Annotated in this window: 215 protein-coding genes, 1 tRNA gene and 1 riboswitch (2 of these 217 cut by a window edge); of the genes, 79 read left to right on the top strand and 137 right to left on the bottom strand. The window is 66.7% G+C overall.

Translation table 11 applies throughout. From position 1 onward, the window contains the following. On the bottom strand, nt 1-491 hold the 5' portion of the coding sequence (locus tag G6N27_RS03320; protein ID WP_163775065.1) for a lysophospholipid acyltransferase family protein. It extends 313 nt beyond the left edge of the window; the window shows 491 of its 804 coding nt (coding positions 1-491); its start codon is at nt 489-491; the stop codon falls past the left edge of the window. A 169-nt stretch (nt 492-660) separates the two neighbouring features. Between G6N27_RS03320 and G6N27_RS03315 the strand changes: the two genes are divergently transcribed. After that, on the top strand, nt 661-2,163 hold the full coding sequence (locus G6N27_RS03315; protein WP_163775064.1) for an Hsp70 family protein: 1,503 nt from the start codon (nt 661-663) through the stop codon (nt 2,161-2,163). A 1-nt stretch (nt 2,164) separates the two neighbouring features. Here G6N27_RS03315 and G6N27_RS03310 read toward each other — a convergent pair whose 3' ends face one another. From G6N27_RS03310 to G6N27_RS03295, 4 genes are read right to left on the bottom strand one after another with little or no spacing between them, the layout of a single operon-like run. Further along, a complete protein-coding gene (locus G6N27_RS03310; protein ID WP_163775063.1) occupies nt 2,165-2,938 on the bottom strand; it encodes an SDR family NAD(P)-dependent oxidoreductase in 774 nt (257 codons plus the stop codon). Continuing rightward, nucleotides 2,935-3,429, bottom strand: coding sequence for a nuclear transport factor 2 family protein (locus G6N27_RS03305; protein WP_163775062.1), 495 nt, complete (start codon nt 3,427-3,429; stop codon nt 2,935-2,937). The genes G6N27_RS03310 and G6N27_RS03305 overlap by 4 nt, the downstream gene beginning before the upstream one ends. Beyond that, entirely contained in the window at nt 3,377-4,228 is an 852-nt protein-coding gene (locus G6N27_RS03300; RefSeq protein ID WP_163775061.1) for an SDR family NAD(P)-dependent oxidoreductase, read from the bottom strand. Before G6N27_RS03300 ends, G6N27_RS03305 begins: the two co-directional genes overlap by 53 nt. A gap of 24 nt (nt 4,229-4,252) precedes the next feature. Then, nucleotides 4,253-4,696 carry a universal stress protein gene (locus G6N27_RS03295; protein ID WP_163775060.1) on the bottom strand — a complete coding sequence of 148 codons (444 nt, stop codon included), beginning with the start codon at nt 4,694-4,696 and terminating at the stop codon, nt 4,253-4,255. Between the two features lie 322 nt (nt 4,697-5,018). On the opposite strand from G6N27_RS03295, the gene G6N27_RS03290 reads away from it, so the two are divergent. After that, complete coding sequence (locus tag G6N27_RS03290) at nt 5,019-6,581, top strand: mannosyltransferase (protein WP_163775059.1); 1,563 nt, start codon at nt 5,019-5,021, stop codon at nt 6,579-6,581. A 15-nt stretch (nt 6,582-6,596) separates the two neighbouring features. Here the strand turns inward: G6N27_RS03290 and G6N27_RS03285 are convergent, their stop codons facing one another. From G6N27_RS03285 to G6N27_RS03275, 3 genes are read right to left on the bottom strand one after another with little or no spacing between them, the layout of a single operon-like run. After that, the gene (locus tag G6N27_RS03285) at nt 6,597-7,997 is read right to left on the bottom strand and encodes an MFS transporter (RefSeq protein ID WP_179963339.1); all 1,401 of its coding nucleotides are present in this window, start codon (nt 7,995-7,997) and stop codon (nt 6,597-6,599) included. Further along, complete coding sequence (uvrB, locus tag G6N27_RS03280) at nt 7,994-10,153, bottom strand: excinuclease ABC subunit UvrB (protein WP_179963338.1); 2,160 nt, start codon at nt 10,151-10,153, stop codon at nt 7,994-7,996. Before uvrB ends, G6N27_RS03285 begins: the two co-directional genes overlap by 4 nt. A 50-nt stretch (nt 10,154-10,203) precedes the next feature. Continuing rightward, entirely contained in the window at nt 10,204-12,120 is a 1,917-nt protein-coding gene (locus G6N27_RS03275) for a serine/threonine-protein kinase (protein ID WP_163781267.1), read from the bottom strand. A gap of 343 nt (nt 12,121-12,463) precedes the next feature. On the opposite strand from G6N27_RS03275, the gene G6N27_RS03270 reads away from it, so the two are divergent. Then, nucleotides 12,464-15,028: an ATP-binding cassette domain-containing protein gene (locus tag G6N27_RS03270; RefSeq protein WP_163775058.1), complete on the top strand. Its 2,565-nt coding sequence runs from the start codon at nt 12,464-12,466 to the stop codon at nt 15,026-15,028. Nucleotides 15,029-15,098: 70 nt separating this feature from the next. After that, a complete protein-coding gene (locus G6N27_RS03265; RefSeq protein ID WP_163781265.1) occupies nt 15,099-15,533 on the top strand; it encodes a DUF402 domain-containing protein in 435 nt (144 codons plus the stop codon). A gap of 25 nt (nt 15,534-15,558) precedes the next feature. Here G6N27_RS03265 and G6N27_RS03260 read toward each other — a convergent pair whose 3' ends face one another. From G6N27_RS03260 to G6N27_RS25045, 3 genes are all read right to left on the bottom strand, one after another. Continuing rightward, nucleotides 15,559-15,948: a hypothetical protein gene (locus G6N27_RS03260; RefSeq protein WP_163775057.1), complete on the bottom strand. Its 390-nt coding sequence runs from the start codon at nt 15,946-15,948 to the stop codon at nt 15,559-15,561. Continuing rightward, a complete protein-coding gene (locus G6N27_RS03255) occupies nt 15,945-16,514 on the bottom strand; it encodes a hypothetical protein (protein WP_163775056.1) in 570 nt (189 codons plus the stop codon). Before G6N27_RS03255 ends, G6N27_RS03260 begins: the two co-directional genes overlap by 4 nt. 94 nt (nt 16,515-16,608) lie before the next feature. After that, nucleotides 16,609-16,764, bottom strand: coding sequence for a DUF6131 family protein (locus G6N27_RS25045; RefSeq protein ID WP_170308157.1), 156 nt, complete (start codon nt 16,762-16,764; stop codon nt 16,609-16,611). A 116-nt stretch (nt 16,765-16,880) separates the two neighbouring features. Between G6N27_RS25045 and G6N27_RS03250 the strand changes: the two genes are divergently transcribed. Continuing rightward, the gene (locus tag G6N27_RS03250) at nt 16,881-17,549 is read left to right on the top strand and encodes a LuxR C-terminal-related transcriptional regulator (protein WP_163775055.1); all 669 of its coding nucleotides are present in this window, start codon (nt 16,881-16,883) and stop codon (nt 17,547-17,549) included. 7 nt (nt 17,550-17,556) lie between these two features. Here G6N27_RS03250 and G6N27_RS03245 read toward each other — a convergent pair whose 3' ends face one another. Then, a complete protein-coding gene (locus G6N27_RS03245) occupies nt 17,557-18,378 on the bottom strand; it encodes a class I SAM-dependent methyltransferase (protein ID WP_163775054.1) in 822 nt (273 codons plus the stop codon). Nucleotides 18,379-18,511: 133 nt separating this feature from the next. Between G6N27_RS03245 and G6N27_RS03240 the strand changes: the two genes are divergently transcribed. Beyond that, nucleotides 18,512-19,186 (top strand): winged helix-turn-helix transcriptional regulator, encoded by a 675-nt coding sequence (locus G6N27_RS03240; protein ID WP_163775053.1) that lies wholly within the window; start codon nt 18,512-18,514, stop codon nt 19,184-19,186. On the opposite strand, the gene coaE is transcribed toward G6N27_RS03240, so the two are convergent. The 4 genes from coaE to polA form a co-directional block, all read right to left on the bottom strand. Beyond that, the gene (gene coaE / locus G6N27_RS03235) at nt 19,183-20,370 is read right to left on the bottom strand and encodes a dephospho-CoA kinase (protein WP_163775052.1); all 1,188 of its coding nucleotides are present in this window, start codon (nt 20,368-20,370) and stop codon (nt 19,183-19,185) included. The genes G6N27_RS03240 and coaE overlap by 4 nt on opposite strands. Nucleotides 20,371-20,450: 80 nt before the next feature. Next, nucleotides 20,451-21,896: a 30S ribosomal protein S1 gene (rpsA, locus tag G6N27_RS03230; protein WP_163775051.1), complete on the bottom strand. Its 1,446-nt coding sequence runs from the start codon at nt 21,894-21,896 to the stop codon at nt 20,451-20,453. Between the two features lie 143 nt (nt 21,897-22,039). Then, entirely contained in the window at nt 22,040-22,486 is a 447-nt protein-coding gene (locus G6N27_RS03225) for a DMT family transporter (protein WP_163775050.1), read from the bottom strand. Nucleotides 22,487-22,562: 76 nt separating this feature from the next. Beyond that, nucleotides 22,563-25,226, bottom strand: coding sequence for a DNA polymerase I (gene polA, locus G6N27_RS03220; protein WP_163781262.1), 2,664 nt, complete (start codon nt 25,224-25,226; stop codon nt 22,563-22,565). A 175-nt stretch (nt 25,227-25,401) separates the two neighbouring features. Here polA and G6N27_RS03215 point away from each other — a divergent pair, with 175 nt between their 5' ends. Together G6N27_RS03215 and G6N27_RS03210 are read left to right on the top strand one after the other, a co-directional pair. Then, entirely contained in the window at nt 25,402-25,845 is a 444-nt protein-coding gene (locus tag G6N27_RS03215; RefSeq protein ID WP_163775049.1) for a Zn-ribbon domain-containing OB-fold protein, read from the top strand. Further along, on the top strand, nt 25,842-27,041 hold the full coding sequence (locus G6N27_RS03210) for a lipid-transfer protein (protein WP_163775048.1): 1,200 nt from the start codon (nt 25,842-25,844) through the stop codon (nt 27,039-27,041). The genes G6N27_RS03215 and G6N27_RS03210 overlap by 4 nt, the downstream gene beginning before the upstream one ends. Here the strand turns inward: G6N27_RS03210 and G6N27_RS03205 are convergent. Next, entirely contained in the window at nt 27,038-27,649 is a 612-nt protein-coding gene (locus tag G6N27_RS03205) for an ANTAR domain-containing response regulator (RefSeq protein ID WP_232064848.1), read from the bottom strand. The two genes, G6N27_RS03210 and G6N27_RS03205, sit on opposite strands and share 4 nt — an antisense overlap. A 100-nt stretch (nt 27,650-27,749) precedes the next feature. On the opposite strand from G6N27_RS03205, the gene G6N27_RS03200 reads away from it, so the two are divergent. The 9 genes from G6N27_RS03200 to G6N27_RS03160 all read left to right on the top strand — a co-directional run bounded on the left by G6N27_RS03200 (nt 27,750) and on the right by G6N27_RS03160 (nt 36,921). Next, nucleotides 27,750-27,823, top strand: a tRNA-Leu gene (locus G6N27_RS03200). Between the two features lie 64 nt (nt 27,824-27,887). Next, entirely contained in the window at nt 27,888-28,319 is a 432-nt protein-coding gene (locus G6N27_RS03195; RefSeq protein WP_163775046.1) for a DUF732 domain-containing protein, read from the top strand. A 128-nt stretch (nt 28,320-28,447) separates the two neighbouring features. Beyond that, complete coding sequence (locus G6N27_RS03190; protein WP_163775045.1) at nt 28,448-29,773, top strand: adenylate/guanylate cyclase domain-containing protein; 1,326 nt, start codon at nt 28,448-28,450, stop codon at nt 29,771-29,773. A gap of 50 nt (nt 29,774-29,823) precedes the next feature. Then, nucleotides 29,824-30,402: an HdeD family acid-resistance protein gene (locus tag G6N27_RS03185; protein ID WP_163775044.1), complete on the top strand. Its 579-nt coding sequence runs from the start codon at nt 29,824-29,826 to the stop codon at nt 30,400-30,402. 102 nt (nt 30,403-30,504) lie between these two features. After that, a complete protein-coding gene (locus G6N27_RS03180) occupies nt 30,505-31,962 on the top strand; it encodes a cytochrome ubiquinol oxidase subunit I (protein ID WP_163775043.1) in 1,458 nt (485 codons plus the stop codon). A 31-nt stretch (nt 31,963-31,993) separates the two neighbouring features. Beyond that, complete coding sequence (gene cydB / locus G6N27_RS03175) at nt 31,994-33,034, top strand: cytochrome d ubiquinol oxidase subunit II (protein WP_163775042.1); 1,041 nt, start codon at nt 31,994-31,996, stop codon at nt 33,032-33,034. A 71-nt stretch (nt 33,035-33,105) separates the two neighbouring features. Then, the gene (gene cydD / locus G6N27_RS03170; protein WP_232064847.1) at nt 33,106-34,695 is read left to right on the top strand and encodes a thiol reductant ABC exporter subunit CydD; all 1,590 of its coding nucleotides are present in this window, start codon (nt 33,106-33,108) and stop codon (nt 34,693-34,695) included. Further along, on the top strand, nt 34,682-36,373 hold the full coding sequence (gene cydC, locus G6N27_RS03165; RefSeq protein ID WP_163775041.1) for a thiol reductant ABC exporter subunit CydC: 1,692 nt from the start codon (nt 34,682-34,684) through the stop codon (nt 36,371-36,373). The genes cydD and cydC overlap by 14 nt, the downstream gene beginning before the upstream one ends. Continuing rightward, nucleotides 36,370-36,921, top strand: coding sequence for a DUF4190 domain-containing protein (locus tag G6N27_RS03160; RefSeq protein WP_170308156.1), 552 nt, complete (start codon nt 36,370-36,372; stop codon nt 36,919-36,921). The genes cydC and G6N27_RS03160 overlap by 4 nt, the downstream gene beginning before the upstream one ends. A gap of 38 nt (nt 36,922-36,959) precedes the next feature. On the opposite strand, the gene G6N27_RS03155 is transcribed toward G6N27_RS03160, so the two are convergent. The 9 genes from G6N27_RS03155 to G6N27_RS03115 form a co-directional block, all read right to left on the bottom strand. Then, nucleotides 36,960-37,790: an acyl-CoA thioesterase II gene (locus G6N27_RS03155; protein ID WP_163781256.1), complete on the bottom strand. Its 831-nt coding sequence runs from the start codon at nt 37,788-37,790 to the stop codon at nt 36,960-36,962. A gap of 98 nt (nt 37,791-37,888) precedes the next feature. After that, a complete protein-coding gene (pyk, locus tag G6N27_RS03150) occupies nt 37,889-39,307 on the bottom strand; it encodes a pyruvate kinase (RefSeq protein WP_163775040.1) in 1,419 nt (472 codons plus the stop codon). Nucleotides 39,308-39,368: 61 nt separating this feature from the next. Continuing rightward, on the bottom strand, nt 39,369-39,794 hold the full coding sequence (locus G6N27_RS03145) for a DUF2752 domain-containing protein (protein ID WP_163775039.1): 426 nt from the start codon (nt 39,792-39,794) through the stop codon (nt 39,369-39,371). Next, nucleotides 39,791-40,951: a prolipoprotein diacylglyceryl transferase gene (gene lgt, locus G6N27_RS03140; protein ID WP_163775038.1), complete on the bottom strand. Its 1,161-nt coding sequence runs from the start codon at nt 40,949-40,951 to the stop codon at nt 39,791-39,793. Before lgt ends, G6N27_RS03145 begins: the two co-directional genes overlap by 4 nt. Continuing rightward, nucleotides 40,948-41,763, bottom strand: a complete 816-nt coding sequence (gene trpA / locus G6N27_RS03135; RefSeq protein WP_163781255.1) for a tryptophan synthase subunit alpha — start codon at nt 41,761-41,763, stop codon at nt 40,948-40,950. The genes lgt and trpA overlap by 4 nt, the downstream gene beginning before the upstream one ends. Then, the gene (trpB, locus tag G6N27_RS03130; protein ID WP_163775037.1) at nt 41,760-43,025 is read right to left on the bottom strand and encodes a tryptophan synthase subunit beta; all 1,266 of its coding nucleotides are present in this window, start codon (nt 43,023-43,025) and stop codon (nt 41,760-41,762) included. Before trpB ends, trpA begins: the two co-directional genes overlap by 4 nt. Nucleotides 43,026-43,082: 57 nt before the next feature. Next, the gene (trpC, locus tag G6N27_RS03125) at nt 43,083-43,901 is read right to left on the bottom strand and encodes an indole-3-glycerol phosphate synthase TrpC (RefSeq protein ID WP_163775036.1); all 819 of its coding nucleotides are present in this window, start codon (nt 43,899-43,901) and stop codon (nt 43,083-43,085) included. An 81-nt stretch (nt 43,902-43,982) separates the two neighbouring features. Further along, complete coding sequence (locus G6N27_RS03120; RefSeq protein ID WP_163775035.1) at nt 43,983-44,654, bottom strand: TIGR02234 family membrane protein; 672 nt, start codon at nt 44,652-44,654, stop codon at nt 43,983-43,985. Beyond that, complete coding sequence (locus G6N27_RS03115) at nt 44,647-46,176, bottom strand: anthranilate synthase component I (RefSeq protein WP_163775034.1); 1,530 nt, start codon at nt 46,174-46,176, stop codon at nt 44,647-44,649. Before G6N27_RS03115 ends, G6N27_RS03120 begins: the two co-directional genes overlap by 8 nt. A 60-nt stretch (nt 46,177-46,236) precedes the next feature. Here G6N27_RS03115 and G6N27_RS03110 point away from each other — a divergent pair, with 60 nt between their 5' ends. Continuing rightward, nucleotides 46,237-46,695, top strand: coding sequence for a peroxiredoxin (locus G6N27_RS03110; protein ID WP_163775033.1), 459 nt, complete (start codon nt 46,237-46,239; stop codon nt 46,693-46,695). Nucleotides 46,696-46,708: 13 nt separating this feature from the next. Then, the gene (locus G6N27_RS03105; protein ID WP_163775032.1) at nt 46,709-48,205 is read left to right on the top strand and encodes a serine/threonine-protein kinase; all 1,497 of its coding nucleotides are present in this window, start codon (nt 46,709-46,711) and stop codon (nt 48,203-48,205) included. 1 nt (nt 48,206) lies between these two features. On the opposite strand, the gene G6N27_RS03100 is transcribed toward G6N27_RS03105, so the two are convergent. The 9 genes from G6N27_RS03100 to hisD all read right to left on the bottom strand — a co-directional run bounded on the left by G6N27_RS03100 (nt 48,207) and on the right by hisD (nt 57,215). Then, nucleotides 48,207-50,552 (bottom strand): putative bifunctional diguanylate cyclase/phosphodiesterase, encoded by a 2,346-nt coding sequence (locus G6N27_RS03100; RefSeq protein WP_163775031.1) that lies wholly within the window; start codon nt 50,550-50,552, stop codon nt 48,207-48,209. A 307-nt stretch (nt 50,553-50,859) separates the two neighbouring features. Next, a complete protein-coding gene (gene hisI / locus G6N27_RS03095) occupies nt 50,860-51,207 on the bottom strand; it encodes a phosphoribosyl-AMP cyclohydrolase (protein ID WP_163775030.1) in 348 nt (115 codons plus the stop codon). Further along, nucleotides 51,204-52,007, bottom strand: coding sequence for an imidazole glycerol phosphate synthase subunit HisF (gene hisF / locus G6N27_RS03090; RefSeq protein ID WP_163775029.1), 804 nt, complete (start codon nt 52,005-52,007; stop codon nt 51,204-51,206). The genes hisI and hisF overlap by 4 nt, the downstream gene beginning before the upstream one ends. Further along, on the bottom strand, nt 51,997-52,797 hold the full coding sequence (locus G6N27_RS03085) for an inositol monophosphatase family protein (protein WP_163775028.1): 801 nt from the start codon (nt 52,795-52,797) through the stop codon (nt 51,997-51,999). The genes hisF and G6N27_RS03085 overlap by 11 nt, the downstream gene beginning before the upstream one ends. Nucleotides 52,798-52,804: 7 nt before the next feature. Continuing rightward, nucleotides 52,805-53,539 carry a bifunctional 1-(5-phosphoribosyl)-5-((5-phosphoribosylamino)methylideneamino)imidazole-4-carboxamide isomerase/phosphoribosylanthranilate isomerase PriA gene (priA, locus tag G6N27_RS03080; protein ID WP_163775027.1) on the bottom strand — a complete coding sequence of 245 codons (735 nt, stop codon included), beginning with the start codon at nt 53,537-53,539 and terminating at the stop codon, nt 52,805-52,807. A 1-nt stretch (nt 53,540) separates the two neighbouring features. Next, nucleotides 53,541-54,161, bottom strand: coding sequence for an imidazole glycerol phosphate synthase subunit HisH (gene hisH / locus G6N27_RS03075; protein ID WP_163775026.1), 621 nt, complete (start codon nt 54,159-54,161; stop codon nt 53,541-53,543). Beyond that, nucleotides 54,158-54,769, bottom strand: coding sequence for an imidazoleglycerol-phosphate dehydratase HisB (gene hisB, locus G6N27_RS03070; protein WP_163775025.1), 612 nt, complete (start codon nt 54,767-54,769; stop codon nt 54,158-54,160). The genes hisH and hisB overlap by 4 nt, the downstream gene beginning before the upstream one ends. Then, nucleotides 54,766-55,890, bottom strand: a complete 1,125-nt coding sequence (locus G6N27_RS03065) for a histidinol-phosphate transaminase (protein ID WP_163775024.1) — start codon at nt 55,888-55,890, stop codon at nt 54,766-54,768. The genes hisB and G6N27_RS03065 overlap by 4 nt, the downstream gene beginning before the upstream one ends. Further along, a complete protein-coding gene (gene hisD / locus G6N27_RS03060) occupies nt 55,887-57,215 on the bottom strand; it encodes a histidinol dehydrogenase (RefSeq protein ID WP_163781253.1) in 1,329 nt (442 codons plus the stop codon). Before hisD ends, G6N27_RS03065 begins: the two co-directional genes overlap by 4 nt. A gap of 83 nt (nt 57,216-57,298) precedes the next feature. Here hisD and G6N27_RS03055 point away from each other — a divergent pair, with 83 nt between their 5' ends. Further along, the gene (locus tag G6N27_RS03055) at nt 57,299-57,709 is read left to right on the top strand and encodes a nitroreductase family deazaflavin-dependent oxidoreductase (RefSeq protein WP_163775023.1); all 411 of its coding nucleotides are present in this window, start codon (nt 57,299-57,301) and stop codon (nt 57,707-57,709) included. Nucleotides 57,710-57,794: 85 nt separating this feature from the next. Here G6N27_RS03055 and G6N27_RS03050 read toward each other — a convergent pair whose 3' ends face one another. Beyond that, nucleotides 57,795-58,823, bottom strand: a complete 1,029-nt coding sequence (locus G6N27_RS03050) for an alcohol dehydrogenase catalytic domain-containing protein (RefSeq protein ID WP_163775022.1) — start codon at nt 58,821-58,823, stop codon at nt 57,795-57,797. Nucleotides 58,824-58,863: 40 nt separating this feature from the next. On the opposite strand from G6N27_RS03050, the gene G6N27_RS03045 reads away from it, so the two are divergent. After that, the gene (locus G6N27_RS03045; protein ID WP_163775021.1) at nt 58,864-59,430 is read left to right on the top strand and encodes a TetR/AcrR family transcriptional regulator; all 567 of its coding nucleotides are present in this window, start codon (nt 58,864-58,866) and stop codon (nt 59,428-59,430) included. An 88-nt stretch (nt 59,431-59,518) separates the two neighbouring features. Here the strand turns inward: G6N27_RS03045 and nadC are convergent, their stop codons facing one another. Genes nadC through nadA form a run of 3 tightly spaced genes read right to left on the bottom strand, consistent with a single transcriptional unit; the run spans nt 59,519 to nt 63,020 of the window. Then, nucleotides 59,519-60,376, bottom strand: a complete 858-nt coding sequence (gene nadC / locus G6N27_RS03040; protein ID WP_163775020.1) for a carboxylating nicotinate-nucleotide diphosphorylase — start codon at nt 60,374-60,376, stop codon at nt 59,519-59,521. Next, nucleotides 60,376-61,950, bottom strand: a complete 1,575-nt coding sequence (locus tag G6N27_RS03035; protein WP_163775019.1) for an L-aspartate oxidase — start codon at nt 61,948-61,950, stop codon at nt 60,376-60,378. The genes nadC and G6N27_RS03035 overlap by 1 nt, the downstream gene beginning before the upstream one ends. Then, complete coding sequence (gene nadA / locus G6N27_RS03030) at nt 61,947-63,020, bottom strand: quinolinate synthase NadA (RefSeq protein ID WP_163775018.1); 1,074 nt, start codon at nt 63,018-63,020, stop codon at nt 61,947-61,949. Before nadA ends, G6N27_RS03035 begins: the two co-directional genes overlap by 4 nt. 48 nt (nt 63,021-63,068) lie before the next feature. Here nadA and G6N27_RS03025 point away from each other — a divergent pair, with 48 nt between their 5' ends. Continuing rightward, on the top strand, nt 63,069-63,779 hold the full coding sequence (locus G6N27_RS03025; protein WP_163775017.1) for an NUDIX hydrolase: 711 nt from the start codon (nt 63,069-63,071) through the stop codon (nt 63,777-63,779). 62 nt (nt 63,780-63,841) lie between these two features. Beyond that, entirely contained in the window at nt 63,842-65,179 is a 1,338-nt protein-coding gene (locus G6N27_RS03020; protein ID WP_163775016.1) for a lipase family protein, read from the top strand. On the opposite strand, the gene G6N27_RS03015 is transcribed toward G6N27_RS03020, so the two are convergent. The 3 genes from G6N27_RS03015 to bioB are packed head-to-tail and all read right to left on the bottom strand — an operon-like array spanning nt 65,174 to nt 67,059. Then, on the bottom strand, nt 65,174-65,788 hold the full coding sequence (locus tag G6N27_RS03015; RefSeq protein ID WP_163775015.1) for a DUF2567 domain-containing protein: 615 nt from the start codon (nt 65,786-65,788) through the stop codon (nt 65,174-65,176). The two genes, G6N27_RS03020 and G6N27_RS03015, sit on opposite strands and share 6 nt — an antisense overlap. After that, a complete protein-coding gene (gene bsaP, locus G6N27_RS03010; RefSeq protein WP_163775014.1) occupies nt 65,785-66,012 on the bottom strand; it encodes a biotin synthase auxiliary protein BsaP in 228 nt (75 codons plus the stop codon). The genes G6N27_RS03015 and bsaP overlap by 4 nt, the downstream gene beginning before the upstream one ends. 12 nt (nt 66,013-66,024) lie before the next feature. Continuing rightward, nucleotides 66,025-67,059, bottom strand: coding sequence for a biotin synthase BioB (bioB, locus tag G6N27_RS03005; RefSeq protein ID WP_163775013.1), 1,035 nt, complete (start codon nt 67,057-67,059; stop codon nt 66,025-66,027). Between the two features lie 189 nt (nt 67,060-67,248). On the opposite strand from bioB, the gene G6N27_RS03000 reads away from it, so the two are divergent. From G6N27_RS03000 to G6N27_RS02985, 4 genes are all read left to right on the top strand, one after another. Then, complete coding sequence (locus G6N27_RS03000; protein WP_163775012.1) at nt 67,249-67,428, top strand: hypothetical protein; 180 nt, start codon at nt 67,249-67,251, stop codon at nt 67,426-67,428. Between the two features lie 166 nt (nt 67,429-67,594). Then, nucleotides 67,595-69,400 carry a hypothetical protein gene (locus G6N27_RS02995; RefSeq protein ID WP_163781251.1) on the top strand — a complete coding sequence of 602 codons (1,806 nt, stop codon included), beginning with the start codon at nt 67,595-67,597 and terminating at the stop codon, nt 69,398-69,400. A 5-nt stretch (nt 69,401-69,405) separates the two neighbouring features. Further along, nucleotides 69,406-69,759: a hypothetical protein gene (locus G6N27_RS02990; protein ID WP_163781248.1), complete on the top strand. Its 354-nt coding sequence runs from the start codon at nt 69,406-69,408 to the stop codon at nt 69,757-69,759. Next, nucleotides 69,756-71,111, top strand: coding sequence for a hypothetical protein (locus G6N27_RS02985; protein ID WP_163775011.1), 1,356 nt, complete (start codon nt 69,756-69,758; stop codon nt 71,109-71,111). The genes G6N27_RS02990 and G6N27_RS02985 overlap by 4 nt, the downstream gene beginning before the upstream one ends. Before the next feature lie 3 nt (nt 71,112-71,114). On the opposite strand, the gene alsS is transcribed toward G6N27_RS02985, so the two are convergent. Continuing rightward, nucleotides 71,115-72,785 (bottom strand): acetolactate synthase AlsS, encoded by a 1,671-nt coding sequence (alsS, locus tag G6N27_RS02980; protein WP_163775010.1) that lies wholly within the window; start codon nt 72,783-72,785, stop codon nt 71,115-71,117. Next, complete coding sequence (gene budA, locus G6N27_RS02975; protein ID WP_163775009.1) at nt 72,782-73,564, bottom strand: acetolactate decarboxylase; 783 nt, start codon at nt 73,562-73,564, stop codon at nt 72,782-72,784. Before budA ends, alsS begins: the two co-directional genes overlap by 4 nt. Nucleotides 73,565-73,661: 97 nt before the next feature. On the opposite strand from budA, the gene G6N27_RS02970 reads away from it, so the two are divergent. Next, nucleotides 73,662-74,849 (top strand): NAD-dependent formate dehydrogenase, encoded by a 1,188-nt coding sequence (locus tag G6N27_RS02970; protein WP_163775008.1) that lies wholly within the window; start codon nt 73,662-73,664, stop codon nt 74,847-74,849. 1 nt (nt 74,850) lies between these two features. Here the strand turns inward: G6N27_RS02970 and G6N27_RS02965 are convergent, their stop codons facing one another. From G6N27_RS02965 to G6N27_RS02950, 4 genes are read right to left on the bottom strand one after another with little or no spacing between them, the layout of a single operon-like run. Next, nucleotides 74,851-75,360, bottom strand: coding sequence for a 2'-5' RNA ligase family protein (locus G6N27_RS02965; protein ID WP_163775007.1), 510 nt, complete (start codon nt 75,358-75,360; stop codon nt 74,851-74,853). After that, on the bottom strand, nt 75,360-76,052 hold the full coding sequence (gene bioD, locus G6N27_RS02960) for a dethiobiotin synthase (RefSeq protein ID WP_163775006.1): 693 nt from the start codon (nt 76,050-76,052) through the stop codon (nt 75,360-75,362). Before bioD ends, G6N27_RS02965 begins: the two co-directional genes overlap by 1 nt. After that, nucleotides 76,049-77,194, bottom strand: a complete 1,146-nt coding sequence (locus G6N27_RS02955; RefSeq protein ID WP_163775005.1) for an 8-amino-7-oxononanoate synthase — start codon at nt 77,192-77,194, stop codon at nt 76,049-76,051. Before G6N27_RS02955 ends, bioD begins: the two co-directional genes overlap by 4 nt. A gap of 4 nt (nt 77,195-77,198) precedes the next feature. Then, entirely contained in the window at nt 77,199-78,515 is a 1,317-nt protein-coding gene (locus G6N27_RS02950) for an adenosylmethionine--8-amino-7-oxononanoate transaminase (protein WP_163775004.1), read from the bottom strand. An 88-nt stretch (nt 78,516-78,603) separates the two neighbouring features. Between G6N27_RS02950 and G6N27_RS02945 the strand changes: the two genes are divergently transcribed. The 8 genes from G6N27_RS02945 (at nt 78,604) to G6N27_RS02910 (ending at nt 89,719) form a co-directional block, all read left to right on the top strand. Beyond that, on the top strand, nt 78,604-79,011 hold the full coding sequence (locus G6N27_RS02945; protein ID WP_179963337.1) for a hypothetical protein: 408 nt from the start codon (nt 78,604-78,606) through the stop codon (nt 79,009-79,011). Nucleotides 79,012-79,315: 304 nt separating this feature from the next. Then, the gene (gene ripD, locus G6N27_RS02940) at nt 79,316-79,822 is read left to right on the top strand and encodes an NlpC/P60 family peptidoglycan-binding protein RipD (RefSeq protein ID WP_163775003.1); all 507 of its coding nucleotides are present in this window, start codon (nt 79,316-79,318) and stop codon (nt 79,820-79,822) included. A gap of 56 nt (nt 79,823-79,878) precedes the next feature. After that, nucleotides 79,879-82,032, top strand: a complete 2,154-nt coding sequence (locus G6N27_RS02935; protein WP_163775002.1) for an acyltransferase family protein — start codon at nt 79,879-79,881, stop codon at nt 82,030-82,032. Nucleotides 82,033-82,086: 54 nt separating this feature from the next. Next, nucleotides 82,087-84,267 carry a glycogen debranching protein GlgX gene (gene glgX / locus G6N27_RS02930; RefSeq protein ID WP_163775001.1) on the top strand — a complete coding sequence of 727 codons (2,181 nt, stop codon included), beginning with the start codon at nt 82,087-82,089 and terminating at the stop codon, nt 84,265-84,267. 3 nt (nt 84,268-84,270) lie between these two features. Continuing rightward, on the top strand, nt 84,271-86,568 hold the full coding sequence (gene treY / locus G6N27_RS02925; RefSeq protein WP_163775000.1) for a malto-oligosyltrehalose synthase: 2,298 nt from the start codon (nt 84,271-84,273) through the stop codon (nt 86,566-86,568). Next, nucleotides 86,561-88,291 (top strand): malto-oligosyltrehalose trehalohydrolase, encoded by a 1,731-nt coding sequence (gene treZ, locus G6N27_RS02920; RefSeq protein WP_163774999.1) that lies wholly within the window; start codon nt 86,561-86,563, stop codon nt 88,289-88,291. Before treY ends, treZ begins: the two co-directional genes overlap by 8 nt. Nucleotides 88,292-88,327: 36 nt before the next feature. Continuing rightward, nucleotides 88,328-88,753: a hypothetical protein gene (locus G6N27_RS02915; RefSeq protein WP_163774998.1), complete on the top strand. Its 426-nt coding sequence runs from the start codon at nt 88,328-88,330 to the stop codon at nt 88,751-88,753. Between the two features lie 228 nt (nt 88,754-88,981). Continuing rightward, a complete protein-coding gene (locus G6N27_RS02910; protein WP_163774997.1) occupies nt 88,982-89,719 on the top strand; it encodes a hypothetical protein in 738 nt (245 codons plus the stop codon). 52 nt (nt 89,720-89,771) lie between these two features. Here G6N27_RS02910 and ilvA read toward each other — a convergent pair whose 3' ends face one another. Together ilvA and G6N27_RS02900 are read right to left on the bottom strand one after the other, a co-directional pair. Then, entirely contained in the window at nt 89,772-91,061 is a 1,290-nt protein-coding gene (gene ilvA, locus G6N27_RS02905) for a threonine ammonia-lyase (RefSeq protein ID WP_163774996.1), read from the bottom strand. Nucleotides 91,062-91,089: 28 nt separating this feature from the next. Beyond that, complete coding sequence (locus tag G6N27_RS02900; protein ID WP_163774995.1) at nt 91,090-91,527, bottom strand: nitroreductase family deazaflavin-dependent oxidoreductase; 438 nt, start codon at nt 91,525-91,527, stop codon at nt 91,090-91,092. A gap of 227 nt (nt 91,528-91,754) precedes the next feature. Here G6N27_RS02900 and G6N27_RS02895 point away from each other — a divergent pair, with 227 nt between their 5' ends. After that, nucleotides 91,755-92,981 (top strand): fatty acid desaturase family protein, encoded by a 1,227-nt coding sequence (locus G6N27_RS02895; protein WP_163774994.1) that lies wholly within the window; start codon nt 91,755-91,757, stop codon nt 92,979-92,981. 2 nt (nt 92,982-92,983) lie between these two features. Here the strand turns inward: G6N27_RS02895 and fadD11 are convergent, their stop codons facing one another. Continuing rightward, a complete protein-coding gene (gene fadD11 / locus G6N27_RS02890) occupies nt 92,984-94,801 on the bottom strand; it encodes a fatty acid--CoA ligase FadD11 (RefSeq protein ID WP_163781247.1) in 1,818 nt (605 codons plus the stop codon). 50 nt (nt 94,802-94,851) lie between these two features. Between fadD11 and G6N27_RS02885 the strand changes: the two genes are divergently transcribed. Further along, the gene (locus G6N27_RS02885; protein WP_163774993.1) at nt 94,852-95,673 is read left to right on the top strand and encodes a class I SAM-dependent methyltransferase; all 822 of its coding nucleotides are present in this window, start codon (nt 94,852-94,854) and stop codon (nt 95,671-95,673) included. 9 nt (nt 95,674-95,682) lie between these two features. Here G6N27_RS02885 and dnaE read toward each other — a convergent pair whose 3' ends face one another. Genes dnaE through G6N27_RS02860 form a run of 5 tightly spaced genes read right to left on the bottom strand, consistent with a single transcriptional unit; the run spans nt 95,683 to nt 104,444 of the window. Beyond that, complete coding sequence (dnaE, locus tag G6N27_RS02880; protein WP_163774992.1) at nt 95,683-99,225, bottom strand: DNA polymerase III subunit alpha; 3,543 nt, start codon at nt 99,223-99,225, stop codon at nt 95,683-95,685. A 12-nt stretch (nt 99,226-99,237) separates the two neighbouring features. Then, the gene (locus G6N27_RS02875) at nt 99,238-102,129 is read right to left on the bottom strand and encodes an MMPL/RND family transporter (protein ID WP_163774991.1); all 2,892 of its coding nucleotides are present in this window, start codon (nt 102,127-102,129) and stop codon (nt 99,238-99,240) included. Nucleotides 102,130-102,185: 56 nt separating this feature from the next. Continuing rightward, complete coding sequence (locus G6N27_RS02870) at nt 102,186-102,617, bottom strand: type II toxin-antitoxin system Rv0910 family toxin (RefSeq protein ID WP_163774990.1); 432 nt, start codon at nt 102,615-102,617, stop codon at nt 102,186-102,188. Then, on the bottom strand, nt 102,617-103,420 hold the full coding sequence (locus tag G6N27_RS02865) for an SDR family NAD(P)-dependent oxidoreductase (protein ID WP_163774989.1): 804 nt from the start codon (nt 103,418-103,420) through the stop codon (nt 102,617-102,619). Before G6N27_RS02865 ends, G6N27_RS02870 begins: the two co-directional genes overlap by 1 nt. Before the next feature lie 7 nt (nt 103,421-103,427). After that, entirely contained in the window at nt 103,428-104,444 is a 1,017-nt protein-coding gene (locus G6N27_RS02860) for an SDR family NAD(P)-dependent oxidoreductase (protein WP_163774988.1), read from the bottom strand. 158 nt (nt 104,445-104,602) lie between these two features. Between G6N27_RS02860 and G6N27_RS02855 the strand changes: the two genes are divergently transcribed. The 4 genes from G6N27_RS02855 (at nt 104,603) to G6N27_RS02840 (ending at nt 107,245) form a co-directional block, all read left to right on the top strand. Further along, nucleotides 104,603-105,010: a group I truncated hemoglobin gene (locus G6N27_RS02855; RefSeq protein ID WP_163774987.1), complete on the top strand. Its 408-nt coding sequence runs from the start codon at nt 104,603-104,605 to the stop codon at nt 105,008-105,010. Nucleotides 105,011-105,178: 168 nt separating this feature from the next. Continuing rightward, complete coding sequence (locus G6N27_RS02850; protein ID WP_163774986.1) at nt 105,179-105,997, top strand: DUF732 domain-containing protein; 819 nt, start codon at nt 105,179-105,181, stop codon at nt 105,995-105,997. 13 nt (nt 105,998-106,010) lie between these two features. After that, nucleotides 106,011-106,766 carry a class I SAM-dependent methyltransferase gene (locus G6N27_RS02845; protein WP_163774985.1) on the top strand — a complete coding sequence of 252 codons (756 nt, stop codon included), beginning with the start codon at nt 106,011-106,013 and terminating at the stop codon, nt 106,764-106,766. A 32-nt stretch (nt 106,767-106,798) separates the two neighbouring features. Then, the gene (locus tag G6N27_RS02840) at nt 106,799-107,245 is read left to right on the top strand and encodes a hypothetical protein (RefSeq protein ID WP_232064846.1); all 447 of its coding nucleotides are present in this window, start codon (nt 106,799-106,801) and stop codon (nt 107,243-107,245) included. A 2-nt stretch (nt 107,246-107,247) separates the two neighbouring features. On the opposite strand, the gene G6N27_RS02835 is transcribed toward G6N27_RS02840, so the two are convergent. Together G6N27_RS02835 and lspA are read right to left on the bottom strand one after the other, a co-directional pair. Next, on the bottom strand, nt 107,248-108,174 hold the full coding sequence (locus tag G6N27_RS02835; RefSeq protein WP_163774984.1) for an RluA family pseudouridine synthase: 927 nt from the start codon (nt 108,172-108,174) through the stop codon (nt 107,248-107,250). After that, nucleotides 108,171-108,872, bottom strand: coding sequence for a signal peptidase II (gene lspA / locus G6N27_RS02830; RefSeq protein ID WP_163774983.1), 702 nt, complete (start codon nt 108,870-108,872; stop codon nt 108,171-108,173). Before lspA ends, G6N27_RS02835 begins: the two co-directional genes overlap by 4 nt. 67 nt (nt 108,873-108,939) lie before the next feature. On the opposite strand from lspA, the gene G6N27_RS02825 reads away from it, so the two are divergent. Beyond that, nucleotides 108,940-109,860 carry an asparaginase gene (locus tag G6N27_RS02825; protein ID WP_163774982.1) on the top strand — a complete coding sequence of 307 codons (921 nt, stop codon included), beginning with the start codon at nt 108,940-108,942 and terminating at the stop codon, nt 109,858-109,860. Here G6N27_RS02825 and G6N27_RS02820 read toward each other — a convergent pair. Then, on the bottom strand, nt 109,825-111,228 hold the full coding sequence (locus G6N27_RS02820; protein WP_443677586.1) for a DNA polymerase IV: 1,404 nt from the start codon (nt 111,226-111,228) through the stop codon (nt 109,825-109,827). The genes G6N27_RS02825 and G6N27_RS02820 overlap by 36 nt on opposite strands. Before the next feature lie 39 nt (nt 111,229-111,267). Between G6N27_RS02820 and G6N27_RS02815 the strand changes: the two genes are divergently transcribed. Next, complete coding sequence (locus G6N27_RS02815; protein WP_163781241.1) at nt 111,268-111,780, top strand: hypothetical protein; 513 nt, start codon at nt 111,268-111,270, stop codon at nt 111,778-111,780. Nucleotides 111,781-111,792: 12 nt separating this feature from the next. On the opposite strand, the gene ileS is transcribed toward G6N27_RS02815, so the two are convergent. The 3 genes from ileS to G6N27_RS02800 form a co-directional block, all read right to left on the bottom strand. Beyond that, nucleotides 111,793-114,909, bottom strand: a complete 3,117-nt coding sequence (gene ileS / locus G6N27_RS02810; RefSeq protein WP_163774981.1) for an isoleucine--tRNA ligase — start codon at nt 114,907-114,909, stop codon at nt 111,793-111,795. 262 nt (nt 114,910-115,171) lie between these two features. Next, entirely contained in the window at nt 115,172-115,978 is an 807-nt protein-coding gene (locus G6N27_RS02805) for an acyl-CoA thioesterase (RefSeq protein ID WP_163774980.1), read from the bottom strand. Between the two features lie 99 nt (nt 115,979-116,077). Continuing rightward, entirely contained in the window at nt 116,078-116,452 is a 375-nt protein-coding gene (locus G6N27_RS02800) for an amino acid-binding protein (RefSeq protein WP_163774979.1), read from the bottom strand. Nucleotides 116,453-116,523: 71 nt separating this feature from the next. Here G6N27_RS02800 and G6N27_RS02795 point away from each other — a divergent pair, with 71 nt between their 5' ends. Next, nucleotides 116,524-117,285: a lipase family protein gene (locus G6N27_RS02795; protein ID WP_163774978.1), complete on the top strand. Its 762-nt coding sequence runs from the start codon at nt 116,524-116,526 to the stop codon at nt 117,283-117,285. Nucleotides 117,286-117,327: 42 nt separating this feature from the next. Here G6N27_RS02795 and G6N27_RS02790 read toward each other — a convergent pair whose 3' ends face one another. The 8 genes from G6N27_RS02790 to mutA all read right to left on the bottom strand — a co-directional run bounded on the left by G6N27_RS02790 (nt 117,328) and on the right by mutA (nt 126,954). Next, nucleotides 117,328-117,561: an Rv1535 family protein gene (locus G6N27_RS02790; protein ID WP_163774977.1), complete on the bottom strand. Its 234-nt coding sequence runs from the start codon at nt 117,559-117,561 to the stop codon at nt 117,328-117,330. A gap of 248 nt (nt 117,562-117,809) precedes the next feature. Continuing rightward, nucleotides 117,810-117,996: riboswitch (M-box (ykoK) riboswitch) on the bottom strand. Nucleotides 117,997-118,083: 87 nt separating this feature from the next. Then, a complete protein-coding gene (locus G6N27_RS02785; protein ID WP_232064844.1) occupies nt 118,084-118,737 on the bottom strand; it encodes a TetR/AcrR family transcriptional regulator in 654 nt (217 codons plus the stop codon). After that, nucleotides 118,734-119,858, bottom strand: coding sequence for a nitronate monooxygenase (locus tag G6N27_RS02780; protein WP_163774976.1), 1,125 nt, complete (start codon nt 119,856-119,858; stop codon nt 118,734-118,736). Before G6N27_RS02780 ends, G6N27_RS02785 begins: the two co-directional genes overlap by 4 nt. Nucleotides 119,859-119,882: 24 nt before the next feature. Then, on the bottom strand, nt 119,883-120,491 hold the full coding sequence (locus G6N27_RS02775) for a carboxymuconolactone decarboxylase family protein (RefSeq protein ID WP_232064843.1): 609 nt from the start codon (nt 120,489-120,491) through the stop codon (nt 119,883-119,885). 19 nt (nt 120,492-120,510) lie between these two features. After that, a complete protein-coding gene (lipL, locus tag G6N27_RS02770) occupies nt 120,511-121,776 on the bottom strand; it encodes an esterase/beta-lactamase LipL (RefSeq protein WP_163774975.1) in 1,266 nt (421 codons plus the stop codon). 41 nt (nt 121,777-121,817) lie between these two features. Continuing rightward, nucleotides 121,818-122,816 carry a methylmalonyl Co-A mutase-associated GTPase MeaB gene (gene meaB / locus G6N27_RS02765; protein WP_163774974.1) on the bottom strand — a complete coding sequence of 333 codons (999 nt, stop codon included), beginning with the start codon at nt 122,814-122,816 and terminating at the stop codon, nt 121,818-121,820. A gap of 4 nt (nt 122,817-122,820) precedes the next feature. Continuing rightward, a complete protein-coding gene (scpA, locus tag G6N27_RS02760) occupies nt 122,821-125,070 on the bottom strand; it encodes a methylmalonyl-CoA mutase (protein ID WP_163774973.1) in 2,250 nt (749 codons plus the stop codon). Between the two features lie 3 nt (nt 125,071-125,073). Further along, nucleotides 125,074-126,954 carry a methylmalonyl-CoA mutase small subunit gene (mutA, locus tag G6N27_RS02755; protein ID WP_163774972.1) on the bottom strand — a complete coding sequence of 627 codons (1,881 nt, stop codon included), beginning with the start codon at nt 126,952-126,954 and terminating at the stop codon, nt 125,074-125,076. 194 nt (nt 126,955-127,148) lie between these two features. Here mutA and G6N27_RS02750 point away from each other — a divergent pair, with 194 nt between their 5' ends. From G6N27_RS02750 to G6N27_RS02730, 5 genes are all read left to right on the top strand, one after another. After that, nucleotides 127,149-127,433, top strand: coding sequence for a FeoA family protein (locus G6N27_RS02750; RefSeq protein WP_163774971.1), 285 nt, complete (start codon nt 127,149-127,151; stop codon nt 127,431-127,433). After that, nucleotides 127,430-129,343, top strand: coding sequence for a ferrous iron transporter B (gene feoB, locus G6N27_RS02745; protein WP_163774970.1), 1,914 nt, complete (start codon nt 127,430-127,432; stop codon nt 129,341-129,343). The genes G6N27_RS02750 and feoB overlap by 4 nt, the downstream gene beginning before the upstream one ends. Further along, nucleotides 129,340-129,909: a NifU family protein gene (locus G6N27_RS02740; protein ID WP_163774969.1), complete on the top strand. Its 570-nt coding sequence runs from the start codon at nt 129,340-129,342 to the stop codon at nt 129,907-129,909. The genes feoB and G6N27_RS02740 overlap by 4 nt, the downstream gene beginning before the upstream one ends. Nucleotides 129,910-129,932: 23 nt before the next feature. Then, nucleotides 129,933-130,685: a TVP38/TMEM64 family protein gene (locus tag G6N27_RS02735; protein WP_232064842.1), complete on the top strand. Its 753-nt coding sequence runs from the start codon at nt 129,933-129,935 to the stop codon at nt 130,683-130,685. Nucleotides 130,686-130,842: 157 nt separating this feature from the next. Beyond that, complete coding sequence (locus tag G6N27_RS02730) at nt 130,843-131,085, top strand: hypothetical protein (RefSeq protein WP_163774968.1); 243 nt, start codon at nt 130,843-130,845, stop codon at nt 131,083-131,085. Nucleotides 131,086-131,089: 4 nt separating this feature from the next. Here the strand turns inward: G6N27_RS02730 and G6N27_RS02725 are convergent, their stop codons facing one another. The 4 genes from G6N27_RS02725 to G6N27_RS02710 form a co-directional block, all read right to left on the bottom strand. Then, nucleotides 131,090-132,421, bottom strand: a complete 1,332-nt coding sequence (locus G6N27_RS02725; protein WP_163781233.1) for an MFS transporter — start codon at nt 132,419-132,421, stop codon at nt 131,090-131,092. Nucleotides 132,422-132,574: 153 nt separating this feature from the next. Continuing rightward, on the bottom strand, nt 132,575-132,931 hold the full coding sequence (locus G6N27_RS02720; protein ID WP_163774967.1) for a DoxX family protein: 357 nt from the start codon (nt 132,929-132,931) through the stop codon (nt 132,575-132,577). A gap of 1 nt (nt 132,932) precedes the next feature. Continuing rightward, nucleotides 132,933-134,069, bottom strand: a complete 1,137-nt coding sequence (locus G6N27_RS02715; protein WP_163774966.1) for an SPFH domain-containing protein — start codon at nt 134,067-134,069, stop codon at nt 132,933-132,935. 29 nt (nt 134,070-134,098) lie between these two features. Further along, nucleotides 134,099-134,530 carry an NfeD family protein gene (locus G6N27_RS02710; protein ID WP_163774965.1) on the bottom strand — a complete coding sequence of 144 codons (432 nt, stop codon included), beginning with the start codon at nt 134,528-134,530 and terminating at the stop codon, nt 134,099-134,101. A gap of 58 nt (nt 134,531-134,588) precedes the next feature. Between G6N27_RS02710 and G6N27_RS02705 the strand changes: the two genes are divergently transcribed. Next, nucleotides 134,589-135,446: a hypothetical protein gene (locus G6N27_RS02705; RefSeq protein WP_163774964.1), complete on the top strand. Its 858-nt coding sequence runs from the start codon at nt 134,589-134,591 to the stop codon at nt 135,444-135,446. Nucleotides 135,447-135,453: 7 nt separating this feature from the next. Here the strand turns inward: G6N27_RS02705 and G6N27_RS02700 are convergent, their stop codons facing one another. From G6N27_RS02700 to G6N27_RS02655, 10 genes are all read right to left on the bottom strand, one after another. Continuing rightward, nucleotides 135,454-136,491, bottom strand: coding sequence for a ferrochelatase (locus G6N27_RS02700; RefSeq protein ID WP_163781231.1), 1,038 nt, complete (start codon nt 136,489-136,491; stop codon nt 135,454-135,456). 6 nt (nt 136,492-136,497) lie between these two features. Continuing rightward, entirely contained in the window at nt 136,498-137,307 is an 810-nt protein-coding gene (gene inhA / locus G6N27_RS02695; RefSeq protein WP_163774963.1) for an NADH-dependent enoyl-ACP reductase InhA, read from the bottom strand. Nucleotides 137,308-137,331: 24 nt separating this feature from the next. Further along, nucleotides 137,332-138,087, bottom strand: coding sequence for a 3-oxoacyl-ACP reductase FabG1 (gene fabG1, locus G6N27_RS02690; protein WP_163774962.1), 756 nt, complete (start codon nt 138,085-138,087; stop codon nt 137,332-137,334). A gap of 62 nt (nt 138,088-138,149) precedes the next feature. Further along, nucleotides 138,150-139,157 (bottom strand): VWA domain-containing protein, encoded by a 1,008-nt coding sequence (locus G6N27_RS02685; RefSeq protein WP_163774961.1) that lies wholly within the window; start codon nt 139,155-139,157, stop codon nt 138,150-138,152. Between the two features lie 46 nt (nt 139,158-139,203). Next, a complete protein-coding gene (locus G6N27_RS02680; protein WP_163781230.1) occupies nt 139,204-140,115 on the bottom strand; it encodes a DUF58 domain-containing protein in 912 nt (303 codons plus the stop codon). Nucleotides 140,116-140,165: 50 nt separating this feature from the next. Continuing rightward, nucleotides 140,166-141,287, bottom strand: coding sequence for a chaperone MoxR1 (moxR1, locus tag G6N27_RS02675; RefSeq protein ID WP_163774960.1), 1,122 nt, complete (start codon nt 141,285-141,287; stop codon nt 140,166-140,168). Between the two features lie 92 nt (nt 141,288-141,379). Then, a complete protein-coding gene (locus G6N27_RS02670; protein WP_163774959.1) occupies nt 141,380-141,526 on the bottom strand; it encodes a hypothetical protein in 147 nt (48 codons plus the stop codon). A 44-nt stretch (nt 141,527-141,570) separates the two neighbouring features. Next, nucleotides 141,571-142,266 (bottom strand): NlpC/P60 family peptidoglycan endopeptidase RipB, encoded by a 696-nt coding sequence (gene ripB / locus G6N27_RS02665; RefSeq protein ID WP_163774958.1) that lies wholly within the window; start codon nt 142,264-142,266, stop codon nt 141,571-141,573. Between the two features lie 45 nt (nt 142,267-142,311). Continuing rightward, nucleotides 142,312-143,742, bottom strand: coding sequence for an NlpC/P60 family peptidoglycan endopeptidase RipA (gene ripA, locus G6N27_RS02660; protein ID WP_163774957.1), 1,431 nt, complete (start codon nt 143,740-143,742; stop codon nt 142,312-142,314). A 238-nt stretch (nt 143,743-143,980) separates the two neighbouring features. Next, entirely contained in the window at nt 143,981-144,562 is a 582-nt protein-coding gene (locus G6N27_RS02655; RefSeq protein WP_372513041.1) for an Rv1476 family membrane protein, read from the bottom strand. Nucleotides 144,563-144,730: 168 nt separating this feature from the next. Here G6N27_RS02655 and G6N27_RS02650 point away from each other — a divergent pair, with 168 nt between their 5' ends. After that, complete coding sequence (locus G6N27_RS02650; RefSeq protein WP_163774956.1) at nt 144,731-147,556, top strand: aconitate hydratase; 2,826 nt, start codon at nt 144,731-144,733, stop codon at nt 147,554-147,556. A gap of 19 nt (nt 147,557-147,575) precedes the next feature. After that, on the top strand, nt 147,576-148,139 hold the full coding sequence (locus G6N27_RS02645) for a TetR/AcrR family transcriptional regulator (protein ID WP_163774955.1): 564 nt from the start codon (nt 147,576-147,578) through the stop codon (nt 148,137-148,139). Nucleotides 148,140-148,150: 11 nt separating this feature from the next. On the opposite strand, the gene G6N27_RS02640 is transcribed toward G6N27_RS02645, so the two are convergent. The 5 genes from G6N27_RS02640 to G6N27_RS02620 all read right to left on the bottom strand — a co-directional run bounded on the left by G6N27_RS02640 (nt 148,151) and on the right by G6N27_RS02620 (nt 152,164). Then, on the bottom strand, nt 148,151-148,342 hold the full coding sequence (locus G6N27_RS02640; RefSeq protein ID WP_163774954.1) for a helix-turn-helix domain-containing protein: 192 nt from the start codon (nt 148,340-148,342) through the stop codon (nt 148,151-148,153). 118 nt (nt 148,343-148,460) lie between these two features. After that, nucleotides 148,461-150,089: an ABC-F family ATP-binding cassette domain-containing protein gene (locus G6N27_RS02635; protein WP_163774953.1), complete on the bottom strand. Its 1,629-nt coding sequence runs from the start codon at nt 150,087-150,089 to the stop codon at nt 148,461-148,463. Nucleotides 150,090-150,111: 22 nt separating this feature from the next. Further along, nucleotides 150,112-150,921: an enoyl-CoA hydratase gene (locus tag G6N27_RS02630; RefSeq protein WP_163774952.1), complete on the bottom strand. Its 810-nt coding sequence runs from the start codon at nt 150,919-150,921 to the stop codon at nt 150,112-150,114. A 28-nt stretch (nt 150,922-150,949) separates the two neighbouring features. Continuing rightward, nucleotides 150,950-151,312 carry a thioredoxin gene (gene trxA / locus G6N27_RS02625; RefSeq protein ID WP_163774951.1) on the bottom strand — a complete coding sequence of 121 codons (363 nt, stop codon included), beginning with the start codon at nt 151,310-151,312 and terminating at the stop codon, nt 150,950-150,952. A 39-nt stretch (nt 151,313-151,351) separates the two neighbouring features. Then, nucleotides 151,352-152,164, bottom strand: coding sequence for an MBL fold metallo-hydrolase (locus G6N27_RS02620; RefSeq protein ID WP_163774950.1), 813 nt, complete (start codon nt 152,162-152,164; stop codon nt 151,352-151,354). A gap of 72 nt (nt 152,165-152,236) precedes the next feature. Between G6N27_RS02620 and G6N27_RS02615 the strand changes: the two genes are divergently transcribed. Next, on the top strand, nt 152,237-152,977 hold the full coding sequence (locus tag G6N27_RS02615; RefSeq protein ID WP_232064841.1) for a hypothetical protein: 741 nt from the start codon (nt 152,237-152,239) through the stop codon (nt 152,975-152,977). 140 nt (nt 152,978-153,117) lie between these two features. After that, entirely contained in the window at nt 153,118-153,873 is a 756-nt protein-coding gene (locus G6N27_RS02610; RefSeq protein WP_163774949.1) for a DUF5666 domain-containing protein, read from the top strand. Between the two features lie 7 nt (nt 153,874-153,880). On the opposite strand, the gene zwf (G6N27_RS02605) is transcribed toward G6N27_RS02610, so the two are convergent. The 9 genes from zwf (G6N27_RS02605) to G6N27_RS02565 form a co-directional block, all read right to left on the bottom strand. After that, nucleotides 153,881-155,281: a glucose-6-phosphate dehydrogenase gene (gene zwf / locus G6N27_RS02605; protein WP_163781224.1), complete on the bottom strand. Its 1,401-nt coding sequence runs from the start codon at nt 155,279-155,281 to the stop codon at nt 153,881-153,883. 186 nt (nt 155,282-155,467) lie between these two features. Then, the gene (locus G6N27_RS02600) at nt 155,468-155,680 is read right to left on the bottom strand and encodes a hypothetical protein (protein ID WP_163774948.1); all 213 of its coding nucleotides are present in this window, start codon (nt 155,678-155,680) and stop codon (nt 155,468-155,470) included. A 74-nt stretch (nt 155,681-155,754) separates the two neighbouring features. Further along, nucleotides 155,755-156,102: a metal-sulfur cluster assembly factor gene (locus tag G6N27_RS02595; RefSeq protein WP_163774947.1), complete on the bottom strand. Its 348-nt coding sequence runs from the start codon at nt 156,100-156,102 to the stop codon at nt 155,755-155,757. After that, nucleotides 156,099-156,545 carry a Fe-S cluster assembly sulfur transfer protein SufU gene (gene sufU / locus G6N27_RS02590; protein WP_163781222.1) on the bottom strand — a complete coding sequence of 149 codons (447 nt, stop codon included), beginning with the start codon at nt 156,543-156,545 and terminating at the stop codon, nt 156,099-156,101. Before sufU ends, G6N27_RS02595 begins: the two co-directional genes overlap by 4 nt. A 21-nt stretch (nt 156,546-156,566) precedes the next feature. Further along, nucleotides 156,567-157,820 carry a cysteine desulfurase gene (locus G6N27_RS02585; RefSeq protein WP_163774946.1) on the bottom strand — a complete coding sequence of 418 codons (1,254 nt, stop codon included), beginning with the start codon at nt 157,818-157,820 and terminating at the stop codon, nt 156,567-156,569. A gap of 2 nt (nt 157,821-157,822) precedes the next feature. Next, nucleotides 157,823-158,596 (bottom strand): Fe-S cluster assembly ATPase SufC, encoded by a 774-nt coding sequence (sufC, locus tag G6N27_RS02580; RefSeq protein ID WP_163774945.1) that lies wholly within the window; start codon nt 158,594-158,596, stop codon nt 157,823-157,825. Beyond that, nucleotides 158,593-159,783 carry a Fe-S cluster assembly protein SufD gene (gene sufD / locus G6N27_RS02575; RefSeq protein ID WP_163774944.1) on the bottom strand — a complete coding sequence of 397 codons (1,191 nt, stop codon included), beginning with the start codon at nt 159,781-159,783 and terminating at the stop codon, nt 158,593-158,595. The genes sufC and sufD overlap by 4 nt, the downstream gene beginning before the upstream one ends. Beyond that, nucleotides 159,783-161,237, bottom strand: a complete 1,455-nt coding sequence (sufB, locus tag G6N27_RS02570; RefSeq protein WP_163774943.1) for a Fe-S cluster assembly protein SufB — start codon at nt 161,235-161,237, stop codon at nt 159,783-159,785. Before sufB ends, sufD begins: the two co-directional genes overlap by 1 nt. After that, a complete protein-coding gene (locus G6N27_RS02565) occupies nt 161,234-162,004 on the bottom strand; it encodes a helix-turn-helix transcriptional regulator (protein ID WP_372513042.1) in 771 nt (256 codons plus the stop codon). Before G6N27_RS02565 ends, sufB begins: the two co-directional genes overlap by 4 nt. Before the next feature lie 284 nt (nt 162,005-162,288). Between G6N27_RS02565 and mptB the strand changes: the two genes are divergently transcribed. The 4 genes from mptB to G6N27_RS02540 all read left to right on the top strand — a co-directional run bounded on the left by mptB (nt 162,289) and on the right by G6N27_RS02540 (nt 166,701). Beyond that, entirely contained in the window at nt 162,289-163,995 is a 1,707-nt protein-coding gene (gene mptB / locus G6N27_RS02555; RefSeq protein WP_163774941.1) for a polyprenol phosphomannose-dependent alpha 1,6 mannosyltransferase MptB, read from the top strand. Further along, a complete protein-coding gene (locus G6N27_RS02550; RefSeq protein ID WP_232064840.1) occupies nt 163,992-164,924 on the top strand; it encodes an ABC transporter ATP-binding protein in 933 nt (310 codons plus the stop codon). The genes mptB and G6N27_RS02550 overlap by 4 nt, the downstream gene beginning before the upstream one ends. Continuing rightward, entirely contained in the window at nt 164,921-165,697 is a 777-nt protein-coding gene (locus G6N27_RS02545; RefSeq protein ID WP_163774940.1) for an ABC transporter permease, read from the top strand. Before G6N27_RS02550 ends, G6N27_RS02545 begins: the two co-directional genes overlap by 4 nt. A gap of 68 nt (nt 165,698-165,765) precedes the next feature. Next, nucleotides 165,766-166,701, top strand: a complete 936-nt coding sequence (locus G6N27_RS02540; protein WP_232065216.1) for a COX15/CtaA family protein — start codon at nt 165,766-165,768, stop codon at nt 166,699-166,701. Here the strand turns inward: G6N27_RS02540 and G6N27_RS02535 are convergent. Continuing rightward, complete coding sequence (locus G6N27_RS02535; protein WP_163774938.1) at nt 166,651-167,325, bottom strand: hypothetical protein; 675 nt, start codon at nt 167,323-167,325, stop codon at nt 166,651-166,653. The two genes, G6N27_RS02540 and G6N27_RS02535, sit on opposite strands and share 51 nt — an antisense overlap. 31 nt (nt 167,326-167,356) lie before the next feature. Between G6N27_RS02535 and G6N27_RS02530 the strand changes: the two genes are divergently transcribed. Then, nucleotides 167,357-168,337, top strand: coding sequence for a quinone oxidoreductase family protein (locus tag G6N27_RS02530; RefSeq protein ID WP_163774937.1), 981 nt, complete (start codon nt 167,357-167,359; stop codon nt 168,335-168,337). 3 nt (nt 168,338-168,340) lie between these two features. On the opposite strand, the gene G6N27_RS02525 is transcribed toward G6N27_RS02530, so the two are convergent. The 9 genes from G6N27_RS02525 to G6N27_RS02485 form a co-directional block, all read right to left on the bottom strand. Further along, nucleotides 168,341-169,969 carry a PPE family protein gene (locus G6N27_RS02525; RefSeq protein WP_163774936.1) on the bottom strand — a complete coding sequence of 543 codons (1,629 nt, stop codon included), beginning with the start codon at nt 169,967-169,969 and terminating at the stop codon, nt 168,341-168,343. A 253-nt stretch (nt 169,970-170,222) separates the two neighbouring features. After that, a complete protein-coding gene (locus G6N27_RS02520) occupies nt 170,223-170,513 on the bottom strand; it encodes a WXG100 family type VII secretion target (RefSeq protein WP_163774935.1) in 291 nt (96 codons plus the stop codon). Nucleotides 170,514-170,536: 23 nt separating this feature from the next. Further along, on the bottom strand, nt 170,537-170,830 hold the full coding sequence (locus G6N27_RS02515; protein WP_163774934.1) for a WXG100 family type VII secretion target: 294 nt from the start codon (nt 170,828-170,830) through the stop codon (nt 170,537-170,539). 16 nt (nt 170,831-170,846) lie between these two features. Continuing rightward, entirely contained in the window at nt 170,847-172,499 is a 1,653-nt protein-coding gene (locus tag G6N27_RS02510) for a PPE family protein (protein ID WP_163774933.1), read from the bottom strand. Between the two features lie 2 nt (nt 172,500-172,501). Then, nucleotides 172,502-172,810 carry a PE family protein gene (locus G6N27_RS02505; protein WP_163774932.1) on the bottom strand — a complete coding sequence of 103 codons (309 nt, stop codon included), beginning with the start codon at nt 172,808-172,810 and terminating at the stop codon, nt 172,502-172,504. A gap of 98 nt (nt 172,811-172,908) precedes the next feature. After that, the gene (locus G6N27_RS02500; protein WP_163774931.1) at nt 172,909-173,871 is read right to left on the bottom strand and encodes a sulfotransferase family protein; all 963 of its coding nucleotides are present in this window, start codon (nt 173,869-173,871) and stop codon (nt 172,909-172,911) included. Continuing rightward, nucleotides 173,871-175,055 carry a cupin domain-containing protein gene (locus G6N27_RS02495; protein WP_163774930.1) on the bottom strand — a complete coding sequence of 395 codons (1,185 nt, stop codon included), beginning with the start codon at nt 175,053-175,055 and terminating at the stop codon, nt 173,871-173,873. The genes G6N27_RS02500 and G6N27_RS02495 overlap by 1 nt, the downstream gene beginning before the upstream one ends. A 74-nt stretch (nt 175,056-175,129) precedes the next feature. Then, nucleotides 175,130-176,593, bottom strand: a complete 1,464-nt coding sequence (locus G6N27_RS02490; RefSeq protein WP_163774929.1) for a PPE family protein — start codon at nt 176,591-176,593, stop codon at nt 175,130-175,132. A gap of 295 nt (nt 176,594-176,888) precedes the next feature. Next, complete coding sequence (locus tag G6N27_RS02485) at nt 176,889-177,809, bottom strand: heme o synthase (protein WP_163774928.1); 921 nt, start codon at nt 177,807-177,809, stop codon at nt 176,889-176,891. 237 nt (nt 177,810-178,046) lie between these two features. Between G6N27_RS02485 and tkt the strand changes: the two genes are divergently transcribed. From tkt to G6N27_RS02450, 7 genes are all read left to right on the top strand, one after another. Beyond that, a complete protein-coding gene (gene tkt / locus G6N27_RS02480; protein ID WP_163774927.1) occupies nt 178,047-180,137 on the top strand; it encodes a transketolase in 2,091 nt (696 codons plus the stop codon). A 15-nt stretch (nt 180,138-180,152) separates the two neighbouring features. Next, complete coding sequence (gene tal / locus G6N27_RS02475) at nt 180,153-181,271, top strand: transaldolase (RefSeq protein ID WP_163774926.1); 1,119 nt, start codon at nt 180,153-180,155, stop codon at nt 181,269-181,271. Next, nucleotides 181,268-182,818, top strand: a complete 1,551-nt coding sequence (zwf, locus tag G6N27_RS02470; RefSeq protein WP_163774925.1) for a glucose-6-phosphate dehydrogenase — start codon at nt 181,268-181,270, stop codon at nt 182,816-182,818. Before tal ends, zwf (G6N27_RS02470) begins: the two co-directional genes overlap by 4 nt. Continuing rightward, nucleotides 182,815-183,726 (top strand): glucose-6-phosphate dehydrogenase assembly protein OpcA, encoded by a 912-nt coding sequence (gene opcA / locus G6N27_RS02465; protein ID WP_163774924.1) that lies wholly within the window; start codon nt 182,815-182,817, stop codon nt 183,724-183,726. The genes zwf (G6N27_RS02470) and opcA overlap by 4 nt, the downstream gene beginning before the upstream one ends. Next, nucleotides 183,723-184,472 carry a 6-phosphogluconolactonase gene (gene pgl / locus G6N27_RS02460; RefSeq protein WP_163774923.1) on the top strand — a complete coding sequence of 250 codons (750 nt, stop codon included), beginning with the start codon at nt 183,723-183,725 and terminating at the stop codon, nt 184,470-184,472. The genes opcA and pgl overlap by 4 nt, the downstream gene beginning before the upstream one ends. Before the next feature lie 172 nt (nt 184,473-184,644). Next, nucleotides 184,645-185,043, top strand: a complete 399-nt coding sequence (locus tag G6N27_RS02455) for an ATPase (RefSeq protein WP_163774922.1) — start codon at nt 184,645-184,647, stop codon at nt 185,041-185,043. A 10-nt stretch (nt 185,044-185,053) separates the two neighbouring features. Then, nucleotides 185,054-186,337: a cytochrome P450 gene (locus tag G6N27_RS02450; protein WP_163774921.1), complete on the top strand. Its 1,284-nt coding sequence runs from the start codon at nt 185,054-185,056 to the stop codon at nt 186,335-186,337. On the opposite strand, the gene ppc is transcribed toward G6N27_RS02450, so the two are convergent. The 16 genes from ppc to G6N27_RS02370 all read right to left on the bottom strand — a co-directional run bounded on the left by ppc (nt 186,334) and on the right by G6N27_RS02370 (nt 205,075). Further along, a complete protein-coding gene (ppc, locus tag G6N27_RS02445) occupies nt 186,334-189,126 on the bottom strand; it encodes a phosphoenolpyruvate carboxylase (protein WP_163774920.1) in 2,793 nt (930 codons plus the stop codon). The genes G6N27_RS02450 and ppc overlap by 4 nt on opposite strands. A gap of 45 nt (nt 189,127-189,171) precedes the next feature. Then, nucleotides 189,172-189,408 carry a preprotein translocase subunit SecG gene (gene secG, locus G6N27_RS02440; protein ID WP_163774919.1) on the bottom strand — a complete coding sequence of 79 codons (237 nt, stop codon included), beginning with the start codon at nt 189,406-189,408 and terminating at the stop codon, nt 189,172-189,174. A gap of 43 nt (nt 189,409-189,451) precedes the next feature. Further along, complete coding sequence (locus tag G6N27_RS02435; protein WP_163774918.1) at nt 189,452-190,651, bottom strand: PecA family PE domain-processing aspartic protease; 1,200 nt, start codon at nt 190,649-190,651, stop codon at nt 189,452-189,454. 131 nt (nt 190,652-190,782) lie between these two features. Beyond that, complete coding sequence (locus G6N27_RS02430) at nt 190,783-191,292, bottom strand: hypothetical protein (RefSeq protein ID WP_163774917.1); 510 nt, start codon at nt 191,290-191,292, stop codon at nt 190,783-190,785. A gap of 184 nt (nt 191,293-191,476) precedes the next feature. After that, entirely contained in the window at nt 191,477-192,262 is a 786-nt protein-coding gene (gene tpiA, locus G6N27_RS02425) for a triose-phosphate isomerase (RefSeq protein WP_163774916.1), read from the bottom strand. A 13-nt stretch (nt 192,263-192,275) separates the two neighbouring features. Beyond that, complete coding sequence (locus G6N27_RS02420; RefSeq protein ID WP_163774915.1) at nt 192,276-193,493, bottom strand: phosphoglycerate kinase; 1,218 nt, start codon at nt 193,491-193,493, stop codon at nt 192,276-192,278. A 2-nt stretch (nt 193,494-193,495) separates the two neighbouring features. After that, nucleotides 193,496-194,518, bottom strand: a complete 1,023-nt coding sequence (gene gap, locus G6N27_RS02415) for a type I glyceraldehyde-3-phosphate dehydrogenase (RefSeq protein ID WP_163774914.1) — start codon at nt 194,516-194,518, stop codon at nt 193,496-193,498. Nucleotides 194,519-194,605: 87 nt separating this feature from the next. Next, complete coding sequence (locus tag G6N27_RS02410) at nt 194,606-196,348, bottom strand: DUF3556 domain-containing protein (RefSeq protein WP_163774913.1); 1,743 nt, start codon at nt 196,346-196,348, stop codon at nt 194,606-194,608. 72 nt (nt 196,349-196,420) lie between these two features. Then, nucleotides 196,421-197,398 carry a DNA-binding protein WhiA gene (gene whiA / locus G6N27_RS02405; RefSeq protein ID WP_163781219.1) on the bottom strand — a complete coding sequence of 326 codons (978 nt, stop codon included), beginning with the start codon at nt 197,396-197,398 and terminating at the stop codon, nt 196,421-196,423. Further along, on the bottom strand, nt 197,395-198,423 hold the full coding sequence (yvcK, locus tag G6N27_RS02400; RefSeq protein WP_163774912.1) for a uridine diphosphate-N-acetylglucosamine-binding protein YvcK: 1,029 nt from the start codon (nt 198,421-198,423) through the stop codon (nt 197,395-197,397). The genes whiA and yvcK overlap by 4 nt, the downstream gene beginning before the upstream one ends. Next, the gene (gene rapZ / locus G6N27_RS02395) at nt 198,420-199,334 is read right to left on the bottom strand and encodes an RNase adapter RapZ (RefSeq protein ID WP_163774911.1); all 915 of its coding nucleotides are present in this window, start codon (nt 199,332-199,334) and stop codon (nt 198,420-198,422) included. The genes yvcK and rapZ overlap by 4 nt, the downstream gene beginning before the upstream one ends. Beyond that, on the bottom strand, nt 199,331-201,310 hold the full coding sequence (gene uvrC, locus G6N27_RS02390) for an excinuclease ABC subunit UvrC (RefSeq protein ID WP_163774910.1): 1,980 nt from the start codon (nt 201,308-201,310) through the stop codon (nt 199,331-199,333). Before uvrC ends, rapZ begins: the two co-directional genes overlap by 4 nt. Before the next feature lie 21 nt (nt 201,311-201,331). Further along, on the bottom strand, nt 201,332-202,765 hold the full coding sequence (locus G6N27_RS02385) for an HNH endonuclease signature motif containing protein (RefSeq protein ID WP_163781217.1): 1,434 nt from the start codon (nt 202,763-202,765) through the stop codon (nt 201,332-201,334). A gap of 72 nt (nt 202,766-202,837) precedes the next feature. Further along, the gene (locus tag G6N27_RS02380) at nt 202,838-203,305 is read right to left on the bottom strand and encodes a PH domain-containing protein (RefSeq protein ID WP_163774909.1); all 468 of its coding nucleotides are present in this window, start codon (nt 203,303-203,305) and stop codon (nt 202,838-202,840) included. After that, entirely contained in the window at nt 203,302-203,781 is a 480-nt protein-coding gene (gene ribH / locus G6N27_RS02375; protein WP_163774908.1) for a 6,7-dimethyl-8-ribityllumazine synthase, read from the bottom strand. Before ribH ends, G6N27_RS02380 begins: the two co-directional genes overlap by 4 nt. A 16-nt stretch (nt 203,782-203,797) precedes the next feature. Further along, on the bottom strand, nt 203,798-205,075 hold the full coding sequence (locus G6N27_RS02370) for a bifunctional 3,4-dihydroxy-2-butanone-4-phosphate synthase/GTP cyclohydrolase II (protein WP_163774907.1): 1,278 nt from the start codon (nt 205,073-205,075) through the stop codon (nt 203,798-203,800). Nucleotides 205,076-205,321: 246 nt separating this feature from the next. Here G6N27_RS02370 and G6N27_RS02365 point away from each other — a divergent pair, with 246 nt between their 5' ends. Next, the gene (locus G6N27_RS02365; RefSeq protein ID WP_163774906.1) at nt 205,322-205,900 is read left to right on the top strand and encodes a chitin-binding protein; all 579 of its coding nucleotides are present in this window, start codon (nt 205,322-205,324) and stop codon (nt 205,898-205,900) included. Between the two features lie 114 nt (nt 205,901-206,014). Continuing rightward, nucleotides 206,015-206,239 carry a hypothetical protein gene (locus G6N27_RS02360; protein ID WP_163774905.1) on the top strand — a complete coding sequence of 75 codons (225 nt, stop codon included), beginning with the start codon at nt 206,015-206,017 and terminating at the stop codon, nt 206,237-206,239. 58 nt (nt 206,240-206,297) lie between these two features. On the opposite strand, the gene G6N27_RS02355 is transcribed toward G6N27_RS02360, so the two are convergent. Both G6N27_RS02355 and G6N27_RS02350 read right to left on the bottom strand, forming a co-directional pair. After that, a complete protein-coding gene (locus G6N27_RS02355) occupies nt 206,298-206,741 on the bottom strand; it encodes a hypothetical protein (protein WP_163774904.1) in 444 nt (147 codons plus the stop codon). Nucleotides 206,742-206,949: 208 nt separating this feature from the next. Next, nucleotides 206,950-207,558 carry a riboflavin synthase gene (locus tag G6N27_RS02350; RefSeq protein WP_163774903.1) on the bottom strand — a complete coding sequence of 203 codons (609 nt, stop codon included), beginning with the start codon at nt 207,556-207,558 and terminating at the stop codon, nt 206,950-206,952. A gap of 93 nt (nt 207,559-207,651) precedes the next feature. Here G6N27_RS02350 and G6N27_RS02345 point away from each other — a divergent pair, with 93 nt between their 5' ends. The 6 genes from G6N27_RS02345 to G6N27_RS02320 all read left to right on the top strand — a co-directional run bounded on the left by G6N27_RS02345 (nt 207,652) and on the right by G6N27_RS02320 (nt 212,723). Further along, the gene (locus G6N27_RS02345) at nt 207,652-208,365 is read left to right on the top strand and encodes an LppX_LprAFG lipoprotein (protein WP_163774902.1); all 714 of its coding nucleotides are present in this window, start codon (nt 207,652-207,654) and stop codon (nt 208,363-208,365) included. Continuing rightward, on the top strand, nt 208,365-209,912 hold the full coding sequence (locus G6N27_RS02340) for an MFS transporter (RefSeq protein ID WP_163774901.1): 1,548 nt from the start codon (nt 208,365-208,367) through the stop codon (nt 209,910-209,912). The genes G6N27_RS02345 and G6N27_RS02340 overlap by 1 nt, the downstream gene beginning before the upstream one ends. Nucleotides 209,913-210,092: 180 nt before the next feature. Beyond that, nucleotides 210,093-210,446: a hypothetical protein gene (locus tag G6N27_RS02335; RefSeq protein WP_163774900.1), complete on the top strand. Its 354-nt coding sequence runs from the start codon at nt 210,093-210,095 to the stop codon at nt 210,444-210,446. Between the two features lie 92 nt (nt 210,447-210,538). After that, nucleotides 210,539-211,360, top strand: a complete 822-nt coding sequence (locus G6N27_RS02330) for a vacuolar protein sorting-associated family 26 protein (protein ID WP_163774899.1) — start codon at nt 210,539-210,541, stop codon at nt 211,358-211,360. 216 nt (nt 211,361-211,576) lie between these two features. Beyond that, complete coding sequence (locus G6N27_RS02325) at nt 211,577-211,963, top strand: hypothetical protein (RefSeq protein WP_163774898.1); 387 nt, start codon at nt 211,577-211,579, stop codon at nt 211,961-211,963. Between the two features lie 169 nt (nt 211,964-212,132). After that, the gene (locus G6N27_RS02320) at nt 212,133-212,723 is read left to right on the top strand and encodes an RDD family protein (protein WP_163774897.1); all 591 of its coding nucleotides are present in this window, start codon (nt 212,133-212,135) and stop codon (nt 212,721-212,723) included. Nucleotides 212,724-212,771: 48 nt separating this feature from the next. Here G6N27_RS02320 and G6N27_RS02315 read toward each other — a convergent pair whose 3' ends face one another. Continuing rightward, a complete protein-coding gene (locus tag G6N27_RS02315) occupies nt 212,772-213,275 on the bottom strand; it encodes a neutral zinc metallopeptidase (protein ID WP_163774896.1) in 504 nt (167 codons plus the stop codon). 7 nt (nt 213,276-213,282) lie between these two features. Between G6N27_RS02315 and mddA the strand changes: the two genes are divergently transcribed. Further along, nucleotides 213,283-214,068, top strand: coding sequence for a methanethiol S-methyltransferase (mddA, locus tag G6N27_RS02310; RefSeq protein ID WP_232064836.1), 786 nt, complete (start codon nt 213,283-213,285; stop codon nt 214,066-214,068). Here mddA and ribD read toward each other — a convergent pair. The 4 genes from ribD to fmt all read right to left on the bottom strand — a co-directional run bounded on the left by ribD (nt 214,040) and on the right by fmt (nt 218,193). Beyond that, complete coding sequence (ribD, locus tag G6N27_RS02305) at nt 214,040-215,104, bottom strand: bifunctional diaminohydroxyphosphoribosylaminopyrimidine deaminase/5-amino-6-(5-phosphoribosylamino)uracil reductase RibD (RefSeq protein ID WP_163774895.1); 1,065 nt, start codon at nt 215,102-215,104, stop codon at nt 214,040-214,042. The two genes, mddA and ribD, sit on opposite strands and share 29 nt — an antisense overlap. Continuing rightward, complete coding sequence (gene rpe / locus G6N27_RS02300; RefSeq protein ID WP_372513040.1) at nt 215,101-215,790, bottom strand: ribulose-phosphate 3-epimerase; 690 nt, start codon at nt 215,788-215,790, stop codon at nt 215,101-215,103. Before rpe ends, ribD begins: the two co-directional genes overlap by 4 nt. Before the next feature lie 91 nt (nt 215,791-215,881). After that, complete coding sequence (locus G6N27_RS02295) at nt 215,882-217,255, bottom strand: RsmB/NOP family class I SAM-dependent RNA methyltransferase (RefSeq protein ID WP_163774894.1); 1,374 nt, start codon at nt 217,253-217,255, stop codon at nt 215,882-215,884. Further along, nucleotides 217,252-218,193, bottom strand: coding sequence for a methionyl-tRNA formyltransferase (fmt, locus tag G6N27_RS02290; RefSeq protein ID WP_163774893.1), 942 nt, complete (start codon nt 218,191-218,193; stop codon nt 217,252-217,254). Before fmt ends, G6N27_RS02295 begins: the two co-directional genes overlap by 4 nt. Nucleotides 218,194-218,244: 51 nt before the next feature. Between fmt and G6N27_RS02285 the strand changes: the two genes are divergently transcribed. Next, nucleotides 218,245-218,730, top strand: coding sequence for a DUF2231 domain-containing protein (locus G6N27_RS02285; RefSeq protein WP_308207594.1), 486 nt, complete (start codon nt 218,245-218,247; stop codon nt 218,728-218,730). On the opposite strand, the gene G6N27_RS02280 is transcribed toward G6N27_RS02285, so the two are convergent. The 3 genes from G6N27_RS02280 to G6N27_RS02270 all read right to left on the bottom strand — a co-directional run bounded on the left by G6N27_RS02280 (nt 218,727) and on the right by G6N27_RS02270 (nt 221,783). Beyond that, nucleotides 218,727-219,434 (bottom strand): hemerythrin domain-containing protein, encoded by a 708-nt coding sequence (locus G6N27_RS02280; protein WP_163774892.1) that lies wholly within the window; start codon nt 219,432-219,434, stop codon nt 218,727-218,729. The genes G6N27_RS02285 and G6N27_RS02280 overlap by 4 nt on opposite strands. Before the next feature lie 55 nt (nt 219,435-219,489). Then, entirely contained in the window at nt 219,490-220,194 is a 705-nt protein-coding gene (gene lpqN, locus G6N27_RS02275; protein ID WP_163774891.1) for an envelope biogenesis lipoprotein LpqN, read from the bottom strand. Nucleotides 220,195-220,298: 104 nt separating this feature from the next. Beyond that, the gene (locus tag G6N27_RS02270; RefSeq protein WP_163774890.1) at nt 220,299-221,783 is read right to left on the bottom strand and encodes a cytochrome P450; all 1,485 of its coding nucleotides are present in this window, start codon (nt 221,781-221,783) and stop codon (nt 220,299-220,301) included. A 191-nt stretch (nt 221,784-221,974) separates the two neighbouring features. On the opposite strand from G6N27_RS02270, the gene G6N27_RS02265 reads away from it, so the two are divergent. Then, complete coding sequence (locus G6N27_RS02265) at nt 221,975-225,292, top strand: helix-turn-helix transcriptional regulator (RefSeq protein WP_163774889.1); 3,318 nt, start codon at nt 221,975-221,977, stop codon at nt 225,290-225,292. 103 nt (nt 225,293-225,395) lie between these two features. Continuing rightward, nucleotides 225,396-228,629: a LuxR family transcriptional regulator gene (locus G6N27_RS02260; RefSeq protein ID WP_232065215.1), complete on the top strand. Its 3,234-nt coding sequence runs from the start codon at nt 225,396-225,398 to the stop codon at nt 228,627-228,629. Here the strand turns inward: G6N27_RS02260 and G6N27_RS02255 are convergent. The 3 genes from G6N27_RS02255 to G6N27_RS02245 form a co-directional block, all read right to left on the bottom strand. Next, the gene (locus G6N27_RS02255; RefSeq protein WP_163774887.1) at nt 228,626-228,880 is read right to left on the bottom strand and encodes a hypothetical protein; all 255 of its coding nucleotides are present in this window, start codon (nt 228,878-228,880) and stop codon (nt 228,626-228,628) included. The genes G6N27_RS02260 and G6N27_RS02255 overlap by 4 nt on opposite strands. Nucleotides 228,881-228,887: 7 nt before the next feature. Continuing rightward, nucleotides 228,888-229,043, bottom strand: coding sequence for a hypothetical protein (locus tag G6N27_RS02250; protein WP_163774886.1), 156 nt, complete (start codon nt 229,041-229,043; stop codon nt 228,888-228,890). A gap of 113 nt (nt 229,044-229,156) precedes the next feature. Continuing rightward, nucleotides 229,157-229,477, bottom strand: the 3' portion of a protein-coding gene (locus tag G6N27_RS02245) for a primosomal protein N' (protein WP_163781209.1). It continues 1,626 nt past the right edge of the window; 321 of the gene's 1,947 nt are visible here — the last part of the coding sequence; its start codon lies beyond the right edge, outside the window; it ends in the stop codon at nt 229,157-229,159.

Raw genomic sequence — 229,477 nt, 5'->3', positions numbered from 1 at the left:
TGAGCGCCGATCGACACCGAGGGGACGATCGGCACCCCGGCCTCGATCGCCGTGCTGACGTAGCCGGTCCGGCCGCCGAACCCGACGATGTTCTCCGAAGCCGTCGGCCGATAGGCGTCGTAGTCGCCGCCCGGGAAGACCAAGACGACCCCGCCGGCCGCCAAGGCTTCCGCGGCGTTGTCGCGCGTCGCGCGAATCACGCCGGTGCGCTTGAGCAGTTCGGCGGCGGGACTGCGGAACAACACGTCATGACCGAGCGCGAAAAGCGGCCGCTCGTAACCGTATGTGTCGTAATAGTCGACCGCGAACACCGACATGTCGGGAGTGACGACGCCACCCGAATGATTCGACACCACAAGGCAAGCGCCCGCGGGGATGTTCTCCATACCCCTGACATCAGAGCGGAAGTACCGCTTGACGATAGGCCGGGTCAGCCCGACGATGTGTTCGGTCAGGTCGGCGTCCCACTTTTCGACGTCCGTAGCGCTCACGGCTGCTCCTCGCGGCGTGTCAACGGTGCAGACTCTGTCGTACCGCACGCTCCGGTCCGCCCGGCAGGGCCGAACAGCAGCAATACCGAGGACCTTGTGCCCCTCATGCACCGGAGCCGAGTCGGTGATTCGCAGCCGCGAAACGCGGTGCAGCACCTACGCTTAGCCGATGAAAGTGGGCATCGACTTCGGCACAACGCACACCGTCGCCGCGGTCGTCGATCGCGGCAACTATCCGGTGGTGTCATTCGACGGGCTCGACACCTGGCCGTCGATCATCGCCGCCAACGAAGCCGGCGAGTTGCGCTTCGGCTTGGACGCCGCCGCAGTCCGTCACGATCCGGGCTGGTGTGCGCTGCGCTCGTTCAAACGTCTGCTCAACGACGCCGGGCCCCGGTCCACGGTCGAGCTCGCCGGCCGCAGCTACCGGCTGGCCGAGCTGTTCGCGGGCTTCCTCGCCCAGCTGAAAAGCGACCTGCAGCACCGGTCGAACATCGAACTGCCCGCCGGTGAGCCGGTCGAAGCCGCGATCAGCGTTCCGGCCAACGCGTCCAGCGCGCAGCGGTTTATGACACTGGATGCCTTCACGCAGGCCGGCTTCGAGGTGGCCGCGCTGCTCAACGAGCCGTCGGCGGCGGGCTTCGAGTACGCCCACCGCTATCGCTCGACCATCACCGCCAAGCGGGAGTACGTGCTGATCTACGACCTCGGTGGCGGGACGTTCGATGCGTCGCTGCTGAAGATGACGGGCCGGCTGAACGAGGTCGTCTTCAGCGAAGGTATCCAGCGCCTCGGCGGCGACGACTTCGACGAAGCGATCCTCAAACTGGTCCGCAACGGCACCGGGCTGCGCAAGCTGCCCGCCGGAACACGCGATCTGCTGCTCGAGGAGTGCGCAGTTCGCAAGGAAGCGGTCGGCCCGAACACCCGTCGCTTTCTGGTCGACCTCGCCGCAGTCGGCAAGGAGCCGTTCTCCTGCCCCATCGACGATGTCTACGCGGCCTGTGTTCCGTTGGTGGACAAGACAATCAACGCACTATCCGGTGTGCTGCACGGCGACGTCGACTGGTCGGATATCGCGGGCATCTACGTGGTAGGCGGGGCGGGGAGTTTTCCGCTGGTGGCCCGGACACTGCGCACGACGTTCGACGAGAAGCGCGTCAAGCGCTCACTGCACCCCTTCGCGGCGACCGCGATCGGCCTTGCGGTGTTCCTGGATCGCGAAGCGGGATTTGTTCTGTCCGAACGTCTTTCACGACACTTCGGCGTCTTCCGCGAGGCTTGCGCCGGCGAGGACGTGTGCTTCGACCCAATAGTCCCCAAAGGATCGGCGTTGCCGACCGCCGGCCAGCCGCCGTTCGTCGTCACCCGGACCTACCGCGCGGCGCACAACATCGGACACTTCCGCTTCGTGGAGTGCAGCCGGTTACGTGACGGCCATCCCGACGGCGACGTCACGCCGTACGAACCGGTGTTCTTCGCGTTCGATCCCGACCTCAGCGACGACCAGGACCTGCCGCGGCGTGCGGTGCGGCGGCGCGACGACGGCCCTGACGTCGAAGAGCGTTATGTGATCACGTCTGGCGGCGCCGTCGAGGTGACGCTGACGACCCGGCCGGATCGGCTGAGCAGGACGTTCCGGCTGGAACGCCACGATCTCGCCAGCGCGTGACCTAGCCGTCGAGCTCCGGCGTCCAGGCCACCCCGTTGATGTGGCTGCCGCCGTCGACGAACAGTGTGTTGCCGGTGAGGTAGCGGCTGCCTTCGCCGGCCAGGAACACCGCGACGGGCGCGATGTCGAGGTAGGGATCCCCGATCCGGCCCATCGGGTTCATCGAATCCGCGAACGCTGCGACGTCCGGGTTGTTGCCGAGCGCACGCATGAACGCCGCGCTCTTGGCCGCCGGGCAGATGGCGTTGACGGTCACGCCGTAGGGCGCCCACTCCCGGGCGGCGGTGCGAGTCAGCGCGCGCAGCGCCTCTTTGGCGGCGTTGTATTCCAGGGTGCCCATGTGTGCGTTGACGCCGTTAAGGCTGCACATGTTGATGACCCGACCCCAGCCGCTTTTCCGCATGTGCGGCAGGGCGGCCCGCATCGCCCAGAACGGTCCGTAGTACGCGACTGCGATGCCGTCGCTGAGTTGCCCGTCGGTCTTGTTCTCCACCCGGCCCATCGATCCGCCGCCCCAGGCGTTGTTGACCACGACGTCGAGTGACCCGTACGCCGAAACAGCCTGCGCGACGGCGGTTTCCACCTGCTCTCGCACCGCGACGTCGACCGGCACAAACAATCCACCTATCGCCTCGGCGACGGCCTGACCCGAAGTCGTATCCCGTTCAGCCACAACCACTTTGGCACCCTCTTCGGCGAACCGGCGGGCGATCGCCTCGCCGATGCCCGCTCCCCCGCCGGTGACGAGCGCGACCTTGCCCTCGAGTTCGCTCATACCGAGCGCCCGTGGACGCCGGCGGCGAGCAGGTCGCGCGCCTCGGCGGAGCCGTTCAACACGCGGGTGGTGCGTTTGACGATCCGCCAGCCGTCGGCCGTCCGCCGCAGCACGATGTGGTTGGCTCCCGCCCGCCATACCCGGTAGCCGTCGCCGTCGTCGTTGCGCCGGACCAGGATCGACTCGCACACCGCGACGGCGTCGTCACCGTCGACGTCGACACATACCGGGCCCAGGAAGTGGGCCGAACCGCCGCCGATCAGCCCCTGGTGCGCCGGCGAGCGCACCATGTCGGCCACGTCGGCCCGGCTCTGCATGTGCCAGCCCTCGACGTCGTATTCGCCGTCGGGCGCCCACAGGTCGGCAACCGCGTCGGCATCGCCTGCGTCGACCAGCGGTCCATAGGAGGCCAGCAGGCGGCCGATGGCCAGCTCGTCCTCAGCCCGGCGCAGTCGCTGTTCCAGCGCCGCGATCCGCTCCTCCACCGTCATCGGTGATTCCTTTCGACTGCAACAGCCTCTGCATCGCGTGGTGAGCGCCCAGAACGGCCTTGCCCCGGTCGGGAGCGCTGCGCAGGGACACCGTCACTTCGTTGCCGCTGACGATGTGCACCGGACCGCGGCCCAGCCACTCCAGGCCCTCGCGTGCCACATCGGCGGGCTCGGCGACGACAAAGCCCGGCGCGTCGAAGTTCAGGCCGACCCGCTCCATCGCCGGCGTGCGGGTCACCCCCAGCACGAGTTGCAGCACGTCGACGCCGTGTTGGCGCAGTTCCAGCCAGAGACCCTCGGCGAAGATCCTGGTGAACGCCTTGACGCCGCCGTAGACGGTGTGCCGAGCCGATCCGAGGTAACCCGCCAGCGAGCCGAGCAACACGATGCCGCCGCGGCGCCGCGAGCGCATCGCCTGCCCGTAGTGCTGCACCAACGCCAGCGGCGTCGACACATTGAGGTCGATGACCCGCTGGAATTCGGCTAGATCCCCGTCCAGGAATTCGTAGCTGTGCGTGTTCGCGCCCGCAACCAGGATCAACAGGCCGATCTGGAGCTCAGCTGTCGCCGCGGTAATCCGCGCGCAGGCGTCGGCGGCGCTCAGGTCGGCTTGGACGGTGCGGACGACGACGCCGTGCTGTCGGCACTGGTCGGCGGCCTGTTGCAGTGCATCCGCCGTGCGGGCGACCAGCATCAGGTTCAGGCCTGCCTCGGCGATAAGCCGGGCGAATTCGGCGCCGACCCCTTCCGAGCCGCCCGCTATCAGCGCCCACGGCCCGTACTTCGCCCTGTCGATCACCGGGTTGACGAGCGGATATGTCGGCTACGTGGTGGTGTGCACGATCAGCACGTCGACCTTGGCACGACGTGACACGTTGGCCGGCACCGATCCCAGCAACCGACCGGCGATCGTGCTGAGGCCGACGTTGCCGACGACCAGCAGATCAGCGCCGACCTCCTCGGCGAGTCCGACCAGCGCGTCGACCGGGGCGCCGACGATCGAACGCTCTTCGATGTTCTTGGCGCCCGCCGCGCTGGCCCGATCCTTGGCCTCGCGCAGGATCGCGTAAATCGGGGCGCTGCCCGACACCTTGTAGCTCTCGTCTTTGAGGGCGTCGGCGGCCCGCGGGTCTTCGTGCTGCGGCAGGTACGCCGTCGCGACGATCAGCTTCGCGTCCGCCCCGGCGATGCTGCCTGCCTTCTCCACCGCGCGTAGCGACGAATCCGAGCCGTCGGTTCCTACCACCACGGTTCGATAGGCGCTCATTTACCCTCCCAGGTGTCGGTTGCTTCGCCAACCCAAGACAGTAACGCTTTGCCGCAGATAGATGGATGCATTTGGACCATGCCGACATGGTTGGCGAGACCCCGCTCACGGTGCGGGCAACGCACTCTCGGACGTTAGCTGCATCGACTGGCCGACCGGGCAAGCTCCTATTTAGGCGAAACCCGTTGGGCTGCAGGGTGTTCAGGCTGTCGACAGAGCAATCTGCCCACGCCCCGGATCCGGTCTAGGCCGCGGAAACGGTACGTGAGCAGGCCGGACGGGTAAGCATGTTCACCGAAAGGCCCTTACAGTGACTCACATCATGGTTGCTACGACACTCGCTGAACCCAGCACCGCGGTCGTCGCGGAGGACCCGCCGACCCGGCGACCCGGCCGACTGCTGGACCCGTTCGTGGTCGCTATGCTGACCGCTGCCGTCGGCGCCGCCGGCGCCAGCCACCCGTCGCTGTGGTTCGACGAGAGCGCGACGATCTCGGTCTCCGCGAGCCGGTCCATTCCCGAGCTCTGGCGCATGCTGGGGCACATCGACGCCGTGCACGGCCTGTACTACCTGATGATGCATGGCTGGTTCGCCATCTTCCCGCCGACGGAGTTCTGGTCGCGAGTACCCAGCTGCCTGGCGGCGGGCATCGCCGCCGCCGGGGTCGTGGTCTTCGGCAAACAGTTCCTGCCGCGAACCACCGCGGTGTGCGCGGGCCTGGTGTTCGCGATACTGCCGCGCGTCACGTGGGCGGCCGCCGAGGCACGGTCGTATGCGTTCACCGCTCTGGCCGCGGTCTGGCTGACGGTGTTGCTGGTCACCGCGATACGGCGGAACCGGTGGTGGCTGTGGCTGCTCTACGCGCTGGCGCTGACGGTGTCGGTCGTGCTGAACATCTACCTGATCTTGCTGGTGCCGGCCTACGCGGTCGTCGCGCCGGTGCTGCGGCGGCAGAAGCCGGTGCTGCTGTGGTGGGCGATCACCTCGGCGGTCGCGGTCGGCGCCGTGACACCGCTGCTGCTCTTCGCGCACGGTCAGAGCTTTCAGGTCGCCTGGATCTATCCCCTGAACTGGCACAACGTCCTCGACGTCGTACAACACCAGTACTTCGACAACAGTGTGCCGTTCGCGATCGGGGCGGCGATGATCTTCGTTGCCGCCCTGACGATTCGGTTGACGGGTCGATGGGAGGTGACCGGTGACATCCGACGGATGCTGATCATCTGCGCGGCGTGGATGGTGGTGCCCACCGCGATCGCCCTGATCTACTCGGCGATCAGCGATCCGTTCTACTACCCGCGGTACCTGTTCTTCACCACGCCGGCGATGGCCATCGTGCTGGCCGTCTGCATCGTGGCCGTCGTAACCAAGCCGCGGTGGATCGCCCTCGTACTGATCGCGCTCACCGCGGCGGCGGCGCCAAATTATGTTCTCTCGCAACGGCAGCGGTACGCCAAAGAAGGCTGGGATTACAGCGACGTCGCCGACCTCATTGCCACCCACGCGGCACCCGGGGACTGTCTCCTGGTCGACAACACCGTCCGCTGGCTGCCGGGGCCGGTCCGCGCGCTGCTCGCCGCACGACCCGCGGCCTTCCGCCCGCTGGTCGACGTCGGGCGCGGCGTCCCCGCGCCCAAGCGGGAAACGCTCTGGGATGGCCACGTGGCGGCCTGGCTGACCACGGGTCGGCTCTACAAGTGCACCACGCTGTGGACGATCACCACGCACAACACCACGCAGCCGAATCACCAGGTCGGCTCATCGCTGGCGCCGGGATGGAAATTCGGACGCGCACCCGCCTACCAGATTCCGGATTTGGTCGGGTTCCACATCGTCGAGCGCTGGCAGTTCCATCGAACCCAGGTGGTCAAATCGATCCGCTGACTTCAGCGTGGTCGGTCAGCGCATCGTCCGGATGACGCGAACGCCCGCCAGCGCACCCAGCAAGCCCACCGCGGCGAACACCGCGAACAGCGCCCGAGCGGCCACCACGATGCCGCCCTGAGCGCTGTTGACCACGACGCCGGCCAGGCCGGCACCGAACGCACCGGCGATAACCTCGATGATGTTGATCGTCGCGGCTGCCACCGCACCTTCTTTTTCGTCGTCGACGCAGTGCATTGCCCACGCCGACAGATGCGGCCAGGCCGCGCCGATACCGACCCCGGTGATCGTCAGCGCGACTGCCCACGTGACGACGACGGCCGCCGACGCATTCGCGACCTGGGTGACAGCGGCAAGGATCAGGCCCGCCGCGATAATCAGCGGCGCGGTCACAACCACGCGATTGACAATTTTCTTGCTGCGCAGCGACGCGCTGAGGATCTCGCTGACGGCCCAGCCGACTGCCAGCGCGGCGCCCAGGAACCCGGCGGTGACAGGAACAAGGTGCGCCAGCCGTTGACCGAACAACGGCACATACATGTCGACCATCGCCGCGGCCATCAGAACCGTCAGGGTCAGATAGATCCATTTCAGCGGGCCGGGGCCAAAGACGCTGGGCGGCAACACTTTGACCGTTGCCCGCCGGTCGACGAGAACGAACGCGACGACCAGACCCACGCTGACCACGAGCAACCCCGCCGTCGCGGCGACGTGCGTCGGAACCTGGGCGATGCTGACGACCAGCGCCGCCGCTCCGAGCAGCAGCACCGACCACACCGGCACCTTCAGCGACGGCTCGGCGTCTGGATCGACCCGGCCGGCCGGCAACACCAGCGGAACCAGCACCGCCATCGCCAGGGCGAGCATCGCCATCACGCCGAAAGCCCAGCGCCACAAACCGAATTGCGCGAAAAGGCCGCCCGCCGCCGGGCCCACCACCGTTGCGACGCCCCACATCGCCGACACCAATGCCGATGCCCTGGTCCACAACGATCGCGGCAGTGCAGTGTTGATCAGCGCATAACCCAGACCGGCCAACAGCCCGCCGGCCGCCCCTTGCAACGTGCGGCCCGCCAGCAGTACCTGCATGCCGGGAGCGACCGCACAGACGACGCTGCCGATGCCGAAGACGGCCAGCCCCAACAGGAATGACATCCGCGGGCCCGCCCGCAGCAACATCGCGTTGACCGTCGAGGCCGCGACCACCGAACCCACCAGATAAAGCGTGGTCACCCAGGCATACAGCCGCTCACCGCCGATGTCGGCGATCGCGCTGGGCAACAGGCTGACGGTCAGGAACTCGTTGGTGGCGTACAACGCCACCCCGCCGGCGAGCAGCGTCGACGTGCCCAGAAACCGCGGACCCAGCAGTGCACGCCAGCCGTCGATGGCAGGCGATTCGCGGGATGAGCTCACTTCAGACCGGCGGCATCCATCCCGCGCAGTTCCTTTTTGAGATCGGCGATCTCGTCGCGGAACCGGGCGGCCAATTCGAACTGCAGGTCGCGCGCCGCGGCCATCATCTGCGCGGTCAGATCTTTGATCAGGTCGGCCAGCTCGGCCCGCGGCATGTTGGCGGTGTCCCGCCCCTCGTACACCCCGGCACTGACTGCCCGTCCGGGCTCGCCCTGAGCCCGGCGGCCTCGCGACGAGTTACGCCCGGAACCGCCGATCGCGACGGCCTCGGTGTCGTCCGCCTCGCGGTAGACCTGGTCGAGGATGTCGGCGATCTTCTTGCGCAGCGGTTGCGGGTCGATGCCGTTGGCCTCGTTGTAGGCGACCTGCTTGGCGCGGCGGCGCTCGGTCTCGTCGATCGCCTCTTTCATCGAGTCGGTGATCTTGTCCGCGTACATGTGGACCTCGCCGGACACGTTGCGGGCGGCGCGGCCGATGGTCTGGATCAGGCTGCGCGACGAGCGGAGAAAGCCCTCCTTGTCGGCGTCCAGAATCGCGACCAGCGACACCTCCGGTAGGTCCAGACCCTCACGCAGCAGGTTGATGCCGACCAGCACGTCGTAATCACCCAGCCGCAGTTGGCGCAGCAGCTCGACCCGGCGCAGCGTGTCGACTTCGGAGTGCAGATAGCGGACCCGGATACCGGTCTCGAGCAGGTAGTCGGTGAGGTCCTCGGCCATCTTCTTGGTCAGCGTCGTCACCAGCACCCGCTGGTCGGCCGCGGTGCGTTTGCGGATTTCGCCGATCAGGTCGTCGATCTGACCTTTGGTCGGCTTGACCACGACCTTCGGGTCGACCAGCCCGGTCGGGCGGATCACCTGCTCGACGAACTCGCCGGCGGCCTGACTCAGCTCGTAGGGCCCGGGCGTGGCCGACAAGTAGACCGTCTGACCGATCCGGTCGGCGAATTCCTCCCAGGTCAGCGGCCGGTTGTCACAGGCCGAGGGCAGCCGGAAGCCGTATTCGACGAGATTGCGCTTGCGCGACATGTCGCCCTCATACATGCCGCCGATCTGCGGCACCGTGACGTGCGACTCGTCGATGACCATCAGGAAGTCTTCGGGGAAATAGTCCAGCAAGGTCGCGGGCGGGGTGCCGGGCCCGCGAGCGTCGATGTGCCGCGAGTAGTTCTCGATCCCGGAACAGAACCCGACCTGGCGCATCATCTCGACGTCGTAGTTGGTCCGCATCCGGAGGCGCTGGGCCTCCAGCAGTTTGCCCTGGCCCTCGAGTTCGGCGAGCCGCTCCTCGAGTTCCTGCTCGATGGTCGAGATGGCGTGGGCCATCCGCTCCGGTCCGGCCACGTAGTGCGTGGCCGGGAAGACGCGCAGCGAGTCCACCTGGCGCACAACGTCGCCGGTCAGCGGATGCATGTAGTAGAGCGCTTCGATTTCGTCGCCGAAGTATTCGATGCGTAACGCAAGTTCCTCGTAGGACGGAATGATCTCGACGGTGTCGCCGCGTACCCGGAACGTGCCGCGGGTGAACGACATGTCGTTGCGGGTGTACTGCACGTCGACCAACAGCCGCAGGAGCGCGTCACGGGGCACCTCGGTGCCCACCTGCAACTCGACCGAGCGGTCCAAGTAGGACTGCGGGGTGCCCAGGCCGTAGATGCAGGACACCGACGCCACCACCACCACATCGCGACGCGACAGCAGCGACGACGTCGCGGAGTGCCGCAGCCGCTCCACGTCGTCGTTGATCGAGCTGTCCTTCTCGATGTAGGTGTCGGTCTGCGCGATGTACGCCTCGGGCTGGTAGTAGTCGTAGTACGAGACGAAGTACTCAACTGCGTTGTGCGGCAACATCTCTCGCAGCTCGTTGGCCAGCTGCGCGGCGAGTGTCTTGTTCGGTGCCATCACCAGCGTCGGCCGCTGCAGTCGCTCGATGAGCCACGCGGTGGTCGCCGACTTGCCGGTGCCGGTGGCGCCCAGCAGCACCACGTCGCGCTCCCCTGCCCGAATCCGGCGTTCCAGCTCCTCGATGGCGGCCGGCTGGTCGCCCGCGGGTGCGTGCGGGCTGACCACTTCAAAAGTGCCGCCGGCCCGCACCATGTCTTCGACAGGGCGGTATTCGGAGTGTGCGACCACTGGATGTTCGGTGGCAAAAGCCATGGCACCAGAGTAGAGCGCACCACCGACAACGTCCGTCCGCTCAGCTCAGCTCAGCTGTGCTGGCTGCTCCACACCCGGCTGCCGGGGTCGCATTCGATGAGGTGACCGTCTTCGGACTTCGACATGGTGAACACCGGGGTGTCGGAGCACGAGGTGCCGACCGGATGCACGCCGGTGGTCGTCGGCGCCTTGTCCCAGGTGTTGGTCTCGCAGACGACCTGCTCGTTGGCCGTCGAGTCAAAGCCGAGTTTGTCGATGTCGGTGCACGGCCCGCCCAGCACCGCGCGTGACGGGGTTCCCACCGGCGCCGCCGTGGTGTTGGCCACCTGCGCCGGGTCGGCCATCGTCAATGCCGGCGGGACATCACCGGTGCGCGACGCCACCACCGGGACCCGCAGCGTCGCTCCCTGCGATCCGCATTCGTTGCTCTGCACGGTCTGGGTCTGCACGCCGCGCAGGGTGCCGTCCGGTTCCGGTGTCAACGACCACACCACGGTCTCGGACTGGCTGACCGTCGGCGCGCCACGCGTCTTCTGGCACTGCGCCTGCAACTGTCGGGGCTCGGACTGCCAATGGCCGTCGACGAAGTGCAGCACGCCGGTGTTGGCGCTGCCGGTCGTCTTCGCCGCCTGATGGCCGGCGTCATCCAGCCTGGTGCCGGTCGCCGCGCAGCCTGCCGCGGTGCACGCGGAAGAGAACGCCCACCACGTGGTGTCGCCGCCGTTGTTGCGAATCACCCCGTTGGACGTCTGCTTCGCGCGGTCGTAATCGAGCCGATAACTGCCGTTGAGCGGCGGCACCGCGAGTGCCGAGCCCGCCGACGATGTCGGGTGTACCCGCGGCGGCGACGCGAGATTCGCTTGCGGCAGGTCGTCCCAGGAGAAGAACGAGACCGCCCAGGTGACGGTCAGCGCCAGCAGCGCCAGCACCATCGCGACGGCGACCCCCGTCTTCCAGGTCAGCTTCCCCGTGCCGGTCTTGCGGAACAGCGATCGCGCGCGGCCGGCCGGGGCAGCGCCGGCGACGCGGTCGTTGAACGCCGCCGCGAAGTGTCGGCATCGGTCGAACCGATCCGCGGGGTCCTTGGCGAGGGCCTTGAAGAACACCTCGTCCAGGTCGGCCAGATCGGGGCGGTAGTCGCTGAGCCTGGGCAGCTCGGCGTGCAGGTGCTGCCCGATCACCGCCACCGGGTTGGAGTTCCGGTACGGCGGGGCGCCGGTGAGCAAGTGGAACGCCGACGCGGCGAGCGCGTACTGGTCGGCGCGGCCGTCCATGTTCGATCCGACGAGCTGCTCGGGCGCGGCGTAGGCGACGGTGCCCACCGCGACGTTGGTCTCGGTGATACCGCTGATGTCGGCGAGCTGTCGCGCTACACCGAAGTCCGCCAACAGGATTCGACGGTCATCCTCGTAGGGATGGGTGAGCAGGATGTTGGCGGGCTTGACGTCCCGGTGCAGCAGCCCGCGGGCGTGGGCGTAGTCGAGCGCGCCCGCGACCGCGGTGACGATCGCCGAAACGTCCTGCCCGGACATGCCGCCACGGAAGCGCTCGCGCATGAGTCGGGCCGCGTCGGTGCCCTCGACGTAGTCCATCGCGATCCAGAGGTGACCGTCGAACTCGCCGCGATCGTGCACCGCGACGATGTGTGGGTGCCACAACGTGGCCGCGAGGTCGGCCTCGCGGTTGAACCGCTCGCGGAACTCCGGGTCGGCGGTGGTCCCTTCGGTCAGCACCTTGAGCGCGTCGCGGCGCGGCAGCCGGGGATGCTTGGCGAGGTAGACGTCGGCCATCCCGCCGGAGCCGAGCGGTCGCAGAATCGTGTAGCCGGCGAAGACGGTCGGCGAGCTCAGTGCACCGCCGGACTCCTCGACAGGCTCCCGGCCGGGCCGCGATCTGATCAGTGGCACCCGAGTCAGCAGTCGGGTGATCGCCAGGTGCGGAAGCGATTCGTAGCCGCGCTGCAGCATGCTTCGCGAGCGGTAGGGCTGCGCAGGCGCGACCGGCGGCCCTGATTGGGCGTCCCAGCGCTGTGTCGCTCTGGTCGCCTCATCCACGAGTACATCCCCCTGACATCACATCGTCGCCGACTAGACTCGTTGAATTGGTTGCGGGCAAGGCGATTTCGCGACTCCGACCCGGCCGAAGTCCACCAGATGCCCCACCCTTTCGCAATCATGCCGTCCGATGCGGTGATCTCCAGTGGTGCGGCTTATGAATGACCTATGAATTGGTGATCCGCCGCCACAAGACATAGCCAAATCACAGTGCGCTACCAGCAAAGCCTGTCACCGTCGCGTCAATACTGGAGCGGTGAGCCGATCAGCCCCGCCCCTCTTGACCATTTGGCACGACAGTTCGGAACGAACCTTCGCGCCAGGTCACGATGTCGTCGTGGGGCGCGATCTGCGTGCTGACATCCGGATCGCCGATCCCCGGATCTCCCGGGCGCACCTGATCTTGCGCTTCGACCAAGGCAAGTGGGTTGCCATCGACAACGGCTCGGTGAACGGGACTTTCGTCAACGGCTACCGCAGGCCGGTGGTCGACATACACGACGGGCAGAGCATCAATGTCGGCAACGCCGGCGGACCGCGCCTGACGTTCGAGGTCGGGCCCCGCCGCGGAAAGGGCGGTCAGCCGCCCGAACGCGCGCCGGATACGCAATCGACGATGTCCTGGTCGACAACAGGGCCGCCCCGCGCGAGTGCTGCGCCGCAGGTCCTGCGACCGCGGTCACCGTCGGAGTATCCGACCAACGTGCAGAACCCCCCGCCGCCGGCCGGACCGCCTTCGGTCCAGAGCACCGTCGTCAACGCCCGGTCCGCGCCACCGCTGGGCCACGTCACGCCGACCGAAGCCACCCGGCTCGATATCCGTGCGGGAGATGCGGCGAACTTCGCGACGAGATTCGTCAAACGGCTGTCTCCGCGGTCGACGCCGGCCGCGAAACCGGCCGGCACCGTGACCATCGGCCGCGCGACCGACAACGACATCGTGATCCCCGACGTGCTGGCCTCCAGGTATCACGCAGCGCTGACGCTGACGCCGCTGGGCACCGAGATCCGCGACACCAGCGTCAACGGGACGTTCGTCAACGGCACCCGGGTCGGGTCGGCGATTTTGAGCGACGGCGACGTGGTGACCATCGGCAACATCGACCTGGTCAACAACGGCGGGCTGCTGGTCCGCCGCAGCGAGACCGAGGCCGCGACGCGCACCGGCGGCCTGGAAGCCCGTGGCGTCCAATACGTCGTCGACGGTGGCAAACAGCTGCTCACCGACATCTCCTTGACCGCGCGTCCCGGCACCCTGACCGCCGTCATCGGGGGATCAGGCGCGGGAAAGAGCACGTTGGCGCGGCTGATCGCGGGTTACACCACCCCGACGGCGGGTTCGGTGACGTTCGAGGGGCACGACATCCACGCCGAGTACGCGTCGCTACGCAGCCGGATCGGGATGGTTCCCCAGGACGACGTGGTGCATCGGCGGCTGACGGTGAACCAGGCGCTGAGCTACGCCGCCGAACTGCGCCTGCCGCCGGACACCAGCAAGGGCGACCGCACCAAAGTCGTCAACCAAGTTCTCGAAGAACTTGATCTGACCAAGCACGCCGACACCCGCGTCGACAAGCTCTCCGGCGGGCAGCGCAAGCGCGCATCGGTCGCTCTGGAGCTGCTGACCGGGCCGTCGTTGCTGATCCTCGACGAACCCACGTCAGGCCTGGACCCAGCCCTGGACCTGCAGGTGATGTCGATGCTGCGGCAGCTGGCCGACGCCGGTCGGGTGGTTCTGGTCGTCACCCACTCGCTGTCCTACCTCGACGTCTGCGACCAGGTTCTACTCGTCGCGCCGGGCGGCAAGACCGCCTACTGCGGCCCGCCCGACGGCATCGGCGACGTCATGGGCACCACCAACTGGGCCAAGATCTTCAGTCAGGTGGGCGCCGACCCGGAAGCGGCCAACCGACGGTTCCGGGAACGCGAACAGCAGCAACCTCCCCCGCCGGCGGGTAAGCCGGCCGACCTGGGCGAACCCGTACACACCAGCGTGCGCCGCCAGATCTCGACGATCGCCCGCCGGCAGGTTCGCCTCGTCGTCGCCGACCGTGCGTATTTCATCTTCCTGGCGCTGCTGCCGTTCATCTTGGGCGCGCTATCGCTGACGGTGCCGGGTAGCACCGGATTCCGGACTCCCGGCCCGCACGCCGGCACCCCCGACGAGGCCGCACAGATCCTGGCGCTGCTGTTGCCCGCGGCGGCCTTCATGGGCACCGCGCTGACCATTCGCGACCTCGTCGGCGAACGACCGATCTTTCAGCGCGAGCAGGCGGTGGGCTTGTCGACCACGGCCTATCTGCTGGCCAAGACGCTGGTGTTCTGCGGGTTCGCGATTGTGCAGGCGGCGCTGATCACCGCGATCGTGGTGGGCGGCAAGGGCGCACCCGCCCACGGCGCGGTGCTGCTGGGGCACTCGACGCTGGCGGCCACCGCTGAACTGTTGATCACCGTGGCCGCGACCTGCGTCGCCTCGGCGGTGCTCGGGCTGGCCATCTCGTCGCTGGTCCGGTCCGGTGAGCAGATCATGCCGTTGTTCGTGGTCGCGGTGATGGCGCAGTTGGTGCTGTGCGGAGGCATGGTGCCAGTGACCGGACGGCTCGGCCTGGATCAGTTGTCCTGGGTGATGCCCGCGCGGTGGGGTTACGCGGCGGCGGCGTCGACGGTTGACGTCCGGCACCTGGTTCCGCCGACGATGCTCCCCCAGGACCAGTTCTGGCAGCACACCCGGCATTTCTGGCTGCTCGACATGGGCATGCTGGCCGGGCTGACGGTGTTCTACGCCTGCTTCGTCCGCTGGAAGATCCGGCTCGGACGCTGACGTCATGCACCCGCCCAAGCACGAGACGTTCGACCTGAGCGCCCGCACGAACACCGACCCGAAGGGCATCGTGCGGGCCGTCGATGAGTACGTCGTCCGGCCGTGGGGTCTTTACGTGGCCCGACCGACTCCCGGCCGTCCGCAGTTTCACTACCTGGAATCGTGGCTGCTGCCATCGCTGGGATTGCGGGCGACGGTCTTTCATTTCAACCCCGGTCACGAGCGCGACCAGGATTACTACCTCGACGTCGGCGAGTACACACCCGGACCGGACGTCTGGACCTCCGAGGATCACTACCTCGACCTTGTGGTCCGTACGGGCCGCGACGTGGTCTTCGCCGATATCGACGAGCTATTGGAAGCAACGCGGCACGGCCTGCTGGCGCCGGGGATCGCCGAGCAGGCCGTGCAGCGGGCTGTGCATGCCGTCGACGGTTTGGCCCGCAACGGCTACGACCTGAATGCCTGGCTCGCCGGCGAGGGCATCCAGCTCGTTTGGCGCTAACGAATTCTGCTGCAGGACAACGTGTTCAGACGGTGAGCAAGCGGTCGAAGAATTCGCGGTAATGCATCAGGGCCACCCGCAGGTCTTCGGTGGAGGCGTCCTGGCCTCGCGACCATTGTTCTTCCAGACGCGAGCGCGCCTCGGCGAATCCCGTCGTGAGTTGCTCCACCACATCGGAAACCAGGTGGTCTGCTTTCTGGACGCATTCCTTCGGATTGTCAACGAACGCGGCCTGAACGCCGGCCCATCGCGCACGCAGATCCGCAACGTCGTCGCCGGCAAAAAGCGTTTCGCCGGTTGACGTTTCGTGCTGCGGTGGCTCCGCCCTGACGTCGTCCATCCGCGACTCCTCGGCCGCGGGCATTGCGACCGCATCGGGCGAATCGGTCAGGTCGTGTTGTTCGTGGGTGGTCATGCGCGTGCCTCCTGTGATGCTTCGTTGTCGGTCGGCGTTTCCAGCAGCTGCTCAAACAGCGCCCGGTAGTGCACGAACGCCTCGCGTTGCTGCTCAGTGTCGGCTTGTTGCTCCGAGGTGTGGATTCCGTGCGCGGCGCGGTAGTCGTCGACGATGTGCGGGTGGTCAACGGAGATGTCCGCGGCCCGCCGGTCGAAATCATCGACGGGATAACCCCGTTCGCGCATCACTTCGGTCACCAAATGATCGGCGACACCGACGGCGGTCGCGGGGTTGTCCACGAATCCGGCTTGTACCTCGTGCCACCGGGCGGTGAATTCCGACAGCGCCGACGGCGTCAGGGGGACGATGTCGAGCTTGTCTCGCTTGCGCTCCCGGGTGGTGAGTTCACGCACGGCACCCTTCTCGCTGCCGGTCTCGGAGACCACCCGCTCGTACTCGGTGCCGTAGTGCTGTTTGAGCCGCTTCGTCTTGAAACGAAAGCTCACCATGCTCGCTGCCACTATTACCGCGACGAGCGCCACAACGGCGCCGACCGCGATCGCTATCCATATCCATGTAGGCATCGGTTAATTCCTTTCAGACATACGTCTAATAACCCCTCGGGCGGTGCCGCAAACGTCATCGAGTGACCTGCGGCACAACCCGCGGGTGACCGCGTCAGAAATAGTGGCGGCGGCCGCCGATGGCGCGTCCGGTGGCGCCCAAGATGGCGAGGATCACGCCGACGACAAGCGCGAGGATGCCGAGGGTCCACAGGATGGAGATCTTGAGCAGAAATCCCGCGATCAGCAGGATGATGCCGAGAGTGATCATGATCGAGTCCTTTCATTGAGGTGATGGTTGGCCGATGTGGGGACGGCCGACCTGAAGCAAGTCGACCACCCGCAGGGGGGGTACAAATACACCCCTAGGGAGGTAATGTCCCCCGCATGCCACACCCATCACGCGCGCCGATCACCGTCGCGCTCGTCGACGACTACGACGTCGTGGTCAAGGGCGTGGCCAACATGCTGGAGCCTTATCGCGACCGGGTCGTCGTCGCCGAACTCGACTCGACGATGGCGGTCAAAGACCCGGTCGACGTTGTGCTGTACGACTCGTTCGCCCAGCCCGAATCCGATCACGAAGAGATCGGGGTCCTGGTCGCCAACCCTCGCGCACACCGAGTTGTGGTGTACACCTGGAACTTTCATCCTGAACTCGTCGAGAGCGCGCGGAAACACGGCGCCCACGGATATCTGTCGAAGACACTTCCCGCACGTGAACTCGTGGCCGCGCTGGAGGCCGTGCACGCCGGTGAAGTGATCGTCAGCGAACCCGGACCGCGGCCACGCAGCGCGCCCGGACAGGATTGGCCAGGCCGGGGCGAGGGACTCAGCGAGCGCGAAGCGGAGATCCTGGCGCTGATCACCCAGGGCAAGAGCAACGCCGACGTCGCGCGGCTGACGTACCTGAGCCCTAACACCGTCAAGTCGTACATCCGCACGATCTATCGCAAGTTGGGTGTCGGCAGTCGCACTCAGGCCGTCCTGTGGGGTGTCGACCACGGGTTCACACCCGACCACCACCGCATCGAGCACTGGCGGGGCGGTCCGTAGCGCGTCTCTACTTCTTGCGCGCGGTGACGAGCAGGTATTCCCACTGCATCGTCGACGATCCGGTCAGAAACCGCCGGCCCAGCTCCGCCAATGCATCATCAAGCGCGGCAACGCGATCGGCGTCTGTTTCGATGCTGCGGTAGCTGGTGATCGTCGGGCCGTAGTTGGCCTTGAAGAAGTCGCGAAACTCCTCCCCGGTGCCGAAGAGGTCGACAGTCAACGTGCGTCGCTGCAACGCGAGGTCGGCGACCCGGTCGCCCAGCAGCGCTGTGACGTGATCTTCGTTGCCCCACAACGGCGGTGCCTGCACACCGGCCGGTGGTGCCGGCATGAATCGCTTCATCGTCACGAACATCTGACCGATGAACCCTTCGGGTGTCCAATTGATCATCGCGAGCGTCCCGCCGGGACGGCACACCCGGACCATTTCATCGGCGGACCGTTGATGATGTGGTGCGAACATCACGCCGACACACGATATGACGGCGTCAAATTCGTTGTCGACGAAGGGTAATGCCTCCGCATCGGCCTGCGCCCATTCGATCTCGAGACCGTGTTCGGCGGCGGTCGCGCGTCCGACCTCCAACAGTTCAGGGGTCAGGTCGCTGGCAAGCACGCGGGCTCCCGCCGCCGCAGCCGGAATCGCGGCATTGCCGGTTCCCGCGGCCACGTCGAGCACCCGGTCGCCCGGGCCGATGGCGCTGGCTTCCACCAGCACCCGTCCGAGTGGCGAAACCACGTCGCTGGCCACCGTGGGGTAGTCACCGGTTGCCCAGATCGCCCGTTGTCTGGCGGCCATCTCACGATCGGCGGCGGTGGCAGTCGTCATGTCGATCTCCTCGTTCAAGCGTTCGTTACCAGGCCAGCGTCCGTCGCGAGGAGTGCAGATTCCAGTATCAGATCTGAACCAGTCGTGGTTCTTAATCTGTACCACTACGGGGCGCTGGGGGTACCGTCGAACCATGCCGTCCTATGGCCAGTTCTGCCCGGTCGCCAAAGCGATGGAGCTGCTCGACGAGCGCTGGACGATGCTCGTGATACGCGAATTGCTCGACGGCAGTAGGCACTTCAACGACCTGCGCCGTGGTGTGCCCAAGATGTCGCCGGCCCTGCTGTCCAAGCGGCTGCAGACCCTGGCTCGGGCCGGTCTGGTCGAACGGTCTGAGGCCGACGGGCGGGTGTCGTACACGCTGACGCCCAGCGGCGCCGAGCTGCACGACGTGGTGCAGGCGATCGGTGTCTGGGGGGTGCGCTGGATCCCCGAAATCGGCGACCACGACCTCGACCCGCACCTGCTGATGTGGGACATCCATCGCAAAATGCCGATCGAGGAATGGCCACGTGAGCGCACGGTCCTGGCGTTCAGGTTGTCGAGCGTCGCGCCGTCGAAGTCGTCATCGTGGTGGCTGGTGGTCGCCGACGGCAAAGCCGATGTGTGCGATTTCGACCCCGGCTACGACATCACCGCGACGGTGTCGTGCACGCTACGGGCGCTGACCGAGATCTGGCGGGGCGACGCGTCGTGGTCGCGTGCGCTCCGGCAGGGCTCGGTATCCATTGACGCGCCGTCCCAGGTGCGCCGAGCGGTGCCGACCTGGCTCGGTCAGTCGCAGATGGCCGGCGTCCCGCGCCCCTAATCGCCAGGGCGCCAACCCGATGCATCGGCCCAGTCCCACGCCCGACGGTAGGCCTCGGCGAACCACGGTTCCTTTGCGGCGACGTAGGCCTCGACGCTTCCGCCGGCGCCCTGTTCGGCTTGCCGTTTCACGGCCAGATACTCCTGTTGCACAGCGGGATTGGCCGCCAGCCAGTCGACGAAGAGCAGCGCGAACAGCTGATTGGGCCAGCCGTCGACACGCAGATGCACATTGGTCGGCCGGCCCGGGTCGGCCGAGCAGTGAAGTCGCTTGTGCCACAACGACTCGTCACCGGTGTTCGGCTTGCTCACGTCAGCGGTGATCGGCATGTGCACATATCCAGCGCTCGTCAACGCTCCGGCCAGCTCGTCGGCGACATCGAGCGAAGCGACCGTGACTTGCACATCGATGACGTCTTTGGCGTCCATCCCCGGCACGGCGGTCGATCCGACGTGGTCGATGCGGACGGCTCGGTGCCCGCAGGCCGTGTTGAGTCGCGCCACGATGCGGCGCGCCTGATCCGGCCAGGACGGGTCGTACGGCACCAGCGCAAGGGGTGCGCGGGCCGGCTCCCCGGCATCGAGATTGTGCTCGAACGGCACGATGCGCTGGTGCCACAGCACGCGCGCCTTCTCCACCAATTCGTCTGCGCTGCCGGCGTTGTCGAGCCACACATCGGCGACCGCACGCCGCTGTTCTTCGGTGGCCTGCGCTGCGATTCTCGCCCGTGCGTCCTCTTCGGTGAAGCCACGGTGCTCGATCAGCCGCTTCACCCGGAGGTCTTCGTCGGCGTTCACGATCACCACCAACGGGAACATCGGCGCCATACCGGATTCCACCAGAAGCGGGATGTCCTCCACGATCACGGCATCATCGCCCGCCGCAGCGATCAGCTCCGCCCGCCGCTGCCCGACCAACGGATGCACGATGCCGTTCAGCGTCTGACGCTTCTCGTCGTCGCTGAAGGCGATCGCGGCCAATGCGGGCCGGTTCAGCGTTCCGTCCGGCGACAGAATCTTCTCGCCGAACGCCTCGACGAGCTTGGTCAGTCCCTCGGTTCCCGGTTCGACGACTTCACGGGAGATCACGTCGCCGTCGACGACGATTCCGCCGAGTTCGCTGAATGTCGAGGACACGGTCGACTTTCCGGCGCCGATACCGCCGGACAGGCCAATGCGCAGCACCGCACCAGTCTGTCAGGGCACTCGAACGACGAACGCCCCGGACTCTTCTGAGCCGGGGCGTTCGTTCGTAGATCTGATCGCTAGGCGCTGCCCGCGAGCTTCTCCCGCAGAGCGGCGAGCTGAGCATCGCTGGCCAGCGAGCCGCCGCTGGGCTGGTCGTCACCCGACGACGACGAGCCGTTGGCTTGCGGACGCTGAGCAGCCTCGGCCTCGGCCTCGGCGAACCGCTCCATCTGAGCGGTGTGCATCTTGTGCCGACGCTCGGCCTCCGCGTAACGGGCCTCCCACTCGGTGCGCTGGCTGTCGAAACCGTCGAGCCACTCGTTGGTTTCGGCGTCGAAGCCCTCGGGGAAGATGTAGTTGCCCTGGTCGTCGTAGCTGTCGGCCATGCCGTATTTGGCGGGGTCGAACTCTTCGGTGTAGTCCTCGTTGGCCTGCTTGAGGCTCAACGAGATACGACGACGCTCGAGGTCGATGTCGATGACCTTGACCATCGCGTCGTCGCCGACGGCGACCACCTGGTCGGGCACCTCGACGTGGCGCTCGGCCAACTCGGAGATGTGCACCAGACCTTCGATGCCCTCTTCGACGCGGACGAACGCACCGAAGGGCACCAGCTTGGTGACCTTGCCCGGCACGATCTGGCCGATGGCGTGGGTGCGGGCGAAGTGGCGCCACGGGTCTTCCTGAGTCGCCTTGAGCGACAACGAAACCCGCTCGCGGTCCATGTCGACGTCGAGCACCTCGACGGTGACCTCGTCGCCCACCTGCACGACCTCGGACGGATGGTCGATGTGCTTCCAGGACAGCTCGGAGACGTGCACCAGGCCGTCCACCCCGCCCAGGTCGACGAACGCGCCGAAGTTGACGATCGAGGACACCACACCCTTGCGGATGGCGCCCTTCTGCAGCTGATTGAGGAACTCGCTGCGCACCTCGGACTGGGTCTGCTCGAGCCAGGCGCGACGCGACAGCACCACGTTGTTGCGGTTCTTGTCGAGCTCGATGATCTTGGCTTCGATCTCCTTGCCGATGTACGGCTGCAGATCGCGGACGCGGCGCATCTCGACCAGCGAGGCGGGTAGGAAGCCGCGCAGCCCGATGTCGAGGATCAGACCACCCTTGACGACCTCGATGACGGTGCCCTTGACGGCCTCGTCCTTCTCCTTGAGTGCCTCGATGGTGCCCCAGGCGCGCTCGTATTGAGCACGCTTCTTGGACAGGATCAGACGGCCTTCTTTGTCCTCTTTGGTGAGAACCAGGGCTTCAACTTCATCGCCCACGGAAACGACCTCGTTGGGGTCGACATCGTGCTTGATGGACAGTTCGCGGGAGGGGATGACGCCTTCGGTCTTGTAACCGATGTCGAGCAGGACCTCGTCCCGGTCAACTTTGACGATGGTCCCCTCGACGATGTCGCCATCGTTGAAGTACTTGATTGTTTTGTCGATGGCGGCGAGAAAATCCTCGCTCGAGCCTATGTCGTTGACGGCTACTTGCGGCGAGGTGACGGTGGGACTCGGCATATTGTTGGGTTGCTCCGGACAGGTTGGGGTCGTAGGGACACTGATCGTGCTGAACACACGTACCTGTCGAGGCTACTCGACTAGGTACACGCAGGCCAAACTCGCTCTGGCGAGTTGTCGAAAACGCGCCGGGGCTCGCACCGTCAGAACGCGGTGATCAGGGTGACTCCGCCGACCATGAGCACGCCACCCAGCACCCTGCCCAGGCTGATCGGATGGGGATCCACCCGGAGCCAGCCGAAATGGTCGATCAGCAGCGACATGATGAGCGCCGCGGTCACCGTGAGCCCCATGAAGGTGCCGGCGCCGACCTTGTGCACCAAGGTCAGGCCCGCGTAGACCTGCACGGCGCCGACCAGACCGCCGACGACTGCCCACCACGGCATCGACATCGCGTCCTGCACGCTGGGCAGCGGTTTCGACCTCACGACGAATATCGCGACGAAGAAAATCGCGACCAACGCGGCCGAGATCGCCGACGCCAGCCACGGGTTGAGCATGTGCTTGTAGAGCTGACTGTTCATGGCGGCCCCGCAGGTCTGAAGGGCACCGCCGAGGATGATGAAGGGGATCATCCAGGTTGCGTTCATGACACGCCTTCCTCGATACCGTCTGCGCTTACCCGCCGACGCGGGCACTCAGACAGGAATCTGAGGACGCAATGCCTCAGTGCGCGGCGGTGTCCCAGCTCGGGCCGTAGCCCACCGAGACCTCCAGCGGAACGTCGAGCGGGTACGCGCCGCCCATCTTGTCGCGCACCAACTCCTCGAGTTGCGCACGCTCGCCGGACGCGACCTCGAACAACAGCTCGTCGTGCACCTGTAACACCATCCGCGACGACAACCCCGACGCCGTCAGAGCCTTGTCGACCTCGATCATCGCCACCTTGATGATGTCGGCCGCGCTGCCCTGGATCGGCGCGTTGAGCGCCGCGCGCTCGGCGGCCTCGCGCACCTGCCGGTTCGTACTGTCCAGCTCGGGCAGGTAGCGGCGGCGGCCCAGCACCGTCGAGGTGTAGCCGTCTTTGCGGGCCTGCTCGACGACGTCCAGCAGGTAATCGCGCACTCCGCCGAACCGGGCGAAGTAGGCATCCATCTGGACCTTGGCCTCTTCGGTGGAGATTTTCAGCTGAGCCGCCAGCCCATAGGCGCTCAGCCCGTAGGCCAGCCCGTAGGACATCGCCTTGACCCGGCGCCGCAGCTCGCCGGTCACCTCGTCGATCGGGACGCCGAAGGCTCGCGCGGCGACGAACGAGTGCAGGTCTTCGCCGGTGTTGAAGGCCTCGATGAGGCCGTCGTCGCGAGACAGATGCGCCATGATCCGCATCTCGATCTGGCTGTAGTCGGCGGTCATCAGCTCGGTGTAGCCGCTGCCCACGACGAAGGCGTCGCGGATCTGTCGGCCGGCGTCGGTGCGAATCGGGATGTTCTGCAGGTTGGGCTCGGTGGACGACAGCCGGCCGGTCGCGGCGATGGTCTGGTTGAACGTGGTGTGGATACGGCCATCGCCGGCAACCGAATTCAGCAGCCCGTCGACGGTCACCTTCAGCCGGGTGACGTCGCGGTGTGCGAGCAGATGCTGCAGGAACGGGTGACCGGTTTTGTCGAACAGTGATTGCAGCGCATCCGCGTCGGTGGTGTAGCCCGTCTTCGTCCGCTTCGTTTTCGGCATCTCGAGTTCGTCGAACAGCACAACCTGCAACTGTTTGGGCGAGCCGAGGTTGATCTGCTTGCCGATGACGGCGTACGCCGCCTCGGCCGCATCACGGATCTGATCGGCGAATTGGCTTTGCAGTTCGGTCAATTGGTCCAGGTTGACCGCGATGCCCGCGGACTCCATGTTTGCGAGCACCCGCTGCACCGGTAGCTCCATCTCGCCCAACAGCGACGTGGAGTCGATGCGGGTCAGCTCGGCGTCCAAGGCGTCGGCCAGGTCTACGACCGCACGGGCCCGCAACACCGTGGTCTGCACGGCTTGCTCGTCGACGCCTTCATCGTCGTCGAGAAGCGAAAGTTGTTGCTGCTCAGATGTTTCCGCGCGTAGCTCGCGACGCAGGTAACGCAGCGACAAATCGTCGAGGGTGAAGCTGCGTTGCCCGGGGCGGACCAGGTAAGCGGCCAGCGCGGTGTCGGAGCTGATCCCGTCCAGCATCCAGCCGCGCCCGGTGAGGTCGTGGATGGCCAGCTTCGCCTCGTGCAGCGCCTTGGGCTGCTCGGGATCGGCCAGCCACGACGCCAGCGCCGCATCGTCTTCGGGCGTCAACGTGGTGGTGTCGATGAAGGCGCCGTCGCCGTCGGCCGCGGCGATCGCCAGCGCGGTCGCATCGCCGCCGTAGGGCAGATGCGTCCCGACCACCGCCAGCCCTGCGCGGCGCCCGTCGGCGACGTGGTCGGCCAGCCACTGCCCGACCGTGCCGGGCTCCAGCGCTCCCCCGCGGACGTCGAAGCCCTCGTCGACCTCGGGCTCGACGGCGGCGAGGGTGTCGAACAGGCGATCACGCAGGACTCGGAACTCCAGCTGGTCGAACAGCTGGTGAATCTGGTCACGATTCCACGGCTGCATCCGCAGCGTGTCCGGCGTCTGCGCCAAGGGCACGTCACGGACCAGCTCGGTGAGCTCACGGTTGCGGATCACCCCGGCAAGGTTGGCCCGCAGCGCGTCACCGACCTTGCCTCGCACCGAGTCGACACCGTCGACCAGCGCCTGCAGCGAGCCGTACTCGCTAATCCACTTCGTAGCCGTCTTCTCGCCGACGCCGGGGATACCGGGCAAGTTGTCACTCGGGTCGCCGCGCAGCGCGGCGAAGTCGGGGTACTGCTCGGGTGTCAGGCCGTACTTCTCCGCGACGGCGTCCGGAGTGAATCGGGTCAGTTCGCTGACACCTTTGCGCGGATACAGCACGGTCACGTCGTCGTTGACCAGCTGCAGCGAATCACGGTCGCCGGTGACCACCAGCACCCGGTAGCCCTCTTTGTCGGCCTGGGTGGCCAACGTCGCGATCAGGTCGTCGGCTTCGAAGCCCGGCTCGGCAAGCACCGTAATGCCCAGTGCCGCAAGCACTTCCTTGGTGACGTCGATCTGACCGCGGAATTCGTCCGGGGTGGTTGTCCGGTTGGCTTTGTACTCCGGATAACGCTCGGCGCGGAATGTCTGCCGCGACACGTCGAAGGCCGCCGCGATGTGGGTCGGCGACTCGTCGCGCAGCAGGTTGATCAGCATGGCGGTGAAGCCGTACACCGCGTTGGTGGTCAGACCACCCTGCGTCTTGAAGTTCTCCGCCGGCAGCGCATAAAACGCGCGGTACGCCAGCGAATTGCCGTCCAGCAGCATCAGCGTCGGCTTCTCGTCGCCGGCCTTAACACCTTGCGTCTTCGTGCTTGCCGTCTTCGCTGGGCTCACGGCTCCAACTCTAGGCACTGGGTCCGACCCCGAGGAACCGCCGCGTCCCCTGCCGACAAACTGCAACACGTTTCAGTTTCGTGCCTGCGCTGGGTACGCTGGCCCGGTGCCAGAGGTCACCAGCCCAGAACCGGCTATCGACGGGTGGTTCACCACCGACGACGCCGAAAATCCCCACCTGATCGGCAGTAAGTGCCCGAAGTGCGGCACCTACGTCTTCCCGCCGCGGGAGAACAACTGCCCCAATCCGGCCTGCGACAGCGACACGCTAGAGGCCGTCGCCTTGTCGCGCCGCGGAACATTGTGGAGCTACACCGAGAACCGCTATCCACCGCCGGCGCCCTACCCTGCCGCGGATCCGTTCGAGCCGTTCGCCATCGCCGCGGTCGAACTGGCCGACGAGGGAATCATCGTGCTGGGCAAGGTCGTCGACGGCACTTTGGCGGCCGACCTGAAGGTCGGCATGGAGATGGAGTTGGCCACCATGACCTTGTTCACCGACGCCGACGGCGTCGAACGCATCGTGCACGCCTGGAAGGTGGCGCCATGAGTCCTGAACCGCTGTACATTCTCGGCGCCGGCATGCACCCGTGGGGCAAATGGGGTCGTGACTTCACCGAATACGGCGTGGTCGCGGCCCGTGCCGCGCTGGCTGAAGCCGGATTGGACTGGCGGCAGATCCAGTTGGTGGCCGGCGCCGACACCATCCGTAACGGCTACCCGGGCTTCATCGCCGGGTCGACATTCGCGCAGAAGCTCGGCTGGAACGGCGTCCCGGTCAGCTCCAGCTACGCGGCGTGCGCCAGCGGATCGCAGGCGCTGCAGAGCGCCCGGGCCCACATTCTGGCCGGGTTCTGTGACGTCGCGCTGGTCATCGGCGCGGACACCACGCCGAAGGGCGCGTTCGCCCCGGTCGGCGGCGAGCGCAAGAACGACCCGGACTGGCAACGGTTCCATCTGATCGGCGCGATGAACCCGGTCTACTTCGCGTTGCTCGCGCGACGGCGAATGGACCTCCACGGGGCGACATCCGAAGACTTCGCGCAGGTGAAGGTCAAGAACTCCCGGCACGGCCTGCAGAACCCGAATGCCCGCTACCGCAAGGAATCCTCGGTCGAGGACGTGCTGGCCAGCCCGGTGGTCAGCGATCCGCTGCGGCAACTCGACATCTGCGCGACCTCCGACGGCGCGGCGGCGCTGATCGTGGCCAGCGCGGACTTCGCCCGCAAGCACCTCGGCTCGCTGGACGGCGTGCCGTCGGTCCGCGCGGTGAGCACAGTGACTCCGCAGTACCCGCAGCATCTCCCCGAATTACCGGATATCGCAACGGATTCCACCGCTGTCGTACCCGCGCCGGATCGGGTGTTCAAGGATCAGATCCTCGACGCCGCGTATGCCGAAGCCGGTATCGGGCCCGAGGATGTGAGCCTGGCCGAGGTCTATGACCTGTCCACCGCGCTGGAGCTCGACTGGTACGAGCACCTCGGGCTGTGCCCGAAGGGTGACGCTGAGGCGCTGCTGCGTAGCGGTGCGACCGCCATCGGCGGCAAGGTGCCGGTCAATCCCTCGGGCGGGCTGGCCTGCTTCGGCGAAGCCATCCCGGCCCAGGCGATCGCGCAGGTCTGCGAGCTGACCTGGCAGCTGCGCGGTCAGGCGACCGGTCGGCAGGTCGAGAACGCCACGGTCGGCGTCACCGCGAATCAGGGCCTGTTCGGCCACGGCTCATCGGTGATCGTCGCGCGCTAGCCGTTGGCGTCCTTCGCGCCGTCCAGCGTTTCCAGGACGACTTCGGCGACGTGCTTCATGGTGGTCCGCCGGTCCATCGCCGCACGCTGAATCCACTTGAACGCTTCGGGCTCGGTCATGCCCTGGTTGGCCTGCAGCAGGCCCTTGGCCCGTTCGACGAGCTTGCGCGTCTCCAGCCGGTCGGACAGTGTCTCGACTTCGCGCTCCAGCGCCCGGATTTCGCTGAAACGGCTGAGCGCCACCTCAATTGCGGGGATCAAGTCGGAGATGGTGAATGGCTTGACCAGATACGCCATCGCGCCGGCGTCGCGGGCTTTCTCGACGAGGTCGCGTTGGCTGAACGCGGTCAGCACCACAATCGGGGCGATTCGCTTGCTGGCGATCTCCGACGCGGCGTCGATGCCGTCGCGGCGTGGCATCTTGACGTCCATGATCACCAGGTCGGGGTTCAGCTGCTCGGCCAGCTCGACGGCTTCCTGGCCGTCGCCGGCTTCGCCGACGATGTCATAGCCCTCTTCGCGCAGCATCTCGGCCAAGTCGAGCCGGATCAGCGCCTCGTCCTCGGCGATCAGAACGCGGTGCGGGGTCTGAGCGTCACCATCGGTCATGACCAACATTCTGTCGTGAACCGCGCTGATCATCGACTGCGGGGCTGTGGGTCGGCGCGTCGGAGCCGATCCTCTATGGTGGGAGGCCGTAATACAGCGAGCCCTCGTATCCCAACTGGCAGAGGAAACGGATTCAAAACCCGTGCAGTGTGAGTTCGAATCTCACCGAGGGCACCGATCAAATGCAGTCGATAACGCAGTCGAAGGCGTTTCGGTGCAATGGAAAGGTGTAACCGAGATGCGCGTTTGGAGCACCCACACCCCACGGCCACGGTCCGCCTGGATACTCGACGGCGCGACCGTGTTCGCCGGCGCGTTGGTTGGCGCGTCGCTAATCCTGACCGCCGCAACCTCATGCGCCGGCGCGGCGGGCGCCGATCCAAGCCAACAGGATCAATTTCTGGCGCTGCTCGGACAAGAACAGATTCCGCCCACTGGTGACGGCGAAGTGCCCGGCGTCGTCGCCCGAGCCCACCAGCTTTGCGCCGCAGCCAATGGCGGTACCCCGATTAACGCCCTGGTGGACGAAGAGATGAACCGCGGATACGCGGAGAACCCGGCATTGCGCCTATATGCCGATCGAGTGCGAAGAACCGCCGTCAGATTTATCACCGCGTCGGTGGACATCTACTGCCCGAACCACAAAGGCGAGCTCCCGCCGTACGAGTAGTAATACATCCGAAGAATCGGATCTCGAATCCAATAAGTCAGAGCGGCGCTGGTTCCAAGGCCGTGCGACCGCCGGCGCGGGCGCTGCGAAGGCTCCCGGGTGTTCGGCCCAGCCGTTAGGCTTTAGCTGTGGTGGCTAAGCGGTGCGCTGCCCAACAACCAGCAGGTTCGCGGCGAACACCGGACTGCGTAGGGGCAGTTCGGTCACAACCGCGCGCTCGCAACCAGGTGTACGTCGAACGGATCGCCCGCAGTAGCCGCATTCTCAATCTCACCGCGTCGATGGCGGTCTTCGTCAGCGCCGGTTTCGGATTGGTCCAGATTCTCGCCGCACCCGCCCTGTGGTGGACCGGCGTCATCAACATCGCCGCAGCCTTGATCTACGCCTTTGTCCCGGTGCTGCATCGCTTCGGTGAGCTCGTCTCGCCGTTGACGTTCATCGGGACGGCCTACGTGTCCATCTTCACGATCTGCTGGTTCGTCGGCACCGGCTCCGGATTGCAGTTCTACTTCCTCGTCGCGGCCTGCCTGGTCGTGCTACAGCTGGGCGTCGACCGCATCTTTCTCGCGTCCGGCCTGGCCGCGATCGCCGCAGGCATGGTGATCATTCTCCAGTTCCTGGTTCCGCGCGATACCGGCGCGCAACCGCCGTGGGCGTTGTCGCTGAGCTTCGTCGTCACCACCATCTCCGCGTGCGTGATGGTGGTGGCGACCGTGTGGTACGCGGTGCGCGAGATCGTCCGGGCCGAAGCGGCCATGGAACTCGAGTACGAACGCTCCGAGGCATTGCTGGCCAACATCCTGCCGGCCAGTGTGGCCGAACGGCTAAAAGACCCGGCGCGCAACGTGATTGCCGACAAATACAACGACGCCTCGGTCTTGTTCGCCGACATCGCCGGCTTCACCGAGCGGGCCAGCGACATGCCGCCCGAGCAACTGATCCGCTTCCTGGACCGGCTCTACGGCGACTTCGATGCGTTGGTGGACAGGCACGGACTGGAGAAAATCAAAGTCAGCGGCGACTCGTACATGGTTGTCAGCGGTGTCCCCCAGCCGCGGGCGGATCACGTCGAGGCGCTGGCATCCCTCGCGCTCGACATGGCCGACGCCGCAAGCCGACTCAAGGATTTGCAGGGTAATCCGCTACCGCTGCGCATCGGGCTGGCCAGCGGGCCCGTGGTCGCCGGAGTGGTGGGTTCGCGCCGGTTTTTCTACGACGTGTGGGGCGACGCGGTCAACGTCGCATCCCGCATGGAATCCACTGACTCTGTGGGCCGAATTCAAGTGCCCGAAGACGTCTATCAGCGACTCCGCGACGACTTCGTGCTGCAGGAACGCGGGCGCGTCGACGTCAAGGGCAAAGGCGTCATGCGCACCTGGTATCTGGTCGGGCGCCGACCCGACACTGACGCCGAAAATCTGCGCGCCGGAACACCGGAGACGGCCCGGGTCTGACTGTCCCGCAAACGTCCCATCGCGGTCGCCGTTTGTGGGACCATTTGGGAATGGAAACCACCGCTGTGCCAAAGTTATTGCCGCATTTGTGGAAGTCGACCCTGGTATCCGGAATCCTGGCGCTCACACTGGGAATCCTGGTGCTGCTGTTGCCCGGACATTCCATTGTCATCGCGGCCGTGCTGTTCGGCCTCTACCTTCTGGTCACGGGTGCCGCGCAGGTCATATTCGCTTTCAGCTTGCATGTCTCCGCCGGCGGGCGGGTGCTGCTATTCATCAGCGGCGCGGCCTCACTGGTGCTGGCCATGCTGTGCTTCCGCCACTTCGGCGAAGGCTACGCAATTCTCCTGCTGGCCATCTGGATTGGAGTGGGTTTCATCTTTCGCGGTGTGGCAACGTCGATCTCGGCGATCAGCGATCCCCACCTTCCCGGGCGGCCCTGGCAGATATTCCTCGGCCTGATCAGCCTCCTCGCGGGCATCGTGATGATCGGGTCGCCGCTGGAAAGCATCGAGATCCTCACCGAGATCGTCGGCATCTGGCTGATCGTCCTCGGCGTGTTCGAAGTCGTGTCGTCGTTCGGCATCCGCAGTGCCTCCAAGAAGGGAGCAGAGGCCCTAAGGCCCTAACAGCGGCGCGATCCGAACGATTGGATGGTCACCGGCAGTGACCAAATCGCCCTACTACTACACTGCGTAGTAGTATTGGAAGCTTCTGGCGGGAGATGACAGATGAACGTCGTCGACGTATCGCGATGGCAGTTCGGTATCACCACCGTCTACCACTTCATCTTCGTGCCGCTCACGATCGGTCTGGCGCCGCTGATCGCCGTCATGCAGACGCTCTGGGTGGTCACCGACAACGTTGCGTGGTACCGGCTTACCAAGTTCTTTGGGAAGCTGTTTTTGATCAACTTCGCGATCGGCGTGGCGACCGGGATCGTGCAGGAATTTCAGTTCGGGATGAACTGGAGCGAGTACTCGCGCTTCGTCGGCGACGTGTTCGGCGCACCACTGGCCATGGAAGGCCTGGCCGCGTTCTTCTTCGAGTCCACCTTCCTCGGCCTGTGGATCTTCGGCTGGAGCCGACTCCCCCGCCTGATCCACCTCGCATGCATCTGGATCGTCGCCGGCGCGGTGAACTTGTCCGCGTTCTTCATCATCGCGGCGAACTCCTTCATGCAGCACCCGGTCGGCGCGCACTACAACCCCGCAACCAAACGCGCTGAGCTGCATAGTATTTCGACGCTGTTCACCAACAACACCGGCCTGGCGGCGTTCGGGCACACAGTGACCGCCTCGTTGCTGACCGCGGGCACTTTCATCGCGGCGGTGAGCGCCTGGTGGATGGTTCGCTCGCACAGCCAGACAGCGGACGGCGATGCCCGCAGCATGTACCGGCCGGCCACCGTCCTGGGATGCTGGGTCGCGCTGGCCGCAACTGTTGCGCTGTTCTTCAGCGGAGATGCCCAGGGCAAGCTGATGTTCCACCAGCAGCCGATGAAAATGGCTTCCGCCGAATCGCTGTGCGACACCCAGACGGATCCCGAATTCTCCATCTTGACCATCGGACGGCAGAACAACTGCGACAGCCTGACCCGCGTCATCGAAGTTCCTTACGTCCTATCGTTTTTAGCGAAGGGCCGATTCCATGACGTCACGCTGCAAGGCGTGCGCGACATTCAGCGCGATGACCAACAACGTTTCGGCGCCGGAGACTACCGCCCGAACCTTTTCGTCACCTACTGGTCCTTCCGCGCGATGATCGGCTTCCTGCTGTTCCCGGTGTTGTTCGCGCTCATCGCGCTGTGGCTGACGCGTGGGGGGCGAATTCCCAACGGGCGGTGGTTCTCCCGCCTGGCCCTGGTGACGTTGCCCACCCCGCTTCTGGCCAGCAGTGCCGGCTGGATCTTCACCGAGATGGGTCGTCAGCCATGGATCGTCGCGCCTAACCCGACGGGCGACCCGAAGGTGCACTTGGCCGTCGACGATGGCGTGTCCCACCATGCGCCCGCATTGGTGGTCATCTCCCTTGCGACGTTCACTCTGATATATGCGGTTCTGGCGGTCATCTGGTTCTGGCTGTTGAAACGCTATGTCTTTGAAGGACCACAAGAACACGACGCCGAGCCTGCCGCGCCCGCACCGCCGGGTGCCGACGAGGTCGCTCCGTTGTCATTTGCCTATTGACAGCTGCCTGTTCGGCAGAGAGGGGTTTTTCGTGGCGCTTCACAACGTCTGGTTCGGTCTTCTTGCGGTGCTGTTTCTCGGGTTTCTCATTCTCGAGGGTTTCGATTTCGGCGTAGGCATGCTGATGGAGCCGATAGCCCGGATGGGCAGCGGCGACCGCGAACCGCGCCGCCGGGCGGTGCTGAACACCATCGGCCCGGTCTGGGACGGAAACGAGGTCTGGCTGCTCACCGCCGGCGGGGCGATGTTCGCCGCTTTCCCGGGGATGTATGCCACGGTGTTCTCGTCGCTGTACCTGCCGTTGCTGGCGATCTTGTTCGGCATGATCGTTCGGGCGGTATCCATCGAGTGGCGCGGCAAGGTCGACGACCCAAAGTGGCGGCGCTGGGCCGATTTCGGGATCGCGGCAGGCTCATGGTTGCCGGCGGTGCTGTGGGGGGTGGCCTTCGCCATCCTGGTCCGCGGACTCCCGGTCGACGCCGATCACCAAGTGAACCTGTCGATCACCGACGTGCTGAGCGCCTACACACTGCTGGGCGGCCTGGCCACCTGCGGACTGTTTCTGCTCTACGGCGCAATCTTCGTCGTGCTCAAGACGTCTGGCTCGGTGCGTGACGACGCGTTGCGGGTCGCGGTTCGGCTATCGCTACCGGTGACCGCACTGGTGGCCGGTTTCGGGATATGGACCCAACTGGCGCATGGCAAGCCATGGACCTGGCTGGTGCTGGCCGTCGCCGTCGTCGCGCAATTGGCCACCGTCGCACTGGTGTTCAGTCGCAAGCACGAGGGATGGGCATTCCTGTGCAGTGCCGTGGTGATCACCGCCGTCGTCGCGTTGCTGTTCGGCGCGATGTATCCCAACCTGGTTCCCTCCACGCTGGATCCGCGGTGGAGTCTGACCGTCAGCAACGCGTCCTCGAGCGGCTACACGCTGAAGATCATGACGTGGGCCGCAGCCATCTTCGCGCCACTGGTGGTCGCGTACCAAAGTTGGACGTATTGGGTTTTCCGTCAGCGCATTTCGGCTGACCACATACCGCCATCGATCGGCCTGGCAAGGCGAACACCCTGAGCAGTCGAGGCCCGCTGGATCCACGATTCGTCCGGACGTCTGCGGCCCTGCGCCGTTTCCTGGCTGCGACGGTGGTGTGCGGTGTGGTGATCTCCGGTTGCGCGATCGCGACGGCGATTCTGCTGGCGCACATCGCCTCCCACGTCATCGCCGACCCGTCGGCACGCAGCCTGGCGCAGTGGATGCCGGCGCTGGTGGCTCTGCTGTCGCTGTGGGTGATGCGTGCTGTTGCGCACTGGCTTCAAACCCGGCTGGGCCAACGCGGCGCCAGTGCGGCGATCGCCGAGCTCAGCACGCAAGTCCTGGCGGCAGTCACAGCCCGGCAACCCAACGACCTTGCGGCACTGCGCGACGACGCGGCCGTGGTGGTGACCCGCGGACTCGACGCGCTGCGGCCATATTTCACCGCATACCTGCCGGCATTGTTTCTCGCGGCGATCCTCACGCCGATCAGCGTCGTGGTGCTCGGCCTCTACGACGTCACCTCGGCTCTGATCGTCGTCATCACGCTGCCGTTGATTCCGCTCTTCATGGTGCTGATCGGCCTGGCCACCGCCGAGCGCTCCGCGGCGGCACTGGCGGCCATGGGCACACTGCAGGCTCGGTTGTTGGACTTGATTGCCGGTATTCCGACGCTGCGGGCTTTGGGTCGCGCCGACGGCCCCGAGCACCGCATCGCCGAGCTGAGCGCCGCGCACCGGCGTTCGGCGATGGCGACGCTGCGCATCGCGTTCCTCTCCGCGTTGGTGTTGGAACTGCTCGCCACCCTGGGCGTTGCCCTGGTCGCGGTCAGCGTCGGCCTTCGTCTCGTGTTCGGCGAAATCAGTTTGAGCACCGGCCTGACCGTCCTGCTGCTGGCACCCGACGTCTACTGGCCGCTGCGCCGCATCGGCGTGGAATTCCATGCCGCGCAGGATGGCCGGGCTGCCGCCGACAGAGCTTTCGAGCTCATCGATTCGTGCCCGAACACCATCACGGGCTCGCGCGTTGTCTCGGCACGCGGCGCCGAGATCGTCCTTGACGGGCTGAGCGTCGCAGGCCGCGACGGTTGCCGCCCAAACGATCTGAGCGCCGTCCTGCGGCCGGGCCGGGTGACCGTGCTCACCGGGCCCAACGGCGCGGGAAAAAGCACCGCATTGCAGGTGATCGCCGGGCTCACCACCGCGACCAGCGGTCGAGTCACTGTCGCCGGAATCGATATCGCCGACCTCGAACCAAACGCATGGTGGCAGCAGGTGTGCTGGCTGCCGCAGCGTCCGGTGCTGATTCCCGGCACCGTCGACGAGAACCTGTCACTGTTCGGCGCCTTGGTCGATACTAAAACTGCTTGTGCAGCAGCCGGTTTCGATGACGTTCTGACAGCGTTGCCGAATGGAACCCAGACGGTGATCGGGCGCGGCGGTGTCGGATTGTCGTTGGGGCAGCGACAGCGCCTCGCCCTGGCACGGGCACTCGGATCACGCTTACCGATACTGCTTCTCGACGAGCCCACGGCGCATCTCGACGCCGCGACGGAACGCCGTGTGCTGGACGCCATTGTCGAGCGAGCACGCGCCGGTGACACGGTGGTCGTGGTCGGCCACCGCCGGCAGATCGTCGAGATCGGTGACGATCTCGTGCACGTGAGTGCGGCAGAGGAGGTCGCTGGTGTCGGCGTCTGACCCTCTGCTCGCCGCGGTGCCGTTGCTGCGTCCCCGTCTGCCACGATTGCTGCTCGGCGTTGCCCTCGGCGCGTTATCGCTCGGCAGTGCACTGGCGTTGGCCGGACTGTCGGCGTGGCTCATCACCCGCGCCTGGCAGATGCCGCCGGTGCTGGACCTGTCGATCGCGGTGGTCGGCGTGCGGACATTCGCGATTTCTCGTGGCGTGCTGCACTATTGCGAACGCCTCGTTACCCATGACACCGCGATGCGGGCTGCGGGCACCGCCCGTGCGCAGATCTATTCTCGCCTGGCCCACGGGCGCGCGGAGGATGCGACCCGCCTGCACAGCGGGGAGTTGGTCGCGCGGGTGGGCTCCGACGTCGACCAGTTGGCCGATGTGCTGGTCCGCGCTGTGCTGCCGTTCGGTGTCGCAGCCGTGCTGGCCGCGGCCGCGACCGTGGCGGTCGGGGTGATCTCACCGGCGGCCGCGGCGCTGTTGGCCATCTGCCTTCTGGTCGCCGGGATCGTCGCGCCGTGGCTGGCGGCGAAAGCTGCGACCGCGCAGGAAGCGGTTGCGCGTCAACATCATTCCGCGCGGGACGTCGCGGCGATGCTGGCCCTGGAACACGCGCCCGAGTTGCGGGTCGCCGGACGGCTGCAGAGCGTCATCGTGGATCTGCAACGCCGGCAGGAGGCGTGGAGTGACGCCGCCGATGCCGCGGCCCGACCCGCCGCATTGGCCACGGCCATTCCCACCGCGGCGATCGGGGCCAGCGTGCTGGGCGCCGTGGTGGCTGCGATCGGGCTGGCGGGCAGCGCCGCGCCGACCACGTTGGCCATTCTGATGCTGTTGCCGCTGTCCGCATTCGAGGCGACAACGCCGTTGGCCGCCGCCGCGGTCCAGTTGACGCGCTCGCGGATAGCGGCACGCCATCTCCTCGACCTGACGCCGGTGGCAAGTCCGGTATCCGCTCCGGCAGCGTTACACCGAACGGCTGCGACAGCGACGCTGCGCGCCCACGAGCTGTCGGTGGCCCACTCCGGTACCCGGGTGCCGAACCTAAAGCTGAGGCCTGGGTCGAGGCTGGCGGTCACCGGTCCCAGCGGGTCGGGCAAGACGACCCTGTTGATGACGCTCGCGGGCCTGCTGACACCCGCGGGTGGCGAGGTGACGCTGGACGGCGCACCGTTGCGCCTGATCGACGAACCCGAACTACGCCGTGCGGTCAGCTTTTTCGCCGAGGACGCGCACGTGTTCGCGACGTCCATCCGGGATAACCTGCTGGTCGCCCGCGGCGATTGCCCGGACAGCGAGCTGGCCGTTGTGCTGGAGCAGGTCGGCTTGAGTGCCTGGCTGACCGGCCTGCCGGACGGTCTGGACACCGTGTTGGCGGCCGGTGCCGGTGCGCTATCGGCAGGTCAGCGCAGGAGGCTGCTGCTGGCACGGGCAATCATCGCGCCTGCTCGGATTGTGCTGCTGGATGAGCCCACCGAACATCTGGACGTCGTCGACGCCGAGCCCATCTTGCGCCGTCTGCTGGATCCCCACGGCGGCCTGATTGCCGCGGAGCGGACCGTCGTTGTCGCTACCCACCACTTGCCCGACGACAGCCCAAGTCCCGAATTACGCATCAGCGCCGGCGCGTATCCTGTCGGACAGTCGTCTAACGCCGCCCGACTGGAGAGCGAATCATGACCGGATCTTGGGACACTCCGGACAGACGCGAAAACGCCCGGGGAACACCCCAAACCGGGGCGCCATACCCTTATCCGCTCCCCGATCCGTACCGGTATCAGCCCGCCGCTATTCCGGGTGGCTACCCTCCGCCCTACGGCGGTTATCCGCCGCGGGCTGCCGCGCCCAAGAACGGGCTCGGGGTTGCCTCGCTGGTGCTGGCAGTCATCGGATTGGTCAGCGTCGCGACCGTGTTCGCGCCCATCGCACTGGGTGTTGCCGCGGTGATCACCGGCGTCATCGGGCATGGCCGGGTCAAACGCGGCGCCGCGAACAACGGCGGGGTCGCGATCGCGGGCATCGTGTTGGGCGGCTTGGCGATCGTCGTCGGTCTGGCTTTCATCGCGATATGGACGACGGTGTGGAAGGACGTCGGCGGCGGCGACTACATCGGCTGCATGCAGAAAGCAGGCAACGACCAGTTCGCGCAGCAACAATGCGCCGACCAGTTCCGGCGAAACGTCCAAGATCAGTTGAACATCACCCTGACGCCGACCCCGGTCCGCTGAACCGGTTGCGCCGCAACGACATCGGCTATCCGCGCGACTCAGGGAAAATACTTCACCAGGCCCTCTTGCACCACCGTGGCGACCGGCCGCCGCGACCGGTCGAAGAAGTACCCGGACCCCAGCCCCCGCGAGTCCGCCGCGACCGGCGAGGCGGTCGAGTACAACACCCAGTCGTTGAAATCGACCTGGCGATGAAACCACACTGAATGATTAACGGTCGCAGCGAAAATGCGGTCGTATCCCCACGACAGCCCGTGCGTCGTGATGATCGAATCCAGCACGGTGGTGTCGGAGGAATACAGCATCGTCGCGGTGTGCAGCGCCGGGTCGTCGGGCAACACACCGTCCGCCTTGACCCAGACCCGGTTGTACGCGAGACGGTCGCCTTTTTCCCGCATCACCCAGGACGGGTCGTTCGTATAGCGCCACTCGATGGGTTGCAGCGCACTGACGAACAGCGGCACCCGTTCCTCATAGCCGAGCAGCAACTCCTTGATGGACGGCAGTCCCTCGGGGTCGACAACGTCGGGTGGCTCGACGTTGTGCTCGAGACCATGACCGCCGGCCAGGAAGGAGATCATCACCGACGCCAGCAACGTGCCGCCCTGGGTCACCTCGACGCGTCGGTTGGCGAAGCGGCGCTCATCGCGGAGCGTCACCACCTCGAATTCGATGTCCTTGTCGGTCTCACCGCCGTTGATGAAATGCGCCGACAGAGCGTTGGGCGGAAGGTCGCGGGTCAATGTGCGGGTGGCGGCGACGAACGACTGCGCCATCTGCAGCCCGCCGAACGTGCGGGGCGGGTTCTTGCTGGGGTGGGATCCGACGAAGGCCCCGTCACCGTTGTGATGCAGGTCGAGCACCGTCATCAGCTCGTCGAAGTCAGACACCGGGCCAGCCTAGTGCGAGCTAAATTCGATTGCCCTGCTCCTCCTCACTCCGCTGCGCGGAGCGCATCGTCGCCGGGCTAGACGTCCTCTTCGCCGATGCGGTGCACATGCACCAGGTTGGTCGAGCCGACGGTGCCGGGAGGCGCGCCGGCCACGATGACGACCAGATCGCCACGCTTGTACCGGCCCAGCGACAGCAGCGACTTGTCGACCTGACGGATCATCCCGTCGGTCGTCTGAATGACCGGCACGATGAACGTCTCCGTGCCCCAGGTCATGGCGAGTTGGCTGCGTACTTCGGGCAGCGGCGTGAACGCCAGCAGCGGCAGCGGGGTATGGAGCCGCGCGAGTCGCCGGACCGTGTCCCCGGACTGGGTGAACGCCACCAGCGCCTTGGCGTCGAGGCGCTCACCGATGTCGCGGGCAGCATAGGAGATCACGCCTCGCTTGGTGCGCGGCACGTGTGTCAACGGCGGGGCGGCGGTCGAATTCTCTTCCACGGCGCAGATGATCCGGGCCATGGTCTGCACCGCGGCCAGCGGGTATTTGCCGACGGAGGTCTCGCCCGAGAGCATCACCGCGTCGGCACCGTCCATCACGGCATTGGCCACGTCGGAGGCCTCCGCCCGCGTCGGCCGCGAGTGTTCGATCATCGACTCGAGCATCTGCGTCGCGACGATGACGGGTTTGGCGTTCTCCCTTGCCATTTGGATGGCCCGCTTCTGCACCAGCGGGACCTCTTCCAGCGGCAGCTCGACACCGAGATCGCCGCGGGCGACCATCACCGCGTCGAAGGCCAGCACGACGGCCTCGAGATTGTCGATGGCTTCCGGCTTCTCGAGTTTGGCGATCACCGGGACGCGGCGGCCAACCCGATCCATCACTTCGTGAACCAGTTCGACGTCCGACGGCGAGCGAACGAAGGACAGCGCGACCATGTCGACGCCGAGGTGCAGTGCGAACTCCAGGTCCTCGATGTCCTTCTCCGAGAGCGGAGGAGCCGAGACTTTCATCCCCGGCAACGACATTCCCTTGTTGTTGCTGATCGGGCCGCCCTCGACCACGGTGCACACGACGTCGTCGCCGTCGATGCCCTCGACGACCAGCGCGACGTTCCCGTCGTCGACCAGAACCCGGTCGCCCGGCACCGCGTCCGTGGCCAGCTGCTTGTAGGTGGTCGATACCCGGTCGTGGTTGCCCTCACAGTCCGCGACGGTGATGCGGACCGTTTCGCCGTCCGCCCAGTACGTCGGTCCGTCTGCGAAGCGTCCGAGCCTGATCTTCGGGCCCTGCAGGTCGGCGAGTAGCCCGACCGCGCGGCCGGTGGCATTCGACGCCGCGCGCACCCGATCGTAGGAGGCTTTGTGGTCGCTGTAGTCGCCGTGGCTGAAGTTCATTCTGGCGACGTCCATTCCGGCTTCGACCAGAGCCCTGACGGCCTCGTCAGTGCCGCTGGCCGGACCGAGAGTACAGACGATCTTGCCGCGTCTCGCCACGACGACTCAGCATAGTCGCGCTAGCTGATCATCTCGCGCCGGTTCCCGATCAGATGACGGGCTAACGGGCGAGCAGCGTCGGAACCAACGGGAATCCGGGCAGGTTACGCACCACTGTCCAGGCCAGCAGCGTGCACAGGATCGCGGCCGTCGCCGGGATCGTTAACGGCGATTTCCCGCGACGGTGGCGCAGCAGAGCCCAGCCGGCCAACAGCGGGACACCGACGAGCAGCACCACGTTGTCGGCGACCGCCGCGGCCAGGTCGCCGTGCAGCACGTCGTGAATCATCCGCAGCGCGCCGCATCCAGGACAGTTCCAGCCGGTCAGCAACCGGAACGGGCAGACGGGAAAGAACGAGTTCGGGTTGTGCGGGTCGACCAGGCCGATGTACGTCAGCGCGGCCGCCAGCAGGACACCCGTACCCCACGCCACGCGATTCCGGCGCCCCGCGGGCGGCGTGGTGCCGAGCGGAGCCGGGGTGGTCATTGGTCTTCGTCTGGCTCTGTGGCGGGCAGATCCGTCGGCTCCGCGTTGTCGGCTTCGTCCGCGCCGGACTCGTCCGGTTCAGCTTCGGGCTCCGCTTGCACCTCGACGACGGGTGGGTCGACCTCGGCCGCCTCGGCTTCTTCCGCGCCGGCCTCGGCTTCGGGCTCGGGCGGATCGGCCACCGTGGTGTCCGGCTCCGCGGCAGCCTCGGCCGGTGTCGCCTCCGCCGTCTCCGCTGCGGCTTCGTCGGCGTCCTCGTCGAGGGAGTCCGGCTCGAGCAGCTCGGCGGCCGACCCGCTCAGCGTCGCCGGATCCTCGCGACCCTTGGGCGCCAAGATCAGGTACACCACCGCGCCGATCAGAACGAAGGTCGACGTGAACAAGTTGATCCGGATACCGGCGATGTGTGTCGCTGTGTCGTCACGCAGTAGCTCGATGCCGAACCGGCCGATGCAGTAGCCCGCGACGTAGAGCGCAAACAGCCGGCCGTGCCCGATGGTGAACCGCCGATCGAGATAGATCAGCAGCGCGAAGACCACCAGGTTCCACAGCAATTCATATAGGAACGTCGGTTGGACGACCATCGCGAGCTGCCCGGTCGACACCCCGTCGAGTGAATGCACGTCCACGAAACCCGCCGGGTCGCGGCGATAGAAGATCTCCAGGCCCCACGGCATCGTGGTCTCGCGGCCGTAAAGCTCTTGGTTGAAGTAATTTCCGAGCCGGCCGATCGCCTGCGCGAGAACGATCCCCGGCGCTATCGCATCGCCGAATGCGGGAAGCGGAATGTCGCGACGCCGGCAGGCGATCCATGCGCCCACGCCACCCAGCGCGACGGCCCCCCAGATTCCCAGACCGCCGTCCCAGATGCGCAGTGCCGCGATCGGTCCAGCACCGCCGTCGCCGAAGTATGTCCGCCAGTCCGTCGCCAGGTGGTACAGGCGGCCGCCGATCAGTCCGAAAGGCACTGCCCACAAAGCGATGTCGTAGATCACTCCGCGTTCGCCGCCGCGAGCCGCCCAGCGCCGATCGCCGATGATCAGCGCCGCGATGATCCCGGCAATGATGAACAGCGCGTACGCCCGGATCGGCACGATCCACAGATGCCACACTCCTTGCGGCGGGCTCGGGAAGTACGCGATAACTGTCGTCGTCATGAATCGGAAACCCTCTGCCGCACACCGATAGCCAGTTCCTCGGTCAGGGTCCGCATCGTCGGCAGCCCCGCGGTCAACGCCGTGACGAGCGCCGAACCCACGATGACGCCGTCGGCGTAGCTCGCGATCTGCGCCGCCTGCTCGCGCGACCGCACGCCCAGTCCCACTCCGACGGGGATGTCGGACACCGCTTTGACTCGACTCACCAATTCGGGTGCCGCATTCGACACCACGTCCCGCGCTCCGGTGACGCCCATGATCGACGCCGCGTAGACGAATCCGCGCGAAGCCTCCACCGTCGCCGCCAGTCGCTGCGGCGTCGATGACGGCGCGACCAGGAAGATGCGATCGAGGTGATGCTGGTCGGACGCCGCCAGCCACTCGTCGGCCTCGTCGGGGATGAGGTCCGGGGTGATCAGCCCATGCCCGCCCGCCGCTGCGAGGTCGCGCGCGAACGCGTCGACCCCATACTGCAGGACCGGATTCCAGTACGTCATGACAACGGCGTGACCGCCGGCTGCGCTGATCGCCTCGACAGCGGCCAGTGTGTCGCGGACCCGCACGCCCCCGCGCAACGCGACCTCTGCCGCGGTCGCGATGGTCGGGCCGTCCATACCCGGATCGGAGTACGGCACGCCGACTTCGATGACGTCACAACCGGACTCGGTCAACGCCTTCATCGCCTCGATCGACGTGGCGACGTCGGGATATCCGGTCGGCAGATACCCGATCAGCGCGGCACGGTTGTCGCGTGAGCAAGCACTGAAAAGCTCTGCCAGGCCGCTTTTTTCACTTTGCTCGACGGTCATCAGTGCCCTTCACCGGCAGGCAGCAGATCGAACCACTTGGCGGCGGTCTCGACGTCCTTGTCCCCGCGGCCGGACAAGTTGATGACAATGATTGCAGCACTGCCCATTTCGATGCCCAGCTTGAGTGCGCCGGCCACCGCATGCGCCGATTCGATCGCGGGAATGATGCCCTCGGTGCGGCACAGCAGGCGGAACGCGTCCATCGCCTCGGTGTCGGTGATCGGCCGGTACTCAGCACGCCCGGTGTCCTTCAGCCAGGCGTGTTCCGGGCCCACACCGGGGTAGTCCAGGCCGGCCGAGATCGAATGCGACTCAATGGTCTGCCCGTCTTCGTCCTGCAGCAGAAACGAATACGACCCCTGGAACGCCCCGGGTGTTCCGCCGCTGAATGTCGCTGCATGACGACCGGTTTCGACGCCATCACCGGCGGCCTCGTAGCCGACCAGCCGGACCCCGGGGTCGTCGAGGAAGGCGTGGAAGATGCCGATCGCGTTCGATCCTCCGCCGACGCACGCGGTGACGGCATCAGGCAGTCGCCCGGCCTGATCCTGGATCTGGACCCGCGTCTCCAGACCGATGACCCGCTGGAAATCACGGACCATGGTCGGGAATGGGTGCGGTCCGGCGGCGGTGCCGAAACAGTAGTACGTGTTGTCGGCGTTGGTGACCCAGTCGCGGAACGCGTCGTTGATCGCGTCCTTGAGGGTCTTCGATCCCGACTCGACCGAGACGACCTCGGCGCCCAGCAATCTCATCCGCGCGACGTTCAGCGCTTGACGTGCGGTGTCGACCGCACCCATGTAGATCACGCAGTCCAGGCCCAGCAGCGCGCAAGCAGTGGCAGTGGCCACCCCGTGCTGACCGGCCCCGGTTTCGGCGATCACTCGGGTCTTGCCCATCTGGCGAGCCAGCAAGGCCTGGCCCAACACGTTGTTGATCTTGTGAGAACCGGTGTGGTTCAGGTCTTCTCGTTTGAGAAATATCCGTGCACCGCCGGCATGCTCGCTGAGCCGAGCGGCTTCGTACAGCGGCGAGGGTCGTCCGGTGTAGTGCCTCTGCAGCTTGTCGAGTTCATCAAGGTATGCCTGGTCGGTACGGACCTTCTCGTAGGCCGCGGTGACCTCCTCGATCACCGCCATCAACGCCTCGGCCACGTACCGGCCGCCGTAGACCCCGAAATGGCCTCGATTGTCCGGGTCGTGATGGGTGGGTTCAGCGATGGCAGCGCTGGAACGCGGTAATTCCGGGCCCACGATGTCTGCCATCACGAACGCTCAACGTGCAAGCGGCTCATCGGATTCGACGCTTCCCCAACTCCCCGGCTAGCGGGCCGGCTTGGGGCAGGAAGGATGCTTACCCGCGGTCACCAGGTCGGCGACGGCGGCACGAGGGTCGCCGCTCTTGACCAGGCCCTCACCAACGAGCACCGCATCCGCACCGGCACCGGCGTAGGCCAGCAGGTCTGCCCGGCCGCGAACGCCCGATTCGGCAATGCGGATCACGCTGGACGGCAGCCCGGGGGCGATGCGCGCGAAGCAATCTCGGTCGACTCGCAGCGTCCGCAGGTCGCGAGCGTTCACGCCGATCACCCGTGCGCCCGCCGTCAACGCACGGTCGGCTTCCTCTTCGGTGTGCACCTCGACGAGCGCGGTCATGCCCAGCGACTCGGTCCGCTCCAGCATCGATTCCAGCGCAGGCTGATCGAGTGCCGCGACGATCAGCAGCAGCATGTCCGCACCGTGCGCGCGTGCTTCGTGAATCTGGTAGGGCCCCACCACAAAGTCTTTGCGCAGCACCGGAATCGACACGGCCGCTCGCACCGCGTCGAGATCGTCCAGGCTGCCATGGAAGCGGCGTTCTTCGGTCAGCACGCTGATGATCCGGGCGCCGCCGTCTTCGTAGGACCGGGCGAGTTTCGCGGGGTCGGAGATCGACGCGAGCTCCCCTGCTGACGGGCTGGCCCGCTTCACCTCGGCGATGACGCCGATACCGGGCTCACGCAGCGCCGCCAACACATCACGCGGTGCCGGCACAGCTTCGGCGGCCGCCTTGACCTCGGACATGCTCACGACGGCCTCGCGAGCGGCAACGTCGGCACGAACTCCTTCCATGATGGAGTCGAGCACGGTTCCCGAACTCATGCCGCCGATTCCTCTCCCCGAGCGCCGCCAGATTTCTTCACGACGTTCTTGGAAGGGTAGCGAGCGCCACTGTGCGGTCCATCACCGACCCTCGGTGTCAGGTTCAGGTGCTGAATCGTTACCGGATGCCGATGTCGACTCGCCAGATTGCTCGGTCGGGTCGTGGCCCTCGTCGAGCGCGTCCCACATCATCCGCTCCGACATATTGACCCCGTCGTCACCCGCGCGACGCGCCATCGACCGCCGGGCCCCGGGCGTGACATATCGGGTGGAAGCGCCTTTGTCGGTGGCCGCTGCCCGCATCAGCAGCGCGGCGCCGACCAGCGCGCCGACCGCGATAACCAAGGTGATGACCGGGCCGGCGTGATGGCGTTGACTGCCGACCAACTCGACCACCGGAACACGCACGAGATCGGCGGCCCGCACGGCCACGTCCGGCATCTCCAGCGTGCTGACCGCCAGATAACCGGCCGCAAGGCTGGCGATGGCGACCAGCACGGCAAGGGCACGCAGTGCCCAGCCCCGCACCGCCAACGCGGCGATGGCGCCGGCCAGCAGCACCAGCGCCAGTGGGAGCAGCCCCGACGACCATTGGGCGCCGGACAACGTCACCAGCCTGGGCGGGCTCAGCCCGTCGAACGTACGCAGTTCGACCCAGGTCAGCCGGGACACCTCCCACAATCCGGCGGCGGCGAGGACCAGCAGGATCTGGGCGACCAGCAGGGTGCGTCGACCGGGCCGGGCATCAGCCATTCGGGCTGCCCAGCGTTTCCGCGGCGGCGATCGCGCCGAGCACCGCGCGCGCCTTGTTGCTGGCCTCGGTGTGCTCGTAGGGGCCGTTGGAATCGGCCACCACGCCGCCGCCGGCCTGCACGTACGCCGTGCCGTCACGCATCAGGGCGGTACGGATCGCGATCGCGAAGTCGGCGTTGCCGGCGAAGTCGAGGTAGCCGAGTACCCCGCCGTAGAGGCCGCGCCGGGTCTTCTCCACTTCCTCGATCAGTTCCATGGCGCGCACCTTCGGGGCGCCGGACAACGTGCCGGCCGGGAAACATGCCGTCACCGCGTCCAGCGCGGTGCGATCGGCGGCGAGCATCCCGGTCACCGTGGACACCAGATGCATGACGTGGCTGTAGCGCTCGATGTGGCTGTAGTCCTCGACGCGGACGCTGCCGGGCACACAGACCCGGCCCAGATCGTTGCGGCCCAGGTCGACCAGCATCAAATGTTCGGCGCGCTCCTTGTCGTCGGCCAGCAGCTCCTTTTCCAGCAGCTGATCCTCTTCGTCGGTCTCGCCGCGCCATCTGGTCCCGGCGATCGGATGTGTCGTCGCCCGACCGTCCTGCACGGTCACCAGCGCTTCGGGGCTCGATCCCGCGATCGAAAAGGCAATTCCCCCTTCATCATTCGGCACGTGCAGCAGATACATGTACGGGCTGGGATTGGACACCCGCAGCATCCGGTAGACGTCGATGGCCTCGACGTCGGTGTCCATCTCGAAGCGCTGCGACGGCACCACCTGGAACGCCTCGCCGCGCTCGATCTCGCGAACGAGACGCTCGACGATCGCTCCGTACTCCTGCACGGTGCGCTGCGCGCGGTATTGCGGCTCGGGTCTGGTGAACGTCGCGACGGTTGACGGCAGCGGCTGGCCGAGCGCGGCAGTCATCACGTCCAATCGCCCGATCGCGTCGTCGTAGGCCTCGTCGACGCGCTCGTCGGTGCCGTTCCAGTTCACCGCGTTGGCGATCAACGTGATGGTGCCCTCGTGGTGGTCGACGGCGGCCAGATCGGTGGCCAGCAGCAACAGCATGTCCGGCAGGTGGAGGTCGTCGGTGGCCAACTCAGGTAACCGCTCCAGCCGCCGGACCAGGTCGTAGGCGAAAAAGCCGACCATGCCGCCCGATAACGGCGGCAGCCCCGGCAGCGCCGCCGTGGCCAGCAGATTCAGGGTGGCCTGCAGGGCCTGCAGCGGGTCCCCGCCAGTGGGTGCGTCGTGCGGCGCCTCCCCCAGCCAGACCGCATTACCGTCGCGCACCGTCAACGCCGACGGAGACCCGGCACCGATGAAAGACCACCGCGACCACGACCGGCCGTTCTCGGCCGACTCGAGCAGGAACGTGCCCGGCCGGTTGGCGGCAAGTTTGCGGTAGGCGGACAGCGGCGTCTCGGCGTCGGCGAGCACCTTGCGGGTCACCGGCACCACCCGATGCTCGCCCGCGAGCGCGCGGAACTGCTCCCGTGAGGTCGTCGCGGCGTCGAGGTTGGCGTGCACGCAGCCATCCTCCCAGACGGGCGGCTGGCCGCTGAGCACTACTGGCGTAGCGTGACGGCCATGAAAACCGGTGACACCGTGGCGGACTTCGAGCTTCCCGACCAGACTGGTACCCCGCGCAGGCTCAGCACGCTACTGGCCGACGGACCCGTGGTGTTGTTCTTCTATCCGGCAGCGATGACACCCGGGTGCACCAAGGAAGCCTGTCACTTCCGGGACCTGGCACAGGAATTCGCTGCCGTCGGCGCCAACCGGGTCGGCATCAGTGTCGATCCCGTCGCGAAGCAGGCCAAGTTCGCCGACACCCAACGGTTCGACTATCCGCTGCTGTCCGACACCAACGGCGCGGTGGCCGCCCAGTTCGGGGTCAAACGCGGACTTCTGGGCAAGCTGCTGCCGGTCAAGCGCACCACCTTCGTGATCAACACCGACCGCACCGTGCTCGACGTGATCTCCAGCGAGCTGAGCATGGACACCCACGCCGACAAGGCGCTGCAGACGCTGCGGGCTCGCAGCTAGCGGGCAGGCCGGCATGCCGCTGAACAACGGCGACGTGTTCGCCGGGTACACCATCGTCCGACGCCTGGGAGCCGGCGGGATGGGCGAGGTCTACCTGGCCCGGCACCCGCGACTGCCCCGCCGTGACGCCCTGAAGGTGCTGCCCGCCGCGCTGACCGCGGACCAGGAGTTCCGCCAGCGATTCAGCCGGGAAGCAGACATCGCCGCCGAGTTGTTCCACCCGCACATCGTGGGCATCCACGATCGCGGCGAATTCGAGGGGCAGCTGTGGCTGTCGATGGATTTCGTCGAAGGAACCGATGCCGCGGAGTTGCTGCGCAGTCGGTATCCGTCGGGCATGCCGAGGACCGAGGCGTTCGCGATCATCAGCGCCGTCGCCGAGGCGCTCGACTACGCCCACTCACGTGGATTGCTGCACCGCGACATCAAGCCCGCCAACATCCTGCTGACCGAGGCCGATTCCCGGGGACGGCGGATCCTGTTGGGCGACTTCGGCATTGCCCGGCAAGTCGGTGACATCAGCGGCCTGACCGCCACCAACATGGTGATGGGGACCACGGCCTACGCCGCGCCCGAACAACTGATGGGCAAGGACATCGACGGGCGCGCAGATCAGTATGCGTTGGGCTGCACAGCTTTTCAACTGCTGACCGGCAAGGCACCCTACGACGACTCGAACGCGGCAGTGGTGATCTCCCAACACCTTTCCGCTGCGCCACCGTCGATCGGGCAGCGTCGGCCCGACCTGGCCGATCTCGACGCCGTGATCGCCAGGGTGCTGGCAAGAGATCCCGCGGACCGCTTCGCCAACTGTTCGGAATTCGCCGCGGCCCTGTCCGGCCGACCGAGCGTCGGCGAGGCCGACACCGTCGCCGGCCATCCGGCCGCCGCCCCCACCCGACGCGCGGCGGCGACAGCGCAGCCCGCGCCGCAGACGCACAAACGCCGTGGCCGCCGCCGGGTTGCGCTGCTCTCCGCTGTCGCAACCCTCGTGCTGATCGCGATGGCCGTCGGCGGGCAGACGTTGCGCCATCGGGCAACTCGGTCGGACACCGGCGCGGGCACAGAGACGGTCACCAACCAGCCGGCGAACGGCACCGTTACCGCTGCGCCGCCGATTCAGCTCACCCGGTACATCACCGATCCCGGCGGGGTGCTCACCGGCCCGGGCCGAAGCGCGGTGGAGGCTGCCCAGTCGAAGCTGTTCACCACGCGCAACGTCCATCTCTGGGTCGCCTACGTGAACAATTTCTCCGGCCTCACGCCCGGCCGCTGGGCCGAGGACACCATGCGCGCCAACGGATTCACCGACACCGACGGGTTGCTGGCCGTCGACACCGTCAACCGCACGTTCGCTTTCCGGGCACCGGCCGTGCTGACCCACAGCACCGACGGATCTCACGTCAACACCGAACTGATCCGCAAAGACCGGATCGCCCCCGCAGTGCGCCTGCACGAATGGGCGCGTGCGGCGGTCGGAGCGGCCAACGGGCTGGAAGCCGCGGGCTAGCTCACCGCGCCGCCGACGACGCGATCAGTTGCATCATCGCCGAGGCCGCGACGGGCGGGCTGTACAGGACACCTTGGGCGACCTCACATCCCCGGTCGCGCAGCCACTCCGCGATCCGGATGTTCTCCACGCCCTCGGCGACCGTGGTCACGTTCAGGGCGTGCGCCAAGTCGATGACGGCTCGCACGATCGCTTCGGCGCGCGGATCGATCAACACGTGTCCGATCAGGTCGTAGTCGACCTTGACTTCGTCGATCGGCAACTTGCGCAGATAGGTCAATGCCGAATAGCCGGAACCGAAATCGTCGAGCGCGATGTGGATCCTGCGTTCCCGCAGAGCTTCCAGCACATCACGGGTTCGCTCGATGTTGTCCAGCAGCAGATCTTCGGTGATTTCGATGATCAAGGAGTCACCCGGCAATTCGTGCCGATCCAGCGCATCGAAGATTCGGTCCGGCAGGGTGAGATCGCCGACCAATGGCGGAAACAGGTTGACGGCGACCGGCACATCGATTCCGCGGTGCAGCCATTGAGCGGCGTCGGCGAGCGCCTGGTCCAACACCAGATCGGTGAACGTGCGCATCAGACCGTGCTGGCGCACCAGCGGCAGAAACTGCTGGGGGCGAACCAATCCGAACACCGGATGCGGCCACCGCACCAGCGCCTCGGCGCCGACCACGTCGGTGGTGCGCAAGTCCACCTTCGGCTGGTAGAGCACGGTGAGTGCGCGGTGGTTGATGGCCTGACGGAGATCGCTGAGCAGTCGCACCTCGCCCAACCCGCCACGCGGTGGTGGGGTATCGGACGTTGCGAAACTAAGGCCGTCGTCCACTCTGACATGCATGTCAGGGCTGAAGGTCTGCAGTCCGCCGCCTTGCCGCTTCGCCGAATACATCGCCATATCAGCGTGTTTGAGTAGATCGGTGGCATGTAGTTCAGGCTGGTCGAGGCTGGCGACGGCCAGGCCCGCACTGGGCCGCATGAAGATGACCTCGCCGTCGGGAGTGAACGGCCGCTCGAACGCCTCCATGATCTGGTAGACGATCAGATGCACGTTCTCCCCAGCGCCTTCGATGAGCACGGCGAATTCGTCGCCGCCGAGTCGAGCCACGGTGTCACCGGTTCGTACGCAACACATGAGTCGTTGTGCGGCTTGGACGAGCAGTGCGTCGCCGACGGGATGACCCAAATTGTCGTTGATGAGTTTGAAGTCGTCGAGATCCATCGACAGCACCGCGACTGAGCGGTGGTCGCGGTGATGGAGCTGCATCGCATGCTCGAGCCGGTCGTGGAACAACACCCTGTTGGCCAAGTTGGTCAGCGGGTCGTGGAGCGCACGATCAGACGCGCTGTGCAGCAGCCGCCGGTTTTCGGCGACCACCAGGAACTGGCGGGCCAGCACCGCGATGATCAGCCAGGGCGCCGCGGCCCGGGCCGGGTCGGACACCAGGTGGTCGCGGAACTGGGCGAGTTCGAGGCCGCCCGCGACGGCGAGCGGGATGTAGGGCAGCCATAGGTAGAACGGGTCACTGAGCAACGCCGCCGGTTTGCCCGACGGATCGGGTGCACTCGATGGATAGCTGAGCGCGGCGACACCGATGAGCACCAGCCCGGCCGGCCAGCCCATCCCCAACGGACTGTCGAACAGGTAGATACCGCGTGCCAACAGATACACGTAGGCGCTGCCGGACGCGGCGATCAGGGTCAGGCCAACCGTCAACACGGTCAACGTCTCTCGCCACCGGGTGTCCGCGTGGGCTAGCACCAGGACCGCGACCGTCACGGTGACGACCCCCGATACCGGACAGGCGATCGACAACAGTTTGTCGACGCCACCGACGCGTGTCGAGGAGTACACATCACGCAGCAGAGTCACCCAGGCCACGACGAACAGCGACGCGGCGACGATCGCGCCGTCCAGCACCATCCGCACCCGTGCGACACCGGGATAGCCGACCGGGAAAATCAGCACCGCCACGCAGACGACGAACGGAAGTATCAAGTACCCGACCATCGCCGCCGGCGGATACAAGGGATAGACACTCCCGCGCCAGTACCGGTGAAAGAGCACCGTCATGGCGCCGAATTCCAGCGCAACCAGACCGAGGGTCATCACCAGCCACGCCGTGCGCTCCCGACCGCCACTTCGCCGGGCTGCGACGGCCGTGCTCACTGCCGCAAATGTCGGGAAGAACAGCCCTGCGGCGGAATGCACCACGGCCAGCGTCGACGAGCCACCCCATCCCGTCTGAAACCAGACGGCAACTGTCAGCCACGCGGCGGTCGGGACCGCCGCGATCCGGACGAGGCGCCGAAGCCCCGTCGGTGGTGGTGCCACTGCCCCCATGGCCTAATTTCCAGGTTTCAACACGCCGATACCGATACCGAGGTTGTCACGCTAGCAACATTGCTGCGGGTTGCGCGCGACAACGATGCAGATCCTTGTCTGTTGACTTGCAGAGCGGCGGCGGTAATGCCAATCCGTCGGGCGCGTTGCCCACTACGCCGGACTTCCATGGGGATTGACGGCACTTTGGCGCTAGGTGTGCTAACCAATCATCCCTCGACCTGATCGGCTGTCAATGACGCCGCCGACCCGTCGTTAGCTTGGCTCAGCAAACATTGTTCACAAAATGAACGATGCCGCGGCACCGCTACTCGGGTGGTGCCAGCAGAACGTCGGCGTCGAAGCAACTGTGGTCGCCGGTGTGGCACGCCGCGCCGACCTGATCGACGACCAGCAACACTGCGTCGCCGTCGCAGTCCAGCTTCACTGCATGCACCCGCTGGGTGTGGCCGGACGTGGCTCCCTTGATCCACTGTTCGCCGCGGGACCGCGAGAAATACGTGCCCTCACGGGTTTCCAGGGTGCGGGCCAGCGCGTCGTCGTCCATCCAGGCGACCATCAACACGTCGCCGCTGCTGCGCTCCTGCACGACGGCGGTGAACAGTCCGTCGGCGTTGCGCTTGAGCCGGGCCGCGACAGCGGGGTCGAGTGTCATCGGACCGTGATCCCTTCTGCGGCCATCGCCTCTTTCACCTGCCCGATCGTCAACTGGCGGAAGTGAAACACGCTGGCCGCCAACACCGCATCGGCACCCGCGAGCACCGCCGGCGCGAAGTGGTCGAGCGCGCCCGCGCCGCCACTGGCGATCACCGGCACCGTCACCGCCGCCCGGACCGCCCGCAACATCGGCAGGTCGAAGCCGGCCCGGGTGCCGTCGGCGTCCATCGAGTTGAGCAGGATCTCCCCGACGCCCAATTCGGCCCCACGAGCCGCCCACTCGACCGCGTCGATGCCGGTCCCGCGGCGGCCGCCGTGGGTGGTGACCTCCCAGCCCGACGGCGTCGGATCCGCCCCGGCCGGCACCGTGCGGGCATCAACCGACAACACGATGCACTGCGAACCGAATTGGGCCGCCAATTCGGCCAGCAGGTCCGGCCGCGCGATCGCGGCGGTGTTGATGGACACCTTGTCGGCTCCGGCCCGCAGCAATGCGTCGACATCGGCGACCGTCCGGACACCACCGCCGACGGTCAGCGGGATGAACACCTGCTCGGCGGTGCGGCGGACGACCTCGAGCATGGTGGCCCGTCCCGACGACGATGCGGTCACGTCCAGGAAGGTCAACTCGTCGGCGCCCTCGGCGTCGTAGGCCGCGGCCAGCTCCACCGGATCACCCGCGTCCCGCAGATTCTCGAAGTTGACGCCCTTGACCACTCGGCCGTCGTCGACGTCGAGGCATGGGATCACCCGCACGGCAAGGCTGGTGCAGCTGGATTCAGTACGCTCAATATTCATCGGGGTGTCCTACTCCGCGCAACATCTCCAGCAACTGGTCGTGCACTCCCGGAGCGGCGGCCAGCGCGGACCGCGACTCCGGAGTCCATTCGTCGCCGTCCAGGGTCGTGACGATGCCCCCCGCCGCCCGCACCAGAGCCACGCCGGCAGCGTGATCCCAAACGTGGTCGCCGAAACTGATCGAGCCGCCCAGGACGCCGTCGGCGACGTAGGCGAGATCGATGCCGGTGGCGCCGTGCATCCGCATCCGCGACGACACCCGGCTGAGTTCTTCGAGCACCGCCACCCGGTACCGCCCGGAGAACCGGCCACGTGAGTCGGCGTTGAAGGTTCCGACACCGATGATCGCGTGGTTGAGGTCGGCTTCGGCCAGCGGTGGTTGCGGCACACCGTTTTTCACCACCGGCCCTCCCAACACCGCCGCGTATCGCTCATTCATGAACGGCAACCAGGTCAGACCCGCAACCGGTTTCCCGTCGTGCAGCAGGCCGAGCAGAATCGCCGCCATCGGTGATCCGGCGGCATAGTTGAACGTCCCGTCGACCGGGTCGAGCACCCAGACCCACGGCAGGTCGAGATCGGCACCGCCGAATTCCTCCCCGTGCACCGGGATTCCGGTCGCCGACACCAGCGCGTCGACCACCTGGCGTTCGATCGCCAGATCGACTTTGGTGGCGAAGTCGTCGCCGCGCTTGCTGACTGCGGAGTCCGCCCGGTGACCGGCGACGAACGGCGTCGCGGCGGCGTCGAGGATCGCCGACGCTTTCTCCACCAGCGCGTCGAGATCCATTGCGGACCTACCCCGCCACCGCTGCCAGCGCCTGCGGCAGCGTGAACCGCCCGGCGTAGAGCGCCTTGCCGACGATGGCGCCCTCGACGCCGCTGTCGGTCAGCGTGGCGATGGCGCGGAGGTCATCGAGACTGGACACCCCGCCGGAGGCGATCACCGGGATGTCGGTGCGCTCGGCGACAGCCCGCAGCAGGTCGAGGTTGGGGCCGGTCAACGTCCCGTCCTTGGTGACGTCGGTGACGACGAACCGCGAACAGCCCTCGCCGTCAAGGCGTTCCAGAACCTCCCAGAGATCTCCGCCGTCGGTCTCCCAGCCGCGACCGCGCAGCCGATGATCACCGTCGACGATCTGCACATCCAGACCGACCGCGACCTTGTCGCCGTGCTCGGCGATGGCTTTCGCACACCACTGCGGGTTCTCCAGGGCGGCGGTCCCGACGTTGACCCGAGCGCAGCCGGTGGCCAGCGCGGCCTGCAGCGACTCGTCGTCGCGGATGCCGCCGGACAGCTCGACCGCGACGTCGAGCTTGCCGACGACCTCGGCCAGCAGCTCGCGGTTGGAACCACGGCCGAACGCCGCGTCGAGGTCGACCAGATGCACCCACTGCGCGCCGTCGCGTTGCCAGGTCAGCGCGGCGTCCAGCGTTGAGCCGTACTCGGTTTCGCTTCCGGCCTTGCCCTGCACCAGGCGCACCGCTTTGCCCTCGACCACGTCGACGGCGGGCAACAAAATCAACGACACGTCATAACCCTTCAACCCAATTGCTCAGCACAGCCGCCCCGGCATCCCCGCTCTTCTCCGGATGGAACTGCGTCGCGGACAGCGGACCGTCCTCGACCGCGGCCAGGAACGGTACCCCGTGGGTGGCCCACGTCAGCAGCGCCTCAGGACCGCCCTCCCAACGCTGGGCGGCGTAGGAGTGCACGAAGTAGAACCGCGCGTCGGCGTCCAGCCCCTTGAACAGCGCACTGCCCGGCGCGGCCGACACCACATTCCAGCCCATGTGCGGGATCACCGGAGCGTCCAGCCTGGTCACGGTGCCGGCCCATTGCCCGCAACCGTTGCTCTCCACGCCGAATTCGACTCCGCGGGCGAACAGGATCTGCATGCCCACGCACACGCCCAGCACCGGTCGGCCGGCGGCGACCCGTTCGGCGATGACCCGCTCGCCGGCTATCCCCCGCAGCCCGCTCATGCACGCCTCGAACGCGCCGACGCCCGGCACCACCAGCCCGTCGGCGGCCGCGGCGGCGTCGAGGTCCGCGGTCACCTCCACGGCGGCACCGACCCGCTGCAGCGCACGCTGCGCGGACCGCAGGTTACCGGAGCCATAGTCCAGCACCACGACGGATTTCGTTGTCACAGGCTGCCTTTGGTGGACGGCACGCCCGACACTCGCGGGTCGGCCTCGACTGCCTGACGCAGTGCCCGGGCGACCGCCTTGTACTGGGCCTCGGTGATGTGGTGCGGGTCGCGGCCGTAGAGGACACGGACGTGCAACGCGATGCGGGCGTTGTTGGCCAGCGTCTCGAACACGTGTCGGTTGATCACGGTGTGGTAGGGCACCGCGCTACCAGCAATCGTGGTGTGCCGCAAGTGATCCGGCTCACCGGTGTGTACGCAGTAGGGCCGGCCGGAGACGTCGACGATCGCGTGCGCAAGCGTCTCGTCCATCGGGATGTACGCGTCGCCGAAGCGGCGGATGCCCTTCTTGTCGCCGAGGGCCTGCCCCAGCGCCTGGCCGAGCACGATCGCGGTGTCCTCGATGGTGTGGTGCCCTTCGATCTCGACATCACCCTTGGCGCGGACAGTCAGGTCGAAGCTGGCGTGGCTGCCGAGCGCGTGCAGCATGTGATCGTAGAACGGCACACCGGTGTCGACGTGGACGTTTCCGGTTCCGTCGAGGTCGATCTCGACGACGATGTCGGATTCCTTGGTGGTGCGCTCGATGCGTGCGCGACGGCCGGTCATGACGCTCCTAACGGCTGAGCCAACTCGGTGGTGGCCAGGCGTGCGCTGGCCACCAGGAACGCGTCGTTCTCCTCGGCCAGCCCGATCGTGGTACGCAGATACCCCGGTATGCCGACGTCGCGTATCAGTACACCGTCGTCGAGGTAGCGCTGCCAGGTGCCCGGCGCGTCGGCGAACCTGCCGAACAACACGAAGTTGGCATCGCTGGGAACGACCTGAAAACCCATGCCGGTCAACGCCCCTGAAACCCGCTCCCGTTCGGCGCTCAACGTCGCCACGCTGGCCAGTGTGTCGTCGGCGTGCCGCAGCGCCGCACGGGCGGCCGCTTGCGTCACCGACGACAGGTGGTACGGCAGCCGCACCAGCAGCATCGCGTCGATCACCGCCGGGGTCGCGACCAGGTAGCCCAGTCGGCCGCCGGCGAATGCGAACGCCTTGCTCATGGTCCGCGTCACGACCAGCTTGGTGGGGTACTGCTCGACCAGCGTGACCGCGCTCGGCTGCGACGAGAACTCGGCATACGCCTCGTCGACGATCACGATTCCGGGTGCGGCATCCAGCAGCCGGCGCAGGTCGGGCAGCGAAATACTCTGTCCGGTCGGATTATTGGGGCTGACAACGAACACCACATCGGGTTGGTGTTCGGTGATCGCAGCGACCGCGGCGTCGGCGTCAAGGTTGAAGTCCGCGGCGCGCGGCGTCTGGATCCACGCGGTCTGCGTGCCGTCGGAGATGATCGGGTGCATCGAATACGACGGCACGAACCCGATGGCGCTGCGGCCGGGCCCGCCGAAAGCCTGCAGGAGCTGCTGCAGGATCTCGTTGGATCCGTTTGCCGCCCAGAGGTTTTGCACGCCAAGGCGGACGCCGGTCTGCTCGGTCAGGTACGCGGCCAGGTCGGTGCGCAGCGCCACCGCGTCCCGATCGGGGTAGCGGTGCAGGTCGACGGCCACGTCGCGCACGGAGGCGACGACGTCGTCGACGAGCGCCTTGCTGGGCGGGTGCGGGTTCTCGTTGGTGTTCAACCGGACCGGCACCGTCAATTGCGGTGCGCCATAAGGTGATTTGCCGCGCAGGTCACCGCGCAGCGGTAAGTCGTCGAGCGAGGGTCGGTCGGTCACTGCTCGAACCTCCGCCGTATCGCCTCGCCGTGCGCGGGCAGATCTTCGGCCTTGGCCAGCGTGATCACGTGTCCCGATACGTCTTTCAGCGCCGCCTCGGTGTAGTCGACGACGTGGATACCACGAAGGAAGGTCTGCACCGACAGGCCGCTGGAGTGCGCGGCGCTACCCGCGGTCGGCAACACGTGATTGGAACCGGCGCAGTAGTCACCAAGGCTGACCGGCGAATACGGGCCGACGAAAATTGCTCCGGCGGAACGGATCTGGGCTGCGACCTTGTCGGGGTTGGCGGTCTGGATCTCCAGGTGTTCTGCGGCGTAGGCGTTGACGGTGCGGATGCCCGCGTCGATGTCGTCCACCAGGATGACGGCCGACTGTCGCCCGGCCAGCGCGGTGGTGACGCGTTGCCGGTGCACGGTGGTGTCCAGCTGGGTGGCCAATTCGGTGTCGACGGCGTCGGCGAGCGCTTCGCTGGGCGTCACCAGGACGCTGGCCGCCATCTCGTCGTGCTCGGCCTGGCTGATCAGGTCGGCGGCGACGTGCGCCGGGTCGGCTGTGTCGTCAGCCAGGATGGCGATCTCGGTGGGCCCGGCCTCGGCGTCGATGCCGACCCGGGACCGGACCAGACGCTTGGCCGCGGTGACGTAGATGTTGCCCGGCCCGGTGATCATGTCGACCGGCGTGAGCTCGGCGTCGTCGGTATCCACGCCGCCGTAGGCCAGCAATGCCACCGCCTGCGCCCCGCCGACCGCCCACACCTCGTCGACGCCGAGCAGCCGGGCGGCGGCCAGGATCGTCGGGTGCGGCAGACCCGCAAATCGGCCCTGCGGCTGCGCCTGCGGCGGGCTGGCCACCACCAGCGAGCCGACCCCGGCAGCCTGCGCCGGGACGACGTTCATCACCACGCTGGACGGGTAGACGGCGTTGCCACCCGGCACGTACAGCCCGACCCGGTCGACCGGAACCCAGCGCTCGGTGACGGTGGCGCCGGGACCCAGCGTCGTCGTCGAGTCGGAGCGACGCTGATCGGCGTGCACGGCGCGGGCGCGCTCGATCGCCACCTCCAGTGCGGCCCGGACGTCGCGATCCAGGCCGGCCAGCGCGGCGTCCAGCTCGGCGCTGGGTACCCGAACCGTCGGCGGGCGCACTCCGTCCAGCGATTCGCCGTACTCAAGTGCGGCCGCTGCACCCCGATCGGCGACCGCGTCGACGATCGGACGCACGGTGGACAGAGCGGCCTCCACGTCCACTCCGCCGCGGGGCAGCGCCGCCCGCAGCCGCGCGGTGGACAGGTCTGCGCCCCGCAGGTCAATGCGCGCCATCACAGTCACGTTCACCATTGTCCCAGAACAGAGCAACTGCATATCGGGCCGGTACAGTGACCGCACCCGACGAAAACGGAGTCGCCATGTCCCGCAAGGACCATCCCAACAACGCCCCGGGCGTCCCGATGATCTTCCCGGTCTGGTTCGAGAACTTTCAGACCAAGTACTTCAACCCGGCGGTCAAGCCGATCGCGCGCTACCTTCCGACGTTCTCGGTGATCAAGCACCGCGGGCGCACCTCGGGCAAGCCGTACGAAACCATCGTGACCGCCTACCGCAAAGGCAACGTGCTGGCGATTGGACTGGCCCACGGCAAGACCGACTGGGTCAAGAACGTGCTGGCCGCTGGCGAGGCCGACCTGCACTTCATCCGCAAGGACGTCCACATCATCAACCCGCGGGTACTGCCGGCCGGCAGCGACGGCACGGGTCTGCCCTTTTTCGCCCGCCGGCAGATCGGCCGGGTCGCGGTGTTCGTCGGCGATATCATTTAAGCGCGGATTCCCGCGAGAGGGCACCCAGGGTTGTGCATCTCGACGATTCACAACCCTCACCGCTGTCTCGTGTAGCAACTATCGCCTAAGCGCGGGTGAACACGGTCTTTCCGTTCATCGCCGGCCAGGCCGACGGAGCGTCCTCCCATGGCACGACGCGGTCGACGACCGGCCGCAGGTCGCATCCCCCGGCCAGTACATCCAGAATCTCCGGGATGACGGCGCGCGCGCTGACCCGCCCGGTGACGAACCTCACCCCTCGCGTGTACATCGGCAGCAGCGGCATCTCGACGTTGTATTGCGGGTAGATCCCGGTGTCGGTGCACACGCCGTCCGGCCAGGTGGCGCGCAGCGACGCGGCCAGCAGCGCTGAATCGCCGCTGGTGTGCACGGTTACCGGATAGGGATCCCAGGACTTGTCGGGTTTGGCTAGGTCATGGACCGCTGCCCCGAGCTTCTCGGCGGCAGCCAGGCGGTCCGAATTGGTATCGACGTAGTCGACGTGGAAGCCGAGTGCTGCTGCGAACGCCGTCGCGTACAGCCCGATCGACAGGCGGCCGACCACGAGGACGCGGCGATCGGCAGGATCGAGCCCGGCCAGCTCCGCACGGTATGGTCCAACGGCGCGCCAGCCGTCGGGAATGTTGTCCGACAGTGAGGCAACAGCGGTCAGGTCGACGGCGTCGGAAACAGGAATCAACATCGCGTCGGCGTAGGGCACGAGTACCAGATCGCTCATGAAGCCGCCGCCGTCGAGACCGGCAAGCGGGGCCATTCCGTACATCGCCATCATCGGCAGCGAACCGCATGAACCCGTGACGCCGCGGCGACATTCGCGGCAGTGTCCGCAGTTGATTTGAAAAGGCACGACAACGCGGTCGCCGACTCGGACGCCGGATACCCCGTCGCCCACCGCGACAACCTCGCCGAGTCCCTCATGGCCGACTGCGTGTCCGGGCGGCATCGGCAATCGGCCGTGGACCACGGCGACGTCGAGGTCGCAGCAGGCCACCGCCAACGGCCGGACCAACGCTTGCTGTGGCTCGGTGATCTCCGGGTCAGCGACGTCGCGCCACGCGTAGCGACCGGCCTCTTCGAACGTCAGTTGCCTCATCTCAGCATTCTTGAGTGATTACTCAAGTATTGTCAACAGCGTGCCGAGACCAGACCGCAGCCGGGCCGCATTGATCGATGCCGCGGCCACGCTGTTCCGCCGCCAGGGGTATGCGGCAACCGGGCTCAGCCAGATCCTGGACGAGGCGGCGGTAAAGCCGGGTTCGCTGTATCACCACTTCCCGCGGGGAAAGCAGCAATTGGCCGCCGCAGTCGTCGACAGCACCGGAGCTGCCATCGAGCAACTGCTGCGCAAATTTCTGGCCGGCGGACAACCGGTGGCCGACATCGTCGATCGGTGGATTGCGCTGCTTGCCGCCGGACTGACCGCCGACCGCCGTGACGGCTGCCCCATTGAGCCGATCGCCACCGAGTCGGTCAATGCCAGCGCCCTCGTGCGCGAAGCGTCGGCACGAGCCTTCACCGGCTGGTGCAAAGCCATCGAAGTGCGGTTGCACACCGACGGCTGGTCGGCGACCGAAGCGGAAAGCGTTGCTATTGCTGTCATTTCGTTGATCGAGGGAGCGTTGATCTTATCCCGCATCGCGGGCGACGTGGCCGCACTCGAGGCCGCCAAACCGGCGGCTCGTCGCTTGCTTTGCCGCTAGATCGCGGCGCTCAGCGAACCGAGAATTGGAAAACTCTGTCTGCGCCGTAGCTGGACCTCGGGCACCCGACGCGGTAGCTCGAACGGTGTCAGACGTCCAGACCGATGTCGAGCACCCGGACCGAATGGGTGAGCGCACCGACGGCGAGGTAGTCCACACCCGTCCCGGCGTATTCGGCGGCGGTGTCCAGCGAAAGCCCGCCCGACGACTCGAGTTTCGTGGCCGGCGACTGCGCATCGCGGCGCTGCACCGCGATCTGGGTCTGCCAGATCGGGAAGTTGTCGAGCAGCACCAATTCGGCGCCTTCGGCCAACACCTCGTCGAGTTGCTCGAGCGAGTCGACTTCGACCTCGCACGGCAGGTCGGGTGCCGCGGCCCGCACCGCGCGCAGCGCCGCGACCACCGATCCGGCGGCGGCGACGTGGTTGTCCTTGATCAACGCCGCGTCGCCCAGGCCGAGTCGGTGGTTGACCCCGCCGCCGACGCGGACCGCGTACTTCTGCAGCATGCGCAGACCCGGCAGCGTCTTGCGGGTGTCGCGGATCTCGGCCTTGGTGCCGTGCACCGCGTCCACCCACGCCGCCGTCGCGGTGGCGATTCCAGACAGATGGCACACCAGGTTGAGCAGGGTCCGTTCGGCGGTCAGCAGTCCCAGCGTCTGCGCTTCGACCGTCAGCAGCGGCGCCCCTGACTGCAGCCGCGCGCCGTCATCGACCCGGTCGAGCACCCGGTATTCGCCGGCGCCGAGGACCTCGTCGAGCACCAGCAGCGCGATGTCGACGCCCGCGATCACCCCGGGTTCGCGGGTGATCAGCGCCGCGGGGGTCCTGGCGCCCTCTGGGACGGTGGCGCGGGTGGTGACGTCTGGTCCGTAGCGCAGATCCTCGTCGAGAGCGCGGCTGATCGTCGCGCGAGCCTCGGCCAGCTCGCTGCTGGAAAGAGCCATCACGACGCCGCTGCCAGCGCCTCCACCTGCGCGTTGCCGTCGGCGTCCAGCCGGACGGTCAGACTGCGCGCAGGGGCTGCACTCGCGTCGGGGTGTTCGGCCCGGTGGTGGCAGCCGCGGGTTTCCTCGCGGGCCAGCGCTGCTGTGGCCACCGCGCGGGCGGTGGCCGTCAGCGCGGCGTCTTCGAAGCCGGACCGGGTCTCGACAGCGCCGGCCGAAGCCACCGACAGCGTGTCGATCAGTCGGCACAGTCCATCGGCGTCGCGAACCACCGAGGCGTCGCGGCTCATTGCCCACTGCAGATCACCGCGGACCAGCGACGGAAAGTCGATCGGCTCGGCAGCCGCGGCGCGGACCGGTCCGGTCTGGGTTGCGTGCGCTGCCGCGGCCCGGCCCGCCCGGCCCCCCACGACCAAGCCCTCCAGCAGACTGTTGGACGCCAGCCGATTGGCGCCGTGCATGCCGGTTCGCGCGACCTCACCCGCGGCGAACAGCCCGGCGAGTTCGGTCTGCCCGTCGACATCGGCCACCACCCCGCCGCAGCTGTAGTGCGCGCCGGGAACCACCGGAATCGGTTGGCGAGACGGGTCGACGCCGGCCGCGCGACATGCGGCAGTGACGGTCGGGAAGCGGCGTTTGAAGTCCCTGATACCGCGGGCGTCCAGATACGCACACGGCTCGCCGGTCGCCCGCAGCCGGGCGTCGATCGCCGCGGCGACGACGTCGCGCGGCGCCAGATCGCCCATCGGGTGCACCCCAGCGGTGATTGAATTGCCTTGGCTGTCAACCAGAATCGCGCCCTCGCCGCGGATGGCCTCGGTCACCAGCGGTCGGCGGCCGCCACCATGGCCGTCAAACAGCATCGTCGGGTGGAACTGGATGAACTCGATGTCGCTCACCGCGACACCGGCCCACAACGCCAGCGCGATCCCGTCGCCGGTCGAGCCCTCGGGGTTGGTGGTCGCTCCGTAGAGGTGCCCCAGCCCGCCGGTGGCCAGGATGACCGACGGCGCGTGCACGACGCCGATCCCCTGCCGGTTGACGACCAGCACCCCGGTCACCGAGCCTGCGTCGTGCAGTATTTGCAGGGCGGTGTGTTTGGTGCGGATGTCGAGCGTGTTCGCCGCATGGTCGAGGGCGCGCTGCACCTCTGCGCCGGTGGCATCGCCGTTGGCGTGCACGATGCGCCGCCGGGAGTGCCCACCCTCGCGGCTCAGCGCCCAGTCGCCCGTCGACGATTCGTCGAATCGCGCTCCGTCGCTGACCAATTCGGTCACCGCCCGGTAGCCGTCGGCGACGATCGAGGTGACTGCGTCGGGATCGCACAGCCCGGCGCCCGCCGCCAGCGTGTCGGCGACATGCGCGTCGACCGAATCGTCGGTATCGGGCAGCACCACTGCGATCCCGCCCTGCGCGTAGTGCGTGGCCGTTCCGCCGGGCTTGCGCCCGGCCTTGCTGAGTACGACGACCCGGCGGCCCGCGCGGTGTGCCGCCAGCGCGGCAGCCAATCCCCCGACGCCGGTACCGATCACGACGACGTCGGCACGTTCGTGCCAGACCGGGTGGATGCTCATTCGCCGCCGCCGGGCTGGCCGATCGCGATCATCCGCTGCACGCTGCGCCGCGCCCGCTCGGCCGTCGACGCATCGACATGAACTTCGTCGGCGCCGTCGACCAGGCAACGCAACAGCGCCGCGGGGGTGATCATCTTCATGTACTTGCACGACGCGCGGTCGTTGACCGCCTGGAAGTCGACGTCCGGGGCGGCATTGCGCAGCTGGTAGAGCATGCCGACCTCGGTGGCGACCAACACCTGCCGGGCGCGCGTTTCCCGGGCGGCGTCCAGCATGCCGCCGGTCGACAGGATCTTGACCCGGCCTTCCGGGAACGCGCCTTCGCCGGCCAGGTACAGCGCCGAGGTGGCGCAGCCGCACTCGGGGTGGACGAACAGCTCGGCGTCGGGGTGCTTGCGAGCCTGATCGGTGAGCTCGTCGCCGTTGATCCCGGCGTGCACGTGGCACTCACCGGCCCACACGTGCACGTTGTCTCTGCCGGTCATCCGCCGCACGTGCGCGCCGAGGAACTGGTCGGGGCAGAACAGCACCTCGCGGTCGGCGTCTATGGATGCGACCACGTCGACGGCGTTGGACGAGGTGCAGCAGATGTCGGTGAGCGCTTTGACCGCCGCGGTGGTGTTGACGTAGGAGACGACGACGGCACCGGGGTGTTCGTCCTTCCACGCCTGCAGGTCGTCGGGGGTGATCGAGTCGGCCAGCGAGCAGCCCGCCCGCTGGTCCGGGATCAGCACGGTCTTGTCCGGGCTGAGGATTTTCGCGGTCTCGGCCATGAAGTGCACGCCGCAGAAGACGATGGTGTCCTCGGACGCCTCGGCGGCGACCCGGGACAGCGCCAGCGAGTCACCGACATGATCGGCGACGTCCTGAATCGCGGGCAGTTGATAGTTGTGCGCCAGGATCGTGGCATTGCGCATGTCGGCGAGCCGGCGAATTTCAGCGGCCCACTGTTCGTCGGCCTCGACGCCCGCGTAGCCGTTGGGCGAGTTGGTGATTCCCGCGGTCAGATCGTGTGTCATGTCTTTTGTCAGCCCATTCGACAGCAGATCGGTGGGATTCACGACTGTCATAGTCGGTCCTTTCGACACCACCCCGGTTTTCGACTTACAATCGAAAACATGGTTCATGGTAGCACTGCGCATGAAGTGCTCGCCGTCGTGTTCCAGGTTCGCGGCCTCGGCCACGACTCCAAATCAGCGAAGGCCGAGCTCAGCGTTCTGCTGTGGGAGCGCGCCCAGGATCCCGAGCGCGGTGCGTGGTCGCTGCCCGGCGGGCAGCTGCGACACGACGAAGACATGATGACGTCGGTGCGGCGTCAGCTGGCCGAGAAGGTCGACCTGCGAGAAGTCGCCCACCTCGAGCAACTGGCGGTGTTCTCCGAGCCTGACCGGCTGCCCGGCACCCGCACCATCGCGTCGACCTTCCTGGGCCTGGTGCCCTCCCCCGCCGTCCCTGAGCTTCCACCGGACACCCGCTGGCACCCGGTGACCGCGCTGCCGCAGATGGCGTTCGACCACGGGCCGATGGTCGCCCACGCCCGCACCCGGCTGGTCGCCAAAATGTCGTATACGAACATTGGATTCGCGCTGGCGCCAACCGAATTCGCAATGTCGACGCTGCGCGACATCTACAGCGCCACGCTCGGCCACCCAGTCGACACCACCAACCTGCAGCGAGTGCTGGCCCGCCGCGGTGTGATCAGCCCGACCGGCACCGTCGCGCAGTCCGGACGCAGCGGCGGCCGACCCGCGGCGTTGTACCGCTTCACAGATTCCCAGTTGCGAGTCACCGACGAGTTTGCAGCCCTGCGACCTCCCGGTTCGGCCTGATTTCCGTACATCCTCGGCGGGCCGACTGGATTCTTAAAGCCCTCTTAAGCAACAATGCCCGGATGGACATTGGCAACCTGGCGAGCGCGACCGGTGCGGACTGGATCGGCGTCGCGCCCCACGAGGAACTACAGGCCAAAGCACGTCCCAAGCTGCCGTCGGACGACCCGTTCTATCAGCCGCCGCCCGGCTTCCAGCACGCCGAACCGGGCACGGTGCTGCGCTCCCGCGACGTGGAGCTGGCATTTCTCGGCCTGATCCCGCAGCGGAGCATGGCCACCCAGCTGCTGTACCGGAGCACCGACATGAACGGTGAGCCCGAGGCGACCGTCACAACGGTGATCGTCCCGCTGGACGCCGCCCCCGAACGCCCCTGCCCGGTGTTGTCGTACCAGTGCGCGATCGACTCGGTGACGTCCCGCTGCTTTCCGTCGTACGCGCTGCGGCGGCGCGCGCAGGCAGTCGGCTCGCTGGCACAACTGGAGTATCTGCTGATTGCGGCATGCCTGGCCGAAGGCTGGGCGGTCTCGATACCCGACCACGAAGGCCGCAACGGCATGTGGGGCGCGCCGTTCGAACCCGGCTACCGCATTCTCGACGGCGTCCGGGCAGCATTGAGCGCCGAACGGCTGGGCCTGTCGGCGTCGGCGCCGGTGGCGCTGTGGGGTTACTCCGGCGGCGGGCTCGCCACCGCGTGGGCCGCCGAGCTGGCCGCTGATTACGCACCCGAGCTCGACGTCGTCGGCGCGGTGCTCGGCTCACCCGTCGGCGACCTCGGTCACACCTTCCGCCGGCTCAACGGCACCTTCCTGGCCGGTTTGCCAGCGATGGTGATCGCCGCGCTGATGCAGGTCTATCCGGACCTGGACCGGGTGATCCAGGAGCATGCCAGCGACGAGGGCCGCGCGCTGCTGCGACGGCTGGAAGGCATGACGACGGCCGGTGCTGTCCTGCGCATGGTCAAAAAGGACGTCGGCGTCTACCTCGACCGGCCGCTGGAAGAAATCCTGACCATGCCCGAGGTCCAGAACGTCTTCGACAGCATCCGGCTCGGCGCCAAGGTGCCGACCCCGCCGTTGCTGATCGTGCAGGCCGTGCACGACTACCTGATCGACGTCGAGGACATCGACCGGTTGGCCGACGCGTATTCGGCCGGCGGGGCCGAGGTCACCTACCACCGCGACGCGTTCAACGAGCATCTGCTGCTACATCCGCTGTCGGCGCCGATGGCGCTGCGCTGGCTGCAGGACAGGTTTGCCCGCCGACCGCTGACCGAGCACCTGATCAGGACGAAGTGGCCGACGATGTTCCACCCCGCGACCTACATCGGCATGGCGCGGCTCGTGATGATCGCGGGCAAGGTGATCACTGGAAAGTCGGTGCACCGCCGCCCGCTATGACGGGCGGGTCGGCCGGTAGATCGTGTCGACCACCGGATAGCCGCCAAGATCGTCACGCGCGATCGCCGCGGCGGGGACCGCGTACACCAGCGCGGCGGTCGCGGCCGGTAGCAGCAGCGTGCACGCCATCTGCAGGTAAGACGAGCCGAAGAACACCGGCGGCGCTTCGGTGACGTAGTAGATGGGGTGGTCGTGGCTCACCGGCACTGCGGCGAAATTGACTGTGCCATAACGCAAGTGCGCCAGTAGCACGCCGACACCGACCGCCGCGGCGGCCGCGGCCACCATGCCCGCGCACAGTCCGGTCACCATGCCGGGTCCGCGATGGGCGCGCCACTGCCATGCCAGCACCGCCGCGACAGCGGCGACGGCGTTCAGCAGACCGAGCATCAGAAATGCCGCGACGAAGAAGTGGTCGGCTTCGCCGCCGAGGTATTCGTGCACCCGTTGACCGTCATGGGTCAGCGCCACCACACCGTGCAGCGGCGGGGCCAGCCAGGCCCACAGCGCACCGACGAGCACGCCCACCGGCAGCAGTCCCACCACGATCGTGATGCCCGCTCGCCGCCGAGAGATGCGCGGCGCGCTGACGGTCTGCACGTCCGTCATCGCTGCGCCTCCAGGTCAGCCGAGTCGACCAGTCCGTGCCGAGAACATTTCGCCCACCAACCGTCGGGCCGGACCTGGACCACCATCCGTCGGCCGCATTCGGCGCAGAAGCGCGGCGGCTCCAGGCCCAATTGCGCCGCCGTCGGCACCACGTTGTCGGTGTTTTCTAGGGCACCCGTGTAGACGTTGTAGACGCCCGCACCGACCGGGGCAGGTAGCACCATGACCGTCTCGATCTACAGGCTGGCGTTGAGCGCCTTGATCGGCATCTGCAGGTCTTCGAGCAGCTCCAGATCGGATTCGGCGGGCCGTCCCAGCGTGGTCAGGTAGTTGCCGACGATCACGGCGTTGATCCCGCCCAGGATGCCCTGCTTGGCGCCGAGGTCGCCGAGCGTGATCTCGCGGCCGCCGGCGAAGCGCAGCATGGTGCGCGGCAGGGCCAACCGGAATGCGGCCACCGACTTGAGGGCTTCGCTGGCCGGCAGCACCTCGAGGTCGCCGAACGGTGTGCCAGGCCGCGGGTTGAGGAAGTTCAACGGCACCTCGTCGGGGTCAAGCTCGGCCAGGTTCGCGGCGAACTCGGCGCGCTGCTCGACGGTCTCGCCCATGCCGAGAATGCCGCCGCAGCACACCTCCATGCCGGCCTCGCGCACCATCGACAGCGTCTCCCAGCGCTCCTCCCAGGTGTGCGTCGTGACGACGTTGGGAAAGTGCGACCGGGCGGTCTCCAGATTGTGGTTGTAGCGATGCACGCCCATCGCGGCGAGCCGGTCCACCTGCTCAGCGGTCAGCATGCCCAGCGAACAGGCGATCTGGATGTCGACGGCGTCGCGGATCGCCTCGATGCCCGCGGCCACCTGAGCCAGCAGTCGCTCGTCGGGCCCGCGCACCGCGGCGACGATGCAGAACTCGGTGGCACCGGTCTTCGCAGTTTGTTTGGCCGCTTCAACCAGGCTCGGGACGTCCAACCAGGCGCTGCGCACCGGCGAGGAGAACAACCCCGACTGCGAGCAGAAATGGCAATCCTCCGGGCAGCCACCGGTTTTCAGGCTGATGATGCCCTCGACCTCGACCTCGGGGCCGCAGTGGGCCATCCGCACCTCGTGCGCCAGCGCGAGCAGTTCTTCGAGTCGTTCGTCGGGCAGTTGCAGCACTTCGAGCACCTGCTCTTGGCTCAGCCCCTCGCCGCGCTCGAGCACCTGATGACGGGCCACGGCCAGGATGTCGGTGCTGTCGGAACCGGGTGTCGGCCGAGTCGCCGCCTGAGTCACCAGCTACTCCTTCGTGTCGTGGTCTTTGTGTCATGCGGGACGCAACGGATCCCGGGATGATCGCAGCCTGCGTGAGACGGTCCCCAGGCTAGGGTAACGGTGTGCACCTGCACAAACGTCGCGTGGTGGGTTCGGACGGCGTTGGGTACCCAAGCGGGATAAGTGGCCGTTTCCCGGGAGTGAACACCATTGAGTAGTCCGCACGTCGTGTACCTGGCGCATCATTGGCTTTTGCTGGCGGGTCCGGCGTTTCTGCCGGCGGTGGTCGTCGTCGGCGTGGTGCTCTTTATCGCAATCAGGGACCGGCGACGCGCCGAAGACGACGAACAGACCGCAGTTGGCGACCCCGTCGACGACAAGCGAGATTGATCCAGACCGACAGCAGAATCAATCGAAGTTTGAACGGATCGTCCGCAGGCAACCTACCGTGAAGTAAGTTTGCGCCCGGTTACGTCAGGGCGACCACGGCGCGGTGGGAGGAACGACAGTGGATCTGACAATTCTTGCGGGGGAGCCGCCGGCGCGCGGCGCCGGCCTGAATCAGGTGATCGGCCTGTCGATCGCCGCGATGGTGATCGGCGCAGTGATGTTGTACGTCGGGTGGGCGCATCGCACGCACCGCATCACGTGGTTGACCACCTTCGCGGAATGGCTGGGAAGTAAGTTCGACCGCCCGCCATGGGTCGCACTCCCCGTCTTGGTGTTCACCACCTCGATCATCTGCGCTCTGTTCGGATTCATCTGGGACGTCAGCTGGCATATCGGCAACGGCCGCGACCCGGGTCCCCTGGCCAACCCGGCGCACTACTTCATCATCATCGGCTTGTTCGGCGTCTTCGTGGGCGGCATGTTGGCCGTGGTTCTGCCGTTCGACAAGCCGGGGCCGGCAGCGCTGCGCATCACCCGCAACTGGTACGCGCCGGTGGGCGGGCTGTTAATGGCGGCCTGCGGGATGTACGCGATGATCGGCTTCCCGCTCGACGACGTCTGGCATCGCATCTTCGGCCAAGACGTGACGCTGTGGGGCCCCACCCATCTGATGATGATCGGCGGCGCGAACTTCTCCCTTTTCGCGGTGCTGATGCTGGAGTACGAGGGCGAGCGGTACCTGCAGGCAAGCGCGCCGGCCGATGGTGCACCGGTGCGAAAGGACCGCCCCTTCGTCCGAATCCTGCGTTATCTGTCGTGCGGCGGGCTGCTGATCGGAATGTCGGTCTACCAAATCGAATTCGACTTCGGCGTTCCGCAATTCCGGCTGGTTTTCCAACCGATGCTGATCGCAGCCGCGGCAGCCATCGGGACCATCGTCGCTCGCATCACGCTGGGCAAGGGCGCGGCGATCATCGCCGCGCTGTTCGCCATTGCCCTGCGCGGCGCCGTCGCGCTGATCGTCGGACCCGTGCTGGGTGCCCCGATCAACTGGTTCCCGCTGTATCTGGGCCCGGCGATCGTCGTCGAATTGCTGGCGCTGACCCCGCTGTACCGGCGGCCGGTCCTGTTCGGCGCCGTCGCCGGTCTGGGCATCGGGACCGTCGGGCTGTGGCTCGAATCGCTGTGGATCGGCGCGGTCTACCACTACCCGTGGCCGATCACGCTGTGGAACGAAGCTCTGCCCACCGCGGTGCCGGTCGCCGTGCTGGCCGGCGTCTGCGCCGCGCTACTCGCGATGGTGCTGACCAGCCAGCCGTTGCCGGGCCGCGCGTTCGGGATCACCGCAGTGGCACTCACCGTGCTGGTGATCGGTGGCACGGTGGCCAACGGCCTGCACATTCACGTTCCGAAGCAAGACTCCGCGACGGTCAAATTGACCGATCTGCCCAGCCCGCCGGGACAGCGTCTGGCGTCGGCCGACGTTCAACTCAACCCGCCCGAGATGGCCGGCGACCACCCGGACTGGGTCACGATCCTGGCGTGGCAGGGCAAGATGCAAAACCACCGCGGCTTGGTGATCAACCGTCTGCACAAGATCGGTCCTGGTCATTACGTATCCACCGAACCCATTCCGGTGTGGGGCGATTGGAAGACGCTGCTGCGCGTGCACGACGGCCGGGATCTGGCCGCAGTGCCGATCTGGGCGCCTGCCGATGACGCGATTCCGGTGCCGGAAATTCCGGTGCTGACCAACGGCACCCGGCCGTTCGCATTCGAGGTGTCGATTCTGCAGCGCGAACGCGATCCCGGCGTCCCGCCATGGTTGTTCACCGCTGGCGGTGTTGTGGTGCTGTTCTTCACCCTCGCCGTGGTCAGCGCACTCACCTGGGGCGCCGGCCGCATCAACGGTGCCGAGGACACACCGAAGCAGCCGGTAGAGGAGACCAGCGCTCCGCCGCGGGCGGCGTGATGCCGATGATCGACCGGTTGTGTGCAGTGATAGCAGTGCTGATGTGGTCTGTCGTCGGTTGCGGTGGCTCGCCGAAGCCGTCGACCGGCGCCGGTCTCATGGTCGACATCACGATCGCGCACGGGCAGGTCACTCCTGCCAACGCGACCCTGCAGGCGACCGTGCGACAGCCGATCACGTTGCGCGTCAACAGCGATGCCGCCGACGAGTTGCACGTGCATTCGGTACCCGACCACAAATTCGAGGTCGCCGCAGCGGCTGATCAGACGTTCCAGTTCAGTGTCGATGTGCCGGGCAATGTCGACGTTGAGCTGCATCACCTCGATCGAACTGTCGCCACCATTCAAGTGCGTCCGTGACCCGAAGCATCATCGCGCACGGCCTCGGTGGGTCGAGCGATCTTCCGGTCCCGTACGCCTTTTCGGTGATCGGCGCGGCGTGGGCGTTGACGTTCACCTTCGCGCTGGTCGCGTTCGCGTGGCGGCGGCCCCGGTTCGATCCGGACAACCCGGTCCGCCCGTTGCCGTCGGCGGTGACCGCAGGTGTGGATTCGCCGGTGACGCGTGGCATTGCGGCGGTGTCGGCGGTGGCTTTGGCGTGCTGGGCGCTGCTCGCCGGACTGTGCGGACCGCAGACCCAGGCCAACGCTCTACTCGGCGCCTTCTACGTGCTGCTGTGGGTTGGCCTGGTGGTGCTTTCGCTGGCTGCCGGGCCGGTGTGGCGGGTCATATCGCCGGTACGCACCATTTATCTACTGCTGCAACGCATTACACCGGAATGCCTGGCGCGGCCCCGGCTGTCCTACCCGGAGTCCTGGGGGTACCGCCCGGCCGCGCTCGGCCTGTTCGCGTTTGTCTGGATGGAACTGGCTAGCCCCAACCCCGCCGCAGTGCCGTGGGTCGAAACGTGGCTGCTGGTGTACACCGTCGTGTTGTTGACGGGCGCGTGGCTCTGCGGACAGCGGTGGTTAAGCCGCTCCGATCCGTTCGGGGTGTACAGCATGGCGGTGTCGCGTCTCTCACCGCTACGGCGTGACCCGAAGACAGCGCGGATCGGGATCGGTAACCCGTTCGACCATCTGCTCTCGCTGCCGATTCGGCCTGGCGTGGTCGCCGTGCTCGCGGTGCTGCTGGGCTCCACCGCCTTCGACAGCTTCTCCTCGTCGGCGACGTGGCGCAATTTCGCCGATCGGCTTGCCGGGGCGATTCACGCTGTGCCAGCGACGGTTTCACTGACTGTGCTGCGCACGGTCGGACTGCTCGTGTTCGTCGCGGTGGTGGCGACGACGTTCTCGCTGGCCGCCCGCGCCACGGGAGGACTCGACCGCGAGCGGCGTCACGCGCTGCCGGGCGAACTCGCACACTCACTAATCCCCATCGTGGTCGGCTACATCTTCGCCCACTACCTGTCGTATCTGGTGGAGCGTGGGCAGCAGGCGATCTTCGCGCTGGCCGATCCGTTCGGCAAAGGCTGGAACCTGTTCGGGCTCGGTCACTTACACGTGGCCTACGTGCTGTCCACGCATCCCACCGTGCTCGCCGTCATCAAGGTGACGTCGGTGGTGACCGGTCACATCGTCGCGGTGATCGCCGCGCACGACAAAGCACTGCGACTGCTGCCGGCCGGCCACCAGCTCACCGGACAGCTGACCATGATGCTGGTCATGGTCAGCTACACCTTCACCGGGTTGTATTTGCTGTTCAGCGCGTAGCGGTCACTCGAACACGTCGTCGTGCAACTCCGCGAACAGTGCGGTGTTACGGCTGTAGTCGACCAGGACGTCGACGATCGTCACTCCGGGCTCGGTCAGCGATCGGGTGAAAGCGTCCTCGAACTCAGCCATGTCGCCGACGCGGATTCCGGTCGCGCCGAAGGCCGCGGCGAAGTGGGCGATGTCGTAGTCACCCAATTGCACTCCCGACGCGCGGCCGTACTTCAGCTCCTCCTGGAAGGCGACCATGTTGTAGGTGTTGTCTCGCATGATGACGTGGGTGAAGCTCAGCCCCAACCGCGTCGCCGTCTCCAATTCCTGCGCGCTGAACAAGAATCCACCGTCACCGGAAACCGACACCACCGGTGTGCCCGGTCGTACCATCGCGGCGGCAATGGCCGATGGCAACGCGACGCCGAGGGTCTGCTGGCCGTCGGAGAACAGCAGCCGCCGCGGCTGGTAGACCCGGAAGTGGCGGGCCAGGTAGATGTAGTGCGATCCGACGTCGCAGGTGATGGTGGCGTCGTCGTCGACCAGGTCGCGGATCTTCAGAACGACGGCCGCCGGATTGAGGCCGGCGCCCGCCGGCGGCCGAGATCGGGCCTCCTCGTCGATGTCTCGCAACGCCGCACGCTGGGTGGCGATGTCGGCGCTGACGGTGTCGCTCAACCGTGATCCGGTCAGCGGCCCGACCAACGCGGTCAGCGTGGCCGCGATGTCGCCGCGCAACTCCAGGGTGGGCTGATAGTGGTTGTCGATCTCGGCGGGCATCTCGTCGATGTGGATCAGCGTGCGTGCCGGATGCCAATTCCACAGCCGCGGATCGTATTCGACGGGATCGAAGCCGACCGTGACGACGACGTCGGCGTGGCTGATCAGGATGTCGCCGGGCTGGTTGCGGAACAGGCCGACGCGGCCGACGAAATGATCCTCCAGATCACGCGAGACCACACCGGCCGCCTGAAAGGTCTCGACCACCGGCAGGTCGGTCACGGCGAGCAACTCACGCAGGGCTGCGCACGGCTCTGGCTCACCCACCCGAATGCCGACGAAGAGGACAGGACGCCGTGCGGCGCGAATCAGGTTGACGGCCTGAGCAATTCGATCCGCCGGCGCCGGCCCCAGCGTGGGCACTGGCGACGGCCGGGCAATGGCCGCGGAGGTCGTGGCTGCCAGCACGTCGGCGGGCAGCACGACTGCGGCGGCGCCGCGGGGCGGGGTGAGCGCGGCGCGGATCGCGTTGGCGACGGCCTCCGGCACGTTGTCGGGGTCGTTGACCTCGCCGGTGTATTTCGTGAACGGTTTCAGCGCTGCGACGGCGTCCATCGATTGATGAGTCCGCTTGAGACGATCCGCGCGTTGGACCGCGCCGCAGATCGCCACCATAGGGTCTTGCTCGGTGGTGGCAGTGATCAGTCCGGTGGCCAGATTGGTGGTGCCCGGACCGGACGTCACCAACGCGACGCCAGGCGTGCCGGTCAGCCGACCGACCGCGGCGGCCATGAACGCCGCGTTCTGTTCGTGGCGGCAGACCACCAGTTGCGGGCCGCCATCGGCCAGGGCATCGAAAACGGCGTCGATCTTGGCCCCCGGCACACCGAAGATGTACCGGACGCCGTAGGCCGCGAGCGTGTCGACCACGCGTTGTGCGGATCGCACGCCGTCGATGGTCATCCTCCCTCGGTGCGGCGGATCTCGCCGTCCATGTCGCTTCTATCCAGCTCTGCGGCAAGGAATTCCGGTGTACGCGGCAGACTCAGATGCAGATCGGTGCGCACGCTGATCTGCACGCGGCCGCGCGTCAGCCGGTAGTCCAGGGCGTGGCCGCCGTGGTGATGGTCGGTGTCGATGAAATGAGAGTGATAACCGGCCACCGAAATGCCCTGCTCGTAGTCGGGCATCCGAAAGCCGGCCAGCGTGCCGGTCACGTCGGAGAACCGCACCTCCTGCTGATCGTCGGTCGCCTCGCTGAACGGCGGGTAGGGCCGGTGCTGCTTGGTCACGGTGCGGGTGCGCATCTCGCTGAAGTGGCCGGTGACCCGGACCGCGACGATGAGGTTGGTGCTCGGCAGCGATTCGTCGATCCGCGATTTCAACCCGGCACGGTCCACCGGCGTCGACACGTCGAATTCGCGGTCGGCGTCGAACCAGGTGACGACGGCGAACGGGGTGCGCTGGTCCGACTCGGCGACGCGCGCACTGCCGTCGCCGCGCAACTGGTAGCAGACCCCGTCGAGTACCAGCATCTCGCCGTCGAGACCGTTGAAAGTTCCCAGTCCGAAGTCGCCGTGCTGCAACAGTTCCCGGACCGTCACGTCGCCGTCGTAGACGCCTTCGAGTAGTGCGCTCATCGTCGACGTCTGGTAGACCTCGCTGCCGTCGCGGTGCGAGAGGAAAGCCTGCACCCAGCCGCGCAGAACGCTCGCAGCGGACCCGGCCGGATCAAACGGCATAGTGAGCAATTGTTTCGCGCATGCAGATAGTCGTCAACGCGACGGCGGTCATCGACCCCGGCGGGCGGTCACCGGCGTCGGGTTTAGGCTTCGGGCCATGGCCAAAGTTCTGCTTGTTCTGTATCCGGATCCGGTCTCGGGATATCCCCCGGTTTACGCGCGCGACAGCATTCCGGTGCTGCACGGCTACCCCGGCGGCCAGACCTTGCCGAGCCCCTCGGCGATCGACTTCACTCCGGGCGAGTTGCTGGGCTGCGTGTCCGGTGAGCTCGGTCTACGCGACTTCCTGGAGAGCAACGGCCACCAGCTGGTTGTGACGTCGGACAAGGAAGGCCCGGACTCCGAGTTCGAGCGCGAACTGCCCGACGCCGACGTCGTTATCTCTCAACCGTTTTGGCCGGCATATCTGACCGCCGAACGGATCGCCAAGGCGAAGAATCTCAAGTTGGCCCTCACGGCGGGTATCGGTTCGGACCACGTCGATCTCGATGCGGCGATCGCCCGAGGGCTCACCGTCGCCGAGGTCACGTTCTGCAACAGCATCAGCGTCGCCGAGCACGCCGTCATGCAGATTCTGGCGCTGGTGCGCAACTTCATCGCGTCGCACCAGTGGGTAACCGACGGTGGCTGGAATATCGCCGACTGCGTCGAACGCGCCTACGACGTCGAGGGCATGGACGTGGGCGTGATCGCCGCCGGCCGGATCGGCCTGGCCACCCTGCGGCGGATGGCTCCCTTCGACGTCAACCTGCACTACTTCGACACCCGCCGACTGCCCGATGCGGTCGAAAAGGAATTGAACGTCACCTACCACCCCGACGCAGCGTCGCTGGCGCGTTCGGTCGACGTGGTATCCATCCACGCGCCGCTGCATCCGCAGACCTATCACCTGTTCGACGAGAAGCTGATCGCCTCGATGCGGCGCGGCTCCTACATCGTCAACACGGCGCGCGCCGAGATCTGTGTGCGTGACGCGGTGGTGGCGGCGCTGAAGAGTGGTCATTTGGCGGGCTACGCCGGCGACGTCTGGTACCCGCAGCCGCCCCCGTCGGATCACCCGTGGCGCAGCATGCCGAACGAGGCCATGACGCCGCACGTCTCGGGCACCACGCTGTCAGCGCAGGCCCGTTACGCCGCAGGAGCCCGAGAGATACTCGAGGACTTCTTGTCCGACAAGGCGATTCGAGACGAATACCTGATCGTCTCCGGCGGCGGCCTTGCCGGAACCGGTGCGGCGTCCTATACGACGGGAAGCGGCGCCAGCCCGGGCAGCAGCGGCAAGTAGCTCAGCGGATCGGGTATTCGACGCGTTCGGTGCCGTCCCAGCGCCGCAGACCGGCCACTGTGCCGTGAATCTCCGGCGGGTGACCCGCCAACCGGAACGCGCTTTCGAGGTGAGGTCCCCCGACCCGGCGGGCCACCGTCACGTGCGCCGTCCATTGGCCCGGCAGGCTGTTCGGCAACGGGCCGGGCAGCAGATACGGGCCGCACAGTCGGTGCACCTCGGCGTGTAGTGCGAGCAGCTCGGCCGACGGCACGATGAGCCGGGCCAGCACCGCGTTGGCGCGGCCGAACAGCAGCGGTGCCCCGACGGTGCAGGCGAGCGGCAGCTGTCGTTTGACCGAATGCAGCAGCGGGTCGACGTCCGGCGCGATCCGCTCGGCCACCGCCAGCGTCACATGCGGCCGGCCGGTCGGAACTCGGCTGGGGATATCCGCGGCGGCCAGGTCGCCCCAGATCGCGCGGACCGCGGCCTCGGTGTCGGGGTCGAAGAGCAGCTCGATCGAGTGGACCATCAGCCGACCAGCGCGGCCAGCCAACGACGGTCGAACGCGTGCGCGCTCATCGCGGTGAACTCGGCGGTGCTCATCGATCCCGCCCCGGCGGGCAGCGCCGCACGCAGCGGGGCGGTGAGCGGAGCCAGCCGGGCCAGCGCCGACCTGTTGGTGGTCTCCACCACCCCCGGTTGCGACGGCCAGTTGCCAATCACCAGCCCGGCGCACGAAAGTTGCTGTGCGGCAAGCGATTCCACCGTCAGCGCGGTGTGGTTGAGGGTGCCGAGCTCGGCAGTGGCCACCACCAGGACAGCGGCTCCGAGGTCGGCCGCGAGATCACGCAGCGTCACGCCGCCGCTGGCGAGTTCGACCAGCAGGCCGCCGGCACCTTCGACCAAGGTCAACTGCCCCGGATGGTCGATCGCGCGGATGAGTTTGAGCACGGTGCGGCGGGTGGGCAGCGATCTGCCGGCCTGCTCGGCGGCGGCCAGCGGCGCGAGCGGCTGCGGGTAACGGGCCAGCCCGACCACCTTGGCCAGCCCGGTCAACCGGGTCACGTCGGCGAGGTCGTCATCGCCGGCGGCGGTGCCGGTCTGCACGGGTTTGCACACCGCGACGTCGATGCCGACCTGCCGGGCGGCCGATGCCAGGGCCGCGGTGGCGATCGTCTTACCGACCCCGGTCCCGGTCCCGGTGACGACCAGGACCGTCAACGCCGTGCGGCGCTGAGCACGTCGGTCAGCACCGTGCGAGCCAGTGCGAGGTCGTCGGGTTCCAGCGACGCCCGCGCGGTCAGACGCAGCCGGGACGTGCCCGCGGGCACCGTCGGCGGCCGGAAGCAGCCCACCCGCACGCCGGCGTCCAGGCAGGCCGTCGCGGCCGCCAGCGCCACCTCGGGTTCGCCGAGGATCACCGACACCACCGCCGACTGCGGCGCCGAGCGCACGTTGCAGATCTGTGCCAGCGTGGCGGCGTGTTGCAGCACCGCGGCCGGCCGCCAGGTCTCGGTGGCCAGCACCCGCAGCGCGGCCAGCGCGGCGCCGACCGCGGCCGGCGCCAGGCCGGTGTCGAAGATGAACGTACGGGCCGAGTCGATCAGGTGATCGCGCACCGCGGCCGAGCCGAGCACCGCGCCGCCCTGGCTGCCCAGCGCTTTCGACAGCGTGGTGGTCATCACCACGTCGGGCGCACCGGCCAGGCCCAGCTCGTGCAGCAACCCGCGCCCACCGCCGCGTACCCCCAGGCCGTGCGCCTCGTCGACGATCAGCAGCGCGCGGTGCCGACGGCACACGTCGTGCAGTTCGCGGACCGGGGCCAGCGCTCCGTCGGTGGAAAAGATCGACTCGGTGACGACGACGGCCCGCTCCTCGTCGCGCGACGACAAGGCCGCGTCGACGGCGTCGACGTCGCGGTGCGGGGTCACCACCACCCGGGCTCGGGAGAGCCGACACGCGTCGATCAACGACGCGTGTGAGGACGCGTCGGAAATCAGCAGCGAACCCGGGCCGGACAGTCCGACAACCGCACCCAGGTTCGCGGTGTAACCCGACGAGAACACCAAACCCGCTGGCGCGCCGACGAATTCGGCGAGCGTCGACTCGAGCTCTTCGTGCAGCTGGGTGTTGCCGGTGACCAGCCGTGAGCCGGTGGCACCCGCACCCCAGGTGCGCAGCGCATCCACCCCGGCGTCGATGACGTCCGCGTGCTGCGACAAGCCGAGGTAGTCGTTGGACGCCAGATCGAGTTCGGTCGCCACGGCCGGACGCGGCCGCAACGCCCGCCGCAGCCCGGCTTCCCGGCGCTGCTGGGCGTGCGCGTCCAGCCAGGCCAGCGGTGAGGTTTCGATCTGCGTCATTGCACTAGAGCCTACGAGAACCGGTGCGACGGGCGACCTCCACCATCGCCGAGGTGACCTGGGCGATCTCCCCGGGGGTGCAGATGAACGGCGGCATGGCATAGATCAGGTTGCGGAACGGCCGCAGCCACACTCCGCGGTCCAGTGCGGCGGGCGTGGCGATCGCCAGGTCGACGGGGCGGTCGCATTCGATGACGCCGATCGCGCCGCACACCCGCACGTCGGTCACCCCGTCCAGCTCCCGCGCGGGTTGCAGGCCCGTCGTCAGCGCCGCGCTGATCTCGGCCACCGTCGAGCGCCAATCCTGACCGAGCAGCAATTCGACCGCGGCCACCGACACCGCGCAGGCCAGCGGGTTGGCCATGAACGTCGGGCCGTGCATCAGCGCGCCCGCCTCGCCGGAGCTGATGGTGTGCGCGACGTCGGTCGTGCACAGCGTCGCGGCCATGCTGAGGTAGCCGCCGGTCAGGGCCTTGCCGACGCACATGACGTCGGGGCTGACGTGGGCGTGGTCGGCGGCGAACAATTCACCGGTTCGGCCGAAGCCGGTGGCGATCTCGTCGAAGACCAACAGCACGTCGTGGCGGTCGCAGATCTGCCGCAGGTCGGTCAGGTAGCGCGGGTCGTGGAAGCGCATGCCGCCGGCGCCCTGGACCACCGGCTCTACGACGACCGCCGCGAGTTCGTCGGCGTGGCGGGCCAGCTGCGCTTCGAACGCCGCGCTGTAGGCGGGGTCGTAGTCGCGCGGCACCTGCGGGGCGAACACCTGCCGGGCCAGCACATCGCTCCACAGCGAGTGCATGCCGCCGTCCGGGTCGCAGATGCTCATCGGCGTGAAAGTGTCGCCGTGGTAGCCGCCGCGCCAGGTCATCAGGCGGTATTTGCCGGGTTTACCGCGGCTGCGCCAGTACTGCAGCGCCATCTTCGCGGCGACCTCCACCGACACCGACCCGGAGTCGCTGAAGAACACCGTCTCCAACCCCGCCGGGGTGATGTCAACCAGCAGCTGCGCCAGCCGGGCGGCGGGCTCGTGGGTGAGCCCGCCGAACATGACGTGGTTCATCGTCGACAGCTGCGTGGTGAGCGCGGCGTCCAGCACCGGGTGGCCGTGGCCGTGGATGGCTGTCCACCACGAGCTCATCGCGTCGATCGCCTCGACCTCGGCACCGTCGCGAACCAGGGTGAGCCACGCGCCGCGGGCACCCACGGCGACGACGGGGGCTACCGCCTCGGCGCCGATCGTGCTGTACGGGTGCCACAGATGAGCCGCGTCGATCGCGCTGATCTGCTCGGGCGTGAGCCCAGGAGTCGCCGCGGCCATAACGATTGAGGGTAAAGCAGCCGATCAAGCCCGCCACGCAGCGCGTTCGCTCGCGGAAAACCCGGGTATCGGGCAGCATTGAGCCACGATGGTCGCCCCGCAACAATCCGAGTCCCCGCCGCCGGTGCTGCGGCTGCGACTGGTCCCCTGGGACGTCTGCGCGCTGCTCGCGTTGTCGGCGCTGCTGGTGTTCATCGTCTTTGGGACGGACTGGTATTCGATGCTGTTCGGCTTCCTCAAGGACGTCTGCACCGGTGAGGATTGCCCGCCCGTGCCGTTCGGCGTCGACTTCTACATCTACCCGGTGGTGTGGGGCGGAATCGGCGCGGCGGTCGCCGCGGCGTTGGTCGGGCCGCTGGTGTCGCTGCTCAAAGGTTGGTACCTGTCGTTCTGGCCGCTTTTGGCGATCGTCATCGTGCTGTTCTGCTCGGTCGCCGGCTCGCTGTTGACCGCCTACAGCGGCACCTATTGGCACGGCGAATCCGTCGCTGGGTGAGAGCCAAATCACAACTGCGAGCGGCGGATTGACGCTCTGACCGACGAGCGGTCACCGTTCGGTCACGGTACGACAAAAAATCCCGCTTCCAGCGCTTATGGGGTGGCCCCCGCAGTCATTTGTTGCCACAGTGTCCATAGTGACTGCTGTGAATTCATCGGTTCACCATCGGGCGCTCGTCGGCGACGACGCGGCGTGCGGCCCCCACCGGGGCGGGCCGGCGCATGACGCCCCGCGGTGGATCGGACGGAACGGCGGCGGACGCGCGAAGTCACCGCGCTGACGCCACAGAGAGGTGATCGACATGAAACGCAGCTACGCCGTCCCGCTGAGCCTGGCCCTGTTGCTGACGCTTCCCATGGCCAACCCCGACGTCGCGGGCGCCGACCCGACCGGCCCCACCCTGGTCGGCTACCAGCAGTCGGTGAACTACGCGATTCAGCGGGCGCTGTCGCAGCGCAATGTGCCGTACCTGTACGGCGGCGGCAACGCCACAGGGCCCACCCGCGGCACCGGGCTGAACGCCAACATCGTCGGCTTCGACGCCTCGGGCCTGATCCAGTACGCCTACGCCGGCGCCGGCGTCAAGATGCCTCGGACCTCGGCGGAGCAGTGCAACGTCGGCCGCAAAGTCCCACCGGCTCAGGCCCGCCCTGGCGATCTGCTCTGCTACGGGCCGGGCGGCACTCAGAGTGTGGCGATGTATCTCGGCAACAACCAGATGATCGAGGCCACCGAACCCGCGGTCACGGTCACGCCGGCGCGCACGACCGAGATGGTGCCTTACCTCACCCGCATCCTGGAGTCCTGACGCCGCTTCTCGGCCACCCGTGACGGCCTGCGGGTTGGGTAGATTGTCTGTCAATCATGTTGACCGTCTCCCCGACCCGTTCGGCCGTCGCCGCCGTTTCGGACACCTCCCAATCCGCTGCGGGAAACCGCAAAGCCGGGTTCTATCGTCACGATCTCGACGGGCTGCGCGGTATTGCGATCGCACTGGTCGCGATGTTCCATGTGTGGTTCGGACGGGTCTCCGGCGGGGTGGACGTATTCCTGGCCTTGTCGGGATTTTTCTTCGGCGGCAAACTGCTGCGCACGGCGCTCAATCCGGCGTCGTCTCTTTCGCCGCTACCTGAGGTCGTACGGCTGGTGCGCCGACTGCTGCCGGCCCTGGTGGTGGTGTTGGCCGGTTGCGCGGTGCTGACCGTCCTCATTCAGCCTGAAACCCGCTGGGAAACGTTTGCCGACCAGAGCCTGGCCAGCCTCGGCTACTACCAGAACTGGGAGTTGGCCGGCACGGTGGCCGACTACCTGCGGGCCGGTGAATCGGTCAGCCCGTTGCAGCACATCTGGTCGATGTCGGTGCAGGGCCAGTTCTACGTCGCCTTCCTGGCGCTGGTGTTCGGGTTCGCCGTTCTGTTCCGCCGTCGCCTCGCCGGCCGGCTCCGGACGGCGTTCGTGGTGTTGCTCGCCGGGCTGACGGCGGCGTCGTTCGTCTACGCGATCATCGCCCACCAGGCCCAGCAGTCGACCGCGTACTACAACAGCTTCGCCCGGGCGTGGGAGTTGCTGCTGGGGGCGCTCGCCGGGGCCCTGGTCCCCTACGTGCGCTGGCCGATGTGGCTGCGCACCGCGGCCGCGACCGTCGCCTTGCTCGCGGTGTTGTCCTGCGGCGCACTCATCGACGGCGTCAAGCAGTTCCCGGGGCCGTGGGCGCTGGTCCCCGTCGGTGCGACGCTGCTGTTCATCCTGGCCGGCGCGAACCGCGCGACCGGCGACTCCTTGCCGCTGCCCAACCGGCTTCTCGCGACGAGACCGCTGGTGCGGCTGGGCGACATCGCTTATTCGCTGTACCTGTGGCACTGGCCGTTGCTGATCTTCTGGCTCGCCTACTCCGGCCACGCGCACGCCAACTTCGTCGACGGCGCCGGCGTACTGCTGATCTCGGGTGTGCTGGCCTATCTGACCAACCGGTTCGTCGAGGAGCCGCTGCGGCATCGCGGGCCGACCCAAGCCACGGCAGCGCCGGTGATCCCCTGGCGACGACGGCTACGCCGACCAACGATGGTGCTGGGCTCGGTGATCGCGTTGCTCGGCGTCACGCTCACCGCGACGGCGTTCACCTGGCGTGAGCATGTCAACGTCGCACGCGCCGACGGCAAAGAACTGCTGACGCTGAACCCGAACGACTATCCCGGCGCGCGCGCCTTGATCGACCACCTGCGGGTGCCGGCCCTGCGGATGCGGCCGACGGTGCTGGAAGCCCAGGAGGACTACCCGCCGTCCACTCGTGATGGTTGCATCAGCGACTTCTACGACACGTCGGTCATCACCTGCGCCTACGGCGACCGGAAGGCCACCCGGACCATCGCGCTGGCCGGCGGCTCGCATGCCGAACACTGGCTGACGGCGCTCGACATCCTGGGCCGCAAACACCAGTTCAGGGTCGTCACCTACCTCAAGATGGGCTGCGCACTGTCCACCGAGACGATGCCGCGGGTGATGGGCAACAACGACCCCTACCCGCAATGCCGCGACTGGGTGCCCAAAGCGATGGCCAAGGTGATCGCCGACCACCCCGACTTCGTGTTCACCACGTCGACCCGGCCGTGGAACATCAAACCCGGCGACGTCATGCCGGGCACCTACGTCGGGATCTGGCAGGCGTTCTCCGACAACAACATTCCGATCCTCGCCATGCGCGACACCCCGTGGCTGGTCAAGGACGGGCAGCCGTTCAACCCGTCGGACTGCCTGGCCAAGGGCGGCGACGCGCAGTCGTGCGGCATCAAACGCTCCGAAGTGCTGTCCGACCGCAACACCACCCTGGATTTCGTCGGCCAGTTCCCGTTGCTCAAACCGCTGGACATGAGCGACGCCGTCTGTCGCCGCGACATCTGTCGGGCGGTCGAGGGAAATGTGTTGGTGTATCACGACGCTCATCACCTGTCGGCCACCTACGTGCGCACTCTGACCAACGAGCTGGGCCGACAGATGGCGGCGGCCACCGGTTGGTGGTGACCACCACTCGCGCCCGCACGGCAAGATCCGGTGCGTCGCCACTAAGGTCGAGTGATGGCCCCGTCACACCCGAATAGTGGCGCTGCAGGAACGCCACCCGCGCTGATCACCGTATGGCCCGGCAGCAGCTATCCACTGGGCGCCAATTTCGACGGCGGTGGCACGAATTTCGCCGTGTTCTCCGAGATCGCCGACAAGGTCGAGCTATGCCTGATCGACGACAAGGGCGAGGAATCTCGTATCTGCCTCGACGAGGTCGACGGCTACGTCTGGCACGCGTATCTGCCGAACGTCAGCCCGGGGCAGCGCTACGGCTTCCGGGTGCACGGACCGTTCGACCCGGCGGCGGGCCACCGGTGCGATCCCAGCAAGCTGCTGCTCGACCCGTACGGCAAGTCCTTCGACGGCGAGTTCACCTTCGGTCAGGCGTTGTTCTCCTACGACCTGGCCGCGGTGGCCGAGGACCCCGCCGAGACCGGCACTCCGCCGCAGGTCGACTCCCGCGGCCACACCATGACCAGCGTGGTGATCAATCCGTTCTTCGACTGGGCGACCGATCGCGCGCCACGCACGCCGTATCACGAGACGGTGATCTACGAGGCTCACGTCAAGGGCATGACGCAAACCCATCCCGCGATCCCCGAGGCCCTGCGCGGCACCTACGCCGGGTTGGCTCACCCCGCGATCATCGAACACCTCAAGTCGCTGAACGTCACCGCGATCGAACTCATGCCGGTGCATCAATTCATGCACGACAGCAGGTTGCTGGATCTGGGCCTGCGAAACTACTGGGGCTACAACACCTTCGGATTCTTCGCCCCGCACAGCCAATACGCCGCCAATCCCCAGGCCGGCGGCGCGGTGCCGGAATTCAAGTCCATGGTCCGGGCGTTCCACGAGCAGGGCATCGAGGTCATCCTCGACGTCGTCTACAACCACACCGCGGAAGGCAACCAGCTCGGGCCCACGATCAACTTCCGCGGCATCGACAACGCCGCCTACTACCGGCTCGTCGACGAAGATCTGCGGCTCTACAAGGATTTCACCGGTACCGGCAACAGCCTCAACGCCCGCCACCCGCACACACTGCAGCTGATCATGGACTCGCTGCGGTACTGGGTCACCGAGATGCACGTCGACGGCTTCCGCTTCGACCTGGCCTCCACACTGGCCCGCGAGTTCTACGACGTCGACCGGCTGAGCGCGTTTTTCGATCTGGTGCAACAAGATCCGATCGTCAGCCAGGTCAAGCTGATCGCCGAGCCGTGGGACGTCGGCGAGGGCGGCTACCAGGTCGGCAACTTCCCGGGTTTGTGGACCGAGTGGAACGGGAAGTATCGCGATACTGTGCGTGACTACTGGCGGGGCGAGCCCGCGACACTTGGCGAATTCGCGTCCCGGCTGACCGGGTCGTCGGACCTCTACGAGGCGACCGGACGGCGTCCGGGCGCCAGCATCAACTTCGTCACCGCCCACGACGGGTTCACCCTCAACGATCTGGTGTCCTACAACGAGAAGCACAACGAAGCCAACGGCGAGGACAACCGCGACGGCGAGAGCCACAACCGCTCCTGGAACTGCGGTGTGGAAGGGCCGACCGACGACCCGGAGATCCTCGACCTGCGCCGCCGGCAGATGCGCAACATCATGGCGACGCTGATGTTGAGCCAGGGCACTCCGATGGTCACCCACGGCGACGAGATCGGCCGTACCCAGCACGGCAACAACAACGTGTACTGCCAGGATTCCGAATTGTCGTGGATGGATTGGTCTTTGGTGGACAAGAACAGCGACCTGCTGGCCTTCACCCGCAAAGCGACCTTGCTGCGCAAGAAGCACCCGGTGTTCCGCCGCCGCCGGTTTTTCGAGGGCCGCCCGATCCGCAGCGCCGACCAGGTCCGCGACATCGCATGGCTGACATCGGCGGGCGAGGAGATGACCGCCGAGGACTGGGACAGCCAGTTCGGTCGGAGCATCGCGGTGTTCCTCAACGGCGAGGCACTGCCCGAACCCAACTTGCGCGGCGAGCGAGTCGTCGACGACTCATTTCTGTTGTGCTTCAACGCCCATGACCACGAGGTGGACTTCGTGATACCTCATGACGACTACGCCAAGGAGTGGACGGCGGAGCTCGACACCACCGATCCCACCGGCGAGGTGAAGCTGGTCGTGAACGACGGTGATGCGGTCTCGCTGCCCGCACGTACGTTGCTCGTCTTTCGTAAGACGCAGTAGCGCATGCCTTTTCCGGTGCTGGCGACCTATCGGTTGCAGCTGAGGGGTCCGTCGAGCGGGTTCGGGTTCACCTTCGCCGACGCCGAGCAACTGCTGGACTACCTCGACGACCTCGGGGTGTCACATCTGTACCTGTCGCCGATCCTGACTCCGGTCGAAGGCTCGCCGCACGGCTACGACGTGACCGACCCGACCACGGTGTCAGCCGAACTCGGCGGGCCGGAGGGATTGGCGCGGCTGTCGGGCGCGGCGCGCGCCCGCGGTATCGGCCTGATCGTCGACGTCGTACCCAATCACGTCGGCGTGGACAAGCCGGAACAGAACCCGTGGTGGTGGGATGTGCTGCGGCACGGCCGATCCTCGGCGTACGCGTCGTTCTTCGACATCGACTGGGACCTCAACAATGGCCGGATCGTGTTGCCGCTGCTCGGTTCCGACGACGACGCCGCCGATCTCACGGTGGACGGAGATCTGCTGCGGCTCGGCGATTTGGCGTTGCCGATCGCGCCGGGCACCGGCGAAGGCAGCGGCCAGCAGGTGCACGACCGGCAGCACTACCGTCTGATCGGCTGGCGCAACGGGGTGACCGGTTATCGCCGCTTCTTTTCGATCACCTCGCTGGCCGGCCTGCGGCAGGAGGATCCGGCGGTGTTCGACACCAGCCACGCCGAGGTGGGCCGCTGGTTCGCCGAGGGACTCGTCGACGGAGTGCGCATCGACCACCCCGACGGTCTGGCGGACCCGTCGGGGTATCTGCTCAGGCTGCGTGAACTGTGCGGGCCCGACGCCTGGATCGTGATCGAGAAGATCCTCGCCGTCGACGAGGCGCTGGAGCCGACGCTGCCGATCGCCGGCACGACGGGCTACGACGCGCTGCGGGAAGTCGGCGGGGTGTTCGTCGACCCGACCGGGCAGCAGGCGCTGACCGAGTTGATGGCATCCGCCGGGTTCGACTACGGGCAGATCGCACCGATGCTGGCCGACCTCAAGGTGACGGCGGCGACCGAGACGCTGGGCAGTGAGCTGAGCCGGCTGCGTCGCTGCATCGTCGCAGCGGCCGGCGCCGACCACCCGCAACTGCCCGCCGCGGTGGCGGCGCTGCTGACGCACATCGACGTCTATCGCAGCGACTACCTCAGCCTGGCCGCGATCCTGCCCACGGCGCTGGCGGCAACCCGCGCTGCGACACCGCAATTCGACGTTCCGCTGCAACTGGTCGCCGCCGCGCTGGCCGGCGGTGGCGAGCCGGCGGTGCGACTGCAGCAGTTGTGCGGCGCCGTCACCGCCAAAGCCGTCGAGGACTGCCTGTTCTACCGCGACGCGCGGCTGGTGTCACTGAACGAAGTCGGTGGCGAACCGCAGGACTTCGGCGTCGGGCTAGCCGAATTCCATCACCGCGCCGCGACCAGAGCCCAACTGTGGCCGCACACCATGACGACGCTGACCACCCACGACACCAAACGCGGCGAGGACGTCCGGGCCCGCATCGGCGTGTTGTCGCAGGTGCCGTCATTGTGGACGGAGTTTGTCAGCCGCTGGGAGAAGATTGTCCTCTCCCCCGACCCCGCCACAGGACTATTCCTGTGGCAGAACATCTTCGGTGTGTGGCCGGCCGGCGGAAAGGTGACCGCGGAGCTGCGCGACCGGCTACACGCGTACGCCGAGAAAGCGATCCGCGAAGCTGCATGGCACACGACGTGGAACGACCCCGACGCCGAATTCGAGGATGCTGTGCACAGCTGGCTCGACGCCGTGCTCGACGGCCCGGTGGCGCGTGAGCTGACCAACCTGCTGGCCCGGCTCGAATCGCATGCCGAGAACGACGCGCTGGGCCAGAAGCTGCTGTCGCTCACCGTGCCCGGAATCCCGGACATCTATCAGGGCACCGAGTTGTGGGACGACAGCCTGGTCGATCCGGACAACCGGCGGCAGGTGGATTACACCGCCCGGCGTGAGGCGCTGAAGTCGCTGCAGCACAAGAAGCTTCGAGTCGTCCAAGCCGCTCTGCAGCTGCGGCGTGCTCGCCCGGACAGCTTCGTGGGCGGCTCCTACCGTCCGGTGCTTGCCGACGGCGCTTCGGCGAACCATGTGGTGGCGTTCCGGCGTGCCGACGATGTGCTGGTCGCGGTCACCCGCTGGACGGTGCATCTCGAGCAAAATGGCTGGGGTGAGACAAGTCTCACGCTTCCGGACGGCTCATGGACCGACGTGCTGACCGGCGCCACGGTCAGCGGCGCCACGCCTGCCTCGAGGTTGTTCGCCGATCTGCCGGTGGCGTTGCTGGAGCGCACCGATGCCTGAATTCGCGGTGTGGGCACCGAAACCGGACACAGTCCGCCTCGACGTCGACGGCGCGGTGTCGCCGATGACGCGGGGTCCCGACGGCTGGTGGCGAGCCACCGTCGACGCCGCCCCGGATGCGCGTTACGGATATCTGCTCGACGACGACGCGACGCTGTTGCCCGACCCGCGATCGCCGCGCCAACCCGATGGGGTGCACGACCGTTCGCAGCTGTGGCAGCCCGCGCCGGATGCGTGGACGGACGGCGACTGGGCCGGCCGCTCGGTGCAGGGCGCGGTGATCTACGAGCTGCACATCGGCACGTTCACGCCGGCCGGCACCTTCGACGCGGCGATCGAGAAGCTGGACTACCTGGTCGGTCTCGGCGTCGACTTCGTCGAGGTGATGCCGGTCAACGCGTTCTCCGGAACTCACGGCTGGGGTTATGACGGCGTATTGTGGTACGCCGTCCACGAGCCCTACGGCGGACCCGACGGCCTGGTCCGGTTCGTCGACGCGTGCCACCGCCGCGGTCTCGGCGTGCTGATCGACGCGGTGTTCAACCACCTCGGCCCATCCGGCAACTACCTGCCGAAGTTCGGGCCCTACCTGTCATCGGCCAGCAACCCGTGGGGCGAAGGCATCAACATCGCCGACGCCGGGTCCGACGAGGTACGCCGCTACATCATCGAGTGCGCGCTGCGCTGGATGCGTGACTTCCACGCCGACGGGCTGCGCCTGGACGCCGTACACGCGCTGTTCGACACCACCGCGATCCACCTGCTCGAGGAGCTGGCGTGCGAAACCGACGCGCTCGCCGAGCAACTCGGTCGGCCGCTGTCGCTGGTCGCCGAGAGCGACCTCAACGACCCGCGGATGATCACCCACCGCTCCGAGCGAGGCTACGGGATGACCGCGCAGTGGGATGACGACATCCACCACGCCATCCACACCGCGGTGTCCGGCGAACGCCAGGGCTACTACGCCGACTTCGGGTCGCTGGCGACGCTGGCAAAGACGTTGCGCCACGCCTTCTTCCACGCAGCCACCTACTCGTCGTTCCGGCAACGCCGGCACGGCCGGCCACTGGACACGTCGACGATTCCGGCAACCCGGCTGCTGGCCTACACCTGCACCCACGACCAGGTCGGCAACCGCGCTCTGGGTGACCGACCGTCGCAGAACCTCACCGCCGGCCAGCTCGCCGTCAAGGCGGCGCTGGTCCTCACGTCGCCCTACACCGCAATGCTTTTCATGGGCGAAGAGTGGGGGGCGTCGACACCGTTTCAGTTCTTCAGCTCCCACCCAGAACCCGAGCTGGCACGCGCCACAGCCGAGGGCCGCAAGAAGGAGTTCGCCGACCACGGTTGGAACGCCGACGACATTCCCGACCCGCAGGATCCCCAGACATTCCAGCGCTCGAAACTCGATTGGGCCGAACTCGACGCCGACGAGCACGCGCGGCTGCTACAGGTCTACCGCGATCTGATCACACTGCGCCGCAACGACACCGATCTGGCCGATCCGTGGCTCGACCATCTGGTGGTGGACTACGACGAAGAAGCCCGCTGGATCATTATGCGTCGCGGTCGATTGGCGGTGGCCTGCAATCTGGGCGCCGAGCCGGTGGACGTGCCGTGCAGCGGCGAGCTGATGCTGTCCTGGGGCCAGCCCACAATCGGCGCGGAAAGCTCTGAGCTGTCACCGTATTCGTTTGCGATTCTGCGCGCTGTGGATAACTGACTACCGACAGGGCCCGCGACCGCTGATGATGCGCGGATGAGCCATCCCGATGTGCTGCCGATCCCGCCCATTCACACCGCCGCCGATCCCGCGTATTCCGCTGAGGACCTGCGTCAGCGCTGGCGTGCGTTGTTGGGGCCGCTGGGTTTCGAGGAGCGGCTGCTGTGGTTCGGGCTGATCGGGCCGGATCGGTGCTTCGCCAAGCAGCTCAGCCAGCTGACGATCCGTGCCCGGCCGCGCGGCCGGGTGGTGTGGAACCTCATGTCGGCGCTGCGCACGCTGCTCGATGATCGAGAGCCGGGAACCACCGTGGCGTTGCTACTGTCGGGACCCGGGCGCGGGCCGGTCTCGTCGGTGGATCTGGTCTGGTCGAAGGCGTTGACCGAGATGGCCGAACGGCTCGCCGTCCCGCTGGAGCCGATCTTTCGCGCCAACGACGAATCGGTCGTGCCGTTGAGCTAGCCGCGGTCGCGTACACCGGCATCGGCGGGGACTGCGTCGATCGTCCGTCTGCCAAAGTCGAGTAGCCCACTACTCTATCCGCGCGATACGGCACGGCCAGAAGATCGACAGCGCGGAAGACTTCTACAGCACAGCACTGTAGGGCCAAATTGAATCACGGTGCCGGACCTGCTCCGGCCGCCCGCGCCAATTCAATGAATCGACGGAGCCTACTGAAAGGCCGGACAAATGTACTCAATTCAGGTCGGACGCTACGAACCCTCGGACCCGCGCCTCGGTCGTCATGTCGAGCATGACGAGCGATCGCTGCGATTCGAATACCTCCCGCGGGACGCCAAGCCGAAGGGGCAAAACACCTTCTGGGCCTCATCGACCGGGCCCCTGAACCAGGGCCAAGTCGGCTCGTGCACCGGAAACGCCGAATCGCAGTGGCTCAACACCGATTTCGCCGCAGCCACCCGGAAGCTGACCCACGACAATCAGTTCATGACCGAAGCTGACGCGCTGACCATCTATTCACTCGGCACGCACCTCGACAGCAACCCGGGCAGCTACCCACCCGACGACACGGGTTCGACGGGGCTCGCCGTGGCGAAGGCCGGCGTCAAGCTCGGCTACCTCGACAGCTACGAGCACACGTTCAGCTTCACCGCGTTGCAGGCTGCGGTCGAGACGACACCGACGATCAACGGCACGCTGTGGACGAAGAACATGTTCACGCCGAACAACGGTTTGGTCAAGGTCGGCAAGCTGGTGCAGAGCAACATCGCCGGTGGCCACGAATACCTTTGCTGCGGTATCGATTACACCGAAGAAGTGCTTCTGTTCCGCAACAGCTGGGGCGACCAGGACGCGTGGCACGGCTGCAAGCCCGGCGGCTATTTCGCCGTCGGCTTCGCCGACTATCAGCGGCTGCTCGCCGAGCAGGGCGACGTGACGGTGCTGCACGGTAAAGGCCAAGTCTGATCATCGGATCGCCGAAGGCCGGCCCGGCAGCATGCCGTGGCCGGCCATCCGGCTAGAGCAGGTAGCGATACGCCGGCGAATCCGGGTCGAGCTTCTCGATCTGCATCTCGGTGGCGCGCACCCGCTCCAGCAGCCCGTCCAGGTCGGCGGCCGAACCCAACTCGATACCGACCAGCGCCTCACCGGTCTCCCGGTTGTTGCGCTTGACGTATTCGAACAGTGTGACGTCGTCGTTGGGCCCAAGTACATCGTCGAGGAAACGGCGCAGCGCGCCCGGCTCCTGCGGGAAGTCGACCAGGAAATAGTGTTTGAGCCCCAGATGGACCAGCGAGCGCTCCAGAATCTCGCCGTACCGGGACACGTCGTTGTTACCGCCCGAGATCAGACACACCACCGTCGAATCGGGCTCGACGTCGGCTTCCAGGAGGCCGGTGACGGACAGTGCTCCCGCGGGCTCGGCGATGATTCCCTCGTTTTGGTACATGTCGAGCATCGCGGTGCACACCGCGCCCTCGTCGACGGTGGTGATCGACACCATGTCGCCCGCGGCGGCCAGCGCGGCGTACGTCAGCCGCCCGGCCCGGCTGACCGCGGCGCCGTCGACGAATTGGTCGACGGCATCCAGCGTGACCGGTCCACCGTTTGCCAGCGCCGCCATCATCGCCGCCGCACCCGCCGGTTCCACGCCGAGGACGGCCGTGTTGGTGGTCCGCTCGGCCAGATACGTGGTGATGCCGGCGATGCATCCGCCGCCGCCGACGGGAACCACCACCAGATCGGGCTCGACGTCGAGTTGGGCGAGAAATTCGACGGCGATGGTGCCCTGGCCGGCCATGGTGCGCGGGTCGTCGAACGGCGGGACCAGGGTGGCGCCGGTGCGGGCGACGTCGGCGAGCGCGGCCTCGGCGGCCAGATCGTAGGTCGATCCGCCCACGATCAAGTCGATGTAGTCGCCACCGTGGTAGCGGATGCGGTCACGCTTTTGCTTCGGCGTCTTGGCGGGCACGTAGACGCGGCCGCGAATGCCCAGCGTGCGGCATGCGTAGGCGAAGCCCTGCGCATGATTGCCGGCCGACGAGCACACCACGCCCGCGGCGATCTCGTCGCCGGACAGTTGCACGAGCAGGTTGTAGGCCCCGCGCAGCTTGTAGGAGCGCACGGTCTGCAGGTCTTCGCGTTTGAGGTAGACATTGGCGCCGGTGATCGCCGACAACCGGTCGGAGAGCTCCAGCGGGGTCGGGGTGACCACCCCGGCGATTCGCTGCGCCGCCGCGTCGATGTCGGCCGCGCACAGCGGCCCACTGCCCCGGGTGCTCGGGCTTTGACTCAGTTCGGCGGACACCGGTCAATGGTGCCACCAAACTGCGGATTCACTGCACAGGGGTCAACACGAACACCGGAATCTGGCGGTCGGTCTTCTGCTGATAGTCCGCATAGTCCGGCCAAGCCTCGACGGCGCGCTCCCACCAAACCGCCTTTTCGTCGCCGAAGACCTCGCGGGCGTCGTAGTCCTGGGTGACGCTGCCGTCCTGCAGCTCGACGCGAGGATTCTTGGCGATGTTGTAGTACCAGACCGGGTTCTTCGGCGCTCCGCCCAGCGATGCGACGACGGCGTATTCACCGTCGTGCTCGACACGCATCAGTGGCGTCTTGCGGAGTTTCCCGGTTTTGGCGCCGACCGTGGTCAGCAGAATGATCGGCTTGCCCTTCATGTCCGCGGCGTCGGTGCCGCCGGATTCGGCGTACTTATCTGCTTGTTCGCGGGACCAGTCCCACGGGCTGGGAGCGTATTCACCTTCGAGTGGCATACCTCACCCTAAACCTGGCGGCCGAGCTCACCGAGATCTCGAGGTGACCTTCCCGCGATCCGTGCCGTGTAGAGTCTGCGAGCGACGTCGACCATCTACCGTCAGACGCACGGCGCAGAGCCGTCAAGCAGGGGGTAAAGCAGATGCTCCAGCCGTCCAGCTGGCCGATGCGCGCCCCCGTGCGATCAGACCCACCGGGCGACCCGACTCGGGTCCGGTAAGCCTGGATGGCAATCGCCGAGGTACCCGAATACGCCCATCTCAGCGACGCGGACGTCGCCGCGCTCGCGGCCGAGCTCGACACAATCCGCTGCGACATCGAGACGTCGCGCGGCACCAGGGACCGCCGATACATCCGCCGCGCCATCGCCCTGCAACGAGGCCTCGAGGTGGCGGCCAGGCTGATCATCTTGGCGAGCAAAACCAAAGGCGGCTGGGCTGTCGGAACCGTTGCGCTGGCTGCGGCGAAATGCATCGAGAACATGGAGCTGGCCCACAACATCAGCCACGGTCAGTGGGACTGGATGAACGATCCGGAGATCCACTCCGCGACCTGGGAATGGGACATGGTCGGTCCCTCGTCGCACTGGATGTCCTCGCACAATCATCGGCACCACATGTTCACGAACGTCATCGGCGTGGATGATGATCTCGGCTTCGGAGTTTTGCGGGTTACCCCCGAACAGGAGTGGCGGCCGGGCAACTTGTTCCAACCGTTGCGCGCGGTCCTGCTGGCTGCCGCCTTCGAATGGGGTGTGGCCTTTCACGACCTGTACTCGATGCAGGAACGCGAAACCACACAAGCCGCAAAATCGGCCCACAAAAAGACAATGTTCCGCAAGATGATCCGCCAGTCCGTCAAGGATTACGTGATCTTCCCCGCCCTGGGCCGCCGGCGCTGGCGCCGCGCACTCGGAGCCACCGTGGTGGCCAACGGGCTGCGCAATGCCTGGGCCTACATCGTGATCGTCTGCGGCCACTTCGCCGACGGGGCGGAGAAGTTCACCGCGTCGGTCCTGGATGACGAGACGAAGCCGCAGTGGTATCTACGGCAGATGCTGGGCACCGCGAACTTCCGGGCCGGGCCGGTGCTGGCGTTCATGAGTGGAAACCTGTGCTACCAGATCGAGCATCACCTCTTCCCCGACCTGCCGAGTAATCGCCTGCCCGAGATCGCCGGCCGGGTGCAGGCGTTGTGCGACAAGTACGACTTGCCCTACACGACAGGTTCTTTCATCCGCCAGTACCTACTCACGGTGCGCACCATCTGCAAACTGGCTCTGCCGGTCGGGGTTCTTGCGGCCACCGCCGATGATGCCCCAGAGACGGCTTCGGAGAACAAGTTTCGGAATCGCGCCCGGCAATCGGACCTCGCGGTCGCGGGCGACGGTGTGCGGCACAGCGGGTTGGCGACGGCCGTCAGCGCCCATCGCACGCGCCGGAAGGCCAGCTGAGGTCACGCCGGTTGCGTCGCTGACGCGCCCTTCGGCTGATGGATCTCGGGACCCGGTTCGCTGTCGTACAACTCCTCGATCTCCGCGGCGTATTTGGCCATGATCGGCTTGCGCTTGAGTTTCATCGTCAGCGTGATCTCGTCGCCACCGGGCTCCCACAGGTTGGGCAGCACGCGAAACCGTTTGATCTGTTCGACCCGCGACAACTTCGAGTTGCCCTCAGCCACCCCCGCGGAGATCTGCGCGAGCACCTCGGGGTGGGCGGCCAACGCCTCCGGCGACGCGTCGGCCAGTCCGTGCCGTTCTGCGTACGGGCCCACCGAATCGGCGTCGAAGACCAGCAGCGCGGTGTTGAACGGGCGCCCGTCGCCGATCGCCACCATCGCGCCTACCATCGGGCAGGCCGCTTTGACGGTGTTCTCGATGTTGGCCGGCGACATGTTCTTGCCGGCCGCGTTGATGATCAATTCCTTCTTGCGGTCGATGATCCGCAGAAAGCCGTCGGCGTCTTCGTCCAAGATGTCGCCGGTGTGCAGCCAGCCGTCGGCGTCGATCGCCTCGGCGGTCTTGGCCGGCTCCTTGCGGTAGCCCTTCATCACCAGCGGGCCCCGCACCAGGTATTCGCCGTCGTCGGCGATCATGGATTCCAGGCCGGGCAGCAGCTTGCCGACGGTTCCCAGTCGCGCTTCGCGCGGATGGCTTACGCTGGCAACACAACTCAGCTCCGACATGCCCCAGACTTCGGCGATCGGGATGCCGATTGCGGCGAAGAAGGCCAGCGTCTCCCGCGGGATCGGCGCCGCGCCCGACACGGCCCACCTGAGCTGGTCGAGTCCGAGCCGTTCCCGGAGCTTGGACAGCACCAACTCGTCGGCCTGCGCCCATTCGGCGGCAACGTCGTCGGGCAGCGGTCGATCGGCCAGCATAGCCGCGGCGCGTTTCCCCGCGACCGACATTGCCCATTGCAGCGCCTGACGTTTCACGTCGTCTTGTTCGTGGGCGACCGCGAATTCGATTGCCGCTTTGAGCTTTTCCCACACCCGAGGCACAGCCGCCCAGACCGTCGGCCGCGCGTCGGGCAGGGCCGCCGCAATCTCGCGAACATCGGACACCACGGTGACCTGGGTGCCGTACAGCTGCTGGTTGTACAGCGCCATCATGCGGTCGGCGATGTGGGCCGACGGCAGATACGACGTGGTGCGGTCATCCGGGCGGACGTCGAGAACGGCGCCCAAGGCGGCGGCTTCGAACAGCAGATTGGTATGTGTCATCTCGACGCCTTTGGGATTTCCCGTCGTCCCAGAGGTGTAGATGAGGGTGATCACGTCGTCTGGTCGCACCGCGCGCCAGGTGGCGTCGAAATCGAAATCCTCGGCAGCGGCCGCGTACAGCTCATCGAGCGACATGGTGCCGTCCGGCGCACCGTCGATGCAGACGATGTGTTCGATAGGCGCACCGCTGGCCCGGATCCGGTCGACGTACTGCTCCTCGCAGATCACCACCTTGGTTCCGGCGTTGCCGAACACGTAGGTCAATTGCTCGGCGGGCAGCGTGTTGTACACCGAGAACGACGTGGCGCCGAGGTGCTGTGCGCCGACCTCCAACGGGTAGAACTCGATCCGGTTGGCCATCATCAGCGACACCGTGTCGCCGTGGCGAACCCCGATACCGGCCAGCCCGGCCGCGACACGTCGTACTCCCGCGGCGAATTCCCGCCAGGTCATCGTCTGGGTGTCGCCCGGCGTGCGAAGCGCGACGGCATCCGGTTTCACGGCCGCGGACCGCTGAAATGCCTCGCACATGGTGGTCGGCATGCTCATCTTCGAATCGCTCACGCTCACCGAGGCTAGTCCTGCGCTACGTTGCCGGTATGGGAAACGCGATCAGCCGGTTGACGCCCGTCGAGCTGACCGCGTTCGTCACCCAATACGCCCGCGCACTCGACAGCCGTTGGCCCACGCCGATACTCGGCGACACGCTGGCCGACGACATCGTCTCCAAGATCGCCTACGACTTCGACGCCATGGGTGTGCCGTCGAGCGCGGTTCGCCAGACCGCGCTGCGAGCCAAGATGCTCGACGACCGGGTACGCCGTTTCGTCGCCGAGCATCCCGACGCTGTCGTGGTCGACCTGGGTGCGGGACTGGGAACGGCGATGATGCGGGTCGCGCCGCCGCCAACGGTGGACTGGTACAGCGTCGATCTGCCGAATGTCATTGCGCTCCGAGACGAACTGGTGCCTGAGGGTGAGCAAGCCCACTCGGTGGCAGCATCGCTGACCGACGACAGTTGGACCGATCAGATCCCGTCGGACCGGCCCACCGTGCTGATCGCCGACGGCCTGCTGGCGTTCTTGCCCGAGTCGGTGGTCGTCACGCTGTTCCGCCGTATTCCGGAGTACTTCAGCTCCGGTGAGATTGCGATGAACGACTACGGTCGGGTCGGCCGGCTCAACATCGCCGCGATGAAGATCGTCTTCAGTGCCGTCGGAACGCAGTGGGCATACCGCGGTTTCTCCGACCCGCACGTCCCGGAGAGCTGGAGCCCGCGTCTGCGGCTGGTCGAGGAGACCAGCCTGTCGCACGCCCCGGAGATCGACCTGTATCCCGTGGCGGCCCGCGTATCGACCCGGTTGATGGGCATGACCAAATCCGGTGCCCGCACGGCGCGGATCCTGCGGTACCGCTTCTGAGAAGCCGAGCTAGCCGCCCAGACAGCCGGGGCCGAGCAGCGCCTTCAGGTCGCCCATCAGTGCCGGGGACGGCGTCACCCGCAGCGACGCGTCAAGCTCGAGGGTGGTGGTCCGCTCCCCGCTGATCAGCCGCAGGTGAACCTGCGACGTGCCGGGGTGACGCGCCAGCACCTGCTTGAGAGCGCTGACCTTGTCGATCGTGCATTGCCGGGTCGGCAGGCTCACCGCCAGCGGCCGGTTCAGTTGCGCGTTGGAGAAGTCGGGCACCACAAGGTCGTTGGCGATCAAAGCGATCCGGTCGTCGCGGATCGCCACCTTGGCCGTGACCAGTACCACCGCGTCGTCGACGATCTCGCCACCGACAGCGGAATAGGTGTGCGGGAAGAACATCACTTCGATACCGCCGGTGAGGTCTTCCAATTGCGCCGACGCCCAAGGCATTCCGTTTTTGTTGACCCGCCGGTTGACCGACGCCAGGATGCCGCCCACCTTGACCATGGTCTCGTTGGCGACATCGCCGTCGAGGATCGCGGGTATGGCGGTGTCGACCTGGCTGGTCAGCAGGTGCGCGATCCCGTTGAGCGGATGACCGGACACATACAAGCCCAGCATCTCGCGCTCCAACGCGAGTTTGTGCTTGTCGTCCCACTCGTCGTCGGGAACCCGGATGGTGAACACCGAGTCGGCACCGACTCCCCCGTCGTTCGGGTCACCACCGAAGAGGTCGAACTGACCCATCGCCTCGGCCTTCTTGGTGCCCAGCACCGACTCGACGGCGTCGGTGTGCACCAGGAACAGACCCTTGCGAGGATGCTTGAGCGAGTCGAAAGCTCCTGCCTTGATCAGCGATTCAGTGACTTTCTTGTTGCACGCCGCGATGTCGACCTTGTTGAGGTAATCGGAGAAATCGGTGAACTTGCCTTTCGCCGTGCGGGTGTTGATCAGCGAGGCAACAACATTCGAGCCGACATTGCGCACCGCGCCCAGGCCGTAGCGGATGTCGGCGCCGACCGAGGCGAAGTTCAGCCCCGACTCGTTGACGTCCGGCGGCAGCACCGTGATCCCGAGCTTGCGGCAGTCGGCCAGGTAGACCGCGGCCTTGTCCTTGTCGTCACCGACCGAGGTGAGCAGCCCGGCCATGTATTCGGCCGGGTAGTTGGCCTTGAGGTAGGCCGTCCAATACGAGACCAACCCGTAGCCGGCCGCATGCGATTTGTTGAACGCGTAGTCGGCGAACGGAAGGATGGTGTCCCACAGCGCTTTGATGGCTTTGGCCGAGAATCCGTTGGCCTGCATGCCTTCTGAGAAGCCCTCGAACTCCTTCTCGAGCACCTCACGCTTCTTCTTGCCCATCGCCTTGCGCAAGATATCGGCTCGGGCCAGCGAGTAGCCGGCCACCTTCTGCGCGATACGCATGATCTGCTCCTGATACACGATCAGGCCGTAGGTCTCGGCGAGGATCTCGCGCAGGGGCTCCTCGAGTTCGGGGTGGATCGGTTTGATCGCCTGCCGGTTGTTCTTGCGGTCAGCGTAGTCGTTGTGCGCGTTCATGCCCATCGGGCCGGGCCGGTACAGCGCGAGGACGGCGACGATGTCTTCGAATCCGGTCGGCTGCATGCGTCGCAGCAGGTCGCGCATCGGCCCGCCGTCCAGCTGGAAAACTCCCAAAGTCTCGCCACGGCCTAGCAATTCGAACGTGGCGGGATCGTCGAGTGCGAGCGACTCCAGGTCGAGGTCGATCCCCCGGTTGGCCTTGATGTTGCCGATCGCGTCGCCGATGATCGTCAGGTTGCGCAGGCCGAGGAAGTCCATCTTCAGCAGCCCGATCGACTCACACGACGGGTAGTCCCAGCCGGTGATGATCGCGCCGTCCTGCGGGCGCTTCCACAGCGGGATCACCTCGGTCAGCGGCTCGCTGCTCATGATCACCGCGCAGGCGTGCACTCCGGCGTTGCGGATCAGACCTTCCAGGCCGCGGGCGGTCTGGTAGATGGTCCGCACATCGGGGTCGGTGTCGATCAGGCTGCGGACCTCGGCGGCTTCCTTGAAGCGCTCGTGGTTGGGATCGGTGATACCCGACAGCGGAATGTCTTTGGCCATGATCGGCGGCGGCAATGCCTTGGTGATGCGGTCGGCGATCGCGAAGCCGGGCTGCCCGTAGTGGATACGGGCAGAATCCTTCAGCGCCGCTTTGGTTTTGATGGTGCCGAAGGTGATGACCTGGGCGACGCGGTCGTGTCCCCATTTGTCGGCGGCGTAGCGCACCATCTCGCCGCGCCGGCGGTCGTCGAAGTCGATATCGATATCGGGCATCGACGCGCGCTCGGGGTTGAGGAACCGCTCGAACAGCAACCCGTGTTGGATCGGATCGATGTCGGTGATGCCCAGCGCGTAGGCCACCAGCGAGCCGGCGGCCGAGCCGCGGCCCGGGCCGACCCGGATGTCGACCGAGCGCGCGTAGTTGATCAGGTCCGCGACGATCAGAAAGTACGACGGAAAACCCTTGTCGCAGATGACTTCGATCTCGTAGGCGGCCCGCTGTGCGTAGCCGTCAGGCTGCGCGTCACCGAACCGGCGTCGCAGGCCCGCGTCGACTTCGTGGCGCAGCCAGGACGACGGGTCGTGTCCGTCGGGCACCGGGAAGACCGGCATCCGGTCGCACGGTGCCCACACGTCGGCGTACGAGGTGACCCGCTCGGCGATCAGCAGGGTGGAGTCGCAGGCGCCCGGGACGTCACCGTCCCAGATCGCCCGCATCTCGGCGGCCGACTTGAGGAAATAGCCGTCGCCGTCGAACTTGAACCGGTTGGGGTCCGAGAGAGTCTTGCCGGTCTGCACGCACAACAGCGCCTCGTGGTTGTGCGCGGCATCGCGGGTGACGTAGTGGCAGTCGTTGGTGGCCAGCGGCGGAATGTTCAGTGTGCGACCGATTTCCAGCAGGCCGTCGCGCACCCGGCGCTCGATGGACAGCCCGTGGTCCATCAACTCCAGGAAGAAATTCTCGGGCCCGAAGATCTCCCGCCACTTGGCGGCGGCTTCCAGGGCCTCACGGTGATGTCCGAGCCGCAGCCGGGTCTGCACCTCCCCGGACGGGCAGCCGGTGGTGGCGATGATGCCGGCGGCGTGCTCGGCGATCAGCTCCGCGTCCATCCGCGGCCACTTGCCCAGCTGGCCTTCGAAGGACGCCAGCGACGACAGTTTGAACAGGTTGCGCAACCCGGTGGCGTTCTCGGCGACCATCGTCATGTGCGTGTAGGAGCCGCTGCCGGACACGTCGTCGCTCTTCTGCCCCGGGTCACCCCACAGAACGCGGCGGGTCTCGAAGCGTGAACCGGGCGCGATGTACGCCTCGATACCGATGATCGGCTTGATCCCCGCCGCGGTGGCCCCGTTGTAGAACTCGCTGGCCCCGAACATGTTGCCGTGGTCGGTCATCCCGATCGCGGGCATCTCCAGCCGCTGTGCTTCGGCGAGCATTGGGGCGACCTTCGCCGCACCGTCCAACATCGAGTATTCGGTGTGGTTGTGCAGGTGCACGAAGGACTGACTCATAGGGACGCCAGTCTATGGCTGCACACCGACGTGTTCCCGGCGTGTCGCGGAGTGTGTCTCGGACTCGGGCACCGGAATCGGCTCCGGGCGCTGCGGCGGCGGGGGCGGCAGCGGTCGCGACGGCCACCAGTTGGCCTTCCCGCACAGCACGGCGATCGCCGGCACGGTGATGGTCCGCACCAAGAAGGTGTCCAACAGCAGCCCGACCCCGATGATGAAGCCCGCTTGCACCAGGGTGCTGATGCTGGCCAGCAGCATGCCGAACATCGAGGCGGCGAAGATGACGCCCGCCGCGGTGATCACGCCGCCGGTCGACCGCACCGTGCGGATCACGCCCGAACGTATGCCGTGCGGAGACTCTTCTCGAAGCCTGGAAATGAGCAACAGGTTGTAATCGGCGCCCATGGCGACCAAGACGATGAACGTCAGACCTGGGATGCTCCAGGTCAACTCCTCGTGCAGCAGGAACTGGAAGACGACGACGCCGATGCCGAACGCCGATAGGTACGAGATCACCACGGACGCAATGAGATACAGCGGCGCGACGATGGCCCGCAGGATCATGACCAGAATGACGAACACGATCAGAATCGTCATCACGACGATGAGGCTGATGTCCTCGAAGTAGTACGCGCGGGTGTCCCGGAGCATCGCGGTGATACCGGATACCGAGATCGACGCCCCCGTCAATGCGGGCTCCGGGTGAGTCCCGCGCGCGGTGTCGGTGATCTGACGAATCTGATCCATCGCGCCGGTGCCGAAGGGGTAGAGATTGGTCTGCACCAGGTATCTCGCGGTGTGTCCGTCGGGCGAGATGAACGACGTCAACGCGCTCGTCAATCCCCCGCCGGTGTGCGCGGTTTGCTTCATCAAATCCTTGACCTGGTCGATCATCTGTTTGATCGCGTCGGCGTAGTTATGCGGGTCGGGCGGCGGGGGCGTAGGGCGTTCGTTCTCGTGGGCGCCGTCGTTGCCCAGCGTGCGAAGGTCGGTGATGACGTTGTCGAGAATCTGGCGCACATTGCGCGCCGCCGACTCGATGTTGTCGGCGTCGGGCAGCGACTCCAGCTGCCCGGCGAAATCGGAAAGCTTCTTCAAAGCTCCGCCGTCACGGTCGGTGACGGCGACGACGTCCAGCACCGTCACCGGTGCGCCGTTGACCGTGTTGGCGATTTCCGCGATGTCCACCGACATGGCGAAGCCGATGCCACGCACCGTGTTGACGAAATTGGTGGTGTCATCACCGACGTCGACCTGCGCCATGCCCGGGATGGCGGGCAGGCCGAGGTCGGCGGCAGCGTTGCCCGTCGCGCCGACCGAGTAAAGCAGGTTCGTGACGTTGGGGAAGGACCCGGCACCGTCGTCGTTCGATTTGTCCTTTTTTCCTCCGTCAAGTGCCGAATCGGTCCACGAGTCATTCACTTCGCTGTCGGACTTGTCAGACGATTTCGGTTTGGGTACCGGGGCGCCGTGAATGGCTGCGACAGCGGGCATCTGGCGAACTCGCTGTTCCAGCTGATTCAGCGCAGACAGATTCGCCGGCTTGCGCAAGTCTTGTTCCGACTGGACGACGAGATATTCGGGAATCGTTGCGTTCAAAGGGAAATGGCGACCCAGCGTGCGATAGCCGACCGCGCTCTCCACCGATTGCGGCAGCGTCTTGCTGTCGTCGTAATTGAAGTGGGCAAGGAACGCGCAGCCGGCCAGAATGGCCAGCACGACGAGGCTGCCGACCAGATGACTTATGGGCCGGCGCACGATGTGTATTCCCAGTCGCCGCCAGAAACGGGTGGCCACGTCGCGACGTGGCTTGATCCAATTACGCCTTCCGACCAGCACCATCAGCGCCGGAAGGAACGTCACCGCGGCCAGAAACGCCAGTGCAATGGAAATCGCCAGACACGGACCGACATTCCGGAACGAGCCCAAGTGGGTGAAGACCATGCCCATGAAGGTGATCGACACCGTGGCCGCCGACCCGGCGATCACTTTGCCGATGGAGGTCAACGCTCGGACGACGGCCTGGTCAGAAGGCATGCCCTGCCGCAACGAGTCGTGGTAGCGGCTGATCAGGAACACGGCGTAGTCGACTCCGGCGCCCGCCATCATCGTCGTCATCAACGTGATCGTCTGGCTGGAAACGCCCAAGCCCAGTTCGGCGACGCCCGCCACCACCGACTGCGCTACCCCGACCGAGACACCGATCGTGACCAGCGGCAACATCATCGTGACCAGGTTTCGATAGATGACGAACAAGATGATCAGGACCATCAGCACGACGGCGCCCTCGATCGCGTGCATGTCCTTGATACCGATGAACATCATGTCGTCGCCGGTGGCCGCGGGACCGGTCAGGTGCGCCGTCAGCGTGCTCCCGGCGACGGATTTCTTGACGATGTCGGCGACCCGACCGTATGCCGCATGCAGTTCGGGCGTGCCCACCCAACCGGAGAGCACCATGGGCAGATACCAGGCTTTGTGATCCTTGCTGGTCATCGCGTCGCGTAGGGCCGGCGTCGCGACGAAGTCCTGCAGCATCACGATGTCGCGGGTGTCGGGACGCAGGTTGTCCGCCAAGGTGCGGTATGTGCTCAGGTCGGACGGGTCGAGTCCGTTTTCGTCGGTCAGGACCACCAGCAAGACGTTTTCGTTCTCGGAGCCGGACTGGTGAAACGCCTCGGAGATCTGCCGCGTCGTCTGCAGCACCGGGGCTTCGGGCGGCAGGATGGCCACCGGCCGCCGCTCGGCCATCTCGGTCAGCGAGGGAAAGATCATCGACAACACGACGGCGAGCGCAATCCAAGCCCCGATGACCGCCCACGGCCACCGCACGACCACCACACCGATCCAGCCGAAGACGCCCCGGGAACCGGTCGCAGTGGCTTCTTCAGCCCCCCGCAACATCCGGCCAGGCTACCGGGAACATGCCTGCTCCGTGGAATGTTGACGGCGGCGAGCCGCTAGCCATACAGCTCGACGAACTTCTTCAGCGACTTCTCGGCGTCGCCTTTGACCGCACGAGCCGCCGCCGCGCCCACCGGACCGAACAGCGCTCGTCCGCCCAGCTCAAGGCGCAGGCCGAGGTTTGACCCCCGCTTGGTGGGCGACACGGTGAGCGTCACCGTGTATTTCGCGCCACCCTTGCCGGATCCCGACAGCGCGACCCGCTGCGGCGGCTGCCAGGTGGTCACCGTCCACGTCACCCGATTGCGAAACCCCTTGGCCCGCGCGACGCCCACGACCTCGATGCCTTCGCTCAGCTCGTCGGGAAGCTCGCTGCGCCATCCCTCGTGCATCGACAGCCAGTCGCCGAGTTCGGACAGATCGGACACGCGATCCCACATGTCCTGCGGGCTCATCGGCACGTCGGCTTTGACGTCCACGGCTGCCATCAGTGGCTCGGGCCGCCGCGGAGCCTGTTACCCAGACGCAGGCCGGGCAGCAGCAGGGTGCGCGGCATGTATCGGCCGCCGATGCTGACGGCCTTGGGCACGATCCCGGGTACCACGCTGCGCTTCCCGTCGACCATTCCGGCGATGGCGGCCTCGGCGACATCGTGCGGCGACACCTGCGCGATGGGGATGCTGAATCGCTCGGCGTTGGCGATCTCACCCCACTCGGTGGGCACCGGGCCCGGGCACAGCACGGTGACCGACACACCGGTGCCGCTCAGTTCCTCGTGCACAGCCTCGGAGAACGTCTGCACGAAGGCCTTGGTGGCCGAATAGACCGCCATGTACGGCATCGGCTGGAAACCCGCGATCGATGCGATGTTGAGCACCGCGCCGGCGCCCCGTTCGACCATTCCGGGCAACGCGGCATGCGTCAGTTCCATCAGCGTCAGCGAGTTGAGGACGACCTCCTCGGACTCCCGCTCGATCGGCAGTTCCTGGAAGATGCCGCTGGTGCCGAAGCCGGCGCTGTTGCACAGACCGGCGACCGGTTCGGTGCGCAGCCGGTGCGCCAACTTTTCGCGTGCCGCGGAGTCCGACAGGTCGAGCGGCTGCACGTCGACGCCGACCGAGTACTGCCCACGCAGTTCGTCGGCAAGCTCGTCCATGCGTTCTTTGCGGCGTGCGACGAGCACCAGCGGGTAGCCGCGCCGGGCCAGGCCGCGGGCCAGTTCGGTGCCGATGCCGGAGGAGGCGCCGGTGATGACGACGGCTGCCTGGTTGTTCGGTTTCGGAAGACTCATGATCGCCTCACCAGTGGATCCCGCGGGTGGCCCGCACGAACGTCTCGCTTCGGTTGTCGAAATTCGTTGCGCCGCTGTCGGATTCGTCTCCCTTGGCGGCCGACGAGTCGTCGAACATGCTGAAGGCCCGGTTGCGCACGCGGTCCATGACTGCGGGGTTGACGGCATCGGCCAGGGCCGCGAACTGTCCGAAGGGCGAACTGGCCCGTCGCGGCCGCTGCACGATCGCGTCGGTGATCACGCCGGCTGCCTGGTCCGGTGTGAGCGCCGGGAACTTGTCATACATCTTGGTGGGGCTGATCATCGGGGTCCGGACCAGCGCCATGTGCACGGTGGTGAATTTGACGTCGTCGTCGACGACCTCGGCCTGCAGTGCGTCGCAGAGGCTGTCCAATGCGGCCTTGCTGGCGATGTAGGCGCCGAAACGTGGCGCCCGGGTCTGCACACCGACCGAGGACACGTTGATGATCTGCCCGAATCCTCGTTCCCGCATGCCCGGAATGAATTTGAGTATCAGCTGCACGGCGCCCAGATAGTTCAGCTGCATGGTCCGCTGGTAGTCGTGGATGCGGTCGTAGGACAGCGCGAGCGAACGTCGAATCGACCGCCCGGCATTGTTGATCAGCACGTCGACGCCACCGAGGTCTGCCAGCACCTTGTCGGCCATCGCCGCGATGGCGTCCATGTCGGACAGATCGCAGGGGTAGACGTGCGCGATGCCGCCGTCGCTGCGGATGTCGTCGGCCACCTTGTCCAGGTTCTCCTGCGTCCGCGCGACCAGGACCACCTCGCCGCCGGCCGCCGCAATCTTCTTCGCCGCCGCTTCACCGATGCCCGACGATCCGCCGGTGATCAAGGTGATGGTGTCGTCGACGGACTCGCGCAGGGTGCGGCCCTGCACGGCGTCGAGCAGGTTGCGCAGGTAGAACGGTCGATAGCGACCGGCCGAGTTCGGGGTGTTGACGAGGTTGGACACGGCGGCGAACGGCTTCTCGACGAGGCCGGTCAGATCCCCCAGATTCATGGCTTCGCTCCCGTTGGTGATTGCCTTGGATTCCTCCCGAGTCTGCTACACCACCACCCGGTGCAGGTGATTCTGTCGCAATCCGGTTGTTACGCCAGGTAATCGCCCGGTGACGGCCTTCTAACTACCGGGCAACCGGCAGGTGGTGCGCTGTACGCATGGGAATACTCGCCCGTTTTCGCAAGCCCGGCACCGCCACGCTGTACGACACGATCGGCGGTCGCGACGCCCTCGAGGTTGTCGTCGAGGACTTCTACTGCCGGGTGCTCGACGATGATCTGCTGGCCGGCTTCTACGCCGGCGCCGACATGAAGCGGGTGAAAGCCAAGCAGGTCGAGTTTCTCAGCTCCCTTCTCGGCGGCTCGGTGAGCTACAGCGGGCTGTCGATGCGGCAGGCCCATGAAGGCCGCGGGATCACCATGCATCACTTCGCGATGGTCGCCGCGCACCTGGCCGACTCGCTGTGTGCGGCCGGGCTGCACCCGGACACGATCACCGAGATACTTCGCGCCGTCGCGCCGCTGGCCGGTGACATCGCATCGGACGACATCAAGGCGGTCGTCTGACCCAATAACTTCGCCGAGCGTGTGTCGGCTGCGAATTAGCGGCCTGGGTTCTCGCGTCGACCACGCTCGGCGAACCCCACAGCGGAACCGGGGATCTGCGCAATTGCCACCCGCGGCCTAAATTGGAAGCCACAGGTTCGATGGCTTCAGCAGAACGGACACCCGGCAATGGTTTCCGGAATCATTCGTCACCTCCCCGCCGCGGTGGCCGCCGTCGCACTCAGCGTCGGATCAGCGCTGACCGGCGTCACCGCGACCGCGGACCCAAGCCAGGACCAGAGATTCTTCGACCTGCTCGGCCAGAAGGACATACCCCCGGTCGACAACGAGAACAGCCTCGTCACATCGGCCAAGAAGGCATGCTCGAAACTCGATGACGGCATGCCGGTCGGCGATCTTGTCGAGTTGATCAGGAACAACGGCTTCAACGAGAACCCACTCACCCGCCTGCAACCGCAAGACCGGATCACCCGGACCATCGACCTGTTCATCAACGCGTCGGTGGAGGCCTACTGCCCGTACGACAAAGGCAAGATCGCGGGCATCGCGGCGTACCGTGCCGGCGAACCGCCGGTGACGTCCCGGCGCATCGTGCTGACTTCGCTCGTCGGTCCCCTTCCGGCTGGAGACATCGCTCCGACCAAGCCGGTCCCGATTCCCGCGCAACCACCACCGCCGGTGCCGCAGGAGATCCAGCCGGCGCCCCAACAACCCCCGCCGCCACCGCGGCACGCGCCGCCGGTGCCGCAAAAGGCACCGCCGCCACCTGAGGAGCCACCGCCGCCGGCCGAGGCGCCGCAAGAACCCCCGCCAGAGGCCGCACCTCCCGCGCCGGCCGCGCCCGGAGGTGGGGCAGGCGGCGGAAACGCACCCGCACCCGCTGCGCCCGGCGGCGGGGCAGGCGGCGGGGCAGGCGGCGGAAACGCCCCGGCCAGCCCGACGCCGGATCAGCCCTCGCCCCCAGGACATATCCGGCTCGCACCCTGATACCAATGTCCTCATGACCCGGGCATTCGACGATCTGGTTTCCGAAGCCTCTGCTGTGCCGATCGACGGCTGGGACTTCTCCTGGCTCGACGGCCGGGCCAGCGAGGAACGCCCGTCCTGGGGCTACCAGCGGCAGATGAGCGCACGGTTGGCGACGGCGTCGGCGGCGCTGGACCTCGACACCGGCGGCGGCGAGGTGCTGGCCGGTGCGCGGATCTTCCCGCCGACGATGGTCGCGCTGGAAACCTGGCCGCCGAATGCGGCGTTGGCCACCAAGCTGCTGCACCCGCGCGGCGTCGTGGTGGTGGCGGCTCGTGACGAACCACGGCTGCCGTTCGCCGACGAGGCGTTCGACCTGGTGACCAGTCGGCATCCAATCACCGTGCGGTGGAACGAGATTGCCCGGGTGCTGCGGCCTGGCGGCAGCTATTTCGCGCAGCAGATCGGGCCGGCGACGATGGCCGAGCTGGTCGAATACTTCATCGGACCGCAGCCGCAGAAATGGGCCGAGCTGCATCCGGATGCTCAGCGCGCGGGAGCCCAGGCGGCCGGCCTGCAGGTCGTTGACATGCGCCTGGAGCGGCAGCGGGCAGAGTTCTTCGACGTCGGTGCGGTGATCTACTTCCTGCGCAAGGTGGTCTGGACGGTGCCGGACTTCAGCGTCGACCGTTACCGCGAGCCGCTTCGCCGACTACACGAGCGCATCGAATCCGACGGTCCCTTCGTCGCGCACGCGACCCGCTTGCTGGTCGAAGCCCGCAAGCCGTAGCCGGTGATGCGCAGGAATGCGACGATCTGCGTATGAGCATGGCGGGCATGGGCCTGATGGGTGTGGTCGCGGGTGCGTCGACCGCGGGCATCTTGGGAGTGGTGAGGTTGGTGGGCGACACCTGGTTGCCGCGGCTGGCGGCAAGCTCCGAGCAGAAGCACCAGATGATCTCCCAACTGCACTCGCAGCGACACGATTCGGTACAACGCTGGCGAGCGGGTCTGGCCAACGCCCGCGATAGCTATCGCCGATGGGCCGACGGTCCCCGCGACGCCGATGCGCCCAATGTCGTCGGCGACGAATGGTTCGAGGGTCTGCGGCCGCACTTGCCCGCCGCCGGAGCGGCCGCCGAATTCCGCACGGCGCATGAAGTCCATTGCGACAACGCGACGGTGGCGATGCTGTCCCTGGAGATCGGTCGTATCGAGCGCGAATGGGTCGACGAGGCCAAGAGCTTTCCGCGCCGGGTTCGCAGCTGAGCTCAGCCTTCGGCCCGCAGCACGTCGAGTGCGTGCTGCAGATCCTGCGGGTAGGGGCTGACGATCTCCATCTGCCGCCCGTCGCCGGGGTGGGTGAAGGACAGCGAGCGGGCATGCAGCCATTGGCGTTCCAGCCCAAGCTTTTTCGCGAGCTTGGGATTGGCGCCATAGGTGAGGTCGCCGCAGCACGGATGATGCAGGGCGGCAAAGTGTACCCGAATCTGGTGGGTGCGTCCGGTTTCCAGATGTACGTCGAGCAGGCTGGCGGCGACGAATGCCTCGATCGTGTCGTAGTGGGTGCGGCTGTGCCGGCCGTCGGAGGTGACGGCGAACTTCCAGTCGTGGCCCCGGTGGCGGCCGATCGGGGCGTCGATGGTGCCGCTGGAGGGGTCCGGATGTCCTTGCACCAGAGCGTGATAACGCTTGTCGACCGTCCGTTGCTTGAAGGCTCGCTTGAGCAGGGTGTAGGCGCGTTCGGAGATCGCGACCACCATCACCCCGGACGTGCCCACATCCAGGCGGTGGACGATCCCCTGCCGCTCGTGCACCCCGGACGTGGTGATCCGGTAGCCCGCGGCGGCCAGCCCGCCGAGCACCGTCGGCCCGGTCCAGCCCACCGACGCGTGCGCCGCGACCCCGGCCGGCTTGTCGACCGCGACGATGTCGTCGTCGGAGTACAGAATCGTCATGCCCTCGATGTCGACGGGCGTGTTTTCCACCGGTGCCGGCGGCTCGGGCAACCTCACCTGCAGCCAGGCCCCCGGGGTCAGTCGATCGGACTTGCCGGCTTGCACTCCGTCCAGTTCGACCCCGCCGTCCTCGGCCAGCGCCGCGGCGGCCGTGCGGGACAGCCCCAGCAGCCGCGCCAAGCCGGCGTCGACCCGCATTCCGGCGAGGCCCTCCGGCACCGGCATCGAGCGATCGGTCACAGGCTTCGGTCGGCCGTGTCGCCGTCTGAGGCGTCGGCGGCGTCGGTCGCTTCGCCGGCGCTCCACCGGCGCCGCTCCTCCGCTTCGTCATCGGCGGCATCGCTTCGCTCGGCGTCGTCGCCGGACCCATCGTCGCCAGGGCGGCGCCGGCCGACGGTGTCGAAGTCGTAGCCGAGCGCTGAGAGCGTGACCAGCAGGATCGCTCCGCCAACCACCGACGGGTCGGCGACGTTGAACACCGGCCACCATCCGATCGACAAGAAGTCCACGACGTGTCCGCGCAGTGGGCCGGGCGAGCGGAAGAACCGGTCGACCAGGTTTCCCATCGCGCCGCCGAGGATCATGCCGAGGCCGACGGCCCACCACGGCGAGACCAGCCGCCGTCCCATCCAGAAAATCCCGACGACGACCGCGCTGGCGATCACCGTCAGCATCCAGGTGTAGCCGGTCGCCATCGAGAACGCGGCCCCGGAGTTGCGGACCAGCGTCCACGTGATGGTGTCACCGATGATCGGCACCGGCTGCCCCGGCGTCAGCAGCCTGACCGCGAGCACCTTGGTGACGATGTCCAGCGCCAGCACCACCGCGGCCACGGACAGCAACAGCGGCTGCCGCCGCCTCGGCGCAGGAGCCTGCGCGTCCTCGGCCGTATCGGCCTCGGTCACCGGCTCGGCCGGTCCCGTGGGTTGGTCCGTCACCCGTCCATCATCCACTAGAGGTGCAGCAAGCAGCGGCAGCGCCCGCCGATGCGCGATGATTTCCCTCATGAGCCGCGTCACCGTCATCGCCACTGGCGGGACGATCGCAAGCAGCGCACAAGCCGACGGGGTGGCGCGACCGACCCGAGGTGGCGCCCAGTTGGCTGCGGGTCTGGACGTCGACGTCGTCGATGTGATGGCCAAGGACAGCTCGGAGTTGACGCCGGCGGACTGGGATGTGATCGGCACCGCGGCCCGCGCCGCCGCCGACGGTGGCGCGCAAGGTGTGGTCGTGCTGCACGGCACCGACACCCTCGAGGAGACCGCGCTGTGGCTGGACCTCACCTATGCCGGTGATATTCCCCTGGTCATGACCGGCGCGATGCGCAGCGCCGACGACCCCGACGCCGACGGCCCGGCGAATCTGCGCGACGCGGTGACGGTGGCGTCGGACCCCGCCGCCCGTAACCTCGGCGTGTTGGTGTCGTTCGCGGGCCGGATCCTGCAGCCGTGGGGGCTGCACAAGGTGGCGACCGGCCACGCTTTCGAGAGTCGACTGCTGGGCAGCGTGGACACCGCGGTGACGTTCGCGCAGGACAAGGCCCGGCCCTATCTGGGCGAGCTGTCGGCGGCCGGGGCCCCACGGGTGGACATCGTCGCGGCATACCCGGGCGGCGACGCGGTCGCCATGGACGCATGCGTGGCCGCGGGCGCCCACGGCATCGTGTTGGCAGCGCTGGGCTCGGGAAATGCCGGCGCCGCGATGATCGACGGCGTGCGGCGGCACTGTCGGGCAGGTGTCGACGTGGCGGTGTCGACCCGCGTCGTGGGTGGCCGGGTCAGCCCCGGATACGGCCCGGGCCGCGACCTGGTCGACGCGGGCGCGGTAATGGTGTCCGGGCTGCCGCCCAGTCAGGCCAGGGTGCTGCTGATGGCGGCGCAGGCCGCGGGCCTACCGCTGCGCGACGTCGTCGCCCGCCTGTTCTGAGGTCGTCTCGGCGATGCCGGCGACGTACTCGGGCCAGTCGAGGCTGTCGACCGGGTTGGCTCTGGTGATGTCGTCGGTGCCGGACGGAAACGTCCGCGCCGGGCCGGGGCCCGACCCCCGGGTTTCGAACCGAACGGTGAGCACGCCGTGCCCGGCGCCCTGCACCCAGCCGTGCCCGAGATCGCGGTGAATGACGTCGTCGCCAACTCGCCAGTCCTCCGCGTCCAGCGCCCGCGGCACCGCGGCGTCCGGGCCCGGGTGCGCCGTGTCCGTGCCCAGATCCGCATCCGACATCGCCAGCTCCAGGTCGGGGAACAGCGATTCCTGACGCACGCCGCTCAGGCCCGAAAAGCCAACGCCGAGAAGACGAATCGGTCCGATCTGATGCGGGTCGAGCAGCAGCCGGCGGGCCAGCGCCGCCAGCGCGGCAGCGTCGGTGGTCGCATAGGGCAACGTCGCCGAGCGGGTGAGCGTGCTCATGTCCGACTTCTTCAGCTTGACCGTGACGGTCCGGGCGCCGCGGCCGTCGCGGCACAACCGCTGATGAGCATGCTCGGCGATCGGCGCGATCGCCTCGCGGAGCTCCTCGAGCGTGGTCAGGTCGGCGGCGAAGGTGGACTCGGCGCTGATCTGCTTGGCCTCCGCGCGTTCGGCCACCGGGCGGTCATCGATCCCGCGGGCCAACCGGTGCAGAGCCGGCCCGATGGTGGCGCCCAGGATGTTGGCCACTTCGGCTTCGCTCAGCGCGGCCAGCTGCCCGATCGTGTCGATGCCCAGCCGGTGCAGCTTCTCCTCGGCGACCGGCCCGATTCCCCACAGCTTGCGCACCGCGAGCCCGTCGAGCAGCCGCTTCTCGTCGTCACGCCGAATCACCTGAATGCCATCGGGTTTGGCCAAGCCGGAACCGATCTTCGCGATCTGCTTGCCGGAACCGGCGCCGACCGACGCGACCAGGCCGGTCTCGTCGAGCACCCGCCGGCGCAGCTCGGCGCAGAACTGCTCGACGTCGGTTGCCGACGCACCAACCAGTTCCGGTGGCTCGCCGAATGCTTCGTCGAACGACAGCTGTTCGACGACGGGAACCATGGCCCGCACGGTGTCGAACACGCGGCGGCTGGCGACCCCGTAGACCACGCCGCGCGGCGGCAAGACCACCGCTGTCACCCCGATCAACCGGCGGGCCTGGTGCATCGGCATGGCTGACCGCGCGCCGAACACCCGTGACTCATAGCTCGCGCCGGCAACGACGCCGCGCCCGCCCAGCCCACCGACCAGCACCGGGCGTCCACGCAATGTGGGCCGGGTGAGCTGCTCGACCGACGCGAAGAACGCGTCCATGTCGAGGTGCAGCACCCAACGCGAATCCACCACACGATGCTATTGCGCTAACGTCTGCAGGCCATGGCGATGAGGACTCCGGCGTCGCCGGAGCATCAGGGTCGACGCGCACAGCAATGGTGGGCGCGGGTGCGCGACGAATGGCGTGCGCGGCTCGAACCGGGTGAGCAGGCCACCGTGCTGGCCTGGGCGGCGTTCACCGTCACATTCGCCGGTCTACGCGCGCTCACGCACTGGATTCGAGCCGGGCACGGACCGTCGGGCGGCGGTATGAGTGTGGGCGGCAGGCACTTTCATCATTACAACCTGGGTATCGCTCTGCTGGCGGGCGTGGGCGCGATGGGGTTGCGCGGCACAGAACGGCAACGACGGCACCCCGCGGCCGCGATCGCCTTCGGCTCGGCTAACGCGATGATCGTCGATGAGCTTGCCTTGCTGCTCGATCTGAAGGACGTCTACTGGGCGAACGACGGCCGCAAGAGCGTCGACGCCGCCGTCGGCCTCATCGCGGTCGGGGGCACGATCGTTGCCGGCCTGCCGTTCTGGCCGCACGCACGCCGGGCCCTGCAGTCGGTCCGCTGAACGAAGCAACCGTCAGGCCTTGACGATCGCGACCCGTACGCCGTCGCCGATCTCGGCGGCGCCCTGCTCCGGCTCGCCGAACACGAAACTGGTGGCCAGGATTTCGCCGGCGATCAGCTCACGATGGGTGGCCGCCCAGTCGGCCCGCGCGGCGGGCACCAACATCACCACGCTGATCCGGTCGGAAACCTCGAGCCCGGCCGTCTTGCGCAGCTCTTGCAATTCGCGGATGCGGTCCTTGGCCCAGCCTTCGGCCTCGAGTTCGGGTGTCACCGTGGCGTCCAGCACCACCAGCCCGGCCCCGTCGGGCAACGGCGCGGTGTATTCGGGGTCGGCAGCGACCAGCCGTGAGCTGTACTCCTCGGGTTGCAGCACCGCCGGGCCCGCGGTCAACGTCCCGTCCGGATTGACGACGCCCGCCCCGGATTTGACCGCCTTGATCGCGGCCTGCACGTCTTTGCCGAGCCGCGGGCCGGCGACTCGGGCGTTGACGGTCAACTCGAAGCGGCCGTAGCGGTCGATGTCGTCGGTGAGTTCGACGGCTTTGACGTTCAGCTCGTCGGCGATGAGATCGGTGAACGGCTCCAGTGCGCCCGGATTGTCCACCGCCACAGTCAGCTTCGGTAGTGGCAGCCGTACCCGCAGCTTCTTCGCCTTGCGCAGCGACGACGCCACCGAACACACCTCGCGAACCTGGTCCATCGCGGCGACCAGTTCGGCGTCGGCGGGCAGCAGACCGGCCGCCGGCCAGTCGGACAGGTGCACCGAGCGCTCGGCGGTGATTCCGCGCCAGATGATCTCGGTGGTGATCGGAAGCAGCGGCGCGGCAAGCCTCGCGGTCACCTCGAGCACGGTGTGCAGCGTGTCGATCGCGTCCGCCTCTTCCTCCCAGAAGCGCGAACGGGACCGTCGCACATACCAATTCGTCAAGGCTTCGGTGAACTGCCGTAGCTGCTCGCACGCCCCGGAGATGTCGCAGGCGTCCAACTGCGCGGTCAGGTCGTCACGCAGCACCGCCAGCTTGGCCAGGATGTAGCGATCCAGGACGTGGCGCGAATCGGCGCGCCACGTGCCGACTTTGGGCGCATAGAGGGCCAGAAAGCTGTAGGCGTTCCAGAACGGCAGCAGCACCTGCCGCACGCCATCCCGGATCCCCTGCTCGGTGACGATCAGGTTGCCGCCGCGCAGGATGGGCGAGGCCATCAGGAACCAACGCATCGCGTCGGAGCCGTCGCGGTCGAATACCTCGCTGACGTCGGGATAGTTTCGCAGCGACTTGCTCATCTTCTGACCGTCGCTGCCCAGCACGATGCCATGTGCCACACAGGTTTTGAACGCCGGCCGGTCGAACAGTGCGGTGGCCAGCACGTGCAGCGTGTAGAACCAGCCGCGGGTCTGGCCGATGTACTCCACGATGAAGTCGCCGGGGTAATGGGTGTCGAACCAGTCGCGGTTCTCGAACGGGTAATGCACCTGGGCGTAGGGCATCGAGCCCGAGTCGAACCACACGTCGAACACATCCGGGATGCGCCGCATCGTCGATTGTCCGGTCGGGTCGTCGGGGTTGGGCCGGGTGAGCTCGTCGATGTAGGGACGGTGCAGATTGTCCGGCCGCGTTCCGAAGTCGCGCTCCAACTCATCCAGGCTGCCGTAGACGTCGATCCGCGGGTAGGCGGGATCGTCGGACACCCACACCGGAATCGGGGTGCCCCAGTAGCGGTTTCGCGAGATCGACCAGTCCCGCGCACCCTGCAGCCACTTGCCGAACTGACCGTCTTTGACGTGTTCGGGGTACCAGGTGATCTGCTGGTTGAGCTCGACCATGCGATCCCGGAAATCGCTGACTTTGATGAACCACGACGACACCGCCCGGTAGATCAGCGGATTGCGGCACCGCCAGCAGTGCGGGTAGGGGTGGTCGTAGGTCTCCTGGCGGATCAGCACCGCACCGTTGGCCGCCGCCGGGCCGGTGCGGTTCTTCAGGTCCCGGATGATCTGCGGGTTGGCGTCGAAGACTTGCTGACCCTGGTAGTCCGGCACGGTGGCGTCGAAGCGGCCCCTCGCGTCGACGGGCGTCACCGGGACGATGCCCACCTCGTCGGCGGTCGCCTTGTCGTCCTCGCCGTAGGCCGGTGCCAGATGCACGATCCCGGTGCCGTCGTCGGTCGTGACGAAGTCAGCGGCGAGGACCTGAAAAGCGTTGAGCGAGTCCATGAAGTATGGGAACGGTGGCCGATAGCGGATACCGACCAGGTCGCTGCCGCGGTAGGTGCCCAGTACCTCGGGTTCGTCGTTGAACTCCCGCGCGTAGGCGGCCAGCCGAGGCTCGGCCAGCACGACGCGATGCTCGCCGGCCCGCACCTGGACATAGTTGACGTCGGGGTTGACGGCGACGGCCTGGTTCGACGGCAGCGTCCACGGCGTTGTGGTCCACACCAACAGGTGCGCACCCGCCAAATCGCCTTCGGTGACGGCGAATCCGACGGTGAGGGCCGGATCCTGCCGACTCTGGTAGACGTCGTCGTCCATCCGCAGCTCGTGGTTGGACAGCGGGGTTTCGTCACGCCAGCAGTACGGCAGCACACGGTAGCCCTCGTAGGCCAATCCCTTGTCCCACAACTGTTTGAACGCCCAGATGACCGACTCCATGTAGGGCAGATCGAGCGTCTTGTAGTCGTTGTCGAAGTCGACCCACCGTGCCTGGCGGGTCACATAGGCCCGCCACTCGTCGGTGTAGCGCAAGACCGATTCGCGGCAGGCGTCGTTGAACGCGGCGATGCCCATCGCGTCGATCTGGGATTTGTCGGTGATGCCGAGTTGCCGTTCGACTTCCAGTTCGGCGGGCAGGCCGTGGGTGTCCCAACCGAATCGGCGCTCGACCTTGTAGCCGCGCATGGTGCGATACCGCGGCACGATGTCCTTGACGTAGCCGGTGAGCAGGTGGCCGTAGTGCGGCAGGCCGTTGGCGAAGGGTGGCCCGTCGTAGAAGACGTATTCCGGGGCCTCAGCACGACCCGCGACGCTGGCCCGAAAGGTGTCGTCGGCAGCCCAGTAGTCGAGGACCTCGAGTTCCAGCGCCGGCAGGTCGGGGGCGCCGCCGGCCGGCTTCGGATAGGTGTTCTCGGTCACTGCTCGTCGTCTCCATGTGCCGCTGTCAGGGCACGGGGACGACGGTGCGCTGGTGCGCAAGCGCCGCGGTACCACCCCGCTTGCCACGTCTGTGGCCGCTCGTTGCAGGCTGTGACGGGCCCACCCGTTCGGTTCTACTGGGCCGGGTGCCGGCTGTTCTTCCGAAGGCTCCCCGGTGATGGCCGGATCGACGCCGATTGACCGATTGTACTGGTCGCCGGAGTAGTGCCCACCACCCAGTTCCGCTCCGCCCCTGCCATAGCTAGCCCTTGAAGTAGACGATCTGATAGGTCGTCGCCACCAGCGCACCGTCCCGGCTCCACAACTGCGCGCTCTGGTCGAAAAAGCCGCGATCGAAGCGGTTGGCGTGGGCGGTACCCAGGATGTAGTCGGCCCCGAGTGCATCGAGGTGTGGCTGACCGACGTGAAAATACGTGGTCAGCGAAATGGTGCCGGACGGCACCATGCCGCGACGCAGGAACACTCGCGGAAAGAATATGTCGGACACCGCGGCAATCGCCGGGAAGTCGACCGGACGCCCGGCGGCGTCACGCACCCAGAGTGTGGTCGTCGACGAAGGCCCGACGTCGACATGGCCACCGGAGAACGAGCCTTCGGCAAAACGCATGTCGTACAGCCGAACCCAGGTGGGCAGGTTCTCGTGATCGCTGCGCGCGACCTGCTCGGGAGGAGGCGCTTCCGGCGAGGTCGCCTGGGTGTCCGACCAGGTGTCGCGGCGGATCCCGAAGACCGCCGTGGCGGTCGTCTTGACGTCGCCATCCTGGCTGAGTTCGGCGATCCAATGTTGGTTGGTGCGGTTGGTGCGCGGTGCGCGACGTGAGATCTCGAACTCCCCGTCGACGATGGGTGCGGCGAAATTGACTGTCAGCGCGACCGGTTCACCGAGGCGGTCCGGGTGCGACTCGATCGCCCGCAGCAGGACGGCCGCGGTGATGCCGCCGAATGGCCCGACCATGTTGGCCCACTCGGGTCGCGTCCGGCCCCGTACGACATCAGCGTCCACGACCTCGAGTTCGAGCGCGCGGTCCAGGGCGTGCGGTCCGGGCATCGGCGTGAGGTCTCCTGAGTTCGACTGCGCGGCAGCCGGGTTCGGGTCTAGACGTCGGCGTACCACTGACTCGACTATCGTCAAGCCGTCAAAAGTATCTCAGGCCAGGGCCGCCTTGGCTTCGGCGAGGTCGTCGGCGCGGAGCACCAAACGGGTGTTGGTGGCCAGGTAGGCGGTTTCCAGATTGATCTTGGCGGCCCCGAGCTTGTGGACGATTTCGCCGAGCGCGCCCGGCTGGTCCTTGACGTCGAGCACGATGACCTCTTGCTCCTCGGCGACTTTGATTCCGGCACTTTGTAACGCCTCGAACGCGGAAGTGGCGTCGTGGACCAGGATGTGCACTTCCGCCTGACCTCCCCCACTGGTCACAGCGCACAGACCCGCGATATTGACCCCGGCCTTACCGAGCGCATCGCCGACGAGAGCCAATTCGCCGGGCTCGTCGTCGAGGTAGAGCGTCAGATCGGTCGCCATCATGCGCTCCCTTCGCTCCGGGTCTGGCCGGATCGTATGCCAAGTCGGCGCAGCTTTTCTAGACTGCGACTGTGGCATTCGACCCGACGTTTGCTCGCGACGTGGTGCTCCCGCTGGCGCAGGCCGCGTACACCGTGATGGACGGCACCCCTGCCACCCTGCCGCCCGGCTACAGCCAGACCGCGCTGATCAAAGCGAACGAAGTGGTCCTCGCGGCGATGGCCAACCCACATCCCGCGGTGAGGGCGATGACCGCCGACACCAACATCTTCGGGCTCATCGGCCACAACCCGACCGATCGCATCGCGTTCGTGTCCTTTCGCGGTACCGCCGACCTCGAAGAGTGGGTTGCGAACATCGACGCGATCCCCGACGCCTACGGCCCGATCAGCGGATTCGGGCAGGTGCACTCCGGATTCCAGGACGTCTATCAGCTGGTTCGGGCCAACATCGCGGCGAACTTGGCCGCTGCCACGGCCGGCTGCGATCAGATCCTGATCACCGGCCACAGCCTGGGGGCCGCGCTGGCCGTACTCGCGGCTCCGGATGTCGCACGGAACATGCCGCCGAACACGATCGAGCCACGATTGGTTTCGTTCGCCGGACCCCGGGTCGGGCTGAGCGACTTTGTTGCGAGCTTCAACGCCGCGATCGAAAGCTGTTTTCGGGTGGTGAATTTCCTCGACCTGGTGCCCTACCTACCGCCCACGCCTTACCAGCACGTGGGCGCGCAGATCAACGTGGACAGCGGCGGGCAGATCCAGGTCGGCTGGCGGCACAGCCTCGCGGCGTATCAGAAGGGACTGTCGGCGCTCATCTCATCGCAGAGCTGACGAAACGCCCCCGGCGCCGGAGCGCCGGGAGCTCGATCGCCTTCAGGCGCCAACTTCGAGAACGCCTGCGCGCCACAGCGCGGCGTAGAGCTGGCGCAGCGGAACACACAGCAGCCGAGCGGCTCCTGCGACCAACGGGTCGGCGCCGGCCATGTGGACGTCATGCCGCTTCGAGGCCTTGGGCGCCGGCAGGGCCGACGGCATGGGGTCGGCCACCACTCGGAGCCGGGGTGCGGGCGTCGCCGCTAGTGATACGTCGTGCAGAATAGCGGTCATGATCGCCTCCTAAAGCAGAAAACCAAACGGGCACAACGGGATTCGATGTCCGCCCGGCAGGAGACGCGCTGATGAGACTCAGCTGACAGCGACGCGCCGCAGGCCGGATCGGGACGAAACGGAATCCGGATATCGAACCGGACTATCACTGGAACTCATGTCCCTCACCTCCTCGCGGTCGCGACATGTGCGGTTCACCGCACGACTGGCACGCAAGCAGGAATACAGAACCCGAACCATGTCGGGAAACCGCACCCCACTCGTCAGAGTTTCGGCACTACACGCCGTATCCGGCCCTGGACAAAAAATGCAAGGCCGGAAGCCACTTGGGCTCAACCCTTAAGCCGGGAGGAGCTGTCCTGACCCTGGGCGTCTCTCGACGTTCGGGGTCAGTGGCCTGTATCCGTGTAGACGCCTCACCTAACGAGGTGCTTACCCTGACGATGATGCATGAACATCCGGCCCAGGTCAATTCGCCGCGCTGAGAAATTTACGCAACCCTGACCAGCCGTTATGGGTCCGTTACCCGGGCGGCGCGGTCTTGTCGGGGCGCAATCCCTTCATCACCAACGCGACGACGAAGTCGGCGGCTTCTGCCGCCGTGATGCCGTCGTCGGTGGTCAGCCGCCGATGCGCGATGTCTCCGATGAGGGCCGACACGGTGTAGGCCACCAACCTGGGCGGGACGGCCACCACGTCTCCGCGCTGCTGCGCCGCCACGATGAGGCTCTCGATGTCATCGATCCACCGCTCGTAGATACCGCCGAGCTGCGTGTTGAAGCTCGGGTCTTGGGTGAAAGCGTCTCGGAAGAGCAATTTCGTGCTCGCCCTGTCGGAGTCGAAGAATTCGAACGTCGCGCGCAGCGTGGCCCGAAACGGTGCCTCCGAGTAACCGAACTGCTGCCCGCTTTCGCCCAGGGCGATCGCGATGCGGGTTCGCAGCGCGTACCCTTCGCCGGCGATCAACGCTCGGAACAGGGCGTCCTTCGAGTCGAAATACTGGTAGACCGACCCGAAGGGCAGCCCCGCTTCACTCGCCACGTCGGCAATTGTCGTACCGTGAAAACCGTTGCGCGCAAACACTTTCTTGGCCGCAGACATGATGTCGTCGCGCCGCCCCGGCTGCTGCTGGTCGCTGACGACAGGCCGGCCGGGCGGGCGCGGATCGTGGGTCACCGTTCGACTAAATCGTCGAGACGGCCGATCGTGTCGATGAACTCGGAGACCATCTCCAGCACCACCGAAGCGGTCGGCTGCACCTTGTTCATCGATCCCACCACCTGGCCGACGAAGTAGGTGGCCAGGTCGCGGGCATTGGCGTCGGCGTGGGCGGCCGCGCGATTGATCCGCCGCTGCGGGTCACCGATCAGCGCGCTCTGCAGCGGCATGCCCAGCGGGTCCGGACTGTCGGGTCGCTCCCACTCGTCGGTCCAGGCGGTCCGCAGCATCCGCGCCGGCTTTCCGGTCAACGATCGTGACCGCACGGTGTCCGACGAACCGGCGGCCAGGAATTTGTCCTTCACCACCGGCAGCGTCTCGGCCTCCTCCGTGGTCAGCCAGACCGATCCGCACCACACGCCTTCGGCACCCAGCGCCAGCGCCGCCGCGATCTGGCGGCCGCGGGCAATTCCACCCGCGGCCAACACCGGTACCGGGGCCATCGCGTCGACGACCTCGGGAACCAGGACCATGGTCGCGACCTGGCCGGTGTGCCCGCCGGCTTCGGTGCCTTGCGCGACGATCAGGTCCACACCGGCCGCCGCGTGCTGCCGTGCGTGATGTGTGGTTCCGGCCAGCGCGGCCACCAGGACGTCGCCGGCGTGGGCGCGGGTGACCAGTTCGGCCGGTGGCGAGCCCAGTGCACTGGCGATCAGCCGGATGCGATGGGAGAACACGACATCGAGCAACGGCTCGTAGCCCTTGGGCGAGATGTTGAGGTCGGCAACCGGTTGCTGCTCCTCGTCGCTGGACACCGGGATGCCGTAACGGGTGAGCAGGTCGTCGACGAACCGCCGATGCTTCTCGGGGAGCAGCTCGCGGGCTTGTTTGCCGTCGATGCCGCCGCTGTCGGCGCCAACGTATTTGGGGGGCAACAACAGATCGACACCGTACGGTTTGCCGCCGGTCTGCTCCTCGATCCATGTCAGCTCGGTCTCCAGCCGCTGCGGGGTGTGCGCGACGGCGCCCAGGACGCCCAACCCGCCGGCATTGGTCACCGCCGCCACCACATCCCGGCAGTGACTGAATGCGCAGATCGGGAACTCGACGCCGAGCATCTCGGCAACCCGTGTTCGCATTGCCCGAACGCTATGAGTTGGTCATTATCGTGTCAATCCGACACGTTGAGTCGTCTCTCGAGTCGGCGGTTGACCGTCCGGCGGCCAGCTCACCACGTCATCCTCCAGCGGAACTTCAAGACTCAGCAGGATCGATGAGACCATCCGCCACGCGCTGATCGCGGTGACCAACTCGACGAGCGTAGCGTGGTCGTCGCCGAATTCCTGCTTGCAAGCCGCCCAGCTCTCCGCGCTCACCGAGCCGTTCCGCACCACATCATCAGTCGCGGCAAGCACGGCCCGTTCCGCCGACCCGAAGGCTGGATAGGACTGCCAATCCCGAACACCGGCCAGATCGTCGGCGCTCACTCGAAGCCCCTGCGCGACACGCCAATGCTGGGACCATTCGTACTCGCACGCGGTCAACCACGCGATCCGCATGATCGCCAGTTCGCGTAGGCGGGTGTCCAACTTGCCCTGCCACAGCATTCGCGCGAGCAGGTCGTTGAGACCGGACGCCAGTTTGGGGTGATTCAACAGCACCTGGAAGATGGCCAGCTCGGCCATGTAGTCCGGCACACCCGCTTCGTCAGCGGCGGCTTTGGCCTCGGCAACCGGTAGCCGGGGCACCCGACCTTCATCGCTCGGCGTCACACTGACTCACTCAAACCCGTTAACCGGCAACGGCTCCCGGCTCGCAGAACGGTGAGCCGAAGTCGGGCACCCGCTCGAACCCGTGTTTACGAGCTTCTGCCGCACCCAGCCGCGATAAGGCGCTCGTCGCGACGAACCCGGCGTGGTCGAGGACGACGAAGGGCGACAGCAAGCGGTTGTGCACGAACCCGAACGCCAGACCGCTGTCCGGGTCGGCCCACCCGAGCGAGCCGCCCAGGCCGACGTGACCGAAACCCGGTATCGCGTCGAGTGGCAACCGGTGATAGCCGAGGTGAAACGCCAGCGGGATTACCAAGTTCCCGTCCGGACGCAGGCTTCGCCGGCCGCTGAGCCCCGCTACGATCTCGCGGGACAGGAACTGCCTGCCGTCGATCTGCCCGCCGTTGGCGATGGCGCCGTACATCCGGGCCAGCCCGCGCGCCGTGGCCACACCGTTGGCCGCCGGAATCTCGGCATCGAGCAACGGAATATCGCCTTGCGCAACAGCTTTGACACCCGGAAAGTACATCGACGCAAATCCTGCGGACATTCGCAGCGCGGCGATCCTCGGTGCGACCGCGTTGAACACCGGATTCTGAAAAGCGCTCTGCGGCATGATGATCTGCGCAGCCCGCGTCGGTGAGCTGGCGGGCGGTCGGCCCAGGTGCAGGCCGTCGGTACCCAGGGGTTCTGCGACCTCCCGGCGGATCAACTCGCGCATGCCCTGACCGGTGACGGCCCGCGCCAGCCCGGAGAGCAGCCAACCATAGGTCAGGGCGTGATACGCGGACCGGCCGAACGAATAGCCCGGGCGTGCCGCCGCGAGCCTCTCCTCCATCAGTTCGTGGTTCAGCAAGTCTTCCTTGCTGGCACCGCGCAACGCCGAGAGACCGGCTTGATGCCGCATCACCTGGTGCACGGTGATCTTGGATTTCCCGTTCGCGCCGAACTCGCGCCAGTACTCGGAGACCGGAGCCTCGTAGTCGATCAGACCGCGGTCCGCCAGACGATGGATCACGGTGGACGCCACGCCCTTTGTCGCGGAGAACACCATTGAGCCGGTGTCCGCCGACCAGGGCACCCGGCCACGCCGATCCGCCCACCCGGTCCAGACGTCCACCACAGGTTCGCCGTGAAGGTAGATGGCCAACGCCCCGCCGCCAAACCGGCGGCCCGGGAACATGCTGGCGAAACTGCGTATTGCGCAAGCAAAGTGTGGATCGGCTGCGCCGTGAACACCGCGCGGCAGCACCGACCGGCGATTGCCCGCAACTTCGAGGGTCATGGAATCGAATCTACCTTCATAGATTGGAAAGGACTGCAAATTTACCCATCCGTTATTGAGGCGAGCCTCAGTATTTGCTGAGCCGCCAGAGCGGGGGTTAATTCCCCAGTAAGAACCTGCCGCTCGACGTCAGCGCGACCTTTGCGCACCGCCGGGTTGGACAGCACCCGGTCCAGCACCGTGTCCCGGACCATCTGCCAGGTCCAGTCGACTTGCTGGGCTCGCCGGCGTGCCTCGAAGTCTCCCGACTCGGTCAATACATCGCGATGCCGTTCGATGGTCTCCCAGAGCTCACTCAGGCCGGAGCCTTCCAACGCGCTCATGGTCAGAACCGGTGGACGCCAGAGGGTTTCGCGCGGATGAATGAGGCGGATCGCCCCGGACAGCTCGCGGGCGGCCTTACGCGCCTCCTGCAGGTGGTCGCCGTCGGCCTTGTTCACGACGACGATGTCGGCCAGCTCCAGCACGCCTTTCTTGATGCCCTGCAGCTGATCGCCGGTGCGCGCCAACGTCAGGAGGACGAAGGTGTCGACCATGTTGGCCACCGCGACCTCGGACTGTCCGACGCCGACCGTCTCGACCAGGATCACGTCGAAACCGGCGGCCTCCAACAGCACGATGGTTTCGCGGGTGGCTTTGGCCACGCCACCGAGCGTGCCCGATGTCGGCGACGGGCGGACGTAGGCGTCCGGATGCACTGCCAGCCGCGGCATCCGGGTCTTGTCGCCGAGAATCGATCCGCCGGTGCGGGTGGAAGACGGATCGACGGCGAGCACCGCGACCCGATGGCCACGCTCGATCAAGTACATGCCGAGCGCCTCGATGGCCGTGGACTTGCCGACGCCGGGCACCCCGGTGATGCCGACGTGCAGAGCGCTGCCCGCGGCCGGCATCAGCGCCAACAGCAACTGCTGCGCCCGGTCGCGGTGGTCGGCGCGGGTGGACTCGACCAGCGTGATCGCCCGGGGCAGCGCAGCGCGGTCACCACCACGCACCGCTGCGGCGAGTTCGTCTGTGCCGTCGCCGTTTTCGGTTGCCATCTGGCTAGAGGGTGTGCCCGAGGCGTTCGGCCAGTTTCTTCAGCAGATCGATGGCGGCGTCGGCGATCACCGTGCCGGGCGGGAAGATCGCGGTCGCCCCGGCGGCGTACAGCTCGTCGAAGTCACCCGGCGGGATGACCCCGCCGACGACGATCATGATGTCGGGCCGACCCACCTCGGCCAGCGCATCCCGCAGTGCCGGCACCAGCGTCAGGTGGCCTGCCGCCAGTGACGAGACCCCGACGACGTGCACGTCGTTGTCGGCGGCCTGACGGGCCACCTCGTCCGGGGTGGAGAACAGCGAGCCGACGTCGACGTCGAATCCGATGTCGGCGAACGCCGTTGCGATCACCTTCTGTCCGCGGTCGTGGCCGTCCTGGCCCATCTTGGCGACCAGGATCCGCGGACGCCGGCCCTCGGCCTCGGCGAACTTCTCGACGAGATCGGTGGCTTCAGCCAAGTTCTCGGCCTTTCCAGCTTCGTCGCGGTAGACCCCCGCGATGGTACGGATCTCCGCCTGGTGGCGGCCGTACACCTTCTCCAGCGCATCGGAGATTTCACCGACGGTGGCTTTGGCCCGTGCCGCGTCGATGGCCAGCGCCAGCAGGTTGTTGCCCAGCCCGTCGTCGCCCGCTCTGCCCTCGGCCGCGGCCGCCCGGGAGAGCTCGGCCAAAGCGGCGTCGCACACGGCCTGATCCCGATCCGCCCGCAGCTGCTTGAGTTTGGCCAGCTGTTCGGCGCGCACCCGGCTGTTCTCGACCTTGAGGACCTCGACCTCTTGATCTTCTTCGACCTGATACTTGTTGATCCCGATCACCGGTTGGATGCCCGAGTCGATACGGGCCTGCGTGCGCGCGGCGGCTTCTTCGATGCGCAGCTTCGGAATTCCGTCGCTGATCGCCTGCGCCATGCCACCGTGCTCGGCGACCTCGGCGATGTGGGCACGCGCCCGCTGCGCGAGCTGATAGGTCAGCCATTCCACGTAATACGAGCCCGCCCAGGGGTCGATCGGCCTGGTGGTGCCCGACTCCTGCTGGAGCAGCAACTGCGTGTTGCGGGCGATGCGAGCCGAGAAGTCGGTGGGCAGCGCCAGCGCCTCGTCGAGGGCGTTGGTGTGCAGCGACTGGGTGTGACCCTGGGTTGCGGCCATCGCCTCGATGCAGGTGCGCGCGACATTGTTGAAGGCGTCCTGGGCGGTCAGCGACCAGCCCGAGGTCTGCGAATGTGTGCGCAGTGACAGCGATTTGGCGCTCTTCGGGTCGAACTGCGCGACCAGCTCACTCCACAGCAGCCGACCAGCTCGCAGCTTGGCCACTTCCATGAAGAAGTTCATGCCGATGCCCCAGAAGAACGACAACCGTGGTGCGAACTTGTCGATGTCCAACTCGGCGGCCAGACCGGCCTTGATGTAGTCGACACCGTCGGCGAGCGTGTAGGCCAGCTCCAGATCCGCTGTCGCCCCGGCCTCTTGGATGTGGTAGCCCGAGATCGAGATCGAGTTGAACTTCGGCATTTTCGCGCTGGTGTAGGCGAAGATATCGGAGATGATGCGCATCGACGGCTTGGGCGGATAGATGTAGGTGTTGCGCACCATGAACTCTTTGAGGATGTCGTTCTGGATGGTCCCGGCCAGCTTCTCCGGCGGCACCCCCTGCTCCTCGGCCGCCACGACGTAGAGCGCGAGGATCGGCAGCACGGCGCCGTTCATCGTCATCGAGACCGACACTGTCGACAAATCGATGCCGTCGAACAGCTGCCGCATGTCCAAGATGGAATCAATTGCCACGCCGGCCATTCCGACGTCACCCTGGACGCGCGGATGGTCTGAGTCGTAGCCGCGGTGGGTGGCGAGGTCGAACGCCACCGACAGGCCCTTCTGCCCGGCGGCCAGGTTGCGGCGGTAGAACGCATTGGACTCCGCGGCGGTGGAGAACCCCGCGTATTGGCGGATCGTCCAGGGCTGATTGACGTACATCGTCGGGTAGGGGCCACGCACGAAAGGCGGCTCGCCCGGGAAGGTGTTCAGCGGGTAGCCTTCGGCCTCGACGGCGGCGCGGTCGGCGGCGATGTACACCGGTTTGACGTCGATGTCTTCCGGTGTGTGCCAAACCAACTGGTCGGGCGAATACCAGTGCGCGGCAGCCGCCGCCGCCACGTGCTCCTCGACTGCGCCCTCCGTCGGCGTCGGCACGTCGCGGTCGCTGTGCAGCGGGACATCGGAGAAGTTGCCGACAACGGGCGTCGTGGTCGTCATCGTCTATGCCCCCAACCGGCTCAGCAGGCTCGACAGTGCCTGCACCGCATTGATCTTCGCAGTAAGGAACTCGTCGGGCTGGTGTTCGGCATCCGCCACTGCCTTCTGCGGACCTGCCAGGCAGACCTGGCTGACACCCGCGCGACGTGCCGCCTCGACGACCGCGGCCGCCTCGCTGCCGTAGCGGTTGTCGGTGCCGCAGATCACCGCGACCGTCGGTGATCCCGCATCGGCGACCGCCTTCTGGACTGCGCCCGCGTCGACAGTTCCCGGGTTGACCGCTTCAATGCCGCCCGATGCCAACAGGTTTGCCGCGAAGGTGGTGCGAATGTTGTGTTCGGCCAGCGGCCCCAACGGCAACAGCAGCACCTGCGGCCGTGCGCCGGTGCGCTCGAGGTAGCTGTCGGACCGGTCCCTCAACTGTTCGAACTCCGCTGCATAGCGCAGCAATTTGCCCGCCGCCAGTGGCGAGTGCAGTGAATCGTTTTGCGGCAGGGCCGGTTCGCCTAGATTGGGATATTCGCTGACACCGGTGATGGCGGTCCGGCGATGCGCGACGTCGTCGCTTCGCAGGGCGGCGATCTCGCCGATCTGTTCGGCGATGTAGTCCCGGGCTTCGATAAACCCGCCGCGTTGTTCGATGGCCTGGAATCGCTCCCACGCCTGCTGCGCCAGTCGCCCGGTGAGGTCTTCGACGAACCAGGCCCCGCCCGCAGGATCCAGGACACGGCCTACGTGTGATTCCTCGAGCAGCAGAAGCTGCACGTTACGTGCCATCCGGCGCGCGAAACTGGTTGCCATGCCCGGGAATCCACCGGGTATCGCCACATCGAACGGGTACACCAGCACGGTGTCGGCACCGCCTACGCCTGCGCCGAACGCGGCCAGCGTGGTGCGCAGCATGTTCACCCACGGATCGCGCTGGGTCATCATCGGCAGTGAGGTCTCGGCGTGCAGGACAGCCGCACCGCCGTCGGGCTCGCCGACCACCTCCGCGACCCGCGCCCAGAGTTGGCGCAGCGCACGCATCTTGGCGATGGTCAGGAACTGGTCGTCGTCGGCGGCCAACCGGAAGCTGATCTGGCGCAAGGCGTCGCCGGCCGGCAGGCCGGATTCAGTGAGCACCCGCAGGTAGGACACCGCGGCACCGATGCTGCCTGCCAGCTCCCACGTCGCATTGGCGCCCAGATTGTGGAAGGCGGGGCCGTCTACGGTGATAGCCCGCACACCGCGCTCGCCGGCCACCTGCTTGGCGACGGCGACGACCTCGTCGACGGACGGGGTGGGACGGTCGCTGAGGGCCGCGGTCAGCGGGTCAGCGCCCAGGTCGATCGACAAGAGTGCCCGCTGGTCGGGTTCGACCTCGGCCACCAACTCGCGCAGGACGTCGAACGCCGCGCGGTAATCGGCGCCGGCGTCGATGACGACCGGGGCCATGCTCAGATAGACGCCCTCGAGCACCTTCGCCAACTGCGCCGGCGCCACGCCCGACTCCCCCACCCGGATCAGCAGCGCGCTGACTCCTTCGGCGAGCCCGGCCAGAACCGCGGCGTTGACCTCCTCGGCCGCGACTCCGGCTACCTTGCCGGCCGGGATCGCCTCGGCGACCTTCCATCCGGACTTGACGTCGCGCAGCGCGTCGCCACCACGCAGATACGGCCATTCACCGGGCAGCGGTGGCTCGGGCAACTCGTCGAGTGCGGTGTAGAGCGCCCGGATCGCGAAGCCCTCGTAGGTCGGGGTTTCCAGCATCTCCTCGGGTTCGGGACCCAATTCGTCGGCGCCGCGCCGTGTGCTCTTGGCCAGCACCCCGGCCACCGCCGTGCGCCAGCGGGCGCGACCCTGCGCAAGATCGGCAGGTTCGGCGGACACATCGACTGACACCGGCGACTCCCCATCCCAGTATGTGGCAGGTCCAGCTGTGACAGTCCGACGCTGGTCTGCCACCAGACATCCAGGCTAAATGATGCTCGTCGCCGTCACCGCACACCCTGCTGCCAGCGACCTTGACGAGCCACGATGGCGCCGGAAAAGTTAGGAGTACCTTACTAAGGTAGGACAGCTAACGTTAGGCGATCATGCGTACTCCGCCACAGAGCACACGCGATCAATCCGACTCGGTGATCGTGCTTGCCCAGTTGGCGCCCGGACGGCACGCCACCGTGGTCGGCACTGTCCCGCAGGCCAACCCTGCAGTGGCCAATCGCCTGGGGCAGTTGGGTTTTCGAGCCCAGGCCCGCGTCGACGTGATCCGGCGCGCACCGCTCGGCGACCCGACCGTGTACCGGGTGCAAGACACCGAACTATGCCTGCGGCGCCGTGAGGCCGAACTGATCGAAGTCGCCCTGGAAGCACCCCGATGACCGCCTGCCACGACGTCGGCGCCACTCCGGTTGCCCTCGCCGGCATCCGGCGGGTGGCGTTGGTCGGTAGCCCCAATGCCGGCAAGACCAGCGTCTTCAACCATCTGACCGGCCTGCGCGCCAAGACCGGCAATTACCCGGGGGTCACCGTCGGGCGCAGCGTCGGCACCACAACCGTGGACGGTGTCCCGATCGCGGTGGAGGACCTGCCGGGCACCTACAGCCTCGACCCGATCAGCCCGGACGAGCAGGTGGTGACCGATCTGCTGGCCGGCAAGTATCCGGACATCGATCGGCCTGACGCCGTGGTGCTGGTCGCCGACGTCACCACGCTGCGTCGCTCGATTCTGCTGATCGGCCAGATGCTGCGCCTCGATCTGCCGTGTCTGCTGGCGCTGACCATGGGCGACGAACTGACCGTGCGGGGCGGGCGGATCGACGTCGATGCGTTGTCGACGGCGCTGGGCATTCCGGTGGTCGCGGTGGTTGCACATCGCGGGTCGGGGATCGACGACCTGCGCGCGCGGCTGGCGTCGTTCGACCGGTGGCAACGTCCGCCCATCCTTCCGCCACCAGGCCAAAGCGCGATCGACGCCTGGGGCCAGTCGGTGCTCGACGCTGCCGATTACGTTGCGCCGCAACCAGATCGGCGCACCCGCCGTATCGACCGGGTTTTGCTGCATCCGCTGTGGGGCACCGTCATCTTCTTCGCGGTGATGTTCTACTTCTTTCAGGTGCTGTTCACCGCCGCTGCACCGCTGCGGGACGGCATCAGCCGCGGACTGACCTGGCTGGGAGTCCAGGTCGCCGAGCACATCGGCAATCCCGTCCTCCGCGGGCTACTCAGCCAGGGCATCATCGGCGGCGTCGGCACCGTGCTGCAGTTCATTCCGCAGATCGTGTTGCTGTTCTGCCTGCTGGCGTTCCTGGAGAACGTCGGCTACATGTCGCGGGCGGCGTTCCTGATGGACCGGGTGATGGCCAAGACCGGGCTGGAGGGCCGCGCGTTCGTCGCGATGCTGTCGTCCTACGCCTGCGCGATCCCGGGCATCATGGCGACCCGCACGCTGCCGTCGTCGCGCGACCGGATCGCCACCATCGTCACGGCGCCGCTGATGACCTGCTCGGCCCGGCTGCCGGTGTATACGTTGCTGGTCGGGCTGCTGATCGTGCCGCAGACGCACTGGTGGGGGTTCAGCGCGCAGGGCGTCACGATGTTCCTGCTCTACCTCGGTGGCGGCACGTCCGCGCTGATCGCCGCGCTGATCGTGAAGTCCACCATCCTGCGGGGCGACCTGTTGCCGTTCACCATGGAACTTCCGCCCTACCGGCTGCCGTCGCCGAAGGCGATGCTGGCCGCCATGTGGAACGCGGCCAGCATGTTTCTGCGCAAAGCCGGAACCATCATCCTGGGCACGTCGCTGGTGTTGTGGGCGTTGCTCAGCCTGCCGGTGCGGGAGTCGCAGACGCAGGGGATGTCGACGACCGATGCGACGGCGTATGTGATGAACCACAGCTACGCGGCCGACCTCGGCCATGCAGTCGAGCCGGTCTTCGCGCCGCTGGGCTTCGACTGGCGCACCGACATCGCGCTGGTCGGCTCGCTGTCGGCGCGCGAGGTCTTCGTCTCGACGCTGGGCCAGGTGTCGGCGGCCACCGATCCCGAACATCCCGGCAAGGCGCTGGCCACCATGACCGACGAGCACGGGCATCGGGTGTTCACCGCCCCCACGGTGATCGCGTTGATGGTGTATTTCATGTTCGCGTTGCAGTGCATGTCGACGATCGCGGTGATGCGCCGCGAAATCAACACCTGGCGCTGGCCCGCCTTCGCGTTCAGCTACATGTTCGTCCTGGCCTGGGTGATGGCGTTCGCCGCTCGGTCGGTCGCGTCGGGTCTGGGCGCATGATCCCGATCCACGCCACCGCCACCGCGAACCCGCAGCAGCTGCGCTGGGTGGTGGCAGCCGACCGGTTGCCCGCCCGCGGCACGGTGCGGGCGGCGCCCGGCCGGCTCGGCGCGCTGCTGCGCGACGGGGTGATCACCGAAATCGAGGTCCGGGCAAACGATCTGCTGATCTCGTTGCGCACCGACAGCAGTTGGCGCGAGCTCGGCGACGACATCCACGACGCGCTCTGCGACGCGCTGCGGGAACCGGCCGGCTGGCTCACGGACACCGCGCTCGACGACACCGGTCGGCTGGCCGCGCTGGCCGCCGAGTTACTCGCCGGCCCGATCGGCGCGCTGGCCGAATCCCACGGCGGGTCGATCGAACTGGTGTCGGTGAACGGTGACGCCGTGAATGTCCGATTGACCGGCGCGTGTCACGGCTGCCCGTCGGCCGCAGCGACCCTGCATGACAAGCTGCAACGCGAGCTACGCCGACGGTCGGGTCGCAAGGTGACGGTGTGCACTGAAAACGATTCCGTGGCACTGCCATTGGGCAGGAGGCTGCTGTCGTTGATCGTCCGCTGACCCAGGGCCGTACGCTGAATCGCGTGACACGCTCGATCGCCGACACGTTGCGACCGTTGGGCTCCGCGATTGTCGCCACACTGCGGCAGGTGTCCACGCTGCGATTGGTGTCGACGGGCGCGGTGGTGGCCGGCCTGGTCGCGGTTGCACTACTGGTCCGACTGCCCTCGGCGGTGCAATTGCGTGACTGGTCGATGTCGATGGGCCCGTGGTTACCGCTGGCATTCCTGGGCGCTCACATCGTGGTGACGGTGTTGCCGTTTCCGCGGACCGCGTTCACCCTCGCCGCCGGGCTGTTGTTCGGGCCGCTGCTCGGTGTGACGCTGGCGGTGGTCGCCAGCACCACCAGCGCGGTGCTCGCACTGCTGCTGGTCCGGGCGGCGGGCTGGCAACTTAGCAGGTTGGTCCGCCATCAGGCCGTCGATGCGCTCGACAGCCGACTGCGTGACCGCGGCTGGGTTGCGGTGATGTCGCTGCGACTGATCCCGGCCGTGCCGTTCGCCCCGCTGAACTACGCCGTGGGGGCGTCGGCGGTGCGGGTGCTGCCCTACACGCTGGCCACGATCGCGGGTCTGCTTCCCGGGACAGCAGCCGTGGTGATCCTGGGTGACGCGCTCACCGGTCACGTCAGCCCCCTGCTGGTGCTGATCTCGCTGTGTACCGGCTTGATCGGAGTTGCGTTGCTGGCGTTCGAGATTCGTCAACATCGACGGCATCACTCGAAGTCGGACATCGACGACGACACGCATGCGGTGTCAAGCGCTTCGGGAGCGTGACCTCGGGCTCTGGCAGCCACCCTCGCTTATCCGTACACTTCAGTTAGTGAATTAGTCTGCGAAGGCCAGACAGTAGCTGTTTCCCGTTGCGGTGGTTTTCCGCCCTGACCCGCCCAGTTAGCTGGTAGCCCGCGTAGTAACGATCGGGGAGATACACATGGGCACAAGACATTTCGTGACCGCTGCGGCAGCGTTGGCCGCCGCACTGTCGATCGGGGTGGGACCCGTCAACGCCGCACCACTGGATCCGCCGCCGGCCCCTCCGGGTTCGGATGCAACGCCTGCGCCGCACAAGGCGATGAAGTGCTGGCCCTACGGGCGCGTCGGGCCGGGCAGTGCCCGAGGCGGTGGCGGGGTGCCGGTCTATCCGCCGCCGTGCCCGCCCGGCACTCCGCACTAGGGGCTCAGTCGACGCCTTCTACCAGCTCACGGGCCTCTTGTTCGGTTTCGACGGTTGGTGGTGAACCCGGTAGTCGCTTGCCTGCGACTTCGGGCGTGAACAGCAGCGTGACGGCGCCCACCAGCCCCGCGACGATCAGCATGTAGGCCGGCGCCATGGCGTTGCCGGTGCCGGACACCAGCGCCTGGGCGATCAACGGGCTGGTACCACCGAGCGCGGAGATCGAGATGTTGTAGGCGATCGCCAGCGCCCCGTAGCGGACGTTGGTGGGAAACAGCGCCGGCATCGTCGCGGGCGATGTGCTGTCGAAACACAGCTCCATTAGCCCGATCAGCAGCACGCCGGCGAAGATCAGCGCGTAGCCGCCGCCGTGGCGGATGAGCAGGAAAGCCGGGATCGACGCCACCACCAGCAGCCCACACCCGGTCCACATGATCGGTTTGACGCCGATGCGGTCGGACAACGCCGCGACGAACACCAGCAGGATGGCAAGGACGGTCAGCGTCCCGGTGATCATCGCCAGCCCGGCCGAGTGGCCGACGTGCACGACGATCTTGAGATACGTCGGCAGATAGCCGGTGAGCATGTAGTCGGCGGCATTCGACGTGTAGACCAGAGCCGCGCAGATCAGCATGGGTTTCCACTGCTCGGCGATCATGCGGCGGTAGCTCGGTGGCTCCTCGCCGGCGGCTTCGGCGTTCTGCTGCGCTTCCCGGTAGGCGGGCGACTCCTCGAGGCGCATCCGCATGTACACCGCGACGACGCCCAGCGGCGCGCTCAACAGCAGCGGCACCCGCCACCCCCAGCCGAGCCAGTCGTGATTGGGCAGCCACGTCTGCAGCGCGGTGACCAGCAAGCCCGCGGCGATGAATCCGCCGAGGTTGCCCAGCGGCAGAAAGCCGACAATCATCCCGCGCTTGCGGTCAGGAGCCTGCTCAACGACATAGGTCATCGCGCCGACGTATTCACCGCCCGTGGACAGACCCTGGAAGACCCGTGCCACGACCAGCAGGATCGGCGCCCAGACACCGATGGCGCTGTAGCCCGGCAGCAGCCCTGTCCCGGTGGTGCCGATCGTCATCAGCACGATCGTGATCACCAGCACCCGTTTGCGCCCGACGCGGTCACCGAGCGGGCCGAAGATCAACCCGCCCAGCGGACGCACCACAAACGCCGCGGCCAGCGTGCTGAAGGTGGCGATCAAGTGGACCGCGCTGACACTGTCCCCGGGGTAGAACACCTGGGCGATCGTGGTGGCGATGTAGCCGTAGACGCCGAAGTCGTACCACTCCATGAAGTTGCCGATGGATGCGCCCTTGATGGACTGCCTGGTCATTTCCGGGTCGGTGACCTGAATCTGGTCGCGGGTCCATCTGCGCCGACGCCGTCGACTCAAACCGGTCAACCGGCGTGCAGTGTTCATCGCGTGGTTAGGTACCCACTACCTGCCGAATTGAACGCGACAGTGATCAACGCCGCTTGCGCAACGTCAGCCCTGGTCCGGCCCCTTCCAGGTCAGCGCGGCATACGTGGCCAGGAACGAGGCCGCCGGAATGGCGTTCACGACGCGGTCACGCACGCGGATATGCGCACCGACGGCGAGCACGAAGTACACCGTCAGCATGGCCGTGGTCAGCCGAGCCAGCGCCGGGATCCTGCTCGCCGAGAGCAATCCGATCACCGAGGCTGCTTTCGACGCCGGCAGTATCCATCGGATATCTTGCGGAACACCAAGAGTGTCAAGGGTTTTGGCGATCGGCGGAATCGGGATTGCGCATGCCACGGCGTCGGCGGCCTGGAATGCGGCCAGCGCCGCATAGGTTTTCGGTGAGCGCAGCGTGCTCACGTCATTGCCGCAGCTCATGCTGGGGCGGCAAGCTGTCCACCGGCTTGCGCGCATCCGCCTCCGCTTTGGCGACCGCCTGCAGGAGCGCCGGGTCGGTCTCGGTGGAGAACCAGTCCTTGACGTCCGAGTCATCCTCGGGCCTGACCGGGGTGTCGTCGACCGGCGACGGCGCGAAGCGGAACACACCGTCGTCGCCGGGTGCCCCGAGTGACTTGTAGAACCCCTGCAGTGCCGTGCCGAAATCGCTGGGCACGACCCACACCTTATTGGCGTCGCCCTGCGCCATCTTCGGCAGGGTTTGCAGGTACTGGTAGGCCAGCATCTCCGGGGTGGGGCGGCCGGCCTTGATCGCCGCGAACGTCTTCTCGATCGCCTTGGCCTGCCCCTGCGCCTGCAGGTAGGCGGCGGCCCGCTCGCCTTGCGCGCGCAGCATCCGGGACTGCCGGTCGGCTTCGGCGGCCAGGATCGCGGCCTGCTTGGCGCCTTCGGCGGCGAGGATCTGCGACTGCTTCTCGCCTTCGGCCTGCGTGATCGCGGCCTGCCGCATTCCCTCGGCGGTCAGGATCGTCGCCCGCTTCTCCCGGTCGGCCTTCATCTGCTTTTCCATCGACGCCTGGATCGACGGTGGCGGGTCGATGCTGCGCAGCTCCACCCGCGCGACCCGCAGCCCCCACCGGCCGGTGGCCTCGTCCAGGACACCGCGAAGCTGACGGTTGATCTGGTCACGCGAGGTCAGCGTCTGCTCCAGCGTCATGCCGCCGACCACGTTGCGCAGTGTGGTGGTGGTCAGCTGCTCGACCCCGACGATGTAGTTGCTGATCTCGTAGACGGCGGCCTGCGGGGTGGTGACCTGAAAGTAGACAACGGTGTCGATGTTGAGCGTCAGGTTGTCTTCGGTGATCACCGGCTGCGGCGGGAATGACACCACCCGCTCGCGCAGGTCGATCCGGGCGCGGATGCGGTCGATGAACGGCACCAGCAGGGTCAGCTGTCCGCTGACGGTACGGCTGTAGCGACCCAGCCGTTCGATCACCGCAGCTTCGGCCTGCGGGATCAGCGCGACCGATTTGGCCACCACGATGACGGCGAAGACCACCAATACGGCGAATAGCAAAAGCCCGGCAGTTGCACCTTGCATGACAATCTCACTCCTGTTGCTTCAGAGGGTTAGGGGTTCTTCCAGACCACCGCGGTGGCCCCATCGATATGCATGACCGTGACCAGTTCGCCGGGTTCGAACTCGTCACCGTCGTTCAACGGCCTCGCGGTCCACACCTGGCCGTCGACTTTCACCTGACCCTCGTCGCGAGCCACGCGATCGAGTACCAGCGCGTTTTTCCCCTCCAGCGCCTTGACGCCCGTCGGGAGGCTCTTCGCGGGGGTCAGCCGTCGCCGCAGCGCCGGCCGGACCACGACCAGCAGCAGCACGGAAACGATCAGGAACACCACCCCGTCGGCCCAGATCGGCAGGTCCAACCAGCTCGATCCGGCCGCAGCCAGCGCACCGCCACCGAGCATCAGCAGGAACATGTCGCCGGTCAGCGCCTCCGCACCGGCCAGCCCTAACGCGATGATCAGCCAGATCACGGCCGCAGACATGCCGTCAGGATAACGCGAGATCGGCCACCGTCACGGCGAACAACTAGACTGCCAGACCATGTGGTGCCCCAGTGCGACGCTCTCGGTTTGGGCCAATGCCTGGCTTGCCGGCCAGGCCGCGCCTGACGACGTCCTTGACGCGTTGTCATGTTGGGCACCAACGCATTCCGTGACCGCGTATGATTCTGTCGCGGCGGGTCACACCGGGCTGCCGTGGCCGGATGTGGATGACGCGGGTGCTGTGTCGCTGCTGCAAACGCTGCGGACCGCGGCGGGACGGGCGAGGACGGGCACGCCGTCGATCAAGGTGGTGCTGCCGGTTCCCGGCGATGTCCGCGGATTGACGCCCGGAACACAGTTCGAGCGCGATGCACTGGCCGCCGGTGAGGCGGTCATCGTCACCCATCCCGACGACCCGGGCGTGTCGGTCGGGTTAGTGCCCGAATTCGGCTACGACGATTCCGACGACGAACTCGGGATGCCGGAATTGTGCGCGCTGTCGTGGACGGTCTACTCGCTGCCGGGCGGCCCTGCTTTCGACCAAACCGAGCTCGGCGAAGCCGAATACGCGCTGCGCCTGGCGGTTCGGTCCGCTGCCGACGCCCTCACCACCATCGGGCTGGGATCAGCGGGCGTCGAGGTCGACGATCCGCGCGGGATGGTGGAGCAGTTGCTGGAATCGACACGGCTGCATCAGGTTCCCGCGCCTGCACCGTCGCGCGCCCTGCGTGTGCTGGAGAACGCCGCGCACGTGGACGCGATCATCACGGTCAGCGCCGGGCTGACCCGGATTGGCACCCAGTCGCTGTCCGAGGCCCAGATCGCCACCGATGCGTTGCGGCCACTGGCCGCGGTGGTGCGATCGGCGAGAATGGCTGCGCTCAGCGCGATTCTGCAGGCGGCGTGGCACGCCTGACCGGTCGTCAGTCGCCAGTGCCCTGGGCGACGCAGTGCGGCGGGCGGCACGGCTCGCCGTTGATGCTGGCCGCGCAGCCGGGCACTCGATCCGGCCCCGTCACCCGCGCGGGCGCGGCATCGTCGCGAAGCTCGTCGATCAAATCCACTGCGAGCCGGGCGAACCGCGGGTCTGCATTCGGGGTCGACGCCCGCGCCAACGCCACACCTGCCGCGTCGGTCTGACTCCGCAACTCCTCGTCGAGGTCCCAGACCACCTCGATGTGGTCGGCGACGAAACCGATCGGGCAGACGATGACGGCCTTGGTTCCGGCCGCGGTCAACGTCGAAACATGATCGCCGACATCGGGTTCCAGCCACGGCACCTGCGGCGGTCCCGACCGCGACTGCCAGGCCAGGTCGTAATCGTCATATCCGGCCGCCGCGGCGACCAGGCTGGCGGCGTAGGCGACCTGACGGCTGTACAGCCGCGGGCCGCAGCGTTGGTCGGCGGCAACGGGAACTGAATGCGCGGTGAAGATGAGCCGCGCGTCGCCGGGCAGCTCAGCGGCCGCCGCGGTCACGGTGTCGGCAAAGATCTCCACGAAGAGCGGATGATCGAAGTAAGGCCGCAGTTTCACCAACTCTGGGGCATCCGGGCCGGCCGCTTCGCGCGCGCGGGCGATGTCCTCGACGTACTGGGTGCAACTGGAATATCCACTCCACGCCGACGTGGCGAAAACCGCTGCACGTCGAATGCCGTTGTCCCGCATAGTCGCAACGGTGTCCTCGACGAAAGGCTGCCAGTTGCGGTTGCCGAAATACACCGGGAGATCCACACCGCGCGTGCCGAGTTCGACTCGTATCTGGTCGATCAGCGCCCGGTTGATCCGGTTGATCGGCGACACCCCGCCGAAGTGCAGGTAATGCTCGGCTACGTCGTCGAGGCGCTCCGGCGGGATGTTGCGACCGCGGGTGACGTTTTCCAGAAACGGCCGTACCTGCTCCGGCCCTTCCGGGCCTCCGAAAGAAAGTAGCAGCACCGCGTCAAAAGCGCTGTAATCCATTGGCACCTAAAGAAGTTGCGTGCTGGCGCCGCCGTCGGCGTAGACGATGGTTCCGGTGGTCGCCGGCAACCACTCCGAGAGCAGGGCGCACACCGTCTTGGCAACCGGCGTCGGGTCTTTCATGTTCCACCCGATGGGTGCCCGCTGGTCCCAGCCCTCTTCGAGCAACTGCATCTGCGCGCCCGCCTCGTCGCCGAGCGCACCACCGACGATGGCGCTCATGGCCAGTGTCCGGATAGGACCTGCGGCAACCAGGTTCGAGCGCACACCGTGCTTGCCAGCCTCGCGTGCGACGAACCGGTTGACCGATTCCAGCGCGCTCTTGGCCACCGTCATCCAGTTGTACGCCGGCATTGCCCGGGTGGGGTCGAAATCCATCCCGACGATGGAGCCGCCCGGATTGATGATCGGCAACAGCGCCTTGGCGAGCGACGCGTACGAATACGCCGAGATGTGAATGCCTTTGGAGACATCCTCATACGGCGCGTCGAAGAAGGGGTTGATACCCATCCCGGTCTGCGGCATGAACCCGATCGAGTGCACGACGCCGTCGAGCTTGTTGCCCTCGCCGATCTCTGCCGTCACCCGGTCGGCCAGCGTGGCCAGATGCTCTTCGTTCTGCACGTCGAGTTCCACCAGCGGCGCCTTCTCCGGCAGCCGGTCGGCGATGCGCTGGATCAGCCGCAACCGGTCGAAGCCGGTCAGCACCAGCTGTGCGCCCTGTTCCTGTGCGACCTTGGCGATGTGAAACGCGATCGACGCGTCGGTGATGATCCCGCTGACCAGGATCCGTTTACCTTCGAGCAGTCCTGCCATTTCCGTCCTTCGATCGTGTAATCGTCAGTGGCCCATGCCCATGCCGCCATCGACCGGGATGACCGCACCGGCGATGTAGCTGGCGTCCTCCGACGCCAGGAAGCTGACCACCCCGGCGACCTCCGCGGCCGTACCGACCCGCTTGGCCGGGATGAAGTCCAGCGCGCCCGCCTGGATCCGCTCATCCAGCGAGCGGGTCATCTCGGTGTCGATGTAGCCGGGCGCCACCACATTCGCCGTCACCCCGGCCTTGGACAGCTCGCGGGAGATCGAGCGCGCCATACCGATCAGGCCCGCCTTGGCGGCCGCATAGTTGGACTGGTTGCCGATGCCCCAGCTGCCGGAGACCGAGCCGATGTAGATGATCCGGCCGAACCGCTTCTTCTGCATGCTGCGTGCGGCGCGTTGGGTCACCCTGAACGCCCCGGTGAGGTTGGCGTTGATGACCTCTTCGAACCGTTCCTCGGTCATCCGGATCAGGAACGCGTCCTTGGAGATACCGGCGTTGGAGACCAGCACCTCGACCGGGCCCTGGTGCTCCTCGACCTCCTTGAAGGCACGGTCGACAGCGTCGTTGTCGGTGACGTCACACTCGACGCCGAACAGCCCTTCGGGCGCCCCGGACCCGCGGTGCGTGACTGCCACCTTGTGGCCGTCGGCGGCCAATCGCTGTGCGATCGCCAGACCGATTCCCCGATTACCTCCGGTCACCAGCACCGACCTGGAGACGAATGCCGGCTTGACGGGGTTGGCCGCGTTCTCAGTAGCAACGTCAGTCACCCGGACAACCTATCGCCTCACCGCGGCCGCGCCGAAATCGCCCGGCCGTGCTTGCCCGACGGTTAGGTCGGCAACCGCCGGTTGATCAGCAGGGCCGCCAACGCGGCCAACGCCAGCACCAGCGAGCCCAGCCGCAGCCAGCCAACGCTGGCGTCACCCTTGATGGTCTCGTAGCCGATCTGCTGCTGCAGCGAGGCGTAGACCTGCTTGAGCTCCTGCAGGTTCGACGCGTCGAAGTGGTTGCCACCGGAAAGCTCGGCGACCTTTTTCATCGTGCTGTCGTCGACCGGAACCGGTTGACGCTGGCCGTTGATCTCGACGAACCCGTACGGGGTGCCGAAAGAGATCGTCGAGATTGGCACACCCTGATCTTTGGCGGTGCGCGCCGCGGTAAACGCGCCCTTGGGGTTGTCCGGGTTGGTCGGCATCGTCTCTTTACCGTCGGAGAACAGCACGATGCGCGCCGGCGGCGGAGTGTCGCCGCCGCCGATCACGGCGCCCACGGTCGCGATCGCCTGCAGCGCAGTGAAAATGCCTTCGCCGGTCGCCGTCCGGTCGGCGAACTGAAGTTTGTCCAGTGCGGCTTTGGTCGCGTCCCGATTGGTCGTCGGTTGCACCAGAACGGTCGCCGTGCCCGCATAGGCGATCAACCCGAGGTTGATCCCGGGGGTCAGTTCGCCGGCGAATTCCTTGGCGGCCACCTCGGCGGCGGCCATCCGGTTGGGCTCGACGTCGGTGGCGCGCATGGACTGCGAGACGTCGATGACCAGCATCACGACCGCCCGGTTGCGCGGGATCCGCACGTCGTGGGTCGGCCCGGCCATCGCGATGGTGAACAGCAGCAGCGCCGCGACCAACAGGATGGCCGACAGATGCCGCCATCGGCTGGGCTGTTTGGGCGCAACGCTTTCCAGCAGCTCCATGTTGGCAAAGCGCAGCATCCGGCGCTGCCGCGTCACCTGGACGATGACGTAGAGCGCCACCAGCCCCAAAATGAGCAGCACGAACAAGAAGAACCATGCATGGGCGAAACCCGAGAGCGTCATCGGCCCGAGCAACGGCAGTGTCATAGCAGACCCGTCTTGATATTTAGGCCCGCCTGGTGGAGAGCGAGAGTCACTGGCGCCCCGCCAGTGCCCCGCGTCGGCGGGATTCGACGAAACGGACGATGTCGGCGATCCAGTCGCGGTCGGTGCGCAGCGACAGCAGCGGGGCTCCGCAGGTACGCAACGTGCGGGCCACGTCGGCCCGGTGCGCCGCGGCCGCCTTTGCGAAGTCGTCGCGCAATTGTTCGTCGATGGTGAACTCGCGGGTGCGACCGGATTCGGCGTCCTGCAGGATTACGTCGCCGACATCGGGCAGCTCGACATCACGCGGGTCGAGCACCTCGACGCCGAGCACCTCGTGGCGGGCGCCGATCGCACGCAGCGGACGCATCCAGTTGATCGGGCCGAGGAAGTCGCTGATGATCACCGCCATTCCCCGGCGGCGTTCCGGGCGCCGCAGGGCGTCGATGGCCACCGCCAGGTCCCCGCGCACCCCGACCGGCGCCTTGGGCATCGTCGCGATGGTCCGCAGCAGCGTCTGCTCGTGCTGACGTCCGGACCGCGCCGGAACCCGAGTTATCTTGTCGCCGTTGGCAATCACCGCGCCGAGGCGGTTTCCTCCACCGCTGTTGAGAAAGATGATGGCGGCCGCCGCGGCCACCGCCAGGTCACGCTTCTCACAGACCGCGGTACCGAAGTCCAGACTGGCCGACATGTCGACCACCAGCCAGGTCTCCAACTCGCGGTCGGCGATCATCTGCCGCACGTGCGGATGGGTGGTCCGCGCGGTCACCGCCCAGTCCATCCGGCGCACGTCGTCGCCGGGCTGATACTCGCGCGACTCCCCCGGCTCCGAGCCCGGGCCCGGGATGAGGCCGAGGTGGTCGCCGTGCAGCACACCGTCCAGCTTGCGTTTGACCGTCAACTCGAGGGTCCGCAGCGCCGCCGACAGTTTGGGATCGTCGATCTGCCCGCGCTGCATCGACGGCGGACGGTTGGCCGCAGACGGGTCCGCGGCGGAGTTGGGTTCGGTCACCGACCGCTAGCCGCACCCGCGGCCTGCATCGCCGGAGGCACCGAATGACCCTGTTGCGGAACGGCATTCACCTGCGGCATGCCCACGGTCTGCAGGATCCGGTTGATCACGATCTCCGAGGAGATCTCGTCGGCCAGCGCGTCATAGGTGAGCACCAACCGGTGCCGAAGCACATCGGGGATGACCTCGACGACGTCCTGCGGGATGACGTAGTCGCGGCCGCGCACCAGCGCCAGCGAGCGCGAGGCGGCGATGATGCCCAGCGAAGCGCGCGGCGAGGCGCCGAACGAGATCCAGCTCTTGACGTCGTTCATGCCGAGTTGCTCGGGATGACGGGTGGCGGTGACGACCCGCACCACGTAGTCGACCAGCGCGTGGTGCACGAAGTTGTTCGCCGCGATCTCCTGCAGCCGCAGCAGGTCGCCGGTGTCCAGGATCTGCTTGGGCTCCGGGGGCTTGACGCCCATCCGGTAGATGATCTCGCGCTCTTCTTCCGGCGACGGGTAGCCGACGTTGATCTTGAACAGGAAGCGGTCCCGCTGCGCTTCTGGCAGCGGGTAGACACCTTCGTGCTCGATCGGGTTCTGGGTGGCCATCACCAGGAACGGATTGGGCAGCGGGAATCTCTTACCGCCGATCGACACCTGGCGTTCCTGCATGACCTCGAGCAGCGCGGACTGCACCTTCGCCGGCGCACGGTTGATCTCGTCGGCGAGCAGGAAGTTGACCACCACCGGACCGAGTTCGGTGTCGAACTCCTCCTTGCCCTGCCGGTAGATGCGGGTACCGATGATGTCGGTGGGCACCAGGTCGGGGGTGAACTGAATGCGCGCGAACGTCCCGCCGACCACCTTCGCGAAGGTCTCGACGGCCAGCGTCTTGGCGACACCGGGCACACCTTCGAGCAACACGTGGCCCTTGGACAACAGCCCGACAAGCATCCGCTCGACGAGCTGGTCCTGGCCCACGATGATGCGCTTGACCTCGAAGATGGCTCGTTCCAGGGTGTGCACCTCGGCGGCCAGCCCGTTACCACCGGACGGCGCGGCGTGCGCGGGAGCCGTAGGGGGACCCGAGTAACTACCGCCGCCCGGGGGCGGCCCGCCTGCTGATGTCATTGCTCACCCTCCACGGCTTAAACCCTCCAAAAGTCGATCAGACACGAATGCTCGCACTGCGAAAAATCGCGGGGCAGCGGCGTGCCCTTTGTTCAACTATTCCAGGCGACCTGCAATCCGTCGACGTGGCCCGCCCGGCGACGATGCACGCCGCGCTGCGGCGTGCGGAGGAGCCGGGCCATCAGACCCGCCCGGCGACGATGCACGCCGCGCTGCGGCGTGCGGAGGAGCCGGGCCATCAGACCCCGCCCGGCGACGATGCACGCCGCACCGCACAGCTCTGTCAGTACTCGATGATGCGGGTCAGCGTCGGCGTCATACCCGACTTCCGCACCGCACTGACCGTCACCTTGCCGGCGCTGCCGGAGGCCTCCAGCATCTGGCCGTTACCCAGGTAAATGGTGACGTGCTGGCCACCGCCTGGGCCGTAGAAGATGAGGTCGCCGCGCCTGGCCTGCGAGGGCGGAATGTGCCGACCGGACTTCCACTGGTCACCGGAGAACCTCGGGATCAGCACGCCGACCCCGGCGAAGCTGTACCGGACCAGGCCCGAGCAGTCGAAGCCGACGGTGTTGGCACCGGAGTCGATCCCTTTGCTGGGGCCGTCGAGCGTCCCGCCACCCCAGGAGTACGGCACTCCCATCTGCGAGGCGCCGCGACGGATGACGTATTCGATCGCCTGGCGCCCGTTCGCCCTGGGGATCTTGCTTGGACTGGTGCCACCCGGGTCACTGCTGCCCAGGTTGATCCCGAGTCCGCCGAGGAACTGCCGGCCGAGGTCGAGTGTCGTCTGGGTGGCGTTCGCGGTGGCCTGCAGCGACTGGTTGGCCACGGCGAGCGGGTCCCCCGGATGGCCGGCGCTGATCACCGGCGGCAACGTCGGGTCCCAGGCGCCATCCTCGGCTTCCGCGGGAACAGCCAGCGCGATCAGCAGGCTGAGGACGGCAAGCACCGGCCAGACCACCCTGGTCCGGCGCATGCCTCTGCCATCTGTAAACCGATGGTGCATAACACCTTTCACGCGTCAGTATTCGATGTAGCGGACCACGTACGGCGTCATACCGCTGGTGCGGACCGGCGCGACGCGAACCTTCAGGCCGACATCGGGCGCCTCGAGCATCTGGCCCTGGCCCAGATAGATCGTCACGTGCTGACTACCGCCGGGACCGTAGAAGATGACATCGCCGCGGCGCATCTGCGACGACGGGATCTTGCGGCCCAGGTTGTACTGCGCACCCGAATAGTGCGGGAGCTTGATGCCGACGCCGGCGAACGAATACAACACCAGGCCCGAGCAATCGAAGCCGGTGGTGCCGGCTCCGGAGTCGATGCCCTTGCCCGGCCCGGCGGCGGTCCCGCCACCCCATGAATACGGCACGCCGATCTGCGACATACCGCGGCGGATCACGTATTCGGAGGCCTGCCGGCCGTACACCCGGGGGATCTTGCCGTTGGTGAAGCCGGTCGGCGTGGGCGCCAAGCCAAGCTGTTGCAGGAAGCTGCGGCCCATGTTGGACGTGACTTCTGACGACGTCGACATCGTCCCGAGGACCTTGTTGAGAATCGCGACGGGGTCACCTGGCACGTTCGCGCTGGGCACCATCGGCAACGTCGGGTCCCACCCGTCCCACTGCCTGTTGTTGCCCCTCGGCGCGGTGCGCGAGCCCGGCGCCGCCGGATCCCACCTGTCGCCGGGGGACGACGCCGCCCGCTGGTCGGCACCCGGTCCGCCCGCGGGTGCCGACCAATTGCGGGCGGCGTCGAGTCTGGCCTGGGCCGCATTCCGCTCATCGGCCAGGCGATTGACCTCTTGCTGCTGTGCGCCGAACCGGCGGTGGGCGTCGGTTAGGGCCGCCACCGCTGCGTTCTGGCTGGACTGGGCGTCGACAACAGCTTTGTCGGCTTTCTGCTTCGCCAACCGCGCCGCCGAGTCCTTGTTCAATTGATCGGTACGGGCCCGCAGCAGGTTGTCCATCACCTGCCGCGAGCTGGCCGCCAGCGCCTGGCCGGCGGCAGCGGTCGCGATCATGTCGTCCGGGCTGCTCGCCGTGAGGTAGCCGTTCGACGGACCGCTGACGTAACTGGCGACCGCGAATCGGTCGAATCGTTTCTGGGCCGCCGCGATTGCGACGTCGGCGTCTTTGACCGACCGCTGGCTGGCATCGACGTCATGTTGTGCGGTTGCTGCGTTGTCGCGCGCGGTCTCGACGTCGACGACAGCCTTGTTGACGCTTTCCTGCTGCGACTCGATTTGGGCGTTGAGGTCCTGCAACTGCTGATTGGCTTGCGCCACATCGGCGATCAGCTTGGCCATCGCGTCGGGCCCCGCGCCCGAATCGGCGTCGGCCAGGCCCGGGAGGCTCAGCAGCACGACGATGCTGAGCATCGCGGGAGTCATCCGGCGGGTGAACTCGGTCGCCAACCGGAAAGACGAGCCGCGGGGGTTGCGTCTCATTCGACTCGGATCTCCTTGGCTCAACGCGAACGGAGGGTTTCAGCCCCAGCTATCACTGAGAGCACGACTAGACCAAAAACATCTCTTGCACCGTAAGTCACATCCGGACCAATAGAAACTTATGTCACAAATTGAGCATCAGTTCGTCCGACAACTGTGACCGAACGGTGACATCGCGAATTTGCCCGCATAACCGGGGCAGCGTCGGCGCTATGCGACGCAAGATCAATATGCCGAGTTAGGCACCCTGTTCAGCGCTTTCAGCGGGCTCGTCCGCTATGTCCCGTGGCGTTGCTGCACGGCGGGCGCGCAATTGCAGGAAACGCGTTCCGGCCACTGCTGCGAATACCCCGAGCAACAGCACAATGGTGAATGCGGTCCACGGAAACTGCGGTGTTTCGAGTTGGTGCAGAAAGTTCTGTGCCGAGGTGACAGTGTTGCCGGTCTTGGCGTTGTCCTCGCCGATCTCCAGCGTGGCGCGCGGGAAGTGGGTGCTGTAGCTGCCGACGTAGTTCGGGCTGAGCACCAGCACCGTCGCGTCCGGGTGCTGGGCGCCGACCACCGTCGCGATGTCGCGCAGCGGGGTGTCGTTCGGCGGGTTGTGGTCCAGCACGACGATCTTGAGGTCGATGCCGTCGTGATGAGCTCGGTCGATCAGCTGCAGCAGCTCCGGCGTGACCGCCGGCGGCGCGCTGATGTTGCCGGCAGCGACCTGCTGCTGGACGAGCGCCAGACACTGATCGGGGTTGCTCGCCGGGTCGGCGCCGACCGTGCCGCAGATCTCGCCGGGTATGTACAGCGGCGGGTGCGGTGTAGTCACGGTTGACGACTTTAATCGGCGGAGATGAAATGACGTTTTCCGGAGCCGCCGAATTGCAGGACAAGCGTACTGTTAGACTCGGCGGCGCACGCCGACACGGCCCGTCGACGAGTAGAACCAGCGGCGATCGCAAGCACGGCACAGACGAATACGATCTCGGGAGTTGATGTGAGCAGCAAAGATTCGGTGAATTCATTCGGAGCCCGCGACACCTTGAAGGTCGGCGGCGACAGTTACGAGATCTACCGGCTGGACGCGGTCTCGGGTACGGAGAAGCTCCCGTACAGCCTGAAAGTGCTCGCCGAAAACCTGTTGCGCAACGAAGACGGCAGCAACATCACCAAGGACCACATCGAGGCCATCGCCCAGTGGGACCCCAAAGCCGAGCCCAGCATCGAGATTCAATACACGCCCGCACGCGTCGTCATGCAGGACTTCACCGGCGTGCCCTGCATCGTCGACCTCGCCACCATGCGCGAGGCCGTCGCCGACCTCGGCGGCAACCCTGACAAGGTCAACCCGTTGGCGCCCGCCGACCTGGTGATCGACCACTCGGTGATCATCGACTTGTTCGGCACCGCCGACGCATTCGAGCGCAACGTCGAGATCGAATACCAGCGCAACGGCGAGCGCTACCAGTTCTTGCGCTGGGGCCAGGGCGCATTCGACGACTTCAAAGTCGTGCCGCCGGGCACCGGCATCGTGCACCAGGTCAACATCGAATACCTGGCCAGCGTCGTAATGGCGCGCAATGGGCTGGCCTACCCCGACACCTGCGTCGGGACTGACTCGCACACCACGATGGTCAACGGCCTCGGCGTACTGGGCTGGGGTGTCGGCGGCATCGAGGCCGAAGCCGCGATGCTCGGTCAGCCGGTGTCGATGCTCATCCCCCGAGTCGTCGGCTTCAAGCTGACCGGCGAGATCAAGCCGGGCGTCACCGCGACCGACGTCGTGCTCACCGTCACCGAGAAGCTGCGCAAGCACGGCGTCGTCGGCAAGTTCGTCGAGTTCTACGGCGAGGGCGTGGCCGAGGTGCCGTTGGCCAACCGCGCCACCCTCGGCAACATGAGCCCCGAATTCGGTTCTACCGCAGCGATTTTCCCGATCGACCAGGAGACCATCGACTACCTCAAGTTCACCGGCCGCAAGCCGGAGCAGGTTGCCCTGGTAGAGGCCTACGCCAAGGAGCAAGGCCTGTGGCATGACCCCAAGCACGAGCCGGCGTTCTCTGAATACCTCGAACTCGACCTGTCCGAGGTGGTGCCCTCGATCGCCGGCCCCAAGCGGCCACAGGACCGAATCGTGTTGTCGGAAGCCAAGTCCACCTTCCGTAAGCAGATCCCCGACTACGTCGGCAACGGCTCCGACAAGAAGGACTACTCCAAGCTCGACGAGACGATCGACGAGACCTTCCCGGCCAGCGACCCGGGTCAACCGACCAACGGTCACGCCGATGACCAGCCCGACACCCCGGTGCACTCGGCCGCCAAGAACGCCAACGGCCGGGTGACCAAACCGGTGCGCGTCAAGTCCGACGAGCGCGGTGAGTTCGTGCTCGACCACGGCGCGGTGGTGATCGCCGCGATCACGTCGTGCACCAACACCTCCAACCCCGAGGTGATGCTCGGCGCGGCGCTGCTGGCCCGCAACGCCGTGGAGAAAGGCCTGACGTCGAAGCCCTGGGTGAAGACGTCGATGGCACCGGGCTCACAGGTCGTCACCGCCTACTACGACAAGGCCGGACTGTGGCCGTATTTGGAGAAGCTGGGCTTCTTCCTGGTCGGCTACGGCTGCACCACGTGCATCGGTAACTCCGGCCCGCTGCCCGAGGAGATCTCGAAGGCGATCAACGACAACGACCTCACCGTGACCGCGGTGTTGTCGGGCAACCGGAACTTCGAAGGCCGGATCAGCCCGGACGTCAAGATGAACTACCTGGCCTCGCCGCCGCTGGTGGTCGCCTATGCGCTGGCCGGATCGCTGGACTTCGACTTCGACTCCGACCCGCTCGGGACGGACAACGACGGCAATGACGTCTTCCTCAAAGACATCTGGCCGTCGCAGAAGGACGTCTCGGACACCATCGCCTCGTCGATCAACCAGAAGATGTTCGTCGACAACTACGCCGACGTGTTCAAGGGCGACGAGCGGTGGCGCAACCTGCCGACTCCGAGCGGCAACACCTTTGAGTGGGGTTCTGATTCGACGTACGTGCGCAAACCTCCGTACTTCGAGGGCATGCCCGCAGATCCGGAGCCCGTCGGCGACATCACGGGTGCCCGGGTGCTCGCGCTGCTGGGCGATTCGGTGACCACCGACCACATCTCCCCCGCCAGCAGCATCAAGCCGGGAACGCCTGCAGCGCAATACCTTGACGAGCACGGTGTGGAGCGCAAGGACTACAACTCCTTCGGTTCGCGACGCGGCAACCACGAGGTGATGATCCGCGGCACGTTCGCCAACATCCGGTTGCGTAACCAGCTGCTCGATGACGTCTCGGGTGGCTACACCCGCGACTTCACCCAGGACGGTGCCCCGCAGGCCTTCATCTACGACGCGGCGCAAAACTATGCGGCACAAGACATTCCGCTGGTCGTCCTGGGCGGCAAGGAGTACGGCTCCGGCTCGTCTCGCGACTGGGCCGCCAAAGGCACCCGCCTGCTGGGTGTTCGCGCGGTGATCGCCGAGTCGTTCGAGCGCATCCACCGGTCCAACCTGATCGGCATGGGTGTGATCCCGCTGCAGTTCCCGGAGGGCAAGTCAGCCGGAGACCTGGGTCTGGACGGCACTGAGGTGTTCGACATCACCGGCATCGAGGAACTCAACAACGGCAAGACGCCGAAGACGGTTCATGTGAAGGCAGCCAAAGAGGGCGGCAAGGTAGTCGAATTCGACGCGGTGGTGCGCATCGACACCCCCGGCGAGGCCGACTACTACCGCAACGGCGGCATCTTGCAGTACGTGCTGCGCAACATGCTCAAGTCGAACTAGATCTCGAGACGAAGCGGCCGTGCCCAAGGTCAGCCAGCACCATCTGGAGGCCCGGCGCCGTCAGATTCTTGACGGCGCCCGCGGTTGCTTCGCCGAGTTCGGCTACGACGGGGCCACGGTGCGCCGCCTCGAGCAGGCGATCGGCCTGTCCCGCGGTGCGATCTTCCACCACTTCCGCGACAAGGACACGCTGTTCTTCGAGTTGGCGCACGAGGATGCCGAGCGGATGGCCGACGTCGCCTCGCGCGAAGGTCTGGTCCAGGTGATGCGCGACATGCTGGCGGCCCCCGACCAGTTCGACTGGCTGGCTACACGATTGGAGATCGCTCGCAAGTTGCGCCACGATCCGGCGTTCAACAAGGAGTGGACGAAGCGGTCAGAAGAGCTCACCGCAGCGACGATCGATCGGTTGCGCAGGCAGAAGCAGGCCGGGCGGGTGCGCGACGACATTCCCAGTGACGTATTGCAGTGCTACCTGGACTTGGTCCTCGACGGGCTGGTGGCCAAGGTGGCGTCCGGTGAAGACACTCAGCTGCTGACCGCGGTGCTCGATCTGGTCGAGGGTTCGGTACGGCAGCGCTGAGTGGCCGCGGGTCAGCGCGGCCGGGTGCGATGGTTGGGCCCGCCGCGGCTGCGCATCGTCGTGCCGGACTCGCGCAGCATGCTGTGAATCGATCCGTAAGACCTGCCGGTCGACGCGACCAGAGTGCGGATGCTGGCTCCGCCCTCGTAGGCGTGCCGCAATTCGCTCAGCACTTGATCGCGTGGTTTTTTCGATTTCCTCATGTGCCCCTCCCCATGTGAACGGGATCCCCAAACCACACAGAGTAGAAAGCCGGGTCGGCCGGCGGGGCCGCTTTGACGAAATCGCCTGCGACAGCGGCAAGACCGCGCGTCGGCGCGGTCAGGCCAGCTCGATGAGATCCCGGTATTCCTCGGACCAGTGGTCCTCGGTGCCGTCGGGCAACAGCACGACGCGTTGCGGATCGAGCGCCTCGGCAGCGCCCGGATCGTGGGTGACCAGCACCACCGCGCCGGCATAGCTGCGCAGTGCGTCCAGCACCTGCTCGCGTGACGCCGGGTCGAGGTTGTTGGTCGGCTCGTCGAGTAGCAACACGTTGGCCGTCGACGCCACCAGACCGGCGAGGGCGAGACGGGTCTTCTCACCGCCGGACAGCGTTCCGGCCGGTTGGTCCAGCTGGCTACCGCTGAACATAAACGCGCCGAGCAGGCCGCGGAGGTCTTGCTCGCCGGAATCGGGTGCGGCGTGCCGGATGTTCTCCCACACCGTCGCGCCGTCGTCGAGGGTGTCGTGCTCCTGCGCGAAATAGCCGATTTTCAAACCGTGCCCGGGCTGTATCGACCCGGCGTCGGGCTGCTCGACACCGGCCAGCAACCGCAGCAGCGTTGTCTTGCCGGCGCCGTTGAGTCCGAGCACCACCACCCGAGAGCCCCGGTCGATCGCCAGATCCACCCCGGTGAAGATCTCCAGCGAGCCGTAGGTCTTCGTCAGCCCGGACGCGGTCAGCGGTGTCCGTCCGCACGACGACGGGTTGGGGAATTTGATCCGGGCCACCTTGTCGGCCACCCGCTCTTCGTCGAGGGCCGCCATCATCCGGTCGGCACGGCGCAACATGTTCTGTGCCGCAACGGCTTTGGTCGCTTTGGCGCCGAGCTTGGCGGCCTGGGCGCGCAGCGCGGTGGCCTTCTTCTCCGCGTTGGCGCGTTCGCGGCGGCGACGTTGTTCGTCGGTGGCGCGGGCGTCGAGGTATTTCTGCCAGCCCATGTTGTACACATCGGGTTCACCGCGCACGGCGTCGAGGAACCAGACCCGGTTCACCACCTCGGCCAGCAACTCCACGTTGTGACTGATCACCACCAGGCCGCCGGTGTGGTTGCGCAGGAAATCCCGCAGCCAGCCGACCGAGTCGGCGTCGAGGTGGTTGGTCGGCTCGTCGAGCAGCAGAGTGGTGGCCGAGCCCGCGCCAGTGTCGCTGGCGGCGAACAGGATTCGCGCCAACTCCACGCGACGGCGTTGTCCACCCGAGAGCGTCCGCAGCTGCTGGGTCAGCACCCTGTCCGGCAGTCCGAGGCTCGCGCAGATCCGGCCCGCTTCGCTTTCGGCGCCGTAACCGCCGAGGGCGGAGAAGCGTTCCTCGAGTTGACCGTAGCGACGGATCGCCCGATCGCGGGCGTCGTCGTCGGCGACTTCGGCCATCAGCGCCTGCTGCTTTTCCAGGTCGGTGAGCAGGGTGTCCAGGCCGCGTGCGGACAACACCCGATCGCGGGCCAGGACATCGAGGTCACCCTCTTTGGGATCCTGCGGCAGATAGCCGACCTCGCCGGTGCGCGTGATCGATCCGGCATAGGGCTCCCCCTCGCCGGCCAGGATGCGCATGGTGGTGGTCTTGCCTGCGCCGTTACGCCCGACCAGACCGATGCGGTCGCCGGGCTGGATGCGCAGCGCCGGGCCTTCGGCGAAGAGCAACGTGCGCGCGCCAGCGCGGACCTCGAGGTCCGTAGCCGTGATCACGGTCGCTCCTTGATGTCTGTGGTTACTTGTCGTCGGTGAACGCCGGCGGGCGCTTTTCGGCGCGCGCGGCGACAGCCTCTTCGAAGTTGGTGGTGAGCAGGCGGACGAAGAGCTGCCCTAGACCCTCGGCCTGCATGTGCCCTTCCAGGCTAGCGGCGTCCAGTCCACTCCACAGTGTGCGTTTGGTCAATTCGACGCCGGGCCGCGAGAACGCCGCGATCCGCTCGGCCATCGCGAAGCAGGTCTCCAGCAGCTCGTCTTCCGGGACGTGACGGGAGATCAGCCCGATCCGCTCGGCTTCCTCGGCGTCGATGTCGCGTCCGGTCAGCATGATCTCGAACGCCCGCGACGATCCGATGGCTCGCGGCAGCAGGTAGCTCAGGCCCAGCTCGCTGGCGGTCAGCCCGTTGTTGATGCCCGCGGCCCGGAAATACGCCCCGCTGGCGGCGATGCGGATGTCGGCGGCCAGCGCCAGGCACAGCCCGCCACCGATGGCGGCGCCGTTGACCGCGGCGATCACCGGTTGGTGCATGCGTCGCAGCGCCAGGATCACGTCGTCGAGAATCTGCATGGAGCGCAGCGCGTAGGTGGGCCGGGTCAGACCCTGGACGTGGGGAACGGCACCGGCCGACTTGTGGTCGGCGCCCGAGGAGAAGCCCCTGCCGGCCCCGGTCAATACCACGACACGCACCGAGTTGTCGTAGGTGACGGTCTCCAGCGCCTCCTTGAGGGGCACCATGACGTCGAACGCCATCGAGTTCATCCGCTCCGGCCGGTTGAGGGTGATCAACGCGACCTGCGGGCGTGGGTGTTCGACGAGGACCAGGCTCACCGTTGAACGGTAACCCGTTCAAGTCGGCTCAGGCCTGGTCGGTCTCCTGCGCAGCGATCGCCGCGTCGACGTCGAAGCTCTTGATCTGCTGAACCAGATCCTCCAGCGCCGCCGGGGGCAGCGCGCCGGCCTGGTTGAACACCAGCTTGCCCTTCTTGAAGGCCATCAGCGTGGGGATGGACCGGATCTGGGCGGCCGCGGCGAGTTCCTGCTCGGCTTCGGTGTCCACCTTGGCGTGCACGACGTCGGGGTGCTTTTCCGCGGACGCGGCGAACGTGGGCGCGAACTGCCGGCACGGTCCGCACCAGGACGCCCAGAAGTCGACGAGCACGATGTCGTTGTCGTTGACCGTTTCGTTGAACTGCGCGGCGGTGAGGTCTTGGGTAGTCACGGGCTGTTCAACGCGGTGCGCAGCCGCTGTGTTCCCCGCTCAGGTCAAGTGGTCGTAGTCGCCGCGGACCCAGGCCGCGTGTCGTTCCGCCGACTGCTGGACCGCCACGCGGCCATCGGTGTCGATGGCGTTGGTGTACAGGCCGTAGATCCGGTCGAAGCGCAGCGCCGCCAGCGTGCCGGCCATTCGCAGCACCACCGCAGCCGACAGCGGCAGGCGGTTGGGATAGCTGCGCAAGAATCCGACCGTACGGCGGTCCGGGTTGGGAAAGATGGTGTCACCGGCCAGCAGCACGCCGCGCCCCTCGGCGCCGTCGGCCCAGCAGGCGACCGCGCTGCCCGGGAAATGCCCGCCGACCCGGACCACCGACAACGACGAAGCCAGCCGCAATGTGTCGGTCCACTGCCGAATCACCGGGTCGGGCCGCATCACCCAGTCGGCGTCCTTGGCGTTGACGTAAACCGGGACGCCACCGAGCCGGTGGCTCCACTCGACTTGGGCACCGAACATATGCGGGTGGCTGGCGACGACCGCCAGGACCGGTCCGCGGTCGGCGACCGCGGACACCGCGTCGTCGTCGACGAAACCGGACGGATCCCACAACACGTTGCCTTCATCGGTGCAGATCAGCTTGCCCAACTGACCGATGCCGAGCGGCGGCGAGCTGCCGATCGCGACGAGGCCCTCCTCAATGACCGAGACGACCGATCGCATACCCTCGCCGACCAGTTGCTCCAGCGTCGCCCATGCCTGACCGTCGGTCGGCACCCACTGACGCTCGTCGGCGCAGATGGCGCAGACATCCGAGGGAGTGCTGTGCTCGACACCGCAGGTCCGACACAACCAGAACATGGCACTAATCTTTCGGGGCGGTGAATTTTCTCACGGTGCAAACCGAGCCGGTAGTGGGTACCCCTTGAGGCAATGTTCAATTCCGAGAATCCTCGATGTGCTCGGCTCGCGGTACTTGCGGTCACCGCCGCCGCTGCGGTATCGCTGGCCGCGTGCAGCAGCTCGAGTAACGACAACACCGCAAAACCGCCGGCGCCGGTGAGCCCGACGAGCGTGGCACCCAAGCCGCCGCCGGCTCCACCCATGGGTCATGACGAGGTCGAGGGGCTGGTCAGGTCGGTATCCGGCAACACCATCCAGCTGACGCAGCGGGACCGGACGGCGGCCGCGGTGGACTTCACCCCGACGACCATGGTGACCGAGCTCGGCCCGGCTGCCCTGACCGACGTCACCCCGGGCAGCTGCGTCGATGTCCAGCTCGCCGCGCCGAACGGTCCCCCCGGTGGGCCGGTCACCGCGCAACTCGTGACGATCAGCCCGTCCGAAGGCGGCAAATGTGCGCCCGCGCCGAATCCGGGCGTCAACGGAACCGTCAGCTCAGTCTCGGGCAACGTCATCGCGGTTAACGCCGTCGATCCCACCGGCAAGACCACGCCCGCCACCGCGGACGTCACCGAGGCGACCACCTACAACAAACACGCGGTCACCAACACGCAGGCCATCCAGAACGGCAAGTGCATGGCGGCGCAGGGAATAAAGAACGCCGGTGTGCTGCAGGCCGCGACCATCGACCTCGAACCATGCCCGCCGATGGGGAGCCCGCACCACCACTTCTTCCATATCCCGCACCTGCCGCATATCCACCACCACTGAGGCCCGGCAGCAGGGTCCGGCGCCGCATACATAGCGCCCTCTTAATCGGCCTCCAGCCTGCGCTCAGCGCCGGCATCGATCGTGAAAGCCGTTGCCCGAGCCGGTCTGCCGCCCGCAGGCCGGCGATCGAAAGGACGTCGATGCCCGCCACGATCCCGACAGCCCAACTGTCCCGCATCGCAATCTTCGCAGTCGCCGGCGCCGCCGCGCTGTCGCTGGCCGCGTGCGGCAGCTCGAACGACGCCAAGCCGCGCGCGGCGAGCCCCACCAGCTCCGCCGCAACGTCCTCGCCGTCGGCGAAGCCCGAGGGCAAGGACTGGGTGAAGGGGATGATCGACTCGGTGTCGGGCTCCACGATTCAGGTCAGCCAGAAGTCGGGGGCCGCCACGGTCGACTTCACACCGTCAACCAAGGTCGCAGAGCTCACCCCAGCGCAGCTGACCGATGTCACCACCGGCAGCTGCGTCAGCGTGCGCCCTGACCACCACAGCGACTCCCCCGGCGGCAGCGCGATCACCGCCGGAGCGGTACGGATCAGCACCGCCGTCGACGGCAAATGCCCCGCGCCCAAGCAGCAGGGCGGCGCGGCCACGACCCCGCCGCCGGGCCAGCATCGCCAGACACGTGGTCAGGTGGCGTCCGTCGCCGGCAACACCATCACCGTGAATAGCGTTGACTCGAGCGGGAATTCGTCGCAGTTCAGCGTAACCGTCACGGACACCACCAAATACACCAAGAAGACCGCCGCCGACGCACAGGCGATCGCGCAGGGTAAATGCCTGACCGCACTCGGCACCAAGGACGGCGGCGGCGCGCTGCAGGCGACGGCGATCACCGTCCAGCAGGCCGACAACGGCCAGTGCCCGGAGTCGGGCGGCGAGCACCACCGGCACTAGCCGGCTGTTATTTCTTGCCGCGCCAGCCTCGTTCGAAGGGCAGCCGCCATGCGCGTGGCGCGATAAGTGGGTGGACGGCGTTGGGTCCCCACGAATCCAGATCGTAGGTGCGCGCCGGCGGCGGATCCTCGAGCAACGGCGCTGACACCTCCCAGAGCCGTTCGATGCCCTCGGCAGTGTTGTACAGTGTTCGATCTCCACGCATGGCGTCGAGAATCAGACGCTCGTAGGCCTCGAGCACGTCGCCGGCGTGGCCGGTCTCTTCCATGGTGAACTGCAAACTGAGCTTGTCCAGCTTCATACCCGGCCCTGGCCGCTTGCCGTAGAACGACAGCGACATCTTCGATACGTCGGCGAGGTCGAAGGTCAGGTGGTCCGGACCCTTCGATCCCACACCGGATCCGGGCGGGAACATGCTTCGCGGCGGCTCGTGGAACGCGATCGAAATGATGCGCTGGCCTTCGGCGAGGCCCTTGCCGGTGCGCAGGAAGAACGGGACGCCCGCCCACCGCCAGTTGTCGATCTCGCATCGCAGGGCGATGAAGGTTTCAGCATCCGACTCTTCGGACACCCCGGGCTCGTCGCGATAGCCCCGGTATTGCCCGCGCACCACATGATTCGGATCAAGGGGACGCATCGAGCGGAACACTTTGTTCTTCTCGTCGCTGATCGCCGCCGACGCAAGCTCGGTGGGCGGCTCCATCGCGACGAACGCCAGAATCTGGAACAGGTGGGTGACCACCATGTCTTTGAACGCCCCGACGGATTCGTAGAACTTGGCGCGGGTCTCGACCGTCAGCCGCTCCGGCACGTCGATCTGGATGTGGTCGATGAAGTTCCGGTTCCAAATCGGCTCGAACAGCCCGTTGGCGAATCGAAACGCGAGGATGTTCTGCGCCGCTTCTTTGCCCAGGAAGTGATCGATGCGGAAGATCTGCTCTTCTTCGAAACGCTCGTGGATGGCCTCATTCAGCTTGCGGGCGCTAGCCAGATCGACACCGAACGGCTTTTCCATGATGACCCGGCTGTTCTCCACCAGGTCAGCTTTCTGCAGCATGTCCATCACCGGCATCACCGCCGACGGCGGCACGCTCAGGTAGTGCAGCAACGGAGCCTGGCCGCCGAGAACTTCGCGCTGCTCGGCTACCGCCCGTGCCAGCGCCTCCGGACCATCCTGCTGTGAGACGAAGGTCAGGTTGGCGATGAACTGCTCCGCCAATTCCTCTGACACTTCGTGATGCGCGAACTCGCTGCAGGCTTTCTGCGCCTGCTTGCGAAATGTCTCGCTGTCGAGTTCGTCGAGGGAGGTTCCGATGATCCGGAGTTCCGGAGCGAGCTGCGAACAACTCAGGTGCAGAAGGCCGGGCAGCAATTTGCGGCGAGCCAAATCGCCTGTGGCGCCGAACATCACGATGACGTGCGGTGCCGCGCCATTCGTCTGCTGATTGGCCCCTTGGCCTTTCCCGGCATCCGTCACGAACCCAAGGGTAACCAAGGCAGGTCGTCTTCACACCTTGCAGAGACGAATGTTCAGATTGTCAGCCGGGCGGACGACGACACGGGGGGCACGCAGACCGCCCCCCGTGTGACGTCGCTACCCCTGAGGAAGTTGGTACCAGCCCTTCTCTTCCCCGTAGGCCCAGCCGCACGGAACCCGCTCCCACTTCGTTCCGTCGTCGCCGCCATTCCAGATGTCGCACTTCGGCCCGTTCGGATCAGGTCCCGGCGCGGGGTCGCCATGGGCGATGCCGGTGCCCAGCACCATGGTGGCCGCGCAAGCCGCGACGAACACCAATTTCTTCGTCATAAGGCAGATCCTTTCTGTCGGTCAGATAAATTCTGAGGGACAGGCCGGGCTCGCGCGACTTTTAGAAACGTCGCTCAGACGGTGAAGCCCAGCGCGCGGAGTTGGTCGCGGCCGTCGTCGGTGATCTTGTCCGGACCCCACGGCGGGTTCCACACCCAGTTGATGCGCAACTCGTCGACCAGGCCGGCGCCGATCAGCGCGTTGCGCGACTGGTCTTCGATGACGTCGGTCAGCGGGCAGGCCGGCGACGTCAGCGTCATGTCGATCAGCGCGACGGTGCCCTCCTCCGCTTCTTCGAGGTTGACTCCGTAGACCAATCCCAGGTCGACGACGTTGATACCCAATTCGGGGTCGACGACATCGCGCATGGCCTCCTCGATGTCGCCCAGCAGCTCGTTGTCCGGTGCTGCGATCTCACTCATCCGGTGACCTCCTCCACGTCGTGACTGGCCTGGGCCAGCGCATCCTTGAACGCCATCCAGCCCAACAAAGCGCATTTCACCCGGGCCGGATATTTGGCGACGCCGGCGAATGCGATGCCGTCGCCGATGACGTCCTCGTCGCCGGTGATGTTCCCGCGGGACGACACCATCTCGGTGAACGCGGTGACCGTCTTCAACGCCTGCCCGACGCTTTGCCCGATCACCTGCTCGGTGAGCACCGAAGTGGCCGCCTGGCTGATCGAACAGCCTTGGCCGTCGTAAGAGACGTCGTCCACCGTCTCCCCGTCGGCCGACAACGCCACCCGCAGCGTGATCTCGTCACCGCAGACCGGGTTCTTGTGATAGACCTCGGCGCCGAACGGCTCACGCAACCCGCGGTGCTGCGGATGCTTGTAGTGATCGAGGATCACATCCTGATACATCTGCTCAAGGCGCACGGCGGTTCACTCTCCGCCGAAGAAATCGATGGCGTGACGAACGCCGGCCACCAACCGGTCGACCTCGTCGACGGTGTTGTAGACCGCGAACGATGCACGCGCGGTGGCGGCGACACCGAACCGGCGGTGCAGCGGCAGCGCGCAGTGATGGCCGACCCGGACCGCAACACCGTCGTCGTCGAGCACCTGGCCGACGTCGTGGGCGTGTACACCGTCGACGACGAAAGACACTGGCGAGCCGCGATTCTCCATGTTGCTCGGCCCGATGATCCGCACCGCGTCGATGCCGGACAGACCGTCGATGGCGGCGGCCACCAACTCACGCTCGTGGGCGTCGACGGCATCCATGCCCACGGCGCTGAGATAGCGGGCAGCCGCGGCCAACCCAACGACCTGAGACGTCATCGGGGTGCCGGCCTCGAAACGCTGCGGCGGGGCGGCGTAGGTGGCGGCTTCCATCGTCACGGTCTCGATCATCGACCCGCCGGTGAGGAATGGTGGCATCGCGTTGAGCAGCCCGGCCCGGCCGTAGAGCACGCCGATCCCGTTGGGGCCCAACATCTTATGTCCGGAGAACGCCGCGAAGTCGACGTCGAGGGCGTGGAGGTCGACCGGCTGGTGCGGCACCGACTGGCAGGCGTCCAGCACCGTCAGCGCGCCGACGGCCTTGGCCCGCTCGACGAGCTCGGCGACCGGAGCCACCGCGCCGGTCACATTCGAATGATGGCTGAATGTCACGACTTTGACGTTGCCGTCCAGCCGCAGCGAATCCAGATCGATGCGGCCGTCGTCGGTCACGCCATACCAGCGCAGCGTGGCACCGGTGCGACGGGCCAGCTCCTGCCACGGGACGAGGTTGGCGTGATGCTCGAGCTCGGTGGTGACAATGACGTCACCGGGCCCGACGGCCCGTTCGAAACGGTTGTCCCCGAACACATACGACAGCAGGTTGAGCGATTCGGTGGCGTTCTTGGTGAAGACCAGCTCGTCCACATTCGCACCGACGAACTCGGCGATGGCAGCGCGACCGTCCTCGTAGGCGTCGGTAGCCTCCTCCATCAGCTGATGCGCCCCGCGGTGCACCCCGCCGTTGGACGTCAGCAGAAATTCCCGTTCGGCCTCGAGCACCTGCAGCGGGCGCTGCGAGGTGGCACCGGAATCCAGGTACGCCAATTGGTTTCCGCCGCGCATGACGCGCTTCAGGATCGGGAAATCGGCACGGATCGCCGCGAGATCCAGTGGAGTCACGGAGGCCGTCATCGTTATGCCCCCGCGGCAGCCGACTGCGTGAAGCGCTCGTAACCGTTCTCTTCGAGTTCGTCGGCCAACTCCGGGCCACCGGATTCGATGATCCGGCCGCCGACGAAGACGTGCACGAACTGCGGCTGGATGTAGCGCAGGATGCGGGTGTAGTGCGTGATCAGCAGAATGCCACCGTGCTCAGCTTCGGCGTAGCGGTTGACACCTTCGCTGACCACCCGCAGCGCGTCGACGTCCAGACCGGAGTCGGTCTCGTCGAGGATCGCGATCTTGGGCTTGAGTAACCCCAGCTGCAGGATCTCGTGGCGCTTCTTCTCGCCGCCGGAAAAGCCCTCGTTGACGCTGCGCTCACCGAAGGACGGATCGATGTCGAGGTCTTGCATCGCTGCCTTGACTTCTTTGACCCAGTGCCGCAGCTTGGGCGCCTCGCCTCGGACCGCGGTCGCCGCCGAGCGCAGGAAGTTCGACATCGACACACCGGGCACCTCGACGGGATACTGCATGGCCAGGAACAGGCCGCCGCGGGCGCGCTCGTCGACGCTCATGTCCAACACGTTCTGCCCATCGAGGGTGATCGATCCCGACGTGACGCGGTACTTTGGGTGTCCGGCGATGGCATAGGACAGCGTGGACTTGCCGGATCCGTTGGGCCCCATCACCGCATGCGTCTCACCGGAGCGCACCGTCAGGTCGACGCCGTTGAGGATGGCGATATCGCCACCGTCCGTTGCGCTCTCGACAGAGACGTGCAGGTCTTTGATTTCCAGGGTTGTCATGAGGTGGTAATTCTCGATTCCGTGATGGCCAGTTCGTGTTCGATGGCTGTGGTCAGGCGCTCGCGAATCTCCGGGACCGCGATCTTGGCGATGATCTCGTTGAAGAATCCGCGCACCACCAATCGGCGGGCCTGCTCTTCAGGGATGCCGCGGGAACGCAGATAGAACAGCTGCTCGTCGTCGAATCGTCCGGTGGCACTGGCGTGTCCGGCGCCGACGATCTCGCCGGTCTCGATCTCCAGGTTGGGCACCGAGTCTGCCCGGGCGCCGTCGGTGAGCACCAGGTTGCGGTTGACCTCGAAGGTATCGGTGCCGGTGGCCTCGGCCCGGATCAACACGTCGCCGACCCAGACCGTGTGGGCGTCCGGCCGTTTCGATCCCGGATCCCCTTGCAGCGCACCCTTGTACAGCACGTTGGACCTGCAGTCGGGCCGGGCGTGGTCGACCAGCAACCGCGACTCAAGGTGTTGACCGTCATCGGCGAAGTACAGCCCGAGCAACTCGGCGTCGCCGCCGGGTGCGTCGAACCGCACCTGAGCCGACATCCGCACGACGTCGCCGCCGAGGGTGATCGCAACGTGCCTCAGCACCGCATCCTTACCCAGCCGGGCGTGCTGCGCGCTGACGTGGACGGCATCGTCGGCCCAGTCGGCGATCCACACCACTGTGAGCCGGGCCGCGTCCCCGACGACGAATTCGACGTTGTCGGCATACGTTCCACTGCCGCGATGGTCGATGACGACGACCGCTTCGGCGAGTTCGTCGACCCGCACCTGCAGGTGCCCGTAGGCAACGCCGCCTTGGCCCGGCCCTTCGACGGTGATCTCCACCGGCTCGGCGACCTGAGTGTCGCGGCCGACGGTGACGATGGTCGCCGCATTGAACGACGAAAAGGCCTGTGCGGCAACGCGGTCAGCCGGCACACCGCCCTGCCCGAGCCGCTCGTCGCCGCGCCGGACCGTCTCGACCCGCACCCCGGACCGTTCGCCGACGGCCAGCTTGGCGCTGCCGGTCGCCGGCGCCGAGCCGTCGTGCAGCCCATGCAGCCGCTTGAGCGGCGTGAAACGCCACAGTTCGTCGCGGCCGCCGGGAACCTCGAACGCGTTGACGTCGAACGAGGCGAACAGCTCGCCCTTGTTGGCAGCGGCGAGGGCCGAACCCTCAACCGCTTCAGTCAGATTGGTCACTAGCCGACCGCACCTTCCATCTGCAGTTCGATCAGCCGGTTGAGCTCCAGGGCGTACTCCATCGGCAACTCCTTGGCGATCGGCTCGACGAAGCCGCGCACCACCATCGCCATTGCCTCGTCCTCGGTCATGCCGCGGCTCATCAGGTAGAAGAGCTGATCGGCGCTGACCTTGGACACGGTGGCCTCGTGGCCCATCGTCACGTCGTCCTCGCGGATGTCGACATAGGGGTAGGTGTCGCTGCGACTGATCGTATCCACCAGCAGCGCATCGCATTTCACGCTGGAGCGTGAACCGTGTGAGCCCTTGTTGATCTGGACCAGGCCGCGGTAGGAGGTGCGACCGCCACCACGCGCCACCGACTTGGACACGATGTTGCTCGACGTGTTGGGCGCCAGGTGCAGCATCTTGGCGCCGGTGTCCTGATGCTGGCCTTCGCCGGCGAATGCCACCGACAGCACCTCGCCCTTGGCGTGCTCGCCGGTCATCCAAACCGCCGGGTACTTCATGGTGACCTTGGACCCGATGTTGCCGTCGACCCACTCCATGGTGGCGCCGGCTTCGGCCCGGGCCCGCTTGGTGACCAGGTTGTAGACGTTGTTCGACCAGTTCTGGATGGTGGTGTAGCGGCAGCGTCCGCCGGGCTTGACGATGATCTCGACCACCGCGGAGTGCAGCGAATCCGACTTGTAGATCGGCGCGGTACAGCCTTCGACGTAATGCACATAGGCACCCTCGTCGACGATGATCAGCGTCCGCTCGAACTGGCCCATGTTCTCGGTGTTGATCCGGAAGTAGGCCTGCAGCGGGATGTCGACGTGCACGCCCGGCGGGACGTAGATGAACGATCCTCCGCTCCAGACCGCGGAGTTCAGCGCCGAGAACTTGTTGTCGCCGGCGGGGATCACCGTGCCGAAATACTGCTTAAAGACGTCCGGGTGCTCGCGCAGCGCGGTGTCGGTGTCCAGGAAGATGACGCCCAGGGCCTCGAGGTCCTCGCGGATCGAGTGGTAGACGACCTCCGATTCGTACTGTGCGGCGACGCCGGACACCAGCCGCTGCTTCTCGGCCTCCGGGATGCCCAGCTTGTCGTAGGTGTTCTTGATGTCCGCAGGAAGGTCATCCCAGGTGGCGGCCTGCTTCTCGCTGGAGCGCACAAAGTACTTGATGTTGTCGAAGTGGATGCCCTCGAGGTTGGAACCCCAATTCGGCATCGGCTTGCGCTCGAAGATGCGCAGCGCCTTGAGTCGGTGCTCCAGCATCCACTCCGGCTCGCTCTTCTTCGCCGAGATGTCACGGACCACAGCCTCCGACAGCCCGCGCTGCGCGCTGGCACCGGCCACGTCGGAGTCCGACCAGCCGTAGCCGTAGCGGCCCAGCGAGGCGATCGCCTGCTCCTGGGTCAGCGGCGCGGCAGGCACGTCCGTCTTGGTGGCCTCCGGGGTGAGGGTCATAGCGACGCTCCTTTGATGCTCGTGGTGGCTTCGGCGCGGGCTGTGCGCCGAAGTTCAGACGGTTGGGCTTCAGCGGCGGCGAGCGGCACGTGGGTGGTGCAGGCGCAGTCGCCGTTGACGATGGTCGCCAGCCGCTGCACGTGGGTCCCGAGCACCTCGGCCATGGCTTGCTGCTCGGCTTCGCACAGCTCGGGGAATTCCTCGGCGACGTGGGACACCGGGCAATGGTGCTGACAGATTTGCACACCGTGGATCGGACCGCCGACCTCGGTGGTGGTTGCGACATATCCGGCTTTGGACAGCGCGCCGGCGATGCGCTCGGCGGTGGCCTCGATCTCCTCGTCGGTGTCGGAGTCGGCCGCCTCGACACCGGACAGGATCGCGTCGATGCGCTGGCGGGCGAAGCTGCGGACCGCCTCTTCGCCGCCGATCTCGCGCAGTTGACGCATCGCCGCCGATGCCAGGTCGTCGTAGCTGTGGTCCAGCTTCGCGCGACCCGTCGAGGTCAGCCGGTAACGCTTGGCCGGCCGTCCCCGCCCCGCCTGCTGCCACGGCGCGCCGGGCACCGATTCCGCCTCGCCCATGTCGATCAGCGCTTCGAGGTGACGGCGCACCCCGGCGGCTGACAGACCCAGCCGTTCGCCGATCTGCCCGGCGGTGATTGACCCGGACTCCAGCAGCAGCCGTATGACGGCGCTGCGGGTCTGTCCGTCGTGCGTCGCTGCTGCTGCGGCTTCGGCACCTGTGACGGGGGGCGGGAATTTCACAACACCAGTGTGACGCAATTCCGCGGCCGGGTCTAGGAAGGTTACCCTCCGCCGGGGTTGCGCTGGTCACACCTGACCCGTTCGGCCCTGCCCCAGCGGCGGCCGGTCGCATGGCGGCGACCCCCTGCGCCCGGCTCCGCCGCGCTTGTGATCGCCGCTCTGGTCATATGGCGGCGACCCGCTGCGCCCGGCTCCGCCGCGCTTGCGATCGCCGCTCTGGTCATATGGCGGCGACCCGCTGCGCCCGGCTCCGCCGCGCTTGCGATCGCCGCTACGCTGCTGTGATGGCAGCCCGCCAGCACACGCTGAGTTCCTCGATCGCCAGCTTGCACGGCGACGAGCAGACGGTGGGTCAGCCGCTCAACAAAGCGGAGAAGATCGCACTCGGCCGCACCCGGGTGTTCGGGGCCACCGGCACGGTGCTGATGGGCATCGGGGCGTTGGGTGCCGGGGCCCGGCCCGTGGTCCAGGACCCGACGTTCGGGGTCCGGCTGCTGAACCTGCCGTCGCGGATCCAGACGGTGTCGCTGACGATGACGACGACCGGCGCGGTGATGATGGCCCTCGCCTGGCTGATGCTGGGCCGGTTCGCACTGGGTAAGCGGCGGATGTCCCGCGGTGACCTGGACCGCACGCTGTTGCTGTGGGTGCTGCCGCTGCTGGTGGCGCCGCCGATGTACAGCAAGGACGTCTACTCCTACCTGGCGCAGAGCCAGATCTGCCGGCTGGGACTGGATCCGTATCGGGTGGGCCCGGCGACCGGCCTGGGCCTCGGCCACGTCTTCACCCTGTCGGTGCCCAGCCTCTGGCGGGAGACCCCGGCGCCCTACGGACCGCTGTTCTTGTGGGTCGGCCGCGGAATTTCGGCGCTGACCGGCGAGAACATCGTCGCCGCGGTGCTCTTCCACCGGCTGGTCGTGCTACTCGGGGTGGGCCTGATCGTGTGGGCGACGCCGCGGTTGGCCCGCCGCTGCGGTGTGGCCGAAGTCAGCGCGCTGTGGCTGGGGGCGGCCAATCCGCTGCTGATCATGCATCTGGTCGCCGGCATCCACAACGAGGCGCCGATGCTCGGGCTGATGCTGGCCGGCACCGAGTTCGCGCTGCGCGGTGTCGACTCCGCACGCCCGCTGTGGCCACGCCCGTGGCCGCGGGCACGAGGGCAGTGGGCGGACTGGGCGCCGTTGGGGATGCTGCTGGCCGGTTCGGTGCTGATCGTGCTCTCCTCGCAGATCAAGCTGCCTTCGTTATTGGCGCTGGGGTTCGTCACGATGGCGCTGGCGCAGCGCTACGGCGCAACGGTGCGGTCGTTCCTGCTGGCGGGCACCTTGATGGCGGGGCTGTCGCTGGCGGTGATGGCCGCCGTCGGCTCGGCCAGCCGCCTGGGCTTCGGCTGGATCTTCACCCTGGGCACCGCCAACGTGGTGCGGAGTTGGATGTCGCCGCCGACGCTGCTCGCTTTGGGCACCGGGCAGGTCGGCATCCTGCTCGGTCTGGGCGATCACACCACCGCCGTGCTGTCGCTGACCCGTGGCATCGGCGTGCTGATCATCGCGGTGATGGTCGCCTGGCTGTTGATGGCCGTGCTGCGTGGCCGGCTGCATCCGGTCGGCGGGCTCGGCGTCGCACTGGGCGGCACAGTGCTGCTGTTTCCGGTGGTGCAGCCGTGGTACCTGTTGTGGGCGATCATTCCGCTGGCGGCCTGGGCGACGCGTCCGGGATTCCGGGTAGCGGTGATCGTGGTCACGCTGGTGGTGGGCATCTTCGGCCCGACGGCCAACGGGGACCGGTTCGCGCTGTTTCAGATCGTGGACGCGACGGTCGCCAGCACGGTCATCGTGCTGCTGCTCATCGCGGCGACGTACCACCGGTTGCCGTGGCGGCCGCTGGACGAAGAGGAGCCGAAATCCGACGGGGCGGAGCAGGATCCGCTGCCCACCGGCCAGACCCCGCAGCCCGCGGCGCTGCCCGGCGCTTACGCTGAATATTCGTGAGCCCAGCCTCGGACGTCCCCGTGCGGTTGCACGGGGTGTGCAAGCAGTACGGCTCGACCACCGCCGTATCCCAACTCGACCTCGAGGTGCACACCGCCGAGGTGTTCGCGCTGCTCGGCCCTAACGGGGCGGGCAAGACGACGACGGTCGAGATGTGCGAGGGGTTCGTCCGCCCCGACGCAGGCAGCATCGAGGTGCTCGGGCTGGACCCGATCGCCGACAACGCCCGACTGCGGGCGCGCATCGGCGTGATGCTGCAGGGCGGCGGCGGGTATCCCGCCGCCCGGGCCGGCGAGATGCTCAACCTGGTCGCTTCCTACGCCGCCAATCCCCTTGACCCGCAATGGCTGCTGAGCACGCTGGGCCTGACCGAGGCCGCCCGCACCACGTACCGGCGGCTCTCCGGCGGCCAGCAGCAACGTCTCGCGCTGGCCTGCGCGCTGGTCGGCCGCCCCGAACTGGTGTTCCTCGACGAGCCCACCGCGGGTATGGATGCACAGGCCCGAATTCTGGTGTGGGAGTTGATCGATGCGCTGCGCCGTGACGGTGTGACAGTGGTGCTGACCACCCACCAGCTCAAGGAAGCCGAAGAACTCGCCGACCGGCTGGTCATCATCGATCACGGCGTCATGGTGGCGGCCGGAACCCCGGCGGAGTTGACCCGCAGCGGCGCCAAGGACCAGTTGCGGTTCAGCGCGCCGCCGCGCCTCGACCTCACGCTGCTGGTGTCGGCGCTGCCGGAGGACTACCGGGCGTCCGAGTCGGCGCCGGGTGAGTACCTGGTCGAAGGCGCCGTCGACCCGCAGGTGCTGGCGACGGTGACGGCGTGGGCGGCCCAGATCGATGTGCTGGCCACCGACCTGCGCGTGGAGCAGCGCAGCCTGGAAGACGTGTTCCTGGAGTTGACGGGACGAGAACTACGGTCATGAACCAGACCCATTTCCCTGCAGGCACTTTCACCCCCAATCCGGGTCCGGCGGCGGTGCCGAAAATGCTGGCCGCCCAGTTCGCGCTCGAGCTGAAACTGCTGCTGCGCAACGGCGAACAACTACTGCTGACCATGTTCATCCCGATCACGCTGCTGGTCGGCCTGACGCTGTTGCCGTTCGGATCGTTCGGCGCCAACCGCGCCGCCACGTTCGTCCCGGTGATCATGGCGCTGGCGGTGATCTCGACGGCGTTCACCGGCCAGGCCATCGCAGTCGCCTTCGACCGCCGCTACGGCGCGCTCAAACGATTGGGCGCCACGGCACTGCCGGTGTGGGGCATCATCGCCGGTAAGTCGGCGGCCGTCGTGACCGTGGTGTTCTTGCAGTCAATTATCTTGGGCGGCATAGGTTTTGCACTCGGCTGGCGTCCGCCCGTGGCGGGCCTGGCGTTGGGCGCGGTGGTCATCGCGCTGGGTACCGCGGTGTTCGCTGCGCTGGGCCTGCTGCTCGGCGGGACCCTGCGCGCCGAGATCGTGCTGGCCGTGGCCAACCTGTTGTGGTTCGTATTCGCCGGGCTCGGTGCGCTCACCATCGAGACCGACATGATCGGATCCGCCGTCAAGTGGGCGGCTCGACTCACTCCGGCCGGCGCGCTCACCGAGACGCTGTCTCAGGCGATGACCCTCTCGGTGGACTGGTTCGGCGTCCTCGTGCTCGCTTCGTGGGGCACGCTGGCCGGGTTGGGCGCGCTGCGGTGGTTCCGGTTCACCTGACGCGGCCCTACTACGTACCGTAGTTGTCATTGACCTACGATCGAGCGATGCCTGTCGGGCGGTTACTCATGCGGATCGTGGACCTGCTGCCCGACCCCAGTCTGCGCACGCAGCGCCTCGTCGCCGCGGCGGTCGTGCTGACCCAGGGCGGTATCGCCGTCACCGGTGCGATCGTCCGCGTCACCGCCTCCGGGCTGGGTTGCCCGACCTGGCCGCAGTGCTTTCCGGGCAGCTTCACCCCGGTCGCGGTGTCCGAGGTTCCCCGTATCCATCAGGCCGTCGAGTTCGGCAACCGGCTGATCACCTTCGCGGTGGTCCTCACCGCGGCGCTCGCGGTCTTGGTGGTCACGAGGGCTCGCCGCCGCACCGAAGTGCTGGTCTATGCCTGGTTGATGCCGGCGTCGACGGTGCTGCAGGCGGTGATCGGCGGTATCACCGTCCGCACCGGATTGCTGTGGTGGACGGTGGCCATCCACTTGCTGACTTCGATGACGATGGTGTGGCTTGCGGTGCTGCTGTACGTCAAGGTCGGCGAGCCCGACAACGGAGTGATTCGCCACCGGGTGGTCGCGCCGCTGCGCGCACTCACCCTGCTCAGTGCGCTGACACTGGCCGCCGTCTTGGTGGCCGGCACGCTGGTCACCGCGGCGGGCCCGCACGCCGGCGACACCAGCCCGAACCGGACGGTGCCGCGGCTGCGGATCGAGATCACCACGTTGGTCCACGCTCACTCGTCGCTGCTGGTGGCCTATCTTGCGCTGCTGGTCGGGCTCGGCTTCGGGCTGCTGGCGGTGCGGGCGCCACGGCCGGTGCTGGTGCGGCTCGGCGTTGTGCTGATCGCGGTGTTCGGGCAGGCCGTGGTCGGGACCGTGCAGTTCTTCACCGGAATCCCCGCGGCTCTGGTTGCCGTGCATGTCGCCGGGGCCGCGATCTGCACCGCGGCCACCGCGGCGCTATGGACGTCGATGCGAGAGCGGTCCGAGCCCCAACCGCTCCAGAGCTGACTCCACGCACAGCGTGAAGCGACGCTGCGCATCTTCGCGCGCGGCGGGCTCAAGCGTTCGCCAACCCAACTGCGGGGCAACCAGATTCAGCTCGGCGAGCTCGGCATCACCGGATTCTTCGATGACATCCGCGCGGGCGTAGAGCAGTTCATCGACACGGATATCCAAGTGGTCGGCGGCCGCCTGCAGGGCGGCCTGCCCGAGGTCCCACAGTTCGAAATCGGCATCGATCGGCGAAGTATCGACGAATGCATGGGATTGTGTGCCACCGATGAAAACCAGGGCGGTACGAACCGCGGAGGCTGAGGGGCGACGACCCCGCAACACGGGCACTCCCGCGCGGCCGAGGTCGCGCAGATGTCGCCGACCGGTATTCCAGGCGACGACCTCGGGCGCGTTGAGCAGGTTGGCCACTCGCTTCGTCCACGGCAAAAACTCGGCCTGATCGCTGCTGTCCCGCAGTATCACCAGGTCGGCGTCGAGCGTGCGCGGGTCGTCCCAGGACAGCCACCGGGCGTGCAGGCCGCGCTTGCGCAACGCGGCCACCAGATCCGCATCGTCGCCGTCCGGTGCACCAGCCAGCACGATCCGTGGATGGAAAACGTCGGGCCGGGCCAACTTCATGCGGACTCCATGCTTGCGGATGATAGTCACCATGCACGCAATCGAAGTCGCCGAAATCGGTGGGCCGGAAGTCCTGAGCTACGTCGAGAAGCCGCAGCCCTCCCCCGGGCCCGGTGAGGTCCTGATCAAAGCCGACGCGATCGGCGTCAACTACATCGACACTTATTTCCGCTCCGGGTCCTACCCCCGCGATCTGCCGTTCGTGCTCGGCAACGAGGTAGCCGGAACGGTGGACGCCGTCGGTGACGGCGTGACGGAACGCAGGGTCGGCGACCGAGTCGTGACCGCCGTCGCAACCTCCGGATCGTACGCGGAATTCAGCACGGCGCCTGCGCAATTCGCTGCACCCGTGCCGTCGGAGATCGGCTTGGACGTGGCCGCCTCGGCACTGCTGAAGGGTTTGACGGCGCATTACCTGATCAACTCGGTGTACGCCGTGCAGTCCGGCGACACGGTGCTGGTGCATGCCGGTGCCGGTGGCGTCGGCCTGATCCTGACGCAGTGGTTGGCGCATAAGGGCGCGCGGGTGATCACGACGGTCTCGACACCGGAGAAGGCTGAGCGGTCGCGGCAGGCCGGCGCCGCCGAGGTGCTGGACTACCCCGGCGATGATCCGGCCGAATTCGGCAGCCGCATCCGCGATCTGACCGACGGGGCCGGCGTGGCGGCGGTGTACGACGGAGTCGGGGCGAGCACCTTCGATGCCAGCCTGGCCAGCCTTGCCGTGCGGGGAACGCTGGCGTTGTTCGGCGCGTCCAGTGGGCCGGTTCCGCCCGTCGACCCGCAGCGGCTCAACGCGGCCGGTTCGGTGTTCCTGACCCGCCCCGGACTGGTGCACTTCACCCGCACGGGTGAGGAATTCGCCTGGCGCTCAACCGAATTGTTTGACGCGATCGCCGACGGCTCGCTCAGCGTGGAGGTGAGCCACCGCTACCGATTGGCCGACGCCGCGCAGGCGCATCGCGACCTGCAGGGTCGTCAGACCATTGGCTCGATCGTGCTCACGCCGTAGGCCTCACTGCTGCCGGGTGTCGGACTCCCAGCTGCCCGGCAGCATCGGGATCGTCGGGCCACCGCCGAACTCATCACTGGCCAGCGTGGCCAGCCCCGTGGCACGCCCGCTGGCTTCCTTGCGCGCCGTACCGGCAAATCCCAAGGGACCCGCGCCGTTGCTCGACGCCAGCGGCTGGTCACCGGGCGGCGCGTCCCAGTCCGGATTCACTTCCACGTTCATGTCGGCGAACTCGTCGCCATGATCGCGGAAAATCGCGCGCCGACGCCGCCGCGCCTGTCGCTGATCACGCACGGCCGCAGCAGCTACTGCAGCAGAGCTGTCCGGCTCGGGCGCTTTGCGCTTGGCACGGGACGCCGCGGCGGCACTCATTCCCGAGTCGAACCCGATGCCGGGCGGACCCACCGCGTACGGAGGCACAAAAGGTGCGCCTGGCGGGGGCGCCGCCGGCGCAGGGCCGGCCACCGTGGCCGTGGCCGCCGGGGCCGGTGGGCTTGCAGGGGCGGGAGCCGATGCCGGCGCCGCGGCGGGGGCTATGGCCGATACGACGACGGTCGGGGTCACCCCGACGGCCGGCACGGCAAGGGCCGCCGGTGCAAGCATTGGGGAAATGACGGGCATTGCGGTCGGCGGAATTGCGGCAAGCCCCGCAAGGCCGCCGGCGGAGCCGACCGAGGCCAGCGCGAAGGCGGGGGCGATGGCCGGCGAGATCAGTGGATAGAAGATGGTCGGATAGTCGTCGGCGCTGAGGAGCAGCGTGAACGGATTCTCCAGCACCCCAAGCGGATTGGCCAGGAAATTGCTGATGATGTGCTGAACGAATCCCACCGGATCGGTGAGCAATTCGAATATGTGGTCGCCGCCGAAGCCGTAATACAGATCGGATAGCACAGGGAATTGGTTCACGAAGGATTCGAAGATTTGCTGGCTGTATCCGATCGGATTCTGCAGGAACGCCGTGACGTTGAAGTTCTGCTCTGCGTTCAGCAATGCAGACTGCAGATCGGACAGGTTCAGCGTGGACGCGTCGTGCAGCAACTGCTCGATCGCGGTAATGGCATTGGTCACGGTGTTGCCGTACCCGGAGGCCGCCGGGTTGACCACCGTTGGCGCCGGCTGGGTTTGCGGCGACGAGGCCACCGCCGCAGCGGAGACACCCTGGTAACTCGTCATCGTGGTGGCCGCCTGGACCCACATCCGTACATAGTCGGCTTCGTTGAGCGCGATCGGAATCGCGTTGATGCCAAAGAAGTTGGTGGCGAGCAACACTCCGTGAATCGCATGGTTGGCGGCCAGTTCGGCCAGCGTCGGCATGGCCGCCAGCGCAGCGGTGTACGCCGCGGCCGCGGCCTCCTGGCGGGCAGCCGCTGCCGTACTGTCGACGCTGGCCTGCATCAACCAGGCCAGATAGGGCACATGTGCGGCCACATACGACTCAGCGCTCGGCCCCTCCCATGCGCCAGCCTGTACCGACGTCAACACGGCGGTGAGTTCCTCAGCTGCCGAAGCGTATTCGGCACTCAGCGATTTCCACGCCTCGGCGGCAACCATTAGCGAGCCCGGGCCGGGACCGCTACTGAGCAGCGCCGAATGCACTTCGGGCGGAGACGCCATCCAAATCGGTGTGGTCATCGTCCGGAGCCGTCGACGGGGGAAAAGGCCGGTGCCTCAACGTCGTCTGCTAGGTAACCGGATTGGGGCTCAACCACCCTGGCTCGAGGCGCAAGCGTCGGGATGGCGCGATCACCTACGCGTCGGCGGTCACTCCCTGGTCCGATGACGATCCGCGCGGTTAGCATTGGCTAAGCTAACACTTCGAAGCTCCCAGATGAGAGCGGTTCCGCCGAACTGACAGGTCCTCTAGCGGGTAATCACGTGCGCTCGGTTAGCCGCCCCACTTGGCGCCTTCGGCCTGGTCGCGGGCCAGCATCGAGGTGGTGTTGTTCTCGTGCGTGCCGGCCATCGCACGATACGACAGCACCAGCTGCTCCATCGCCTGATTCCACTGCGCCTGCCACGCCTGATAACTCATCCCCGTGTCACCCTGCCAACCGGCCTGCAACGCGGCCTGCTCGCTGGAGATATCGGCACCCAAGCTCTGCAGCGTCCCCGCATAACCGGCCATATCCGCCGAATGCGCCATCATCGCCGGGTAGTTGTACATGATCTGCGACATCACAAAACCTTTCGTTCGCCGGCTCAGAAGCCCGGGTAGCTGCTCGCCGCAGCACTGTCGGCGGCCACATAGGTGCCCGCAGCATCACCAAGATTGGCCTGCGCGATATCCAACAACGCATTCACCTTCGCCGCCGCCGCCACAAACCGCGCATGCGCAGCCTGAAACGCCGCCGCACCATCACCAGCGAAATACGCCTGCGACGCCATCGCCTCCTGCTCAGCCTGACCGATCGTCGACCGCATCAACCCCGCCTTGGCACCAAACGCCGACTGCGACGCCACCAACTGCGGAATATGCGCATCCAACATGCTCATCCCTGGACTCCCTCACTCATCGATTAACGCTGTCCGGTGTCCACGTGGTGGGCAGCATCGGCATGCTCGGTCCACTGCCGAATCCGTCTTCGGAGAGCGTAGCCAATCCGGAGGCCCGCTCACTGCCTTTGGACACCGTGCCGGCGAATCCCAGCGGTCCCGCACCACGCTCCGACGGGGTCGGTGAACCCCAATCCGGGTCAACGTCGACGTTCATGTCGGCGAATTCGTCAGCGTGGTCGTGCACTTCGGCCCGCCGGGCGCGCCGCTTACGGGTCCGATCCTTCGCCGCGGCAGCGACGAACGCCGCGGCGGCCTCCGGCGCTTTGGACGCGCCACGCGACGTCGGCTCTTGGGTTTTGGCCTGGGTGCTCATCCACGATCCGATCGTCGGACCACCCACGACATAGGGAGGCGTGAAACCCGGCCCGGCGGCAGGCGGCGGTGGCGATGCCGGCGGCGCGGGAGCGGCGGGAGCGCTCGCAGCACTCGCGGGCGTGGGCGCCGGGGCTGGAACAGTGGGCGACACCGCCGATGCGAGAACCGCCGGAGCCGACGCCGCGACCGGGAAAAGCGCTGGTGCGGGCAGGGATTCGACGGGTAGCACGATCGGTGACTGCGTCAGCGCCCCCAACCCGGCCAGTCCGGCAGCACCGGCACCAAGAGGCGCGATCGCCGGGGCGGCCAGTGCGAAGATCGCCGGATTCTGCGAGAGGAAGATCGCGACTTGTTCGATGTGAATCGGAAAGTCGAACAGCTCCCAGCTGATGAGCCACTGGAAGGCTTGCACCGGGTTCGTGACGAGAAGCTGCCCGAAATTCTGGAAGTCCTCGGTGAGCTCGAGGGCGCGGGCAACCCAGTAGATGGTCTGCCCCGGATTGACGTAGGTGTCATAGGTTGCCCCGTTGAGCGTGCCCTGCGCGGGGTCCCAGGTGTAGCCGAAATTTTGCAGCCATTGAGCGATCAAGTTGTCGAACGGCGTGTCGATCGCCGGGTCGTGCGCAAGCTGGCTGTTGCCGATACCGAACTGCTGCAAGAAATTCTGCAGCCACTGCGGGATGCCCAGTGGATTGTCGCCGTTGGGTCCGCTGTAGGGATCGCCACTTCCGGAGGCCTGCGCGCTGCTGTTCGATTTCAGGATCGGCGGCGCCGCATCGGTCGCCGGCGTCGCAGCGACCGCCGTGTCGGCGACTGCCTGATAGGTGCTCATCGTGGCGGCGGCCTGAACCCACATCCGGGCATAGTCGGCTTCGTTGACCGCGATCGGAATCATGTTGATGCCAAAGAAATTCGTCGCCAGCAAGACGCCGTGAACCATGTGGTTGGTGGCCAGCTCCGGCAAGGTCGGCATCGCCGCCAGCGCGGCGGTGTACGCCGAGGCGGCGGTCTCGTGCTGGGCCGCCGCCATCGCACTGTCCGCGCCGGCTTGCGTCAACCACGCCAGGTACGGCACGAACGCGGACAGGAATTGCTCGGCACTCGGCCCCTGCCACGCACCGGTCTGCACTTCAGCCAGGACCGTGCTGACTTCCTCGGCAATCTCGGTGTATTCGGCGCTCAACGAATTCCACGCGCCCGCTGCGGCCAGCAGCGACCCGGGCCCGGGACCACTGCTCAGCAGCGTCGAGTGCACCTCCGGCGGTGCGGCCATCCAGACGGGTGCTGTCATCGTCAGGAACCCAGGACGCCATACGCCGCCGCGGCCGCCACGTCACCGCTGACGTAGCCGACACCCGACTCGCCGACCCCGACGCCGGCGCGACCGAGTTCTTCGGTTCCCTCGGCGGCCGCGACCGCGTGCTCGCCGCCGCGCGCGCTGAACGCCGCCGCGCTCTGCACCGACACCGGATCGGCGGCCGGTGGCAGCACCGCAGTGATCAGTGGCAGTGCCGCGGCGTGCGCTCCGGCCATGCGTGCCGTCAGCGCCTCGATGCTCGCACTGGCAGCCGCAAGACCTTCGGGGACGACGCGCAACGCCATGACAGCACTCCCAGACTTAGATGAATATGATTTTCATTAACGATTACACCATACTGCGGCCCGGTTGGATACTCGGCGCGACCGGATTTTCTGAAGCGCTAGGTGAGCGACGCGAGCAATCGGTAACCAGGCTCGGCGAAGCGCTGCACGGCATCGCGGATCTCGTCGGTCACCGGTCGCTGTTGCGCGGTGTCGCCGGCGAAGACGCGTGGCGTGGAATCTTTGGAGTAGAAGCGGGATTCGTCGGCCATCCGAGCTATCGCCGCCTGGTCGGCGTCGAGCCCGAAGTGCGGTACCACCCGTTGCCATACCGCGTCGGGCAGTGCCGCGTGGTCGATGCACAGCCGCCCCGAAGGGTCGGCCTCGGCCGCGGCCTCCAGCATCGCGCCGAGGGCGTGGGCGCCGAACTCGGCGGATGTCATCGCGGGCACCGCCGCGGGGTCGATGCCGAACCGTTGCTTGGCCGCCTGCGGCCAGTCCTGTAGCCGCAGCCAACCGGGCGGGTCGGCGAGCAGTGAGGTCAGCACGCGCGCCGGATCGCGTTGCACCCAGGTCCACGGGGTGTCCGGAAACGCGGCGGCCAGGATCGCGCGCTGCCGGATATTCCAGCTCGTGCATTTGAGCACCAGGTGCTGTTCGGCGCCGGGTCGCCGACGGCCGAGTGCCCGAACCAGTTGCCGCACCGCCTGAATCAACGCCGCCTGGTCGACCAGCTCGGGGTCGAGTGTGAGAAGTGTGTTCAGCGGCGAGGGTTCGGCGATGACGACGACGCCCGGCAGTGTGCCCAAGAGCCGGGAGACGAGCGTGGATCCACAGCGTGAGAGGTGAAAGATCATGCCCGCGGGCTCGAGCGACGGCTCGGCGTCCAGCGCGGCGAGAACCTCCAACCCGGTCCTGACCAGCGGTGTGGAGCGTGGACCGGACGCCCACTGGGCGACCGTTTGGTCGAAGAACGGTTCGACGAAGCGCTCTCCGGACAGGTCGGCCCAATCGACCGCCGGCGCCGAGCCGGAGAAGTCGAATCCGATCGGCGTCCAGCGTGCGAGGTCGGCGAGTTCCATCAGTCGGGCAGTCGGACCAGGAAACCGCTGACGATCAGAGACCGCGCCAACTCCGCCTGCTGCGCCGCGGACAGGCCCGGCAGGTCGCAGACCCTGAACGGCGCAGTGCTGTCGGACACGAACCGCAGCGCATCCGCGTGATCGGCTGCGGCCTTCACCGTCAACTGCGCGAAGTGCAGGGTGACGCCGTCGGGCACGTCGGTCACCCGCGAATACAGCGGTTGGTACTTCGTTACGCGACTGCGCCCGTCGATCCCGACGGCGTTCGAAAGTGCCTGTCCGACAGGTGGACTCAGGCCACGTCGGACGAGATCGTCGTCCAGTGAGTCGATACCGGCGGCGACGGTACCCGGTTCTTCGAGGGCTTCGGCGACGCCACGCACGAGGGTGCTCAGGCCGGCCCGCACCTCGGGGGCGTTGAGGTATCGCGGCGGTAGTTGGGTATGGACGCGGTCGTCGGAGTAGCTCAGCGCATTCAGCGCCCGGGTGACCAGCATCAGCAGCGTGGGTGCCTGCAGACCGAGCGTCAGGTGAACCGATACCTCAGTGGTCGCTTCGGCTGCATGCACCCGTCCGCGCGGTAGGTACAAAAGATCGCCGGTGCCGAGGTGCACGTCGGTGGGCGGCGGAAGCGCGGACGGGTCAACCGGGTCGTGCCGACTCATCCGGTGCGGCGCGACGTCGGCACCGTCGTAGACGTGCCAGAGTTTGGATCCCCGGATCTGCAGGATCAAGACGTCGTGATCGTCGTAATGGCAGACGAAGCCGCGGGATTCGGGTCGGGTGATGTAGGCGTTCACCTGAGCCGGGTAGTTCAGCTCGACCTCGAGGGAATGCAGCAGGGCGGCGAGGGCGCGGACGTAGCGCTGCACACTCTCCAGCACGATCGTGTAGCCGTCGGCGAAGTCTTTACCGACTCGCTCGGCATCGAAAGTGCCGTCGGGCCGGCGGTAGAGGTAGGGCTGCTTCTTGTCGTCGCCGCGGACCATGCCGAACAGCGACAAATCAGGCCGAAGCAGCCCCACCAGCTCGTCAATGCTTGCCGAACCGTCCAGCAGGCTGTCGAAATATCCAGGGCTGTCCCGTTTTACGTGGTAATGCGTCGTCCCCCAGACATCCTCGAGAAAGGTGTCGACCGTCAGCGGCGCCAGCAGCCAGCCCAGTGACAGTTCGCGGTGCTGCATCAGCCGTCCCTACCACCTGCGCCTGCTACGGGCAAGCGGACCGGCGGGGTCAACGCCGGGCGGGGGTTGTCGGATCAGCTACGTTCGTCGTCGACGTCCCAGGTGCTCGGCAGCATCGGCATCGTGGGGCCACCGCCGAAGTCGTCGTCCTCAAGTGTCGCCAAACCCGTTGCAGCCCTTGTGCTTTTGTGCACCGTGCCGGCGAATCCCAACGGCCCGGCGCCGCGATCCGAGGCCGTCGCGGCTGGGCCACTCCACTCCGGATCGACATGGACGTTCATGTCCATGAACTCGTGCGCGTAACCACGCATGCCGGCTCGGCGCCGTCGTCGCGACCGCTGCCGGTCGCGCGCCGTGGCGGCGAACGGCTCCGCAGCTTTCTTCTTCTCACCCGCGCTCGCGCTGGTTGCCAGCCCGGACCCCACCCCGATACCGGGTGGCCCGACCGCGTACGGGGGAACGAACCCGGGCCCGGCCGGCGGCGGAGCCGGCGATGACGGCACGGAACTGGCCACCGACGCGACCGAGGACCCGGGCGCGGACGCCGGTGCCGACGTGGGTGCCGCACCCGGGGCCCCCACTGCAACCGGGCTGCCGGCCGCCGCGGGTAGCACGTTCTGCGGCGCGGGTGCAGGCGCATCGACGGGGATGTTGGCGGCTTCGAGTTGGATCGCGGCCAGGCCGCCCAGACCACCCAGGCCGCCCACCGCCGCGACCGGCACGATCAACGGAATCGCCAGGACCTCGGGGAAGGCCTGCACGAACTCGATCGCGTGGCCGAACTCGTCCGACGCCAGTGCTCCTACATCCGACACCAATTGGGTCAGCCCCTGGACCGGATTCTGTTGGATCAGACCGATATCCCGCTGCAGGGTCTGGGTGATCTCGGTGATCCGGTTGATGTACCAACTCAGCTTGTATGGGTCACCGCCGTCGTTGTCGATGGGCGGCAGGATCGAACCGTCACCGGAATTGCTGTCGGCGGCCTGAGCGCTGTTCGCATTGACGATTTGCGGGGCTGTTTCCGTGGGTGGGGCCGCGGCCAACGCGGTCGTCGACACCGCCTGGTAGGTCGTCATGGTGGTGGCCGCCTGGATCCACATCCGGACATAGTCGGCTTCGTTGAGAGCGATCGGAATCGTATTGAGTCCGAAGAAATTCGTCGCCACCAACACGCCGTGGATGACGTGGTTGGCGGCCAGTTCCGGCAGGGTCGGCATGGTGGCCACCGCCGTCGTATAGGCAGCGGCCGCAGTCTCGTGCTGCGTCGCTTCGGCCGCACTCTTGGCGCTCGCCTGCATCAGCCACGCCATATACGGCACGTGAGCGGCGACATAGCGTTCGGCGCTCGGACCCTGCCATGCTCCGGCCTGCACCGCACTCAGCACCTCGCCGAGATCGGCTGCCACCTGCGCGTATTCAGTACTCAGCGTGGTCCACGCCGTCGCGGCGGCGAGCAGCGATCCGGGCCCGGGACCGCTGCCCAGCAGCGCCGAATGCACCTCGGGCGGCGATGCCATCCACACCGGCGCCGTCATCGCGGGCCCGTCTCAGCGACGGCCCGGCGTGCGGCGGCGACCAGCGGAATCACGACGGAATTGAATACGACGCTGTGTCGTCGTACAAGACTTGGTACGGGTAAGGGGTATTGGCGAGTCACCTGTCACCACTCCACGTAACGGGGCCACTGCTGAGCAGAGTCGAATGCACTTCGGGCGGCAATGTCATCCAGATCGGTGAGGTCACGACGGCATTGAAAACTACGCAGTGTCGTAGCTACAAGACCCCGTCGGGGTAAGGGGTATTCGCAGGTCCAGGACCTGCGGCTGGCAACTAAACCCGAAACAGGGTGGGCAGCGCCATCGCCGAATCGAGCGCCAACGCGCAAAACACCACCGCGAGATAATTGTTCGACTGCAAGAACAACCGCAGTGGCTTGACCGGCTCACCGCGACGCACGCCGGCGTACAACTGATGCGCCATCGTCAGGAACCACACTCCGGCGACCACGGCGACGGCGGTGTAAAGCCACCCGGTCGCCAGGGACAGCGCCAGCGTCGCGGCCACCGTCAGCCAGGTGTAGATCAGGATCTGCGTGGTGACCTGACGCTCCGTCGCGACGGCGGGAAGCATCGGGATCCCGGCTGCCTGGTAGTCCTCCTTATAGCGCATCGCCAAGGCCCAGGTGTGCGGTGGCGTCCAGAAGAAGATGATCGCGAACATCACCAACGCCGGCCAGCCGATTGTCCCCGTGACGGCCGACCAGGCGATCATCACCGGCATGCAGCCGGCGGCCCCGCCCCACACCACGTTCTGCGAGGTGCGGCGCTTGAGCAGCAGGGTGTAGACGAAGACGTAGAACGCGATCGTGGCGACCGCCAGCACCCCCGACAGCAAGTTGGTCGTCCACCACAGCCAGGCAAACGAAGCGACGCTCAGCGTCAGCCCGAAGACCAGGGCGTTGCGCGTCGGCACGGATTCGCGGGCCAACGGACGTCGCGCGGTCCGCTTCATCTTCTTGTCAATGTCGGCGTCGGCGACACAATTCAAAGTGTTGGCGCCGCCGGCGGCCAGCATCCCGCCGGCCAGGGTGTTGAAGATCAGCAGTGGGTTCACGCTGCCGCGGTGGGCGAGCAGCATCGCCGGGATTGCGGTGACCAGCAGTAGCTCGATGACCCGCGGCTTGGTCAGCGCCAGATAGGCGAGCACGGTCTCTCGGACTCGGCTCGGCGCGACGTGGCCGCGAACGCTCACGCAATAACTCCTCGGGTCGCAGCAGCGCGCAGCTTCTACTACGGACGATGGTAGACGGGACGACTTGCCCAGCATGCACCGCAGGGGCTATTCGCAGCCAATCGGCAGCAGTCGCGCCACAACGCACAGTTGCCGGCGCCTGAATTGTCGGGGGGCGAAATATAGGTTGACGCGTCTGCAACGTTCCGGCATTAGGGTGGACATCGGATCAAACTGCCGATGCGAGGACTTCAATACGTGACGACACTTGAAGACATTTCGACACTGACCCAACCGCACCTTCCGGACGACTGGACCGACCTCGACTCGGCCGCGGTCGACACCGTCCGAGTGCTGGCCGCCGACGCGGTCCAGAAAGTCGGAAACGGCCATCCGGGGACGGCGATGAGCCTCGCTCCACTGGCCTACACCCTTTTCCAGCGCGCAATGCGACACGACCCCAGCGACGTTCACTGGCTCGGCCGCGACCGGTTCGTGCTGTCCTGTGGGCACAGCAGCCTGACGCTGTATCTGCAGCTGTACCTGGGCGGGTTCGGTTTGGAGCTGTCCGACATCGAGGCACTGCGCACCTGGGGATCCAAAACCCCCGGGCACCCGGAGTTCCGGCACACCGACGGCGTCGAGATCACTACCGGACCGCTGGGTCAGGGCCTCGCGTCGGCCGTCGGCTTCGCGATGGCGGCCCGCTACGAGCGCGGTCTGTTCGATCCGGACGCCGCCGCGGGTAACAGCCCGTTCGACCACTTCATCTACGTGGTCGCCTCCGACGGCGACATGGAAGAAGGGGTGACCTCCGAGGCGTCATCGTTGGCCGCGGTGCAGCAACTGGGCAATCTCATCGTGTTCTACGACCACAACGAGATCTCGATCGAGGACGACACCAACATTGCGTTGTGTGAGGACACCGCAGCCCGTTACGAGGCGTATGGCTGGCACGTGCAGCGCATCGAGGGCGGTGAGAACGTCGTCGCCATCGAAGAAGCGATCGCCAACGCCAAAGCTGTCACCGACCGCCCGTCGTTCATCTCGCTGCGGACCATCATCGGCTACCCGGCACCGAAGTTGATGAACACCGGCAAGGCGCATGGCGCCGCCCTGGGCGATGAAGAAGTAGCGGCGGTCAAAAAGATCCTCGGCTTCGACCCGGACAAGAAGTTCGCGGTCAGCGACGAGGTGATCAACCACACCCGCGAGCTTGTGCAGCGCGGCAAGGAAGCCCACGCCAAGTGGAACGCCGACTTCGAGGACTGGGCCGAGCGCGAACCCGAGCGCAAGAAACTGCTCGACCGGTTGACGGCCGAAGAGCTGCCCGACGGCTGGGACTCCGACATCCCGACATGGAAGGTCGGCGACAAAGACCTCGCCACCCGCGCCGCGTCCGGCAAGGTGCTGAACGCGGTCGGCCCCAAGCTGCCCGAGCTCTGGGGTGGGTCGGCCGACTTGGCAGGCAGCAACAACACCACCATGGACAACGTGAAATCCTTTGGACCGCCGTCGATCTCGACGAAGGATTACACCGCGGACTGGTATGGCCGCACGCTGCACTTCGGAATTCGCGAACACGCTATGGGCGCGATCCTGTCCGGCATCGTGCTGCACGGCCCGACCCGCGCCTACGGCGGCACGTTCCTGCAGTTCTCCGACTACATGCGCCCAGCGGTGCGACTGGCCGCGCTGATGGACATCGACACCATCTATGTGTGGACGCACGACTCGATCGGGCTGGGCGAAGACGGTCCGACCCACCAGCCGATCGAACACTTGGCGGCGTTGCGGGCCATTCCACGCCTGTCCGTGGTGCGCCCGGCCGACGCCAACGAGACCGCCTACGCCTGGAAGACGGTTCTGGCCCGCGGCAACGGCAGCGGTCCGGTCGGATTGATCCTGACCCGTCAGGGTGTGCCGATCCTCGAAGGCACCAACTACGACGGCGTCGCCAAGGGTGGATACGTACTGGGTGACGACGGCGGAAGCGAACCCGATGTCGTCCTGATCGCCACCGGCTCCGAGGTGCAGCTCGCCGTCGAAGCGCAGAAGTTGTTGGCGGACAAGGACATCGTCGCGCGGGTGGTGTCGATGCCGTGCGTCGAATGGTTCGAGTCGCAGCCTGAGGAGTACCGCGACAGCGTGCTGCCGCCGTCGGTGTCTGCACGGGTGGCCGTCGAGGCCGGCGTCGCCCAGAGCTGGCACAAGCTGGTCGGCGACACCGGCGAGATTGTTTCGCTGGAGCATTACGGGGAATCCGCCGACTACAAGACGCTATTCCGTGAATTCGGCTTCACCGCGGAGGCCGTCGTCGACGCCGCTGAACGCACAATAGACAACTAAGCAAAGGGTAATTCGATGACTCAGAATCCCCACCTCGCCGCCCTGTCCGCCGCAGGCGTTTCTGTCTGGCTGGACGACCTGTCCCGACAGCGCTTGCAGTCCGGCAACCTGCAGGAGCTGATCGACACCAAGAGCATCGTCGGCGTCACCACCAACCCGTCGATCTTTCAGGCCGCGCTGTCGCACGGCGACGCGTACGACGCGCAGGTCGCCGAACTGGCCGAGCGCGGCGCCGACGTCGACGCGACGATCCGCACGGTCACGACGGACGACGTCCGTAACGCCTGTGACGTGCTGGCGCCGCAGTGGGAGGCATCCAGCGGCGTCGACGGCCGGGTCTCCATCGAGGTCGACCCGCGGTTGGCGCACGAGACCGACAAGACCGTCCAGCAGGCCATCGAGCTCTGGAAGATCGTCGACCGACCCAACCTGCTGATCAAGATCCCCGCGACCAAAGCCGGGTTGCCTGCGATCACTGCCGTTCTGGCGGAAGGGATTTCGGTCAATGTCACGCTGATCTTCTCGGTGGAGCGTCACCGCGAGGTGATGGACGCCTACCTGGCGGGGCTGGAGAAGGCGCGCGAAGCCGGTCACGATCTGTCCAAGATCCATTCGGTGGCTTCGTTCTTCGTGTCCCGGGTGGACACCGAGATCGACAAGCGGCTGGAGAAGATCGGCTCGGATGACGCGAAGGCCTTGCTCGGTAAAGCCGGAGTGGCCAACGCGCGGCTGGCTTACGCCGCCTACCAGGAAGTGTTCATCGGCGGCGACCGGTTCGCCCCGCTGGAGGCGGCCGGGGCGCGGGTGCAACGGCCGCTGTGGGCGTCGACCGGCGTCAAGAACCCCGACTACTCCGACACGCTCTACGTCACCGAACTCGTCGCGCCCAACACCGTGAACACCATGCCGGAGAAGACGATTGACGCGGTCGCCGACCACGGTGAGGTCACCGGAGACACGATCACCGGCACGGCCGCCCTTGCCCAGGAGGTGTTCGACAAGCTCGAGGCGATCGGGATCGATCTGACCGACGTGTTCCTCGTACTGGAAGACGAAGGCGTGGACAAATTCGAAGCGTCGTGGAAGGAGCTTCTCGACGCGACTCAGGCACAGCTGGACAGCGCCACCAAATGAGTCCAGCCGCAACCCGGCTCACCTCCGGGCAGTGGCAGAACCCCCTGCGGGACAAGCGCGATAAACGTCTGCCCCGCATCGCCGGCCCGTGCGCCGTCGTCATCTTTGGTGTCACTGGCGACCTGGCACGCAAGAAAGTCGTGCCGGCGATCTACGACTTGGCCAACCGCGGTCTGCTGCCCCCGACGTTCTCCCTGGTCGGGTTCGGCCGCCGGGACTGGGACGACGAGGCCTTCAGCAACGAGGTCTACCAACTCGTAAAAGACCACTCCCGCACGCCTTTTCGGCAGGTCATCTGGGACCGGTTGGCCGAGGGCTGCCGATTCGTGCAGGGCGCGTTCGACGACGACCAGGCGTTCGCCCGGCTGGCCGAGACGCTGGAGAAGCTCGACGCCGATCGCGGCACCGGCGGCAATCACGGTTTCTACCTGGCGATCCCGCCGAAAAGCTTCCCCGCGGTGTGCGAGCAGTTGTACAACGCCGGGCTGGCGAAGCCGCAGGACGGCAGCTGGCGGCGCGTGGTCATCGAAAAGCCGTTCGGCCACGACCTGGACAGTGCCCGCGAGCTGAACAAGGTCGTCAACAGCGTCTTTCCCGAGGAATCGGTGTTCCGCATCGACCACTACCTCGGCAAGGAGACGGTGCAGAACATCCTGGCGATGCGGTTCGCCAATCAGTTGTTCGACCCGATCTGGAACTCTAACTACGTCGATCATGTGCAGATCACCATGGCCGAAGACATCGGCTTGGGTGGGCGCGGCGGCTATTACGACGGAATCGGCGCGGCGCGTGACGTGATCCAAAACCACCTCATGCAGCTGCTCGCACTCACCGCGATGGAAGAGCCGGTCAGCTTTCATCCCTCGCAGCTGCAGACGGAGAAGATCAAGGTGCTCTCGGCGGTCAAGCTTGCCGAGCCGTTGGACGAGACGACCTCTCGCGGCCAGTACGCCGCCGGCTGGCAGGGCGGCGAGCATGTGGTCGGGCTGCTCGACGAGGAGGGCTTTTCCAAGGACTCGACCACGGAGACGTTCGCCGCGATCACGCTGGAGGTCGACACCCGCCGCTGGGCCGGTGTGCCGTTCTATCTGCGCACCGGAAAACGGTTGGGCCGCAGGGTGACCGAGATCGCCTTGGTGTTCAAACGGGCTCCGCATCTGCCGTTCGATGCGACGATGACCGATGAGTTGGGCGCAAACGCACTGGTCATTCGGGTGCAACCAGACGAGGGTGTGACGTTGCGGTTCGGGTCCAAGGTGCCGGGCAGCATGGAAGTCCGCGATGTCAACATGGACTTCTCCTACGGCGCCGCCTTCGCCGAGGAATCACCCGAGGCATACGAACGGCTGATCCTCGACGTGCTGCTCGGTGAGCCATCGCTGTTCCCGGTGAACGAGGAGGTCGAATTGGCCTGGGAGGTACTCGATCCCGCGCTCGACTATTGGGCTGAGCATGGCAAGCCCGACCCCTACGAAGCAGGCACCTGGGGCCCGGCGTCGGCGTTCGAGATGCTGCGCCGGACCGGACGCGAATGGCGGCGGCCATGATCCTCGATTTGCCTGCGACCACCACCACTGAGGTCAACAAAAGGCTCGACACGCTGCGACAGGAATCCGGCGCCGTCAACCTGGGCCGGGTGTTGACATTGGTCATCGCGACCGACAACGAGACTCTGCTCGAGGACTCCATCGAAGCCGCCAACGCGGCCAGCCACGAGCACCCCAGCCGGGTGATCGTGGTGACGACCGGGGACGCCGACGCCGCCGAGGCGCGGCTGGACGCGCAACTTCGGGTCGGCGGTGACAGCGGGGCAGGCGAGGTAGTGGTGCTGAGTTTGTCCGGGCCGCTCGCCGGGCACCACGGCAGCGTCGTCACTCCGTTCCTGCTGCCCGACATACCGGTGGTGGTGTGGTGGCCGTGCGAAGCGCCGGCCGTCCCCGCTCAGGATCCGTTGGGCCAGTTGGCAATCCGGCGTATCACCGACGCGACCAACGGGGCCGACCCATTGTCGGCGATCAAAGGCCGACTGCCCGGCTACACCCCGGGCGACACCGACCTGGCGTGGAGCCGGATTACCTACTGGCGGGCGCTGCTCACCTCCGCGATCGACCAACCCCCGCATGAGCCGATCACGTCGGCATTGGTGTCGGGATTGCGGACCGAACCCGCGCTGGACGTGCTCGCGGGTTGGCTGGCAAGTCGCGTCGACGGGCCCGTGCGTCGCGCGGTCGGCGAGCTCAAAGTCGAATTGGTACGCAACAGCGAAACGGTGACCCTGAGCCGGCCGCAGGACGGTGTGACCGCGACGCTCAGTCGAACCGCGAAGCCTGAAGCGCTCGTTCCGCTGCCGCGGCGCGAGACTCGCGAGTGTCTAGCCGAGGATCTGCGGCGACTGGACGCCGACGCTATCTACTTCTCGGCATTGGAGGGTATCGACCGGGTGGAGTACGTATGAGCAGCATTACTGTCGAAACATTCAGCGACGGCGATGATTTGGTTGACGCAGCGGGCTGGCGACTGATCAGCGTCGTCGAGGCTGCCGTCGCCGCACGTGGGCGCGCGCAAATCGTGTTGACCGGCGGCGGCAACGGCAACAAGCTGCTGCGTTTTCTCGCCACGCGGTCCGAGCGGATCGACTGGCCGAACGTGCATCTTTTCTGGGGCGACGACCGCTACGTCGCCGAAGACGACGACGACCGCAACGACCGGCAGGCCCGGGAAGCACTCTTGGACCACATCGCCATCCCGGCGCGCAACGTGCACGCCATGCCGGCCGCCGACGGGGAATTCGGCACTGACATCGCCGCCGCCGCGCTGGCCTACGAACAACTGCTGGCCGCCAATGCCGAGCCGGGCGATCCCGCACCGAACTTCGACGTTCATCTTCTCGGAGTGGGCCCCGAAGGCCACATCAACTCGTTGTTCCCAGACACCCCCGCGGTTCGCGAGGCACACCGGCAAGTGGTCGCTGTCGAAGACTCGCCCAAGCCACCACCGCTGCGAATCAGCTTGACGCTGCCTGCCATTCAGCGCTCCCGCGAGGTCTGGCTGCTGGCGTCGGGTGAAGAGAAAGCCGAGGCGATCGCCGCCGCGATCGGGGGTGCCGATCCGGTGTCGATACCAGCGGCGGGCGCAATCGGCCGCGAGCGCACAATCTGGTTCCTGGACAGCCACGCCGCGTCCAAGTTGCCGACCGACTAGCGGCGCTGTTCGGCCTGCCGATCGGCGTAGCCGCGCGCATAGTCCTGCAATTGCCGGATGATGTCGACCGGTGCGGCGCGCCCCGTCGCCGCAGCGCAGCAGTCATCACAATCTCGCTCGGGCATACCGATCAGACGGGTTTTCGACTGCCGGGGTTCCCTCGACCGCCATAATGGGCGGCATGGCAGATAGAAGCGACGGTAGCCGCGCTCCGCGACAGCGAATCAAGACGCTCGCCCAAGCGGCAATGAATGCCGACGTCACCGTTGAGCAGCTGGAAGACGTATTGGGCGGTCTGGGCGGTACCTTGACGGACCTCAATGATTCGCTGTCCAACCTGAACAGCGCGGTGGATCGCCTCGATAACGGCCTGGATCACTTCGAGGCCACCCTGAGCAGGATCGATGACCTGATGGGCCGGCTGGTCACGCTGGTCGCGCCGGTCGAGGCCATCGTCGAGCGCATCGACTACATGGTGGGCGTGGGCGAGACCGTGATGTCCCCGCTGTCGGTGACGGAGCACGCAGTTCGCAACGCGTTCAACGCCTTACGCAATCGGGCCACGCGTTAGCCGTTAGGCCGTGCCGAACCAGCCGGTCCCCGATCCCCCCTTCGCGGAGGGCACCGGTCTGCCGTGGGACGTGTCGGTCACCGACGCTGTCGCCGCGATCGCCGCGGCGCGTGCCCGTCACGGCGACACGTTCGCCGTGCACAGCGGGCCGGATCGCTATCTGTTCACCTTCTCGCCGGCCGGCGTCGAGTCGTTCTACGGCCTGCCGGAGGACAAAGCCAGCAAAGGTGTCGCGGATTACCTGATGCTGCGGCGCAAGCTCCCCGACGAGATTTTCGACGGGCGCCGCATCCTGCCGGGCACCCTGTTCCGCCGCGACGATGTCAGCGGCTATCTGGCCAACCTGAATCGGGCACTCGACGAGACCACCGCCGAGTTGGGGTCGACAGGAACGGTCGATGTGTTCGATCTGACCCGCCGACTGGGTCACCGGATGGGCCTCGCCTCGTGGGCGGGGCCGGGTTCGGCACACGGCGAAGCATTCGAGCAACTGGTTCGGGCCTTCGACATCCTGGACGGTTCTGACGCTTTCGTGCATCCCGACGCGATGGCCGCGGTCGCCGCGTCGGGTAAGCGAGCCGAGCGCGCTGCTCTCGACGTGGTGGTCGGGATCGTCGCCGACGCGGTGTGCAGGCGCACAGACGGGCAGAGCCTGTTCGACCGGATTGTCGACGCATGGCGGGATGAGCTGGGCGAGAAACGAATTCGTGGCATCGCATTCGATGTTGCGCTGATCCACATCGCCTCGATGTCCAACCTCGCCGCCGCGCTGGGGTGGGCGGTGGTCGACTTGGTTGAGCACCCCACATACGCCGATCGCGTCGCTGCGGGGGACGCAGAATTGGCGCAGCGATGCGCGCTGGAGTCGATTCGCCTGGCTCAGCGATCGATCATGTCGCGCGCTGTATTGTCACCGGTCGAACTCGACACCGGCGACGTCAGCTACCAGGTGCCACCCGGGTGGACGATCGCGACCCTCCTGCCGCTGCTGAACGCCTCCGCTGCAACAGGACTCGCGCACTGGGATCCCGACCGGTGGACACGACACCGGTTGGCTGACGAGAAGTCGCTGCCCTCGCCGATGCTGGTTACGGCGTTCGGCCACGGACGGCATTCGTGTCCGGCTCAGCCGTTTTCGCTGTCGGCCATGACGGCGGCCATGACGCATCTGTGCAGCCGCTATCGGTTGACACCGGGCTGGGCGACACACCCGCGGCCGGTCCCCGCTCAGATCGGTGGCGTGGCACGCGCGGATGGACCGTGCATGCTCAGTTACCGGCAGCCGCTGACCTAGCCGCTGTTGCGCAGCGCGCTGGCAAGTCCGTTCATGGTCAACAGGATTCCGCGTTGCACCAGTTCGTCGTCGTCGCCGGAGCGGTAGCGGCGCAGCAACTCCACCTGCAGGTGGTTCAGCGGTTCCAGGTACGGGAACCGGTTGAATACCGAACGTGCCAGCGCCGGGTTGTCGGCGAGCAGGTTGTCCTGGCCGGTGATCAGCTTGTGCGCGTTGATGCTGCGCTGGTGTTCGGCGGTGATCTTGTCGAACACCCTGCGCCGCAGCGATTCGTCGTCGACCAGCTCTGCGTAGTGGGCGGCCAGGCCCAAGTCCGTCTTGGCGAGCACTTGCGCCATGTTCGACAGCACGGTCTGGAAGAACGGCCACTTCTGATACAAGTCACGCAGGAGTTCGACGCGCCCGTCGTCCTCGGCGATCCAGCTCTCGACGGCCGAACCGGTTCCGTACCAACCCGGCAGCATCACCCGCGACTGACTCCAGGCCATCACCCAGGGAATCGCGCGCAAGTCAGAGATCGACGACGTCGGCTTACGGGATGTCGGCCGACTGCCGACGTTCAACGACCCGATCTCGCTGACCGGCGTCGACTGCAGGAAGTACTCCACGAAACCGTCTGTCTCATGGACCAATTCGGAGTAGGCGCGTTGTGCCCGGTCGGCCAGCTCGTCGAGAATCTCGTAGGCAGGGCCGGCCGCGTCGCCGAGCCCTTCGACGTCGAGCAGGGTCGACTCCAGGGTTGCCGCCAGCAGGGTCTCCAAGTTCCGCTGAGCGATGATCGGCTCGGCGTATTTGGCGGCGATCACCTCGCCCTGTTCGGTCAGCCGCAGCGAACCGTTCACCGCGCCCGGCGGTTGAGCGAGGATGGCCTGATAGCTCGGCCCGCCGCCGCGGCCCACCGTGCCGCCGCGACCGTGGAAGAGCCGCAACCGGATTCCGGTTTTTCGTGCCGACTCGACGAGGTCGAGCTCGGCCCGATAGAGCGCCCAGTTGGCGGTCAGATAGCCGCCGTCCTTGTTGGAGTCGGAGTAGCCGAGCATGACCTCTTGGCTGTCGCCCCGGGCGCGCACGATGCTCCGGTACACCGGGAGGTCAAGTGCCGCTTCGAGAATCGATGCACCGCGGTGCAAGTCGTCGATCGTCTCGAACAGCGGCACGATGCCGACCGGGCAGTGCGGCCGGTCGGCAGAGGCGTCGATCAAACCGCATTCTTTCAGCAGGATGCCCGCTTCGAGCAGATCAGAGACCGAACGACACATCGAAATGATGTAGTTGGGCACCGCGGGCGGACCATAAACATCGACCGCACGCGCGGCGGCGGAGACGATCGCGAGTTCTTTGCGAGCCAGATCCGAAAGTTGCTCGCGGTCGCCGATCAGCGGCCGTCGGGTACTGAGCTCCTCGGCCAGGATGTTGACCCGTTCGTCTTCGCTCAGCGAGCAGTAGTCAGGATGCACGCCGGCCCAGGCGAGTAACTCGGCGACCACTTCCTCGTGCACGTCGGAGTTCTGCCGCATGTCGAGTCCGGACAGGTGGAAACCGAAGACGCGCACGGCTTCCCGCAAATTTGCCAACCGGTCGTTGGCCAGCAGTCGACTGCCGTTGGCGCGCAGCGAAGCGTCGACGGTATCGAGATCGGCGAGCATGTCCCCCGGTGTCGCATACGGCGGCAAGCCCAGGTCGAGCAGGTTGTCCGGCTCGTCGTCGAGGATCTCCCCGGCCGTGGCGGTAAGCCGGGCGTGGATGACTCGTAGCGCACGGCGGTAGGGCTCGTCGCCGCGGGCAGGCTCATCGCAACCGTCGGCCAGCGCGGTCAGTTCGTCGGTGACGGCGACCAGGCGCGACGACATCGACAGCTCCTGTTCGAGCGCGCTCAACTCGGCGGTGTAGTGATTCAGCGCGGTGTACGCGGCGCCGCCGGTTGCCATCCGCACCACGTCGGCGGTGACGTTGGGGTTGCCGTCACGGTCGCCACCGATCCAGGAGCCGGGCCGCAGGATCGGTTCGGGAAGCAGGTCGGCGTCCGGCCAGCGGCTGCGCAGCGCGTCGCGGACCGCGGCGTTGACTTTCGGCACCACCTCGAAAAACGCTGCCGCGTAATAACGCAGACCGACCGCAATTTCGTCGGTGATCTGCAGCCGGGCCAGCCGAACCAGCGCGGTCTGCCACAGCGTGAGCACCTGGCGGCGTAGCTCGGTTTCGATGTCGCTGCCGTCGTCGGTGTGCACATGCCCGCGTGCGTGCAGCCGCATCAGTTGGGTGATGCGGTGCTGGGTGTCGAACACGGTGCGACGACGGGTCTCGGTCGGGTGCGCGGTGATGACCGGTGAGACCAGCGCGCCGGTCAGCGCGTCGGCAACCGTCGCCGAATCCAGGTCGGCTGAGTCCAGCTTCAGGTAGGTGGCGTCGAGGCTGCTGTCCTGTGGAGGATCGCCTGCTGCAACGTGGATTGCGCGTCGTCGTTCGCGGTGGATGTCTTCTGCGACATTGGCCAACAGCGCGAAGTGGCTGAACGCCCGGATGATCGGGATCGCCTGGTGGATGTCGATACCGGCGAACATGTCGGCGACCTCGGCCCGCTCGATCTCCGAACGACGCACCTTGAACGACGCGATCCTGGCCCGCTCCACCAGATCGAAGACCTCGTCGCCGTTCTGCTCGCGAACGGTGTCGCCCAGGATGGCACCGAGTAACCGGATGTCTTCACGCATCGGCTCGGTGGCTTCGCGCCCCACCCGGGTGCGTCGTACCGCGCCGAAGGGCTCCAGCGAGTCGGGTGCTTCAGCCATACCTACCAGTATCAGGGTGGTTGGCCGTCTTCGCCTTTCGTGGGATCAGGCGTTGTATTTGATGCGCAGCGCCATGCCGACGATGGCCACCAGCCAGATGCCGACGACGAACAACGTCAACCGGTCGAGGTTCTTTTCCACCACCGTCGACCCCGACAGGCTGGACTGCACGCCACCACCGAACAGCGTCGACAGGCCACCACCCTTGGCGCGGTGCAACAGCACCAGAAGGACCACCAGGACGCTGGTGACCACGAGGGTGATCTGCAGGGCCAATTCCATGGCCGACAGCTTACCGGCTGCCTTCCGGCCGGATTAACAGGCGCTAGGACGACGGATAGAAGGTCTGCGTGTGGTTGATGTAGTCGAGGTAAATCGGCTCTTGCAGGAATGGCGCGACGCCGCTGTCAATCGAATTTCCCGACACCGATGTTGGGTAGGTAGTCGAGTCATTACCGAGGGTGTATTGGTACAGCAGCGTGCCGCCGTTGCTGTTGTAGACCGAAATCACACTCCCCGGCTCCAGCTTGCCCGCCAGACTCGACGGAATGGTCCCGTAGACACCGCCGGAGTCGACGTCGTTGGAAACCGCTGAACCGCCGGCCACTGTGCCGCTGTTCGACACCGTCTCGTACAGGGTGGAGATCGGGTCACCGCTCACTGTGGTGCCACCCGTCAGCGGATCGGCACCGACAACGAGTTCATGATTAGGAATGTCGACCAGCACTCCGTTAAAGCTCTCAAACGGGCTGGTAGTCGGACCTGCGGTGTTCTCTCCGATGCCGAGGATGCCCTGGACCGCGTTGCCGGTGAGGAAGTTCTGGAAGGCGTTATTGGTGAAAAGGCTCAACAAGTTGTTCGGGTCCCACGAGTAGACCTCGACGTCGACAGGACCGGTCGTGGTCAAGCCCCCTGCGTAGTCGACCGGAACGCTGTTGTACGTCAGGTAGAAGTAGTCCACCCCGCCGCTGTAGCCGCTCTGACTGATTCCGGTGGGCGCGCCGAGTTGGAAGAGATGGTCCAACGCCTGAAAGTTATTTGTACCCAGGTCTTGCCACGGAACGACGAGGCCGCTGGATCCAGTGTCGACCAGAAGCGGCACGGTGCTTCCGCCGTCAATGGAGGCGTTCACCGCTGGCTCGGTGTTTTCCAAGACGGTCAGCGGGATCGTGCCACCCGTCGACGCCGCGGCGTCAGCTGAAGACGAAGCAGCTGCTGCAGCGGGCTCCGCGACCGACGGCAGCGCCAAGTCGATCGAGCCGAGGCTGCTGAGCAGGCTGTCAGTCCAGCTGGTGATATCCAGGGCTGCCGCAGGGTCGAGGGCCGCCAGGGAATCGGTGAACGACGTCAACAGCGGCTGGATGATCGGGTCGATAAGGGCCTCGAAGTCGGCCTTGGCGGGCGCCGCCGAGCCGGTAGCCATCGCCGCTGCGGCGACAAAAGCGCTGACAGCGCCACCCACGACCACCCCACACCGACGCGCAGTCGCGCTGCGTGAGTTCTTGGCGCTCTCGCGACCAACCATCCCGATGCCTCCCGAAGGCGTGCCGACCGTGTCTAACCAGCGCAACTTAACGAAGCTGTGTTTCCTTCAGGTTTCCCTAAGCTAAACGCGGGTTCCTGAATATAGCGCAACGCTGTCACGGGGTGTCGGTTTCACAGCCCGGCCGAGGATAGGAGGTCGGCGAACATCGAGGGATCGAGCGCTATTACACCGTCTAGGCCGATGTTGGGATCGAGGATTGCCAGAAAGCTGGCACCGGTCGCGTCGAAGGCAGCGGACAGAAATCCCAGATCGGCGCTGAGAAATGCCAGGTCTGTCGAGCCCAAGCTGCTGCCGCCGAGGTCGCCCGCCTGGTCCGCTGCAATGAACGCTTGATCAGCCGAAATCATGTTTTGGGCGGCAGCGACCAGCTGTTCATCGGCGCCGGCCAGAAATGACTGATCATTTGCAGACAGACCGTCCTGCCCCGACTGCAACAAGTTGAGGGCCGAGCCCAGCTGAGTCGAGAGAGTCGCCTGCTCAGTCAGAATGTCGGCTTGTCTCGCGCTGAGATCAGCGGTGGGCGCGGCGTCCAAGAGGGCAGCTCCCTGGTTCAAGTCGGTGATCGCTTGGCCGATAACGTCGTCGGGGGTGTCGGCATGGGCGGTGCCCATCGCGACCACCGCGGCCGCGCCGGCTGCGCAAGCGAAACCCGTAAGTGAATCCGATCGCCGAAGGCGGGAAGGATGGCGGCGGTTGCTAACCACGTGACCCCCGTACCTAGGCGTGCCCACGCTCATGAGCGCATGAGAACCCTGAGATTACCCAGGCGGAATCACACGTGAGCCCGAAACGACGGCGTGGGCTCTAGGGCAGCGGTCCCCCGGCCGCGATGGCCGACAGCGTCGCGAACTGCTCGCCATCCAGCGACGCGCCGCCGACCAGGGCGCCGTCGACGTCTTCCTGCGCGACGATGTCGCCGATGTTCTTCGCATTCACCGAGCCGCCGTAAAGCACTCGGACGGTCTCGGCGATCTGCGGCGACGCCAGCGTCGCGAGCTCGCCACGCACCGCCTTACACACCTCCTGAGCGTCGGAGGCGCTGGCCACCCGTCCGGTGCCGATCGCCCACACCGGCTCGTAGGCGATGACCACCTTGTCGATCTGCTCTGCGGAAAGCCCGGCCAGCGATCCGCGCAGCTGAGTCTGGCAGTGGCTGACATGCTCGCCGGCCTCGCGCACTTCCAGGTGCTCACCGATACACACGATCGGCGTCAGCCCATGCTTGAGCGCGGCGGCGGCTTTGGCGGCCACCAGTGCGTCGTCCTCGTCGTGGTAGGTGCGCCGCTCCGAGTGGCCCACCACCGCGTAGTGGCAACCCAGCTTGGCCAGGAATGCCCCACTGATCTCGCCGGTGTAGGCGCCGGAGTCGTGTTGCGATACGTCCTGGGCACCGTAGGTCAGCCGCAATTTGTCGCCGTCGACCAGGGTCTGCACGCTGCGCAGGTCGGTGAACGGCGGAATGACAGCGACGTCAACCTTGTCGAAGTACTTGTCCGGCAGCGAAAAAGCGATCTTCTGCACCAGGGCGATCGCCTCGAAGTGGTTGAGGTTCATCTTCCAGTTGCCGGCGATCAGCGGCTTGCGACTCATCGGTGTCCTTCGCTCAGGTGCTGCTCAGCACTTCCAGGCCGGGCAGCGATTTGCCCTCAAGGTATTCCAGCGATGCCCCGCCGCCGGTGGAAATGTGCGAGAAGCCATCCTCGGGCAGACCCAGCGCGCGCACCGCGGCGGCGGAATCCCCGCCACCGACCACACTGAACGCACCCTTGGCCGTGGCGGCGGCGATCACCTCGGCGACACCTTTGGTGCCCGCGGCGTAGGCCGGGAACTCGAAGACCCCCATCGGGCCGTTCCAGAAGATCGTCTCCGCGTTCGACAGCAGGCTGGTGAATCGCTTGACCGACCCCGGCCCGATGTCGAGTCCCATCTTGCCGTCCGGAATCGCATCAGCGGCAACGACTTCCGGGGTCGAGTCGGCGGCGAACTTCTCGGCCACCACGATGTCGACCGGCAGCCGGATGACGTCGGCGTAGGTGTCGAGCAGCTGTCGGCAGGTGTCGATCATCTCGGTCTGCAGCAGCGAGGTGCCCACCGAAAGACCGTTCGCTGCAAGGAATGTGAAGCACATCCCGCCGCCGATGACGATGCTGTCGGCCTTGGTGGCCAACTGCTCGATCACGCCGAGCTTGTCCGACACCTTCGAGCCGCCGAGCACCACCGCATACGGCCGCTTGGTTGAGCTGGTCAGCCGCTCCAGCACGCCGACCTCTTCGGCGACCAGGGTGCCTGCGTAGTGCGGCAGCAGCGTCGCAACGTCGTAGACAGACGCCTGTTTGCGATGCACCACACCGAAGCCGTCAGACACGAAAGCACCGGTGGCGCCGACTAATTCGACGAGTTCGCGGGCCAGCGACAAACGCTCGCCTTCGTCCTTGCTGGTCTCCCGCGGGTCGAAACGAATGTTCTCCAGCAGCAGCACATCTCCGTCGGTCAAGCGCTCGGCACGCGCCCGCGCATCGCGGCCGACGACATCGTCGGCCAATTGCACGTCCTTGCCCAACTGCTCGCCGAGTGCCGCGGCCACCGGTGCCAGCGAGAGTTTCAGGTCCGGTTCGCCTTTGGGCCGTCCCAGATGAGCCGTCACCACGACCTTGGCGCCGGCGTCGGCGAGCGCCTTGATCGTCGGCACCGACGCGATGATCCGCCCGGGATCGGTGATCGACCCGTCGTCGCTCAGCGGCACGTTCAGGTCGGACCGGACCAGCACACCGCGACCCGAAACTCCCTGTGCGAGAAGGTCGGACAGATTCGCGATAGCCACGGCTACAGCGACTTACCGACCAGCGCGACCAGATCGACGAGGCGGTTGGAGTAACCCCACTCGTTGTCGTACCAGGACACGATCTTGGCCTGGTTGTCGATCACCTTGGTCAGCCCGGAGTCGAAGATCGAGCTGTGCGGGTCGGTGACGATGTCGCTGGAGACGATCGGGGCGTCGTAGTACTTGAGGATGCCCTTCATCGGGCCGTCGGCGGCGGCCTTCATCGCGGCGTTGATCTCGGCCGCGGTAGCCGACTTGGTCAGCTCGGCGGTCAGGTCGGTGACCGAGCCGGTTGGGATCGGGACCCGCAGCGCGTAACCGTCCAGCTTGCCCTTGAGCTCGGGAAGCACCAGACCGATCGCCTTGGCCGCGCCGGTCGAGGTCGGCACGATGTTGAGCGCCGCGGCCCGGGCCCGGCGCAGGTCCTTGTGCGGACCGTCCTGCAGGTTCTGGTCTTGGGTGTAGGCGTGGATGGTCGTCATCAGGCCCTTGACGATGCCGAACTCGTCGTTCAAGACCTTGGCGACCGGCCCGAGACAGTTCGTGGTGCACGACGCGTTGGAGATGATGTTCTGGCTGCCGTCGTACTTGTCGTCGTTGACGCCCAGCACGATGGTGATGTCCTCGTCGGTGGCGGGCGCGGAGATGATCACCTTCTTGGCGCCGGCGTCCAAGTGGCCCTTGGCCTTTGCCGCGTTGGTGAAGATCCCGGTGGACTCGACGACGACGTCGACGCCGAGGTCGCCCCAGGGCAGTGCCGCCGGCCCCTCCTTGACCTCCAGCGCCTTGATCTTGCGGTCGCCGACGACGATGGTGTCTTCGCCCTCGAGGCTGACGTCGTAAGGCAGTCGGCCCAGGATCGAGTCGAACTTCAGCAGGTGCGCCAGGCTCGCGTTGTCGGTCAGGTCGTTGGCGGCGACCACCTCGATGTCGGTGTCGGTGCCCGCCGCTTGCTGCGCCAGCAGGGCCCGGTAGAAGTTGCGTCCGATTCGGCCGAAGCCGTTGATGCCTACCCGGACCGTCACGTGTCTCTCCTTCGTTGCCGACGAAATGCTCGCTGCCAGCCTAGTAGCTGCAGGTATGCGGGGCGAATTCGGTGGTTCAGCTCACGCTTATCGCCCGGTAATCGGGTGGACGGGCAGCTCGTCGCCGGGGTCGGGCCATGGCTGGCGGGCCAGCATGTCTTTGATGGTGATGAAGCCTTCTTCGATCAGCCCGGTTTTCGCGTCGACGATGCGGTACCACTGCTTCTGGGTCTGGATCGGTTGGCCCTCGAGGATGATCACCCGCAGGTCGCCCTCGTCGAACTGGCAGCGCCGCTGCACGGCTTCAAGCAGTTGCTCGTTGTGCAGGTGTCCTTCGCCGAAATTCCAGCCGATGAGCGGACCGGCGACAGTTTCGCCCTCACGCAGCGCGTAGTCCGCCTCGTTGTCCAGCGCGCGGGCGACCAGACCGTTGAGTGCGCGACCGTGTACGTGCATGGACCGGAATGCCCGAGCCTTGTCGCTGATGATTTCAGCGGTCGCCGGATCGTAGAGCCTGGCCACTTGTTTGGCGGTCAGCGCGGAGCTTTTCACCACGTCGGCCTCGATCTTGTCCTCGATGCCCGCACGGAAACACCAAACGCTCGACGCCCAGTTGCCGGCGTAGTACCGCAACGCGGGTAAGAACGAAATCTGTTGCGGGAACATGTTTCCGACGATCGGAATCACGAGTAGCGCCGCCAACAGCATCGCCAGCAGCAGCGGCGAATTGAGGTCGTAGATCGTCATGTTGCCGTAGTGCCCGAACAGGTAGAAGAGCGAGAAGATGAAAAATACGTTCCACTCCAACGGAACACCCATCGGCAGATTGGAGATGATGTTGAGGTGGAAGACCACCATGAAGCCGATCAGGGCCCACCGCCACGGGTGATTGCCTGCGGCAAATACCAACACCGCCGGAACGATGAATTCCGCTGTGGTGCCGCCGACATGGGCCATCAGCTTCGGGATCCACGACGGGCGGATGTCGTTGACCGGATCGCGATAGAGCCTGCGCTTCAACCAGTTGAATGCCCTGCCGCGTAACAAGGCGTTGTTGCTCGTCATCGCCGCGACAACGTAGGGGAAGTGGTGGTTCAGCTTGGAAGTGGCCGCCCCCCACCACAGTCCGAGCATGACGATCTTGAACGCTGCGATCTGGTCGGCGAACGGGAAGAAGAACACCACGAGCTTCAGCCAGTAGTGCTCACCGCGCGCCGCCAAGAAGATCGTCTTGTCGCGCAGACCCAGCAGCGCCAGCGCAACGATCGTCGGCACCACCCGGATCGGATCGATCAAACCGACATCGCCTGTGGCCGTGACGGATCCGCCGTGACCCGGTGCCAACAGCGCCCAGACAGCGGAGCCCAGGACGACGGCGTAGAGCGCAACGTCAAGGACGGTGCGGGTGTCGCCACTGGTGAACGGCACCTCGCGCGGCCACGGTGGAAGGCGAATAGTCTTGGGCCGCAACCAATATAGGAAGCCACCGATCGGTGGCCAGAATCGCGCGGTCAGCGGTCCCGATCCGCAGCCAAGGCCCAGCACCTCGAACAGCAGGGTGAAGATGACGACTTTCTGGTACACGATCGGCTGCGTCCACCACGCGGCGATATGCCCCAACCCGCCGAGTCCCGGGGTCAGCGAGACGACAGCGGCAGCACCGGCGACATAGGCGGCCATTTTGACGACGTAGAGCAGATAGATCGCCGACGGGGTGCCGAAACCGTGCTCCACCCAGTGCCGGGTGACCACCTGCAGCCTCTCGGACGCCGGCAAGTCGTGCCAAGTCTCGGGGTCGACGTCCGGAAGGTCCGGGGTGATGAATCCCATGACGGCCTCGTTTCAGCTGTGCCACCGTTGGCGAGAACAATGTAGCGGCATCACGCTGAACAGCATGCTGGGTCAGGCGTCTTCCAGCAGGTCGGGGGTCACCGCCGACTCGGTGTCGGGAATGCCGTCAACCTTGGCCTTGCGGTCGGCCATCGACAACAGGCGCCGAATACGGCCGGCCACAGCGTCTTTCGTCATCGGCGGATCGGCCAGCCGACCCAACTCCTCCAACGAGGCCTGCCGGTGTTCGACACGCAGCTTGCCCGCCGCCGCCAAGTGGTCGGGTACACCATCGCCGAGAATCTCCAGCGCCCGCTCGACGCGGGCCGCGGCCGCGACCGCGGCGCGGGCCGAGCGCCGCAGGTTGGCGTCGTCGAAGTTCGCCAGCCGGTTCGCCGTCGCCCGGACCTCGCGGCGCATCCGCCGCTCCTCCCAGACCAGCCGGGTGTCCTGAGCACCCATCCGGGTCAACAGCGCGCCGATGGCCTCGCCGTCGCGCACCACGACCCGGTCGGCTCCGCGCACCTCGCGGGCTTTGGCACTGATGCCGAGCCGGCGCGCTGCGCCCACCAACGCCAGCGCCGCCTCGGGACCTGGGCAGCTGACTTCCAGCGCAGACGACCTTCCGGGCTCGGTCAATGAACCGTGCGCCAAGAACGCGCCGCGCCACGCCGCCTCGGCGTCGCCGACGCTGCCGCCGACCACTTGGGCGGGCAGGCCTCGCACCGGGCGTCCGCGCAGATCGAGCAGACCGGTCTGCCGGGCCAGCGCTTCGCCGTCGTTGGCAACCCGCAGCACGTACCGCGTCGTCTTACGGATTCCGCTGGCGGACAACACATGCACGATCGCGTTGTAGCCGTACAGATCGAAGATGTCCTTGCGCAGCCGTCGCGCGATGCTGCCCAGATCCACCTCGGCTTCGACGACCACTCGGCCGGCCACGATGTGCAGCCCGCCGGCGAACCGCAGCAGCGAGGTGACCTCGGCGCGCCTGGCGCTCACCGAACTAACCACCAGGCGACTCAACTCGTCTTTGACTTCGGCCGTCATCGCCACGCGTCGTCACCCCTTGGTCCGTTGCGACCCTCTTCGACCGAATCAGTGGTCGTCGCCGAAGGCGGCGGCTGTCCCGTGTCGCGCACGCTCACCCCATCCAACGCCGCGGCCAGCTTGCCCGGGTCATGTAAAGGTGTACCAGGCCGGACCACGTCTGCGAACTGAACCTGGGCACGAAGCAGAGTTGCCGTCCGCCGCAGCTGCTCGCGCTCACGCTCGCTCGGCACCCGATCGGCATCGATGATCACGTCGTGCACGGTGAAGTCCGGCGCATGCTGGGCGAGCACATGCAGATGGCGCTCCACCGAAAAACCCGCCGTCTCCCCTGGCTCGGCCACCAGGTTGAGCACCAGCGCGCGGCGGGCGGTGGTCGCCTGCAGCGCCGCGGCCAGGCCGGGCACCAGCACGTGCGGGATCACGCTGGTGAACCACGAGCCAGGGCCCAGCACCACCAGGTCGGCGGACAGGATCGCGTCGACGGCCTGCCGGGTGGCCGGTGGATTGCCGGGCAGCAACCGCACCCTGCGCACTTTTCCCGGCGTGGTGGCAACCGCCACCTGTCCGCGGATCACCCGGAACATCCGCGGGTCGGCTTCCAATCCGGACACGTCGGCCTCGATCTGCAGCGGGATCGGGCACATCGGCAGCACCCTGCCACGGACCCCGAGGATCCGGGCGACTTCGTCGAGAGCGGCGACCGGGTCGGCCAGCACTTCGCTCAGGCCCGCGAGCAGCAGGTTGCCGATCGGGTGACCCGTCAGCGCACCGTTTCCCCCGAAGCGATGTTGCATGATCGTCGCCCACAACCGGCCTTGCGGGCTATCAGAAGCCAAGGCCGCCAACGCCATTCGCAGATCACCGGGCGGCACGACGTCAAGCTCGCTGCGCAGCCGCCCCGACGAGCCGCCGTCGTCGGCGACGGTGACGACGGCGGTGACGTGCGGGGTGAGTCGCCGGGCAGCCGACAACGTCGCGTACAAACCATGCCCGCCGCCGAGGGCGACAATCCGGAGGCTCATTCGCGACCCAGATCCCGGTGCAAGACCCGCGCCGACAACTGCTCGTCGGACCCGAGCAGCCCCGCTAACGCCTCGGCGATCGCGACACTGCGGTGCTTACCGCCGGTGCAGCCGATCGCCACGGTCATATAGCGCTTCCCTTCCCTGCGGTAGCCGTCGATAGTCAGGGATAGCAATCGATGGTAAGTCTCCAAGAACTCCACCGCGCCCGTCTGCCCAAGGACGTAATCACGCACTGCCGGATGCTGCCCGGTGTGCGGTCGCAGATCGTCGATCCAGTGCGGGTTGGGCAAGAACCGCACATCCATCACTGAGTCGGCGTCCATCGGCAGGCCGTATTTGAAGCCGAAGGATTCCACCGTGACGCTGGTCTGCGCGACGGTCTCGCCACCGAAAGCCCGCTCGATGCTTTCCCGCAACTCGCGCACCGACAGCGTCGAGGTGTCGATGATGAGGTCGGCGGTCGCGCGGACCGGAGCGAGCATCTCCCGCTCCGCGACGATGCCTTCGGCCAGTGTCTGCTCCCCCTGCAGCGGGTGGCTGCGCCGGTTCTGCTCGTAACGGCGCACCAGCATGTCGTTGGAGGCCTCCATGAACAACACCCGGGGGCTGATGTGGCGGGTGGCGAGCTCGTTGCGCACCCAATCCAAGTCGCCGGTGAACCCGCGAGACCGCACGTCCATCACCACAGCCAGCTGCGTGATCCGAGATCCCGCGTCGAGACCCAGGTCGACCATCCTGGTGATCAGCTGAGGTGGCAGGTTGTCGGCGACATACCAGCCCAAGTCTTCGAGGACCTTGGCAGCGGTGCCGCGCCCGGCACCCGACAAGCCGGTGACCAGCACCACGTCGATACCGGATCCGTTTGCACCACCGTGATTTTCGGCTCCGTCCACTCCCTCGCCTGTCATCCCGATGCTCGCTCCGCGACCTGGTCCTGCGCCTGCTCGTCCGATCCGGCGCCGCCGCCGCGCAGCGCGTCGAGCACCGCGGTTGCTGTCGAAACGCCGATACCCGGCACGGACGTGATCTCTTCGACCGTAGCTTCTCTGAGGCGCGCCAGTGATCCGAAATGGGTAACCAGGGCCTTGCGGCGATGCTCGCCGAGTCCCGGAACCGCATCCAGCGCCGACGCGGTCATCCGCTTGGACCGCTTGCTGCGGTGATAGTTGATTGCGAAGCGGTGGGCTTCGTCGCGGACCCGCTGAAGCAGGTACAGACCCTCGCTGTTACGCGGCAAGATGATCGGATCGGGCTCCGACGGCACCCACACCTCCTCCAACCGCTTGGCCAGGCCGATCACGGCGACATCGGTGACGCCCAGTTCTTCCAGGACCGCACTCGCGGCGTTCACCTGCGGAGCGCCGCCGTCGACGACGTACAGATTGGGCGGATAGGCGAAGCGCCGTGATTTTCCGTCCGGCGACAAGATTTTCGGGTCTTCCTGGTCTTGCACGTGTCGCACGAAGCGCCGACGGGTCACCTCGGCGATCGACGCGACGTCGTCGGACCGGCCGTCGCCGGCGGCCTCCCGGATCGCGAAGTGCCGGTAGTCGGATTTGCGGGGCAGCCCGTCTTCGAAGACCACCAGTGAACCCACCACGTCGGTTCCCTGCACGTGGCTGATGTCCACACATTCGATTCGCAACGGCGCGTCGGCCAGGCCCAGCGCTTCCTGAATATTTTGCAGCGCAGCGGATCTGGCGGTGAAGTCACCGGCCCGCTTCAACTTGTGCTGTTGCAGAGCCTCTTTGGCGTTGCGCTGCACGGTTTCGGCAAGCGCCCTCTTGTCGCCGCGACGCGGCACCCGCAGCGCCACCCGTGAGCCTCGCAGCCCGGACAGCCACGTCGTCAACTCCTCGGCGTTGGGCGGCAGGCAGGGCACCAGGACTTCGCGGGGTACCGGGTTGGCGGATTCGTCGGCGGCGCCGTCGAGTTCGGCCTGATCGCCGTAGAACTGCGTCACGAATTGCTCGACCAACTGCGCCTCACCGGAATCGCCGGGATCGCCCGGCTTTTCGACGATCCAGCCGCGCTGCCCGCGAACCCGACCGCCTCGGACATGGAAGACCTGGACGGCGGCCTCCAGGTCGTCGTCGGCGAACGCGACCACGTCGGCGTCGGTCCCGTCGCCGAGGACGACGGCCTGCTTTTCCAGCGCCCGTTTGAGCGCCCCCAGGTCGTCGCGCAATCGGGCGGCGCGCTCGAAATCGAGGTCGGCCGCTGCGGCGTGCATCTGCTGTTCGAGACCGCGAGCAAACCGGTCGGTCTTGCCGGACAGGAAGTCGCAGAAGTCCATCACGATCTGGCGGTGCTGCTCGGCGCTGACCCGCCCGACGCACGGCGCCGAGCATTTGTCGATATAACCGAGCAGGCATGGCCGGTCGATCTGCTTGTGCCGCTTGAACACTCCAGCCGAACAGGTGCGCGCCGGGAACACCCGGGTGAGCAGATCCAACGTCTCCCGGATGGCCCACGCGTGCGAGTATGGCCCGAAATAGCGGACGCCTTTGCGGCGCGGACCGCGGTACACCATCAGCCGCGGGAATTCCTCGTTGAGGGTGACCGCCAGCACCGGATAGGACTTGTCGTCGCGGTAGCGGACGTTGAATCGCGGATCGAACTCCTTGATCCAGTTGTATTCCAGCTGCAGCGCTTCGACCTCGGTGTTGACCACCGTCCACTCGACTTTGGCGGCGGTGGTCACCATCTGGCGAGTCCGCGGATGCAGGCTCGAGACGTCGGCGAAGTAGGACGTCAGCCGACTGCGCAGACTCTTGGCCTTGCCGACATAGATCACTCGTCCGTGCTGATCACGGAAGCGGTAGACGCCAGGCTCGACCGGGATGGACCCGGGAGCTGGGCGGTACGTCGCTGGATCAGCCACGGTGTCTAAGGCTAGTCGCCGTTAGAAAGGCGGCGGATCCGTGTTGAGGGCGCGCGGGACCTCGATGGCCTCACGGGCGCGGCGATTGAGCCGGCGCTCCGCTTCGACACGTTGAGCGCGGGCTTGCCTGCGGGTGCGCTTCCGAGTCGGCATCAGCATTTCACGCTGGCCGCACTGGGCGACGCGCGTCGGCGTCGGCGGCAGGTCGCCGGTGGGCGCGCAGAGATTCGGAAACAGCAGCGCGCTGCCGGGCATGGTCACATACGTGCGGCCGTCAGGAAGCAGCCAGATCACCGTGCCGTCGGGCAGCTGCCTGTCCCGCCAGCCGCCGAAGGTTTTCAGCAAGTGGTGTTTTCGGCACAGCGCCTTCAGGTTCGATGCGTGCGTCCAGCCCCCAGCGCGGTATGCGACGGTGTGGTCCAAGTCGCAGTCCACGGCAGGATGATCACAACCTGGCGCGCGGCAGGTCAGGTCGCGGCATCGCACGAAGTCGGCGAGCTTGGTCGACGGGATGTACCGCGGCTCAGGAGCATCCGCCGGTGGGGTCAGAGGCCGCAGCCGCGCGTACTTGGCCAAATCGGCAATCATCTGCGCGGGGATCAAGCCTTCGGCACCGAGCGCCACCCCGGGCGCGGCTCCGCTGCCGTCAACTGTCGCCTGGTCGGCCACCACATGGATCACCACGTTGCGACTACACATACGCGCCGTGGCCGCGCAGTCGGAAGATCCGCACCCGCACACCAGCCGATCGGAGCCTGCGGCCAGCGCACCCAGTGCGTCGGCACGACGCTGCTCGCGAGTACGCGGATCAGCGTCGCATACCGTGGCCGCCAGCTCATTAAGCCGACGATCCAGGGCCTGCCCAGCAGTGGCGAGCACGTTTCCCGTGACGAAAGCCATCTGTGTGTCAGTGCTGTCGACGATGTCGACGAAGCGGTCCCTGACGCTGTCACGCGCCCGTCGCACGGCGTCCCGGTCGGCTGCTGCCACCACCTGGTCGACCACCGCGGCCAGTCGGCCGCGGGTCAACGACGGACACCGTGACAGCCGGGCCGCCAGCCGCGCATCGACCCGCGCCAGGGCGTCGACGTCGGTGATCAACTCGGTTCTGAACACGATGGTCTGAAAGGCGCGATAGTCGATATCGCCAGCCTGAAATGCCTTACCCACTTCAGGTAATCGGTCCCGCAACGCCATCGCGTAGCGCAGATAGCTCGAGCCCATCCCTATGCTGCATTGCAGTGCGGCGGCGATTTGCGCGGCGACCGCGTCCCAGATGTCCATCGCGCAGTCGGCTTGTTCTCCTGAATCGCGGCAACGCAATACGAACAACTCGCCGACAGCGACCAACCGCCGCGCAGCAGCCTGAGCCTCGGACCGACCCGCCTCGCTGACCCGATCAAGCAGCGCATCGGACTCGGGAGTGCGCCGCAACGCGGACCACCATTCGAACATGTGTTCTACCCTACAGCGCCTGACTGACACGGATTCGCATCCAGATCGGAGCCGTGGATAACCGCGTGCGAGTCAGTGCGTCGCCAGATCCGGCCGGTAGCGACTCAGCAGATTCCGCACCGTGTCCATGGCGTCCACGGCACGCTCCTTGTCCACGGCCTGGATCGCCATCAGCGGGATGTACTCGTCGTCGGGCAGATCGATTCGCGCCCAACGCGCTCCGGCTGGGAACGACACATCGACCACATCGGCCCATGGCACCAGGCGGTCACCGAGCACGTTGCGCACCGACAGCCCGGCGGGGCCCACCCGCAACCGGGGCCTGGCGAACAGCAATACGAGTCCGGCGAGAACGACGCCGAGCCCCGCCATCGCCACCTGGTCGGCGGTCTGGAAGACGACGCCGCTGGATTTGATCTTGAGCAGCAGGCCGATCGCGACATGCGCGGCGACGAGAACGAACGCAGCGGTATAGGCGAAGTAGGGCGTCAGGTGGGGCCGAATCTGAGCATCCCATTCGCCGTCGGGTTGCGCGGTCACGACGTTGCGCGCAACTCTCGCAGGGTCAGCGCGGTGCTCAGTGCCGCCGCCGTCGCCTGTGCGCCGTTGTCCTCGCCCGATCCGGGCAGCCCGGCGCGGTCGAGCGCCTGCTGCTCGGTGTTGGTGGTCAGCACCCCGTTGGCGACCGGTGTCGACTCGTCCAGCGAGACGCGGGTCAGCCCTTGCGTCACGGCGTCGCAAACATAGTCGAAATGCGGTGTCTCGCCACGGATTACCACGCCGAGCGCCACGACGGCATCGTGGCTGCGGGCCACGGCCTGTGCCACCACCGGGATCTCGATCGCGCCGCGTACCCGGACGATCGTCGGGCTGCCCACGCCCCACTCGTCGGCGATCCTGCGGGCGCCGGCCAGCAGGGCGTCGCAGATCTTCGCGTGCCAGGTGCTCGCCACGATCGCCAGCGAAAGGGTCGAGGCGTCCATGGGTGCGATGTCGGGAACTCCGGCACCACTCATAAACGCGGCCCCCGGGTCACAAAGCCCCTCCGAATTCGCCTGGCAGATGGATGGATTCGTGGTAGTCATCCAAGCCGACCAAGTCATGCCCCATCCGGTCACGCTTGGTCATCAGGTACCGGATGTTCTCCGCATTCGCCCGCACCGGCAACGGCACTCGCTCGATGATGTGCAGCCCGTATCCGTCCAGACCGACACGTTTGGCGGGGTTGTTGGTCAGCAGTCGCATCGAGCGGACCCCGAGGTCGACCAGGATCTGCGCGCCGGTGCCGTAATCCCTTGCGTCAGCAGGCAATCCGAGTTTGAGGTTGGCGTCGACGGTGTCGTCGCCGGCGTCCTGCAGTTGATAGGCCTGCAACTTGTGCATCAAACCGATGCCGCGGCCTTCGTGGCCGCGCATGTAGAGCACGACACCCCGGCCCTCGCGCGCGACCATCGCCATCGCGGCGTCCAATTGTGGGCCGCAGTCACAGCGCCGCGAACCGAACACGTCGCCGGTCAGACATTCGGAGTGCACCCGCACCAGTACGTCGTCGCCGTCGTAGGTAGGTCCGGCAATCTCGCCGCGGACCAACGCCACGTGCTCGACGTCCTCGTAGATGCTGCTGTATCCGACTGCACGGAATTCGCCATGGCGGGTCGGGATCCGGGCTTCGGCGATCCGCTCGATGTGCTTCTCGTGCTTGCGGCGGTATTCGATCAGGTCGGCGATCGCGATGAGAGCCAGATCGTGTTCGTCAGCGAAGACCCGCAATTCGTCGGTTTGCGCCATCGCGCCTTCGTCTTTTTGACTGACGACTTCGCAGATCGCGCCAGCCGGCGACAGCCCGGCCATCCGGGCAAGGTCGACGGCTGCCTCGGTGTGGCCGGGGCGCCGTAGCACGCCACCGTCCTTGGCGCGCAACGGAACTACGTGCCCAGGCCGGGTGAAATCCTCTGCGACACTGCCCGGGTCGGCGAGCAACCGCATCGTCGTGGCACGATCGGATGCCGAAATTCCAGTTCCCACACCATTTTTCGCATCGACGGTGACAGTGTAAGCGGTGCCGTGCTTGTCCTGATTGACCGCGTACATCGGCAGCAGGCCGAGCTTGTCGCAGATGTCCCCGTCCAGCGGGACGCAGAGGTATCCCGACGTGTATCGCACCATGAACGCCACCAGCTCGGGGGTGGCCTTCTCGGCCGCGAAAATGAGATCTCCCTCGTTTTCCCGGTCTTCGTCGTCGACGACGACGACGGCCTTGCCGGCCGCGATGTCGGCGATCGCGCGCTCGACCGAGTCCAACCTCGTCATCGCTGCCACCTCGTCAGAAAAACCCACCCGAAGCCCTCAGGTGTTGGTTCCAGTATGAACCACCACGTCGCCGAAGTTATTGCCACTAGTCATTGACCGGACGCCTCCGGGGTCGAGCCACCGCGACCAAACCTGCAGGAGATTCGCTGAGGCAGCTAACAGCCGATTCATAGCTAGCCTATCTACCGTTTTTCTTAGGTCGGGGGCGATTGTCCACTGAATACCCAACTAGACAGGTGAAGGACTATGAGACTGAAGCAACTGATGGCCGGAGCCGTCATCGCCGGCGCCTTCGGTGCGGCGGCGTTGGGGGTCGGCGCCGGAGCTGCGAGCGCCGCCCCGGGACCGCCACCGGGTGGTGACGGGGGCCACGGCGCTCCGCCGGCGGCCAGTCATGCGGCGCCCGCACCTCACGAGCCGGGCGGGGGCGGCGGACCCGGCGGGCGCGGACCCGGCGGGCCAGGTGGACCGGGCGGGCCGGGCGGGCACGGACCCGGCGGTCCGGGTGGACCGGGCGGACCAGGCGGTCCTGGTGGACCCGCTGGGCCGGGTGACCACGGACCCGGCGGACCCGGCGGGCCCGGCGGGCCATGGCACGGCGACGACCACCGCGGCTATTTCCGGGGCGCCCCGTGGGGCGACGGACCCGCACCGTGGGGTCCCGGCGAACCACCGCGACCTGCTTGGGACCGTCCACTTCCGCCGCCCGGTGGACCGTGGAACTACGGGCCGATCAACTACTACGGCTACAACGAAAACCCGATCTGGAACCCGGGATTCAACCAGTGGGGCTTCGACTTCTTCGGAGTCTGGATTCCGCTGTAAAAACCACCTCGCGAGACGCCCGCTTCGCCGATCGGCGGAGCGGGCGTTGCGCATGCGGGTTCAGGTTCCGTTAAGAATCGCACTAAGTGTCATGTCCGCAACTAAGCTCGCCGCATGGGCAAAGCGGCCAAAGCCATCCCGCGCATGCGGCGACGCAGTGGCATGCTGGCTGCCCTTGCGCTGACCGCGGTCCTCGTCGCTCCGGCGCCGCAGTCGCACGCCGCGCCGGCACCACCACCTCAACCGCCCATCCAAGATATCGACGGGCAGAACAGCCGTCACCATCAGCAGCCACCGGTCAGTCCGCCTCCGCAGGCGCCTCCTGCCGGGACGTCTTAGCGCCGCATCAACCGCACGACGTACGCAAAACTTTTGCAGTCCCCGATCATTCGATGATTCAGAAGTATCCGGGGAGGTTGAAGAGCGCATCGAGGAATAAGTCGACCTTCTCCCCGAGGCCGGTGGCATACAAGGTGTAATCCAGGTCCACGGCGAAATCGCCGATGGCGTTGTCCGGGAGAAGACCGCCAGTTGGGCCGACGGTGAACGCGGCAGGGTCGAATTCGTCGGTCACGAGGGTGAATGGGTCATCGGGAATCGAAGAGAAGCCTGCTTGGTAGTGGTCGACGCTCATGGCGAAGTCGGCGGCCAGGGTCGGGCTTAATGCGACCAGATTCGTGTCGGCCGCGGGGGTCCAGGTGTTGATTCCGGTATCGCCGAAAAGGTCCTGGAAAGGCTCAGGAGTCGTGTCGGCTCTGGCTTCAGGTCCGTTCGCCAGTCCGATCAGCGCGGCCGCGAACGCGGCGCTGACGGCCATCACTACGCCGGTAGGGCTTGTCATGATTTCTTCTCCTATCGAATGGCTTGAATGGCCCCCAATCGGCCACTGACTACCGTTCGATAGTGCGGCGTGAGCAGTGGAAAATCGTCAGCCGTAACGCGTAGGTTTGCGCGCCGGGGGTCGTACCACGCTTGGCTTGATGTCGGCCCGCCGCGTGGCTCCGAGGGTGGGCCGGGCAGCGTGGGCTGGCGATCGGAAATTGTCCGGACTAGCGCGCAGTTCTCGGTGAATGTGAGAGGAGACGCTCGACGTACTTGGCGATGACGTCCACCTCGAGGTTTACCGGCGTCCCCGGCGCGGCTCCGCCCAACGTCGTGAGTTCCAGCGTGGTCGGGATGAGCGACACCTCGAACCAGTCGTCGCCGAGGCCGGAGACCGTCAGCGAAATGCCGTCGACAGTAATAGAGCCTTTTTCGACGACGTAGCGAGCCAGTTCGGCGGGCATGCCGATCCGCACCACTTCCCAGTTTTCCGCGGCAGAGCGGGTCAAAATCTGCCCTGTTCCGTCGACGTGGCCTTGCACGATGTGCCCGCCCAGGCGACTGTTCACCGCTGCGGCCCGCTCGAGGTTGACTGGACTGCCCGCAGCGAGCCGTCCCAGGCTGGACCGACTCAGCGTCTCGCCCATCACGTCCGCGGTGAACTGGCCTCCCGGCAACAGCTCGACGACCGTCAGGCACACGCCGTTGACGGCGATCGAATCGCCGTGCCCCGCGTCAGCGGTGACCACGGGACCCTGAATGGTGAAGCGAGCTGAATCGCCCAGTTCGTCCTTGCCGACGACCTCACCCAGTTCTTCGACGATTCCGGTGAACACAGCCTCAGGCTAATGAGTCGTTCTGCCCAGCGCGATGTCCCCGTCACCTTGCGCTTCACAGTCGGGTCAACCGGACCCTCTACGATGCACACTATGCAGACGCCCCGCCGACTCGCCCAGATTCTTGCCGCTCTCGCCGCGCTGGCGACCGCCGCTGCCCTAGTCAGTGGCTGCTCGTCGTCCTCGAAGCAGTCCGGCGCTCCGCTGCCGGATGCGGCGCCTCTGCTTAGCAAGTCCAACCTGACCACAAGAAACGTCAAGAGCGTGCATCTGGTGCTCTCGGTGAACGGCAAGATCAAGCATCTGCCCGTCAAAACCCTGACCGGCGATCTGACCACCGCGCCGGACACGGCCGCTCAGGGCAACGCCAACATCACTTTCGGCGGCTCAGAAATCGACGCCCAGTTCGTGGTCTACAACGGAACCCTGTACGCCACACTCAGTCCCGGCCAGTGGGAGAACTTCGGTCCGGCGTCCGCCATCTACGACCCGTCCGAGATCCTCAACCCGAACACCGGTCTGGCCAACATCTTGACCAACATCAGCAACCCGAAGTCCCAGTCGCGCGAAACGATCAACGGGCAAAGCACCGTCAAGATCACCGGGACGGCCGCGGCGGACGCCGTGAATGGCCTCGCGCCCCAGCTGAAGGCCACCCAGCCGGCGGCCACCACCGTGTGGATCGAGGAGAACGGTGATCACCAACTGGTGCAGATTCAGCTCGAGCAGAGCCCGGGCAACTCGGTGCAGATGACGCTGTCCAACTGGAACGCGCCGGTCCAGGTCACCAAGCCCCCGGTGGCCTGATGGCAACGCCGCACGCCGGGCGCGGGATCGCGATCAGCGCCGGCAGCCTCGCAGTACTGCTCGGTGCCCTCGACACCTATGTCGTGGTCACGATCATGCGCGACATCATCAGCACGATCGGCATCCCGGTCAATCACCTGCAGCGCATCACCCCGATCATCACCTGGTATCTGCTGGGCTACATCGCCGCCATGCCGTTGCTTGGCCGGGCTTCTGACCGATTCGGCCGCAAGCTGCTGCTGCAAGTCAGCCTGGCGACCTTCCTGATCGGCTCGGTGATCACCGCGCTGTCCACCGACCTTGATGTGCTGGTCGTCGGTCGCACCATTCAGGGGGTGGCCAGCGGCGCACTGCTACCGGTGACGCTCGCGCTGGGTGCCGACCTGTGGGCCCAGCGCAATCGCGCCGGCGTCCTCGGCGGCATCGGTGCCGCGCAAGAACTGGGCAGCGTGCTCGGGCCGCTTTACGGAATCTTCATCGTCTGGTTGACCAGTCGCTGGCAGGACGTGTTCTGGATCAACGTGCCGCTGGCGCTGGCCGCGATGCTGATGATCCACTTCAGCCTGCCGTCGCGAGACCGCGACGACGAGCCGGAGAAAATCGACGTGATCGGCGGACTGCTCCTGGCGATCACGCTGGGCCTGGCGGTCATCGGCCTGTACAACGCCAACCCCGACGGGAAGCACGCCCTGCCGAGCTACGGTCCGCCGCTGATCGTCGCCGCTGTCGTCGCCGCGGTGATTTTCTTTGTCTGGGAACGGTTCTCGCGTACCAAGCTGATCGAACCCACCGGCGTGCACTTCCGGCCGTTCCTGTCGGCGCTGGGTGCATCACTCTGCGCCGGCGCGGCGTTGATGGTGACGCTGGTCGACGTCGAGCTCTTCGCTCAGGGCGTGCTCGGTAAAGACCAGGACCACGCCGCCATGATGCTGCTGTGGTTCCTGGCAGCGCTGCCGGTCGGCGCGCTGGTGGGCGGCTGGATCGCGACAAGAGTCGGCGACCGCGTAGTCGCGTTTGCCGGGCTGTTGATCGCCGCCGGCGGCTACTGGCTGATCTCGAAGTGGTCGGTTGGCCTCTTGGACGAGCACCACAACGTCTTCGGCCTGGTGTCGCTGCCCGCCTTGGACACCGATCTGGCGATCGCCGGCATCGGTCTGGGTCTGGTGATCGCCCCGCTGACATCGGCCAGCTTGCGGGTGGTGCCGTCGGCGCAGCACGGCATCGCCTCAGCGGCGGTGGTGGTCGCGCGGATGACCGGCATGCTGATCGGGGTGGCCTCGCTCAGCGCGTGGGGCTTCTACCGGCTGCCGCAACTCGTCGCGAAACTGGCCTCCGAGCTGCCGGCCAACGCCACCCTCACCGAGCGGGTTCTGCATCAGGCCACCATGTACCGCCAAGCGTTCGCCGGAATGTACGGCGAGATCTTCAAGGTCACCGTGGTGGTCTGCATCGTCGGTGCGCTGCTGGGTCTGCTGATCAGCAGTCGGCGCGTGCACGCCGACGAGCCGCTCGTTCGCGAGGAGCAACCGGTCGGGCCTCAGGTCTAGGCGGTCAGCCCGAGACCACGACCGTCAATTGCTGGCACGAGCCCAAGCGGTAGCCAAAGACGGCGCCGGCGAACTCCGGCATCTAGCCGATGCTTCGCGATCCAATCAGGTTCCAATACGCTCTGGTTACCGTTCCGCGTTGCTCTTGAGCCAACTCGAAGCCGTGAGGAGACCGCCCTGATGAGTGTCAGCGAACCGCCACCGCCGCAGCGCGGACTCACCCGCGAAGAGCGGGGCCGGGATGTCAGCGCGGCACAGGCGAAGGCAGAAGCCGAGACCTCCACGGGCCGTAGGCTCCTGCGTTCAATGAGCCTGCCGTTCGTGTTGTCACAGGCCGAGGGTTACCCAGTGGTGATCAAGCAGTTTTTGCAGTTCTGCCTGATCCTGATCTACCCGGCATGGATATTCGGGGTGCTGGTCTCCGCGCTGGGGTACTACGCGATGTATTCAGTTCTGTGGGTGGTTTTTTGGCCGGTTCGGGCATGGATGAAAAAGAACCGGCCGGAGGACTACGCTGCGAGCCAACTCAAATAGTGCGGCGCTTCCTGCGTCCGACGCGAGCGGTGGTCACCGTCTCGCCGTCCGTGGTTCACCCGCGTCAGTCGATCGACGTTCGAGCGAGCGCAGTGAAGCCGATCGGCGATGTGACATCGGCGCGAATCGAGTTGGGCTACTACAACTCTTATCGTTACCGGTGGGCCGGGCGCGCAGACGCGGCAGCGACGGCCGCGACCGATGCGATGTGGTTGACCCAGGAAATCGGCACCACCTACGGCACCGATCGAGACACCAAGGATTGGGTGCGGGTCGACGAAGTCGAGTTACCCACTGCGACATCAGAATTCACGGACGGCACAGCCACGTTCCGCATCCCGTCGTGGGCACCGCCGTCGTCGTCACAGATCGCGAGTTGGTCGTGCCGTCTGCTCGTACAGCGCCGCGGGCACGACGTCGACGAACAGGCGGAATTCGCCGTGATCACCGGCGTGGACGATGCCACGGCCGATATCGGACCGCTGGAGCAGGTCTCCGGCAGCGGGGCGTGCGACATCGACATCGCGTTGCCCCGGCTGGTATTTCACGCCGGCGAGACGATCACGGGCGACGTCATCGTCACGCCCACTCGGGACCTGCCCGACGGCGACTTACGGGTGAAGTGGCAGTGGATGCGCGATTCCCATCCGCTGACCCGCACACCGGGTTCGGGTGAACTCGCCGACGGGCGGACCGTGCCACTGTTCAAACGACTGGCGTTGCGTAACGGCGCGGCGGTCCGCTTGCCCTTCCAGACGGCGCTGCCCACGGACGCGGCACCGACCGCCAGCGCCGTCAATTCGTCGATGCGCTGGTTCATCAACGCGACGATGTTCTACGCCGGCTTCAACGGACCGGCCGCCGAATGCGTCCGACTGCCCATTGCGGTCGTCAGTCCCGCCGGGGCCGGTTAGGCGGGATTCCCTCGTAGAGATAGTTTGCTGCTGTGCCAGCAGCATCGGCGCAGGACTCGCGCTTCGACAACCATCGTCGGGGACTTGCAGAACCGTTCCCGTGCCGTGCAACAAACCGTGCGAGCGAAGCTGTGTTGAGTTTGGAATAACATTGGAACAGTCACATTTATAATGTGATAACCCGCCACACTAATTCACGTTCGGTATTGTGATGGCATGTCAGCCGGCTATCCTTATTTCGCCGGGTCAGCGGCCACCTTTGGCGGCGCACACCCGCCTCGTGCCAAGTGGGACTTCGTATTGAGCGCAGTGCTGCTCACCGTCAGCCTGGTTTGCTGGATCGTCGCTGCTAGTGGGGGATTTTTCGTACTAGCATTCACCGACTTCTGCCCCGCCGAGACATGCCACATCCACCAGGCTTCGGTGTCGATCGCGGTCGCACTGGCGGTCGCGGCCGCATTCATCGTCATCGGTGCCGTCCTGGCAATAGTCCGGATTGTCCGTCGGCGGTTGAGCTGGCCGTTTTCGGCTGCGGCGTTAACGCTGTCCATAATGGCAGAATTGCTCGGATTCCTAGAGTACATCTCTGCGGTCGGTTATTAGCCGCTTCAGCGTCCCCGCTAACGACGCGGCTGCAACTGCACGACCATGCCGCAGTATTCATTTGGAATTTGCTCATATCGCCCTCCGTGCGGCCGGAGACGATTTAAAGTACGGCCACACTGACCCCGCCGAACCGCATCGGGTCCGGCGTGATCCCGAGGACGACGCCATGACGCAACTACCGCCCCAACAACCCGACGGTCCCTACCCGCCGCCGGGCGGTGGATATCCGCCGCCGCCTCCGGTGCCGGGCGGTCCCGCCTACCTTGATCAGCCTGCCTGGACGCAGGCCGCGCAGCCATACACGTCGTGGATCGCGCGCGTCGGTGCGACGATCGTGGACGGCATCCCCGGGATGGTCATCGGTGGCATCGGGGTCGGCATCGCCGTCGCCACCGGAACCAATGCCTGCGTGGCAGATACCGAAGGCTACGGCGGCTCCTGCACCTCGTCGTTCTCCGGCGTGGGAATCGCGACGACGTTCCTGGCATCGCTTCTGGTGCTGGTGTATTCGATCTGGAACTGGGGCTACCGACAGGGCACCACCGGCTCGACCATCGGCAAGTCGGCCTTCAAGTTCAAGGTCATCTCCGAAGCGACCGGCCAACCGATCGGCTTCGTGATGTCGATCGTGCGTCAGTTCGCCCACCTGGTGGATGGCGCGATCTGCTACATCGGGTACCTGTTCCCGCTGTGGGATGCGAAGCGACAGACGCTGGCCGACAAGATCATGTCAACCGTCTGCGTGCCGATTCGCTGAGTCGGCGCCAGGTGTTCTAGCGCGTGACGCAGGCTTTCGCGCCGTTCATCACGCCGTCGCGGTAGGCATCGACGCGAGTCGATCCCTGCGCTTGGCGCGCCACGTCAGCGGAGCCGCGGAAGACGAGGAGCGCGGCGACTCCGGGCGATTCTGCAGAAGGACGCTTGCGACCCAGCCGCCGGCCAGGCAGTCGGCGCGCAGCGAGGTGATCTTCGCGTCGGCGTCCTGGCCGTCACGAATCAGCGCCGCCAGCCCGTACTGGGTCGCAATCAGGGTCGCGACCGCGAAATCGCCGCCCCGCATATAGATCTGGGGCATCGCCTTGACCGCGTCGAAGCCAACGTAGTCGTCCGGCACGCAGTAGAACAACACGTAGTTGTTGGTGGGCTGGCCACCGCAAGTGGGCTGATCGGCCGGATCGAATGGGCGTGCGGCCTGTAGAGGTGTCCACGGCTTACGGGCAAGCTCCGGGTACAGCTGCGACCAGTAATCTTCCAGATCCTCTCCGGCTGACGCCGAAACCGGGGTGTCCGGTTGACGATCGGAGGACAATAGCGTCGTGACTCACGGCGATGACGGTTCATCGCGACTCGCGGGCAACGCCGCCGGCGGGATTGTGATCGCGGCGTACGGCATCGCGACGTACGGTCTCTTCCTGCTCGTCTTTCTCTACCTGGTGGGATTCGTCGCCGACGCGGCCGTCGGGAAGAGCATCGATCGTGGGGGCGGCAGTGGCGCCCTCACGGTCGGTGCGGTGGTCATCGATGTCGTGTTGCTCGCGCTGTTCGGCGTGCAGCACAGCGTCATGGCACGGCCGGCGTTCAAACGACGCTGGACCCGGGTGATTCCGCCCAGCGCAGAGCGATCCACGTACGTTCTCGCCGCGAACATCTGCCTGATCGTTCTCATGCTCCTGTGGCGCCCGATCACCGCCGGCATATGGCACGTGAGCGCCCAGCCATGGCGAGCGTTGTTGACCGCCGTCGGCGGGATCGGCTGGCTCATGGTGCTGGTCAGCACATTTTTGATCGACCATTTCGATCTTTTCGGCCTGCGCCAGGCGTTCGCCCGGCTGAAAGGCCGGCGCGCAGCCAAGCACGAGTTCGCGACGCCGTTCCTCTACCGCGTGGTCAGGCATCCGATCTACACCGGATTCCTGATCGCATTCTGGGCCACGCCGACGATGACGTTGGGGCACTTGATCTTTGCGGCCGTGATGACCGGATACATCCTGATGGCGATTCAGTTCGAAGAGCGCGACCTCACCCGGTTCTTCGGGGATCGGTACCGCGACTACCGTCGCCGCGTGCCGATGCTCATCCCTGGCCTGGGCGGTCGTTCCTGACCGAGCCGGACGCCGGTTCACGGGGTACCAGACTCAGCACCACGTCCGGACCGACGCGCTCCATGCCGTCGTAGCGCCAGCGCAGCGCCCGGCTGATGCTGGTCACCCCGACGTCGTCGACGGCGACGACGGGTCCGCCCAGCAGGATCGGCGCGATGTAGGCGAGGATGCGGTCGATCGCCCCCGCCCGCAGGAACGCTCCGGCCAGGGTCGGGCCGCCCTCGAGCAGGACGTCGGTGCGATCCGACAGCGCCTGAAGCACCTCGGCCGGCTCGCGGGTCCGCATCACCATGGTCCGCGAGTCGTCGTTGAGAACCTTTGCTTCAGAGGGGATTTCGCGCCTGCCAACCACCACGCGCAGCGGCTGGCGGTCCGCGAGGCTGCCGTCGGGCAGGCGAGCGGTCAAGGCCGGGTCGTCGGCCAGCACCGTGCCCGTTCCCACCACGATCGCGTCGGCGGTCGCCCGCCGCCGGTGCACGTCGGCTCGCGCGGCCTCACTGGTGATCCATTGGCTGGAACCGTCCGCGGCGGCGCTGCGCCCGTCGATGCTGGCGGCGTATTTCCATGTCACGTGCGGCAATCCGGTGCGCTGCTTGTGCAGCCATTCGCGCAGCGGCCCCGTCACGACCAGGTCGGTCTGCACATCGTTGACGACGCGCACACCGGCCGCAACCAGTCGCCCAGCACCGCCCGCCGCAGGCGGGTTCGGGTCGGCGACAGCGTAAACCACTGTCGCGACACCGGATTTCAGTAGCGCGTCCACGCATGGCGGGGTCTTGCCGTGGTGATTGCAGGGTTCCAAGGTGACCACCGCCGTGCCACCCTCGGCCAGCCGTCCGGCCCGGCGCAACGCGACGACCTCGGCGTGTGCGCTGCCCGCCCGCTGTGTGCCGCCGACGCCGACGACCCGGCCGTCGCGGTCCAGGATGACGGCGCCGACCGGCGGGTTCGGATAGGTCTTCCCCTTGACCAGTTCGGCCTGTTCGACGGCCAGTTGCATGGCGGCGTCGTAGCCGATGGCCGCCGGGGTGTTCATCGGTGTAGGTGCGGAGACACCGCGCCCGCCCGTCGTCGTAGCGCCTCGACGGCGGCCGCCGGGTCATCGGCTCCGTAGACCGCTGAGCCCGCGACGAAGCAGTCGACACCGGCCTCGGCGGCCTGCTCGATGGTGTCGGCGTTGATGCCGCCGTCGATCTCGACCAGGATCGTCAGCTCGCCGGAGTCGACCAGTTTGCGCACCGCGCGCACCTTGCTCAGGACCTCGGGGATGAATTTCTGGCCGCCGAAGCCGGGTTCGACCGACATGACCAGGAACGTGTCGAAGTCCTTCAAGATGTCCAGGTAGGGCTCCAGCGCAGTGCCGGGCTTGATGCTCAAGCCCGCTTTCGCGCCGGCGGCACGGATGTCGCGGGCCACGCTCACCGGGTTGTCGGTTGCCTCGGCGTGAAACGTCACGTTGTACGCCCCCGCTTCGGCATACGGCGGCGCCCAGCGGTCGGGGTCTTCGATCATCAGATGGCAATCCATCGGAATGTCGGTGGCGGCGAGCAGGCTTTCCACCACCGGCAGCCCGATGGTCAGGTTCGGCACAAAATGCGCGTCCATGACGTCGACGTGCAGCCAGTCAGCGCCCTCGACCGCGGCGGACTCATCGGCCAGCCGGGCGAAATCAGCGGCCAGTATCGACGGCGCGATCATCGGCCGATCGGAGTTGCCTGACATGCGGGCCAGCCTAGTCGGGCGACGATGCAGACCCGCAGGGCCTGAGGAGGAGCCCGACCATCAGATCAAGCGCAGGACAATTCGCGGCGATTCACCCGTCCGTTTTGAGCAGCGCCGCGGCGAACATGGCGTCGGTGCCGTGCCGGTGCGGCCAGAGCTGCACGTAAGGGCCGTCGCCCAGATTCGGGACGGGATCGAACAACGGCCGAGTATCCAACGCGGACACCGGATGACGGCGCAGCGCGTCGGCGACTACGCCGACCGTCTCAGCCAGGTGCGGCGAACAGGTGGCGTACAGAGTCACACCGCCGGGCCGGGTCAGTGCGATCGCGGCCGCCAACAGCTCGCGCTGCAGCCTGGTCAACGCCGGGATGTCGGCGGGTTGACGCCGCCAGCGCGAATCGGGCCTGCGGCGCAGCGCACCCAGGCCGGTGCACGGCGCGTCGACCAGAACCCGGTCGAATCCGGGCTCCAGACCGCTCTGTCGACCGTCGGCCCGCACGATCTCGACCGGAAGACCGGCGGTGTTCTCGGCAACCAGGTCGGCGCGATGCTCGAATGGCTCCACAGCGGTGACCCGGGCTCCCGACTCCACGCCCAGCGCGGCTAGCAGTGCGGTCTTGCCGCCCGGGCCGGCGCACAGGTCCAGCCATCGCCCGGAGTCCTCGGCGATCGGCGCCAGCGTGAGCGCGCGCGCGACGAGTTGGCTGCCCTCGTCTTGCACCAGGGCCTGACCGTCGCGCACCGCGGGCAGCTGTGCTGGATCGCCGGAGGGCAGATACACCGCATACGGCGAATACCGGCCCACCGCGCCGCCGACCGCGGCGGCGAGTTCCTCGGCGGTCAGCACGCCCGGCCGGGCAGCCAGGTGTACCTGAGGCCGCTCGTCGTCACCGGCCAGCGCAGCGTCGAGTTCGCCGGCCGCGGCGCCCAACGTGTCGGCGAAGGCCTGCGCGATCCAGCGCGGGTGGGCATGCACGAACGCGGCGTGGCCGATCGGATCGGCGGACCGCGCAGGCGCCAGCTCATCAACCCAGGACTGCACGTCGCGGGTACTGATGGTGCGCAGTACGCCGTTGACGAAACCGGCACGCGCCGAGTCGAATTCGATGGCCGCCTGCTCCACGGTGGTCGAGACGGCAGCGTGCGCGTCAACGCGGGTGCGCAACAGTTGATACGCCCCGAGTCGCAAAAGGTCGAGCAGTACCGGATCGATGGTCTCCGGTGACCGGTTGGCCGCCGAGCCGATGACTGCGTCCAGCAGGCCGCGGATTCGACTGCTGCCGTAGGTCAATTCGGTGGCGAATGCGGCGTCGCGACCATGAATGTGCCTCTCGCGCAGAAGAACTGGCAGCAGCAGATTCGGGTAGGCGTCGCGTTCGCGCACCGCCCGCAAGACGTCGAATGCGGCCCGACGGGCCGGATCCAACTGCTTACGCCTGGGCCTGCCCTTGGGTGGTGTCATGACGCTCGCGCCGCCGGGTCGAGGCGAGCTCCCCTGGCCCAGTCGACGGCGTTCATGGCCTTCTTCCCCGGCGCCTGGACCTGGCCCAACCGGACAGGCTCCGAGGCCGTACCGATTCGCACGCTGCGGCGGTCGACGTGAATATCACCGGGCGACAACGGTGTTGGCAAACTCTGACCAGCGGTGTCGAGGTATACAGGTCCGAGTTTTACCCGCAGATCACCGATCAGGGTCCACGCGCCGGGACTGGGCGTGACGGCGCGGACGCGTCGCTCGACGACCTCAGCCGGCAGGTCCCAGCGCACCCGCGCCTGCTCGACGGTGATCTTCGGCGCGACACTGACCCCGTCGGTGGGCTGCGGGACCGGTGTCAGCGCCCCGTCGGCGATGCCGTCCAACGTCGTCGACAACAGCGCCGCCCCGGAAATCGACAGCCGCTCAAGCAGATCGCCGGCGGTGTCGATCGGGCGGATCGCCTCGGTCACGACCCCGTAGACCGGTCCGGAGTCCAAGCCGGATTCGATCTGGAACGTCGTCGCACCGGTAACGGTGTCCCCCGCGGCGATCGCCGCCTGCACCGGCGCCGCCCCACGCCAGGCGGGCAAGAGCGAGAAGTGCAGATTCACCCAGCCGTGCACCGGCACCGCCAGCAGCGCGTCACGCAGGAGCGCGCCGAACGCGACCACCGGGCAGCAGTCGGGCTGAAGTTCGGCCAGCTCGGCGACGAATTCGTCGCTGTTGGGCCGCGCCGGGCGCAGCACCGGGATGCCATGCTCGAGGGCCAATCGGGCCACCGGCGACGGCTGGGGCTTGCCGTTCCGTCCCGACGCGGCGTCCGGCCGGGTGAGCACCGCGATCACGTCATGGCGCGGCGAGTCGATCAGCTGCTGCAGCGCGGGCAGCGCGGGCTCCGGTGTCCCGGCGAAGACAAGACGCACCGGCACAGTGTAGGAAGTCAGCAAAGCCCGGTGACCGTTGAGGAGTGCGCGATGACGTTGACCACGATCTCGGGGCTCCCGGCCCACGTGCTGCTTGTGCACGCGATGGTGGTGTTGGCGCCGCTGACGGCGTTGCTGGAAATTCTGTGCGCGCTGTGGCCGGCGGCCAGGCGGAACCTGGTCTGGCTGGTGTTGGCGTTCGCCGCGATCACGACCGTGCTGACGCCGATCACCGCGAACGCCGGCGGGTGGCTGTACGACCGCGAACACCACCACCGCGACATCTTGAACACCCACGCCGACCGCGGCAGCGTGATGATCTACTTCTCGATAGCGCTGCTCGTCGTCGCCGTCGTACTCGCGCTACTGCACCGGCGTGAGGTCCGGGCCGCCGCACCCGGGTCGGCCGTCACGGTGGTGGTCGCGGTCGTCACGATCCTCGTCGGCGTGGCCGCCGTCGTCCAGGTGGTTCGCATCGGTGACTCCGGGGCCCAGTCCGTGTGGGCGAACGAACTCACCAAGTCGGACAAGCCCTAGCTCGGGGTGAACTGGCTCAAATCGTAAATACCGAGGCTCTTCTCGATGTCGGCGACCTTACCGACCACTCCCTCGAAGCCCGCCGGTCCGAATCGTCGATGTTCCTCGTCTTCGAAGGTCTCCGCCAGCTCGCGGAACTTCTGGGCGGGCAGCACGTCGCGCAGAGCGGGAAAGACAACGGTGTCCTCCCACGCCTCGTGCGGCTCGTACATCCGGACGAAATCGGACATGTCGCGCGTCAACGCTTGCCGCGCAGGCTGATCTAGCGCGGCCGTCGCGCCGGTGGCAGCGAGGACACGATCCGTCACGGCACGGCCACGCTGGTGCTGAGTTCGCAACACGGAGGTGATGTCGCGGAGCTTGTTGGCTTGTTCCAGCGCCGGAAAGACGTACTGCTCCTCGAGGTGTTCGTGGTAGTCCTCGATGAAGTTCCGGATGATGCCCGCGCCCGCGTTGAGCGCCTGAGCGGGATTCTGGTCGTCGGACTGCAGTCGCCGGATGCCTTCTCGGTAGATCAGCAAGACACGCTTGAGCACGCCGTGCTCACGCATCAGGTCCTCGGGTGGAGTAACCGGGACTTCGTCCGCTGGCGGTGCTTTGGGGGGCGAGCTTGCGCACGCCGACACGGCCATCGCACCGGCCGCCGATATCGAGATCCCGATGAGTTGGCGCCGGCCAATGGTCGGCGACGAGCGATCTGTCATGGCGACAGCTTCGTCGTATCGCAGTGACATGGCCAGCGGTTCGGCCGAGAAGGCTCTAGACGGTGATCTTCGCCTTTTCGTCGATGGCGATGGTTGCGGGCAGTGCCTGGCCGACCTGGTCTTCGAGACAGTCGGCGTTGAGCCGCAGGAGATAAACCGCGCCGTCGGCCGGGATGACGACGGTCTTCTGCGCGACCGCCTTCGTCTGATCGCCTTGCGCATAGGTGCCACCGAATTGGTAGGCGGGGAAATTGGCGAGGGTGCTCGCGGAGCCGTCTCCCATGGGCTTGAAGCCCGGCAGGTTCTTGAGTTCGCCCGAAGCGAGGTCGAGAAGCTTTTGCTGGTCGACGTTGCCGACGAGTTTGGTCACGGTGGCCACAATGCTGGGTGTGTATTTTGCGGCTTCCGGGCCGGTATCGATGATCGCCCAGTACGCCGTGGCGGGGGTGTCGGGTCCGGCGTCGGCCCAGCCGTCGGGGATCGGCAGGTCGATGGTCGGCGCGCCGGGATCGCCCCGGTGAACCGGAGTTTCGGTGATGCCGTTCTGCTTGATGTAGCTCGCGATGTCCGGGTTTGGGCCCGGCACAACGGTGCGCGGCGCCACCTTGGCCTGGCTGGCCTGTGTCGTTTGCGTCGTGACGGGTGCTGTCGTGCTGGACGTTGTGCTGGTGGCTTTGGTGCTGTGGGAGGCCGAGCCGCATCCGGCCAGCGCAATTGCCGAAGCCAGGACCGCGATGGTGCTCGTTGCCGTCCGATGCATGAAAAATCTCCTGTCGATCAGGTTTCAGGCGGGACGGCCTGTCGGCGAATCGTAGCCCGGCTTCGCCGAATTAACCCGGAATCAGCGTGCGGCGTCGAGGAGGCCTACCAAATAACGACGTCGCCACGCTGCTTTGCATCGCTCCCCGCGCTGAGCTCAGCTTGAGCTCGCGAGTGCAGCTTGTTCAGGGAGCGGCCCGTCACGGCTGACCCCGAGCGGGTCCGGGCATGCACGCGGGCGTCAATCGGCTCGGCGGCGACGACGGTGAACGGTACGGCCAGCGGAAAGTCACCTTTGAGAGATTCGATCCGGACCGCGCGGACGATGGAGGCCAGTGCAAGGGCGGCTTCCAGCACGGCGAAGTGGTCACCGATGCACGAACGAGGTCCACCGCCGAACGGCAAGTACTGCCAACGACTGCGGCCTTGCGAACGCTCCGGCAGGAACCGATCCGGGTCAAATGTCAGCGGGTCGTCCCACAGGTCCGGGTCTCGGTGCAGGGCAAAGAAGCTGACCACCGCCACGGTCCCGGCTTCCAGCCGATAGCCGTCGACGACCAGATCCTTCTTGAGCAGCCGAGGTGTACCGGCGCCGGGTGGGCATAGCCGCAGGGCCTCGTGCAGCACCCGCACGGTGTGGCCGAGCCGGGGCACGTCGTCGGGTGTCAGCGGACGGTCACCGAGTGCACTGACCTCCTCGAACACTCGGTCTTGAATTGCGGGATGACGGCCGAGCGCCCACAGCGAGTAAGTGAGCGTCGTGGAGGTGGTGTCGTGGCCGGCGAGGATGAAGAGCACCAACTCGTGACAGATGTCGTCGTCCGAAAGTGGTTGGCCAGTGTTTGGATCGGTGGCCGTCATCAGCGCGCGCACCAGTGGTGCGTCTCGGTCAGGGTCCGCGCGGACCGCGGCGAGGATCTCGGCGGCCAGCCGATGCAAGGTCGCGTTGGCCTGGCGGGCCCGCCGTTGACCCGGGGTCGGCACCCATTGCGGCAGATTCACCGGCCGGCTCGCACGGTCGGCGACCCAGGACAGTGCGGTGCGCAGTGCCGGCCCGACGTCGTCGGCCCGGGCGTCGAGGTCCATGCCGAGCACGGAGCGGCCGAGCGCCCGCAGGGTGAGCGCGCGGCATTCGGTGTCCAAGTCCACTGTCCCGCCGTCGGGCCAACGGTCGACCAGCGTCTCGGCCGCCGCGGCCATGTGGCCGGCGTAGCGCCGGACCCGCAGCTTGGTGAACATCGGCTGCAACGTGCGGCGCCGCGGCAGCCACTGTTCGTGCGGCAGGACCAGCAGATTGCCGCCCATCAGCCGGTGCAACTGGATCGCCATCGGCGACCCCCCTCGGTCGGCGATCTCGTCGGCGCGGCCGAGCACGTCGCGCGCGCCCTGCGGCGAGGCAATCAACACCATCGTCGGGGCGAGCCATTTCGGCGCGAGCACCACCCGGGTGATGGGGCCGCCGGCGTCGAGGAGCTCCTGGAGCCCGTCGATGAGCGACTTCACAGCCCTGAGCTGGTCCAGGTAGGGCAGTGGATTTTTCGGCGCGAGGCGGAGTGTGGCGTGTTCGGTCGAGTCAACGGCGTCAAACATGTCAGTTCACCTTTCTGGGAAACCAAATGTGACAGGGATCAACCCTTCGGGCGTGAGTAGTGCACTACTTAAATCTGCGCGGCCGGTCGGTTGGGAACATCGGTCGCTGCGCGTACATGTCCGCCGCAGGGGTCGTAGCTGCGCCTGCGATCTACGCGTTTGCGCTGATGTTTTGCGGTCGCAGCGCACGCATGCTGGCTAGCATGAGCGAGATCGATCGTGCGCCGCTGGTGGACTGGAGCGAGCTGGGCGTGAGCGGGCTGTTGCCGACGGGCACCGTGACGTTGCTACTGGCCGACGTCGAGGGCTCCACGCGGCTCTGGGAGACCCAGCCCGACGAGATGACCGCGGCCGTCGCACGTCTGAACCAGACGGTGAACGACGTCATCGCGGCCCACGACGGGGTGCGACCCGTCGAACAGGGCGAGGGAGACAGCTTCGTGGCGGCCTTCGCCCGCGCGTCCGACGCGGTGGCGGCGGCGCTGGAGTTGCAGCGCGCTCCCCTGGCCCCGATCCGGCTGCGGGTCGGGGTGCATGCCGGCGAAATCCAGTTGCGCGACGAGGGCAACTACGCCGGGCCCACGATCAACCGGACCGCGCGGTTGCGCGACTTGGGACACGGCGGGCAGACACTGCTGTCGGGTGTCGCCGAAGCGCTCGTCGTGGACCGACTCCCCGACGATGCCTGGCTGATCGACCTGGGCAGTCATCCGCTGCGTGATCTGCCACGCCCGGAACGGGTTTCACAGCTGTGCCATCCCGATCTGGTCAACGACTTTCCATCGCTGCGGGTGTCGACAGCCGTTGTCTCGCAGGCGCTTCCGACGCAACTGACAAGTTTCGTCGGACGCGAATCCGAGCTGACCGAATTGCGGGAGCTGCTGGTCGAAAACCGGCTGGTGACGGTGACCGGTGCGGGTGGGGCAGGTAAGACCCGACTGACGATCGAGCTTGCGGGCCAGCTTTCCGGCGAGTTCGACGACGGGGTTTGGTACGTGGACCTCGCACCAATCACCGATCCGGATCTGGTGCCGATTACGGTCGCCCGTGCACTCGGGCTACCCGATCAACCTGGCCGCTCCACGATCGACACGCTGACCCGGTTTGTCGCCGACCGGCAGCTGCTGATGGTGCTAGACAACTGCGAGCACCTACTCGACGCATGCGCCGACCTGATCGTGGCACTGCTCGGCGTCGCCGCCGGCTTGAAGCTATTGGCCACCAGCCGCGAAGCGATCGGGGTGGCCGGCGAGGTGGGTTGGCGGGTGCCGTCACTGGCGCTGCCCGACGAGGCGATCGAACTGTTCGCCGACCGGGCTCGCCAGGCCCGCCCCGAGTTCACCCTCACCGACGACAATGCCTCGCTTGTCGCCGAGATCTGCGCACGCCTGGATGGGGTGCCGCTGGCTATCGAGCTCGCCGCGGCACGAGTGCGGGCGTTGACCTTGACCGAAATCCTCGGCAGCCTGCACGACCGCTTCCGACTGTTGACCGGCGGCGCGCGCACAGCGGTGCGCCGCCAACAAACCCTGCGCGCTTCGGTCGACTGGTCACACGCGCTGCTGACCGAACCCGAGCGGGTGCTATTCCGTCGACTCGCGGTGTTCATGGGGGGCTTCGATCTCGTCGCAGCGCAGAACATTTGCGGTGGCGGCGACATACAGCGCTACCAGGTGCTCGATCAGCTCACTCTGCTGGTCGACAAGTCGCTGGTGGTGGCCGAGGACAGTGGCGACCGAACCCGCTATCGATTACTGGAGACGGTTCGCCAGTACGCGTTGGAGAAGCTCGGCGAATCCGGCGAGGCCGACAGTGTGCGCGCACGACAGCGCGACCACTACACGGCGCTGGCGGCTGGGCTCGACGCCCCGGCCGGCCGTGATTACGAGCACCGCCTCGAACAGACTGACATCGAGATCGACAACCTGCGCGCCGCGTTTGGCTGGAGCCTGGAGAACTCCGAAGTCGAACTGGCATTGACCCTCGCCTCGTCACTCCAACCGCTCTGGCAAGCACGCGGACGCCTGCGGGAAGGGCTGACCTGGTTCGACGCCGCCCTGGGCGACCTCGACGCGCAGCACGCTGAGGTGACGCCCGCGGCGCGGGCGCGAGCACTGGCCGATAGGGCCACCCTCGGCGTCTGGGTGGCCTCGGTCGAGAGCCTGGACCAGGCCCAGCAAGCCGTGGCGATTGCGCGAGAGGTCGACGACACCGCATTGCTGATCCGGGCGCTCACCTCGTCCGGCTATGCCGCCGCCTACTTCGACGTCGACACGGCCGGGGCCTACCTGGTCGAGGCGAGCCGCCTGGCCCGGGAGACGGGCGACCGGTGGAGGCTCAGCCAGATCCTCGTCGCGCAAGTTGTGGCGGCGCTCGTGGCGCGTGACCCGATCGCGGCCCGTGCGGCGGCCGAGGAGGGACGCGATCTCGCCGACGCGATCGGTAACCGGTTCGACGCGCGCCGGTGCCGCTGGTACCTCGGAGTCGCACAAATAAATCAGGGCGAGCTGGCCAGTGCGGTAGCGCATTTCGAGGCGGTGGCCGACGAGGCTAGAACAGCTCACGATGAGATCTGGAGGGTGGATAGCCTCGTGGGCCTGGGTGTCGCCCTGGCCTACCAAGGTGATACCGCGGGAGCCCGGTCCGCCGCCGACGAGGCCGTCGCGGCCACAGTCGAAGTCGGCGGACTCAAGGCAAGCGCCGCTTACCACGCGTCGGCTTTGGCAGCCTTGGCCGACGGCGACACCGCGGCAGCGCGGGACGCGACCGAGGCGGCGTGGCCGCTGCTGAGTGTCGTGCCACAGGCGGCGGGAGTGCAGCGAGTCCTCGCTGCGGATACTGCGCTTGCCCGTGGCGATCTGGCCGCGGCCCGCCGCTGGGCCGAGGATGCTATGTCGACGAAAGCGAGCATATTCGCGTGGGACCCACTGACCACCCGCGCGCGCGTCGCGATCGCGCAAGGTGAGCCGGAGCATGCCGAGCGTGACGCCCACGAAGCGCTCGCGCGCGCCGCCGTAGTCGAGGCGTACGTGTTCATCCCCGACATCCTGGAATGCCTCGCCACCTTGGCCGGCCAGGCCGGCAGTCACCGTGAAGCGGTCAGGCTCTTCGCTGCGGCGAGTGCACTCCGGGAACGCATGGGCTCAGTTCGCTTCAAAGTCTGGGACACCGACTGCGAAGCCTCGCTGGATGCGTTACGTGAATGTCTGGGCGACAACGACTTTGACGCTGCATGGGCCGAGGGCGCCGCCCTGTCCACCGAAGAGTCAATCGCCTACGCGCAACGTGGCCGCGGCCAACGCAGACGACCCACCAGCGGCTGGGCATCGCTCACACCAACCGAGCACGACGTGGTCCGCCTCGTCAGTGACGGGCTCGGCAATAAAGACATCGCAACAAGGCTTTTCGTCTCGCCCCGCACTGTGCAAACCCACCTGACCCACGTCTACGCCAAACTGGGTCTCACGTCGCGGGTGCAGCTCGTCCAGGAAGCTGCCCGCCACAACTGAACTGTGGTGCGTTTGCGCTGCTGTCGACGACCACATGCTGTCTAATATGGCCAAGATCAATCCACGCGCGGACACGCCCCCGCTGGACTGGGGTGAGCTGGGTGTGAATGAGTTGCTGCCGACAGGCACCGTGACGCTGCTGCTGGCAGACGTCGAGGGCTCCACGCGGCTCTGGGAAGCCGAGCCCGACGAGATGGGCACCGCGTTAGCGCGGCTCAATCAGACCGTCTCATGCATCATCGCCAACCACGAGGGGGTTCGGCCCGTCGAACAAGGTGAAGGCGACAGCTTCGTCGCCGCGTTCGCCCGCGCATCCGACGCGGTGGCGGCGGCATTGGAGATACAGCGCGCTCCGCTCGTCCCGCTCCGGCTACGCATCGGGATACACACCGGCGAGATCCAGTTGCGCGACGAAGGCAACTACGCCGGGCCCACCATCAACCGCACCGCCCGACTGCGCGACCTCGGCCATGGCGGCCAAACCCTGCTGTCAGGCACCACCGAGGGCTTGATCGCCGACCGGCTGCCCGCGGACACCTGGTTGACCGACCTGGGCACCCACGAGTTGCGCGGCGTCCCCCACCCCGAGAGAGTCGTGCAGCTCTGCCACCGGCATCTCATCAACGAATTTCCGCCGCTTCGAACCTCGAAAAATGTTGCTTCTCAACATCTTCCGGCCCATATCACGAGCTTCGTCGGACGCGAAGGAGAGCTGATCGAGGTTCGGGAGTTGCTAAGGGGGAACCGGCTGGTGACCTTGACCGGTGCCGGCGGCGCCGGCAAGACCCGGCTCGCCTTAAAGCTCGCCGAGGAGTCTAACGACTGCGCTTGGTACGTGGATCTCGCGCCGATCACCGACGGGGATTTGGTGCCCATCACCGCCGCCCGCGCGTTCGGGCTTCCCGACCAGCCCGGACGCTCCACGATCGACACGCTGGCCGGTTTCATCGCCGATCGGCCCCTGCTGGTCGTCCTGGACAACTGCGAGCATCTGCTCGACGCGACCGCCGCCTTGGCGGTCGCACTGCTGAGAGCCTGTGCGGGCTTGACACTTCTGGCGACGAGCCGTGAGCCGATTGGTGTTGCCGGCGAGGCAAGTTGGCGTCTGCCGTCGCTGTCGCTGCCGGACGAAGCCATCGAATTGTTCATCGATCGGGCCCGCCAGGCTCGCGCCGACTTCGCCGTCACCGACGAGAACAGCGCGGTGATAGGTGAGATCTGCACTCGCCTCGACGGGTTGCCGCTAGCGATTGAACTTGCCGCAGCCAGAGTGCGCGCATTGTCGGTGACCGAGATCCTCGACAGCCTGCATGACCGATTCCGGCTATTGACCGGTGGGGCGCGCACCGCGGTCCGCCGCCAGCAGACGCTACGCGCCTCGGTGGACTGGTCGCACGCCCTGCTCAGCGAATCCGAGCAGATGGTATTTCGCCAAGTGGCCGCATTCCTCGGCGGATTCGACCTCGACGCCGCCCAGGCAGTGTTGGGCGGCGACATGCCGCGATACCAGGTGATAGACCTGCTGACGCTGCTCGTGGACAAATCATTGGTGGTCGCCGACGAGAGGCGGGGGCGCACCCGTTACCGACTGCTCGAAACGGTGCGACACTACGCAGCTGAAAAGCTCAGCGAATCAGGGGAAGCCGACGAGGTGCGCACACGTCACCGCGACCACTACACATCGATGGCGGCGCTGCTCGACGGCCCAGCAGGCAACGACTACGGGCAGCGTGTCGAGCAGACTGAAGCTGAGATCGACAACATGCGGGCGGCATTCGAATGGAGCCGTGACAGCGGTGACGCGGAGCTCGCGCTAGCTCTGGCGTCATCACTGTCGCCGCTATGGCAACCGCGACCCGCCGAGGGGGTTGCGTGGCTCGACTCAATTCTCGACGAAGTTCGCGTCGAGGACCGCTATATCGCTCCGCGTGTACGGGCGCGGGCGCTGGCCGACAGGGTCCTGCTCGTCAGCAACATCGCGTGGGACGCGCGTCTCCCGGGTCAGGCTGAAGAAGCGCTGGCAATTGCGCGCGAATGCGATGACGACGCCCTGCTGGCTCGCGCGCTGGCCGCCTGCGGCTTGATCGGCTTCGATTCCGAGGCCGGCCGCAGCTACCGCGCCGAGGCGACCGAGCTGGCGCGCAAACTCGGCGACCGGTTGCGGCTCAGCCACATCCTCAGCGTCGAGATCCTTGCGGCAATGGTGGCAGGCGACCTCACGTCGAAGCGTGCAGCGGCGCAAGAGGGATGCCAGCTTGCCGACGCGATCGGCTACCGCGCCGGATACCTCCGGTGCAGCTGGTACCTCGGACTCGCACTACTCGGGCAGGGCGATACGACTAGGGCCATTGCGCATTTCGGCAGGGCGCGCGACGTGGCAGCAGCGGGTCATTTTCTGGCGTTCCAGAAGTACAACTCTGCCGGCCAAAGCATGGCGCTCGCGTACCAGGGCGACATATCTGCGGCAAGAGCCGCGGCGAGCCAGGCACTCGACGGCGCAAACGAGCTGGGCAGCCTTAATGCCAGCCTCGCAAACACCGCATTGGGCATGGTGGCGCTGGCAGCCGGCGATCCTGCGGGTGCGCGCACTGCGACCGATGCGGCCTGCCGGCACGGACCATCGATTCCACCCGGAATGACGGGGTTGGTTCGCGCGTGGAATGCGCAGGCTGCGCTGGCTGACGGGGATCTTCCCGAAGCGCGTCGCAGGGCTGAGGGGGCCGTCTCGACAGCGGTGGGGTGGTACTCCGTGTGGGCGTTGACCGCCCGCGCGCGAGTGGCGCTCGCGCAAGGTGACATGGATGAGGCTGAGCGCGACGCTCACGACGCGCTGACCTGTGCGTCCGAATTCTGCGCATACCTCGTTGTTCCCGACCTCCTGGAATGCGTTGCCGTGTTACTGGGGGACGGCGGCAGCCACCGTGAGGCCGCCCGCCTGTTAGGTGCGGCCGGCGCCGTTCGAGACCGAACACGCGCGGTTCGCTTCAAGGTCTGGGACGCCGGCTATAAAGACTCAGTTGCGGATCTGCGAAATACTATGGGCGACAGTGACTTTGAATCTGCATGGGCGGAGGGCGCCGCCCTGTCCACCGAAGAGGCGATCGCCTACGCCCAACGTGGCCGCGGCAAACGCAAACGACCCAGCAGCGGCTGGACTTCGCTGACGCCGGCCGAACGCGACGTTGTCCGGTTAGTCAGCGAGGGGCTCGCGAATAATGACATCGCCAGCCGGCTTTTCATCTCACCGCGCACCGTGCAAACCCACCTCACCCACGTCTACACCAAGCTGGGCCTGACCTCGCGCGTGCAGCTCGCCCAAGAAGCAGGACGGCATTAACCAGCTTGCTCCGTGAGCTCGCGGCGATCGAAGCTGTTGTGCGACACCCGCCACGACGCGAACCCGTCGCCCGCGACATGCAGCGTGATGCGCGCATCGCAACCGCACTCCTCGACGTGGTGCGGCTCGAGATCGTCGATCGGGACGATGTGGATTTCTCGGGGTCCGATCCAACCGGTCCACCAACGGTTGCCCGGACAGTCACACCCGATCTCGGTGCAGTGGACAGGGTCGATGACCATGACGATCATGCCCCAGCTAAGGCCGCGGCCACGCGTCGATGAACTCATCCATGACCGCATGCCACTGCATGGCTCGGATCTGATCATCGGCGGCGCGGGCCTGCTCGAGATGCTCGCGCACGAACATCAAGCAGCGCCCGATGCGCGTGGTATCCGTGAGTGTGGTTGCCATATCTGACCTCCCTCGACGCGGGAAAGAAAGACCGGTTGGCGTCATTGGCGCTCGGCCAGTACTCGCATCGTTACACGAAATGCGTGGATTCCGCTCTCCGACACACGGTGCGCCTAGCCGATGTGCAGCGGGTCGATCTGCACCCGGACCGGCTCGTGGGTTTGCCGGGCGCTGACCACGGCGACTCCGCGCCGCAGCTCGCCCGCCAGTTCCAGGCCCTGCTCGCGGCGCACTCGCACCAGCATCCGGGTCACCGGCACGTCGGCCGCCAGCCCCGGGGGTCGACGCGCACCGGGCGGCAATGGCGCCGGGCCGAGCAGCTCGGCGCTGTCCGGCAGTCGGAGTTCCTCGATCAGCCCCGCCACCGCGTCAGCCGTACCGTCCAGGGCGGCCATGTGCACACTTGGCGGCAGCGCGACGTCGGTCCGGGCCGC

This window comes from Mycobacterium cookii, from assembly GCF_010727945.1.
GTDB lineage: Bacteria > Actinomycetota > Actinomycetes > Mycobacteriales > Mycobacteriaceae > Mycobacterium > Mycobacterium cookii.
Note: the sequence above shows the minus strand (reverse complement) of the source record. Positions and strands in the feature narration are given on the sequence as shown.

What these genes read in the sequence shown, in the direction of transcription:
- G6N27_RS02585 (WP_163774946.1), bottom strand. Translation starts at nt 157,820, where the DNA reads ATGACGGCCTCCGTGACTCCACTGGATCTCGCGGCGATCCGTGCCGAT.
- G6N27_RS02495 (WP_163774930.1), bottom strand. Translation starts at nt 175,055, where the DNA reads ATGCAGCACCGCGAACTGTCACTGGGCTGGCTGCTGGCGCCGCTGACG.
- G6N27_RS03055 (WP_163775023.1), top strand. Translation starts at nt 57,299, where the DNA reads ATGTCCCGCAAGGACCATCCCAACAACGCCCCGGGCGTCCCGATGATC.
- G6N27_RS02950 (WP_163775004.1), bottom strand. Translation starts at nt 78,515, where the DNA reads ATGGCCGCGGCGACTCCTGGGCTCACGCCCGAGCAGATCAGCGCGATC.
- moxR1 (WP_163774960.1), bottom strand. Translation starts at nt 141,287, where the DNA reads ATGACATCAGCAGGCGGGCCGCCCCCGGGCGGCGGTAGTTACTCGGGT.
- G6N27_RS03275 (WP_163781267.1), bottom strand. Translation starts at nt 12,120, where the DNA reads ATGCTGCAGCGCGGCTACGAATCGCTTCCGCACCTGGCGATCACCCGA.
- G6N27_RS02295 (WP_163774894.1), bottom strand. Translation starts at nt 217,255, where the DNA reads ATGACACCACCCAAGGGCAGGCCCAGGCGTAAGCAGTTGGATCCGGCC.
- G6N27_RS02515 (WP_163774934.1), bottom strand. Translation starts at nt 170,830, where the DNA reads ATGAGCATGTTGGATGCGCATATTCCGCAGTTGGTGGCGTCGCAGTCG.
- budA (WP_163775009.1), bottom strand. Translation starts at nt 73,564, where the DNA reads ATGCCGTTTGATCCGGCCGGGTCCGCTGCGAGCGTTCTGCGCGGCTGG.
- nadC (WP_163775020.1), bottom strand. Translation starts at nt 60,376, where the DNA reads ATGGCTCTTTCCAGCAGCGAGCTGGCCGAGGCTCGCGCGACGATCAGC.
- ppc (WP_163774920.1), bottom strand. Translation starts at nt 189,126, where the DNA reads ATGGCTGAAGCACCCGACTCGCTGGAGCCCTTCGGCGCGGTACGACGC.
- G6N27_RS02285 (WP_308207594.1), top strand. Translation starts at nt 218,245, where the DNA reads ATGACGTTGACCACGATCTCGGGGCTCCCGGCCCACGTGCTGCTTGTG.
- G6N27_RS02640 (WP_163774954.1), bottom strand. Translation starts at nt 148,342, where the DNA reads ATGAGGAAATCGAAAAAACCACGCGATCAAGTGCTGAGCGAATTGCGG.
- treZ (WP_163774999.1), top strand. Translation starts at nt 86,561, where the DNA reads ATGCCTGAATTCGCGGTGTGGGCACCGAAACCGGACACAGTCCGCCTC.
- G6N27_RS03145 (WP_163775039.1), bottom strand. Translation starts at nt 39,794, where the DNA reads ATGACCACCCCGGCTCCGCTCGGCACCACGCCGCCCGCGGGGCGCCGG.
- hisI (WP_163775030.1), bottom strand. Translation starts at nt 51,207, where the DNA reads ATGACACTCGACCCCGCTGTCGCGGCCCGGCTCAAGCGCAACGCCGAC.
- ribH (WP_163774908.1), bottom strand. Translation starts at nt 203,781, where the DNA reads ATGAGTGGTGCCGGAGTTCCCGACATCGCACCCATGGACGCCTCGACC.
- glgX (WP_163775001.1), top strand. Translation starts at nt 82,087, where the DNA reads ATGGCCCCGTCACACCCGAATAGTGGCGCTGCAGGAACGCCACCCGCG.
- inhA (WP_163774963.1), bottom strand. Translation starts at nt 137,307, where the DNA reads ATGGCAGGACTGCTCGAAGGTAAACGGATCCTGGTCAGCGGGATCATC.
- G6N27_RS02360 (WP_163774905.1), top strand. Translation starts at nt 206,015, where the DNA reads ATGGGCAAAGCGGCCAAAGCCATCCCGCGCATGCGGCGACGCAGTGGC.
- secG (WP_163774919.1), bottom strand. Translation starts at nt 189,408, where the DNA reads ATGGAATTGGCCCTGCAGATCACCCTCGTGGTCACCAGCGTCCTGGTG.
- G6N27_RS02885 (WP_163774993.1), top strand. Translation starts at nt 94,852, where the DNA reads ATGGGAAACGCGATCAGCCGGTTGACGCCCGTCGAGCTGACCGCGTTC.
- G6N27_RS03225 (WP_163775050.1), bottom strand. Translation starts at nt 22,486, where the DNA reads ATGAACGCAACCTGGATGATCCCCTTCATCATCCTCGGCGGTGCCCTT.
- uvrB (WP_179963338.1), bottom strand. Translation starts at nt 10,153, where the DNA reads ATGGCTTTTGCCACCGAACATCCAGTGGTCGCACACTCCGAATACCGC.
- G6N27_RS02670 (WP_163774959.1), bottom strand. Translation starts at nt 141,526, where the DNA reads ATGGCCCGGCTCCTCCGCACGCCGCAGCGCGGCGTGCATCGTCGCCGG.
- G6N27_RS03180 (WP_163775043.1), top strand. Translation starts at nt 30,505, where the DNA reads ATGAACGTCGTCGACGTATCGCGATGGCAGTTCGGTATCACCACCGTC.
- G6N27_RS02850 (WP_163774986.1), top strand. Translation starts at nt 105,179, where the DNA reads ATGGTTTCCGGAATCATTCGTCACCTCCCCGCCGCGGTGGCCGCCGTC.
- rapZ (WP_163774911.1), bottom strand. Translation starts at nt 199,334, where the DNA reads ATGACAGGCGAGGGAGTGGACGGAGCCGAAAATCACGGTGGTGCAAAC.
- G6N27_RS03255 (WP_163775056.1), bottom strand. Translation starts at nt 16,514, where the DNA reads ATGCCTACATGGATATGGATAGCGATCGCGGTCGGCGCCGTTGTGGCG.
- G6N27_RS03185 (WP_163775044.1), top strand. Translation starts at nt 29,824, where the DNA reads ATGGAAACCACCGCTGTGCCAAAGTTATTGCCGCATTTGTGGAAGTCG.
- G6N27_RS02620 (WP_163774950.1), bottom strand. Translation starts at nt 152,164, where the DNA reads ATGTTCTGGTTGTGTCGGACCTGCGGTGTCGAGCACAGCACTCCCTCG.
- G6N27_RS03050 (WP_163775022.1), bottom strand. Translation starts at nt 58,823, where the DNA reads ATGAGGCAACTGACGTTCGAAGAGGCCGGTCGCTACGCGTGGCGCGAC.
- G6N27_RS02705 (WP_163774964.1), top strand. Translation starts at nt 134,589, where the DNA reads ATGTGGTGCCCCAGTGCGACGCTCTCGGTTTGGGCCAATGCCTGGCTT.
- G6N27_RS02340 (WP_163774901.1), top strand. Translation starts at nt 208,365, where the DNA reads ATGGCAACGCCGCACGCCGGGCGCGGGATCGCGATCAGCGCCGGCAGC.
- G6N27_RS02610 (WP_163774949.1), top strand. Translation starts at nt 153,118, where the DNA reads ATGCCCGCCACGATCCCGACAGCCCAACTGTCCCGCATCGCAATCTTC.
- G6N27_RS03105 (WP_163775032.1), top strand. Translation starts at nt 46,709, where the DNA reads ATGCCGCTGAACAACGGCGACGTGTTCGCCGGGTACACCATCGTCCGA.
- dnaE (WP_163774992.1), bottom strand. Translation starts at nt 99,225, where the DNA reads ATGAGTCAGTCCTTCGTGCACCTGCACAACCACACCGAATACTCGATG.
- G6N27_RS02270 (WP_163774890.1), bottom strand. Translation starts at nt 221,783, where the DNA reads ATGTTTGACGCCGTTGACTCGACCGAACACGCCACACTCCGCCTCGCG.
- hisF (WP_163775029.1), bottom strand. Translation starts at nt 52,007, where the DNA reads ATGAATATTGAGCGTACTGAATCCAGCTGCACCAGCCTTGCCGTGCGG.
- G6N27_RS02325 (WP_163774898.1), top strand. Translation starts at nt 211,577, where the DNA reads ATGTCAGCCGGCTATCCTTATTTCGCCGGGTCAGCGGCCACCTTTGGC.
- G6N27_RS02970 (WP_163775008.1), top strand. Translation starts at nt 73,662, where the DNA reads ATGGCCAAAGTTCTGCTTGTTCTGTATCCGGATCCGGTCTCGGGATAT.
- tpiA (WP_163774916.1), bottom strand. Translation starts at nt 192,262, where the DNA reads ATGAGTCGCAAGCCGCTGATCGCCGGCAACTGGAAGATGAACCTCAAC.
- scpA (WP_163774973.1), bottom strand. Translation starts at nt 125,070, where the DNA reads ATGACGACCACGACGCCCGTTGTCGGCAACTTCTCCGATGTCCCGCTG.
- G6N27_RS02280 (WP_163774892.1), bottom strand. Translation starts at nt 219,434, where the DNA reads ATGACAGATCGCTCGTCGCCGACCATTGGCCGGCGCCAACTCATCGGG.
- G6N27_RS02845 (WP_163774985.1), top strand. Translation starts at nt 106,011, where the DNA reads ATGACCCGGGCATTCGACGATCTGGTTTCCGAAGCCTCTGCTGTGCCG.
- sufB (WP_163774943.1), bottom strand. Translation starts at nt 161,237, where the DNA reads ATGACCCTCACCCCGGAGGCCACCAAGACGGACGTGCCTGCCGCGCCG.
- G6N27_RS02520 (WP_163774935.1), bottom strand. Translation starts at nt 170,513, where the DNA reads ATGTCGCAGATCATGTACAACTACCCGGCGATGATGGCGCATTCGGCG.
- pgl (WP_163774923.1), top strand. Translation starts at nt 183,723, where the DNA reads ATGAGCAGCATTACTGTCGAAACATTCAGCGACGGCGATGATTTGGTT.
- G6N27_RS02685 (WP_163774961.1), bottom strand. Translation starts at nt 139,157, where the DNA reads ATGACACTGCCGTTGCTCGGGCCGATGACGCTCTCGGGTTTCGCCCAT.
- G6N27_RS02790 (WP_163774977.1), bottom strand. Translation starts at nt 117,561, where the DNA reads ATGACCGCTATTCTGCACGACGTATCACTAGCGGCGACGCCCGCACCC.
- ribD (WP_163774895.1), bottom strand. Translation starts at nt 215,104, where the DNA reads ATGAACACCCCGGCGGCCATCGGCTACGACGCCGCCATGCAACTGGCC.
- G6N27_RS02715 (WP_163774966.1), bottom strand. Translation starts at nt 134,069, where the DNA reads ATGCAAGGTGCAACTGCCGGGCTTTTGCTATTCGCCGTATTGGTGGTC.
- G6N27_RS02870 (WP_163774990.1), bottom strand. Translation starts at nt 102,617, where the DNA reads ATGGCAGCCGTGGACGTCAAAGCCGACGTGCCGATGAGCCCGCAGGAC.
- G6N27_RS03110 (WP_163775033.1), top strand. Translation starts at nt 46,237, where the DNA reads ATGAAAACCGGTGACACCGTGGCGGACTTCGAGCTTCCCGACCAGACT.
- zwf (WP_163774925.1), top strand. Translation starts at nt 181,268, where the DNA reads ATGAGTCCAGCCGCAACCCGGCTCACCTCCGGGCAGTGGCAGAACCCC.
- G6N27_RS03295 (WP_163775060.1), bottom strand. Translation starts at nt 4,696, where the DNA reads ATGAGCGCCTATCGAACCGTGGTGGTAGGAACCGACGGCTCGGATTCG.
- alsS (WP_163775010.1), bottom strand. Translation starts at nt 72,785, where the DNA reads ATGACCATCGACGGCGTGCGATCCGCACAACGCGTGGTCGACACGCTC.
- G6N27_RS02455 (WP_163774922.1), top strand. Translation starts at nt 184,645, where the DNA reads ATGGGCGGCATGGCAGATAGAAGCGACGGTAGCCGCGCTCCGCGACAG.
- G6N27_RS03195 (WP_163775046.1), top strand. Translation starts at nt 27,888, where the DNA reads ATGCGCGTTTGGAGCACCCACACCCCACGGCCACGGTCCGCCTGGATA.
- lipL (WP_163774975.1), bottom strand. Translation starts at nt 121,776, where the DNA reads ATGACCCTCGAAGTTGCGGGCAATCGCCGGTCGGTGCTGCCGCGCGGT.
- hisB (WP_163775025.1), bottom strand. Translation starts at nt 54,769, where the DNA reads ATGACCGGCCGTCGCGCACGCATCGAGCGCACCACCAAGGAATCCGAC.
- G6N27_RS02320 (WP_163774897.1), top strand. Translation starts at nt 212,133, where the DNA reads ATGACGCAACTACCGCCCCAACAACCCGACGGTCCCTACCCGCCGCCG.
- fadD11 (WP_163781247.1), bottom strand. Translation starts at nt 94,801, where the DNA reads ATGAGCATGCCGACCACCATGTGCGAGGCATTTCAGCGGTCCGCGGCC.
- G6N27_RS02510 (WP_163774933.1), bottom strand. Translation starts at nt 172,499, where the DNA reads ATGACAGCACCCGTCTGGATGGCCGCACCGCCGGAGGTGCACTCGACG.
- nadA (WP_163775018.1), bottom strand. Translation starts at nt 63,020, where the DNA reads ATGACAGTCGTGAATCCCACCGATCTGCTGTCGAATGGGCTGACAAAA.
- opcA (WP_163774924.1), top strand. Translation starts at nt 182,815, where the DNA reads ATGATCCTCGATTTGCCTGCGACCACCACCACTGAGGTCAACAAAAGG.
- G6N27_RS02345 (WP_163774902.1), top strand. Translation starts at nt 207,652, where the DNA reads ATGCAGACGCCCCGCCGACTCGCCCAGATTCTTGCCGCTCTCGCCGCG.
- G6N27_RS02910 (WP_163774997.1), top strand. Translation starts at nt 88,982, where the DNA reads ATGTACTCAATTCAGGTCGGACGCTACGAACCCTCGGACCCGCGCCTC.
- meaB (WP_163774974.1), bottom strand. Translation starts at nt 122,816, where the DNA reads ATGGCAACCGAAAACGGCGACGGCACAGACGAACTCGCCGCAGCGGTG.
- G6N27_RS02945 (WP_179963337.1), top strand. Translation starts at nt 78,604, where the DNA reads ATGGTCGCCCCGCAACAATCCGAGTCCCCGCCGCCGGTGCTGCGGCTG.
- feoB (WP_163774970.1), top strand. Translation starts at nt 127,430, where the DNA reads ATGACCGCCTGCCACGACGTCGGCGCCACTCCGGTTGCCCTCGCCGGC.
- G6N27_RS02875 (WP_163774991.1), bottom strand. Translation starts at nt 102,129, where the DNA reads ATGTTGCGGGGGGCTGAAGAAGCCACTGCGACCGGTTCCCGGGGCGTC.
- G6N27_RS03245 (WP_163775054.1), bottom strand. Translation starts at nt 18,378, where the DNA reads ATGACGACTGCCACCGCCGCCGATCGTGAGATGGCCGCCAGACAACGG.
- G6N27_RS03250 (WP_163775055.1), top strand. Translation starts at nt 16,881, where the DNA reads ATGCCACACCCATCACGCGCGCCGATCACCGTCGCGCTCGTCGACGAC.
- ripD (WP_163775003.1), top strand. Translation starts at nt 79,316, where the DNA reads ATGAAACGCAGCTACGCCGTCCCGCTGAGCCTGGCCCTGTTGCTGACG.
- sufC (WP_163774945.1), bottom strand. Translation starts at nt 158,596, where the DNA reads ATGACAACCCTGGAAATCAAAGACCTGCACGTCTCTGTCGAGAGCGCA.
- G6N27_RS02490 (WP_163774929.1), bottom strand. Translation starts at nt 176,593, where the DNA reads ATGACGGCGCCGGTGTGGATGGCATCGCCGCCCGAGGTGCATTCGGCG.
- G6N27_RS02725 (WP_163781233.1), bottom strand. Translation starts at nt 132,421, where the DNA reads ATGACCAGGCAGTCCATCAAGGGCGCATCCATCGGCAACTTCATGGAG.
- G6N27_RS02600 (WP_163774948.1), bottom strand. Translation starts at nt 155,680, where the DNA reads ATGACGAAGAAATTGGTGTTCGTCGCGGCTTGCGCGGCCACCATGGTG.
- G6N27_RS02865 (WP_163774989.1), bottom strand. Translation starts at nt 103,420, where the DNA reads ATGAGTCTTCCGAAACCGAACAACCAGGCAGCCGTCGTCATCACCGGC.
- lpqN (WP_163774891.1), bottom strand. Translation starts at nt 220,194, where the DNA reads ATGCATCGGACGGCAACGAGCACCATCGCGGTCCTGGCTTCGGCAATT.
- G6N27_RS02500 (WP_163774931.1), bottom strand. Translation starts at nt 173,871, where the DNA reads ATGGAACTCGCCGACCTCGCACGCTGGACGCCGATCGGATTCGACTTC.
- ripA (WP_163774957.1), bottom strand. Translation starts at nt 143,742, where the DNA reads ATGAGACGCAACCCCCGCGGCTCGTCTTTCCGGTTGGCGACCGAGTTC.
- G6N27_RS03035 (WP_163775019.1), bottom strand. Translation starts at nt 61,950, where the DNA reads ATGAGCATCCACCCGGTCTGGCACGAACGTGCCGACGTCGTCGTGATC.
- G6N27_RS02265 (WP_163774889.1), top strand. Translation starts at nt 221,975, where the DNA reads ATGCTGGCTAGCATGAGCGAGATCGATCGTGCGCCGCTGGTGGACTGG.
- G6N27_RS02255 (WP_163774887.1), bottom strand. Translation starts at nt 228,880, where the DNA reads ATGATCGTCATGGTCATCGACCCTGTCCACTGCACCGAGATCGGGTGT.
- G6N27_RS02955 (WP_163775005.1), bottom strand. Translation starts at nt 77,194, where the DNA reads ATGACGCAGATCGAAACCTCACCGCTGGCCTGGCTGGACGCGCACGCC.
- G6N27_RS03315 (WP_163775064.1), top strand. Translation starts at nt 661, where the DNA reads ATGAAAGTGGGCATCGACTTCGGCACAACGCACACCGTCGCCGCGGTC.
- lgt (WP_163775038.1), bottom strand. Translation starts at nt 40,951, where the DNA reads ATGACGACGACAGTTATCGCGTACTTCCCGAGCCCGCCGCAAGGAGTG.
- G6N27_RS02780 (WP_163774976.1), bottom strand. Translation starts at nt 119,858, where the DNA reads ATGCGAACACGGGTTGCCGAGATGCTCGGCGTCGAGTTCCCGATCTGC.
- G6N27_RS02825 (WP_163774982.1), top strand. Translation starts at nt 108,940, where the DNA reads ATGAGCCGCGTCACCGTCATCGCCACTGGCGGGACGATCGCAAGCAGC.
- G6N27_RS02365 (WP_163774906.1), top strand. Translation starts at nt 205,322, where the DNA reads ATGAGACTGAAGCAACTGATGGCCGGAGCCGTCATCGCCGGCGCCTTC.
- G6N27_RS02410 (WP_163774913.1), bottom strand. Translation starts at nt 196,348, where the DNA reads ATGGGATTCATCACCCCGGACCTTCCGGACGTCGACCCCGAGACTTGG.
- G6N27_RS25045 (WP_170308157.1), bottom strand. Translation starts at nt 16,764, where the DNA reads ATGATCACTCTCGGCATCATCCTGCTGATCGCGGGATTTCTGCTCAAG.
- G6N27_RS03160 (WP_170308156.1), top strand. Translation starts at nt 36,370, where the DNA reads ATGACCGGATCTTGGGACACTCCGGACAGACGCGAAAACGCCCGGGGA.
- G6N27_RS02250 (WP_163774886.1), bottom strand. Translation starts at nt 229,043, where the DNA reads ATGGCAACCACACTCACGGATACCACGCGCATCGGGCGCTGCTTGATG.
- sufU (WP_163781222.1), bottom strand. Translation starts at nt 156,545, where the DNA reads ATGTATCAGGATGTGATCCTCGATCACTACAAGCATCCGCAGCACCGC.
- G6N27_RS03020 (WP_163775016.1), top strand. Translation starts at nt 63,842, where the DNA reads ATGGACATTGGCAACCTGGCGAGCGCGACCGGTGCGGACTGGATCGGC.
- G6N27_RS02710 (WP_163774965.1), bottom strand. Translation starts at nt 134,530, where the DNA reads ATGTCTGCGGCCGTGATCTGGCTGATCATCGCGTTAGGGCTGGCCGGT.
- G6N27_RS02900 (WP_163774995.1), bottom strand. Translation starts at nt 91,527, where the DNA reads ATGCCACTCGAAGGTGAATACGCTCCCAGCCCGTGGGACTGGTCCCGC.
- ripB (WP_163774958.1), bottom strand. Translation starts at nt 142,266, where the DNA reads ATGCGCCGGACCAGGGTGGTCTGGCCGGTGCTTGCCGTCCTCAGCCTG.
- G6N27_RS02335 (WP_163774900.1), top strand. Translation starts at nt 210,093, where the DNA reads ATGAGTGTCAGCGAACCGCCACCGCCGCAGCGCGGACTCACCCGCGAA.
- trpC (WP_163775036.1), bottom strand. Translation starts at nt 43,901, where the DNA reads ATGAGTTCGGGAACCGTGCTCGACTCCATCATGGAAGGAGTTCGTGCC.
- G6N27_RS02805 (WP_163774980.1), bottom strand. Translation starts at nt 115,978, where the DNA reads ATGCCCGGACCGCACGCCCTGGACCGCGCGCTCGAACTCGAGGTCGTG.
- G6N27_RS02740 (WP_163774969.1), top strand. Translation starts at nt 129,340, where the DNA reads ATGATCCCGATCCACGCCACCGCCACCGCGAACCCGCAGCAGCTGCGC.
- G6N27_RS02965 (WP_163775007.1), bottom strand. Translation starts at nt 75,360, where the DNA reads ATGGTCCACTCGATCGAGCTGCTCTTCGACCCCGACACCGAGGCCGCG.
- G6N27_RS02370 (WP_163774907.1), bottom strand. Translation starts at nt 205,075, where the DNA reads ATGACGAGGTTGGACTCGGTCGAGCGCGCGATCGCCGACATCGCGGCC.
- G6N27_RS02525 (WP_163774936.1), bottom strand. Translation starts at nt 169,969, where the DNA reads ATGACCACACCGATTTGGATGGCGTCTCCGCCCGAAGTGCATTCGGCG.
- whiA (WP_163781219.1), bottom strand. Translation starts at nt 197,398, where the DNA reads ATGACGGCCGAAGTCAAAGACGAGTTGAGTCGCCTGGTGGTTAGTTCG.
- G6N27_RS03205 (WP_232064848.1), bottom strand. Translation starts at nt 27,649, where the DNA reads ATGACCGATGGTGACGCTCAGACCCCGCACCGCGTTCTGATCGCCGAG.
- rpsA (WP_163775051.1), bottom strand. Translation starts at nt 21,896, where the DNA reads ATGCCGAGTCCCACCGTCACCTCGCCGCAAGTAGCCGTCAACGACATA.
- G6N27_RS03085 (WP_163775028.1), bottom strand. Translation starts at nt 52,797, where the DNA reads ATGGATCTCGACGCGCTGGTGGAGAAAGCGTCGGCGATCCTCGACGCC.
- G6N27_RS02435 (WP_163774918.1), bottom strand. Translation starts at nt 190,651, where the DNA reads ATGGTTGGTCGCGAGAGCGCCAAGAACTCACGCAGCGCGACTGCGCGT.
- G6N27_RS03310 (WP_163775063.1), bottom strand. Translation starts at nt 2,938, where the DNA reads ATGAGCGAACTCGAGGGCAAGGTCGCGCTCGTCACCGGCGGGGGAGCG.
- G6N27_RS02680 (WP_163781230.1), bottom strand. Translation starts at nt 140,115, where the DNA reads ATGCAGCGCGGGCAGATCGACGATCCCAAACTGTCGGCGGCGCTGCGG.
- bsaP (WP_163775014.1), bottom strand. Translation starts at nt 66,012, where the DNA reads ATGGTGCTACCTGCCCCGGTCGGTGCGGGCGTCTACAACGTCTACACG.
- rpe (WP_372513040.1), bottom strand. Translation starts at nt 215,790, where the DNA reads ATGTCAGGCAACTCCGATCGGCCGATGATCGCGCCGTCGATACTGGCC.
- G6N27_RS03305 (WP_163775062.1), bottom strand. Translation starts at nt 3,429, where the DNA reads ATGACGGTGGAGGAGCGGATCGCGGCGCTGGAACAGCGACTGCGCCGG.
- G6N27_RS02895 (WP_163774994.1), top strand. Translation starts at nt 91,755, where the DNA reads ATGGCAATCGCCGAGGTACCCGAATACGCCCATCTCAGCGACGCGGAC.
- G6N27_RS02800 (WP_163774979.1), bottom strand. Translation starts at nt 116,452, where the DNA reads ATGGCGACCGATCTGACGCTCTACCTCGACGACGAGCCCGGCGAATTG.
- G6N27_RS03260 (WP_163775057.1), bottom strand. Translation starts at nt 15,948, where the DNA reads ATGACCACCCACGAACAACACGACCTGACCGATTCGCCCGATGCGGTC.
- G6N27_RS02355 (WP_163774904.1), bottom strand. Translation starts at nt 206,741, where the DNA reads ATGACAAGCCCTACCGGCGTAGTGATGGCCGTCAGCGCCGCGTTCGCG.
- G6N27_RS03015 (WP_163775015.1), bottom strand. Translation starts at nt 65,788, where the DNA reads ATGACGGACGTGCAGACCGTCAGCGCGCCGCGCATCTCTCGGCGGCGA.
- G6N27_RS03025 (WP_163775017.1), top strand. Translation starts at nt 63,069, where the DNA reads ATGGTTCATGGTAGCACTGCGCATGAAGTGCTCGCCGTCGTGTTCCAG.
- G6N27_RS03155 (WP_163781256.1), bottom strand. Translation starts at nt 37,790, where the DNA reads ATGACGGTGCTCGACCTGCATCACAACGGTGACGGGGCCTTCGTCGGA.
- G6N27_RS02505 (WP_163774932.1), bottom strand. Translation starts at nt 172,810, where the DNA reads ATGGCGTTGCGCGTCGTCCCCGAAGGTCTTGCGGCTGCCAGTGCGAGC.
- G6N27_RS03120 (WP_163775035.1), bottom strand. Translation starts at nt 44,654, where the DNA reads ATGGCTGATGCCCGGCCCGGTCGACGCACCCTGCTGGTCGCCCAGATC.
- treY (WP_163775000.1), top strand. Translation starts at nt 84,271, where the DNA reads ATGCCTTTTCCGGTGCTGGCGACCTATCGGTTGCAGCTGAGGGGTCCG.
- G6N27_RS02535 (WP_163774938.1), bottom strand. Translation starts at nt 167,325, where the DNA reads ATGAAGTTGGCCCGGCCCGACGTTTTCCATCCACGGATCGTGCTGGCT.
- G6N27_RS02545 (WP_163774940.1), top strand. Translation starts at nt 164,921, where the DNA reads ATGAACCAGACCCATTTCCCTGCAGGCACTTTCACCCCCAATCCGGGT.
- G6N27_RS02595 (WP_163774947.1), bottom strand. Translation starts at nt 156,102, where the DNA reads ATGAGTGAGATCGCAGCACCGGACAACGAGCTGCTGGGCGACATCGAG.
- G6N27_RS02750 (WP_163774971.1), top strand. Translation starts at nt 127,149, where the DNA reads ATGCGTACTCCGCCACAGAGCACACGCGATCAATCCGACTCGGTGATC.
- G6N27_RS02990 (WP_163781248.1), top strand. Translation starts at nt 69,406, where the DNA reads ATGATCGACCGGTTGTGTGCAGTGATAGCAGTGCTGATGTGGTCTGTC.
- G6N27_RS02915 (WP_163774998.1), top strand. Translation starts at nt 88,328, where the DNA reads ATGAGCCATCCCGATGTGCTGCCGATCCCGCCCATTCACACCGCCGCC.
- tal (WP_163774926.1), top strand. Translation starts at nt 180,153, where the DNA reads ATGACTCAGAATCCCCACCTCGCCGCCCTGTCCGCCGCAGGCGTTTCT.
- G6N27_RS02815 (WP_163781241.1), top strand. Translation starts at nt 111,268, where the DNA reads ATGAGGACTCCGGCGTCGCCGGAGCATCAGGGTCGACGCGCACAGCAA.
- G6N27_RS02730 (WP_163774968.1), top strand. Translation starts at nt 130,843, where the DNA reads ATGGGCACAAGACATTTCGTGACCGCTGCGGCAGCGTTGGCCGCCGCA.
- mptB (WP_163774941.1), top strand. Translation starts at nt 162,289, where the DNA reads ATGGCAGCCCGCCAGCACACGCTGAGTTCCTCGATCGCCAGCTTGCAC.
- yvcK (WP_163774912.1), bottom strand. Translation starts at nt 198,423, where the DNA reads ATGAGCCTCCGGATTGTCGCCCTCGGCGGCGGGCATGGTTTGTACGCG.
- zwf (WP_163781224.1), bottom strand. Translation starts at nt 155,281, where the DNA reads ATGTTCGGCGCCACAGGCGATTTGGCTCGCCGCAAATTGCTGCCCGGC.
- G6N27_RS02860 (WP_163774988.1), bottom strand. Translation starts at nt 104,444, where the DNA reads ATGAATCTGGGGGATCTGACCGGCCTCGTCGAGAAGCCGTTCGCCGCC.
- G6N27_RS02700 (WP_163781231.1), bottom strand. Translation starts at nt 136,491, where the DNA reads ATGGATTACAGCGCTTTTGACGCGGTGCTGCTACTTTCTTTCGGAGGC.
- G6N27_RS03100 (WP_163775031.1), bottom strand. Translation starts at nt 50,552, where the DNA reads ATGGGGGCAGTGGCACCACCACCGACGGGGCTTCGGCGCCTCGTCCGG.
- G6N27_RS03290 (WP_163775059.1), top strand. Translation starts at nt 5,019, where the DNA reads ATGGTTGCTACGACACTCGCTGAACCCAGCACCGCGGTCGTCGCGGAG.
- G6N27_RS02855 (WP_163774987.1), top strand. Translation starts at nt 104,603, where the DNA reads ATGGGAATACTCGCCCGTTTTCGCAAGCCCGGCACCGCCACGCTGTAC.
- G6N27_RS02385 (WP_163781217.1), bottom strand. Translation starts at nt 202,765, where the DNA reads ATGTTCGAATGGTGGTCCGCGTTGCGGCGCACTCCCGAGTCCGATGCG.
- polA (WP_163781262.1), bottom strand. Translation starts at nt 25,226, where the DNA reads ATGCTGCTGGACGGCAATTCGCTGGCGTACCGCGCGTTTTATGCGCTG.
- G6N27_RS02840 (WP_232064846.1), top strand. Translation starts at nt 106,799, where the DNA reads ATGAGCATGGCGGGCATGGGCCTGATGGGTGTGGTCGCGGGTGCGTCG.
- G6N27_RS03210 (WP_163775048.1), top strand. Translation starts at nt 25,842, where the DNA reads ATGAGTCCTGAACCGCTGTACATTCTCGGCGCCGGCATGCACCCGTGG.
- G6N27_RS02935 (WP_163775002.1), top strand. Translation starts at nt 79,879, where the DNA reads ATGTTGACCGTCTCCCCGACCCGTTCGGCCGTCGCCGCCGTTTCGGAC.
- G6N27_RS02540 (WP_232065216.1), top strand. Translation starts at nt 165,766, where the DNA reads ATGCGGATCGTGGACCTGCTGCCCGACCCCAGTCTGCGCACGCAGCGC.
- G6N27_RS02530 (WP_163774937.1), top strand. Translation starts at nt 167,357, where the DNA reads ATGCACGCAATCGAAGTCGCCGAAATCGGTGGGCCGGAAGTCCTGAGC.
- trpB (WP_163775037.1), bottom strand. Translation starts at nt 43,025, where the DNA reads ATGGCAGACATCGTGGGCCCGGAATTACCGCGTTCCAGCGCTGCCATC.
- G6N27_RS03240 (WP_163775053.1), top strand. Translation starts at nt 18,512, where the DNA reads ATGCCGTCCTATGGCCAGTTCTGCCCGGTCGCCAAAGCGATGGAGCTG.
- G6N27_RS02615 (WP_232064841.1), top strand. Translation starts at nt 152,237, where the DNA reads ATGTTCAATTCCGAGAATCCTCGATGTGCTCGGCTCGCGGTACTTGCG.